Origin of the sequence: Rhizobium oryziradicis (assembly GCF_001939045.1) — a bacterium.
Classification (GTDB): domain Bacteria; phylum Pseudomonadota; class Alphaproteobacteria; order Rhizobiales; family Rhizobiaceae; genus Allorhizobium; species Allorhizobium oryziradicis.
This window is the reverse complement of the sequence record NZ_MKIM01000025.1, coordinates 1-181,617: the sequence shown is the minus strand read 5'-3', so window position 1 is coordinate 181,617 and position 181,617 is coordinate 1. Positions and strand designations below refer to the sequence as shown.

The following is a 181,617-nucleotide window of genomic DNA, read 5'->3' as shown; positions in this document are numbered from 1 at the left end:
AATAAAACGATAACGTACATGCGACAAAATAAGATCTAAAGCCTGTCGCAGTGAATCCTATTCGCCGCGACAGGCTTTAGTTCATGCAAGAAATCGGCTTTTTTCTCCGACATAGTCCATCAAGAAATAAAAGGTCCGGCTGCGTTTTCGGGTGGATGTGGGTCTGAGCGCGCTATAGCGTGGGGGTCAACCGGTATGCGTTAAACAACATACCGTCTTTGAGCCTTGGGATAAGGTGTCCTTCGTTCCAGACAGGAGAGTGGTGTGGCGCAAAAGCAGATGAGTGTGCAGGAATGGGCGATGCTGGTGGTGCTCTCCATTCTGTGGGGTGGATCGTTTTTGTTTATCGGCATTCTGGTCAAGGTGTGGCCGCCTTTTACGATTGTCACGGCGCGCGTCGGCTTGGCCGCTTTTGCGCTTTGGATCATCGTCGGTGCATCAGGCGTGCCTATTCCGAAGAGCCCAAAGGTCTGGCTGGCCTTTTTGGGCATGGGGCTTTTGAACAATGTGATCCCCTTTTGCTTGATTGTCTGGGGGCAGACCCGCATTCCCGGAGGCTTAGCTGCCATTTTCAATGCCACCACACCGCTGTTTGGCGTTATTATTGCACATATGCTCACAGTGGATGAAAAGCTCACAGCCAATCGGCTGGTTGGCGTTCTGATTGGCTTTTGCGGCGTGGTGGTAATGATTGGTCCGGCGGTGTTCAGCCATTTTGGCGGAGATACCCTGGGTCAATTGGCGGTGATGCTGGCTGCAGTGTCCTACGCGTTTGCCGGCATTTTTGGACGCCGGTTTAAAGCCATGGGTCTGCCGCCGCTTCTGCCCGCGGCAGGGCAGGTCACAGCCTCCACGCTGGTGCTTTTGCCGCTCGTGCTGTGGCTCGACAAGCCCTGGACCTTGCCAGTACCGGGGCTGGAAACCATTGGTGCGCTGCTGGGTCTTGCTCTTTTGTCGACCGCGGTGGGCTATGTGCTGTTCTTCAAAATTCTGGCGACGGCCGGGGCAACGAACCTGATGTTGGTCACCATTCTTATTCCGCCCAGCGCCATTGTCCTCAGTGCCATTGTGCTGGGCGACCATGTGGAGCCACGGCATTTGGCGGGGATGGTGTTGATTGGACTTGGGCTTATGGCCATTGATGGTCGTATTTGGCAGCGCTTGCACAAGCGCAAGGTGGCGACGTAAACGGCGGCTAGCAATTTTGTGATCCGCAGCGGCAAAAAGAGCAGAAAAGCGGATTTTCTGTCATGTTATTTTCATGAGATCCGCTTCTGTGGCTTGACCAAATCCAATAAAAAAGCAATTTTTGGGCCAGTTCAGATTTCCAAAAATCCAAAACGGGAACAAAAGAAGTCCGAGAGGGAATTGTAGGGGAGTTTTTCGTCCGCCATGGCCCTATCTGCCAATCTTTTCCTTCGTCAAAACCAGTCTCTGGTCATGACACCGCAGCTGATGCAGTCGATTCAGCTGTTGCAGATGACCCATTTCGAGCTTCTTCAGTTCATCGCTCAGGAAGTGGAAAAGAATCCACTGCTTGAAATTGCGCCAAATGATGACTCTGTGGGCAGCAGCGATACGTCCCGCGATGGCGAAGTTGAATCCCTCGCCCTGACGGCGACTGCGGATGGCTTGGAAAGCGATTGGTATGAGCGCAGCGGCGACGGTGTGCTGAATGATCGGCTGGATGCCAATTACGATGCCAGTTTTGGCGATGATAGCGCCAGCCAAAAACTGGACTCGCCCGAAATGCTCGATCAGTGGAAATCCATGCCGGGCACCCTTTCTGATGGCGGCGAGGGTTATGACCTTGATGATTTTGTGGCTGGCAAGGTGTCGCTGCGCGAACATTTGGGCCAGCAACTTCCATTCGTGCTGTCATCGCCCGGTGATCGGCATGTGGCGCTGGTGTTGATTGATCAGTTGGATGATGCTGGCTACCTGCGCGTTGATCTGACGGAGGTGTCGAGCCAGTTGGGCGTTCAACTGCGCGATGTTGAGCGGATTTTGGCAACGCTTCAAACCATGGAGCCTGCCGGGATTTTTGCCCGTGATCTCGGCGAATGCCTCGCCATTCAGCTTGGTCAGCGCGATCGGCTCGATCCGGCCATGGCGACATTGGTGAAAAACCTCGACCTGCTGGGCAAGCGCGATTTTGCCACCCTTAAGCGGCTGTGTGGTGTGGATGAGGAAGATCTGCTGGATATGCTGGCAGAAATTCGCAAACTCAATCCCAAGCCCGGTGCGGGCTTTGAAAATAGCGCATCAGAAACCGTGATCCCGGATGTTTTGGTGTCCAGAGGGCCGGATGGCAGCTGGCTGGTGGAGTTGAATGCCGAGACATTGCCGCGCGTGTTGGTCAACAACACCTATTTTGCGCAGATCAAGCAAAATAGCACCAAGGCCGAGGGAGAGCAGGGGTTTTTGGCTGAATGCCTGCAAACGGCCAATTGGCTGACCCGCAGTCTGGATCAACGCGCCAAAACCATCATGAAAGTGTCTTCGGAAATCATCCGCCAGCAAGACGCTTTCCTGCGCTATGGTGTCGATCACTTGCGCCCGCTCAATCTGAAGACCGTGGCCGATGCGATTAAAATGCATGAATCGACCGTCAGCCGTGTGACGGCCAATAAATATATGCTCACGCCGCGCGGGCTTTTTGAGCTGAAATATTTCTTCAGTGTCTCGATTGGTTCCGCGGAAGGCGGAGACAATCATTCCGCCGAAGCCGTGCGCCACCGTATCCGCGCTTTGATTGCCCAGGAAAGCGCCGACAGCGTTTTGTCAGACGATGATATTGTCGATAGCCTGAAAAAGGGCGGTGTGGAGCTGGCGCGTCGCACGGTGGCCAAATATCGCGAAGCGATGAATATTCCCTCCTCGGTGCAGAGGCGGCGCGAAAAGCGGGCCATTGCCAAGAACGCCCCTTGAGGGTGAAGGAAGGTTGAGCAGCACTGCAAAGCGCGCAATTGTGGCTAAAACCGACAAGCTTTGCGTGTTGCTGTGGTGGCAATCCAGTCCACATTGTGGGTTTAACGGGACGCCGCACCAAATTTGGTCTTTTTGAGTGAGATGATTAACAAAACGTTGACATTTTGGTATAGGGCTATTAATGGATAGCTCCCAAAAGCGGAACCGATTTTGGGATGGCAATATGTATAAAATCAAACGGTTACGCGAACCGTGCGGGATAAAAATATATGCCGCGCGCAGTCGGTCTCGCCACAAACTCTCCTCGTTTCCTCGAAAAATCTAACTTTAGTATGAAGTGATAAGCTCTTGCCCGCAGACGTTCAAGAGGGTTTTGTCTTTGCTGACAGAATCGCTTGGATGTGCCTCGAGGTTGGCGTAAACTCATTTTGTAAATCACGATAAGAAGGGAAACTCCATGAGTGTACGCGTCACCGGCAAGCATATGGAAATTGGCGATTCTTTCCGCGAACGGATTGAAACCCAGATCTCAGATGCCGTAAGCAAATACTTTGACGGGGGGTATTCCAGTCAGATCACGGTTACCAAATCAGCCTCGCGGTTTTCCGCAGACTGCGCCGTGCATCTCGATACGGGTATCAATCTGCATGCAACAGGCGAAGCTGTTGATCCTCAAGTGGCTTTCGATAGCGCCGCCGAGCGCATTGAAAAGCGCTTGCGCCGTTACAAGCGCAAGCTGAAGGACCATCATAGCGCGCCTGCCAACACCGAAATTGGCTATACGGTGATGGATGCAGTGCCGGAGTTGGACGAGGAGGTGCCGGAGGATTATGCACCAACCATCGTGGCAGAAAGCACCAAGAAGCTGAAAACGATGTCTGTTGCCAGCGCAGTTATGACGCTGGACATGACCGACGAGCCTGTTGTTCTGTTTAGAAGCCCGGGCAAGGAAGAGTTGAACATCGTCTATCGTCGTCAGGACGGCAACATCGGCTGGATTGATTCCGCTACAATAAAGGGCTGATTAAGCCCTTCGAAAGCGGTGGCCGACCACCGCTTTCTCTACACTTATGTCGGTGGGATAAGGATTTTCAAAATGGCCTTGGCAGATTTGCTGCAGCACGATGCGATCATACCCGCCCTGAGGGTCAATTCAAAAAAGCAGCTCCTTCAGGAATTGGCCGCCAAAGCCTCTAAACTTATCGGAATCCCGGAGCGCGAAATTTTTGACGTGATTCTTCAGCGCGAAAAATTGGGATCCACCGGCGTTGGCAATGGCATTGCCATTCCGCACGGCAAGCTGACCAATATCTCCAGTATCAAGGGTATTTTTGCCCGTCTTGAGACGCCGATTGATTTTGAAGCCCTCGACGAGCAGCCTGTTGATCTGGTGTTTCTGCTTCTGGCTCCGGAAGGGGCAGGGGCGGACCATCTCAAAGCGCTGTCGCGCATTGCGCGCGTGCTGCGCGATCAGGATCTGGTGGCCAAGTTGCGCGCCAGCGATAGCGATACCGCTATCTACACCTTCCTCAATCAGGATCAGGCCTCCAACGCAGCCTGATGGCGCTACAATCTGCATGAAAAAAGCGCCGCGCATGTTTTGCGCGGCGCTTTTTTTGAACCTGGCTTTTCAGCCTGATCAGCTTCAGGCTATTTCACCCTTTGGGCCGCCCTTGGCAACGCCCACCATGGCCGGACGCAGCACGCGCTCGCCAATGGTGTAGCCAGCCTGAACCACCTGCGTCACCGTGTTGTTTGGAACATCAGGGTTTGGCACTTCGAACATGGCCTGGTGGAAATTCGGATCGAACTTCTGGCCCTCCGGCTCGATCTTCTTGACGCCGTGGCGCTCCAGCGTCGAGAGCATGGCGCGTTCGGTCATTTCCACGCCTTCAATCAGAGCGGCCAGGCCTGCTTCGGCAGCTGCACGGGCTTCAGCGGGCACGGCGTCAATGGCGCGGCGCAGATTGTCGGAAACCGCAAGCATATCGCGGGCAAAACCCGTCACAGCATAGGCCTTGGCATCCTTGACATCGCGTTCGGTGCGGCGGCGCAGATTGTCCATGTCAGCGGCAAGGCGCAAAAAGCGGTCCCGCAGCTCGGCATTTTCAGCCTGCAGGCTGGCAATCATATCGAGGTCCTGCGCGTCATTGTCCACCTCTTGGGTGTCCTCGTGCATAGGTGCTTCTGTCTGCGCTTCTGCGGCAGCGTCAGGTCCGTTTTTGTTGGTTTCGTCGGTCATGACGTTCTCCGGAATACTGGTTTCGTGTCCGTGCCCGATATCAGGGTTCGGAGACGAAAAATCAAGGGTTCAATGGTGATCAGGGTGCGTGAAGGCGTGATTAAAAATTGCGGGCATAAGGATATCAATGCCCGCTGCGGGTGAGTTTGGCCATGACCTGGGCGGTGTAATCCACCATGGGCACGATTCTGGAATAGTTCAGACGGGTGGGACCAATGACGCCCACGGCCCCGACAATACGGTCATCGCCATCGCGATAAGGTGCGACAATCAGCGACGAGCCGGAGAGTGAAAACAGCTTGTTCTCAGAGCCAATAAAAATGCGCACACCGGGGCCGCTATCGGCAAGGTTCAAAATCTCGATCAGGCTTTCCTTACGCTCCAGATCGTCAAACAGCAAACGCAGACGGTCGATATCCTCGGCCCCTGCCAATCCCTCCAGCAGGTTGGCACGGCCGCGCACAATCAGCCGCGTGGCTTTGTCGCCATCTTCGCCAGCCCAGATGGCCAGACCGCGTGCGACAAGATCTTGCGAAAGTACGTCCAGTTCGGTTGATACCTGTTCTTTCAGCTTCTCCAATTGGCTGCGCACTTCATGCAGGGTTTGCCCGCTCAAATGCGCATTGAGAAAATTGGCCGCTTCGGTCAATTGCGAGGCAGTGACACCTGCAGGCAGCTCGATAATGCGGTTTTCGACCTGATTATGCTCGCCCACCAGCACAGCAAGCGCCTTGGTTGGCTCCAGCCGAATGAATTCGACATGTTTCAGTGCCGGATCAGCCTTGGCGGCCACCACCAGCCCCGCACCACGCGACAGGCCGGAGAGCATGCGGCTGGCTTCATTATAGAGGGTCTCAACCGGCTGATCCTCGGAAGACCGCATCTGCCGCTCAATCGAGCCGCGCTCATCCTGCGTAAGGCTGCCAACCTGCATGAAGGCATCGACAAAGAAGCGCAGGCCCGTTTGGGTTGGCAGGCGGCCGGCGCTGATATGCGGCGCATAAATCAGGCCCAGCTCTTCCAGATCGCTCATCACATTGCGCACCGAGGCGGGCGACAGCGACATGGGAAGAATGCGCGACAAATTTCGCGATCCCAAAGGCTCACCTGATTCGAGATAGGTTTCGACGATCCGTCGAAAAATCTCCCTGGATCGTTCGTCCAGTGCCGTGGAGACATCTCTTGCCGTAATCGCACTCTTCCCCATGTTGAAAAATATCACCCATCATTCTTGCCTCTTAATATAATGGCTGATTTACCGATCACAACGGCTTTTGCGGATGAAGTGCTTCTTTCAAAGCGTCATACCGGCTTTTCCTTTGCAAAACACCCCAACCACTCGTAGAAGGCAGCAACACAGGTCTGTTGAGGAGATGAAAATGCGGCCATCAGGCAGAAAAACCGATCAGATGCGCAAGGTATCCTTTGAGCGCAATTTTTCCAAACATGCTGAAGGCTCGTGCCTCGTGAAGTTTGGCGATACCCATGTGCTGTGCACGGCAAGCCTTGAAGACCGCACGCCACCATGGCTGCGCAACACTGGCAAAGGCTGGGTCACCGCAGAATATGGCATGCTGCCACGCGCCACGGGTGAGCGCATGAAGCGTGAGGCATCGTCTGGCAAGCAGAGCGGCCGCACCCAGGAAATTCAACGCCTGATTGGCCGCTCCTTGCGCGCCGTTGTCGATCTGGAGGCGCTGGGCGAACGCCAGATCTCCATCGATTGTGATGTGATTCAGGCCGACGGCGGCACCCGCACGGCTGCGATTACCGGCGCATGGGTTGCCCTGCATGATTGCCTGAAATGGATGGAAGGCCGCAACATGATCAAGGTTGATCGCGTGCTGAAAGATCATGTGGCAGCTGTTTCCTGCGGTATCTTTGCCGCTCAATCGGTGATCGATCTGGACTATCTCGAGGATTCCTCTGCCGAGACCGATGCCAATTTTGTCATCACCGGTGCGGGTGGCATTGTTGAAATTCAAGGAACGGCCGAAGGCAAGCCCTTTAGTCAAGATGAGTTCCTGACGCTGTTGGGTCTGGCCCAGACCGGCATATCCGAGCTGGTTGCGCTGCAAAAGCAGGTTATTGCTGGCTAAGGGGTCCGCTATGACGATCGGCATTGAAGGCATTTTAGAGACAGCGCTTTACGTGGATGATCTCAGCGCTGCCGAGGCGTTCTACGCAGGCGTTCTGGGTCTTGAGGTGATTGTAAAGCAGGCGGAACGGCATGTGTTCTTTCGCTGCGGTCCCGGTGTGCTTTTGCTCTTCAATGCCGATCACTCCCGCATTCCTGCCGGAGAAAACATGTTGCCTGTGCCAGCCCATGGCGCTTATGGGCAAGGCCATGCCTGTTTTCGCATGGCGCGGGCAAACATGGATGGCATGGTTGCGCATCTCGGCAAAGCCGGTGTTGCCATCGAGGCAGATTTTCTCTGGCCCAATGGCGCGCGCTCGATTTATTTCCGCGATCCGGCGGGCAATAGTTTGGAATGTGCCGAAGCGCGGCTGTGGCAGATTGATGAGGATTGAATATGCGCAAGCTTGAAACCAAAACCATTGTTGTCGCCAGCCACAATGCTGGCAAGATCGCGGAAATTGCCGATCTGATTGGTCCCTTTGGCTTTTCGGCCAAGTCGGCCAAGGATCTGGGCTTTGTGGAGCCAGAGGAAGCCGGCACGACCTTTGAGCAAAATGCCGCCATCAAGGCGCTGGCCTCGGCCAAGGCCTCTGGCCTGCCTGCACTGTCGGATGATTCCGGTCTGGTGATTGACGCTCTCGGTGGCGCACCCGGCGTTTACACTGCCAATTGGGCTGAGCGCGAAGACGGCAGCCGCGATTTTCAAATGGCCATGGCCAAGGTGGATAAAGCTCTGCAAGACAAGGGCGCATCGGAGCCTGATGCCCGGCGCGCCCATTTCGTCAGCGTGTTATGTCTGGCATGGCCCGATGGCCATACCGAGTTTTTCCGTGGCGAAGTTGAGGGCACGATTATTTGGCCACCGCGCGGCACCTCTGGCTTTGGCTATGATCCGATTTTCCAGCCCAAAGGCCATGCCACCAGCTTTGGTGAGATGAGTGCTGAGGAAAAGCATGGCTGGAAGCCGGGCGACGTGCAAGCCCTGTCGCACCGTGCCCGTGCGTTCAAGATTTTTGTCGAAACCTGCCTGGACGCCTGAGGATTTATGGCCGAGCCAACATCGCTTCTTCTTCCAGATACCGGTGAGCCGGGCTTTGGCATTTACATTCATTGGCCGTTTTGCGCAGCCAAATGCCCCTATTGTGATTTTAACAGCCACGTCCGCCACCAAAAGGTGGATCAAGTGCGCTTTACCGCTGCTTTCTTGAAAGAGATGGAGCGGATGCGCAGCTTAAGCGGCCCTAAAACCGTCACCAGCATTTTTCTGGGCGGCGGCACGCCATCGCTGATGGACCCATCGACGGTGGGCGCATTGCTCGACGGTGTTGCCAAATATTGGACCATGCCGCGCGGCATTGAAATCACCATGGAAGCCAATCCCACCAGCGTGGAAGCCGAGCGGTTTCGTGGCTACCGTGCGGCAGGCGTCAATCGCGTTTCCTTGGGCGTGCAAGCGCTTAATGATGCGGATTTGAAATTTCTGGGCCGAATGCATTCGGTTGAAGACGCCTTGAAGGCGGTCAAGCTGGCGCGCGAGATTTTTCCGCGCATGTCCTTTGATCTGATTTATGCCCGCCCCAATCAAACCATTGCTGCTTGGGAAGAAGAGCTGAAGCAAGCCATTTCTTATGCGGTGGATCATTTGTCGCTCTACCAGTTGACCATCGAGGAGGGCACGCCCTTCTTTGGCCTGCACAAGGCTGGAAAAATCATCACCCCGGATGAGGAGCACGCCGCACAGCTCTATGAAGCCACACAGGAGATCACGGCCCGCGAAGGACTTCCGGCCTATGAAGTGTCGAACCACGCCAAACCCGGCGCAGAAAGCCGCCATAACCTGACCTATTGGCGCTATGGCGATTATGCGGGCATTGGCCCTGGTGCCCATGGCCGCCTGACACGCGGCCATGATAAAATGGCAACCGTAACCGAAAAGCACCCGGAAACCTGGCTGGAGCGGGTCGAAAAGGATGGCGATGGCATGATCGAGCAGGATCTGCTGGGGCCTGATGAGCAATCTGATGAACTGCTATTGATGGGCCTTCGTCTGCGCGAGGGTGTTGACCTTGCCCGCTGGCAGCAGCTGTCTGGCCGCGATCCTGATCCTGAGCGCGAGCAGTTTTTACTGGAACACGGTTTTATCGAGCGTCTTGGAAATTCCCGCCTGCGCTGCACGCCCAAGGGTATGCTGGTGCTGGATGCGGTGGTGGCTGATCTGGCCTGCTGATCTGGGTTGCCGATCAGGAATACTGCGTCCCGTCATCGGGACGCAGAAAAGCTTCGCTGTAACCTATCAGAGGCTGAATTTTTCACCCAGATAGAGTCGGCGCACATCGGGATTGTTGACGATGTCGTCTGCCCGGCCATGGGTCAGCACTTCGCCCGCATGGATAATATAGGCACGGTCAATCAGGCCCAAGGTTTCGCGCACATTATGGTCGGTGATCAACACGCCAATGCCACGCGCGGTCAAATGGCGCACGAGGTTTTGAATGTCGGACACAGAAATCGGATCCACACCGGCAAAGGGCTCATCCAGCAGCATGAAAATCGGATCGGTTGCCAGCGCACGCGCGATTTCCAGACGCCGCCGCTCGCCGCCCGAGAGGGCAACGGCGGCTGATTTGCGCAGCTTTTCGATGTGAAATTCGGCGAGCAACTCGTTGAGCTTATGCTCGCGCTTGTCCTTGTTCTTCTCATGCAATTCAAGAACCGCACGGATATTGTCTTCCACCGACAGGCCGCGAAAAATCGAGGCTTCCTGCGGCAGATAGCCAACGCCCAGGCGCGAGCGCTGGTACATGGGCATGGAGGTGACGTCATTGCCGTTGATGGCAATGGTGCCGCTGTCCACCGGCACCAGTCCGGTAATCATGTAGAAACAGGTGGTTTTGCCAGCACCATTGGGGCCAAGCAGACCCACGGCTTCACCACGGCGCACCACAAGGGAGGCACCGTTGACCACACGCCGGGTGTTATAGGTCTTGGTCAGACCATGGGCAATCAACGTTCCGTCATAGCGGTTCTTCTCGCGTTCACCCGATGAAGGAGACGCGGGGTTCTCGCCCGATGCCGGAGGTTTTGAATTTAAACCGGGAATTTTCACTTAAAGATCCGAAATCATTGTTTTTGTTGGGACTTAGGATCCAGCTGAATCTGCACCCGCTTGCCGCAGCTATCCAGCTTGGCTTCTCCGGATGTCATGTGAACCGTCAGCTTACAGCCAACAAACACGTTGCCACCCTCTGAAAGTACCACCTTGTTGCCGGTCAGGGTAAAGATCTGACTGTTCATGTCAAAGTGGCCCTTGTCGGCGGTTGCCTGCTGGGTGGCGGTGTTGAGAATAACATCGCCCATGACATCGATTGTATCGATCTTGGCGTCGCCACTGGTCACGGCAGCCCCTTGACCCTTGTATTTCACCACCATGTCCTTTGAGCGCATGGTTGTGGTGCCCTGAACAACCTTCACATTGCCGTTGAAGTTGGCAGTGTTGGTCTGTTGGTGCACCTCGAGATTATCGCTCTCGATCTGGATCGGCTTGTCACCGGACAGTTTGAGCCCGTCCATATTGCTGGAAGTTGACTGCGCAAAAGCTTGACCCGCCATCGCACTCAGGCATAGGCCTGCTGCAACCATGGTGTGGGCAAAGCAAAAGGAAATGCGACGGTGGCTTTGCGTCATGATCTGTTCTCAATTGCCCGGTGTTTTGAGGGTGGCGGGGTCGATGCTCAGCCGAACCCTACCGTTAAATGTAATGTTCTGCCCTTTATCTGTCATATCCATGGACTGCGCAATAAGAGATGACGCTTTCATAATAATCGTCACCACCTGATCCGTCTTAAGCTTTCCCGCCTTCACGTCAAGATCACCAGATTGAAACATGGCGTCAACGCCGCTGGACATGTGAATCCGGAAGGGTTTCGTCAACGTCATCTTGTCTGTGGCGCGGTTGTAGGTGCCACTCTCGGCCGTGATATCGGCGGATGCGCTCTCATTGACCGGCACGGTTGCCGTAATGTCTTCAAGGGTGATGAGATTGGGGTTTTTAATATCCTGCAGGGCGCGCAGGGCCTTCATGGAGTAGGGCGAACCGTTCGAGTTGAGGCCGGCGATGGCAGGCTTGGCCATCACCACTTTGCCATCCTCGATGTTCACGCCTTCAATCTTGATGTTTTCAGGCAGGTAGGTTTTGACAATCGATACCACCACAAAGCCCAAAGAAAGAAGCACGGCAAGCGCAGGAAGAACGATGCGCAATCTGCGCACACGCTTTGAATGGCCAATCGCTTGATTGTAAGGAGCGTCCATCGTTTGTTTTCTCACCTTTCGTGAGCCTGCGTCTACACGTTTTAGCATGTCCCGGAGTTCCGTCGATCGTGTGTCTGCCCGTTATTCGGGATCTGCTGTTTTCAATCTATGGCTTAAGTATTAGGCAAGAGTGAACACGGCGCGTTACAGGCGCTATGAATTCTTGAAGGCCGCAAATTCCTTATGCGTTGCAAATATGGATTTTTTCAAGTCGTTTACAAGCTTTGATTTGACGATGAACGGAAGTCATCACTATCGCGTCCATCAATTGCCGGTTCTGAAGATTTTTTCCAGCGGTTTTGTTGTTTTGGGCTTAAGCGATTGATTATTCCAATTTTTTATGATGTTTTACGTCGTTGAGAGATTGCCGGAGTGAAGCGCCTGCCGCTTGCGACAGACGGTGATGGCGAAAATGTTTGAATTCAACATCCTTTATTTTACAGGGGGTTATCGTGATTAAATCCGAGCTGGTGCAAATCGTTGCGGCCCGCAATCCGCATCTTTATCACCGCGACGTGGAAAACATCGTCAATGCTATTCTGGATGAGATCACCGATGCATTGTCCTCGGGAAATCGCGTGGAGCTGCGTGGTTTCGGAGCGTTCTCGGTGAAAAACCGCCCGGCGCGCACGGGCCGCAATCCGCGCACCGGTGAAACCGTGTTCGTTGAAGAGAAATGGGTTCCTTTCTTCAAAACCGGCAAGGAATTGCGCGAGCGCCTTAATCCTGGCATGGATGATGAAGAAGATGATGATGCCGATTGATGCATGACTGCATTGATCTGTTGGCTGATCCGGTCTGTTCCGTAAGGTGGATCGGTCAACGGGCTTGCTGCGGGGCCAATGCGTTGCGGCAATCCCCTCTTTGTAAGGCGTGATCAGGAGAAACATGATGTTTAAGAAGCTCGTCAATATTGTCATTCTGGTGCCGCTTGCGATCATTCTGGTCGTCTTGTGCGTGGCCAACAGGCAATGGGTGACGCTGGCCTTGAACCCTTTTCGTCCTGAAGATCAGCTGTTGTCGACCTCGGCACCATTTTTTGTCTTTCTGTTGCTGGCTTTTCTGGTGGGTGCATTGGTTGGCTCCGTTGCAACATGGGTTGGTCAGGCAAAGCACCGTAAACGTGCCCGCACAGAGGCCATGGCGGCTATGAAGTGGCGCGGAGAAGCGGATCAGCAGAAGAAACGTGCCGAGCAAATGGCATCTTCGGCCACCAGCCCGTCTTCCTCTGTTGGCCCATCGACTGTTGGCCCATCGACTGTTGGTTTGTCGCGATTGCCATCCCACTAGGCTTTGGCACGCTCTGATTTGGCCACTCGGTTTTGTGCGGCTCAGTTTCTTTTCGCGATGGCCCTCTTTTTCCGATGGTCAATGAATGCTATGGGCGCGCTTTGCGCATCATTCCTTCCCCCGGAAGAGAGGTTAGGAATATGCAGTCGATATAAAGAGTGATAGCCAGCCTTTGTGTGCCATAAAAGGTGCAGGGCGCTGCAGCCTTTAAACACCGGAAAGCCGATCTGATCGTGAAAGAAAAGTCCCGCCGCGCCGCGCCCAAGCGCCCCAGTTCCTCCTCGCGCCCGATGCGCGCCGGTGAGAAGCCCTTTCGTGCCAGTAAGCCAAATACCGGCAAGCCAGAGGCTGGCAAATCCGATTCCAGCAAGCGAGATGTTGTCAAATCCAGCGCATCCAAGCCGGTGAAATCTCAGGTTCATGCCCCCAAACAGGGCATGGAAGCCAAAAAGTCCGAGCCTGACAATCATTCCGAGGCCGCGTCTGCGGCGGCTGTGGTGCCGCTGCAACTGCGCCAGGGCGCACTTCCGCGCGAAAAATTGCCGCTGATTCTCGAATCCCTCGGTGCTGGCGATTTCCATGTGATTGATAGTGGTCATGGCCTCAAGCTTGAGCAATACGGTCCCTATCGTATTGTGCGTCCCGAGGCGCAGGCGTTGTGGCCTCCGGCTTTGCCAGCGCATGTGTGGGACAAGGCGGATGCCATTTTCACCGGCGATACCGATGAGGATGGCATGGGCCGCTGGCGTTTTCCACGCGAAGCGCTTGGAGAGACTTGGCCTTTGTCGCTGTTGGGTGTCGATTTTCTCGGTCGCTTCACCGCTTTTCGCCATGTCGGCGTCTTTCCAGAGCAAATTGCCCATTGGACTTGGATGAAAGAAACTATCGAGCGGGCGGATCGTCCGCTGAAAGTGCTCAATCTGTTTGGCTATACCGGTGTTGCCTCGCTGGTTGCCGCTGCCGCAGGGGCTGAAGTGACCCATGTCGACGCCTCGAAAAAGGCGATTGGCTGGGCGCGTGAGAACCAGACCTTGAGCAGGCTGGACCGTGCGCCTATCCGCTGGATCTGCGATGATGCGATGAAATTTATTCAGCGCGAGGCGCGGCGCGGCCATCACTACGATATTATTCTGACCGATCCGCCAAAGTTTGGCCGTGGGCCAAATGGTGAGGTGTGGCAATTGTTTGATCATCTGCCAATGATGCTATCGCTGTGCCGCGACATTCTCTCACCCAAAGCGGCGGGTCTGGTGCTGACCGCTTACTCCATTCGCGCCAGCTTTTACGCCATTCATGAATTGATGCGCGAGACTATGCGCGGCAAGGGTGGATTGGTGGAATCGGGCGAACTTGTGCTGCGCGAGGCGGGCCAGGATGGCAAAACGCCTGCGCGCGCCCTTTCAACATCGCTGTTTAGCAGGTGGGTTCCCAAATGAGTGATGGTTTTAACGACACAGCGGCGCGCGGCAACGGCTCCGTGCGTGTTGGTCAGGTCAAGGAAGTGACCAGCCTTGCCAATCCGATTGTCAAAGACATCAAGGCGCTTTCGCAAAAGAAGACCCGCGATGAGACAAAGACCTTTCTGGCCGAAGGCCTGAAGCTGGTGATTGATGCCGCCGAACTCGGCTGGACCTTGCGCTATCTGATCTATTCCAAGGCAGCCAAAGGCAAGCCGCAGGTGGAAAAAATTGCGGCAAAGACCGTGGCGCAGGGCGGCATGGTGCTGGAAGTCAGCGAAAAGGTCATGGCGTCCATTACCCGCAAAGACAATCCGCAAATGGTGGCGGGCGTGTTTGATCAGCGTTGGAAAGCGCTGAAAAACGTATCCCTCAGTGAAGGAGAAACCTGGGTGGCGCTGGATCGCGTGCGCGATCCCGGCAATCTCGGCACCATCATCCGCACGGCCGATGCGGCCGGGGCCTCTGGCGTCATGTTGATTGGCGATAGCACCGATCCCTTTGCCATGGAAACCGTACGCGCCACCATGGGCTCGATTTTCGCTCTGCCTCTGGTCAAGACCACAGTGCCGGAATTTCTGGCATGGAAGGTGCAAGCTGGCGTCAATGTGGTTGCTACCCATCTGGCGGGCGCAAAAGATTATAGAACAGTCGATTACAAGCGCCGCCCGGTGGTGGTGCTGATGGGCAACGAGCAATCGGGCCTGCCGGAAGAGCTGGCCAGCAAGGCGGATAGCCTTGCGCGTATTCCGCAGGCCGGTCTTGCGGACTCCCTCAATCTGGCCATTGCCACCGGCGTCATGCTGTTTGAAGCGCGGCGCCATCTTTTGACATTGGATGATGTGCAATGACGGCCTCTCGCCCCTTGCTGTCGCGCCCGGCTGTCGCCATTGGTTTGATTGTTGCATTGCTCTGCCTGGATCAGGCGGTGAAATATGCCGTTGAAGTGATGCTGCCCATGCATGAACTGGTGCCGGTCATTCCCATGCTCGGCTTGTATCGCACCCATAATCTGGGTGTGGCCTTTTCCATGCTGTCGCATCTCGATAGCTGGGTCATCATTGTTTTGCGTTTGGTGATCGTTGGCTTCGTCGCCTGGCTCTGGCGCAACACCCGTGCGGATCATCAATTTGCGCAAGTTGGATATTGTCTCATTATCGCCGGTGCCTTTGGCAATATCATCGATCGTTTCACCTATGGCTATGTGGTAGACTATGTTTTGTTTCATACTGAAACATGGTCCTTTGCGGTCTTTAATCTCGCAGACAGCCTGATCACGGTTGGCGCTGGCCTCATTCTCTTGCAAGAGCTATTGGTAGGGTTGCGCAACAAGCGCTAACAGGCAGTTGTATTTTTACCTGTGCAGTGCAATGATATGCTTGATGCTGCTGTGAAAACCGATGAGAGACGGGTTTTATCGTCTCCACGGCTCAACCAAAGTGGGCGACAATGCACGTGAAGATGCAGGAAAACCACTCGTCTATGGCGAGTTCCGAGCTTGTCAGAACACGGCTTTTGGCAACCGTCAGCCATGAGATGCGCACGCCCCTCAATGGCATTCTCGGAATGGGACATCTTCTCGCCCGCACCGATCTCTCACCCGAGCAGCGCAACTATCTTTCCGGCATTGTGCAGGCGGGCGAAGCCCTGCAACAGCTGGTGGCCGATCTTCTCGATTACAGCGCCTTGGAGACCGGGCATTTCGAGCTGCATGCGCAGACCATTTCACCCCGGCGTTTGATTGAAAGCGTGGTGGAGATGTTGGCCCCGCGCGCCCATGCCAAGGGCATTGAAATCGCCGCTTTTGCCGATGCCAATGTGCCGGAAGATATCCATATTGATGTCGCGCGCCTGCGGCAGGTTCTGTTTAATGTTATTGGTAATGCTGTCAAATTTACGGTTGAGGGCGGCGTTCTGGTGTCCTGCGCCTGCGATGGCGATGAGTTGGTGGTGCTGGTGCGCGACACCGGACCCGGCATGACACCGGAAGAGCGCACCCGTTTGTTTGTTGAATTCTCGCAAGGGGGCGATCAGGTTCAACGCAGCGGTGGCACGGGGCTTGGTCTGTTTATCTCGCAACAATTGATGATTGCGCTGAAAGGGGCCTTGTCGATCACCGAGACAGCACCGGGCGAGGGCTCGTGCTTTGAAATTCGCTTGCCAAATCGATCCGCCTCCCGCGAGGCCATTGCGCCAACGCGTGCAAGCCTGCTGCACGGTTCAACCGTGTTGTTGCTGGCTCCACTTGGCCCGTCTGCCCAAGCTGTTGAGCAGACGATAAAAGCGCTCGGTGGCACGTGCTTTACTGCGGAAACGGCCGATGCGGCTGCCGCTCGTTTGCAGGCCATGGATGCCGCTGGTGATGCCTTGACCGATGTGATTGTCGATCATCGCTGTATTTGTGATTATGATGCCAGGCTGTCACCCTTGTTGTCCAACGGGCGCAAGGTGCGCAGGATTTATCTGGTCAATCCTGAAGAGCGCCCTTTGCGCCCCCTCACGGGCTTTGAGGCGTGGCTTATTCGTCCTTTGCGCGAACAGACCTTGAGCGATGTGCTGCGTGGTTTGATGAGTGGCGTTGATGCCGCCCATGTTGATCCCGCTCATGGTGATATGGGCCATCAGGGTCTGGCTGCTGACGAGCTGGCAAGCAAACCGCCTGCCTCCCTGAATGTGCTGGTGGGCGAGGATGATTTCGTCAATGCCACCTTGCTGCGGGCTGTGTTGCAAAAGGCGGGGCATGTTGTCGGGCAGGTCAGTGACTTTGATGCCCTGCGCCGTGAAGTTGCCGCCGATACTGGGGCTGCGATTGATCTGATCATCACCGATCTCGGCATGCCCGGCGGTGAGGGCGGATCGGTGATTCGCTACATCAGAATGATAGAGCAGCTCAAGCAGCGGTCGCGTTGCCCTGTTTTGGTGCTGACGGGAGATTTGCGTGTCAGCGCGCGGGCTGAGGCGCTGGCCAGTGGTGCCGATCTTGTTTTGCAAAAGCCGGTGAACCCGGAGCGGCTGTTGAATGAGATTCAGTCGCTGATGACACAGCATCGTGCCCGGCTTTCTCTCTGAAAAGCCCTTTCCTGTGAAGCATGCCCTTTGAAGATCGGGTGCAGCAAGGTGTCAGCTCATCATCAGCCTGTCGCATTCGCTTGAATTTTTCGCAAGTTGTGACAATACTTGATCGCAAGACAGGAATGTTGACAGACAGTGTAAAGTTGATGGAGCAAGACAGCGTGATATTGAAATTCGACTACCGCTGAGGCATACCCCTGAAAATCAAAGGGATATATGCTTTTGATTCTTATGTTTCATGGAATTGTGATGTTAAGATGAGAAAGTCACGAATTGTGACGTTTTGTGTCAACATCTTGTCGTATATCCGTGTTTAACACGTCTTGTTTAATAGCGCCGGATGGATCCGCCATGACAGTCGAACTTCTTGATCGTCTCGAAAACGCCAAGGCCAATCGTCTCGCAGGAGAGGTTGACGGGCGTGAAAGTGATGTTTTTGGACGACTAGGCACCCTTGAGGTGCGACTTGCTCGAAATCCGTCAGAGGTGAAAGCCTCTCAGGCGATGCGATATCGGATTTTCGTAGAGGAAATGAAGGCTCGCCTGCCCAGCGAAGCCATGCGCTTGAAGCTTGATTTCGACGCCTTTGATGACATCTGCGATCATCTTCTCGTGCTGGATCGTGCAATCGAGGGTGATCCTGAAGATCAGATTGTCGGCACCTATCGCTTGCTGCGCCATGAAGTGGCGCTTGCCAACTCAGGTTTTTATTCCGCGTCAGAGTTTTCCATTGAGGCCTTGCTGGAGCGCCATCCTGAAAAGCGCTTCATGGAGCTTGGACGCTCCTGTGTGCTTCCCGATTACCGCACCAAGCGCACGGTTGAACTGCTGTGGCAGGGCAATTGGGCCTATTCGGTGCGCCATAATATTGATGCGCTATTTGGATGCGCGTCTTTTCCGGGCGTTCAGCCTGAAAAGCATGCGCTGGCGCTGTCATTTCTGGCCCAAAACGCCTCTGCGAAAGACGAGTGGGCTGTCTCCGCCCGGCCAGAACTGTTTCGCGCAATGGATCTGATGCCTTCTGAGATCGTCGATGCCCGCCGCGCTGTCGCCTCCATGCCGCCTCTGGTAAAAGGCTATTTGCGCATTGGCGCGATGATTGGCACGGGTGCCGTGATTGACCATGCTTTCAACACCACCGACGTGCTGATTGTCTTGCCACTCACCAGCCTGTCTGGTCGGTTCCTGAACTACTATGGCGCGTCTGGCCGTTTCTCAAGCTGACATCCTCGTGCAGGTCTTCCGGTGGAATGACGAGGTCTGCCAACTGACGCTGTGACATTCTTTCATGGTATCTATCCCATGGAAGAGCAGGCGTGACTTGTGAAAAGAAAGCTCTCGTCATCCATTTTTTGGCGATAGAGGCAAGCTTCATGGTGGTCCGCTCCCTGTTGCGTCGGGTTTTTCCGAAAATCTGTTCTCACGGCCCTAAGCTGTGTGGTCAAAGCGGGTTCAATTTCTGAATTATGGCCCCTTGATGCAATTGAGAGTTTGCGGATTTGACTGTAGGTTTTCTATATGAAAAACCTGAACCTCGTGCATCTCAATGGATTGCGGGCCGTGGAGGCCGTTGGACGCCTGGGGTCGCTGCAAGCGGCGGCTGATGAACTTGGGGTGTCGATTGGTGCGGTCAGCCAGCAAGTCATCAAAACCGAGCAGCAATTGCACCTGCAATTGTTTGAGCGTACCAGCCGGGGCATGGTGGTAACGGCGGTAGCAGAAGCCATCATTGCACGTTTGAACGAAGGATTTCGTCATCTGAATGGCGGTGTTGGCCTTGCCCTCAAGGGCGATGATACCGTGTTGACGATTTCCGTCGCCCCTGTTTTTGCAGCCCGTTGGCTTGTTCATCGCATCACAGCTTTTTCAGAGCGGTTTCCAAACATCAGTCTGCGCATGGAAGCCAGTGATCGGCTGGTTGATCCGGCGTCAACGGATGTGGATGTGTGCGTTCGTGTCGGACGCGGACAATGGCCGGGCGTGCATGCAGAATTGTTGCATGAGCAACGGGTGTTTCCGGTCTGCACGCCGCATCTGGCGCGCCACCTCAAAGGGCCAGAAGATCTGCTTGATTTGCCTGTGATCGTTGACGGGCGGGCCATGTTTACCTGGGATCTCTGGTTGTCGTCGGTTGGTTTGCAGGGTGGAGCCATGAAAACGCGCCATGTTTTCAGTGAGGCATCGCTTTGTCTGGATGCTGCTTTGGCGGGTCAGGGCGTTTTTCTGGCGTGGGAGACCATTGCTTCGCATCAATTACAGCAACAGCAATTGGTGGTGCCGTTTGGCCCGGCGATCAAAACAGGGCTTGCCCATTATTTTGTGTCCGCACAAGGTGCCCGTCGCAGTGCCAAGGTTGAGACCTTCAAACGCTGGGTGCGCAGTGAACTGGAGGAAGATATTGCGCGTCTTCGTGCTGCGGTGCCTGCCTTGAATGGTGACGCTTGAGCACTCTGTCGTGAAAGCTTGTTGTGGGCAGGGTGGCTGCTTTTGTGGCGCGTGGTTGTCAGAGGCTCAGCAATGCCGTTAATGTCTGGCAAACCTCATTGAAGCGAAATATGAAGCCGTGACCATTATCAATGCTGCCGGACAAGATGTTTTGAATACTGCGATGCTGACATCAGAGGAAAGCCGTGCCACGGCAACGCCGATGATGGAGCAGTATATTGAGATCAAGGCCAATAATCCTGGCTCCTTGCTGTTTTATCGCATGGGCGATTTTTACGAGCTGTTTTTTGAAGATGCCGTTGATGCATCGCGTGCGCTTGGCATTACGCTGACCAAGCGCGGCCAGCATCTGGGTCATGATATTCCTATGTGCGGTGTGCCTGTGCATGCATCGGACGATTATTTGCAGCGCTTGATTGCTCTGGGCTTTCGTGTGGCAGTCTGCGAGCAGCAGGAAGATCCGGCGGAGGCTAAAAAGCGCGGCTCCAAATCTGTGGTCAAGCGCGGTGTGGTGCGGTTGGTGACGCCGGGCACGCTGACCGAAGAAAAACTGCTGTCACCCTCTGAGACCAATTATCTGATGGCACTGGCCCGTGTGCGGGGCGGGGCGGAAGAGCTGGCCTTGGCGTGGATTGATATTTCCACCGGCGTTTTCCGATTGGCCGAAACCAATGCCACCCGGCTGTTGGCCGATATTTTCCGCATTGATCCGCGCGAAGTGATTGTTGCCGACAATCTGATGCAGGACCCTGAGCTCAAACCCGCATTCGACGTTCTGGGCCGTGTGGTGGTGCCGCAGCCGGCTATTTTGTTTGATAGCGCCTCGGCAGAGGGCCGCATAACCCGCTATTTTGCCGTGCAGACGCTGGATGGGTTTGGCAGTTTCTCACGGCCGGAGCTTGCGGCAGCAGCCGCTGCCATTGCCTATGTTGAAAAAACCCAAATTTCCGAGCGGCCACCGCTGGGCCTGCCGGAGCGGCAATCATCATCATCAACGATGTTCATTGATGCGGCCACGCGTGGCAATCTGGAACTGGTAAAAACCCTGTCTGGTCAGCGTGAAGGCTCGTTGCTCAATGCGATTGATCGCACCGTCACCGGCGGCGGGGCGCGGTTGATGGCAGAGCGCCTGATGTCACCTTTGACGGAAGTGGACGTCATTGCCGACCGGCAGGATTCTGTTGCCTATTTCCTCACCGATAATTTCTTGACCGAGCGGTTGCGCGAGTTGTTAAAGCGCGCGCCCGACATGCCGCGGGCCTTGTCGCGCTTGGCGCTGGACCGGGGCGGTCCGCGTGATCTGGCCGCCATTCGCCAAGGTCTGGTGACGGCTGCGGATGCAGCAGGCCTGTTGCGCGGAGCCATTTTGCCAACCGAGCTTGCCACGGCACTGAGCGATCTGGAAATGCCGCCACCATCTTTGGAATATCTGCTCAGCTCCATGCTGGCCGATGAGCTACCACTTTTGAAGCGTGACGGCGGCTTCTTGAAAGAAGGGGCGGATGAGGCGCTGGATGAGGTGCGCGCCCTTCGCGATCAGTCCCGCCGGGTGATTGCCGGGCTGCAATTGCAATATTCCGAAGAAACCGGGGTGAAATCGCTCAAAATCAAGCACAACAATGTGCTTGGCTATTTCATTGAGGTCACCGCCAACAATGCAGGTCCTTTGACGGAAGGCGATGCAAAAGCCCGCTTTATTCATCGCCAATCCATGGCCAATGCCATGCGCTTTACCACCACCGAGCTTGCCGATCTCGAAAGCCGCATTGCCAATGCGGCAGGCCAGGCGCTGGAGATCGAGCTTGCCGCCTTTGAGCGCATGCGCTTGGCCGTGGTGAGTGAGGCGGAAGCGATTAAAAAAGCTGCGCGCGCTTTGGCGGTGATGGATGTAGCGGCAGGTCTTGCCGTTTTGGCCGAAGAGCAGGGCTATTGCCGGCCATTGGTCGATGACAGCCGCATGTTTGCCATTGTCGCCGGGCGTCATCCGGTGGTGGAGCAGGCGTTGCGCAAACAGGCGGCAAGTCCGTTTATTGCCAACAATTGTGATCTATCGCCGAAATCCGGCCAAAAAGGCGGTGCCATCTGGATGCTGACCGGCCCGAATATGGGCGGTAAATCGACCTTCTTGCGCCAAAATGCGCTGATTGCGATTTTGGCGCAAATGGGGTCTTTTGTGCCAGCGGGTTCTGCCCATATCGGCATTGTTGATCGGCTGTTTTCGCGTGTTGGGGCTTCCGATGATCTGGCCCGTGGCCGCTCGACCTTCATGGTGGAAATGGTCGAAACGGCGGCCATTCTCAATCAGGCTGGTGAGAAATCGCTGGTCATTCTCGATGAAATTGGCCGTGGCACCGCCACCTTTGACGGGCTTTCCATTGCCTGGGCAACGGTTGAGCATTTGCACGAGGTCAATCGCTGCCGCTCCTTGTTTGCCACCCATTTTCATGAGTTGACGGCGCTTTCCGAGAAGCTGGATCGGCTGTCAAACGTCACCATGATGGTCAAGGAATGGCAGGGTGATGTGATTTTCCTCCATGAAGTGGGGCCGGGGGCGGCAGACCGCTCTTATGGTATTCAGGTGGCGCGCTTGGCGGGACTGCCAGCGGCAGTGGTGGAGCGGGCACGCAATGTGCTGAACCAGTTGGAAGAGACGGACCGTAAAAATCCGGCCAGCCAGTTGATTGATGATCTACCACTGTTTCAGGCCACCATGCGGCGCGAAACCCCGCAAACGGCAAAGGCATCCGCCGTGGAGGACGCTTTGCGCAAGCTGGATCTGGATGAGCTGACGCCAAGGCAGGCAATGGATGCGCTTTATGAGTTGAAGAAACAACTTGGCAAGGCTTGATTTGTAATATGTTGCTTGGAGCGCCCAAAAAGCGCTAAACCCGTTATGATGAAGAGCTGCTTATTGATAAGCAGCTGCAAACACGATCCGGACGATGATGACCAAGCACGATGTACCTGACGCGACACTTCCCGATTTCAAGGCATTGGAAGCGGAGTGCATGTCTATTGTCAAAAAGACCGGCAAGGTGCTGGACAAGCGGGCGGCTTTGTTGCCGCTTTTGAAAAAGGCAAGCATGGATGGTCGCGAGGCGGCGCGCCAACATCTGATCGCCAATGGCAGCGGCCTTGAATGTGCCGAGATGATTTCGGATGTGCAAGACAAGCTGATCACGCTGGTGCATCGTATCGTGGTCGAAACCGTCTATGAGGGAACCGCCTCGGAATTTGCGGTCGCGGCCGTTGGCGGCTATGGTCGCAGCACGCTGGCTCCCGGTTCTGATATTGATTTGCTGTTTTTGCTGAGTGCAAAATCCTGCCCCAATGCCAATAAGGCGGTGGAGTTTTTGCTCTATATTCTCTGGGATCTTGGCTTCAAGGTCGGCCATGCCACCCGCACGGTGGAAGAATGCATCCGCCTGTCGCGCACCGATATGACCATTCGCACAGCCATTTTGGAAACCCGCTTTATTTGCGGCGAGGTGCTTTTGGTGAGCGAGTTGCAAAAGCGGTTTGATACGGAAGTGGTGGAAAAAACCGCCCATGAATTCATTGCCGCCAAGCTGGCCGAGCGCGATGAGCGCCACCGAAAGGCGGGCGATACCCGCTATCTGGTCGAGCCGAATGTCAAGGAAGGCAAAGGCGCGCTTCGCGATCTGCACACGCTGTTCTGGATTGCCAAATACTATTACCACATCTCCGATCCTGCCGATCTGGTCAAACTGGGCGTGTTGTCGCGTCAGGAATGGCGGATGTTTCAAAAATCCGACGATTTCCTGTGGGCTGTGCGCTGCCACATGCATTTTGCCACCGGCAAGCCGGAAGAGCGCCTGTCGTTTGATCTCCAGCCGGAGATTGCTCAAAATCTTGGCTATCATGCGCGCCCCGGCCTTTCAGCGGTTGAGCGCTTCATGAAGCATTACTTTCATGTGGCCAAAAACGTCGGTGATCTGACCCGCATCATCTGCGCAAGCCTTGAAGAGAAGCAAGCCAAGGCGGCACCGGGGTTGACGGCCGTGATTGGCCGCTTTGCCAATCGCCCGCGCCGCATTCCCGGAACACCAGAATTTATTGAAGACAAGGGCCGTATTGCGCTGTCGGGACCGGATGTGTTCACCCGTGATCCCATCAATATCATGCGCTTTTTCTATGTGGCCGATTTGCATTCGCTGGAGCTGCATCCGGATGCGCTGAAGGCCATCACCCGATCCTTGCCGCTGATTGATGCTGATTTTCGCGAAAACGAAGAAGCAAACCGGCTGTTTTTGTCGATTCTGACCTCCAAACGCGATCCCGCGCTTATGCTGATCCGGCTCAATGAGGCGGGCGTGTTGGGCAAGTTCATCCCCGATTTTGGTCGTATTGTTTCGATGATGCAGTTCAACATGTATCATCACTACACCGTGGATGAGCATTTGATCCGCTCTGTCGGTGTGCTAGCCGAGATTGATCAGGGCAAGCATGATGATATCCATCCGCTGGCGGTGAAATTGATGCCGAGCATCGAAGAGCGCACCGTGCTGTTTGTGGCGGTGCTTTTGCATGATGTGGCCAAGGGGCGCCAGGAAGATCACTCGATTGCCGGAGCCAAGGTGGCGCGCAAGCTGTGCCCGCGTTTTGGCCTGAATGAAAAGCAGACCGAACTGGTGGTTTGGCTGATCGAGCAGCACCTTTTGATGTCGATGGTGGCCCAGACCCGCGATTTGAACGATCGCAAGACCATCACCGATTTTGCCGAGAAAGTGCAATCGCTGGATCGGTTGCGCATGCTGCTGGTGCTGACAGTCTGTGATATTCGCGCCGTTGGCCCCGGCGTGTGGAACGGCTGGAAAGGCCAGTTGCTGCGCACGCTGTATTATGAGACCGAGCTTTTGCTCTCGGGCGGGTTCTCAGAGAGCCCGCGAAAAGAACGGGCGAAATATGCCGCCGAGCAATTGGCAGCCGCCCTGTCTGGCTGGAGCCAGAAAGACCAGAAAACCTACACAAAGCTGCATTATCAGCCCTATTTGCTGACGGTATCGCTGGAAGATCAGGTGCGGCACGCCAATTTCATTCGTCAAGCCGATAAGGCAGGGCAGGTGCTGGCCACCATGGTGCGCAGCCATTCCTTCCACGCCATCACCGAAATTACCGTTCTTGCACCTGACCATCCGCGTCTTCTGTCAATAATTGCTGGAGCCTGTGCGGCAGCCGGGGCCAATATTGCCGATGCGCAGATTTTCACCACCACCGATGGCCGTGCACTGGACACCATCTTGATCAACCGCGAATTCGACATTGATGAAGATGAAATGCGCCGTGCCAACACCATCAGCAAGATGATTGAAGATGTTCTGGCCGGGAAAAAGCGCCTGCCAGAAGTGATTGCCACCCGCGCCAAGGCCAAGAAGAAAAGCAAGACCTTTACCGTCAAACCGCATGTGACGATTGCCAACAGCCTGTCCAACAAATTCACGGTGGTGGAGGTGGAATGCCTCGACCGCATCGGTCTGTTGGCCGAGGTCACGGCGGCGTTTTCAGATCTGTCTTTGGATATTCATTCGGCCCGCATCACCACCTTTGGCGAAAAAGTGATCGATACATTTTACGTCACCGATCTGGTTGGTCAAAAAATTACCAATGAAAACCGTCAGGCCAGCATTGTATCTCGCCTCAAAGCGGTCATGAATGAGCAGCCTGAAGATGCCAGAGGCAAAATGCCCTCCGGGGTTTTGCCGCCGGTGAATGTAAAAGCACCTTTGCCCCAGAAGAAGGCCCGCGCCTGACATGTCCCTTGTCAAAAAGTTTATGACAGTCGGTGGTGCCACGCTGGGCAGCCGACTTTTCGGCTTTGCCCGCGAAACGGCCATGGCAGCCGCCCTTGGCACCGGGCCGGTGGCCGATGTGTTTTACGCCGCCTTTCGCTTTCCCAATCTGTTTCGCCGCTTGTTTGCTGAAGGCGCGTTTAATGCTGCCTTCGTGCCGCTGTTTTCCAAAGAGATTGAAGAAAACGGGCTGGACGGAGCCAAGCGCTTTTCAGAGGAAGTGTTTGGTGTTCTGTTTTCGGTGCTGATGCTGATCACCATCGTCATGGAATTGTCCATGCCGCTTTTGGTGCGGTTCATTATCGCGCCCGGCTTTGTTGATGATGCCGATAAGTTTTCGCTCACCGTGCGCCTTGCCGTGGTGATGTTTCCCTATCTGATGTGCATGTCGCTCACCGCCATGCTCAGCGGCATGCTCAACTCGCTGCATCACTTTTTTGCCGCCGCCGTGGCTCCGATTTTCCTCAATCTGGTGATGATCTCGGCACTGGTTTATGCGCTCTATCATGGTGCAGAGCCGGTGGATACGGCCTGGTATCTGTCGTGGTCGGTGCTGGTGGCCGGTGTCTTGCAATTGCTCGTGGTCTATATCGGCGTGCGCCATGCCGGCATCAGGCTTGGTTTTCGCTGGCCGAAATTCACCCCAAATGTAAAGCGCCTTCTGATTTTGGCCATTCCCGCCGCCATCACCGGCGGCGTCACCCAGATCAATCTGGTCATTGGTCAGGCGATTGCCTCCAGCAAGGAAGGGGCCATTGCCGCCTTGCAATATGCCGATCGTATTTATCAATTGCCGCTTGGTGTGGTTGGTGTGGCGGTGGGTGTCGTGTTGTTGCCGGAATTGGCACGGGCGTTGAAATCGGGCCATGAGCGCGAAGCATCCACCATTCAGAATCGCTCCATTGAATTCGTGCTGTTTTTAACCCTGCCAGCCGCCGTTGGCCTTTGGGTTCTGTCAGACGATATTATTCGTGTCCTTTATGAACGCGGAGCCTTTACCGCGCACAACACCAGCGTTGTTGGGGCAATTTTGGCATGGTATGGCTTGGGCCTGCCCTTCTTTGTGATGATCAAGGCGCTTCAACCGGGCTTTTATGCCCGAGAAGACACCAAAACACCGATGCGCTTCACCGGGGTATCTGTCGTGGTCAATTCGGGCCTGTCGATTGCGCTCTTTCCGATCCTGCAAGAACGCGGCATTGCCATGGCCGAAGCCGCAGCCGGGCTGATCAACACGGTGTTGCTGTTTACCATGCTGCTCAAGCGGGGGCACTTGCAGCCGGATTGGCCTTTGCTATCACGCGCACTGCGCCTGTTGGCATCAGCTTTGGTCATGGGGGCGGTTTTAATTGCCTTGTCGGGATATTTCTCGCCCTACCTGCAACCGGGCGCGCATTTCCTGCATAAAACCGTGGCTTTGTTTGTACAGATTGCTCTGGCCATGGTGGTGTATTTTGGTCTCGCCTTTGCCATAGGCGGTGCGGATCTTGGCATGCTGCGTCGAAATTTGAAGCGCAAACCGAAAGTGAAGGCCAATGACGGATAAGCTGGTAAAACACATTGCCGCCGTGACGGTGATGGTGGACGATTATGATCGGGCGCTTTCCTTTTACTGCGACACGCTTGGCTTTATCTGCCGGGTGAATGACGATCTGGGTGAGGGCAAGCGCTGGGTGGTGGTCGCACCAAACGGCACGAGTGCCGGTCTTTTGCTGGCCAAAGCAGATAGTGAGACGCAAAGGGCCGCCATTGGCAATCAGGTTGCAGGCCGTGTTGCCTTTTTTCTGCATACCGATGATTTCAGGCGTGATCATGCAGCGTTTATGGCCAAGGGTGTGCGCTTTCACGAAGAGCCGCGCTTTGAGCCCTATGGCACGGTTGCCGTCTTTGAAGACCTCTATGGCAATCTCTGGGATCTGATTGAACCAAAGGGCTGATGATCTCTGAGGACCATCGGTCACAGAAACATCGCTTGAATCCCGCACAGCACCTGTGCATAAGGCGGTATAGTCCTAAAATCACGAGGTATCAGGCCCTCCACAAGCCTGTTTGAGGTCGATCATGAGTGAATTCAAGCCGCTTGTTTTTTCCGGCGTTCAGCCAACCGGCAATCTGCATCTGGGCAATTACCTCGGTGCCATCCGCAAGTTTGTCGCCCTGCAAGACAACAACGACTGCATCTATTGCGTTGTTGATCTGCATGCGCTGACAGCGCAGCTGGTGCATGAGGATATGCGCGGCCAGATCCGCTCGATTACGGCCGCCTTTCTGGCAGCCGGTATTGATCCGAAAAAGCATATTGTTTTCAACCAGTCACAAGTGCCGCAGCACGCCGAACTGGCCTGGATTTTCAATTGCGTGACGCGCATGGGCTGGATGAGCCGCATGACCCAGTTCAAGGACAAGGCGGGTAAGGACCGCGAACAAGCATCGCTTGGCTTGTTTGCCTATCCCAGCCTGATGGCCGCAGACATTCTGGTTTACCGCGCCACCCACGTGCCGGTTGGCGATGACCAGAAGCAGCATCTGGAACTGACCCGCGATATCGCCATGAAGTTCAATCTGGACTTTGCCGAGCAAATCCGCCCGACCGGTTTGGGCGTTGACATCACGGTTGGCAACGAGCCGGTGCACGCCTATTTCCCGATGGTGGAGCCGATGATTGATGGCCCGGCTCCGCGGGTGATGAGCCTGAAAGACGGCACCAAGAAAATGTCGAAGTCGGATCCCTCGGATCTGTCGCGCATCAACCTGATGGATGATTCGGAAACGATTTCCAAAAAGATCCGCAAGGCCAAGACCGATCCCGATGCCTTGCCAAGCGAGGTTGATGGCTTGAAGGGGCGCCCGGAAGCCGACAATCTGGTGGGTATTTATGCAGCCCTTGCCGACAAGACCAAGGCCGACGTGCTGGCCGAGTTTGGCGGTCAGCAGTTTTCGGTTTTCAAACCGGCTCTGGTGGATTTGGCGGTTGCTGTTTTGGCCCCGATCACCGATGAAATGCGCCGCTTGGTGGCTGACCCCGGCCATATCGATGCCGTGCTGCGCGATGGTGGCGAGCGGGCCAGAGTGCGCGCTGAAAAAACCATGACGGAAGTTCGCGACATTCTTGGCTTCGTGCGCTAAGCTGCGTGCGTCATAATGAGGATGACAATGAGGGCGAAAGACCTCATTGTCATTTGTCAAGATTGTGGATCGCTGGAAACTCCGGCATGGCAGACAGGGGAAACCATGGTTTCAAAGCGTCTTTCGCGTCTTGATGGACACCGCCGAAAGTTTCTGGCGGTGATTGACGATACGCCGGAATGCTCAAGGGCCGTGCATTATGCTGGCCGGCGCGCTAAAAATTCCAATGGCGGACTGGTCTTGCTCTATGTGATTCCAGAGGGTGACTTCCAGCAATGGCTGGGCGTGGAAGAAATCATGCGCACTGAGGCCAGAGAAGCGGCAGAAGCTGTGATGGCAAAATCAGCGCAGACCGTGCGCGAAACCATTGGCATCGAGCCGGAAATTGTCATTCGTGAAGGCAATGCCGCTGACGAAATTCTGAGTGTGATTGAAGACGATCGCGATATTGCCATTCTGGTGCTGGCCGCGGGCTCTGCCAAGGATGGTCCGGGTCCGCTGGTCTCGATGATTGCAGCCCGCACGCAAGCCTTTGCCATTCCCGTCACCGTTTTGCCAGATAATCTGACCAATGAGGAAATAGACGCACTCTGTTAAAACGCGCATTGTGCTGAAACCTGTATTTTCAGCACAAGTTTTTTGAAACAGTGCTTGAAGCCTGCGTCTGCTAGGCTTATTTTGGAAGAATTCTAAAAGTGGACCGGCGCTTGTGCTGGTCCCGAAGGAGCAACCCATGTTCATCCAGACCGAATCCACACCCAATCCAGCCACATTGAAGTTTCTGCCCGGTAAGGTGGTCATGGAAAATGGCACGGCAGAGTTTCGGGATGGAGAGGCGGCGCAAAGCTCACCCTTGGCTGCGCGTCTGTTTTCGGTGCCTGGCGTCACAAGCGTGTTTTTCGGCTATGATTTTATCACCGTCACCAAGGACAATGCCGAGTGGCCGCATCTGAAACCCGCCATTCTCGGCTCTATCATGGAGCATTTCATGAGCGGCGCGCCGATCATGGGCAATGGCGGCGCAAATCTCGCCGATGACCCTGACGGTGAATTTTTCGAAGAGGGTGACGAGACCATCGTTGCCACCATTAAGGAACTGCTGGAAACCCGCGTGCGCCCGGCAGTCGCCCAGGACGGCGGCGACATCACCTTCCGTGGTTTTCGAGATGGCAAGGTGTTTTTGAACATGAAGGGGTCTTGCGCTGGCTGCCCGTCATCCACAGCAACGCTCAAGCATGGTGTGCAGAACCTGTTGCGCCATTTCATCCCGGAAGTGCAGGAAGTCGAAGCGGTCTGACGCGCGGCTTCTTCAGAACACACGACAGCGTAAAGACGCGAGCAGAAACACAGGTGCGAAGATGATCGTTCTTGCGATCGATACGGCAGGGGCTGCCTGTGCGACAGCCGTTTACGACAGTGATCAGGATCGCATTCTCTCTGAGGTGTCAGAGGTGATTGGTAAGGGCCATGCGGAAAAGCTGATGGCCATGGTGGATGAAGTTTTGGCCAAAGCCGACAAGGCTTTACCGGATCTTCATCGCATTGCTGTTACCATAGGGCCGGGGTCATTTACCGGCATTCGCGTCGGCCTTGCGGCGGCGCGCGGTTTGGCATTGGCACTGGGAATTGATGTCGTTGGCATCTCGACACTGAGCGTTCTGGCATTAGCCTATCGAGAGGAAACGGAGGGCAGGAACGGGGAGGTTCTTGCCGCCATGGATGCCAAGCGCGACGAGGTCTATACCCAGAGGTTTGGTGCCGGTGGTGAGACTGTGGATGCGCCCGCTCTGGTGTCTGTCAGTGATTTTCTACAGATGGCAGCGGGTGTGGGAGGAGTTGCAGGATCAGGGCGTCATCTGTTGCCACAGGGACACAAGGATCTTTTGCCGGAGGAGAGTGCAATGGATCGTTTTCCGATAGAGCATGTTGCAAGGCTTGGGGCCGTGGCTGAGGTTTTGGGCAAGCCAAAGCCGCTTTATTTGCGTGGGCCGGATGCCAAGCCGCAAACCGGCTTTGCTGTTGCAAGGGTAGACGCCCATGCTTGAAACACTGTTTTCCAGAAAAGCGGAATTTGAAATTGTCGCCATGGGCAGTGACGATTGCCATGATGTGGCAGAGCTGCATGGCCAGCGGTTTGCACGGCCTTGGAATGATGGCGAATTCGTCAGCCTTTTGCTCCAGCCCAATAGTTTTGGTTTTGTGGTGCGCCAGACCAATGCGCTGATGTTCAAGCCGCAATTGAGCGGTTTTGTCTTGGCGCGCGAAGTGGCGGGCGAAGCAGAAATTCTCACCATTGCAGTCCACGACAAGGCGGCGCGTTGCGGTCTTGGCTGGCGGTTGATGCAGGCGGCCATGCGTGAAGCCCGCGCCAGAGGCGGCGAAACCATGTTTTTGGAAGTGGACGATGGCAATCTTTCGGCCATCGGGCTTTACCGCAAACTTGGCTTTGACAAGGTGGGCGAGCGCCCCGCCTATTACGCGGATGCCAAGGGCCATCGCAGCTCGGCGCTTGTCATGCAGCGTGATCTTCGTTAATTGGCTCATGAGAGCGATGACGAGATTTTCAAGGCACCATGACCGAGACGCCAAAAACGCTGGAAGAGCTTTGCGCAGAGCGCGGCATGCGGATGACCGAGCAGCGCAAGATTATTGCCCGTATTTTGCAAGAGTCTGAGGACCATCCAGACGTGGAGGAGCTTTATCATCGCTCCTCTGCGGTGGATTCGAAAATTTCCATCTCGACCGTCTATCGCACCGTCAAACTGTTTGAAGATGCCGGAATCATTGCCCGCCACGATTTTCGCGATGGCCGCTCGCGCTATGAAACCGTGCCCGAAGAGCACCACGATCACCTGATTGACCTGAAGCATGGGGTGGTGATCGAGTTTCGCTCCCCCGAAATCGAGGCGCTGCAAGAGAAGATTGCCCGAGAGCACGGGTTTACCCTTGTTGATCACCGGCTGGAGCTTTACGGCGTACCGTTGAAGAAGGGCGAAGAGTGATGATGTGCAGCCAGATGGGCCGGATGTGATTATCAAGATCAGGACGTATTTTTTCCTATTCCTTTTGGTGGTGGTCACCTTCATCATGCTGCCCTTTCAATTGATCGGGCTGAAGTTTGATTGGAAGCTGCGCCGTGTGTTGCCACGGTATTGGCATCGCTTTGCCTGCCTTGTGCTGGGCCTGAAAGTGCGAGTGCATGGCGCACCTTTGCGCAAACGCCCGCTGATGCTGGCCTCCAACCATACGTCCTGGTCTGACATTCTGGCGCTGAGCTCCATTGACGACATGGTGTTCATTGCCAAGATGGAAGTGGCCGACTGGCCGATTTTTGGCACGCTGGCCAAGCTGCAGAAAAGCGTGTTTGTGCGCCGCGAGGAAAAACGGTCCACCGGCAATCAGGCCAATGACATTGCCGAGCGCATGGCCGATGGGGAAATTGTGGTGCTGTTTCCCGAAGGCACCACATCGGATGGCAATCGTCTGCTGCCGATCAAATCCTCGCTGTTTGGCGCAGCCGCGATGGCTTTGCCGCTGGCTCCGGATGGTGTGGTGTATATCCAGCCAGTGGCCATTGCCTATACCGGCTATCACGGCATGCCCATGGGGCGTTATCACCGCCCGATTGTCAGCTGGCCCGGCGATGTGACACTGGTGCCGCATTTGATGGGCATTATGCGGGCGATGGCGCTGGAAGTGGACATTTGTTTTGGCGAGCCGGTGGAATATCGTGCAGGCTCCAATCGCAAGCAGGTGAGCGCCAAAGTGGAGGCCGAAATTCGCCGCATGCTGGCTTCAAAACTGCTGGATCGCCAGATAGAATAGCGCCTTGTGCGGCCTTTGCGATTTTTCGGTTTAATCTGGCCGCAAAAAGCACTAAAGAGCGGCCATGACCCAAGATATCCAGAGCCCCATCCCATCGGCAGAGCCGCTCACAGTTGCGATTGAACCCGGCCATAATAGCCGCAAAGTGTTCATCAAGACCTATGGCTGTCAGATGAATGTTTACGACAGCACCCGCATGGCGGATGCGCTGTCAGCCGATGGCTATGTGCAGACCGAGAATGTGGAAGAGGCCAGCCTTGTGCTGCTCAATACCTGCCATATCCGTGAAAAGGCCGCCGATAAGGTCTACTCCGCTCTGGGCCGCTTGCGCGAGATGAAAAAGCTGCGCCATGCCAAGGGTGAGGAATTCATGATTGGCGTTGCCGGTTGTGTTGCGCAAGCAGAAGGGGCGGAGATTGTCCGCCGTGAGCCGGGCGTAGATGTGGTGGTCGGGCCGCAAACCTATCACCGCCTGCCGAATGCGCTGAAACAGGCGCGGTTGGGCAAGCGGGTTGTTGATACCGAATATGCGGTGGAAGACAAATTCGAGCATTTGCCCGATCCCACCAAGACCCCCGGCAGAAAAAGAGCGGTCACGGCCTTTTTGACCGTGCAGGAAGGCTGCGATAAATTCTGTACCTTCTGTGTGGTGCCTTATACCCGTGGCTCGGAAGTGTCGCGGCCTTTGTCGCAATTGATCACCGAGGCCAGGCGTCTGGTCGAGAGCGGCGTGCGTGAAATCACTCTCTTGGGCCAAAACGTCAATGCATGGCATGGCGAAGGCCCAGATGGGCGCGAAATGGGTCTGGGTGATCTACTCTATAAGCTTGCAGACATCGATGGCTTGGCGCGGCTGCGCTACACCACCAGTCACCCGCGCGATATGGATGACCGGCTGATCGAGGCCCATCGCGATCTGCGCACCTTGATGCCTTATCTGCACCTGCCGATCCAGTCTGGCTCAGATCGTATCCTCAAAGCCATGAACCGCCGCCACAAGGCAGCCGACTATATCGCCCTGATTGAGCGCATCCGCAGCGCCCGTCCAGACATCGCCCTGTCGGGTGATTTTATCGTCGGTTTTCCCGGCGAGACCGATGCCGACTTTGAAGACACCATGAAACTGGTGGAAACTGTTGGCTATGCACAGGCTTTTTCGTTCAAATATTCGTCGCGTCCCGGAACACCCGGTGCCGATTTGCCAGACCATGTAGACGAGGATGTGAAGAGTGAGCGCCTCGCAAGGTTGCAAGAATTGCTGTTAAAACAACAGCATGACTTTGCCCGCTCGCTGGTGGGCAAGACCATTGATCTGTTGTTGGAAAAGCCGGGCCGCATGCCGGGGCAAATTATCGGTCGTTCTCCCTGGCTTCAGTCTGTAAATGTTGATGCAAAAACATCGCAGATAGGTGACATTATTCAGGTACGAATCACGGATGTCGGCCCAAACAGCTTGTTTGCCGAGGTGGCAGAGGGTTAGAGTGAGGGTCTCATCTCAGATCAACGGGAGCTTCCTCGCTTGAACGCATCAGAAGTGGTAACCTCACCCTCGCGCAACACCAAAACCGCTGCGACCGACGCCAATCACTTTATACTGACGTTCGAGAACAACCGACATGCCAGTGAGCTGTTCGGTCAGTTCGATCAAAATCTGAAATTGCTGGAACAGCGGTTGGCCATCCAAGCCAGCGCCCGCGGCAATTCAGTCTCCATCACTGGCGAGTTGATGGCCACCAATCAGGCCCGCCGTGCACTGGATTTTCTCTACGCTAAAATTCAAAGCGGCGGATCAGTCGAGGCCTCCGATGTCGAAGGGGCCATCCGCATGGCAGTGGCCGCCGATGATCAGCTCAGTCTGCCAACGTTGGAGCGCAAATCCAAGCTGACCATGGCGCAGATTTCGACGCGCAAGAAAACCATCGTGGCCAGAACCCCGACGCAGGATGCCTATATGCGGGCGCTGGAGCGCTCGGAACTGGTGTTTGGCGTTGGCCCGGCCGGTACCGGCAAAACCTATCTGGCGGTGGCGCAGGCAGCGCAATTGTTGGAGCGCGGTGCTGTTGATCGCATCATCCTGTCGCGACCGGCTGTGGAAGCGGGCGAACGGTTGGGCTTCTTGCCGGGCGATCTCAAGGAAAAGGTCGACCCTTATCTGCGCCCACTCTATGATGCGCTTTACGACATGATGCCGGGTGACAAGGTGGAGCGCGCCATTACCGCAGGCGTCATCGAAATTGCCCCACTGGCCTTTATGCGGGGTCGCACGCTGGCCAATGCTGCGGTTATTCTCGATGAGGCGCAAAATACCACCTCCATGCAGATGAAAATGTTTTTGACCCGTCTTGGTGAAAATGCCCGCATGATCATCACCGGCGACCCAAGCCAGGTGGATTTGCCGCGTGGGGTCACATCGGGGCTGGTTGAGGCATTGCGCATTTTGCAAGGCGTTGAAGGCGTGTCCTTTGTGCGTTTCAAGGATGTCGATGTTGTGCGCCATCCTCTTGTTGGTCGCATCGTCAAGGCATATGACGCCCAATATACGCAACAGACAGAAAGTGAGCAGGCTGGCTAAACCCGGCTCTGGCATTGATGCAAAAACTAGACATACAAATTGCCGTCGAAGATGACGGCTGGCCAGCGGAAGATGTGCTGGAGACCATGAGTGAGCGGATTTTGACCCAAGCTGCGGAGTTTATTGCAGCCGAAGGTCAGCCGTTTCCGCCCATGCCAACCGAGCTTTCGCTGGTTTTCACCAATGACGACGATATTCGCGGCATCAATGCCGAATGGCGCAAGCAGGACAAGCCCACCAATGTCTTGTCCTTTCCGGCCTATCCCATTGTGCCTGGAGATAGGCCAGGCCCGATGCTGGGCGATATTATTATTGCTCGTGAAACGGTAGAGCGCGAAGCGCTTGATCTGGGCAAAAGTTTTAACGATCATCTGACGCATTTGATGGTGCATGGATTTTTGCACCTTTTCGGGTATGATCACATGAATGATGAAGAGGCAGAGCAGATGGAAGGGCTGGAGACTCGCATTTTGGCCAGTCTCGGTCTATCTGACCCCTATGCTGTATAATTTCTGACATCCTGTGTGATATAAGATGGATTATTCAGCGATTAAAATGGTTCTGCGTCGTGTTTGATGCGGAACGCTATAAGGGCATCACGCCCGTTTGATAGAATGGTAAAATGAGCGACTTTTCGACACGACCGGCCTCGGAGGCCACAAAGGAGCAGGACAGCTCCTCCTCGGAAGAGGGATCTAGTAGTTCCCAGCGAAGTCCCGCGGCCCACAAGCCGCATTCGTCTTTCTGGGCGCGCGCTGCCCGTATATTGAGGCCCGCGTATAGAGCGAGCCTGCGCGAAGACATCACCGATGCGCTGATGTCGGACCAAGGGCCTGACCAGGCCTTCTCGCCCGATGAGCGGGCCATGCTTCAAAACATCTTGAGCTTTCGCGAAGTGCGCGTCGAAGACGTGATGATCCCGCGCTCTGACATCAAGGCCGTTGATCTCAGCATTTCCATTGGCGCGTTGATGACGCTGTTTCAGCAAACTGGCCATTCGCGCATGCCGGTCTACCACGAAACGCTGGATGATCCGCGCGGCATGGTGCATATCCGCGACCTGCTGTCCTACATTACTCTGAAAGCGCTCAACGGTAACGGGTTGGATCTGGCCTGCGTCGATCTGGGCGTCACCATTGAAGAGGCGGGTATCATCCGCTCTATCCTGTTTGTGCCATCGGCCATGCAGGCGTCTGATTTGCTGGCCCGCATGCAGGCGGCCAGAACCCAGATGGCCGTGGTGATTGATGAGCATGGCGGCACCGATGGTCTGGTGTCTCATGAAGACATCGTAGAAATGGTCGTTGGTGACATTGATGATGAGCACGACAAGGAAGAGGCGCTGGTCACGCGCGTGTCCGATGACGTGTTCTTAGCCGATGCCCGCATCGAGCTGGAAGAAATCGCCGAAGTCGTTGGCCCTGATTTTGATGTCAGCGAGGAAATCGACGAGGTTGACACCTTGGGTGGTCTGATTTCGGCGGCCATTGGCCGCGTGCCGCAGCGCGGCGAGGTGGTTCAGGCGGTTGAAGGCTTTGAGCTGCACATTCTCGATGCCGATCCACGGCGTGTGAAGCGGGTGCGCATCACCCGCATGGCACCGATTGCCAAGCGCATACAAGAGCAGACAGCGGCAGAGCGCGATCGGAATAAAGAGCCAGTTGACGCGATTTCAGAGCATTAGGCTATAAATCTGACTTCTCTCAGAGTGTTGTAACGACAAGGCGGTGGTTTTTTGAAAAACTGCCGCCTTATTGCGTGATTCGCTGCAGCATAATTTCTGAAATCGGAATGGATTGAAGAAATTATGCGGCAGATTAAAAGTGCTGTAGGCCACAATTGGCTCTGTGACCATGCTCGCCGTCAGTACAGAGCATGAGAAAACTGTGCGTTCCATTGCAACCACGGCGAAAGACTGTTTGAGACACAAAGGGATGACTGCATGGAGCGGATTGCCGCGAGAATAATGCTGCTGGACGGGTGGCGTCGCGCCGCTTTGGCCGTGGTTTCGGGCGCTGTTTGCGCATTGGCCTTGCCGCCAGTCGATTTTTTTGCACCCGCCTTTCTCTCCTTTCCGGTGCTGGTCTGGCTTTTGGATGGCACCAGTGGCGATCCGGGCAAGCGGTGGTCGCGTGGTCTGCGGCAAGCCTTTTTCATTGGGTGGCTGTTTGGCCTTGGCTATTTCGTCGCCGGCCTGTGGTGGATTGGCAATGCCTTGATGGTCGAGGCCGATGAATTCGCCTGGGCTTTGCCGCTGGCAGTTTTGGGGCTTCCAGCTGTTCTGGCGCTCTTTTATGGCTTGGCCTGCGCGGGCGCGCGGCTGCTGTGGTCTGAAGGCGTTGGCCGCATCGCGGTACTGGCGGCGGCCTTTGGGCTGGTGGAATGGCTGCGCAGCTTTGTGGCAACCGGCTTTCCATGGAATGCCATTGGTTATGCGGCCATGCCTGTACCCTTGATGATGCAGTCTGCGGCAGTCGTTGGTCTATTTGGCGTGTCGGCCCTTGCTGTGTTCGTGTTTGCCGCACCAGCCCTGCTTGGCACCCGGCGTGGTGCCGTGCTTGGTCTTTCTGTCGCGGGCGTGCTGGCGGCGCTGCATCTCGGCTATGGGGCCTATCGTCTGTCGCAACCGATGGGGACGGGGGAGAGCGATAAGCAACTCACCGTGCGTCTGGTGCAGCCGAATATTGATCAGGCTTCCAAGATGAATGACGATGACCGGATCGCAATCTTTGAAAAACATTTGCGCCTGACAGCCCAGCCACCGCAGCCGGGCCATAAGCAACCGGATATCATTGTCTGGCCTGAAACCACCATTCCGTTTATTCTGACGCAAAACCCGGATGCGTTGCGCCAGATTGCCAATACGCTGAAACCCGGCCAATTGCTGATCACCGGCACAGTGCGCTCTGAAGATCAGGGTGCTGGACTTGCCCCCCGATATTACAATTCCATCTACGTTATCGACAGCACAGGGCAGATTGTTGCGGCGGCTGACAAAGTGCACCTTGTGCCATTTGGGGAGTATGTTCCATTTGAGGACGCTCTCTCAAAGCTCGGAATCACCAATGTGGTCGATCTCCCGGGCGGGTTTTCGCCCGGCGCAAAGCGAACCCTGTTGACCCTGCCGGATGGTTTGAAGCTCTATCCGCTGATCTGTTACGAGATCATTTTTCCCGATGAAATGACCGCGGGACTGCTGGGTGCCAATGCGATTGTCAACGTCACCAATGATGCCTGGTTTGGAAATTCACCGGGGCCTTATCAGCATTTTCAGCAGGCAAGATTGCGCGCTGTCGAGACCGGACTGCCCGTCATTCGAGTCGCCAATAATGGCATTTCTGCCACAATTGATCCGCATGGAAACGTTGTTTCGGGTTTGCGATTAAACGCAGAAGGCGCAGAAGATGCAACCTTGGATTTTTCAATTTCTGAAAAACAAGCGAGATTTCCAGTCAAATACAACTTTTGGCTGGTAACTGTTTTGTTATTATCTGTGGGTGTATTTTCGCGTTTAAGTTTTATTTCGAGGGGGAATTGACCAAAAACCCCTAAAAATGCATAGTGTGTTTGCTTGATGGCGTCTGAAATTCCTTGCTTGAAGTTCCGAAAGGCACAACGTAACGTTCCAGAAAGTTGCAAGCACTACGGGTTATGACCGATATCAGCCTTCACTGCTAACTATTGTCAGGATTGTGACATGCTCGAAAACAAGAAAAAACCGAACCCGATCGACATTCATGTCGGTAGCCGGATTCGTCTTCGTCGTACCATGTTGGGTATGAGCCAGGAGAAGTTGGGTGAAGCCCTCGGGATCACATTCCAGCAAATTCAGAAGTACGAAAAAGGCACAAACCGTGTGGGTGCCAGCCGCCTGCAAAACATCTCCACCATTCTGAACGTTCCAGTGTCGTTCTTCTTTGAAGATGCACCAGGCGAACAGGCTGCCGGTGGTGCTGGCTTCTCGGAAGCTGCAAGCTCGAACTACGTTGTTGACTTCCTGTCTTCGTCCGAAGGCCTGCAGCTCAACAGAGCATTTGTTAAGATTAATGATCCGAAAGTCCGTCGCAAAGTTGTTGACCTGGTCAAGGCTCTGTCGGCTGAAGCAGACGCTGAGTAATCAGCGTTCATCATTGGTTTTAAAAAAAGCGGCGTGCGGGCCGCTTTTTTTGTGCCTTGGTCACTTTCGCGAAAGGAATGCTGACATAAAGATATATTTATGTCGTTGTGTTCTTGTTTTTAGCGTGCTGAGGCTCTAACACATCGTGACCTAGTTCATTGAGGGGAATCCCGCATGCGCTCAAATTATTTGTTTACGAGTGAATCCGTTTCTGAAGGCCATCCCGATAAGGTTTGCGACCGCATTTCCGATGAAATCGTCGATCTGGTTTACCGCGAAGCGGCAAAGACCGGCGTTGATCCCTGGACCGTGCGCATCGCCTGCGAAACGCTGGCCACCACCAACCGCATCGTCATTGCCGGTGAAGTTCGCCTTCCTGCGAGCCTGATGAAAACCGACAAGAATGGCGATGAGGTCATCAATCCTGCCAAGTTCAAGGCCGCAGCCCGCAAAGCCGTGCGCGACATTGGCTATGAGCAGAGCGGCTTCCACTGGAAGACAGCAAAGATTGACGTGTTGCTGCACTCGCAGTCAGCCCATATTGCGCAAGGCGTGGATAAGGCGTCTGACCACGACAACAGCGAAGGCGCTGGCGACCAGGGCATCATGTTTGGCTATGCCTGCACCGAAACCCCGGATTTGATGCCTGCCCCGATCTATTATTCCCACAAGATCCTGCAACTGCTGTCTGCTGCCCGCAAAGCGGGCGAAGGCGATGTTGGCCGGCTTGGCCCAGACGCCAAGAGCCAGGTGACTGTGCGCTACATTGATGGCAAGCCTGCGGAAGTGGCTTCTATCGTGTTGTCCACCCAGCATCTGGAAGACAGCTGGGATTCGGCCAAGGTGCGCCAGGTGGTTGAGCCTTACATTCTTGAAGCGCTTGGCGATCTCAAGGTGGCTGACGATTGCAAGTGGTACATCAACCCCACCGGCAAATTTGTCATCGGCGGCCCTGATGGCGACGCTGGCCTGACAGGTCGCAAGATCATTGTGGATACCTACGGCGGTGCAGCCCCTCATGGCGGCGGTGCTTTCTCGGGTAAGGACACGACCAAGGTTGACCGTTCTGCTGCCTATGCGGCACGCTATCTGGCCAAGAATGTTGTGGCCGCTGGCTTTGCCGAGCGCTGCACCATTCAGATCTCGTATGCCATTGGTATCGCGCAGCCTTTGTCGATCTACGTTGATCTGCACGGCACCGGCACTGTCTCTGAAGATCAGGTGGAAGCAGCCATTGCCAAGGTGATGGATTTGTCGCCGACTGGTATTCGCCGCCATTTGGATCTAAACAAGCCGATCTATGCCAAAACCTCTGCTTACGGCCATTTTGGTCGCAAGGCAGGGCGCGATGGCTCTTTCTCCTGGGAAAAGCTTGATCTGGTCAAGCCACTCAAGGACGCAATGAAGGCTTGATTGACATGACACTGGACCGCCGCAGCCGGGCGACCGAAGCTTTTTTCGGTCGTCGTAAGGGAAAACCGCTTCGTGAGCAGCAAGTAGAGCGTATGACGCATCTGTTGCCCGAGCGCATGGTGGATCTTGAGGCAGCGGCTCCAGCTGATTTGAAAACACTCTTCCCCGTTGTTGTGGATAGACTTCGTCTTGAAATCGGCTTCGGCGGGGGCGAGCATCTGGCCCATCGCGCCAGAACCAACCCCTCCACCGGATTTATCGGTGTTGAGCCCTTCGTCAATTCCATGGCCAAATTGCTGGCGGTGATCGACGAAGAAGGGCTGCCCAATATCCGCGTCTATAATGACGATGCGACGCAATTGCTCGATTGGCTGCCGTCGGAATCGATTGATCAGATTGATCTGCTCTACGCCGACCCATGGCCCAAGAAGAAGCATTGGAAACGGCGCTTTGTGTCGCAGGTCAATCTCCAGCGCTTTCATCGCGTTCTCAAGCCCGGTGCCACTTTCTGTTTCGCGTCCGACATTGATACCTATGTGAACTGGACCTTGCAGCATTGCCGCGACCACGGCGGCTTTGATTGGCAGGCGCAGAGTGCGAGCGATTGGCTCACCGCCTATGAAGACTGGCCGGGAACACGCTATGAAGCAAAGGCCCGCCGCGAAGGCCGCTCATCGGCCTATCTGACCTTCAAGAAAATCTGAACAGACGCCTGAACAGACGATCATGCAAAATAGAAAAGGACTGTGCGGGAGGTCTCGCACAGTCCTTTTTGCATTCACGCTTTCGCATGGATGCGAAAGCTATGGATTTTAATGCAGGCTAACGGTTTTCAAATCATCTTCGGCCGCCTTGAAGAAGGTGGAAGAGCGATTGTCTGTGAGCAAAATCGGTGTGCCATCGGCGGCGAACAAGGCCCAGAGATCTGTGCTGGGGTCAATTTCCGGGGCGTCGGGAAAGCAGCGCGACACGTCTTCGAAGCGAATTTTGCGGATATAACCAACTTCGCCTGAGCCGAGATGCGTCAGCTCCATAAGAGACAGGTTTGGGGTAGCTTCTTTGATCAACATTCCGAATCTCCTTCAGGGAGGGAGCGGAGTTCACTCCGCCATGGTCCTAGTTTGAGGCGGAAATGTTAATTTTTCTCACTGTTTGGTGAAGGTTTGGGCGAAAAAGTTCGATGACGAGCAGGCCGTTGCTCAGGCGGGCGCTGGAAACATCCATGCCATCGGCCAGTACGAAACTGCGCTGAAACTGCCGTGCGGCAATGCCGCGAAACAGATAATCGGCGTCCATGCGCTCGCTTTGGCATCCGCGAATCACCAATTGGTTGCCCTCAACCGTGACATCCAGATCGTCATCGCTAAAACCGGCCACAGCCAGCGTAATGCGCAGCTTGTCGCTCTCTGCCTGATCGGGTTTTCGCACCAATTCGATATTATAAGGTGGATAGCCATCATTGGCGCGCGCAAGCTGACTGATCAGGCTCTCGCTGAGCTCAAAACCCAGCAGCAGCGGAGTGGCGAAAGATTTTGTTGGGCGCATATTGGTCCTCGGCTCATCAGAATCAACCGTATTCTCGGATGGTCGCTCCCTATATGGGTATGACCAAGGGCGCAGACAAGCGCCTAGATAAGCGCCCCGATCAGCGTTCGAAAACAGATGTCGTCTTGACAACAGGCTGGCGCGGCAGTCATCACAGGTGACCGCAGTTAAGGAATATCGGACCATGCAGAAAGCCAGAAAGATCATCATCGATACCGACCCCGGTCAGGACGACGCTTGTGCCATCATGCTGGCGCTGGGCAGTCCAGACGAAGTGGAGGTGCTGGGCCTTACCGTTGTTGCCGGCAATGTGCCGCTGTCAATGACCAGCCGCAATGCGCGCATTGTCTGTGAGCTGTCTGGCCGCACAGACGTGCCGGTGTATGAAGGCGCGCTCAAGCCTTTGCAACGGCCACAGGTGACGGCAGAGCATGTGCATGGCAAGACCGGCCTTGATGGTGCCGAGGTTGATGAGCCGACCATGCTGGTGCAGGATCAGCATGCCGTGGATTTCATCATTGATACCATCCGTCGCGAAGAGCCGGGCACAGTGACACTCTGCACCCTTGGGCCGCAGACCAATATTGCGCTGGCGCTGCAAAAGGCCCCGGATATTGCCCCGCGCGTCAAGGAACTGGTGATGATGGGCGGTGGCTGCTTTGAGGGCGGCAATATTACCCCAGCCGCCGAATTCAATATCTATGTCGACCCGCAGGCCTCCAAGATCGTGCTTGCTTCGGGCATTCCAATCGTCATGATGCCGCTGGATGTGACCCATCAGTTGATGACCACCAAGGCGCGGGTGGCGCGTATTCAGGCCATCGGGTCGCGTGTCTCTGATGTCGTGGTGCAATGGTTGCAGTTTTTCGAGCGGTTCGATATCGAAAAATACGGCTCCGACGGCGGCCCGCTGCATGATCCAACGGTGATTGCTTACCTCATTCGGCCAGAGCTGTTTTCAGGCCGCACCTGCAATGTCGAGATTGAAGCGGATTCCGAGCTGACAGTTGGCATGACGGTGGTTGACTGGTGGCATGTGACAGATCGAGCCGCCAATGCGACCTACATGCGCAATGTCGATGCGGATGGTTTCTTTGAATTGCTGACAGAGCGCCTAGCGCGACTTTGAGTAAGCAGTGCGTGGTGGTGGATAAAATTTCCACCACCACGCGCTTGGCTGTTTTCTTTTGTCGGCACCCGTGGCACTGAATGGGTATGACAATATCAACCGCTTCGCCCACGCCTGCCGATTTCGCCCATGTCCGAGACTGGGTCTTTGATCTCGACAACACGCTTTATCCGCATCACATCAATCTGTTCAGCCAGATTGATCGTAATATGACGGCCTTTGTGGCTGACTTGCTTCAGCTTGCGCCCGATGAAGCGCGGATGGTGCAAAAGCGCTATTATCATGAACATGGAACGACGCTTGCGGGCTTGATGCTGCATCATGGCGTCGATCCGGTCGATTTTCTGGCCAAGGCCCATGCGATCGATTATTCGTGGCTTACGCCCGATGTGGATCTGGGCGAGGCGATCAAGGCTTTGCCGGGCCGCAAATTCATCTTTACCAATGGCACCGTGCAACATGCGCAGGATGCTGCACGCGCGCTGGGCATTCTCGATCATTTCGATGATATCTTTGATATTGTCGCGGCAGACTATCAGCCCAAGCCCGCAAGTCAGACCTACGACGCTTTTGCCGCTCTGCATCGCATTGCCGCGCGCGAGGCTGTGATGTTTGAGGATCTGCCGCGCAATCTGCTGGCTCCCAAAGCGCTGGGCATGAAAACCGTGCTGCTGGTGCCCCAAGTGTCCGATGGCACGGTGCTGGAGCAATGGGAGCGCGTTGATGGCTCAGAAGATCAAAGTCACATTGATTATGTCACGGATGATTTGAAGGGCTTTTTGCGCAATATTCTGTCAGCAGTTTAGTTATGAATTACAACATTACGCATTTGTAACGACCATTACCGATCGTTAAGTGGCGGCCATTTTGGCATGTGGCTAAGGTCCTTTCATCAACGATGAAAGGACATATCATGAATGTCACCAAGACAACCGCATCAGCCCTTGCCGCAACCCTTCTGGTCGGAGCCTCCTATGGCGCAGTCTTCGCCAAGGATGGCAAGCCGGGCGCAGACGGCCGTGATGGTGCGGGACATCACGAGCGGATGATGGAGGCCTGCGGGCCGCGTCCTATGATGATGCATGGTCGTGCCGGGATGTTTATTTACGCCCTCCAGCAGTTTGATACGAATAAAGATGGCAAAATCTCGAAAGAGGAGGCCAAAGCAGCCGAAGACAAGCTGTTTGCCGCCATTGACACAAACAAGGATGGTGTGATCACGCCTGGCGAGCTGAAGAAATTCCATGAAGCGCGGATGGAGGCATGGAAGGCCAGTTGGAAGGCTGAAATGTCCAAGCCGCCGGCGACGGATGAAAAGGCAAAAGGCGCGGATGATGCCAGTGCCAAGCCTGGTGACGCCATGGGTGGCCCTATGGATGACCAGATGGATGGATGCGCACTGCGTGGCCCAGAGCACCATAAACCAGGTCACCATAAGCACGGCATGCGGGATGGCTGGCATAACCGCCATGCCATGATGGGCAAGATGATGGGTCCGATGTGGTTGATGTCGCGCATCGACACCGATGAGAATGGTCAGATCAGCAAGGCCGAAGCCGATGCGGCTCTGGATAAGCTGTTCACCAAGTTGGATACCAACAAAGACGGCTTTATCTCTGCCGATGACTTCCCACAGGCACCGCCGCTTGCGCCATAAAGTCATAGCGTCAGGATGTTGAAATGACAGGGCTGAGTGTTTAGTAAAACACACGGCCCTGTCATCTTGTATGGATCAGAATTCTTCCCAGTCATTTTGCGAGGCTGTGGCCGTTGCCTGAGCAGCCCGTGTTTGAGGTGCCGCACGGACGGTGGCGGCACGGGTCGGTGCAGCGGTTGGTCTGGCTGGTGCCGGTGCCGGTTTTGTCACGCGCACTGGTGCGGGTGAGGTTTGTCTTGCCACGGTGGCGGGTGTCGCCATGGCACCGTCATTTCCAGTGCGGAATTTCATAATCAGTTCCGACAGACGAAGACTATCCTGGGCAAGGCTGGCACCTGCGGCATTCATTTCTTCCACCATTGCGGCATTTTGCTGGGTTGCATGATCCATATGGTTTACCGCAGTGTTGACCTCGGTCAGGCCCGACGCCTGTTCCTGTGCCGCTGTGGCGATCGCATCCATGTGCTGGTTCATATCTTCGACGGCCTTGGAGATGGTCGCCAGCCCTACGCCCGTATCATTGACCAGCTTGACGCCTTCGCCCACAGCGGCCTCGGAATTGCCAATCAACGCCTTGATTTCCTTGGCAGCATTGGCCGAGCGCTGGGCCAGTTCGCGCACTTCCTGGGCAACCACGGCAAAGCCTTTGCCAGCTTCACCGGCGCGGGCGGCTTCAACACCGGCATTCAAGGCGAGAAGATTGGTCTGGAACGCGATCTCGTCGATCACGCTGATGATCTGTGTGATCTTGCTGGATGCTTCCTCAATACGTTCCATGGCCGAAACCGCATTGCTGACCACGTTTGCAGAGTTTGCAGCATGTTGGCGGGCATCGCGCACCAGATCACGCGCGTCACTTGTTCGTTGCGATGTGGCCTTCACATTGGCGGTAATTTGTTCCAGAGCCGCTGCAGTTTGTTCCAGAGCAGCCGCTTGTTGCTCAGTGCGCTTGGCAAGCGTATCAGAGGCCTGCGAAATTTCGCCGCTACCATTGGTGACACCCTTGCCAACCTGACCAACGGCAAGAAGTGCGGTGCGAAGCTGGTTGACGGATGCGTTAAAATCGTGGCGCAATGGCTCAAATTGATCTGCAAATTTCTGATCAATTTCGCACAACAGATCGCAGCCCGCCAAACGCTTCAAGCCAGAGGCGAGAGCGCCCGTTGCTTCGTTCAAGCGGCGTTCTGCGTCGGCCTCGGCGTTGCGCTGAACCTCTTCTCTTTCCTTTTCCGCATTGATACGATTTTTCTCAGCGTCCGCCTCCAGTTGCAATTTCGCGACGCTGGCCTGACGCATGATTTCCACGGCACCTGCCATTTCACCAATTTCGTCGTGGCGATTGGCGTCAGGCACAGTCACATCAAGCTTTCCATCGGAAATCTGCAGCATCACGCGGACCATGCGGGTAATGGGTTTCGATACGCCCATGATGATCCAGATGGTCAGCAAGGTCATCACCACGATACCAGCAATAATCAGCCCGATGGTAATGTAAGACGACGTGTCATAGGCGGTTTGTGCCGCAAAGCCCGATGCATCCGCCCCCTTGTCGTTTGCCTTGATGATTTCTCCAAGGGCAACGAAAGACGCAACCAGCGGATCGCGTGCAGGTGCAATGGCGGCCACGGCAGCAGGCATATCTTTGGCGGCAACCGCTGCCATGATGGTCTTTTGGGCGACGAGATAGGTTGCCCATTTTGCTTCAAAATCGGCCCACAGCTTTTTCTCTGTTTCGTTGCGCAGCGTGGCGCTGAACGCCGCATAGGATTTGGGGATGGATGCGTCCATTTCCACAAATTCGTCATCCAGACCTTTGATTTCAGCCGGGTCCACAGCAATGGTCTTGCGGATTGTCGTGGTATGGTACCGCAACATAGTGAACTGAATGGCGTCCAGCTTTGCCATGCGAGGCATCCACACTTGCCGTGTGTCTGAAGCCGCTGAATAAACCACCGAGATTTGACTATAGCTGATAAGCCCAAGCGCGATAATCAGAGCAAGTGCTGCTCCAGCCATAATCATAAGACGAGCCGAAATTTTCAAAGTCATAGCAATTTTCCTGAAGCGAATCGCTGAGCACAGTCTGATATGTTTATTTGTTTATGCGACATTATGAATTAATTATAAGTTAAGGTTGCGGAGGCTTGAAAATGCTACCCAATTTCCGCTGTCTGCAATTGAAACAATCAAACTCTGAGATGCTGTTGAGATGCGTGGTTTCGCGGCCAAGCAGACCGCAAAACAGACAATACCGCATCGTTTTCACCCGAAGCCAGAATTGATTTGATGTGAAAATTATCCCGCAGAGATCAAGAACGACAGCAAGTCTTTGTGCGCGCAATTGGGCGCACAGCGCTGTCGGCGATCCTGTCTATGTTGGTGAAATAAATTACCGAGGCGGAGATAAAAATGCTGCCGCTTTTCAGTGTTGGCCCTGGTGGATCGATTTATGAATGATGTCGCTGACCCGTCGCGCGTCGGCAATCATTTGAAATGATGGCACCTGGTTATTCATCAAGCCCGGAAAACTGTTTCTTGCGCCCATCCAGCCGCCAAGGGCAGAACTGGATTCTGCAAATGTGATCGTGCCGCTGCCATCGGGTTTCTCGCTGAGGGAAATATCCGGTATGGACTTCAAATTCAGAGATTTCACTTTTCGTGAAAAAACACCAGAGACGATAATGGCCCTTTCGTTGGTAACGGCGTAGTCCGTATTGGCGCGAATTTTTGCATCGACAAAAAATCGACCGATAATGAGGTAAATTCCCATCGCAACGAAAGGGATGCCAAAAAATGGAAAGATATGGGCGATAGGATCGGTTTGATTTTGAGATGTCGCATTGATTGCTCCAAACATCCAAAACAGTGCGAAACCTCCCCAAAACAAACTGAACGGGATTTGAAAGATATCAGATGATCGAAGCTTGAGACCCGTGGCAGGTTTTCCCTTCCATAACAGTTTTTCACCAGGACGTAATTCACGTTCAATGGTGTACTGCATGAAACAACCCGCTCTTTGAGGATAAAGGCCTTTGTTCTGGTGCCGCTTGCAGGACTCGAACCTGCGACCCCATCATTACGAATGATGTGCTCTACCACCTGAGCTAAAGCGGCCCAGGAAACCGCGATCAGCGATTTCCAGTCTGTGCGGGTGGATACAGGCAAACTTTGCTGATTTCAAGATGCCTTTTCTGATCTGTTACGCTTTTTCGCAAATCCTGGCTTTTGCTGCATGGTATTCGCTTTCCAGCCTGCTTACCAACGCCGAGACAGACTGGACAGACTTGATCGCACCAATGCCTTGACCGCAGCCCCAGATGTCCTTCCATGCTTTCGCGCCAGTTGTGGCGGCTTCAAAATCCATTTTGCTCGGGTCTGCTTCGGGCAGATGATCGGGGTCAAGGCCAGACGCCTTGATGGAGGATTTCAGGTAATTGCCATGCACGCCGGTAAAATAGTTGGAATAGACAATATCATCGGCGCTGCTTTCAACCAAAGCCTGCTTATAGGCTTCGGAAGCGCGTGCTTCCTCGGTGGCAATGAAGGGCGAGCCGATATAGGCCATGTCGGCGCCGGCGGCCTGGGCTGCCAAAATCGCACCGCCATTGGCAATGGAGCCTGCCAACAACAGCGGTCCATCAAACCATTCGCGAATTTCCTGCAAAAGCGCAAAAGGCGAGAGCCTGCCGGCATGGCCGCCAGCGCCTGCGGCGACAGCAATCAAGCCGTCCGCTCCTTTGCGGATGGCCGAGTTGGCGTGGCGGTTGTTGATGACATCATGCAGCACAATGCCACCATAGGAATGAATGGCGGCATTGACCTCCGGCACGGCACCCAGCGACGAAATGACGATGGGCACCTTGTATTTCACGCACAGGCCCAGATCATGCTCCAAACGTTTGTTCGAGGTGTGGACGATCTGGTTGACGGCAAAGGGGGCTGCGGGCCTTTCAGGGTTTGCAGCATTGTGGGCCACCAGATTTTCGGTGATCTCGGCCAGCCATTCATCCAGTTGGGCTGCGGGGCGCGCATTCAGCGCCGGAAAAGAGCCAACCACGCCTGCCTTGCATTGCGCCAGCGTCAGGGCAGGGTGGGAAATAATGAAGAGAGGAGATGCCACAACCGGCAAGGTGAGATGACGGGAGAGAATTGCTGGAAGGGCCATTGCACACCTCAAATATTTGACGTTTCCGTAAACGTCAAAAAGATAGCAGAGCCATTGACGATTGAAAAGAGCGATCTTTTCCCAAAGGTGCTGTCCTTGGCGGGGTTGCCGCAATCTGTGCGACGATCCTGTTGGGTTGGCGCATGGATGGGACTGGCTGATTGTGAATGGCTGATATTGACTGCTCTTGTCCCCATATATGGTGCACGGCGTGATAAAGGTGTGCGGGCGGGCTTGCGGTTTGTCTAGGCAGCCGTTACCGATTCGCATCAAGTGAGTGTGAGCTGGCATGGTTCCGGCACGGTGTATGAGGAAAGATCAGGCGTGAGCGGATTGGAAACGGCGATTAGAAGCGCGTTGGAGCGGTCGGACCGCACAAAAGCGGAGGTGCGGGCGCGGATCTATCAATCTGCCCGCCAGGCGCTGGAGTCCGGTTTGCGCAAGCAGGGCGTCAATGATCCCGAAACAGTGGCCGAGCAACGTCATCAACTTGAAGCGACGATTCATTCTATCGAGCAGGAAGAGCGCGAGCGTCTGAAAGCGCAGGCCCATGTTGCGCCGCCGGATGGAGCACCTGTTGCAGCGGCAGCGCCGCCGCCTGTTGCCGTGCCGCCCGTCCCTCAGCCGCGTGCGGCTGAGCCGAACGTTCCTCCTGTGGCCAGACCCAAAGAGCCTGCCGCAGAGGATGCAGGCGCGCTCTCCTTTGGTGCAGATCGTGATCACGCCGAAGACAGCCATTCATCTTTGGATGATGTGAGGGCCGAGCGTGATGATCGCCCCTCCATGGATGTCGTTATGGGAGAGCGTCGTCAGGCAGCCCCTGCGTCTGATGTCGTCCATGAAAAACCATCCAAGCGTGGGTCTAAAAAACGCGGCAAAGCCGCAGCCAAGCCGCGTCGCAGCCGTGGCCTGTTCTCACGCATCTTTATCTTCGTGGTTATTCTCAGCTCTATCGGTATTGCCGCCTGGTGGGTCTATTCGACTGGCCTTCTTCTGACCGCAGCAGAGCGCCAGACTGGCGTGCCAACGCCGCAGCCCACAGCCTCTGCCGATGATTTTTCGGGCGATAGCCAGGAGCCGAAGACCATTGATCCGCTGCGCGGGTTTTCCAGCGCCTGGCTGGATATTTTCAAGCCCAGCGATGCCCGCGCGGTCAAGGCAGGCCCGAACGCCACGGTGGAGGTTATGGGTGCCAGCGATGGGCAGGCCGTCAAGATTGCCTCGCGCAGTTCAGATCCGGATGGCGCTGCAATTTTCACCGTTTCGCCAGATATCCTGCGCGAAATGGTGGGCAAAACCTCGACAATTGCCATCACCGTGCAATCCTCAGGTGAGAAGCCGGTGCAGTTTGCGGTATCCTGCGCGTTTGATCGGCTGGGAGGGTGTTCCCGTCATCGGTTCACAGCCAATCCGGAGCAGGCAGACTTGCTGTTTCGGGTGACCTTGCCAGCCTCGGTTGCTCCCAGCGCACCCGGCCAATTCGTCATCAATACCGATATGAGCGGCAATGGTGCCGGGATCAACGTCTATTCCATCCGCGTTCTGCCCGGGCAATAATGCCACGCGCCCATCAGAGAATGGCGGATGGCTTGCCGAGGATTTTCCCGTCAATCTCGCCTATCGCCTTGAGGTCCTTGCCCTCATAGTCCAGTGACAACAGGATGTGGCGGATGGCATTGAGGCGCGCGCGGCGTTTGTCGTTGGACCGCACCACCGTCCAGGGCGCTTCCTTGGAATGGGTTTCTTTCAGCATCCGGTCGCGCTTTTCGGTATAGTCATCCCACCGGTTGAGCGCCGCAATGTCCATGGGAGAGAGTTTCCAGACTTTGAGCGGATCGTGGCGGCGATCATGAAACCGCAGGATCTGCATTTCGCGGCCAATATCCAGCCAGAATTTGAAGAAGTGGATATTGTCCTGCTGGATCAGTTTTTCAAACCTTGGCACCTGCTCCATAAAATGCCGGTACTGGTCCTGCGTGCAAAAGCCCATCACTGGCTCGACTACCGCGCGGTTGTACCAGGAGCGGTCAAACAGCACGAATTCGCCCGCACTTGGAAATTCGGCGACGTAGCGCTGAAAATACCACTGGCCCTTTTCCGTCTCCGTCGGCTTGGTCAGGGCGACATTGCGGGCATAACGCGGGTTCATATAGGATAAAATCGAGTGGATCGTGCCGCCCTTGCCCGCGGCGTCGCGGCCTTCAAACAGCGCCATCACGCGGGCCCCTGTGGCTTGCAGCCAGAATTGAACTTTCACCAGTTCAATTTGCAGCACGCGCAATTGTTCGTCATAAATGTCCTGCTTCAGTTTTTTATCATAAGGGTAGCCACCAGACGAAAGGGCGTTCTTGTCTACCCAATCGGGCAGGACTGGATCATCAATGTCAAAGTCGCGCTGCTGGCCATTGATTTTAAGGGACACTTTGCGGCTGGCAATCGCATCAATCATTGCATTCTCCACAGTTGTTTTTTGCAGCTCTTTCGATGGGATAAATGATAAAATATTAAAAATCTTCAATAGCTTGTTGGCATATTCACCGATACGCGCACCTTTGTTGCAACTTTATGTGATGCAACACTGTCCTAAGGCGGTACAATTCTGTCATGCTGGAGAGATAAGATGTAGTCCTTCTTTGAAATGTCCAGATCCTGATACAGTCTCACGCCGAGGTTTGCCTTGAAGTATTTTTTGTCGCCCTTGCGTGTGTTTGGTCAAAGGCTTCGTCGTCGTTGGGATTTTATTCTTCTGGATGTCCTCGTCTCTGGCAGTGCGGCGCTGGCGGGTGCCAATCCCGTTTTCAGCATCATCCTGTTCGTGTTCTCGCTGGTTGTCATCATGCTTTACGGTGACGTTGATGGCACTGAGGCTCCCGTTGTGGTGCAAAAAGCATCGTCTACTGCTCCGCTCTCGGCGGAGGATGTGGAGGGTTTGCTCAAGGCAACCTTTGCGGCCATCGAGCTGCCTTGTCTGGTGTTTGGTGCCGATGGCACCGTTGCCTTTCAAAATGCTGCCGCAGAAAAGGCCTTTGGTGTGGTGACTGCTGGCGTTCACCTTTCCGCCCGTTGGCGCTCTCCTGGCATTCTCGATATGGTGCGCGAAACCGTGGGCAACGGTTTGCCCAATCAGATCGAGCACTCCGAAGTTCTGCCGTCTGAGCGCGTGTTTGTGGTGCGGGTGGCACCGCTGGCTTTGCCGCAGCTCAAGCGACGCTCGGCGCTGTTTGTCATGACCTTTCGGGATATTTCCGAACTGCGCCGTCTCGATCGCATGCGCTCGGATTTTGTTGCCAATGCCAGCCATGAATTGCGCACGCCGTTAGCGTCCTTGCGCGGTTTTATCGAAACGCTGCTGGGACCAGCGCGCAATGATGACAAGGCGCGCGAGCGGTTTTTAGGCATCATGCTGGATCAGGCCAACCGCATGAGCCGGCTGGTGGATGATCTTTTGTCGCTCTCGCGGCTGGAATTGAAGGCACATCTGGCACCAGACCAGAAAGTGGCCTTGCAGCCGGTGCTGAGCCATGTACGCGACTCCCTCAGCCCGCTGGCGACGGAGCTGGATCTGGATTTGCGCCTGCATTTGCCAGAAGAGCCGATTGAGGTGACGGGCGACCGCGATGAGCTTATTCAGGTGTTTGAAAACCTGATTGAAAACGCCTGCAAATATGGGCAGGAAGGCAAGGAGGTGGATGTCTTCCTGCGTCAGACCTCGGAAGCCGTGGAAGTCAGCATTGTTGATAAAGGTCCGGGCATCCCCGCCGATGACGTGCCGCGCCTGACCGAGCGGTTTTATCGGGTCAGTGTCACCGACAGCCGATCCAAAAAAGGCACAGGGCTTGGGCTTGCAATTGTTAAGCATATTCTCACCCGCCACCGCGCGCGCCTGATTATTCGATCAGAAATTGGGGTTGGAACAGACTTTACCGTGCGGTTTTGACATGAATGTCATAAATTCTTTTAGATGATTCTTATTTTTATAAATAATTCAATGAATTAGACTGTCATAAATGTTTCATCAAAGTGACATAAAAGCTAAGCCCATCGGGCGCTAAGTACAGGCAGCCGGAGCACGGCGAAGGCAGGCGGGGGACGCCTGCTTCCCAAACAAAAGCTCATTCTCGGGAGAGATTTATGAACATGCTGAGACTTTCTGTAGCGGCTTTGGTCGCATCTGTTGCATTTACCGGTGTGGCTGCTGCCCGCGATCAGGTTCAGGTTGCTGGTTCCTCCACCGTCTTGCCTTATGCCAAGATCGTTGCTGAAACCTTTGGCGAAACCTTCCCCAAGTTCAAGACACCTGTTGTTGAATCTGGCGGCACGGGCGCTGGCTTGAAGGAGTTCTGCAAGGGCGTTGGCCCGGAAACCATTGATATTGCCAATGCATCGCGCCCGATCAACAAGTCGGAAGCTGAAGCGTGCAAGGCTGCTGGCGTCACTGAAATTCAGGAAGTGAAGTTCGGCTACGACGGTATCGTTTTCGCCGTTGACGCGTCTAACAAGGATCTGGCTCTGGTGCCGAGCGACATCTACAAGGCGCTGGCTGCCGAAGTTGTGGTGGATGGCAAGCTGGTTGCCAACCCTTACAAGAAGTGGTCTGAGGTCAACAAGGCTCTGCCAGATACGGACGTCATGGCGTTTATTCCTGGCGAAAAGCACGGCACACGTGAAGTGTTTGAAGTCAATGTTCTGCAGCAGGGCTGCAAGGACACCGGCGCACTTGACGTGATCAAGGCTGCTGTTGGCGATAAGGATGCTGCCAAGAAGTGCATTGCTGTTCGTAAAGACGGCAAGGCTGTTGATATCGATGGCGATTACACCGAAACGCTGGCCCGCATCTCGGCCAACAAGACCGCTGTTGGCGTGTTTGGCCTGTCCTTCTACGAAAACAATGCTGACAAGCTCAAGGTTGCCACCATTTCTGGCGTTAAGCCTTCGGTTGAAACCGTTGCCACTGGCAAGTATCCAGTGTCGCGTCCGCTGTTCTTCTACGTCAAGAAGGCGCACCTGGGCGTGATCCCAGGCATGAAGGAATATGTTGATTTCTTCTTGTCCGAGCAGATGATTGGTGACGACGGCCCATTGGCAAACTATGGCCTGGTTCCTGCTCCTGAGAAAGAGCGCGAAGAATTCCGCGCCAAGTTCACGGCTGGCAAGTAAGATCCAAAACTGGCGCGGGTGTTTCATCCGCGCCAACTTTCGTTTCGGCAGGTCATGCCTTCAATCGTGATCTGTCAACCTTTTCTCCCTGCGCTTCGAGGGTAGGGGTATGGTGACCCGGGGATGTACATGAGTCTATCCATACTGTTGTTTATTGTGATCGCGATCGGGGTCGTGTCCTACCTGATGGGGGCATCGCGCGCAGCGTCTCTCGCTGGTGGCAAGGCATCCACGTTTCATTCTCGCTATGGCTATCACGGCAGCTTTGTTGCGGTGATGGCGGTTGTTCCCGCTTTTCTTGTTCTGGCTGTCTGGTTGTCGATTGCGCCCAGAGTGATTGAGACAAGCGTGCGCGAAGCGCTGCCGCAGCAGGCTCACTCGGAGGCCGCTGCCACACAAAATTTGAATTACGGTACGATCATGTCGATCGCGCGGGGGATGCGCGATCTTGATGCTGATACGCTGGGCAAGTTGCAGGCCGCCGACCCGGCCACCGCGCGCACTATTCTTGGTGATCATGGTGTGCCGCTGGCCGGTGAGCCAGACGTTTACATGCTGAAAGCAGCGGAATCGCTCAACAGCATGAATGCCGTCAACGGCATCGCCATGGCCCTGGTGACGATTGTGCTGTCGGTTGCCGGTGCCGCCCTTGGTATGCGGATGATTGCGCCGCGCTTTCGGGCACGCAATCGCGTTGAGCAGGTCATGCTGGCAGCGCTTATCCTGTGCTCGTCCATAGCCATTCTGACCACGGTCGGCATTATCCTGTCGATGTTCAGCGAGACGGTGCATTTCTTCCAGGCGGTTCCCGCGTGGAAATTCTTCTTTGGTGTGGTCTGGGACCCGCGGTTTGCAGCCGCTGGCTCTGCCGATACCGGTGGCCAGTTTGGTCTGATCCCGCTGTTGCTGGGCACGCTGTATATTGGCGCGGTTGCCATGTTGTTTGCGGTTCCTGTCGGGCTTTTCTCGGCAATCTACATGGCTGAATATGCTTCGCCAAAGCTGCGCGCTGTCACCAAGCCGCTTTTGGAAGTGCTGGCGGGTATTCCAACCATCGTTTACGGCTTTTTCGCGCTGACCTCGGTCGGGCCGTTCCTGCGCGATATTTCCGCCAAAATCAGCGGCATCGCCACCGGCGACTTTGCCAGCTTTATTCAGGCGCAAAGTGTTTTGACCGCCGGCTTCGTCATGGGCATCATGTTGATCCCCTACGTGTCCTCGCTGTCGGATGACATTATCACCGCAGTGCCTCGCTCGCTTCGAGACGGGTCGCTGGGGCTTGGTGCAACGCGCTCGGAAACAGTCAAGAATGTGATCTTGCCAGCCGCACTGCCGGGCATTGTCGGCGCGCTGCTGATGACCGCTTCGCGTGCCGTGGGTGAAACCATGATTGTGGTGCTGGCGGCAGGTGTTGCAGCCCGCATTCAGTTCAGCCCGTTTGAGCCGATGACAACCGTGACCGTCAAGATCGTCAATCAGTTGACAGGCGATCTGGAGTTCACCTCGCCGCAGACGCTGGTGGCCTTTGCGCTGGGTATTACGCTGTTTGCCATCACGCTTTGCCTTAACATCTATGCGCTTTATATCGTGCGCAAATACCGGGAGCAGTACGAATGAGTGATGTTGTCTCTCAAGGCTCTGCCGCTATTGCCGGTGCTAAAGCGCCGCGCCGCGATATTGGTATCAAGCGTCGCTACGCTGCTGAACGTCGTTTTCGCGCCTACGGCATTGCGGCCATCAGCTTTGGCCTGATTTTTCTGGCCCTGCTGCTGAGCTCGGTGGTGTCGAAGGGTTACACGGCCTTTTTGCAAACCACCATCACCGTTCCGGTGGAATTCAGCCAGAAGATCATTGATCCGAACAATCAGCGCGCCACCAACCCGGATGTTTTGTTGCCCGCCAATTATCCTCTGCTTGTGCGCAATGCATTGGCAAAGGAGCTGGGTCTGGAAACCACCAACCGCCCGGCCATGAAAGCCCTTATGGAAATGGTGTCGGATAGTGCACGCATTCAATTGCGGTCCGTGGTCATGGCCGATCCTTCGGTGATTGGCAAAACAGTGCCGATTTCGGTGCTGGCCAGCGCCACTATTGACTCCGCTTTCAAAGGTCAGTTTGACCTCACCACCGATGAGGCCAATCGCAAGATCTCTGATCAGCAGATCGAATGGATGAACAAGCTGGCGGCAAGTGGTTCCTTGCACAAGACGTTCAACACCGGCATTTTCTTCAACGGTGCATCCAGCCGCCCGGAAGCGGCCGGCGTGGGTGTGGCTTTGATCGGCTCTGCCTATATGATGTTGATCGTCTTGGTGCTGGCCCTGCCCATTGGTGTGGCGGCCTCGATCTATCTTGAGGAGTTTGCGCCCAAAAATCGCTGGACGGACCTGATTGAGGTCAACATCAACAATCTGGCGGCGGTTCCTTCCATCGTCTTTGGTTTGCTGGGTCTGGCGGTGTTCATCAACTTCATGGGTCTGCCACGCTCGGCATCGCTGGTGGGTGGTCTGGTTCTGACGCTGATGACCTTGCCAACCATTATCATCGCCACCCGTGCGGCGCTCAAAGCTGTGCCACCCTCCATTCGCTCGGCAGCGCTTGGCCTTGGTGCATCGAAAATGCAGACGGTGTTTCACCATGTTCTGCCGCTGGCCATGCCAGGCATCCTGACCGGCACCATTATTGGTCTGGCGCATGCCCTGGGTGAAACGGCTCCGCTTTTGCTGATTGGTATGGTGGCTTTTGTGGCCGATTATCCGGCAACACCCATGGATCCTTCAACGGCTTTGCCGGTGCAGATCTACATGTGGGCCAATGAAGCAGAGCGCGCCTTTGTCGAGCGGACGTCCGGTGCGATCATCATTCTGCTTCTCTTCCTGTTGATCATGAATGTCGGAGCTATTCTGCTGCGGCGGCGTTTCGAGCGGCGCTGGTAGTCGGTGCCGCCCCTGAAAGAAATGTGGACGGCTTTTCATCTGCGAATGCGCGATTGAGAAAGTCAGAGGAGTAAGTTCCATGAACATGATGTCCGAATCAGCAGTGGAAAAGGCGCTGGATCAGAAAATGAATGAGATGAACTACAAAATGGTCGGCAAGGATGTGTCCGTTTATTACGGTGAAAAGCGCGCCTTGTTTGACGTTAACCTCAATGTTCGCGAAAACACGGTGACGGCGTTGATCGGCCCTTCCGGCTGCGGCAAGTCTACCTTCCTGCGCACATTGAACCGCATGAATGACACCATTGATGGCTGCCGCGTGACGGGTCGCATCACACTGGATGAGATGGATGTGTATGATCCTTCCATCGACGTGGTGGAGCTGCGTGCGCGGGTTGGGATGGTGTTTCAAAAGCCCAATCCATTCCCCAAGACAATCTATGAAAATGTGGCTTACGGCCCGCGCATCCATGGTCTGGCGCGCAACAAGGCTGATATGGATCAGATCATCGAGAAGAGCCTGCAACGCGCTGGCCTTTGGAATGAGGTGAAGGACCGCTTGCATGAGGCTGGCACCGGCCTGTCTGGTGGTCAGCAGCAGCGTCTGTGCATTGCCCGCGCCATTGCGGTCAGCCCGGAAGTGATCTTGATGGACGAGCCTTGCTCGGCTCTGGACCCGATTGCCACCGCCAAGGTGGAAGAGTTGATCCATGAGCTGCGCGCCAATTTCACCATCGTCATCGTCACCCACTCCATGCAGCAGGCGGCCCGCGTGTCGCAGCGTACGGCCATGTTCCATCTTGGTCAGCTGGTTGAGGAAAACGACACCGACAAAATGTTCACCAATCCCGATGACCAGCGCACCCAGGATTACATCATGGGACGCTTCGGTTGAGCATTTGGCCGACGTCGAAAACAATCCGTTAAGTTGAGGAAATGGCCATGCCAGCGCATATCTACACTGCCTTTGACGAGGAATTGAAATATCTCATGCGTCGCATCTCTGAGATGGGCGGTCTTGCTGAGCAGATGGTGGCCGAATCTGTTCGCGCCCTCGTCAATTCGGATGCTGCCCTTGCCCAGAAGGTCATTTCCGATGACACGATCATGGATGCGGCCGAGCGCGATGTTGGCGATAAGGCGATCGTCACCATTGCCAAGCGTCAGCCCATGGCGGCGGACCTGCGCGAAATCATCGGTGCCCTTCGCATTGCCTCCGATCTGGAGCGCGTTGGCGACATGGGCAAAAACAACGCCAAGCGCGTGATGGCCGTGCAGGGCACCGGCGTGCCACGCAAATTGGCACGTGGCATCGAGCATCTCTCCGAGCTGGCGCTGACCCAGCTGAAGGAAGTGCTGGATGTGTACACCACACGCTCGGCGGAAAAGGCAAAGTCGATCCGCGACCGCGATGAAGAAATTGACGCAATGTACACCTCGCTGTTTCGCGAGATGTTGACCTATATGATGGAAGATCCCCGCAATATCACCACCTGCACGCATCTGCTGTTCTGCGCCAAGAACATTGAGCGCGTTGGTGACCATGCCACCAATATTGCCGAGACGATCTATTACATGACCACGGGTGCGCAGCCGGAAGGTGAGCGGCCGAAAGATGATACGACGACGGCTGTGGGCGTTGTCGAGTAAATCCAAGGGTAATTCATGCCTGATGCGGGGCGCGTCAGGCATGTTTGAGGTGAGGGGATCATGAACAGAGGTTTTGCCATGGTGGCAAGGCCTTTGCACTGTCTGGCTCTCATTGAAGGTATGAGAACGAATGCTGCCGAAGATTGCTGTGGTTGAAGACGAAGAAGCGCTGAGCGTTCTTCTTCGATATAATCTCGAAGCCGAAGGATATGAGGTCGAAACCGTGTTGCGCGGGGATGAGGCCGAAATTTGTCTGCAGGAGCGCGTGCCGGATCTGTTGATCCTGGATTGGATGTTGCCAGGTGTGTCTGGCATCGAGCTGTGCCGCCGTTTGCGGATGCGCCCTGAAACAGAGCGCTTGCCGATCATCATGTTGACGGCGCGCGGCGAAGAGAGCGAGCGCGTGCGCGGTCTTTCAACTGGTGCTGACGACTATGTGGTCAAGCCCTTTTCCACGCCAGAGCTGATGGCGCGCGTCAAGGCCATGCTGCGACGCGCCAAGCCGGAAGTTCTGTCCAGCGTGTTGAAATGCGGTGACATTGAGCTGGATCGCGAGACCCATCGCGTGCACCGCAAGAGCCGCGAAGTGCGTCTCGGGCCAACCGAGTTTCGTCTGCTTGAGTTCCTGATGGCCTCGCCGGGCCGGGTGTTTTCACGCTCGCAGCTTCTGGATGGTGTTTGGGGCCATGACATTTACGTGGATGAGCGCACCGTGGATGTTCACGTTGGACGCCTGCGCAAGGCGTTGAATTTCTCCAACATGCAGGATGTGATCCGCACCGTGCGCGGTGCCGGCTATTCCATGGAAGCTTAAGGGCATTCCTTAAGGCATAATTCCTGACAGCGGAATTCATCGTAAGCCTACGGCGCTGTCAATATCACAAAGCAAAAACGGGCCAACAGGCCCGTTTTTTGTGTTTGGTTCAATGTTGAGTGGCGGAAACAGCATTGGCCTGAAAAGGCTTGACGCGACAAAATGCGAAAACGGGATCACTCTCTGCTTTCACGCATTTTCATGCGTGAAATAGGGGGGCTTTGGTTCGTCGCTTAACGTGCCGTGGCAGCAGCCCGGCGGCGCTCATTTACAGGCTGGTAGGCCAGTTTTGCGTGGTATTTGCAATAGGGCGAGCTGTCCATGCTGTCGCAGCCGCAGAAATGGAAGTCGTCTGTCATCGGGTCGCCAACCGGCCATTTGCATGTGCGCTCGGTCAGGTCTGTCAGGGTCAGGCGGCGTGATGTTGGCAAAGTGCCACTGACAACAGCCAGCTCAACCTTGTCTTCCAGAGGCTGGATGTCCATCTCCTGCTTCAGCGCAACCGTGTCATCTGCGCGTGGTGCTGTGCGGGTAATGGTGCGCGCAGGATAGTTTGGTGCGCGTGGAGCTGGTGCCGCCGGGCGCTTTGGTGCTGTGCGCGTCGGTGTTGATGTGGCACCTCCCGCTTTGACGCGGCCCGGCAGGCAAAGTCTGTGAACTTTGCCGATCACGGCGTTACGACTGACACCGCCGCCAAGCTGGGTAGCAATCTGGCTCGCGCTCAGACCTTCTGCCCATAGTTTTGTGAGCTTTTCAACTCGTTCGTCTGTCCAGTTCATGCCGCAATCTCCGCCTGTTGCGTGCGTTTGCGCAGAATCCATCACCACGATCTCGGGAGGTCCGAAACCCAACTTGCCTCGAATTGTTGGTGACTATTCCGCCGCATGCAGTCTAGTAATTAGACATTAACCTAGTGTGAGCCTGACTCCGTGACAAGAGTCGGCGAATCATCACGAATCGAAATTCGTGCTTTTCCCCAACTTGCTGCCGATTGCGTTTTTTTCGAGTCTTGGGCGTCCGTTTTTCATGCGTGCCTGAAAGTCATGAGATCTCGATGTTTTGTTGACAATGAGGCGCTAAGTCGGAATAGTGCGGCTGCAAACTTTTGGTGTTGCTGGTCAACCCAAGATGCACAATGGCCGCCGTGATGGCGGCATTTTTAATTTTCCACCGCCGCAAGGACTGTGGAATGTCCGTTTAGATTGCCGTTGGATAAAGGATTTTCCGTCATGGCTCAGAATACTACGCCGCTGTTCAACACGTTCTCACGTGCGCCGCTGCGTTTTGAGCGAGGAGAGGGCGTTTGGCTTTTCACCGAGAGCGGTGAGAAATATCTTGATTTTGCAGGCGGCGTTGCCGTGACATCCTGCGGCCATTCCAATCCCCATCTGGTGGAAGCGTTGAAATCGCAGGCCGACAAGGTTTGGCATCTGTCCAACCTTTATGAAGTGCCCGGTCAGGAGCGCCTGGCAGCCCGGCTGGCTGAAGCAACCTTTGCCGATAAGGTGTTTTTCACCAATTCAGGTGCGGAAGCGTTGGAATGTGCGATCAAGACCGCGCGCCGTTACCATTACTCAAAAGGCCATCCGGAAAAATTCCACATCATCACCTTTGAAGGTGCGTTCCATGGCCGCACCATTGCCACCATTGCCGCTGGTGGTCAGGAAAAATATCTGGAAGGCTTTGGCCCCAAGGCTCCCGGCTTCGATCAGGTGCCTTTCGGTGATCTGGATGCGCTCAACGCTGCGATCACTGACGCAACGGCTGCTCTGTTGATCGAACCTATTCAGGGCGAAGGTGGCATTCGGGTTGTGGACAAGGAATTCTTGAAGCAATTGCGCGCCATTTGCGATGAAAAGGGCCTGTTGCTCATTTTGGATGAAGTGCAGAGCGGCGTTGGCAGAACGGGTAAGTTTTTTGCCCATGAGTGGTCAGGCATGACACCCGATATCATGGCAATTGCCAAGGGCATTGGCGGCGGCTTTCCGTTTGGCGCTTGCCTTGCCACCGAAGAAGCGGCATCCGGCATGACGGCGGGCGTTCATGGCACCACCTATGGCGGCAATCCGCTGGCCATGGCGGTTGGCAATGCCGTGCTGGATCTGGTGTTGACCGATGAATTTTTGCAAAATGTCCGCGATGTCGCGCTGGTGTTCCGCCAGGGGCTGGCCGCGCTGAAAGACCGTTTCCCGGACGTGATTGACGATGTGCGTGGCGAGGGCCTGATGCTTGGCATCAAGGCAATCAAGCCCTCATCGGAATTGCTGCTTGCCATGCGAGCAGAGCATATTCTGGGTGTGCCAGCGGGGGATAATGTTATCCGTCTGCTGCCCCCCTTGACCATCACCGCCGAAGAAGCCCGCGAGGGTTTGAAGCGTATTGAGCAGGCCGCCGAGGCCTTGTCCGCAAAGGCTGCCCCCAGCGCAGCGCAGGCTTGAAAAACAGGTAACACAATGGCATCCCCGAAGCATTTTATTGATCTCTCGGCCATGACATCCGAGGACCTCACCTCTATTTTATCCGATGCGCGCAACCGCAAGGACAGAACCAAGGCAGGCACTGCCGACAAGCCTTTGGCTGGCAAGATGCTGGCGATGATTTTTGAAAAGCCATCGACCCGTACCCGTGTGTCTTTTGATGTTGGCATGCGTCAACTCGGCGGCGAAACGCTGTTTTTGTCCGGCACGGAAATGCAGCTTGGCCGCGCCGAAACCATTGGCGATACGGCCAAGGTGTTGTCGCGCTATGTCGATGCCATCATGATCCGCACCACGGACCACACCCGCCTTTTGGAATTGGCAGAGCATGCAACAGTGCCCGTCATCAATGGTTTGACGGATTTGACCCATCCTTGCCAGATCATGGCAGACATCATGACCATCGAAGAACATCGTGGTCCGGTGAAGGGAAAAACACTGGCCTGGACGGGTGATGGCAACAATGTGCTGCATTCCCTGGTCGAGGGTGCCGCCCGCTTTGGCTATAAGATGAATATGGCCGTGCCCATGGGCTCAGAGCCGGATGATCGCATTCTCAATTGGGCGCGCAACCACGGCGGCGAGATCATGCTGTGCCATGATGCGGACCGGGCGGTAGCGGATGCCGATGCGGTGATTACCGACACATGGGTTTCCATGAACCTTGAGCACAAAGCGCGTGGCCACAATGTGTTCCAGCCGTTCCAGGTCAATGCGGATTTGATGAAGCGGGCGAAATCCGACGCTTTGTTCATGCATTGCCTGCCCGCGCACCGCGGCGAAGAAGTGACGGATGATGTGATTGATGGGCCACAGTCTGTCGTGTTCGATGAAGCCGAAAACCGTCTGCACGCGCAAAAATCCATTCTCGCATGGTGCCTTGGCGCTGTGTGACACTTGCTTTCAGCATTCTACGTGTCACAGCTCAAAGCATGGGCTGTGACACGTTTGTTTTAAAGCTTCGTCAGGAATTTTGCGCATAAGGCTTGATGCAAGGTTCACAATCATTATGTATCGGCACCATATATAGGCATTCCCCAGAAGGTTTTGCCCCACACGTTGAGGCGCGAACCGCGTGCCAGGAGTGTCAAAAATGACAGATAGATCAAACCAGCTTGGCGAATTCGGTTTCGCAGGCGATGACAAGGTTGTTCCTTTTCAGGTGGACGGCCTCGATGTGCGCGGTCGCGCCGTTCAGCTTGGGCAGTTGTTGAACAGCATTCTCGATCGCCATGCTTATCCACCTGCGGTGGCGCGTCTGCTGGCCGAGGCCATTGTGCTGACCGTGCTGATTGGCACGTCCCTGAAATTCGAAGGCAAGTTCGTGGTGCAGACCAAGAGCGATGGGCCTGTGGATCTGCTGGTTTGTGATTTTGCCACGCCAGAAAATGTCCGCGCCTATGCGCGCTTTGATGAGGAGCGTCTAGCGGAATCGCTTGCGGCTGGAAAATCCTCTCCCACGGATCTTCTGGGCAATGGCGTGCTTGCCTTTACCATTGATCAAGGCGGCTTCATGCAGCCCTATCAGGGCATTGTGCCTCTGGATGGCTCGTCCTTGGAGGATATCGCCGGTTTCTATTTCCGCCAGTCGGAGCAGATCCCGACACGGGTGCGCTTGGCCGTTGCCGAGTTGTTTGATCGCGATGGCGATGGCAAGCCGCGCCACACCTGGCGGGCGGGTGGCATTCTTGTGCAGTTTTTGCCCGAAGCGCCTGAGCGCATGGGGCATCAGGATCTGCCCGGTGATGGCGATGACAATGGCGACTATGCCACCCCTGAGCATGACAACTGGACCGAAGCCCGCATGATGGCCGATACCATTGATGGCGACGAGTTGACAGACCCGCTGATTGGCACTGAGCGTTTGCTGTTTCGCCTGTTTCATGAGCGCGGTGTGCGGGCCTATACCCCACAACCGATTTATGACCGTTGCAGCTGCTCGCGCGACAAGATCAAGGGCGTGTTGTCGGGCTTCTCAGCCGAGGAAATCACCGCCAGCGTCGAAGATGGCGCAGTGTCTGTGACCTGCGAGTTCTGCTCAACCACGTACAAGTACGAGCCGCAGGAGCTGATGCCCGCGTAAAATTGGTGTCGTGCGCCTTTGGGCGCACGACTGGTTTTAAGCTTTTCGAGCTTTGGCGATCGCTTCTTTCAGATCGCTTTCCTGCAATGCGCCGGGATAAAGGGTTGCGCCAATCACAAAGGATGGCGTGCCCTGAAAGCTTAAGCCTTCCGCTTGCAGCCAGTTGCGATCGAGAATGCCGGCAATGTCCTTTGAATTGGCGTTCACCGTCTTCGTCAGCAGGTCTTTTGATATGCCGATGTCTTCGAGTGCCTGTTGTACGCGATCTGGTGTCAGCGGGCCGGAAAGCTTGAACAATGCCTCCTGCGCGGGCTGATATTTGCCAAGTTTGGCGGCCGCCAGTACCGCTTGGGCCGCAAACACCGAGGCCGCCCCAAACACCGGCCAATCCTTCATCACCAATCGCACATTGCCATCATCCTTGACCACTTTGGTGACAACCGGATGGACGGCTTTGCAATAGCCGCACTGATAATCAAAATATTCGGCAATGGTGACATCACCTTTGGGATTGCCGAGCACCGGCACATCCTTATCAAAGAAGATGTCTTTCTGGCTGGGCTCCTTGGCCCGCAGCAACGATGGTGCGGCAAGGGTTGCAGCGGTGGCCATAAACAATGTGCGGCGCTTGATCATGATTGGGTGACCAGATTGGAGGTTGAATGCCAGGCCCAGGCCGAGCGAACAATGTCTTCGAGCGTATACTGTGGCGACCAGCCCAGTACGTCGCGTGCCTTGTCGTTGTTGGCAACCAGCGTCGTGCTGTCACCTTCACGGCGGGCCGCATATTCCACCGGGAAGGGACGGCCTGAGACCTTTTCAATGGTGGACAGCAGTTCTTTCACTGTGGTGCCCGTTCCGGTGCCGAGGTTCAATTCCACAGACGCACCATCGTTGAGCAGATATTCCACGGCACGCACATGGGCATCGGCCAGATCCAGCACGTGGATGTAGTCGCGCACACAGGTGCCGTCGTGGGTATCATAATCGCTGCCAAACACTTTGAATCCGTCGCGGCGGCCAAGGGCGGCCTCCAGCGCCAGCGGAATGGCGTGGGTTTCCGGCGTGTGCCACTCGCCGATACGGCCTTCAAAATCCGCGCCCGCAGCATTGAAATAGCGCAGGATAACCGAGCGGAAGCCGGTGTATTGGTCGTAATCCTTCAAGGCCTGTTCCACTATCCATTTGGTGCGGCCGTAAGGGTTGATTGGCGATTGGCGGTGGGTTTCATCCATCGGCACCCTGTCTGGCAGGCCATAGGTGGCGCAGGTTGACGAAAACACAAAGGCCTTGATGCCAGCCGCTTGGGCGGCCGCGAGCAGGGTAAGCGAGCCAATCACGTTGTTTTCATAGAAGGAGATCGGATCCTTGACCGATTCACCGACCTCGATCAGGGCTGCAAAATGTAAGATTGCCGCGGGCTTATGCTTGGCCAGTACCTCATCAAGGCGGGCGCGATCGCGAATATCGCCTTGCTCCAGTGGTCCCCATTTCACAAACTCGCCGTGGCCATTGGAAAGGTTGTCGTAGACAATTGGCAAAAATCCACGCTTCGCCAGGGCGATACAGGTGTGGGAACCAATATAGCCGGCACCACCAACAACGAGAATGGGCGTTTCATTCATGCAATCGTCCTCTACCAACAGCGTCTCTGTCTCTGTCTCTGTCTCTGTCTCTGTTCTAAGGCATAATCCCTGAAACCGAAATCAGTTTGCCAAGGAAATTATGCAACAAGCCTATCAAGCTCCAGTGATCTTTGCGTGTCATTTATGGCCTTCGCAAGGATGCCGGAATCTGCTGTCTGATCGGCATGGAGGGATTTTTAGGCGGACAGTGTAAATGTGCAAGAATAAATTGACGTTTACGTCAAGGTTATAGTAGCATCAACACTTGCGATTGTGCACGCTTGGCATAAGCTGAGAGAAGGCAATGACGTGAATGCGTCGCATTCCGCGCCTGTCACCGGTAGGGTGATTGGGTGAGGAGGAATATACGGTGCCGCATGTGTCTGGAGGGCGCATGCTGCAGTGGAGGTTGGGGTGAGGATGCCCGCCGAAAAAGGGAGTGAGGAATGAATACAATATCCATGCCCGCTGGTAATCCGGATAACGAGCGCATATGGCTCGCGTCTTACCCGCCAACTTTGCCTGCGGAACTGCCACCGTTCGAGTTTGAATCGCTTGGCGCTCTGTTTGATAACAGCTGCCGCATCTATGCCAAGCGCGATGCTTTCAGCTGCATGGGCCGCGCCATGACGTTTGAGCAGTTGGGTGCGAATGCCACAAAGATTGCGGCATGGCTGCAGGAGGCAGGTTTTGCCAAGGGCGACCGCATTGCGGTGATGATGCCCAATATTTTGCAAAACCCTGTGGTGGTCTACGGCATCCTCAAGGCTGGCATGGTGGTTGTGAATGTCAATCCGCTGTATACCCCGCGCGAACTGGGCCATCAGCTGAAAGACTCTGGTGCTGTCGCCATGTTCGTGTTGGAAAATTTCGCCCATACCGTTCAGGCCGTTGCCCGCGACACCGCCCTTCGCAGCATTGTTGTGGCCACCATGGGCGATATGCTCGGGCTGAAAGGCCATCTGGTGAATTTCATTGTGCGCAAGGTGAAAAAGCTGGTTCCAGCCTGGTCTTTGCCGCAGGCCCAAAGCTTCCGGTCTGTTTTGGCAGAAGGGGAACATCTCTCGTACAAGCCGGAGCCAATTCAGCGCGACGATATTGCTTTCTTGCAGTACACCGGCGGCACCACCGGGGTTTCCAAAGGTGCGGTGCTGACCCATGGCAATCTGATTGCCAATACAATGCAGATGATGGCATGGCTTGGGGCTGAGTTTGATAAAAAATCTGCCACAGGATCGTTGGTTTATATCTGCGCACTGCCACTTTATCACATCTTTGCTTTAACGGTGAATTCGCTGATGGGCGTGGCGAGCGGTGCCAAAAACGTGCTGATCGTTAATCCGCGCGACATTCCCGGCTTCGTCAAAGAACTCGGGAACCATCGGTTCAATATTATCATTGGGCTGAACACGCTGTTTAACGCTCTGATGAACAATGATGATTTCAAAAAGCTGGACTTTTCATCCCTGAAGTTGACTTTTGCGGGCGGCATGTCGGTGCAGCGTCCGATTGCGGATCGTTGGCGCGAGATCACGGGCTGCAAAATCACCGAGGGTTATGGCCTGTCAGAAACATCGCCGGTGGCAACCGCCAATCGTCTGGATGAGCAGGATTTCACCGGTTGCATTGGCATGCCGATTTCTTCCACGGATGTCAGCATTCGTGATGAGGATGGACGCGCCTTGCCTATTGGTGAGGTTGGCGAAATCTGCATTCGCGGCCCGCAGGTGATGGCAGGCTATTGGCAGCGCCCGGATGAAACCTACAAGGTGATGACGCCCGACGGCTATTTCCGCTCTGGCGACATGGGTTTCATGAATGAGCGCGGTTACATCAAGATTGTTGATCGCAAGAAAGATATGATCCTTGTGTCCGGCTTCAATGTCTATCCCAATGAGATCGAAGAGGTTGCCGCCATGCATCCTGGCGTTCTCGAGGCAGCGGCCGTGGGCGTGCCTGATCCGCACTCTGGCGAGGCGGTGAAACTGTTTGTTGTGCGCAAAGATCCAAGCCTGACAGAGCAGGAGGTGAAGGATCATTGCGCCAAGAACCTCACCAATTACAAGCGTCCGCGCCATGTCGAGTTTCGCACTGAGCTGCCCAAATCCAATGTTGGCAAAATCCTGCGAAAAGATCTGAGAGGTTAGGCGAAAGCCCGGATTATACTTCCGACTATACCATTGTGCGTCTCATCCGACGCACAATCTTGGCCGCTTTTGCGGGGGGCTGCGTTGGCATATCTGTCTTTCATGCCGCAGGGGTATAATTTTCTCCTGAAATTGATTCCGGTTTGAGAATTTATGCAGTAAGTTCCTCGTCTATGACCGGATCGGGAGACATTCATGCAGGCCATTATCGAACAGTTGAAGACAAGCGTTGCGAACACCTCCGCAACCGATATTCGCGCGGCATTTGCAGCCGACTCCAACAGGTTTGAGCATTTCAGCGCCCGTTTCGATGATTTGCTGATGGATTATTCCAAATCGGCTGTGAACAAAGACATCATGGCACTTTTGCAATCCCTGTGCGAAAAAGCGGGCGTTGCTGAAAAGCGCGAGGCGATGTTTACGGGCGAGGAAATCAACTTTACCGAAGGCCGTGCCGTCCTGCACACCGCCCTTCGCAATCGCGCCAACACGCCTGTTCTGGTGGATGGCAAGGATGTGATGCCGGATGTGAATGCTGTGCTGGCCGCCATGTCAGATTTTGCTGAAGGCATTCGCGCCGGCAAAATCACCGGCTCGACCGGCCAGCAGATTACCGACGTGGTCAATATCGGCATTGGCGGCTCTGACCTCGGCCCCGCCATGGCAACGCTGGCGCTGGCGCCATTTCATGATGGTCCGCGCCTGCATTTCGTTTCCAATGTCGATGGCGCTCACATTGCCGATACATTAGCGCGGCTGGAGCCGGAAACCACATTGTTCATTGTGGCCTCCAAGACTTTTACCACCATCGAAACCATGACCAATGCGGCAACGGCGCGCCGGTTTATTGCCTCCATGCTGGGCGAAGACGCTGTGGGCCAGCATTTTGCCGCGGTCTCAACCGCGCTTGATAAGGTGAAGGCTTTTGGCATTGCCTCGGATCGGGTGTTCGGCTTTTGGGATTGGGTTGGCGGTCGCTATTCCATCTGGTCGGCCATTGGTCTGCCCTTGATGATCGCGGTGGGGGCCGATAATTTCGCGGCCTTTCTGACGGGTGCCCATGCCATGGACAACCATTTCAGACATGCACCATTCCTTGAGAATCTGCCAATGCTGCTGGGCGCGCTTGGCTATTACAATCGCAATGTGCTGGATTATGCGACACGCGCCGTGCTGCCCTATGATCAGCGTTTGTCGCGCTTTCCGGCCTATCTGCAACAGCTCGATATGGAATCAAACGGCAAGGGCGTGACCATTGACGGCACGCCGGTGAAGGGCAATTCCGGCCCGGTGGTGTGGGGAGAGCCCGGCACCAATGGTCAGCATGCTTTCTATCAGTTGATCCATCAGGGCACGAGCGTCATTCCCGCCGAGTTCATGATTGCCGCCAAGGGGTTTGAGCCAGAGCTTCGCCACCAGCATGATTTGCTGATCGCCAATTGCCTTGCGCAATCGGCGGCGCTGATGAAAGGGCGTACGCTGGAAGAAGCCAAGGGACAATTGCAAAAAGCGGGCATGGATGCCGCCAAGATTGACCACATTGCGCCCCATCGGGTTTTCACAGGCAATCGTCCATCCATCACCTTTGTGTATGAGCAATTGACGCCCTTTGCTCTGGGTCGCTTGATTGCGCTCTATGAGCATCGGGTGTTTGTCGAAGGTGTGCTGTTTGGCATCAATTCCTTTGATCAATGGGGCGTTGAACTGGGCAAAGAACTGGCCACAGGCCTTTTGCCGGTGGTTGAAGGCAAGGCAGGTACCGATGGTCAGGATGCGTCCACAGCCGGGCTGGTGCAGGTCTTGAGCAGTCTGGCGCGCTAAGGACATCGCGGATGCCAGATCAAAAGCTGGTACCCAAATCGGCCATTGTCACGGGCGCTGCCCGTGGCATTGGTGCTGCAATCTCAGCCCGATTGGCACAGGCGGGTGGGTTTTTTGTCATCGTCAGCGATGTTGATGGTGATGAGGCGGAAGCAACCGCCCGCGCCATTCGCGCATCGGGCGGCCAAGCACTTGCAATGGCTGCCGATATTGCCGATCGCGCCACATTTCCAAAACTGTTTGATCAGGCAGACGTCTTGTGTGGCGGCGTTGATGTGCTGGTCAACAATGCTGGAATTATGGTGCGGCGTCCCATGGTGGAGATTGATGACGCGATGTTTGATCGCCAGATCGCGGTGAACCTGACCGGAACATTTACCGGCATGCGCGAAGCCGCCAAGCGCTTGCGCGACGGTGGCCGGATTATCAATATTTCCAGCAGTGTCGCGGCGATGCGGGCGGAAAATTACAGCCTTTACGGTGCCACCAAAGCAGCCATCGAGACAATGACAGCGGTGCTTGCCAAGGAGCTACGCGGTCGTAACATCACCGTGAACGCTGTTGCTCCCGGCGCAACGGCGACGGATCTGTTTATGGATGGAAAATCCGAGCAGGCAATCGCGGCCTTTGCCAAACTTGCTCCGCTGGAACGGATTGGCACGCCTGACGAAATCGCAGCCGTTGTGGCTTTTCTGGCCGGACCGGAAGGCGGCTGGATCAACGGCCAGACGCTTCACGCCAATGGCGGCGTTATTTAAAAAACGTTTATTGGCTGTTTGAAAGCCTAAAGATATCTCCACCAGCTTTTTGAGCTGGCGGAGATGCATAATATGCCTTCAAAGCCCGATCTCATGGGCAAAGGGCGGGTTTGCGCCCGCGCGCGATACGGTGACAGCCGCAGCCTTGGCCCCCAGAGCCAGCGCCTTGGCAATTTGCTCTTCGCTCAGATCTGCCACTTGCGCTTTCGTCAGCAGATTTTGCAGCTTCAATGAGGCCAGAACGCCCGCGTCAAAAGTATCGCCAGCGCCGACGGTATCCACCACCGTGACTTTTTCGCTTGCCACCGTCACTTTATGCTTGGCGGTGTAGCCAACGGCACCATCGGCCCCACGGGTGATGACAACCAGCTTTGCGCCATGGTCCAGCCATGCGCGTGCAAGGCTTTCCTCGTCACCATCCATGCCAAACCAGGCCAGGTCTTCATCGGAAAATTTAACAATGTCAGACATGGCCGCCATGCGGCGGATGCGGGCCATATGGGCTTCTTTGTCCTTGATGAAGCCGGGGCGGATATTGGGGTCCAGAGAGATGACGCGGGTTTTATGTTCGCGCAGCATCAAGGCTTCATAGGTCGCACCACAGGGGTCGGGGATCAGGCTGATGGCACCGAAATGCAGTGCTTCGCAATCGTCGCCAAGCGTTGGCAGGTTTGCTTCGGTGATCATCCGGCCTGCGGTGTTTTCATCATAAAAGGCGTAAGTGGCATGGCCATCGACAAGTTTGACAAAGGCAATGGTGGTGGGTCTGGACAGTGTGGCGCAATAGCTGAAATCCACATGGCTTTTGCGCAATGTGTCGCGCAGCACATCGCCCAGCATGTCGTCCGAGAGGCCGGTGAAAAAGGCAGACGGTACGCCAAGACGACCCAGCGCAATGGCCGTGTTGAAGACGGCACCACCGGCATAGGGAGAAAAAGCAGGTTCACCCAGCGTGGTCTCACGCGGCAACATATCTATCAGGGCTTCACCACAACTCAGGATCATTCGAGCCTCCCAGGCCATTTGTTCGATTGTTTAATCGATTTAAACCAAGTGATTGATTTTTGCCAGCCCGCTGAGCAATTCTTCGGACTGGCCAGCCATCAGACAAGTTCGCTGACGCCGCCGTTGCGGCCAGACCATTCAAGGGGGGCGTCGAGGAAGGATTCGACTTCCGACAAGGTCTTGTCATCAAACAGTTTTTGTTGCTTGGCAACCGATAGCACATTGCGCCAGGTGGCAATATGGTGAAGCTTGACGCCGCCTTTGTTGAAGCGCTCATGGGCTTCCGGGAAGATGTCGTAGAAAAACAGCGCCATGCCGTGATCAATCACGCCGCCGGCTGCGCGCACGGCATCAATGAAGGTAAACATGCTGCCGCCAGCCGTTGTCAGGTCTTCAATCACCAGAACGCGGGCACCTTCCGGCATATGGCCTTCGATCTGGGCATTTTTGCCATGACCCTTTGGCTTTTTGCGCACATAGATCATGGGAAGGTTCAAGCGATCCGCCAGAAGAGCCGCAAAGGGAATGCCAGCGGTTTCGCCGCCCGCGATGCAATCGAATTGCTCAAACCCGGCATTGCTCAAGAGGGTTGCGACGGCAAAATCCATGACGCTCGAGCGCACGCGAGGATAGGACAACAGCTTGCGGCAATCGATATAAACTGGGCTACGCATGCCCGATGCCAGCTTGTAAGGCTCCGTCGCGTTAAAATGCACCGCCTTGATTTCCCAAAGCATCTTGGCAAGCAGATTAGCCATGACGGCAGGATCAGAAAAGGATGTCAGGGTCATTACGTGCTCCTCATGGGTCGGGCGGCGCTGTCAAATTGTGCTGCAGATATAAAGCGTTACATCGCACTGTGTGGCTTTGGTAAAACGCACGGCGCTGTATAACAAGAAGCAGCAAGGCGCGCCAGATGGATTCCCGGATTGCGCGATGTGATCAGTCTATCAGGCGAGGTGGCTTGCGACTGTGGCTATGGCAGGATTTGACACGACTTCGATGCGGTTGCGCCCCATGCGTTTGGCGCTGTAAAGGGCGTCATCCGCCTGCTTGAGCAACCCTTCAAAGGTCATGCCGTCGACTGTTCCATAGCTGATCCCAACGCTGGTGGTGACGCGGATCGTTTCGCCATCGACTATAATGTCGCGTTCTTGCAGATGTCGGCGAATGCGCTCGCCAATCCACTCGGCGCGTCCGGGCGGGGCATTTTCAATCACGGCCGCAAATTCTTCGCCGCCCAACCGCGCGACGCAATCAACACCCACAGCACTTTGCAATTCCCTGGCAACCGTCTGGATAACCCGATCCCCGGCGGCGTGGCCATGTTGGTCGTTGATGGATTTGAAGCGGTCAATATCAAACACCAAAACTGCCATGTCTGCTTTGAAATGCTTCTGTGAATATTTTTCAAACAGGGCACGGCGATTGAAAAGACCGGTGAGGGAATCGGTTATGGCTTCCAGCCGATGCTGGAGCGTAATGCGGGCCTGATGAGCGGTGAGTGACAAAACGCCAATTCCGGTCATACCGACAATGCAGGACGCAATATTGATTTTCTCGCTCACCCCGTCAGGGGCACCCTGCATCACCCATGATCCAGCATGAACCAAAGCAATGGCGCAGAGAAGAAAGGAAAGGGAGATGATGCCGTAAAGCAGGGCGATACCGGCAAGGATGCCCGGAGATTCCGCTCTGCCGATCCAATATTGATGGGCCGTGGCTAAAAGTGCAACGGTCGCACCCAGATTGAGCAGGATGAAGCCAACGCCCCAATACTGTGAGATAAAGGCTGTGGTGATACTGAGCGAAGCAACACTTGCGAGGCAAACAACACGTGCCAGGGGAAAATTGCCGCTTCGAAAATGCACGGCGGCACCGTAGAGGACGCAAAAGCCCCATTGCATCAATGACATTGCCAGCGTACCGGCAAGTGTCGTGGGCCACCACAGGAAAAATGAGTAGGACAAAATCCCGGCAACGCAAAGGAAAAGCCCAACAATCCAGCTGAGAAGAAATGAGGATTCCCGGCGTCCGAGCCACGTACCCATGAGCGTCAGGAGCAAGCACAGCCCTGACAAGCCCAGCGCAGACAGCAGAGAATTATAGTCCAGCATCATGCTCATCCCTAAAGCGCGATCATGCGCTTTTCCTAGCACGATACTATGATGATTTTCTCTCTAAAAAGTTACGCGCAATATGATTCATCTTTTAAACGTAAGCAATGCACATCACGTTTAAGTCACATCCCAATGAAGAGGAAACATCGGATCGAAGACTGTCACAATACCTGCGTCTGTTTCAATTTTCGATGGAAAAGATACCGGTTCATCGCGCTTGACCAGGGTGATGGTCTCTTCGTTACATGGCAAACCATACCAGGCTGGGCCATTCAGCGACGTGAAGGCTTCAAGCTTGTCGAGTGCATTCTCCTGCTCAAACACATGGGCAAGGCAGCTCATGGTGTTGATGGAGGTGTAAATGCCGGCGCAACCACAGCCACATTCCTTCAAGGGGTCGATATGCGGGGCAGAATCGGTGCCTAAGAAAAAGCGCGTATCACCAGATGTGGCAGCGGCCCGCAAGCTGAGCCGGTGGCTCTCGCGCTTGGCAACCGGCAGGCAATAATAATGGGGACGAATGCCACCCACCAGAATGGCATTGCGGTTGATGATCAAATGATGCGTGGTGATGGAGCCTGCCAGATTGCGCGCAGCAGAACGAATATACTCCACGCCGTCTGTTGTGGTGACATGTTCCATGGTCACCTTCAACTCCGGCAGGCGCTTGCGCAGAGGCTCCAGAACTGTGTCGATAAACACCGCTTCACGGTCGAAAATATCAACCTCCGGGGTGGTCACTTCGCCGTGCACGCACAGCGGCAGGCCAATCTTTGCCATGCGCTCCAGCACCGGCATGGCCTTGTCCAGATCGCGCACGCCGCCATGGGAATTGGTGGTAGCACCGGCGGGATAAAGCTTGACCGCCGTGATCAGGCCGGTGTTTTTACCGTCTTCCACATCGTCGGGATTGGTGTGCTCGGTGAGATAAAGCGTCATCAACGGCTGAAAGCTGTGCTCTTTCGGCACGGCCGCCACAATACGTTCGCGGTAGGCGATTGCATCTTGCGTGGTTACCACCGGCGGCACGAGATTTGGCATGATGATGGCGCGGCCGAAATATCGGCTGGTGTCGCCCACCACACCCTGAAGCATCGCACCATCCCGCAAATGCAGGTGCCAGTCATCGGGGCGGCGAATGGTGAGCGAACGCATGGGCTATCTCCGGCAAAAAATCTTTGGCCGGAAATAGCATTGTTCCACCGTCGAGACAAATCATCGCTGGCAAAATCAGGCAATTTTTCCAAGCGGCTGACTGCCAGCGCTTAAGGCCGCTTCCTCGGCCTGTTCGCGACGGTCATTTTCCATAATGGTGCGAATTTTCGGCAGTGATTTTTCAAAGGCAGCGACGCAAGCCGGATCAAACTGGCTTCCAGCGCGCCCCAGAATATGCTCGACAGTGCGCTCATAAGACCATGCGGGCTTGTAGGGCCGCTCTGTGGTCAGCGCATCAAAATTATCGGCAATACAGACAATGCGACCGGCCAGCGGAATGGCCTCGCCCGCCAAACGGTTCGGATAACCCTGTCCATCCCACCGCTCATGATGGCTAATGGCGATTTCGGACGCCAGTTGCAACAAGGAGGAATGAGAGCGGGCGAGGATATTGGCCCCAACTTCCGTGTGAGACTGCATTTGCCTGAATTCAGACTCAGTCAATTTGCCTTGCTTGAGCATCATGGTATCGGGCATGGCCACTTTGCCAATGTCGTGCATCGGGGCTGCAAGCCGCAGATCGGTGCAAAATTGCTCGCTCAAGCCCATTTCCCGAGCGATGGTTTCGGAATAAGCGGCAACGCGCAATGTGTGGCGGGCCGTTTCGGGATCTTTATATCCGGCAGCAAGGGTCAGCCGTTCGATGATTTCCTGCTCGCGCAGTCTGAGTTCCTGAACCGCTTTTTCCACCTCGTTACGCAGCCATTCGGCCTGATCCGCCAGTTGGCGACGGGCAATTGTCAGATTGACAATATTATGAATGCGAACCTGAAATTCCACCGGATTGACCGGCTTGGTCAAAAAGTCGATGGCACCGGCATTGAGCGCTGCCATGCGCGTTGTCATGTCTTTGTCGGCGGTGATGAAAACCACCGGCACATTGGCGTATTTTTCAAACCGGACAATCTCGGTGAACAGCTCGACGCCATTGTAGACGGGCATCTGATAATCAATAATCGCAACATCGAAATCCAGATCGGGCAATGCCGACAAAACCTCATCAGGGGTTGAAAAGGCCACGGCTTCGCAATTTTCGACCTTCTTCACCAACCGTACGAGAAGTTTAAGATTGGTATTATTATCGTCAACGACTAAAATACGCATTTTTGCCTCCCGGGTCATCAGGCCACCAATTTCAATTTCATCGTTTCGATTTCCTCTGAGAGCCTGCCAATCGACTCAAATGTTGGCGCAACGCTCCGCAAGGCATCGGCATGATGAGCGATATCGTTGAGCCCGACATTGCTCGCCGCTCCTTTGATCGTGTGCAGAACGCGGTCAATTTCCGGATTATTTTGATTGGCAAAGGCGATGTTGAGCGCTCCAATCAGATCTTTTGCGTCATTAAAAAACGATTCAATCAGTTCCTGGTACACGTCTTCACCCAGGGCTTCAATCAATTCATCCTGGCGTGATTTATCCAGCCCGTTGATTTCGTCAAGATGCTGCTGGAGTGTAAGGGGCGGCTGTTCCGGGGTTGGATCAACCAGATCGCCGATGTCGAGCGGGTCTTTGTCGGTGTCACTGTCGTGTTCTGCGGGCGCGAAGGTGAGGATCACATCGCGCAGGCGGTTCATGGTGACGGGTTTGGATTCAAACCCCACCATGCCTGCCGCGCGGCATCGGCGGCGATCTTCGTCGGAAGCATTGGCGGTCATGGCGATAATGGGGGTGAGGGCGGCCGCACCACCGCGCTGAATAATATGCTTGGTCGCCTCGATGCCGTCCATCACCGGCATTTGCATGTCCATCAGGATCAGATCGAAGGTTTCCTGTTCTGTTTTTTCCACGGCTTCAGCACCGTCGCTGGCCAACACCACGGTCTGATTGAGCTTTTCGAGAAAGCGGCTGGCGACCTGCTGATTGACGATATTGTCTTCCACCAGCAAAATCCGCAGGCGTGGAAAATGCCTTTCCAGTGTCTCGCTTTTGGTGTTCTGACGCACTTCATCCTTGCCAGCCACAATCACCGGCAATTCGAACCAGAAAATACTGCCGACCCCCACCGTGCTGCTCATGCCCAGCTCGCCGCCCAGCTTGCCCACGATCTGTTTGCAGATGGTCAGACCCAGCCCGGTGCCGCCGTACCGTCGGCTGATACTGGCATCGACCTGGCTGAACGGCTGAAACAGCTTGGCAACGCCCGCTTCATCAATGCCGATGCCGGTGTCTTCCACCTCAAAGCGCAACATCAGCGCGCTGCCGCGATAAAATTCTCTCAGGCGCAGTGTCACGGTGCCGTTATGGGTGAATTTCACCGCATTGCTCAACAAATTGAGCAGAACCTGCCGAAGGCGCGTTGGGTCGGTGCGCACATACAGCGCTTCCAGCGACAGCGGGATATCGAGAATAAGTTCGCTTTTTTGCGCGTCCGCTCGGCCTTGAATGATGCTGATTGTGCTTTCGGCCAGCGCGTAAATATCAACGGCGCGTTCTTCCAGCTCCAGCTTGCCATGCTCGATTTTCGAATAATCGAGAACCTCGTTGATCACTTCCAGCAGCGCTTCGCCAGACGAGCGAATGGTCTTCACACTTTGCAGCGCCTCAGGCGGCAGTTCGGAATATTCCAGCAATTCCGCCATGCCCAAAATGGCGTTCAGCGGCGTGCGGATCTCATGCCCCATGGTTGCCATGAATTGCGATTTTGCCCGATTGCCCGAATCGGCAGCCTCATAGGCGTTTGACACCTCGCGCGCCATTGTTTCCAGCCGATGGCTGGTCTCGCGCAAGGACGTCAACTGGCGGCGCAGTGTCACCACCAGAAAGATCACCGAGACCATCAACAACCCCAGCATGACGGCTGAGGTCTTTTCCAGCTCGATCATATTGGCGCGAATGGAAGCACGCTCATTGCCAACAAAGTTGTTGGTGTAGAGCAGCAAGTCGCCAGTGTCCCGTGTCAACCGGCCAAGTTGTTGATCAACGGGTTCAAACTCCTGCTTTTCTGGGATTTTTCCATTGGCGATGCTGTCAAAAAACGGCTGCATTTCGGCGATGAAACCAGCAATTTTCCCCAAATAGTCCTGAACCGTTGCATCATGACTGAAATACGCGCCAAATTGGGTTTGGTTGACCAGCTTGAGGCGCGAGTACAAAATGTCGTAGCGCAAGCTGATGTCTGTCAGCTCTTTGGGACCGATGCTGTCCAGCCGCCGCGCTTCGGCAACGGTATAGTCCAGCGTGCGGGCCTCACGATCCAGCTGGTAAACGGCCCATGTCGCATTTTCGCGGATGTCATCAAATAACATATGGAAGCGGTCCGAAATGTCTTTGGACAGCAGCAGAAAGGTTAAAAGCAGAACGCCTGACAGGATCAGCAGCACAAATGTTGTTTTAGGCTGTGAGCGGTGTCGCTCCAAACCATTGCGATTGAACAGGATCATGGAATTATCTCAATGTCCTTGATTTGCCACACTGAGCGCGAAAAATAGGTCTCCGTGTATAATTTTGGATTGAGATCGAAGGGGTAAACCAACATGGTTGGCCCTTTGTCGCGCACAGACATGGTCTTGCCATTCAGTCTGGTCGCAACAATCACTTCAAAGGTGCCTGCATCAGCGGCTGGCACGACAACCGCGTAATCATTGAGGGCGCGGACCTTCAATGAACCCGCAGGTGCGCCAGCGGCCTCCAGTACAGCGCGTAAAAGCGGGCCGGAAAATGTCACTTTTCCTTCGGTCCAGGGCGTTTCCATTGTGGCGCTGCGCCCCTTGAGCGCGTCCAGCATGGCGAGATCAAAGACCGCGTCGGCACCGCTGTTGGGGTGGGCAAGCGTGCCTTTGACGGTGAGAATAACCGCGCCTTTGGGAGTATCGAGCGCCATCAGCGGCGTTGCCATGAAAAGACATGCTGCCACGGTCATCAGCAAACGTTTCATTGAAACACTCCTTACTTGCTTGGATCGGCACGAACATTGAGCGGTGGGTGTTTATTCCGCCGTGGCTTTACGCCCGCGATGGTTGGCGATGAGCTGGCGAAACGCCAGGGCCTCCACGGGTTTGGTGAGAAAATCAGAGACACCATTTTGCTTGGCTGCCAGCCGCAACGCAGGGTCGTTGTCACCCGTGACCATGATGATCGGCACTGTGTCATAGCGATGGAGCTGGCGAATGGCCTTGACGAATTGCAGGCCGGTCATGCCTGGCAAGATCTGGTCAACAATCAACATGTCGAACAAGGTATTGTGACACAACACCAGAGCGTCATTGGCATCAGCTTGCACGGTGATTTCATCATCTGCGACCTTGCGTGCCAGATGCTTCAAGATCATCGCATTGGTCGGATTGTCTTCGACGATCAGAATGCTCATGGGGGTCTCCCTCAGATGTTGCCATCAAACCCGTTGGGTTCAACGACAGAGGAAAGCCGAGGACCGCAACCGGTATCGAATTATGCCGTAAAAATGGACAGTGCTGTCGTGTCTCATTCGGGTTTTCATGTGGAGCACCCTGCATCATGCAGGACCAGCCAAGTACTCCATCCGCAAGTTGTAACGAGATTGCACTGATATTAGCTGAAGCAAATGGGTAAATTTTTAGTTTTTTTGCGCTGTGTTGGGATTAACCTTTGCAGCGCTGGACGCATCAAGCCGGGCAGGACGCTGGCTTAACCAACGGCGGGGCGATGGCCACGCGTGAAAGGCGTCGCAGCAATTCGCGCGGTTGGCGAATGATAATGGCCTCGCTGTTTCGCTCGATCACGGCGTCTTGCAAAAGGCGCGACATTTCGCGCGAAATGCTCTCGCGGCTTGTGCCGACATGTTCTGCCAAGGCCGCATGAATAAGGGGTGGCGCAATGATGCGCCGCTCTGGATTGTCCGTGCTGGGCAGCGATAGCCGCAGCAAAGCATTGTAAAGTCGGTGTTTGACATCCAGATAGGAATGCTCGCTGATTTTGAGATAGAGCTGGCGCATGCGAAATGTCATGGTGGTGAGCAAGTTCAAACAGATATCGTGGTGGGCTTCAAGGATCTCCCGGAAGACGTCGGGATGGATCATGATGACCTCGCCATCTGTGATCGTCATCAAAAAACCGTTCTCCCAATGACCGTTCAGCGCAACCAGCGCGCCGACGATGGAGCCGGGCGCAAAATCTTCCAAAAACAATTCCTTGCCGGGTGCAACCCGCAACACAGCCCGGATCATGCCGGAGGTGTTGATGAACACGGCCCTTTCCGTGCGCTCTGGATCATAAAGGATCGTGCCCGCAATCACCTTTCGGGTTTCGCAGCGCTCAGACCAGACTTGGTCCTGCTCTTGTGTGAGGCTCTGAAAGAGCGGTATCTGCCTCAAAAAGCCGGTTGTCTTGGCGCGCTCATCTCCAGCCATCAGCCACCTTTCTTGATAATGGATAGTTTTACATCATTGTAACGTTCAATGATGGGGAAAAACAACCTTAAGAAAGGGAGGATCATCTGTTTACTCAAATAGGAGATGTGGCAGGGCTGTCCGCAGCGGATTGAAGCGGACAATTGAAGCGGACAGCGGCAGCCTGGTTTTTGGTCGCGTTTTAATTCAGGCTGGCAGCTGCATCGCCCCATACGTCGCTGAGGGCAAAGCCCGCGCTTAAGGGATCGAATGCATCCAAGGCCACCTGATGCAGCCCGAATGTGAAGCCGCGGCCCGTGATGGTCGGAATAACCGCCGCCCGGTCGCCAACAGAGGTGAGACCTTCCAGCCCGACCTGAAACTCGGAGCCGATGATGGAGCGCGAGAGAAAACGCTCGCCGGGTTTGATCTTGCCGCGCGCATGCAGAGTGGCCAGATTGGCAGAGTTGCCGGTGCCGCAGGGTGAGCGATCAACGCGACCGGGCCACATGGTGGTGCAGGTGCGCACCGCACCATCGGGATCCTGATCACGGAACATCACGTAAGCAACACCGGAAATCTCAGGGATTTCCGGGTGAACAACGTGAAACTGGCTGTTGATCTCGGCCTTGAGCATCATGCCGGCCTCCACAAGCTTACGGGCATTTTCTGGCGCAATGGCAAGGCCGATTTGTGGGGCGTCGATCAGAGCATAAAAAATACCGCCATAGGCGAGATCAACGCTGATTTCGCCCCATTCGCGGGTGGTGATCTTCGCGTCCAACTGGTGCACGAAAGAGGGCACCATGGTCAATGTCACGCTTTCGCAATGGCCATCGCGGCATTGGGCCTTGGCTTTCACCAAACCGGCTGCGGTTTCTAAAACAACAGTGGTTTCCGGCTCCTGCATGTCCACAATGCCGCTTTCCAGCAAGGCCGTGGTGACGCAGATGGAATTGGAACCAGAGCTGGCATGCGCCTGATCTGGCTGCAGAATGATAAAAGCGGCGTCAGCGTCGGGATGTTTGGGTGGCAACAGCAGGTTGACCGAGCCAATCGGCGCACCACGCGGCTCCAGCACCAAAAAGCGCCGTAGCTCTTGCCCTTTCGGATCCGTATTCAGCCAGTGCAATTGCTCGGCAACCGTTTTGCCAGGAATTTTTGGCACGCCGCCGGTGGCCACTTTGCCAATTTCGCCCTCACAATGGACGTCCAGCAATTGCATTACCCGCTTCCACCGCATGCCTGCTTCTCCCGATCATTCTCATCCCTTCTCAATTCGGGGGATGAGGCCAAAGATAATTATCCTGATATATCAGGAGAACTATCTTTGGCGATAGAGAAATCTGGGGCGATAGAGTTTGTCAGGAAAAAGTGGTCACCGGTTTTTCTGATCAGACAAACGACCACAAGAAAAGCGAGCGTCTGTCTGGTTCAATCTGAACCTGACAGACTCGAGAGAAATCTGGGTCGCAATCCGATGTTATCGTGCCGATCTTATCGCGGAAGAGTGTCGGATACCGCACCAAGGGTCGATCCAGCGCTGTTTCCCAGCCGCTTGAGTTGATCATCGTAATTGCGCCGCGTGCGGCCATCGAAGATCATAATAGGAGCGCTGATGGCTGTGCTGGCGACCTGTCCGATTGTGCTGGTTGTGCCGATTGCGACCGCGCCAAGGGCTTCGCCAAGACCCACGTTGGAATCCGTCACGGTCTGACCGGTCAGAAGGCGGTCGCCAATCAACCGCACCACCTCAGGGCTTTCGGCAAATTTGCCGTGATTCAACTGATCTCCGGTTTTCAGCTTGGTCAGATCAATCACGGTGATGCCCGCAGCTTCCAGTCCGCTGCGGTAAGGCTCTTCGGCGGGGTTGATTTGTCCAAGTCGATCCACATTGCCTGAAATACGCCGGGAAATGCTCAGCGCGCGGTCATCGCGCGAGACAAAAATGGTGAAATGCGGATGCTTGGGGCCGAGGGCCATGAACTGGCTTTTGAACACATCCACATCCAGATCGGGTGATGCGAGGATAACATTGGTAATCTTGGTGTTCACCCGTCCTTGGCGAATGGCCATTTGTCGCAGAGCTTCCACAGCCAGCCATGATCCCATGGAGTGCGCCATCACGGTCACATCGGTCACGCCCGGCTGGCTGCTGACGCGGGTTAGCAATTCCTCCAAGGCATCGCGGGAATAATTGGTGCTTTCCTTATCGTAATTATAATCAAATATGCTGGCCCGCGATGGCCAGGTGAACAGCACCGGCACAACATCCGTCTTGGAATCATGCACAATCTGGGCAAATCGATAGACGGAATCCTCGTAGGTGTTGTTAAAGCCGTGCACGAAGACCATCACGCGGTGCTTGTTGAAGGAACTTGCGCGCAGCCAGTTTTTCACGTCGCGCTCCGTCGACAGAGGCGTGACGCTGACCGTGGTAAAGGATTTGCTGGGGTCAGGCGGGAGTTTTTTGGGCCACTGAACCTCACCAATCTTGCGGTTTTTATCCGGTGGTATCGATATGGCCACGGCATCGGTCTTCAAGCCGGTACCGCGCTCGCCGTTAAACAAGATGGCTGGATCACCCGATTGTTCGCGCGTCGTTGCCACCAGCATATTGACGGGGGTGGCCCCTTGTATGTTCACAGGGCCAACCGGCTTCATCACACCCTCAAGCCGCCCGCCGCACCCCGCTAAGGCGAGTGTGAGGGCAATGAAAATTGCGCGCTTCGAAAAATGGCTGATCGCGGAACGTGTCATGACAAAGCGGCTCTTTTGCGCCCCTGCACCATCGAGGGGAGTTAGTGATGAAGATCACTTATCGTCATTTTGGCGATGAAATCCACCGATTATCGTCTGCCGCTTGATTAAGCTGGAGGATGTTGCATTTTTGCAGAGATTTGTTGCGACAGGTTTTTCTCCATCCGGTCACAATCCAGATGGAGACAAGCCTGCTATAACGGAAATCAGGCCTTAAGCATGGTCTTTCCATTGCGAAACGCCTGATGCCAGGAAAGTGCTTCTTCAAGAACATGCGGTGTATGGCCGCCACGTTTCAGAGCATCGCGGAAATAATCCGCAAGCTGGTCGCGATAGGATGGATGCACACAATTGCGGATAATCAGCGCGGCCCTCTCGCGTGGGGCAAGCCCTCTCAAATCGGCAAGTCCCTGCTCGGTTATCAGAATATCGACATCATGTTCGGTGTGGTCAACATGGCTCACCATCGGCACCACCGATGAGATCGCCCCATCTTTCGCAATGGATTTGGTGACGAAGACCGACAGATAGGCATTGCGGGCAAAGTCGCCGGAGCCACCAATACCATTCATCATATGGGTTCCGCCAACATGGGTGGAGTTGACATTGCCGTAGATATCGAATTCCAGCGCGGTATTGATGCTGATCAGGCCCAGACGACGAATAACCTCGGGATGATTGCTGATTTCCTGGGGTCGCAGCAGCAGGTGGTGCTTGTATTCCGCAAGGCGAGGCAAGACACGCTGATACATCTCGGCCGAGAGGGTAATGGAGGATGCGGAGGCAAATGTCATTTTGCCGGCATCAATCAGCTCAAATGTCGAATCCTGCAAAACTTCTGAGTACATTTTCAGATCATGAAAAGGGCTATCGAGAAAACCATGCAAAACCGAATTGGCGATGGTGCCAATGCCGGCCTGCAAGGGTTGAAGATCATAGCCCATGCGGCCGTGCTTGACTTCGTGCAACAGAAGATCGGTCAGATGGCTGGCAATGGCTCTCGTGTCGTCATCCGGCGGCAGGATGGTTGATGAGCTGTCCAGTTTTTCAGACACAACAATGGCGGCAATTTTTTCTGGCGGAATGGGAATGTAAGGCAGGCCAACGCGGCTTTCGGGCGTCACAATCGGAATGGGCATGCGGGAAGGGCGCTTGGAGGGAATGTAAATGTCATGCAGGCCTTCCAGCGTGATCGGCTGCGACAGGTTCAACTCGATAATCACCTTATCAGCCAGAATGGCAAAGCTTGCCGAGTTGCCGACCGATGTGGTGGGCACAATGCCCCCGTTTTCGGTAATCGCCACAGCCTCGACAATGGCAATATCCACCGGGCCAAGCTGGCGGGTTCTGAGAAGCTCGACCGTTTCAGACAGGTGCTGATCGATAAACATCACCTCGCCAGCATTGATGGCCTTGCGCAACGTGGGATCCGATTGAAATGGCATGCGGCGGGCCAGGACATGGGCCTCCACCAACGTCTTGTCGAGATCGTTGCCAAGCGAAGCACCCGTCATCAATGTGATTTTCAAGGGGTGTTTGCGGGCGCGGGCAGCCAGCGCCATGGGCACAGCCTTGGCTTCGCCCGCACGGGTAAAACCGCTCATGCCAATGGTCATGCCATCTTCTATCAGGGCCGCAGCTTCATCCGCTGTTGCCAGTTTTTCAAGAAGGCGGGGGTAGCGAATACGATCACGTAACATCTGCAATCCATCTCCTGTCGCAGTCATTGTCTGCGGATAGCGCTATAAAAACGCTCCGCATGAACCACAGCGCCCTACGTCCTTTTTGGCACAGAGCTTTGCTGCAGCACGTTCAATCTGCCGCATCATATCGTTTCTGATGGAAGGATTTATGCGGCAGTGCGATAGGAGCCTATTGAAGGGCCTGCCGCTTTGACATTTCTCAATTCAGGGGAAATTCACATCTCGGAAGCGTCAAAGATTTGCGCCATGTTGATGCTGCAACACGAAAAACGCGCAAAAAAGCCGCCACCATGCGGGGTGGGGATGATGTCAGATGGCGGGATCTGCAAAAGTGCAGCCCGATTTTCGGGGCAATTAAGCGAAAATTGCCGCCGTTGCAGACGTTGTTGGTGCGACCTGCGACGATGCGGGCTGGGCAGGCGTCTGTGCCGGGGCTGTGACCTGGCTCGGTGCCGCTGGAGCAGCGCTGACCGCCACATGCTTTGCCTGTGCGATGGGTGAGGTCGTGTCTGCGGCTGGATTGGCGGTTTCCGAACGCGGAGCCTTTGTGGATGGCTCTTTTGCTGTATTGGCAACAGAATCGTAGGCTTCCTGCACCTGCGGCAGAGGTGGCGCTGCCACTTTGCGCCCGCTGTCCAGCAGGGCAAACAGGGTGATGGCCGGAGGATGAACCAGATTGAGAATAACTTTGTCCCATAGGCTTTCGCCGCTCTCGGCTTGACGCGCGAGACTGACGGTTTCCTGTTCTGTCAAACTCAAGCTCACAACAGGTGCATGCTCTCGCTCAATTTGAAGAGCGTGCGCTTCCCGTGCCTTGTTGGCGTATACCGGGGATCTGTTCAATTCTACGGTCATTGGCAATCCCTGATCATCTGCTGCATATTTTCGTGTTTCGAACCTCAATCGGGGTAGAAAACATGCGCCAGCTTCTGAATGTTAAAAGCGATTCTCTGCGTTGAATAAAACGAGAAACACTTTGTGCGGATTGATCCTATCAAAGCCATGTTTTCTATTCGCTAAACCAGAATATACAGTTTTACGCAAATGAACATAGGGAAGCGTTTTTATCCGCCACAAAATGCAGCAGGGGATAACCAAATCTTACCGCATACCGGGCAAGATAACCAAGTTTAACATTTCAATATGGGAAGAAGAGAATGGCGCACCCGAAGAGATTCGAACTCCTGACCCCCAGATTCGTAGTCTGGTGCTCTATCCAGCTGAGCTACGGGTGCGTCTAAAACCAAAGTCTTGTGTGTCTCTGGCGGCCAGCAGTTCGTCTCTGCTGGCGTGCCGATCCTCTAAAACGAGACGGGGCGTAATGCAAGGGAAAATCGACAAAAAAGCAGGTTAGTTTTTCAACTTAATGATAAGATTTTGATTGTGAAGGTTTTTTTACAAATGCGATTTTAGCCGAAAATTGTCCAGAGAAACGGGCCTGTCGGGTATTTCGATTCTGAACTGCGTGCCGGGGCCGGGTTTCTCCACAAGTGCGATGGTTCCGCCATGTGCCAGCACGATTTCGCGGGCGATGACCAGCCCGAGGCCGGTGCCGCCAGAGCGTACGGAGCCGCGAAAAGCGGTAAACAGGTTTTCTCTCGCCTTGCGCGGCATGCCGGGGCCGTCGTCGTCCACGGTAATAGAGACGACACTGCCAACCCGATGGGCGGACAAAATGATTCGTCCCGGCAGATCGCTGCCCGATCCGGCGAGCGCCTGGGCCGCATTGCGGCACAGATTATGAATGACGCGAAACAATTGCTCACTGTCGGCGTCAATCTCGATGTCGGGCCGGATCTGGCAGATGAACTGAATCCCGGTGTCGAGCGCGAGGATATCTTCCACCTCCTGGCTGAGGCTGACGAGCGCAAAGCGTCTTCGCCTCGGCTCGGCCTCGGAGGCCTGGCCATAGGCCAGAACCTCACTGGTGTAGCCCACGGCGCGATCAATGGTACGGACCAGTTTGGGCGCGAAACTTTTGACCATGGGGTCTTCCACATCCGCCAACCGGTCGGACATCAGCTGCGCCGATGCCAATATATTGCGCATGTCGTGGTTGATCTTGGAGACGGCCAATCCGAGGTCGGCCAGATTTTTCTGCTGGCGCAGGGTTTTTTGCAACTGCTCCTGCATGCTGGCCAAATGGTGCGCCACGAACGCCAGTTCATCGCGCCCGGACATTTCCCCCATCACCCTCGATGGATCTTCGGGGTGTTCGGCAAAATCCTGAATGTTGCGGGTGAGGCGGCGCATGGGATTGATCAGGATCCTGTTCAGGCTCACGAACAGCAAAAGCCCGGTGATGACTGAAATGATCAAAGAGACGATGGCAATGCGCCCCGCATAGGCCAGCAAGCCGCGATGCAATGCAGCATCAGACATCACCACTTCAACCTGCATCTGGGTGTCGCCAATCGGTCCAGAGACGCTGATGAGCCGGTTGCCCCCAAAGATAAGCGTTTCGAATGCGTCTCGAATGGCATCCAGCGTGCTCACATCGGTGAGGTCATATTGTCCATCGACCTCCTGAGGCATTTCTGTCATCGCCAGCAGGCGCGAGGTTCCGTCCTTGCGCAGCACAATTGCCTTGGTGCCTGTGGCAAGCAGGGTATCGGCCTGCACTTCTTTGGGCAAGGTTCTGGGTTGAAGGCCGTCAATTACCACGCTTGCGGCGGCGGCTTTGTTGATATTGTTGCGCAGCCAGTTGAGGCGCATCGTGGCAATCGAGGGCGCAAAAATCAGCACTTCGGCGGCCAGCACAAAGGTCATTGTCAGCACCAGCACCTTGCCGGAAAGCCCCCTGAGGCGGCTTGGCATTTTCATGGCGTGCGCAGCGTCTGCCGGATCTTTACGGGACTGATCTTTATCGGCCCGATCCTTGTCGATCTGCTCTTTATCAAGCGACTGTCGCTTGTGCATGGGTGAAACCCTCATCGTCTCGGGCGGCGCGCCCCGTGCTGCCTGCATTTGAAAAAAGCGGGCTTACGCTTGTTGTAAATGCTGGCGCGTTATCATTTGCGTTGCACCATATCACGGGAAAATCGCGCGGTAAAATATCAAGATGGCGGGGAATTGCTCTTCGCTCGATTGATCCCGGCATGGGCAAAACCGCGTGGCTATGGCCGCTTTGCTGGGGTTTTGATGCCGATTATGGCCCGATTCTGTGGTCGTTGAAGATTGACTCTTAACCCTATCCTCCGTATAAGCCGCGCGCCTGCCCTTGGTTTGCCCGTTGATCGGGTGCCTTTGGCGTGGCATTCATCCAACGCTCTTGCAAGTGATTGCAAACCCAAGAAGGGCCGCACACCGCGGTATTAAAAAAATGAAGCGTACTTACCAACCGTCCAAGCTTGTTCGCAAGCGTCGTCATGGTTTTCGTTCTCGCATGGCAACCAAGGGTGGCCGCAAGGTTTTGGTTGCTCGCCGCGCACGCGGCCGCGCACGTCTTTCCGCTTAAATGTCGGGTGGGCCCGATGAAAGCGTTGGGCTTATGACGTCTGAAACGACACACAAAACTGTCGGCCGGTTGAAAAACCGGCCGCAGTTTCTTGCTGTTCGCGCTGGCGAAAAGCGCAAGGGTAAATATTTTCTCCTTGAAGTGCTGAAAAGAGCCGATTCCGAGGGCGAGGCCCGCGTCGGATTTACCGTCACGAAAAAACACGGCAATGCAGTTGAGCGCAATCGCATGCGTCGTCGGCTGAAAGAAGCCGTGCGCACAGATGTTTGCTTTGCAATGCAGCCCGGACATGACTATGTGATCGTGGCGCGCCGCGAGGTGCTGACGGCTCCTTTCAATGGGCTGAAATCAGCTCTCAAGCAGCGCATTCAAGACAAATTCAATGTTCGGCATCCCGATACGAGCCGTGCCAGGAAGGTATGATGGAAAACAACCGCAATTATCTCATCGCGATTGCACTTTCGGTGCTGGTCGTATTGGGCTGGCAGTTCTTCTACATGAACCCGCGGATCGAGGCTCAGAAGCAGGCCGAACAGATCAGGCAGGCCGAACTTGCTAAAAACCCGGCAAACAAGCCTGCCGCTGGCGTAGCACCTGTCAATGGTGCCCTGCCGGGTGGTGTTCAGGCAAACGCCACCGAGAGCCGTGAAGATGCCATTGCCAAAAGTGCCCGTATCGAAATTGATACCAATGCTTTGGCTGGCTCGATCAATCTGACGGGTGCCCGTCTGGATGACCTTCGCCTCAAGGGCTACCATGAGACCGTCGACAAGACGAGCCCGATCATTTCGTTGCTCAACCCTGCCGATACCAAGGATGGTTATTTTGCCGAGCTTGGTTACATCGGCGGCGACAAGGCTGGTTCTGTGCCTGGTCCCAACACGGTCTGGACAGCAACGGCTGGCGAAAAGCTGACGGAAACCACGCCGGTCACGCTGACCTACACCAACAATGCCGGTTTGACCTTTACCCGCAAGATTTCGGTCGACGACCATTACATGTTCACGGTGGAAGATACCGTGGCCAACACCGGCAGTGCTGATGCGAGCCTTGCGCCCTATGGCCGCATTACTCGCTACAACAAGCCCGCTGTGGCATCGACCTATGTGTTGCATGAAGGCTTTCTGGGCGTGATTGGCACAGGCAACAGCCTGACGGAAGCCAAGTACGCATCGATTGAAAAAGAAAACGAAGTCAACGCAAAGGCAACTGGCGGCTGGCTTGGCATCACCGACAAGTATTGGGCGGCAACTCTGGTGCCGGATCAGAAGCTTGCCTATGATTCGCGCTTCTCGCACTTCACCGATGGTCAGGCCCGTTTTCAGGCAGACTATAAGAATGATGCGGTCTCGATTGCTCCGGGTCAGTCGACAACGCTGAAAACCCTGTTGTTTGCCGGTGCAAAAGAAGTTCCGGTGATCGACAAATACGAAGTGTCCTACAACATCCCCGGTTTTGACCGGTTGATTGACTGGGGCTGGTTCTACTTCCTCACCAAGCCAATGTTCAAACTGATGGACTTCTTCTTCCGTCATGTTGGCAATTTTGGTGTGGCCATTCTGCTGACAACCATTGTTGTCAAGGCATTGTTCTTCCCGCTGGCCTCCAAGCAATATGCGTCGATGGCCAATATGAAGCGCATGCAGCCGAAGATGGAAGAGTTGAAGGCCAAGTTTGGCGACGACAAGATGGCGCTGCAACAGGCCATGATGGCGCTCTATAAAGAAGAGAAGATCAATCCGGTTGCGGGTTGCTGGCCACTTCTGTTGCAGATTCCGGTGTTCTTCTCGCTCTATAAGGTCATTTATATCACCATTGAAATGCGCCATGCGCCGTTCTTTGGCTGGATTCGCGACCTTTCGGCGCCAGATCCAACCAGCATCGTCAATCTGTTTGGCCTGCTGCCGTTTGAGGCACCAAGCATTGTGCATCTTGGTGTCTGGCCGATCATCATGGGCTTGACCATGTTCTTGCAGATGCGCATGAACCCGACGCCGCCAGATCCAACCCAGGCGATGTTGTTCAACTGGATGCCGCTGGTGTTCACCTTCATGCTTGGATCTTTCCCAGCCGGTCTGGTGATCTATTGGGCCTGGAACAACTCGCTTTCGGTGTTGCAGCAGTCGATCATCATGAAGCGTCACGGCGTTGAGATTGAGCTGTTCAAAAATCTGGGCAGTTTGTTTCGGAAAAAAGAAAAGCCGACGAAATAGCAAGGCTCGTTGATTTGCAAAGCCCCCGGCCACGCGCCGGGGTTTTTGTTTGGGCCAAGCACCGGGTTTTTTGTTTGGAATTGGCATGGTTTTGTGGTCGAATTTACGCATCGGCAAAGCCTGTTTGCGGTCACTCTGGACCATGCGACAGACAGATGCTTTGAATTCAGCCGGCATCAGGAGAATGAAAAAATGACAACGACACACAGCACTGATGAGAAGCCGGTTTTTGGTCGCCCCTGGATTTTTATCCGCGGCGTGCCTGCCATGAAATTTCTGCCACCAGAGGGGCCTCTCGAAATCGCCTTTGCGGGCCGCTCCAACGTTGGCAAATCATCGCTGATCAACGCGCTGGTGGGGCAAAACGGCTTGGCCCGCACCTCCAATACGCCGGGCCGTACGCAGGAGCTTAACTATTTCGTTCCCGAAGGATACAGTGGCGGTGGCGATGATCTGCCACCGATGGCGCTTGTGGACATGCCCGGCTATGGCTATGCCAAGGCTCCCAAGGAAACGGTGGATGCCTGGACCAAGCTGGTCTTCGATTATTTGCGCGGTCGCGCCACGTTGAAGCGGGTTTATGTGCTGATTGATAGCCGCCACGGCATCAAAGCCAATGATGAGGAAGTGCTGTCGCTGCTGGACAAGGCGGCGATGTCCTATCAGATCGTTTTGACCAAGACAGACAAGATCAAGGAAGCGGGCGTTCCGCGTCTGATTGGCGAGACCTTGGAAAAGATCAAAAAGCGTCCAGCCGCCTTTCCCGAAGTGCTGTCGACGTCGTCTGAAAAAACCAGAGGTTTGGACGAGTTGCGCGCGGCGATCTTGAAAACGGTCGGGCTTCAGGCTTGATAATGGGCCAAACCCTTTTGCGGCAAATTTAAAAAGATACAGCCCCGCACGTTGGATAAACGCACGAGGCTGTGTAGAAAAACCGGCGGCAGGAGAGACAACGCCGCCGGCTGCTGTCCGAAATGCTATGTGGGGGTTACATTTTCGGCAGCAAAACCTTGTCGATGACGTGGATAACGCCATTGGATTGCTTCACATCGGCAATGGTAACATGGGCCACGCCACCTGCTTCATCGGTGAGTGTGATTTTGCCCTTTGATTCCTTGGCCTTCAAAATGCAGCCGCCGACGGTTTTCACATCGTGCTCGCCGCCGTCATCCTTGATCATCTTTTCAATTGCGCTGGACATGGCATCGGCTGCCACAACGTGGCAGGTCAAAATCTTGGTCAGCTTGTCTTTGTTGGCGGGCTCAAGCAGGGTCTTGACGGTGCCCTTGGGCAGCTTATCGAAAGCTTCATTGGTTGGCGCAAACACGGTGAAAGGGCCTTTGCCTTCCAGCGTGCTGACCAGACCGGCTGCCTTCACGGCTGCCACCAGCGTGGTGTGGTCTTTCGAGTTGACGGCATTTTCAATGATATTTTTGGTTGGGTACATGGCAGCACCGCCCACCATTGGGTCCTTTGCAAACGCCATGGAACTGCTGGCCGCAATAACAGATACAGCCGTGAGCAGGCGAAGGGTTGTCTTGGTCATCTGTCAGTCCTCTTCCCGTTTAAATTCTTTATCTCTCAATCCCACCCATCATGGTGTGGGGAACAAGAGCAAAGACGAGAGCGAAGACAAAAGAGTTTCAAAAAAAACGAAAAATAATATAAGCAACTGAATGTAAATAATAATTATGGCGCATGGGTCACGCCTGTTCCAATCACCGCGCCGGTTGGCAAGCCTGTTGGCGAGCCGCCGAGAGGCTCAATGCTGACCGCCAGCGTAACGCCATCCTTCAATGCGGCGCGCATGCTGTCAGGCACCAGAAATTCGCCTTCGCCGGTTTGCGGCAAAACGCCAAGCGAGTGCGGCTTGCCGCTGGCCTCGATCATCCATAATTCCAGTGATTTGGCAGCAGAACCGTTGGTGGCAACGGGTGTCACCCGCAAACGGCCGCTGAAGCGATTGTAATTGGCAATCAGCGAGAGATCAGAATTGGTGGTCTTGAGATCGGCAACGATGTGGCGACCGCCATATCGGCCTTCCCACATTCCCATTTCAATGCCGGCCAGCGACGCAACGGCGATGATGCTGACCAGCGAAACACCGCGCCAAACAGTTGCGGAATTCCAAAGGCGGCTGAGCGGGCTGGATTGGCGCATAGGTTCCCGGCCAAACAGCCGGGTTTCGATGGCGGTGAAACTTTCCGGCTTTGGTTTGGCAACCTCATATTCGTCATTGAACTGCGAAAGGTTTTCTTCCCACCGGTGCACAACAGCGGCAAACTGGCGGTCTTGCTTCATGCGAACCTCGACCCGCACTCGGTTTTCCGCAGAAAGCACACCCAGCACATACTCGCCCGCCAGCACTTCGTCTCTGGAGCGGTTCCCTTTGCTTTGGTCTGGTTCGTTCATCTTTCCAAGCACTCTCTCAACGACAACAGGCTGCGACGTAGCCATGTGCGCACCGTATTCAGCGGCACGCCCAAACTGTCCGCCAACTCCTGATAACTTGCACCCTCCACATACGCTGCCCTCACAGCGCGTGCGCGACTAGCTTCCAACTCTTCCATGCACCTGTCAATCCGCTTTCCTTCGCTGCGCAGACTTGTTGCCTGCTCCGGGTTGGGCGATGGATCGGCAATATCCCAGTGCTCATCAATGTCTTGCGCGACGGGTGCGCGGATTCGCAGCTTGTCAATGCAGTGGTAGCGGGCAATGGCGTTCAACCATGCCATGGCATTGTGGCCCGATGCCGCAAAGCTTTCCGCCTTTTGCCAGATTTTCACAAAAATATCCTGCAATGCATCTTCCGCCTCTCCCTTGTCTTTGAGAAGACGAATGCAAAGGCCAAAAAGTTTCGGACTCGTTTTGCGATAAAGCTCGTTCAAGGCAGAGCGTTCCCGCAATGCCACTTTGCTCAAGAGAACTGCAACGTCGTCGTTCATACCACCCTCATGTCACTGGAGATGTGTTCAGATGCCACCCAATAGGGGTCTTGAGTTGCACCATTATGGAATGATTTCGCAAAATGGTGCCCTGTGGATTGCTTTTGTCTATCGATAATTCTGCTTTCAGGGAATTATCATCGGTGTTTGCGCAAAACTTTGAGTCAGGACGATATTTTTCACCGCAAACCGATTTTGATTTCAGACATTATGCAGTAGAAAGCTGCGAACCAACCGAAGGGATCTCCCATGAGCGCCTCCGAAAGCGAAACTCAGGCCCGGCTTCTGGCCCAGGCGCTGCCCTATATGCAGCGTTATGAAAACAAGACCATTGTCGTGAAATATGGCGGCCATGCCATGGGCGATGCCGAATTGGGCAAGGCTTTTGCCAGCGATATTGCGCTTTTGAAGCAATTTGGCGTCAACCCGATTGTTGTGCACGGCGGTGGCCCACAGATTGGCGCGATGCTGAGCAAAATGGGCATCGAATCAAAATTCGAAGGCGGTTTGCGTGTGACCGACCAGAAAACGGTCGAGATTGTTGAAATGGTGCTGGCTGGCTCCATCAACAAGGAAATCGTAGCTCTCATCAACCAGACCGGCGAATGGGCTATCGGCTTGTGCGGCAAGGACGGCAATATGGTCTTTGCTGAAAAGGCCAAGAAGACGGTTGTTGATCCCGATTCCAACATTGAGCGGGTTCTGGATCTGGGCTTTGTTGGCGAAGTGGTCGAGGTTGATCGCACGCTTCTGGATCTTTTGGCAAAATCCGAAATGATTCCGGTGATTGCGCCGGTGGCACCCGGCCGCGATGGCCATACCTATAATATCAATGCCGACACCTTTGCCGGTGCCATTGCTGGCGCACTTCGGGCCGATCGCCTGTTGTTCCTCACCGATGTTCCCGGCGTGTTGAACCGCAATGGCGAGTTGATCAAGGAATTGTCCGTGTCTGAGGCGCGTGCCCTGATCAAGGATGGCACGATCTCGGGCGGCATGATCCCCAAGGTTGAGACCTGCATTGAGGCGATCAATGCCGGTGTGCAGGGCGTGGTCATTCTCAATGGCAAAACTGCCCATTCCGTATTGCTCGAAATCTTCACCGAGCATGGGGCCGGTACACTGATTGTTCCTTGATATTGCACCTGAACGCAAAAAAACCGGCTCTTTGGGGAGCCGGTTTTTTTATTTATAGCTTTTCTGCAACATCGCCGGCCAGCGGGATGGCGGGTTGCGCGCCGGGCTTCAGGCAGGCCAAAGACCCGGCAACGGCGGCGCGCGCGAGCGCCTCTTCAAAGCCAAGACCAGCATCAAGGCTGGCAGTAAAATAGCCGCAGAATGTATCGCCCGCACCCACCGTATCCACCGGCTCAATGGTCAGGCCTTTGGCGCGATAGAGCTTGCCCTGATAAAGGGCCATCACCCCCTCGGCTCCAAGCGTGACGATCAGCGTTTGGCCGGTTTCGCCGTGCAGGCGGATCATGGCCGCTTCCCGCTCCGCGTTGCCCATGCCTGTCTCACCGGCGAGGCGTTCAAATTCGGTTTCATTGGCAATGACAATATCGGCCATTTTGCCAAGCCGCGCGGCCTCATCGGTGAGAGGGGCGATGTTGATGACGGTGCGGATACCGGCGGCGCGGGCCTCATGCAGGGCGGTTTCCACAGCGGCAGCCGGAATTTCGAGTTGGAGCATCAGCGTATCGGCTTTGGTCATGCCCTTGAGGGCCATGGTGGCGTCCGCACTGGTCAACATGCCATTGGCACCCGGCACCACGGCAATCATGTTTTCACCGTCTGCTTCCACCAGAATGAGGGCCGTGCCGGTTGGGGCCTCCACGCTTTTCACCGAAGAGAGATCGGTGTCACTGTCTTTAAGAAGGGCAACAGCCTCCGTGGCAAACCCATCCTTGCCGACGGCACCCGCCATTTTGACATTGGCACCGGCGCGGCGCGCAGCCAGTGCCTGATTGGCCCCTTTGCCGCCAGCGGCTGTGGTAAAGCCCGTTCCCGCAACGGTTTCGCCCGGTTTTGGCAAGCGGGTGGTGGTGGCAATAAGGTCCATATTGATGGAGCCAAAAACGGTAATCATGGCAAGGCCTCCTGAATCAGTCTGGATCTCTTTTGGGCGACAGTTCAGTCTTCGTCAACAACCCGCAGCTTGAGAAGGCCTGTACGGCTCTCTGCCGATGTCTCACGCGGGCCGGGAGCGTTTGAGCGTCCGGCCAATTCGGGAGCAGGTTCAAAATCCATGGCTTCGATTTTGGCTCCGCGTTTGTTCAATTTGTCGGCGGAGGTCAAAATCATATCGACATCCTTTTGCGCCGCCAGAAAATGGCTTTGCAGTTTGCGGGTGCGATCATCCAGACGCCCGAGATCATCCATCAGGTGAATGACTTCAGCCTGAATGAGATGGGCCTGCTCGCGCATACGCTGGTCTTTGAGCACAGCTTGAATAACCTGAATCGACAACATCAACAGCGAGGGCGACACAATAACGACACGAAGGCGATGGGCGCGTTGGACAATGCCTTCGAAATTCTCATGCACTTCGGCAAAAATCGATTCGGATGGCACAAACAGAAAAGCCGTATCCTGCGTTTCGCCTGCCAGAAGGTATTTGTCGGAAATATCCTTGAGATGCACTTCCATATCACGACGAAATTGCTGACTGGCGATCTTCTTTTGCTCCGGCGTTGTGGCATCGCGAATGGCGTTCCAGGCTTCCAGCGGAAATTTTGCATCGATCACCAGCGGCGGCTGACCATTGGGCATGCGGATGGTGCAATCGGGTCTGTTGCCGTTGGAAAGCGTGTCTTGAAACGCATAAGCGCCCATGGGCAGGCCATCGGCAATAATGGTTTCCATGCGCGCTTGCCCGAAAGCACCACGGGTTTGCTTGTTGGATAAAATGGCCTGCAGACCAACAACATCCTTGGCGAGACTTTGGATATTGTTTTGGGCGGCATCAATCACGGCGAGGCGTTCTTGCAGCGTGCGCAGATTTTCATGGGTGGATCTGGTTTGCTCGGTGATGGTTGTGCCAAGACGGTGCGTTAGTCCATCCAACCGCTCATTGATCGTGCGGTTCAATTCGGCTTGTTTGGAGCCGAACACTTCCGTCATGGCCGCCATGCGGCCTTGCATCTCGGCGTGTGCCTTCATCAAGGCCGCCATGCGCTGGTCTTCTCTCATCTGCCGCTCATCGGCCAGATCAGCAAGCCTGTCATCGTCTTCGGTGGTGCGGCGCGCAGAAAAGATAAGAAAAAACAGCGCCAGCAACAGCAAAAAACCAAAGCACAGCACCAAAGCGCCAAAGCTGAATTGAAATGTGCCCAGGGTCAGAGCAGGCGAGACGAGAAAAGAGAGGAGTGTGTTCATGGCGCAAGCTTAACAGATTTGCGCGCCGTGAAAAGATCAAAACAAGAACATTTATGGGGGAATGCAAAGCATGTCTTGAGAAACTGTCTGAGAAAATGACAACCTTCAAGTGTTTTGTAAATAAGAAATTTACCTAAATTGATTTAGAACTGACTAAATAAAAGCTTCATATTGTTCAGCAAAAGGATCGAGTTGATGATGACTGCAGACGAAAAGGCAGCCCTTGCAAAACGGCTCGATTTTATCGGATTGGATGATCAGTCTCGTGACGTTTTGCGTAGTTTAGGTCCGACAATTCGTGCAAATGTTGGGGCTGGGCTGGATGTTTTCTATAAAAAGGTGCGCTCAACGCCGGAAACAGCGCGCTTTTTCCGAAGCCCGGAACATTTGTCTGGCGCAAAAGCACGGCAAGAAGAGCATTGGGGTGTGGTTGGCACCGCCAATTATGATGATCGATATGTTGAAGGTGTTCAGGCTGTTGGTCGCGCCCATGCCCGGATCGGGCTTGAGCCGCGCTGGTATATTGGCGGTTATGCCCTGCTGTTGGAGCAATTGGTTCATACGGTGATAACCCAGCGCTGGCCAAGCCGGTTTGGCAGGGGCGGTTCTGAGAAGCTGGCGCAGGAGGTTGGCGTTATTGTGAAAGCCGCTCTTCTGGATATGGATTATTCGATTTCCATCTATCTGGAGATTTTGTCAGAACAACGCGATCAGGCCGAAGCCACCCGCATCAAGGCCGAGGAAGAGCAAAAAAAGGCCTTGGCAACGTTGACAGATGCTTTGGCGCGCTTGGCCAAAGGCGATCTGGAGTTTCATTTGCCCGATGACATGCCGGTGAATTTTCGCCAGGTGGCAGACGATTACAATCGCTCGGTGACGACTTTGGCCGAGACGCTGTCGATTGCGCGAAGCGCCGGCGAGGAAATTCTCAAATCCACCTCTTCGATTGCCGAAGCGACCGGCAATCTGGCCCACCGCACCGAGCAGCAGGCCGCGGGCCTGGAGGAGAGCACGGCGGCCTTGCACGAATTGTCTGGAAGCGTGTCCACCGCTGCCGAAGGCGCGCAGAAGGCTGCAAGCGTCGTGCGTGTGACCTTGAGTGAGGCGCAAAGCTCTGGCGAGGTGGTGACCCGGGCGGTTGACGCCATGGGGGCCATTGAAAAATCGTCGGATGCCATTTCCAAAATTATCGGTGTTATCGATGAAATTGCCTTTCAGACCAATCTTTTGGCCTTGAATGCGGGTGTTGAAGCGGCGCGCGCTGGCGAGGCGGGCCGGGGTTTTGCCGTTGTTGCGCAAGAGGTGCGCGAACTGGCGCAGCGATGTGCTAATGCGGCACGCGAGATCAAGGGCTTGATTTCGCAAAGCTCGGGTCAGGTGCAGTCGGGCGTGGGGCTGGTCAACAGCGCTGGCGAAGCCCTGCAGAAGATCATCACCCGGATTGACGAAATCAACACCATTGTCGCTAAAATTGCGCTGGCGGCTGCGGATCAATCGGGTGGTTTGAAAGAAGTCAGCACCGCCGTTGGCAGCATGGACAGCATCACCCAGCAAAATGCCGCCATGGTGGAAGAAACATCCGCCCAAACCCAAACACTCCGTGATGAAGTCGAGCGGTTGGTGGGAGCGTTGCGTGGCTTCAAGACGCATGACGTCAATGCTGCGGCAGGTTCTGGACACCACCATGATGTGGAGGGGCGCAGTTTGCGTCGAGCGGGATAATCAGCGCTGCTTGGCGGAAATCGCGCGTTTTTTCGATTTCCTTGAAATCCATGATGGTTTATGGGGAAACCCATGACAATAAAGCCCATTATTATTTTGCCCGACCCGCTGCTTCGCGAGGTCTCCAAACCCATTGAGCGGGTCGATGCCGATCTGTCCCGCTTGATCGATGATATGCTGGAAACCATGTATGATGCGCCCGGCATTGGTCTGGCCGCCATTCAGGTGGCTGTGCCGCGCCGTTTGCTGGTGATTGACGTGTCCAAGGAAGGCGAAGACAAGCAGCCGCTGGTCTTTATCAACCCGGAAATTATCACCGCATCCGATGCCCGCTCGACCTATGAAGAGGGCTGCCTCTCCATTCCTGATTACTATGCGGAAGTGGAGCGTCCGGCTGCTGTGACGGTCAAATCGCTGGATCGTGATGGCAAGGAACAACTGATCGAGGCCGATGGCCTGCTGGCCACCTGCCTACAGCACGAGATTGACCATTTGAACGGCACATTGTTCATTGATCACATCTCAAGGCTGAAGCGCGACATGGTGATCAAGAAATTCACCAAGGCTGCAAAGTCCAAATAAGCTTCTTGTTTTTTGGGCTTGGGTTTCTTTTGGTTTGGGTTTCTTCTGTTTTGGTCTGGATTGGCTTATGGCATTGCGCATCATCTTTATGGGAACCCCCGATTTTTCGGTTCCAACGCTCAACGCGCTGGCAAAAGCGGGGCACGAGATTGTCGCGGTCTATAGCCAGCCGCCAAGACCTGCCGGACGGCGGGGCTTGGATCTGACCAAATCGCCGGTGCATCAGGCGGCAGAAGCGCTTGGCATTCCGGTGCTCACGCCCTTGAATTTCAAGCTTGAGGAAGACCGGCAGGCGTTTCTCAATCATCAGGCCGATGTGGCGGTGGTGGTGGCGTATGGGCTGCTTCTGCCGCAAGCCATTCTTGATGGCACGAAGCTGGGTTGCTACAATGGTCATGCTTCATTGCTGCCACGCTGGCGCGGTGCGGCCCCCATTCAGCGTGCCATTATGGCCGGTGATACGGAGACCGGCATGATGGTGATGAAAATGAACAAGGGGCTGGATACCGGCCCCGTGGCGCTGACCGCGCGCATTGCGATCACCCCTTCAATGACCGCCGGTGAATTGCATGATGCTCTGAGCGACATCGGTGCCAAGGCCATGGTTGAGGCCATCGCCAAGCTGGAGGCGGGTGATCTGCCGCTGGTTGAGCAGCAAAGCGAAGGTGTGCTTTACGCCGCCAAGATCGACAAGGCCGAGACCCGCATTGATTTCTCCAAGCCTGCCTCGGAGGTCCATAACCATATTCGTGGTCTGTGGCCGTTTCCGGGTGCCTGGTTTGAGGCTGAGGTCAATGGCAAGCTTGAGCGCATCAAGGTATTGACCAGCGCGGTCAGCTCGGGCACAGGCCAGCCGGGTGAGGTGTTGGACGACATGCTGACGATTGCCTGCGGCGAGGGGGCAGTCAAGCTCACGCGCCTGCAAAAGGCGGGTGGAAAGCCTCTCAATGCGCAGGATTTTCTGCGCGGCACGCCGCTTGCACAAGGGACGGTTTTTGCCTGATGCCTCGTTATAAAATGACCGTGGAATATGATGGCACGCCCTATGTTGGCTGGCAGCGGCAAGACAACGGCCCCTCCGCCCAAGGCGCTTTGGAGGCAGCGGTGTTATCGCTCACCGGTGAGACGGTGGCCGTGCGCGGTGCTGGCCGCACTGATTCGGGTGTGCATGCCAAGGGGCAAGTAACCCATGTGGATCTGAGCCGCGATTGGTTGCCCTACAAGCTGCGCAATGCGCTCAATGCCCATCTGGCGCAGGCGCATCAGGCCGTCAGCGTGCTTGAGGTGGAGTGCGTGCCAGATGCGTTTGATGCACGCTTTTCGGCTTTGAAACGGCATTATCTCTACCGCATCATTGCAAGGCCCTCGCGCCTTGCGCTGGAGGCCAATCGTGCCTGGTGGGTCTCCAAGCCGCTGGATCATGAGGCCATGCATGAAGCCGCGCAAATGCTGGTGGGCAAGCATGATTTTACCACCTTCCGCTCGGTGCATTGTCAGGCGATCAGCCCGGTGCGCACGCTGGACCGGCTGGATGTGACGCGCTGCGGTGATTTGATCGAGATCCGCGCCTCAGCCCAAAGTTTTTTGCACAATCAGATCCGCTCTTTCGCGGGCACCTTGAAAATGGTGGGCGAGGGCAAGATGACAGCGCACGATGTCCGCTCAGCCCTTGAAGCCCGCGACAGAAAAGCCTGCGGGCCGGTGGCCCCGCCAGAGGGGCTTTACTTCATGCAGGTGGATTATCCCACCGATGGCAATTGGCGGCCGTATTCCAACATCGAGTCTAGAGGCTGTCAGGTTCAGATTGAACCTGACAGCCTCTAGAGTCCCTTTTTGAGTTTGTCTTTTCGGGAAAACCGGATTCCACTTTTCCCTAACAAACTCTAAAGCGGATTGACGTTCAGATAGCCTTGCAAAAACTCTGACAGAAGCGTGGTGGGCACCAGCATGACCATCGTCAGGGTGGCAACAAGCAGCGTGTGCGGGCCGACAATGGCGGCCATCAAGCGAAAAACGCTATAGGCCAGCCCCAGCAAAAGCATCAGCCACAGCAGGATGATCACCTGTCCAAGGCTCGGGGCCACAACAGCCAGCGCCACCAGAGCGGCATTGGCATAGGCGATCGGCAGAGCCAGCCAATTGGTGGTGACCACAATGGCATTGAAATGCTGCGCCATTGACAGAATCAGGCAGACAATTGCGATCAGCACCAGCGGCAAAAACCAGCTGGCCATATCAATCATGGCCATGCGCAGAAAAAACACGCCGCCACCCTGATCCTCGCCCATCATGCCCATTGTCAGCGTACGATACCAAAACAGCCATGAGACAAACATGGCAGGAAGCGACCAGAGGATAGACCAGAAGGACCGGCGGACACCACGATCCGAAATGTCGAGATAGCCAAACCCCGTGGCGCTGCCTTTCAGCAGCAGCCAAAGGCCGGTCAGATAGAATTCGACCTCTTTAAATCCCGGCATGGGCAAACCAGCCTTCGATGAACTGGGCATAAATGCCTGTCAGTGTTTCAAGGTCAGCCACCGCCACCCGCTCATCGACCATATGCATGGTCTGGCCCACAAGGCCAAATTCCACCACAGGGCAATAATCCTTGATGAAGCGGGCATCTGATGTGCCGCCGGTGGTGGAGAGCGTTGGCGTTTTGCCAATGGTTTTTTCAATGGCAGCGGTGAGCGATTGGATCAACGCATCATCGCGGGTCAAAAACACATGTGATGGCCTATCAGCCCAGGTGATCTCATAGCGAAGTGCCTCGCGTCCGGGCCGCAAGGTCTGATCCGCGGATGCGCCATCAAGGCGGCGGATGATTTCGGCCTGAACGGTGTCTGCCGTCCAGGTGTCGTTGAAACGGATGTTGAATTTGGCGCTGGCGCGGGCCGGAACCACATTGGTGGCCGGATTGCCGACATCAATGGTGGTCACTTCCAGATTGGATGGCTGGAAATTGTCGGTGCCTGCATCAAACGGCGGATACATCAAAGCCTCGGTGAGCTTGATAATGCCGCGCACCGCATTGTCGGCCAGATGCGGATAGGCCGCATGGCCCTGCACGCCATGAACAGTGATATGACCGGACACTGAGCCACGACGACCGATCTTGATCATATCGCCCAAGTGATCCGGGTTGGTTGGTTCGCCCACAAGGCAGGCGTCCCAGCGCTCGCCGCGCTCTGCCGCCCATTGCAACAGCTTGGTGGTGCCGTTGATGGAAGGGCCTTCTTCATCGCCGGTGATCAGAAAGGAAATCGAGCCTTTGGGGGGGCCATGGGCTTCAATATGGCGGGCAACGGCTGCGACAAAGCAGGCAATGCCGCCTTTCATGTCCACCGCGCCACGGCCAAACAGTTCGCCGTTTGAGATCTCGGCGGAAAATGGCGGATAGGTCCAGCCTGCTTCATCACCCACCGGCACAACATCGGTGTGGCCTGCAAACATCAGATGCGGGCCTTCCGTGCCAAGGCGGGCATAGAGGTTTTCAACGTCTGGCGTGCCGTCTTCGCGCGCTGTCATGCGTGAGACTTTAAAACCCAGCGGCTCCAACATGGCGGCAAGCGCGATCAGTGCGCCACCTTCAGCTGGGGTGACAGAGGGGCAGCGGATCAGCGTCTGGAGGTTTTCAACGGGATCAGAAGCGGGCGAGATATTGGCAGGGTGGGACATGAAAACACACAGACGAAATGCTCGTGAATAAGGAAAATCAGGAGCGAGGCGCGTTTTGCCTGCTCCTGATCGATCTCAAAGTGCGGCGTTACACTTAATCGCGCAGCAGCTCATTGATGCCGGTCTTGGAGCGGGTCTGCGCATCAACACGCTTGACGATCACGGCGCAATACAGGCTGGGCGCTGGCAGGCCATTGGGCATGGTGTTGGGCGATGGCATGGTGCCTGAGACGACCACCGAATAAGGTGGTACTTCGCCGTAAGACACTTCGCCGGTGGCGCGATCAACAATCCGCGTGGACTTGCCAATATACACGCCCATGCCCAGAACCGAGCCTTCGCGGATAATGCAGCCTTCAACCACTTCCGAGCGTGCGCCGATGAAGCAATTGTCTTCGATAATGGTGGGGCCGGCCTGCAAAGGCTCCAGCACGCCGCCAATGCCAACGCCGCCAGACAGGTGCACGTGCTTGCCAATCTGCGCGCAAGAGCCAACCGTTGCCCATGTGTCCACCATGGTGCCTTCGCCAACGTAAGCGCCAAGATTGACAAAAGACGGCATCAGAATGGCATTTGGTGCGATAAAGGCCGAGTGGCGCACAACCGCATTGGGCACGGCGCGGAAACCGGCGGCGCGAAACTGGTTCTCGCCCCAGCCTTCAAACTTGGATGGCACCTTGTCCCACCAGGTCGAATTGTCTGGACCACCCTTAACCACGGCCATATCGTTGAGGCGGAAGGAGAGCAGCACGGCCTTCTTCAGCCATTGATGCACGGTCCACTGGCCATCATCGCCGCGGGTGGCAACGCGGACTTTGCCGTCATTCAGCAGGTTCAGGGCTTCCACGACAGCATCGCGGATCTCGCCTTTTGTCGTGATGTTGACCGTATCGCGATTGTCAAAGGCGGTTTCGATGACTGATTGCAGGGAAGATAGGTCCGAGGTGCTCATGAGAATTCCTTAAACTTCATTGGCTAACGTCTAGTCCCGACACCATCGGTCTGACGTTGATAACTGGCAAAATTCTCTACTGCATAATTGCGCGAATCGAAACCGATTTTAGACAAGGTGCAGTAAGGAATCCTTGAAGCCTTGTGGGTGATGTTGTCCCCCAAGGACATCACTTTGTCAAAACATGGTGCAAGGGCATCATCTGTGGATCGGGTGAGTGCAGAAGAAGGAAGGCATGAGCATGGCAAAAAATGGCAAAGCAAGACGGCAGCCCGTTGAAACAATCCGAGGACCGCTAAAAGACAGCCATAGTGACCGCCAGAGTGCGGCCTGCGTTCCCCTGACGCCGCAGACGCAATCGCCATCCTATCGTTTGGCCTATGCCGATGACGATTTTATGTGCCGGGAAGAGTTGCGCCCGGTGCGTCTTCAACTGGAACTGCTCAAGACAGAAATGGTGCTGGCTGAACGCGGTATCAAATCCACCGTGGTCATGTTTGGTGGCGCACGCATTCCGGCCCCCGGCCAGGCGGCGTGGGCGGCCCGCAACGATGTGCAAAAGCGCAATCTGGAAGCCGCCTCGGTGTTCTATGATGAGGCGCGGGCTTTTGCGCGCAAATGCTCCGAGTTTTCGGCAACGCTGGATTATCAGGAATATGTGGTCACCACCGGCGGCGGGCCGGGCGTGATGGAAGCGGGCAACCGCGGTGCCGCCGATGTGGGCGCTCCCACCATCGGCCTCAATATCGTGCTTCCGCACGAGCAGGCCCCGAATGCCTTTGTCACGCCGGAACTCTCGTTCAACTTCCACTATTTTGCCATTCGCAAGATGCATTTTTTGATGCGGGCCAAAGCGATTGTGATTTTCCCCGGCGGGTTTGGCACACTGGATGAAATGTTCGAGGCCATTACCCTTATTCAAACCAAGCGCATGGCACCCATCCCCTTGATCCTGTTTGGCAAGCAATTCTGGCATCGGATTATTGATTTCGACAGTCTTGCCGAATTTGGCACGATCGCACCGGAAGATGTGGACCTGCTGAATTTTGTCGAAACGGCTGATGAAGCCTGGGAGGTGATTGCCCGAACCTACGGAATCAATACGCCCGAGCCTGCGCTGTGAAAACGAAAAGACCCGCCAACGATGCGTTCGGCGGGTCTTTTCGGTCTTGGTGTCAACGTCTTATGAAGCGGTTCAGTTCAGAACGCGCCGCAAATTGGGTGTATCCAGCGAAAACGCCGGAATGGCCACATCAAAGCTCTCACCCTGATCGGTGACCATGTTATAATGGCCGAACATCATGCCCGATGGCGTATCCAGCGGACAGCCCGAGGAATACTCGTAGGTTTCGCCGGGTGTCAGGCGTGGTTGATCACCAACAACACCGGGGCCATTGACCTCGTCCACCTGACCGTTCTGGTCGGTGATGTTCCAATAGCGGCTGACAAGGCGAACGCTTGAGCTGGAGTGATTGGTGATCACAACCCGATAGCCCCAGACGTAGCGATTGTCTTCCGGATCAGATTGTTCCGCAAGATAATAGGGCTCAACACTCACTTCGATGTCCCGTGTCAATGCGCGGTACATAAAGGGGGCCTTTTCCGTGTTTTCATGAGCGTACATGAGCGAAGCCGATAAAGTTGCCATGAGAGGGGAACTGATCTTGATCAAAATACCATAGAACAATTTAGATCATGAATAAAATTAATTTCTAGTAAAGGCGAGGCCGGACTTGCGTTTTTTTATGACGCAGGCCCTGCATGCCTTGAATAGTGTAACGCGCGGATATCGATCGTAACACGTTATCTTTGCTGCATCATTTCCCTCTTCCGTTCTTTGGATTTGAAAAATGATGCAGCAAGCCTTGGTCCGATGAAAATTACGCGGTAATTGCTTGCAGTGCTTTATCGAGATCTTCGATCAGGTCATCCGCATCTTCAATGCCGCAGGACAGGCGTAAGGTGCCGGCAGAAATCCCCAGTTCTTCGCGGGCTTCATCGCTGAGGTTTTTATGGGTCGTCGTGGCGGGATGGGTGATCAGGCTCTTGGCATCGCCAAGATTGTTGGAGATCTTGATCACCTGCAAAGCATTTTGCAAAGCAAAAGCCGCCTGTTTGCCGCCCTTCAACTCAATTGCCAACAGTGTGGAGCCACCCTTCATTTGCTTGGCAACAATATCGGCCTGCGGATGGTCGGCACGACCGGGGTAAATCACCCGGGCAATCTTGTCATTGTCGGCCAGAAAATCGGCGATTTTGCTGGCATTGGCTGTCTGCTGCTTGACGCGCAAAGGCAGCGTTTCCAGACCCTTCAGCAATGTCCAGGCATTGAAAGGCGACATGGCAGGGCCTGTGTGGCGAAAATAGTCCTGCAGGTTTTCCTGAATCCACTCTTTGGACGATAGCACAACACCGCCAAGGCAACGGCCCTGACCATCAATATGCTTGGTTGCGGAATAGACCACCACATGCGCGCCCAGCTCCAGCGGGCATTGAAACAGCGGTGTGGCAAACACATTGTCGACAACCACTTTGGCACCGATCTGGTTGGCCAGCTTGGCGACACCGGCAATATCAACCACTTCCAGGGTTGGATTGGTTGGGCTTTCCAAAAACAGGACTTTGGTGTTGGGGCGGATACCGGCCTCCCAGTTTTTCAGATCGCGGCCATCAACGAGGGTAAATTCCACGCCATATTTTGGGGCCAGCGTCTCAATGACCCAGCGGCAGGAGCCAAACAGCGCGCGTGCGGCCAGAATATGGTCGCCCGCCTTGACCTGACACAGAATGGCGGCAGCGACAGCGGCCATGCCGGAGGCCATGGCGCGCGCATCTTCAGCGCCTTCCAGCATGCACATGCGTTTTTCAAACATGTCATTGGTGGGGCTGCCGTAGCGGGCGTAGATATAGCCCTCGGTCTCGCCTTTGAAGCGGGCTTCAGCGGCTTCCGAGCTGTCATAGACAAAGCCCTGTGTCAGATAGATGGCTTCGGATGTTTCTCCGTAAGGAGAGCGCAAAGTGCCGCCATGAACCAGTTTTGTTGCTGCGCGCCAGTTATCAGTCATGCTCTATAAGCCTTCCCAAACACAAAAAAACCGGTCGCGAATACGGACCGGTTGCTTGCGCCCGGTCTATTTAGCCAATTATTTAACGTGGCTGCAAGCCGACCGGCCAAATCACCACGGGATAAGATTGCCTTACGCCGATCTTGCTCTTGCGTCAATTGTGTGACTTTGATTTTGTCGCCGAAAAGGAAAACGACTTATGAAGCGCAATTCAGGTATTTTGGCGGATCGTGCCATCCATGAACTTTTCGACACCGGTCGCCTGATCACCGAGCAGGCGCTGGATGGTGATCAGATTCAGCCCGCCAGCCTGGATTTGCGTTTAGGCTCAAAAGCGCTTCGGGTGCGCGCCAGCTTCATGCCCGGCCCCAACAGCACGGTTGAAGACAAGCTGAAGCGCCTGACCTTGCATGAGATTGATCTGGAAAACGGTGCCGTTCTGGAAACCGGCTGCGTCTATATCGTGCCCTTGATGGAAAGTCTGGATCTGGCCGCCGATCTCTCGGCTTCGACCAATCCAAAAAGCTCAACCGGTCGCCTCGATATTTTCACCCGTGTGATGGTGGATTATGCGCAGGAGTTTGATAAAATTCCGGCGGGTTACACGGGGCAACTCTATCTGGAAATTAGCCCGCGCACTTTCCCCATCATCGTGCGGCGCGGCTCTCGCCTGTCGCAAATTCGGTTCCGGATTGGTCATGCGCTTCTGACCGATACCCAGTTGCTCGATTTGCATGCCTCTGAGACGCTGGTGGCCAGCGAGACGCCCAATGTGTCGGGCGGCGGCATTGCGCTGTCGATTGATCTGAAAGGCACGGGGCCTGACGGGTTGGTGGGCTATCGTGGCAAGCACCACACAGCTGTGATTGATGTGGACCGCAAAGGTGTTCACGACGTGCTGGATTTCTGGGAGCCGCTTTACAGCCGTGGCCGTGATGAGCTGATTTTGGACCCGGACGAATTCTATATCCTTGTGTCGCGCGAGGCCGTGCATGTGCCACCGCTCTATGCCGCCGAAATGACCCCTTACGATCCATTGGTGGGCGAGTTTCGTGTGCATTACGCCGGTTTTTTCGATCCCGGCTTTGGCCATGCACCTGCAGGCGGCTCTGGCAGTCGGGCCGTTCTCGAGGTGCGAAGCCACGAAGTGCCCTATATTCTGGAGCACGGGCAAATCATTGGCCGTTTGGTCTATGAGCACATGCAAGAGCATCCGCAAGGGCTCTATGGCACCGGCCTCGGCTCCAACTATCAGGCGCAAGGGTTAAAACTGTCCAAGCATTTTCGCCTGTCGTGAATGGGACGAAGCTTGTGCTTTGATGCTTTACACCAGGCATCTTGACATCAGGCAGCAAGTGTAGGATTCCTCCCATCACAAGCGGGTGTAGCTCAATGGTAGAGCAGCAGCTTCCCAAGCTGAATACGAGGGTTCGATTCCCTTCACCCGCTCCAAATTTCTCCCAATTACCGATTTTTGATCGCTTATGCAGCGACTTGCTGTGTTGGCATATGCGGTGTCTTGTTCCAGAAGAACGGCTTGGTTTTAAGCTCAATCATGGCTTTCCACGCAGCCCGAGAGGTCATGAGCCAATAAATCGGTATGGTTGCAGCCCGCCAGCCGATGTGCTTTCGCTCGCCCTCTGTCATGGCAGCACTTCCAAGGGCCAAAAACACCAGATAGCTGCCAAGGATGTTCATCAGGTCGATCCAGAACATGATGGTTTCCCGCAACGGAATGTCTGTGGTCGGCTTATCCAGCATGGCATAGAGTGTCATGCCCAGAAAAACGAGAATGGTGGGATGAAGAAGTGCTGAGATCAGCATGCCGCCGATCAACAGTTGAAAAACCAGAAAGGCTTTGCCGCCCATGGTGTTCCAGGCGGCGCGAGGGTGGCGCATCAACACCAGCCAGGTTTGCAGCCAGCCCTTGAACCATCGGCTGCGCTGGCCAATCCAGATATGCGCCGATGTTGGTGCATCTTCCAGCGTCGGGCGCATCAGCGTCTCGCAGCGATAGCCCGCCCGATAGAGCCGCAAACCCAGATCCGCATCTTCGGTGACGTTATAAGGGTCCCATGCACCGATCTTTCGCAAAATATCCGTGCGAAAATGGTTGGAGGTGCCGCCCAGAGGCAAGGGCATTTTATAATGTGAGAGGCTTGGCAGAATGCCGCGAAACAGGGCGGCGTATTCGAGCGCAAACAGGCTGCTGATCCAGTTGTCTGCTACATTTGCAATGATCAGTGGTGCCTGCAGGCAGGCCACCTCGGGCGGAGCCATGATGAAATGGGCATAGGCTTCTTTGAGCTGGTCGGGGTGCGGCCTGTCTTCTGCATCATAAATCACCAGATAGTCACCGCGCGCACCGGCAAGGGCATAGGTGAGGGCTTTGGGCTTGGTGCGCGGTCCAAGGGCTGGCGTCAAAACAATTTCGAAATGCGAAGGAAGAGTGATTGCGTTGAGCGCAGCCAATGTTTCAGCATCATCTTCTTCGCACACGAGCTTGATGTCCAGCCGTGAGGCTGGCCAGTTCAGCTGCCGCATGGCTCCAATCAGTTGAGGCACAATGGCACTCTCCCGGTAGATCGCAACCAGCACCGTGTAGGTTGGCAGACAGGTGCTGGCCGATAACAAGAGGGGTGGTGCTGGAGGTTTGCGGACGTTTTGAAACAACAGCAGGCTGCGAAACCACAATGTGCCCATATAAAGCAGCGAGAGCAATGTATGAATGCCGATCCATGTTGCCTGTGTGGCAGTGACTGTTCCAAAACAGGCAAGGGCAATCAGCAGGCCTGCGAAAAAGGCTTGGCGTGCCGTGAGCACCGTGCGGGCGGAATGTTGGGGGCTGGCATGAAAAAGCTGTGCCGAGGCCGCCTCTGCCCGTCTTTTCGCCCCCACTTTCCAGGCGGCGTCAGCGATGGTCTTAGGCGTGGCGATGGCAAGAGAAGCTGCAAATTCGGGCGATTGGCGCAAGCGTGCCTGAATGGCGGGCAAGCGTCTTGCCTCCGGCGCAATCACGGTTACCGGTGGCCGTGTTTTGTCGTAAAGACGAATGATCGCGGGTTGGGCCAACTGGCTATCAAGAAATTCACTGTCGAAAATCTGTTGCGTGGGCAGATTTTCCATAAAGGGCAGATCGAGCAGATCAGCGAGCCTTGCGTAATAGTCTTGCGCCGTCATGTAGTCGCAGGTCAAAAATTCTTGCTCAACCGTTGTGCCATTGCGCAGCGCCTGTTGGATCAATCGGCTCAATATTGTCGGGAGTATGCCGATTTGCTGTAGAACCAGCAGTTCCTCGCCAAAGGGATGGGTTGGCGTGCCGTGTTGAGACCTGCGCCCATTCCGGGGCGCGTGGCTGAGGAAGCGAATGGAGCTAACCTGTTGATCATCGTCATTGGGCACAGTCTTTTGCTTTCTTGAAACAAGATGCATTATCAACGTTATTTTGCGGACTGTGACCGTCCATTATTTGCAGCGAGGAGGCGTAAAGCGGTCGGATATTGACAAGCGCGGGCGGTCGCATCTGTGTGAAAGTCGCAATTCCGCCGCAGGCGAGAGATTAAATTCGATAGAAAAAGGCTGTGTTTAGGGGTTTGCTTGCTATGCCAAAAAGCTCATAAATACGTGCAGCCCGCCGACGGCTGGTGATCATGTTGATGGCACAGTCTTTGGGCGAAAAAACAGGCAATGCTTGCTGAGTGCGAAATGGAGGCGTGATGCTCCCGTAATATTTAGGGGAGATTTTCGTTTTCAAATCAGGCTTTGATTCTATTGGCAAAATAAAACCTCAGTATTGTATAGAAAAACATGAGACGATGATAATGATATGCTCGAAAGTTTCATCCCTGAAATTGTGGGGGGCATTTTATATTGTATTGGCTTTGCTCGTCTCATCCGGCATGGCGCGTGCGGATGACGCTGCGAAAATGGAAAGAATGCTGGTTTTGTTTGATGCCCATGAGCGGTTGGCAAAGCCTGATCTCTCGGTGCTGCTGAGGCTGAGGTTTTTGACAACGGTGGATTTTCCACCCTTCAGCTTTTTGGATCAAACGGGCCATTTGACGGGGTTTAACATCGATTTGATCCGCGAAGTCTGCAAGGAGCTTGGGGTTGAAGCCAAATGCGAGGTGCAGGCTATTCCATTCTCGGATATCGAGATTGCGCTTTTGAGCAAGCATGCCGATGCTGCTGTTGCAGGTCTGGCGGTGACAAAAAGCATTCGCGCCGACTTTGCTTTTTCCCGCCCTTACCTGATGTTGCCGGCGCGCTTTTTGACCCGGGTTGATGGCAGCAAGCCCAGGAACGCTGTGGATGATCTTGATGGCACGTCTGTTGGCGTGGTCAGCGGCACGGCCCATGAAGCGATGTTGAAGGCATTTTTCCCGGCCATCAAGCCTGAGGGCTTTGCCGATCAGGCCGCATTGATGCAGGCTTTAGCGCAAGGCAAAGTCCAGACTGTGTTTGGGGATGGGCTGCAACTGTCCTTTTGGCTTGCCACCCAGTCTGGCAATCGACCGACCGGTCAATCGGCCACTCCGTGCTGCGCTTTTCTCGGCGGCCCGTTTTTGTCCCGACGCTATTTGGGGGAGGGCATGTCCATCATGGTGCGCAAGGAAGACGGCTTTTTGGCTGCCGCCTTCGATTATGCTCTTGCAGCACTGGCACGCAAAGGACGCATGGATGAGCTGTCGCGTCGCTATTTCGCATCCGGTCTGTATTAGGCTGCTTGTTACGCTTTGCGATGCCGCGCAATAGCGCTGCGCTCAATGGCGGCGCAGGTGAGTTTATCCAGATTGAAGCGGTCCCGCAGCAATTGCAAAAAGCGGATCTCCTCGGGGCGCACCGTGTGGTCCACAGCGGCAACCTCCACAGCCAAGGCGTAAGCGGTGTCATAAAGCCGCTCCGGCAGGGCATCGCGAATGGTTTCCAGTGCAATCTCCATGCCTTCCGGCCCCGCCACCAAGGCAGCACAACGGGATGCAGCCGTGATCAGGTTTTCGGCTGGAAATCCTTCAAAGACGGGTGTTGTTTCGACAAGATGCCCGATCCGCTCCATTTCCTGATCGTTCATGGCATTGTCCACGGCGGAGGCCATAACCATGGCGAAGATGAGAGCGTCGTGAACGGTTACCGTGGTGGTCATTGCGAGACTTTTCCTGTGCTAGAGCATCGGCTGAAAAGTGGGAACCGGTTTTCAGATAAATCCGATGCGAAAACGAAAATCGAAAGCATCGTGCTGACCGTGATTTTCTGCACGATGCTTATGTCTTGCAATAATGGAGATTGCCGAGAGCCGTTTCAAGGGCAGTCTGGGGTAAGATCGGTGCCGATCAAAAGCATAAGGCTGCTGTGGCAAATATTCCTATTGGCTGACCCAGATAATGCGGGCGATCCAGTCGATATCGCTGGGATCCAATGTCCGATTGGCGTGGTCGGGATTGATGGAGATCAGCTCTACGGTGCGGGCATTTTGCCGCCCGAGAATTTTCGCCATAACCTCGCCATCCAGGGTCTTGACCACCACGCGGTCGCCACGGCGCACCTGTGCCCCCGGCTCAACAATCAGCACATCGCCATCGCGATAGAGCGGCTTCATGCTGTCGCCTTGTACTTCCAGCGCATAGAGGCCGGTTTTGGATTTGGGCGATGCGGGAAAATCCACCAGATCCCAGCCGTGACCTGCGGGAAAGCCGCCATCGTCAAAGAAGCCGCCCGCGCCCGCCTGCGCAAAGCCCAGCAATGGAATAGAGCCGATCTGCGGCGGAAAATCGCCCTCGGGCAGCATGGTGTCGGCATTATCGGCATCGAACAAGGCTGCAAACGTGCCAAGGTTTGAGCTGGTGGCATCCAGAACTTTGGCAATCGACTCGGTCGAGGGCCAGCGCATCCGCCCGTCCGGTCCAATGCGCTTCGATTTGTTGAACGAGGTCGGGTCCAGGCCCGCGCGCCGGGCAAGCCCGGATGGCGTCAAGTGGTTCTGCTCGGCAAGCCGATCAATTGCACTCCAGATTGTTTCGTGTGAAAGCATATCCAGCTAAACCCCGGCATTCATCAACAGCCGTCAAAAACGGTTTCACCCACAGCTCATATATCGGTCATATGAGGCCAAGAGTAAAGATGCTTGAGGAATAAAATCCTTAGTTTTTGCCGCTTTTATCGAAATAACGGCGTTTTTTCCGCAATGGGAGCATGTCCTAGCATTGACATCGCCAGGATCACCGCACTGTTTTGCAATCAGGCGACCATGCTCATGTTGAGCCGGCCAAGCTGAATGACGGCCTGTGTGCGGCTATCGACCCTCAATTTCAGCAGAATCGCCGAGACATGTGCTTTTATCGTCGCCTCGGACACGCTGAGTGCATAGGCGATCTGCTTGTTCAAAAGCCCCTCGCACAACATGCCCAGCACACGGTTTTGCTGCGGGGTCAGAGTTTTCAGCCGTGCCATCAGATCCGCCAGTTCTGCATCCTGCTCAAGGCCGCTATCATCGGCGATGGGGTTGGCAATGTCACCATTCAGCACGGTCTGGATAGAGTTGCGAATGTCATCAATGCCCGCAGATTTGGAGATAAAGCCGGAGGCACCCAGTTCCAGCGCGCGGCGAATGGTGGTGGCGTCATCGGTGGCCGAGCAGATAATGATGGGCAGACTGCAAAATTCTGCACGAAGCGCCATCAACCCGGAAAAACCGCTGATGCCGGGCATGGCCAGATCCAGCAACATCACATCCGTATCGGCATGGCTGATGGCGGCCTTGCGCGCCTCGTCAAAGGTGCCAGCTTCGATAATGCGCTGCGTGCCCTCCATGCCGCTGACGGCTTGGCGCAAGGCACCGCGAAACAAAGGGTGGTCGTCTGCAATGATGATTGTATGTTCTGCCATCGTTTGCCCCCTCCCAAGAGCTTTTATCCATCAGTGTTACCGCAAGTTATGATCTGCGGTCTGATTGTCTCGATCAATCCTGATTTAAACTCTGAAGCCGTGACACGTTTTTTTGGTGATACGGCCTATGCTTAAACCGGCTGATCGTTGCACAATGCAGCTGATCATGCATTTTAGCGCCAAGCGCGTTGAGAAACAATGCTCTCTTTGGTGAGGATTGCGCTTCGTCAAGACCGCGCTCAATGATTGATAGAAATATCCAGAAGGATCGTGCCATGGTGCCAACAGTGTACAAAATTGTCCCTGCGCAATTGTGGTTGGAGGCGCAAGACAACGGCCAATTTTCCGGTGCGCCGATTGATGTTGCTGACGGCTTTATTCATTTTTCCACGGCAGCCCAGGCCAGGGAAACAGCCCGACTGTACTTTTCCGGTCAGAGTGATTTGCTGCTGGTGGCGGTTGATGGGGCAAGCCTAGGCGCGGCCCTTGTTTTTGAGCCATCGCGCCATGGTGATTTGTTCCCGCATCTTTACGGCCCATTGCCGCTCTCAGCTGTTTTATGGCAAAAGCCACTGCCAGTGGGCCAAGATGGCCTGCATGTGTTTCCAGAGGATATGGTATGATCAACCCCTTCAAGCATTTTGCCCGGCCCGGCCTGTTTCTGTTTGATGCAGAGACCGCCCACGGGCTTTCCATTGCCGGGTTGAAATCCAGCCTGATGCCCAAATGCCGCCTGACCGATGATCCGCGTTTGGCGCAGGTGGTGGCAGGTTTGCGTTTTCCCAATCCGCTGGGCATGGCGGCTGGCTATGATAAAAATGCCGAGGTGCCGGATGAGCTGCTTGGCCTCGGCTTCGGCTTCGCTGAAGTTGGCACGCTGACGCCAAAGCCACAGGGCGGCAACGCCAAACCCCGTATTTTTCGTCTGGTCAGCGACGAAGGCGTGATCAACCGGCTTGGCTTTAACAATGCAGGCCATGCCGCAGCGTTGGTGCGCCTTAAGGCCCGCCAAGGCAAATCGGGCATTGTCGGCGTGAATATCGGAGCCAATAAGGACTCTGCCGATCGGGTGGCAGATTATGTTGCCGGTATTCGCAGCTTCTATTCGGTGGCCAGCTATTTCACCGCCAATATTTCCTCGCCCAACACGCCGGGCCTGCGCGATCTGCAAGCCAAGGACAGTCTGGCAGAATTGTTGGATGCCGTGTTGGCTGCGCGCGATGATGAAGCACAAAAAGCGGCGCGGCGCGTGCCGGTTTTCCTGAAAATTGCTCCCGATCTGACCGAGGAGGGCATGGATGACATTGCCGAAGTGGTGCTGGCGCGCGCATTGGACGGCTTGATTGTCTCCAATACCACATTGGCCCGTGATGGTCTGAAAGACACCCGTTTTGCAGGCGAGGCCGGTGGCCTTTCGGGCAAGCCGCTGTTTGCCAAATCCACGGCTGTGCTGGCGGGTATGCGCCATCGGCTGGGCAAGAACCTGCCGCTGATTGGCGTTGGCGGGGTATCATCTGCCGAGACGGCCCTGGAAAAAATCCGCGCCGGTGCCGATCTGGTGCAACTCTATTCCTGCATGATTTATGAAGGACCGGGCCTTGCCGCGGAGATCGTCAAGGGCCTGTCAAAAACGCTCGATCAGCAGGGTCTGTCGTCGCTCAGCGAGCTGCGCGATAGCCGCGTTGATCACTGGCGCTCATTAAAGGTTTGATCGGGAAACGTCTGATTGGTTCTGGTCTTCAGCCGGGTGAGCAAAAACACACCTCTGAAGGCCAGAAACAAATTGAGCGACAGCCAAAGTCCGTGATTGCCAAAGCTTGGCACCAACAGCGCCAGAGCGGCAAGATAGCCGACAAAAGCCGCCAGCATCATATTGCGCATATCGCTTGACCAGGCGGCACCTATGAAAATGCCATCCATTTGAAAGGCGAGTGCGCCGGTCATGGCGGTAACTGCGGCCCATGGCAAAAATTGGCGGGCCATTTGCCGCACATCCTCCGCGGTGGTCATGGCATCAATTAGGTGCCCACCAAACACCAAAAACACCAGCGTGGTGGCAACCGCAAACCCCAAAGACCACAGGCCGGTGAGCTTCACGGCCGCATCAAATCCGGGGCGATACATGGCACCCACGGCGCGGCCAGTGATTTGCTCGGCGGCATTGGCAATGCCATCGAGATAAAAGCTGGCAATCATGAAAAAATTCATCAGCACGGCATTGGCCGCCAGCGTGGTTGCGCCAAAACTGCTGCCGATGCGGGTCAGCAAGGTAAAGGCAGCCAACAGCACAAAACTGCGAATGAGAATGTCGCGGTTGAGAGAGAATAATTCAGAGAGCTTTGCGCGGTTGAGCAACTCTGCCCATGTCGGCATTTGCGCTTTGCTCATCCGCGCAGCAATGATGATCACGCCCGCCAAGGTGGCGCAGGCTTCACCGGCAACAGCGCCGTAAGCAACACCGGCAACACCCCAGCCATAATGCAGGCCCAGCACGATCGACAGGGTGATATTGACGCCGTTGAGCAAGATTTGCAGCGCAAGGCCAACGGAGCCTTTGCCGCGCCCCAACACAAAGCCCATGATGGTAAAATTGGCCAGTGTCAGCGGTCCGGCCAGAATACGAATGGAGAAATAAGTGGCTGTCACCTCCGCCACACGCCCTTCTGCGCCCATCATGGCCAAGCCGCCGCGCAACAACAGCGGCGACAGCAGCAGAATGATCAGCCCGATGCTGACGGAAAGAACCATGGAGCGACACAGAACCGCCACCTGCTCGCGCGGATCATCGCGCCCATAGGCCTGCGCCACCAGTGCGGTTGTGGAGGCGCGCAGAAAATTGAGGCTGGAAAACAGCAGATCAAACAGCACAGCGCCAATGGCCAGACCCGCCAGCGCCGCAGCCTCACCGGTGCGGCCAATTACGGCGGTGTCGGTAATGCCCAGCAAGGGCGTGGTGATATAGCCCAAGGTCATCGGCAGCGCGATGGCAAGCACGCTGCGGTGGGTGACGGTGAAAGCTTTGCTGTGCGGGAAGGTCTGCGTCATGAAAGGCTCCGTCAGGTGAGAGTTGCCCACCTGAAAGCCTTTTTATCCGATTCTCAGCTGAATGCCATTGCGGATTGGAATGCCGGAAGACGGCCCCACATCGGGGCGCGGCGTGCCCGAGAGCACCATGGCCCAATAGGGCTTGTTGCCGCGCGATGGAATGCGCGCCACCGCCACGCCAAGGCCGTGGTAAGGCCCCAACATGTTTTCCAGATGGTGCTTGGAATTGATCCAAGCCTGCATGGCCGCCTCATCGCTCTGCTGCAACATGGCAATGTTTTCAGCGGCGGGCAGCTGCACATTGCTGGCCCGCATGCGGGCACCAAAACTGTCACCCATGCCCATTAGATGCGACATTTTTTCAGCCTGCGCCATGCGGTTGGCCTGAAACATCGCGGCTTTGGTGGCGGCGGCGTCAGTCACCAGCGTGGATTTGCCGTTTTTGGTGCGAAGCGCATTGATCATCGGCAGGAAGGCGGCTGTTTCATCGGCCACATTCGAGGGGGCTGTGGGCTTCAGCGGCGCTGTTGCGCAACCGGCCAAAGTGGCGGTGAGCCCAAGCCCGGCCAGCGCCACAAAATGGCGACGACTGGCAATGAAATTCAAGGTGTTTTCACAGGACATATTATTTCCGAAGATCAATCAGGCGCAGGATGATGAAGATAGGAATGACAATGCTGGCACCCAGCAGCAAATAATCTCCCACGCGGCCGAGCGCTGAAAAGCCCTTGTGCCAGATGTCGAAGAAAAACCTGCGGATACTCTCGAGAATATCGGTTGGATAAATATCGAACATATGCATGACAAAGCCGACAATGACCGACACAACGATGAGCTTCACAATGGTGCGCACAAGGGAGTCGCCCAGAAATCTGTTGACGCTGTCTGACATTATGGGTGCCTCCTGTTTGGCCATCACATAATCTCACATAAGCGCAGGATTATGGCGGTGCAAGCACGTGGAGGTTTGCATGGAGCAGTTTGTAACGTGGGCATCCCCAAAAATACCCCTTGCGTTTTTAAACCGTTGGGCCATTGCTCGGGCAGATATTCCTCCGTTCAGTTTGAAACCCAATGCACCCCATCCAGATCCCTTCCGGTAACGCCGTGGCAGACCGCCGCGCCGATTATGCTCGCATGCTTTCCGAAGGGGGGGATGACATTGCTGCTGCCGAACTGATGGAACAAGCTCTGGAGCTTGCGCCACAATGGGTGGGTGGGTGGCTTTTACTGGGCGATTATTGCGTCAAAGCGGGCAATAACGAGGCAGGCGCTGCGGCCTATCGACAGGTGCTGATCCTAAACCCAACGGATATGTTTGCAGCCAGCCTGAAGCTGGCGCTGATTGGCGCAGACGCCGTGCCGCAGCAGCCGCCGAGCCACTATGTGGAGGCTTTGTTTGATTCCTATGCCAACCGGTTTGAAACATCGCTGGTGCAAAAGCTGGAGTATCGCGTACCGCAAAAACTGGCAGCAATGATGGCCGAGAGCCTTGGTACTGACATGCATTTTCGCTGTGCGGTGGATTTGGGCTGCGGCACAGGCTTGATGGGGGTTGAGCTCAAACCCTATGTGGATCATCTCGAAGGCTACGATCTTTCCAGCGGTATGTTGGTCAAGGCGGCGGAAAAAAACCTCTATGATCATCTGGCTGAAGCGGATTTATCTCTGGACGCCGACGCCTGTGGTTTGTTCTCAAACGGCAGGGCAAGCGCGCGCGCCGATTTGGTCACGGCGGCCGATGTGCTGATTTATCTTGGCGCTTTATCGGGTGTGTTTTCACTCGTCGCTGATGTGAGCGCAGCGGGCGGCTATTTCGTGTTTTCCACCGAGCGCTCGAGTGAGCAGGATGGTTTTTCTCTCGCCAATTCCCTGCGTTATCAGCACAGTCATAGTTATGTAGAGGGCGAATTGAGCAAGGTTGGATTTCAATTGCTGAAAAGCCAAGCCACGACCATTCGCATGGATGGCGGAAAACCTATTCCCGGCTTTCTGTTTATTGCCCGGAAAGCCATTTGAAAGATGGAATATTGCGATCTTCACGATAGGTCAGTTTTGCTGACCTATGCCTCTTGAAAGCCTTGGAATTTCAGGCATCCTTATGGCCTATTCAGTGATAAGAGGTACGGCCATGGCTTTGATGAACAACATGTTGGGCATCTGGAATAACAATCCTGCCCGCCATAGCCGCGCCGAAGATGTGCAGGGCATTTTATGCGGCACGATCATCGCCGCCCTCGGCCTCTATTTCATCTCAACCGTCGGCCTGCTCACCAGCGGCATCGCAGGGCTTGCCTTTGTGGTGCATTACTGGACCGGCTGGAATTTCGGCCTGCTGTTTTTTTTGCTCAACATGCCGTTTTATATCCTCTCTATCAAACGGGTCGGCTGGGATTTTACCCTCAAAACCTTCCTCTCGGTGGCGCTGACCTCACTTCTCGTCAACGTTCAGGGCCGTTTCCTCACCATCTCTTCGATCAACCCCATCTGGGGTGCCATTCTCGGCGGTGTGCTGCTGGGCTTTGGCCTTCTGGCGCTCTACCGCCACCGCGCCAGCCTCGGCGGCATTGGCATTCTCGCCGTGTTCATTCAGGACCGCTTCGGCATTCAAGCGGGGTTGGTGCAGCTTGCTTTTGACGTGGTTGTCATGGCACTGGCCTTTACAGTCGTTGGTCCTTCAGTTGTGGGTTACTCGATTATTGGTGCCGTGGTGCTGAACCTGTTTGTGCTGATCAACCACCGCTCGGATCGGTATATTGCGCTGCGGTGATTACGCTTTTTCACCTTGACCGCATGTGCTCAATATTGTGAATATTGTCTTCAGGCTGCGTGGTCGTGTCGGGGGATTTGTCATGCGCGTTAAAACCTTTTTGCTTGCTGCTGTTTTCAGTTTGGCAGCAGGACTAGCTCATAGCGCCGGTTTAAAATCTTTCGACATTCCCGCCGACCCAGATGGCCCCATGCTGAAAGCCGTGCAATGGTCGCCCTGTGCCACGCCGGATGGTGAGATCAAGGCTGGTCCTTTTCTTCTCCCCGGCGTTCGAGATTGCCCGATTGAAGGCGAAAAACGACCACTGGTCGTAATCTCCCATGGCTTCGGCGGCACCAATCTCAGCCATCATGACACGGCTGAAGCACTGGCGAATGCCGGATTTGTTGTTGTGGCGATCAATCATCCCGACGATACCGCTGCAAGCCTAGAAAAACAGCATAGTCTCAAGGCTTTGATCAGTCGCCCGACGGATGTAAAGCGTGCCATTGACTTCATGCTCGCCTCTTCGCCGGACGCGACCAGGATTGATCCTAACGCCATTGGCTTTTTCGGCTTTTCCAGAGGTGGATACACCGGTCTTGTTCTGGCTGGGGCCAACCCGGATTTTCAAGCGCTGCGCTCGCCTTGTCAGGATCAGACTGGGGTGACCTGTCCTCCGGTGAACCAGAATGTCTTCCCCAAGGTCGCTTTGCAGCATGATCAACGGATCAAGGCGTTTGTAATCGCTGACCCTCTGAGCAGTGTTTTTTCTGCTCCAGATAGTGTGCAGAATGTCACTGCACCTATTCAGATGTGGGGCTCTCAATATGGCGGAGATGGTGTTTCGCCGGAAAGCCTTCAGACCGTCGTCATCAACCTGTCCGTGAAGCCTGATTTTCATCTTGTGCCTAACTCTGAACATTTTGCATTTTTGACCGTTTGCCCCACAGAACTGGCCAAAAGCCTCCCAGAGCTTTGCGTCGATAGGCCGGGTTTTGATCGGGCAGCTTTCCATCAGGATTTGAATAAAAAAATGGCGGCGTTTTTTAAAGCGTATCTGTAACGGTCGCCGCATTGCCGGACTGGCCATTGCACCACTTATAAAATGGGCCGGCGTTGCCGCCAGCCCAAAGATTATCGATAAAGATTTACAGCCTATAAGTGCAGTTCTCGGGACAAGCCCAAAGATGACGAAACGTCGAACGAGAGTTTTGTCAACACGCTGGAGTAGGCGTTGTTGCTAGCCAATTTTGTTCGTTCAAGCCGCCGTTTTCACAGCGCCATAGGGATCAAACCGGCCATAGAATGTCTCGCCCTTTGCCGCCATGTCCTTAAGCAGTGGTGTTGGTGCAAAATGCGAACCGTAGGTCTTGGCCAGACGCTCGCACAATTCCACAAACACCTTCACACCCATGCCGTCGATATAAGACAGCGCGCCGCCGGTGTATGGGGCAAAACCGAAGCCGAGGATGGAGCCGACGTCGGCTTCGCGTGGATCGGTGACAATGCCTTCTTCCACCGTGCGGGCTGCTTCCAGCGCGATGGTGACCAGCAGGCGTTGTTTGAGTACGGTGACATCAACATCCGCAGGCTTTTGTTGCGGGTAGAGGTCTTTCAGGCCCGGCCAGAGCGATTTTTTCAATGGCTTGGCTGGATAATCATAGAAGCCTTTGCCATTCTTCCGGCCACGGCGATCAAGTTCATCCACCATCTTGTTGATCAGGCTCATATGCTCAGGCACAACCGCTTCTGCACCCAGATCGGCAATCGAGGCCTTCATGATCTTCTGCGACAGGTCCACAGCCACTTCGTCGTTTAGCGACAGCGGGCCAACCGGCATTCCTGCCATTTTGGCAGCATTTTCAATCATCACCGCCGGCACGCCTTCAATCAGCATGTCATAGGCTTCGTTGATGTAACGGAAGACGCAGCGGTTGACGAAGAAGCCGCGTGTGTCATTGACAACGATTGGCGTCTTCTTGATCATGGAGACATAATCCAGCGCCACAGCCAGCGCCTTGTCGCCGGTCTGCTCACCGACAATCACTTCCGTCAGCATCATCTTTTCAACGGGCGAGAAGAAATGCACGCCGATGAAATCCTCCGGGCGCTTGGAGTTTTTCGCCAGACCCGTGATCGGCAAAGTCGAGGTGTTGGAGGCAAAAATTGCGCCTTCCGCCAGCACGGCTTCGACCTTTTCAATCACCGCCTTTTTCACGTCTCGGTCTTCAAACACGGCTTCAATCACTAGATCGGCGTCCGATAGCGAGCCGTAATCTTCGGTGGGGGTGATGAGAGACAGCAGCTTTTCGCCTGCTTCCTTGGTCATCTTGCCTTTGCCAATGGCACCCGTCACCAGACCTTCAGCCACCGATTTGCCTTTGTTGGCAGCTTCCATATCACGATCAATCAGCACCACCGGCAGGCCTGCTGCGGCGGTGACATAGGCAATCGAGGCACCCATGAAGCCAGCGCCGACCACGCCGATTTTCGAAAGATTGCTCTTTGGCTGACCTGCGGGGCGACGCGCACCCTTGCCAAGCTCTTGCAGCGAGATGAACAGCGAGCGGATCATCGAAAAGGCTTCGGTGGTCTGCACGATTTGGGTGAAATAGCGCTGCTCGATGCGAAGGCCGGTATCAAACGGCACTTGCAACCCTTCGTAGACGCATTTCAAAATCGCCAGTGCTGCGGGATAATTGCCAGCGGTTTCACGACGCAAAATGGCAGGCGCTGCGGGCCAAAGCTGGGCCGAGGCAGGCGTCCAGATGCCGCCGCCGGGGGCTTTGAAGCCTTTTTCATCCCAAGGTGCCACTGGCTTCAAACCATCCTTGATCATCTGCTTGGCAGCGGTGATCAATTGATCTGGCTCCACCACCTGATGCACAAGGTTCATGGCCTTGGCGCGCTGAGGGGTGAGTGTCTGGCCCGTGGTCATCATTTGCAGGGCATCTTGCGCATTGGTCAGGCGGGATACGCGCTGGGTGCCGCCAGCGCCGGGGAAAATGCCAACCTTGACTTCCGGCAATGCCAGTTTGACCGATTTGGCGTTTGACGCCACACGGCCATGGCAGGCCAGCGACAACTCAAACGCGCCGCCCATGCAGGTGCCGTTGATGGCAGACACCCATGGCTTGCCATTGGTCTCGATCTTGCGCCAAAGCCAGCTCATGCGGCCAGCGGCATCAAACAGCTTTTGTACGGCGTTGGCAGGATCCTTGACCTTTTCCTCATGCAGCATGGAGAACATGCCCTTGATCATTGTCAGATCAGCGCCACCCGAAAACGCGGCTTTGCCGGAGGTGAAAACCACGCCCTTCACGGCTTCATCGGCCACCGTGGCATCCACAATTGCTTCAATCTCGTCCATCACCTCAACGGTGAACACATTCATGCTCTTGTCGGGCATGTTCCATGTCACAAGGGCAATGCCGTCTGCATCGGTCTCAACGGTGAAATTCTTATAGGTCATTGTCATCCCTCCCGATCAGACGCGTTCAATTACAGTTGCCGTGCCCATGCCCGCGCCAATGCAGAGCGTGACCAAAGCGGTGTTGAGATCGCGCCGCTCCAACTCATCCAGCACGGTGCCAAGAATCATCGCACCCGTGGCCCCCAGCGGATGGCCCATGGCAATCGCACCGCCGTTGACGTTCATCACATCATGCGACACATCAAAATGCTGCATGAAGCGCAACACCACAGCAGCAAAAGCCTCGTTCAGCTCAAACAGATCAATATCGGCCAGCGTCATGCCGGTTTTCTTCAAAAGCTTTTCCGTCACATCAATCGGGCCGGTCAGCATCAGCGCCGGATCAGAGCCGATATTGGCAAAGGCACGAATGCGGGCACGCGGCTTCAGGCCCATGCTTTCGCCACCCGCCTTGGAGCCAAGCAGCACAACACCGGAACCATCGACAATGCCGGATGAATTGCCCGCATGGTGGACGTAATTGATTTTTTCGATTTCCGGATGCGCCTGAATGCCCACGGCTTCAAAGCCGCCCATTTCTCCGGGCATCTGGAAGGAGGGGTTCAGACCCGCCAAGGACTGCATATCGGTGCCGGGGCGCATGTGTTCGTCGCGGTCCAGAATGGTCAGGCCGTTCTGGTCTTTCACGGCCACCACGGATTTGTCGAAATAGCCATTTTTCCACGAATGGGCAGCGCGCTTTTGGCTTTCCACCGCATAGGCATCCACGTCATCGCGGGAAAAGCCGTACTTTGTCGCAATCAGATCGGCAGACACGCCCTGCGGCATGAAAAATGCTGGAAAATTCACCGATGGGTCCATGAACCACGACCCGCCCGACATGCCAAGCCCGACGCGTGACATGCTTTCAACACCACCGGCAATGACAATATCATCGGCACCGGCGGCAATCTTGCCAGCGGCAAAATTCACCGCATCTAGGCCGGAGGCGCAAAAGCGCGAAATCTGCATGCCCGGTGCCTTGGTGGAATAACCGGCCTCAAATGCCGCAGCCTTGGGGATCACCGAGCCTGCATCCATCACCGGATCAACGCAGCCCATGATGATGTCGTCAACAGTGGATGTATCAAGGCCATTGCGGTCGCGGATGGCTTCCAGCGCCTTGGCAGCAAGCCGCACCGATGGCACTTCATGCAGCGCACCATCCTTTTTGCCGCGGCCGCGCGGCGTGCGCACGTGGTCGTAAACAAATACGTCAGTCATTGTCTCTCTCCCCGGAGCGCAACGCTCCTGAATTTTTTCAATGGCTTGCCCCCTGTGGGGACACGCCAAATCCCATCAAAATGCTTCAGCAGCCATTGCCATCACGCTGTCAGCGCCCGCTTCAATGCGGCTTTTGCGCAAAGCGGTTTCCGGCATGATCTTTTCCATGAAGAAGCGTCCGGTCAACAGCTTGTTGTTGTAATAATCGGCATCACTTGCGCCGCTCTCCAGCGCCTCATTCGCGGCCTTGGCCATTTTGGCCCACATATAGCCCAGCACCACCAGACCAAACAGATGCATGTAATCGGTCGAGCCAGCACCTGCATTGTCGGGCTTGGCCATTGCGTTTTGCATGAACCACATGGTCGAGGCTTGAACGTCGTTCAGGCCCTTCTTGAGCTGTTTGGTGAAGAAGGACAGCTTTTCATCACCCCGGTTTTCCTCGCAGAAGGCACCGATTTCATTGAACAGCGCCATCACCGCCCGGCCACCGTTGAGGCCTAGCTTGCGTCCCACCAGATCGAGCGCCTGAATGCCGTTGGCCCCTTCATAAATCATCGCAATGCGGGCATCGCGCACGTACTGGCTCATGCCCCATTCTTCAATGTAGCCATGGCCGCCGTAAACCTGTTGTGCCATCACCGCATGGTCAAAGCCCTTATCGGTCAACACGCCTTTGAGGATGGGCGTCATCAGACCGAGAATATCATCGGCAGTCTGCTTTTCCGCAGCATCGGATGAGCGATGCGCGATATCGGATTTCAGCGCGGTCCATAATGTGAAGGCGCGACCTGCCTCGTTAAACGCCTTGATGGTCATCAGCGAGCGGCGAATATCGGGATGGACGATGATGGGGTCGGCCTTTTTATCCAGCGCTTTCGCACCGGTCAGGGCGCGGCCCTGAATACGCTCACGCGCATAAGCCACCGCGTTCTGATAGGCAACCTCGGCAATGGACAGGCCTTGCAGACCAACGCCCAGACGAGCCTCATTCATCATCACGAACATGGCCGAGAGGCCCTTGTTTTCTGCGCCAATCAGATAGCCGGTGGCTTCATCATAATTCATCACGCAGGTGGCATTGCCGTGAATGCCCATCTTGTGCTCAATTGCGCCGCAGGACACGCCATTGCGATCCCCAAGGCTGCCATCGTCATTGACGATAACCTTGGGCACGATAAACAGCGAAATCCCCTTGGTGCCTTCTGGAGCACCCTCAATGCGGGCCAGCACCAGATGGATGATGTTGTCGGTCATCCCATGTTCGCCTGCCGAGATGAAGATTTTCTGGCCGGAGATTTTGTAAGTGCCATCACCATTGGGAACGGCCTTGGTGCGCAACAGGCCAAGATCGGTGCCGCAATGGGGCTCGGTGAGGTTCATGGTGCCAGACCACACGCCTTCGACCATTTTGGGAAGGTAAGTGGCTTTCTGCGCATCCGTTCCATGCACCAGAATGGCGGCAATAGCCCCTTGGGTCAGGCCGGGATACATCATCAAGGCCATGTTGGCCGACGACATATATTCACCCACGGCAGCATGCAGCACGTAAGGCAGGCCTTGGCCGCCAAATTCTGCGGGCACGGCAAGACCGCTCCAGCCGCCTTCGCAATAGGCGTCATAGGCCTGTTTGAAACCCTTGGGAACGGTCACGGAGCCGTCGTCGTTACGGGTGCAGCCTTCCTGATCGCCAGAGAGATTGAGCGGAAACAACTGCTCTTCGGCCAGCTTGGCTGCCTCGCCCAAGATCGCCTCAATCATATCAGGTGTTGCGTCTTCAAAACCGGGCAGATTGTTGTAGCGCTCAAGTCCAAGCACGCTGTTAAGAACGAAAAGCGTATCCGCGACCGGTGCCTTGTAAGCGGGCATGTCAGTATCCTCCGACGTTTAGGGCCGCAATCCTCCGCAGCCATCTTATAGCCTATTAAATATTGACGTGCGCGTAAACGTCAATACGCAAAAATGTGAATGTGATCGTGCAAGCGGACCGTTGCGGGCGAATTTCATCTCCCGTTTGCGAAAGGTTAAAAAATAGCTGCATTTCTTAACGACTTGTTTACCACGTTTCGTCGATTCTAGCGGCTAGTGATTTGCGCTGACCTCATAAGGCTGGATCTTGTCTCCAGCCCAAGTTTCAACATGGTCATCGCGCGTAGATCGGTCAACCGGCCAAACGTGAAGCGAGCTTGAAATATGAACGGACAGCGGTCTCAGTCTTCCCGCCAAGTGGGACATTCATCGCTTGATGCCTTGAGCCGCACAATCGAGGGGCTGGAGGCACGCATCGAAGGGTTGATGGGTGGCCTACCCAAAGGCAGTGGCCTCGCAAGCGCCGGGATGACAGAAACACGTTTGCCAGAAAGCCGTCTTCCAGCGCGCGCAACTGTTGCAGAACGGGTGGACCCTCTCCTTGAGATTCGCGAACGCCAGCGTGCGCTTGAAGCAGCACGCCCGCGCCGCGCAGATGCCTTCCGAGATGGCAATGCTTCGGTGAAAAATACCCCTCCGCCTGTTGAGCCTGCACGAAAAAACCGCCCCTTACCATCTGCTCACGTTCAGCAATCCGAGCCGCAAGCGCCCGATTTTTATCAGGCGCTTTCCAGCCTGCGGGCCGATATTCGCCTGGACATGAGCGAGAGCCTTGCTGGCGAAATTGGCTCTCTTCGTGCCGAGATTGCCGAAATTCGCAAATTGGCAGAAGACAGCCAAAACGCCGTTGCCCTGCGCGACGATGTTTCTCGCATGGCGGAAAGCATTGAGCGCATTGGTCAGACACCGACCACGGAGGCGCAAGGCCTGCGCGCTGACTTCGAAGAGCTGCGGTCCTTGATGGATGGTCTGGTGCGCAATGATAGCGTGCGGGCGATGGAAGAGCGCTGGACGGCGCTTGAAACGCGCCTTGAAACCATTGATCCGGAGCGTATTCAGCAGGATCTGCTGTCGCTGGCCTACCGGCTGGACGAGATCAAGCAGCAGCTTGGCTCGATCGGTGATGCGCGCTCCGTCCGGCTGTTGGAAGGCAAGCTGATTGCCATTGCCAAGGCGCTGGAAAATATTGGCGAGCACTTGGAGCCCAACAGTGAGGCGATTGCCGAGCAATTCTCTCAGCTGGATCGGCGCCTTGATGAAATCTCCCGCGCTGTTGCCGCCACGGGTCGTAGCAATGCGCCCGCCACCGATCCACGTTTGGTGGAGCGGCTGGAAGATCGTATCAACACCATTGCCCGGCATCTGGAAGTGATTTCAGAGCAGACGGCAGATTTTGGCCGCGAAAGCGAGCTTTCCCAGCGCATTGAAGCGCTTTCGCTGCGCATCGAAGATCTGGCCAATCTTGAAACTACCCGCCGGCTCGAAGAGCGGTTGGTTGAATTGACGGAGATGCTGGATCGCTCGCAGAGCGAAAACCTGCAACCGGAATTGACAGGCTATCTGTCGGATATTTCGCGCAAGATCGACGCCCTTGATCATGCATCGCTCAGCGATCATCTGGCAGAGCAGATTGCCGTGATTGGCCGTCGCATTGATGACATGGAGCTGCCTGCTCCTGCGGTGGATGAAGCCCTGCTGAAAAGTCTGGATGACCGGCTCTATTCCATTGCCGCGCGCCTGGATGAAACCGTGGCCGCACCAATGGTCGATCATGCCGGGATTGCTGGACTGGAACAACAGATTGCCGATCTCTCGGCCCTGATCAGCGCGTCACCCGTGGCAGACAGCGCCAATAGTGAGCGCATTGAAGGGCGCATGGCCGCGCTTGAAGATTATCTTGCCACCAGCGATGAATATATCGTGGAAGCAGCTCGGCAGGCTGCCGAAGCGGTGATGGACAATTACACCCGCCAAAGCCCGGCCCCTGTGGCTGGCACTGCACCCGACCAGACCGCAGAAACACTTGCGACGCTGGCCGATCATTTGCGCAATCTGGAAGAGATCAGCCGGGGCGGCGAAGAGCGCAGCCACCGCACAGTCGAGGCTTTGCATCAGACTCTGGTGCAGATTGCCGAGAAACTGGACCAAATGGATCGCCGCGCGACAGTGGCAGCGGCCAATCCTCCATTTGCGGCTGCCTATGACGAGCGACGGGACGTGCGACGGGACGAGCCACGGGACGGGCGGGCTGAAGCACCAAAGCAAAAAGATGCATCGCCCGTTCAGGTCGCTCACCGCGAAATCGAGGCGGCTTTTCAAGCACCAAGCCAAAATGCTGCATCGCTTCACCACGCGGAGGCGAGAAGTGACGTTGGGGCTGCCGACACCCGCCATGATGTTGCGCCAGCACGGCCGAGCTTGCTTGCCGGACTTGGCCAGCGCCTGAAAGCGAAGAGCAAAAAGCAGGCGTTGAGCGAATCGGTCAGCATCGCGCCTCAGCCTGCGTTGGAACATGCCCAGCAAGGCCGACAGGTGATGGAGACATCGCCCTCTATCGACCCCGCCGATGATTTGCTGCCGGACGAAGCCAATGAATTGCTTGAGCCCGGCTCTGGCAAGCCCGATGTGCGCAAAATTCTGGAAAAAGTCCGGGCCCGTCAAAGCAATGGTACCGTGAACAGTGAGCCGAAATCGGCACCTGCGGGTGCCAATGGTGATGACCGCATGGATTTCATTGCGGCCGCGCGCCGCGCAGCACAGGCTGCAGTCAATGAGACAGATCGGGGTTCGCGCGCGCAAAAACTGTCGATGGCCGATGAGGTCACCAGCGGCTCTACTTTTTCGCGCTATCGTCGGCCGATTTTGATGGCGGTTGGCGCTTTGCTGCTGGCGGCCCTTGCTTTGCCTTTGGTGAAAGGTCTGAGCTCCAACACCACAACGGCACCGACGCCTGCGCCAGCCCCGGCGGTGATGAATGCACCGGCATCAGCCCCAAGCGCACCGCTGGCGTCAAACATGCAGGCAAGCGCGCCTGTTGCAGACAGCGCAGGTGAGAGCAAATCACCAGCCCCGACCGGCTCGGCCAATTTGCAGGCATCCCCCATTGATGGCGGGCAACAGCTTTCGCCGCTTTCTCCGGCCACCACCGTGGCACCGGCCGACCAAGCTGGCTTTGCCGCGCCTGTGGCAGCACCGGAGCAGGCTGCAACCAAGCCTGCGTTTGAGGTGCCTGCCGAGATCACCCCGGCCTCACTGGTGTCTGCGGCGCAAGCGGGCGATACTGCGGCTTTGTTCGAGATCGGTTCGCGCTATGTTGAGGCGCGCGGCGTGCCAGCTGATTTTTCCAAGGCGGCTGTGTGGTTTCAGCGCGCCGCAGATCAAGGCTCGGCACCTGCACGCTATCGTTTGGCCGGGCTTTATGAAAAAGGCACTGGCGTGCCGCGTGATGTGGCCAAGGCCAAGGGGCTTTATCTGCTGGCTGCAGGCGCTGGAAATGCCAGCGCCATGCACAATCTCGCTGTCATGTATGCCTCCGGCACGGATGGCAAAGCCGATATGCAGGAAGCAGCCAAGTGGTTTATCAAAGCGGCCAATCTTGGTGTGACCGATAGCCAATTCAATCTCGCCGTTTTGTATGCGCGCGGCACGGGCGTGAAGCAGGATCTGGCTGAATCCTACAAGTGGTTTGCCCTTGCCGCCCGCGATGGCGATAAGGATGCGGGCCAAAAGCGGGATGAAGTGGCCAAGGCCATGACGCCAGAGGCGCTGGAAAGCGCCAAAGCCGCTGTGCAGCAATGGCAAGCCGCTCCGCTGGATCAGGACGCCAACACTGTGAACGTGCCCGATGCCTGGCAGGGCAAGGGCCTCACCACGGGCAGCGTTGATATGGAAAAAGCCATCCGCAATATTCAGGCCATCTTGAACAAGAATGGTTTTGATGCGGGCGAGCCGGATGGCAAGCTCGGTGCACGCACGGTGTCGGCCATCAAGGCCTTCCAGACATCGGTTGGGCTTGAGCCGTCGGGCAAAGTATCCAATGCCTTGGTGAAAGCGCTTCTTGCCAAAAACGCCTGACGCCCAAAAGGCAAAAAGCCTTTAGCTTTGGGGGTTGCCGCTGTTTAGGACAAACTCTGAACCCTTTGCCTTGCAGACAAACGAAATAGTCATACAATCAGCCTAGAGTCTGTCTGGTTCAGATTGAATCAGACAGACTCTAAAATTCTTTGCTTGAGTTTGTCTTTTCGGGAAAACCGGGTTCCACTTTTCCCTGACAAACTCTAGTCTCGGATTTGGTGGGGATATCTCTTCACCAACTCTGCTTTTTCGCTCCTTTCCCAAAATTCACCGTGATTGTTGGGATGTTCGGGTAAAAGACGTTAAACCATAGAAGGACTGTGACCGTTTGCCTGAGCTGTTCGGCCCTCCATCACGATGGATGGCGGGGTAGTGCCAGGGGTGGAAGATGAAAGCCAGGTTTTGCCCATGGGATGTTTTTCGCATGGCGTGAGGCAAAATGCTTTCACAGACGGCAGCGGAATTTCGCATTTCGGGGACGACCGTGACACTTTATCTGCCCATTGCAGAATTGTCGGTGAATATTTTCATCATCTTCGGCATGGGCGCGGCTGTCGGCTTCCTGTCTGGCATGTTTGGTGTCGGCGGTGGTTTTTTGATCACGCCGCTTTTGATTTTCTACAATATTCCCCCCATCGTTGCCGTTGCCACCGGCGCCAATCAGGTGGTTGCCTCTTCCATTTCGGGTGCCATGAGCCATTTTCGCCGTGGCTCTCTGGATTTGAAACTGGGCTGTGTGCTGTTGGTCGGGGGCTTGTTCGGGGCCTCGCTTGGCATGTGGCTGTTTGTGCTTTTGCGCAAACTTGGCCAGATCGATCTGTTTATTTCGCTGATGTATGTGCTGCTGCTTGGCTCCATCGGCACGCTGATGCTGTGGGAAAGCGTGCGGGCGCTGCGACGCTCGGCCCGCAATGAGCCCGCACCGGCGCGCCGTCCGGGGCAACACAATTGGGTGCACCGTCTGCCGTTTAAAATGCGCTTCAAGAAGTCGAAAATCTATCTCAGTGCCATTCCGGTGCTGGGCCTTGGTTTTTGCATCGGCGTGTTGACCCCGATGGGCATTGGTGGCGGCTTTATTCTTGTGCCCGCGATGATCTATCTTTTGCGCATTCCCACCAATGTTGTGGTGGGCACATCACTTTTTCAAATCATCTTTGTCAGCGCTTTTACCACCATTGCCCAGGCAACAGCCAATACCTCTGTCGATATTGTTCTGGCCTTTATGCTGATGATTGCAGGGGTGATTGGCGCGCAATATGGTGTGCGGGTTGGGCAAAAACTGCGGGGCGAGCAATTGCGCGCGCTGTTGGGTCTGCTGGTTCTGGCGGTGGGCATTCGTTTGGCCATCGAACTGGTGGTGACCCCCGCTGATGCCTATTCCATCGTTGTGGGGGCAGGGCGATGATGGCCGCTCAAGGCAAGGCACTCGCTGTTCTCTTGCCCTTGCTGTGGGCGACTGCTCCGGCCTATGCACAAATTCCATTTTTAACCCCGGATGCAACGGGCAAGGAAACGCTGGAAATTGGCACGTCCACCAATGAGATCGCCATTACCTCCGATTTTCGCGGGGCAGACCTCACCGTGTTTGGCGCGCTGAATACGGTGGATCAATTGCTGTTGGCGATTGGTCAATATGATGTGGTGGTGACGCTGGAAGGCCCCCGCGAAAACGCAACCGTGCGCCGCAAGGAAAGGCTGCTCGGCATTTGGGTCAACCGCCAGTCCCTGACGTTTGAGAGCATGCCAACCTCCTATTCGGTGGCCAGCACCCGGCCCGTTGACGAAATTGCCGCGCGCCCGATGCTGAACCAGCTGGGGATCGGCGTCGATTATCTGCCACTGTCGCCACTGGGCTATTTCAACGGCAATATCAATATTGGTGATTTTCGGGCTGCCTACCGTCGCTTGCAGCGCAGCAGCGGCCTTTATCAGGATGAAAATGCCGGTGTGCGGTTTGTCAGCACCAACCTGTTTCGCGCAAGCCTGCGCCTGCCGGCCAATATTCCCGATGGTGTGCATGTGGTGCACGCCTATCTGTTCAAAAGCGGCGAATTCCTGACCCAAAAGGAATTGCGCCTGCGGGTAGTGAAAACCGGCCTGGAACAGGCGATCACGGATGCCGCCCATAACCAACCATTTGCCTATGGGGTTTTTGCGGTGTTGATTGCCGTCATCACCGGCTGGGGCGCAAGCATTGTTTTTCGCAAGGATTGACGCTCTCACAGCCCGCGCAGATCCACCACGAACGCCCCCGCGGGGCCTCAAGGGGCATCCGGGTCGGATCTATCCGCGCGATGATTTCAATTTCGGCCCATGGTCTTCAGTGAGCGACGGCCTTGCAGGGGCCGCTCGATAGCAGTCTCGCCCGTCATGCTTGGCACAATAGAGGGCGCTGTCGGCGTCAGCCATCAGATCCTCTGGCCGATTGTTCTGTGTTGGCTCCAGAGTTGCCACACCTATGCTGACGGTGACAATGCCCTTGTCGCTCGTGGTGTGTGGTATACGCAGGCTGCGCACCCCGCTTTGGTATTGGGCTGCAAGCTCGATTGCCCCTTTGGTGTCTGTGTTGGGAAGAATCAAGGCCATCTCCTCGCCGCCATAGCGGGCGGCGCAATCGGTGCTGCGCTTGGCAACCACCTTCAGCCGTTTTGCCACTTGTCGCAGGCATTCATCACCAACCTGATGGCCATAGTGGTCGTTGAACAGTTTGAAATGATCAATATCGACCATGAGCAGGCTTAATGGCTCTTTCGAGCGCCGGGCACGGGCAAATTCCTGAGCCAGTTTTTCATCAAAGGCGCGTCGATTGAACAGCCCGGTCAATCCGTCTGTGAAGGCGGCTTTTTCCAAAGCGCGATTGGCGGTTTTCAATATGTCTTCGGCCTCTTTTGTGCGGGTAATATCGGTGAAAACAATGATCGTGCCACCCCCGCCAACGCTGCAGGTCCGCGCTTCCAGTGTCCGGCCATCCCAAAGGTGAAGCGCGCGCGCGCCCGGCATGGGCACTGCGGGAATTGGCTGTTGTGCCATGTGCTGGGTGAGCACTTCCTCTCCGCGCGTGCGGGACGCTGCGATGATGTCAGCCAGTTTCGCGCCCGGAATGCGGATATCGGCGGTCTTGGTAAACATCGCAAGATAGCGCGCGTTGCAATAGACCAGCGTGCCGCTTCGATCAAACATCACCAGCCCATCGGCCATGTTGGCCAAGGCATCTGACAGTTGCTGCTGGCTGACGGCGAGCTTTTTCTCCAGCTCTTTTTCGGCGGTGATATCGCGATTGTGGGTCACAAGGCCGATAATCTCGCCGGTAGCATGATCAAAGATCGGATTTTTCAGTGTTGAGAACCACCCTTTTGCCCCATCCGGTCGCTCATAGCGCTGCTCGATATGGGCGGGCTTGCCTGCTTGCAGCACAGCCTGTTCATCGGCCCAATAGCGTGCCGCAAGTTCGTGAGGATGAAAATCGGCATCCGTCTTGCCAATTAACTCATCCGGCGACGGGACATTCAGAGCATGGGCTGTGGCCGGATTGGCAATGATAAAACGGCCACTCCGGTCCTTGGCATTCAGGCTTTCCGGCAAGGTTTCGGCAATGAGGCGATAAAATTTTGCTTTCTCGATTTTTTCGCGCAGGCGCAGTTCTGCACGCAAAAGATAGGTTGCGATCAAAACCACACAAAAAATCAAGGGTATCAGCAGCTTGAGCCATTCAACCGTGCTGGCTCTGATCTCCACAGGCAGGACAAAAATTGCAAACTGCGGCAAGGTGGCCACGCCAGCACTGAACACCACGATGCGGCGCGTGCTGAGAATGGCTTTTTCATCATTCCAGCTGACACAGATTCCGATGACGGCTGCCGAGATAATAGTGATGGTGCCCGCACCAGCCCCTACGCCGCCCAGAGAGATGCGATAGATGATTGCCATGGTTGCCGCGATCAAGGTCGAGACTGGCCCACCAATGAGACCTGACAGGGCGATCGATACCGTTCGAAGGTCGGTGAAGACGCCGGGCGCGATGTTGATGGGAAATAACATAGCCGAGATGGAGGCAAAGCCGCCGACAACACCAAGGCCAACGGGGCGAAGGGAAGGGTATCGCTGCTCAAGCAAGGCATCGACCCGGCTCCAAACAGTGGTAAACAACACCGCCAAAGCGACGTTGACCAAAATCAGCGTGGCAATTCCACCCATGCGTCTGCATGCTCCTACAACAAAGCGCTTGCTGATCATGTCATTTTGATCATCAAGGGCCATCATATGAAATATAAGTTAATTTGAACTTTCGAATTTCATGCCGCAGCACACTCTTTGGGTGTTAAAAAAGAGCGAACCTCTTGAGGCGAAGCAGGCTTGCGTTTACTGCCGATAAGGCGAGCACAGCAGAGCGGGGCATTGGCGTGACAGCAACAAAATACAAATCGGGCCTTCGAAAAGCCATGGCATCGACAGCAGAGCAGCACTCGCTGCTGGAGGACGTGCAAGGCGTGCTGGCTGGCAGCCTTCTGGCATCATTGGGGGTGGTGTTGTTGTCCAGCGCCAAGCTCTTGTCGGGTGGCACCGCAGGGGTGGCTTTCCTTGCGCATTATCTGATGCATATTGGCTTTGGGCCCATTTTCTTTGTGATCAACCTGCCGTTTTATTATTTTGCGTTTCGGCGCATGGGGTGGGCATTTACGCTCAAGACTTTCGTCGCTGTTTTGCTGACATCGGTGTTCAGTGCCATTTTGCCGCGTTTTATCAGCTTCTCCCTGCTCGATCCGCTGGTGGCGGCGGGGTTTGGCGGTTTGCTGATTGGTTCCGGCATGCTGGCGCTGTTTCGCCACAAGGCAAGCCTTGGCGGGTTCGGAATTTTAGCGCTTTATTTGCAAGATCGCTTTGGCTGGCGGGCCGGGCTGGTTCAGCTCTGCTTCGATGGCGTGGTGCTGATCAGCTCGTTTTTTGTCGCCTCCATTGGCACAATCGCCGTGTCAGTGGCGGGTGCGGTGGTTTTGAACCTTGTTTTGGCCATCAACCACCGCAGAGACCGTTATATCGCGGTCTAAAGCATGTCGCGTTTTATTGTCCTCAATAAAACGATAACGTACATGCGAAAAAGAAAGAGCTAAAGCCTGTCTGGTTCAATCTGAACCTGACAGACTCTAATGGGTGCTATTTCTCTGTCCGGCGCGCAAAATAATTGGCCAAAATAGCACCGGAAATATTGTGCCAGACGCTGAAAATGGCGCTTGGCACGGCAGCCACCGGCGAGAAATAGGCATTGGCAAGGGCGGCCCCAAGGCCACTGTTTTGCATGCCCACTTCAATGGCAATGGCTTTGCGCTTAGTCAGGTTCAGGCCCAATGCCTTGGCGGCAAAATAGCCCAGCAGATAGCCAAGGCCGTTGTGCAGAACCACCACGGCAAAAATCATCAGGCCGGATTGGGCAATGGCCGCTTTGCTGGCTCCCACCACGGCAGCCACAATCAGCACAATGCCGATAACGCTGACCAGTGGCAGAACGGGAACGGCGGCTCGCACCATCTTCGGCAACAGTTTTTGCGCAAGAAAGCCCAAAGCCAGCGGGGCCAGCACGATTTTGACAATGCTGATAAACATCGCCCAGGCATCAACCGGCAGGAACTGACTGGCCAGCAGCCAGACCAGAAACGGCGTAACCAAGGGTGCGGCCAGCGTTGTCACACTGGTGCAGGCAACCGAGAGCGCCACATCGCCCTTGCTGAGATAGGTCATCACATTGGATGACGTGCCGCCTGGGCAGCAACCCACCAGAATCACCCCTGCAGCCACCTCTGGTGGCATGGGAATGATATGGGTGAGCAGCACGGCCAGCAGAGGCATGATCAGGAATTGGCAGACGACGCCGATGGTGACCTCAACAGGGCGACGCGCCACCTCTTTGAAATCATCGACCGACAGGGTGAGCCCCATGCCAAACATGATAATGGCCAAAAGTGTTACAATCCAGGGTGCAATCTGCTTGGCCTGATCTGGAAATAAAAATCCAAGAACAGCGCAGATAATCACCCAAACGGCAAAGGTTTTGCCAATGAATGTGGAAAAAGCGGCAAGTGCTTTCACAATGACCTCCTCAGGAATGATGGAAGCCGGGTTTAGAGCCGATCACACCTAAGTCAAGCCATGGACCGGGCAGATGTGTCGTGTGCCCAGAGATGATATGAGGACATGGTATGAGAATTGCGATGCGGCAAGCCGATGGCGTAACCCATGCCATTTTAGCCAGATATGCTCAAGAAAGAGACAGAGAATGACGTTTTTTCGCTCCAGTTTGGTCTTCGCCCTGTTGCTTGGTGCGCCGCTTGCCCATGCCGCAGACGGCACACTTGCGACAATCAAGAAAGCCGGGGTGATCCGCATCGGCACCACCGGCGATTATAAGCCCTTCAGTTATAAGGGTGCGGATGGCGTGCTGGAAGGCGCGGACATTGCCATGGGCAAAGAGCTTGCCACCGATCTGGGCGTGAAGCCCGAATTTGTCACCACCACATGGAAAACCATGCTGGACGACTTCAAGGCCGATAAATTCGACATGGTGCTGGGTGGAATTACCGTCAATCCGGCCCGCGCTGAAGTCGGTGATTTTTCGGTGCCCAACATCAAGGATGGCAAACGGCCGATCGTGCGCTGTGAAGACAAGGATAAGTTCACCACCCTGGAGGCCATTGACGTGGCGTCCGTGCGAGTGATCGTCAATCCCGGTGGCACCAATGATAAGTTTGCCCATGAGCACTTCACCAAAGCTGCCATTGAAGTTTTCCCGGACAACAAGGTTATTTTTGACCAGATCGCTGCCAACAAGGCTGATGTCATGGTCACCGATGGTGTTGAAGTGGACCTGCAATCCAAGCTGCACTCCGGCGTGCTATGCCCCGCCGCTGTCAAAGAGCCTTTCACCCATTTCGAAAATGCTTATCTTTTGCAAAAAGATCCGGCGTTCAAAGCGGTGGTCGATGGTTTCATGACCAAAGCCCTGGCAAACGGCGATTGGAAAGCCAAGCTGGATGCCGCGATGAAGTAAGCCTACTGCATAATTCTTAAATCGGAATCGATTTAAGGCGAAAATTATGCAGCAGATATAAAGAGCTACAGCGAACCTTAGTGCGCCATATATGGTGCATGGCGCTGTAGTGGGGGCATAGAAAAAGACGAAAGGCTCGGTTTCACTGAGCCTTTTTGCTGATGTCACGCGGCTTGGCTGGGGGCATCAACAGGGTGCTGAAATCGAAATCCGACGGCGATCATGTTCCAAAGATTGATCGTGCCGATAGCCACAGTGATGTTGGCGATCTCCTCGTCGGTGAAATGTAATTTCATTGCAGCGAAGTCTGCATCAGGAGCACCCGTTTTGGGAAGGTGGATGAGCGCGTCGACCCAGCCAAGCAAGGCCCGTTCGCGGGCGCTATAAACAGGGGATTCTTTCCATGCGCAGATCAGATTGATCCACTGCTCGCTCATACCGTCGCGTCGCGCCTCTTTCACATGCTTGTCCACGCAAAAGGCGCATCCGTTGATTTGCGACGCGCGCAGCTTAATCAGGTGAATATCCTGACGCGAGAGTGACGATTGCACATAGCTTTCCAAGGCACTCACGGCCTTGTACGATGCCGGTGCTGCTTTTCCAATATCCAGACGTTGGGTCATGGTTTTCCTTTCCGTGTGGCGCGTATCAACGCACCTGTTTGCGTTCATGGATGTCGAGAAATGCGCAGCCGCGGGCGGCGATAGCGCCGTCATCAGTTTCTTGCAAATCTTGCATCAGATCCGTGATGCTGGTCTTGGCAAGTTCTGCTCGGTAGACGCGCTCTGCCGCCAACATTTTCGCGGCAATGCCGCAGGGCTTGTCAAAATACCGCGCAGGCAGGGGATTGGGGCCTCGCTGGCGAATTTCATTGCAGCGAAAGGCCGGTTGCGGCCCCTCAACCGCCAGAACAATATCCAAAAGGCTAATGTCATCGGGTTTGCGCTTTAGGCGATAGCCACCTTTGGGGCCAGGCACCGTGTCCACGAGATCGGCAGATGAAAGCGCCTGCATATGCTTGAGCAGATAGCTGGGTGACACGCCGTGATATTCAGCCAAGGCCGAAGCAGAGAGCGTACTTCCCTCTTCCAGACAGGCAAGCATTGCCATGCTGTGTATTGCCTGTTCCACACCGTCGCCCAGTTTCATAGCGCATCCCCTTAATCGTGGATAAAATATATCCGCGATTCGACTTGATGTAAACTGGTTTTCTGAAGCGCCATTCCTGGCAGCCTTTCTGGCTGAGTTTATTGGCTATTCGGCAGCATTGCGGCGCGTTGATGAGACTTGGGTCAGAAAGGCCCGGAGTGCTGCCGGCTTGACCGGCTTGTGTTGCACGGTGATGGACTGGCGCTCGGCTTCATGGCGCACGTCCATGGTGCGGTCGGCGGTGATCAGAAGACCGGGAACTGGCTGGTGATACAGCGCGCGCAGGCGCAAGATGGCACCTATGCCGCTGCCGTCGCCCAGATGATAATCGGCAATAATCACATCGGGTGGCTCGGGATGGTGTTTGACAATGTCATCAAGCTCTTCAACGGAGCCAGCACTGATAACCAAACAACCCCAGCCACTAATCAGCAAACGCATGCCTTCCAGAATGTCAGGCTCGTTATCGATGCACAAAACCCGCACTCCCCTGAGCAGCGATGGTGCTGGCGATGGCGAGGCTTGGTGTTGCGTGCTTTGCAGCGGCACCGCATTGGCCTTGGCCAAAGGCATGGTGACGCGAAAACTGGTGCCGCGCTCCGGCTGGGATTCCAGCTCCACCGGATGTTTGAGAACCCGGGCGATACGATCCACAATCGAAAGGCCCAGGCCCAGACCGGAGGCATTTTTCATGCCCTCATCCAATCGGGCAAACTCTTTGAACACGGTGCGAAATTTGGAGGAGGGAATGCCGATGCCTGAATCGGTCACCTGAATAACGGCCTGATCGCCGCGTTTGCGCACCCCCACCAGAACCTTGCCCGATGGTGTGTATTTGATGGCATTCGACACCAGATTTTGCACAAGGCGCCGCAACAGGTTGGGGTCAGACCGCACAGAGAGATTGGTGGGCATGATGACGAGTTTGAGGTTTTTCTCCCGTGCCATTGGCTCGAAATCGGTGCGGATACGCTCCAGAAGGTCGTGCAGGGCAACCGATGCAAAGCGCGGTTTCATGGCACCGGTGTCCAGCCGGGAAAGATCCAGAACAGCCCCCAAAATCAGCTCGACAGATTCCAGCGCGGAATCAATATTGCGGGCCAGAACCGCGTCATCCGATGGGCCAATGCGCTCGACCAAGGCCGACGAATAGAGCCTTGCCGCATTCAGCGGCTGCAAAATATCGTGGCCAGCGGCGGCAAAGAAACGGGTCTTGCCAATATTGGCCTCATCCGCACTGGCGCGGGCTTCCGCTAAGGCTTTGTTGACGTGGGTCAGCTCGGCGGTGCGGGCAATCACCCGCTGTTCCAGCGTTTCATTGGCTTGTTTCAAGGCGCGATCCGCAGCCACACGCTGGCTAATGTCGGTGAAGGTCGCCACCAACCCCTTGTCTGGCATGGCATTGCAACGCACCTCGACAATGCGCTCGCCATTGGCCAGAACCAGTTGAAACGGCGCATCAAGATGATGGAAATTGGCCAGCACACTGGCTTCCTGCTTCGGCGCAATATCGCCACGCGCGCGCAATTGTTCGACAATGTCATGCAAAGGCACGCCCACTTGTCCCATTTCATCGGGCAGATCCAGCAGATCACGAAACCGGCGGTTCCAGATGGTCAATCGGCCGGATGTGTCAAACACGGCGATGCCCTGATCCATCTGGGACAGCGCCGTTTGCAGCATATCCTGGTTATAATGCAGCGCTTCGCTGGCCTGATCCAGCAGCCACGCGGTATCGGCAGAGGTATCCTCCACCTTTTGTAAAATCAGTGACAGCACCAGCCGGGCCGAGGCCGAACCAATGGCACTGCCCAGCAATTGCTCGGTAAAATGGATAAAGGCCATGTCGGCAGGGGCGTCATCGTCCAAACGCCGCCCGGCCGTGCGCTCATAGCTTTTGAGCGAGCGCTCCATGCGCTCCTGCCCAAGATAGCGGGCAATGGCTGTTTTCAAATCCCCCGTGCTGACCCGCGTTTTCCAGCCGCGTGTGGCAAATTGAGAGCGTAAGTGACCACGCACAAAAATGCCGGACTGAATGCGCTCAACCGGTTTTGGATTGCGGCTGAGACTGCCCAGCACAAAAGCCAGCGTGTTGATGATGAGGCTGAGAACCGTTGCATTCAATAGCAGATCAGGATCAGGACCGGAAAAGGCACTCACGCCGGGAAACAGGAAGGATAAAATCTGCGGGGCCAGATCCTTATGGGCATCCAGCCCGAAGCTGGGCAGCAGCAGCATATAAATCCAGGCCAGAAACCCCAAGGTCAGGCCCAGAATGGCCCCACGCGCATTGGCCCGTCGCCAGATCAGTCCACCCAGCAGGGGAGGCGCAATCTGGGCAATGGCAGCAAAAGCCAAAAGGCCAATGGAGGACAGGCCACGATCATCATTGGCAAGCCGATAATAGGCATAGCCCAGCAGCAAAACGGCCAAGATCGCCAGACGCCGTATGATCAGCAGGATCTTGGCGAGGCTTTGCGAGGCACTATAGTGCTGATTAAAGCCACGCCGCAGCAGGATGGGCATGACAATATCGTTGGAAATCATAATGGCCAGCGCCACGGTTTCCACAATCACCATCGCCGTTGCGGCAGAAAAACCGCCAAGAAAGGTGATAAGCGAAACCACGGGCAAACCATGGGAGAGCGGCAGCGAGAGCACATAAAGATCGGCATTGCCCGCGCCATTAAACGCCAAAAGCCCGCCAATCGCGGCGGGAAGCACAAACAGATTGATGGCAATCAGATAGGCTGGCAGCAAAAAGCGCGCCGCTTTCAATTCGCGGGGGGTGCGATTTTCCACCACGGTGACATGAAACTGGCGCGGCAACATCAAAATCGCAAAGCCGGACAGGGCGGTCAGCAAAATCCAGCGACTGATCGGCGTTTCATGGCTCAGGGCCGCCATCACCTGCGGGCTTTGTGTTGCCGCATGCCATAGATCGACAGGCCCTTCGAACAGGAAGAAAACAACCGTGATGCCCAGGGTCAGAAAGGCCAGAAGCTTGACGACGGATTCCATGGAAATCGCGAGAATAAGCCCGTCCTGATGCTCTGTGGCATCCGTGTGCCGTGTGCCAAACACCATGGCGAAACAGGCCAGCGTCAGCGTCACCACCAAAGCCAGATCGAGAAAATAGAGATTGCCGGTGCCAATGCCATAATCGAGCGGATTGACCATGACGGTCACGGAATTGGACACGGCTTTCAGCTGCAGGGCGATATAGGGAATGGAACCGGCCAGCGAAATCACCGTCACCAACATGCCAACAATCGGATTTTTGCCATAACGGGCGGCGACAAAATCGGCCCCGGAGGTGAGCTTTTCCGCCTTGGCAATCTCGATCATGCGCCGCATCAGCGGCATGCCCAGCGTCAGCATCAAAATTGGGCCAATGTAAATGCCCATGAATTCCAGCCCGCGATCGGCAGCCAGACCAACGCCGCCAAAATAGGTCCATGATGTGCAATAGACCGCAAGCGACAGGCCATAGACCAAGGGTCGTCCGCGCGCAGGCCCGCTTCGGCGGCGGCTCAAGCGGTCGCCAAAGCTGGCCACGGCAAAAAGCAGCAGCAGATAGAGAATTGACGCCGTGATGATCAGCCATGCCGGAAGCACTGTTTTGCCCCTCCCATTCCGGCTATGAGCTTAGGTCATGTTGGTGCAATTTGAAATCGGTACTGTATTGGCAATAAGTCGAAACAAACACGGATGTTATGCGTTCTGCGATGGCAGATCAGAGTGTCTTTCGCGCAACGTTTGCTTGCTTCACTTTTGATCATTCTGCTAAACTGAAAAAAGGACAAGGCATGGTGGTGAAAGGGACAAAAGTGCTAAATGAATTCAAATCCTTTATTGCCCGCGGCAATGTTATGGATCTCGCCGTTGGCGTGATTATTGGTGGGGCCTTTGGCTTGATCGTCACCTCACTGGTCAATGACATTGTTATGCCGGTGGTCGGTGTGGTGTTTGGCGGCTTTGATTTTTCCAATTATTTTATTCCGCTGAGCGACAAGGTAACAGCGCTGTCGCTGGCCGAAGCCCGCAAGCAGGGTGCCGTGTTCGCCTACGGCAATTTTCTCACGGTGGTGATCAACTTTGTCATTTTGGCATGGATCATTTTCCTTATGGTCAAGGGCGTGAATACGCTTCGCAAGCAATTGGAGCGGCAGGAAAAGGCCGAGACCAAGGCAGCCCCTCCGCCAGCCGATGTGCAGCTGTTGACCGAGATCCGGGATTTGCTGAAAGAAAAATCCGTTTAAAAAATGATGCGACAGCGCTTTGGCTGTCGCATATTTTTAGGCGTTATGGATTGTGCTGAAACATCACCAAAAACAATCAATCCGCCACGCTTTATCATGGGATTTCTTGCTTTGCTTCGGCTATGAACGAAGCAATGTAGGAGCTTTGCCATGTCCCTGATCAACAGCCTGAGCCAACGTGCCACCGATGCCCCGGAGAGCGGTATCGTGGAAATCATCAATTACGCCCGCGGGCGTGACAATCTTTTGCCGCTCTGGGCCGGTGAAGGGGATTTGCCGACCCCCGATTTTATCAATCGCGCCGCAAGTGCAGCGCTTTTGGGCGGCGAGACATTTTACACCTGGCAGCGCGGCATTCCTGAATTGCGTCAGGCCTTGTCCGATTATTATCAGCGCCATTTTGCAGCCTCGCTCTCTCCAGAGCATTTCTATGTCACGGGCTCGGGCATGCAGGCGATACAGCTTGCCGTGCAGGCCATGACCCAGCCGGGCGACGAGATGATCTATCTTTCGCCTTGCTGGCCCAACATTGTCTCTGCCATCAACATTGCCGGGACCAAGGCCGTGGGTGTTGAGATCGATTATGTTGACGGTGGCTGGAAGCTCGATCTTGGGCGATTGGAAAAGGCCATTACGCCCAAAACCAAAGCTCTGTTTATCAATACGCCATCCAACCCCACCGGCTGGACAGCAAGCCTTGAGGATTTGAAAGCCATTCTGGCATTGGCCCGCAAGCACGGCCTTTGGATTCTGGCTGATGAGATTTATGCGCTGTACTATTTTGTTGGCGAGCGTCGCGCACCATCCTTTCTGGATGTGATGGAAGAGGGCGATCGGGTTATATTCGCCAATTCCTTTTCCAAGAACTGGTCGATGACGGGTTGGCGGGTTGGTTGGCTGGTGGCTCCACCGGAAATTGGACAGGTCTTGGAAAATCTCATTCAATATTCCACCTCGGGTGTGGCGCAGTTCATGCAGCGCGGTGCCGTTGTGGCCTTGAATGAAGGTGATGCCTTCGTGCGCGAAAACATCGAGCGCGCCCGCACATCGCGCGAGATTTTGCTCAATGCTTTGATTGCCACCAATCGGGTGCGCTCCGCCAAGCCTGATGGCGCACTCTATGCCTTTTTGGAAATTGATGGCGTGACCGACAGCCGCAAGGCAGCGCTTGATATTGTCGATAAAACCGGCGTCGGCCTTGCACCCGGTACTGCTTTTGGTGCGGGCGGTTCCACCTTCCTGCGCGCGTGCTTCTTGCGCAATCCGCTCCATATCGAAGATGCAGCCAAACGGCTGAGCGATTATATCGCCAGACTGTGAACTGTCGATCGCTGACGGTTGCGCTCGATCAGTTAAGATTGCATTATCCATCTGTCTAAAATGTCCCGCACTTATTATTGTCCATTCGAAGATTTTAACGGGCTAAAAGGTGAGTGTGGGATAGGGGAAACAAGAGATCATCTCTTGTTGGAGAGAGCAATGGCAGTCTTGGTAACGGGTGGTGCTGGCTACATTGGAAGCCATATGGTGTGGTCGCTGATTGATAGCGGCCACGAGGTTATTGTGCTCGACCGCCTCACCACAGGCTTTCGCAGTGCTGTTGCGCCTCAGGCCACGTTTTATTACGGCGATGTTGGCGATCGCGATGTGCTCAGACAGATCTTTGCCGCCCATAATATAGAGGCGGTTTTTCATTTCGCCGGTCTTGTTGTTGTGCCCGACAGCGTGGAAAATCCGCTGGACTATTACAACAACAACACCGTGAAGGCCTGCATTCTGATTGAAGAAATGGTGCGGGCCAAAATTGGCAAGTTCATCTTTTCCTCAACTGCTGCCGTCTATGGCACACCGCAATCCGACCAGCCGATGCGCGAGACCGATGCGCTGAAGCCCGAAAGCCCTTATGGTCAGTCCAAGTTGATGACAGAGCTTATCCTGGCCGATACTGCGCGTGCTCACCCTGATTTTCGCTATGTCGCGCTGCGGTATTTCAACGTTGCAGGCGCTGAGCGGAAAGGACGCACGGGCCAATCGACCCGAGGGGCCACCCATTTGATCAAGGCGGCGTGTGAGACGGCGCTGGGTCGACGCGCGAGCCTCAACATTTATGGCACGGATTATCCAACCCAGGATGGCACTGGCGTGCGCGATTATATTCACGTGGACGATCTGGTGGATGCGCATGCCATGGCTTTGCGTTATCTCAGCGCGGGCGAACAATCTTTGGTTGCCAATTGCGGCTACGGATGCGGCGCATCGGTGCTAGATGTTGTGGCGGCCGTGGAGCGCGTGGCGGGGGGAAAGCTCGCCACCACGGTGCAGGGACGACGTGTTGGCGATTGTGCATCGGTGATTGCCGATCCCACTATCGCCCGGCAAAAACTGGGCTGGACAGCCGTTCATCCCGGTCTGGACACCATCATTGCCACCGCACTTGCATGGGAACGGCGCAGCCCGGTTGCAGAAGTTGCCCTTCTGGATGGCATCGTGCCGCTTCTTGCTTCTGCATAATTCCTGAAATCGGAATCGATTTAAGGAGAAAATTATCCAGCATATTAAAAGTGCGACAGGGCCGCGCGCCATATTTGGCGCACGGCCCTGTCGCGGTTTATGATGATTTGATCATCAAGACACAAGTTTGACGACAGTTTGCCTCGCTAGGCTTGGTCCAGTTTAATCTGAATTGGGGCAAAGAATGGCATTGATTGCTGTTTGCACGGTAGCAGACCTCTGTGAGGCTTTGCGCTCGGCCGCTCCGGAGTGGGCGGAATGAAAGCAGTTATTCTCGCAGGTGGATTGGGTACGCGCATTTCCGAGGAAACGCATTTGCGTCCCAAGCCGATGATTGAAATCGGCGGCCGGCCCATTCTTTGGCACATCATGAAGCTCTATTATGGCCACGGCATTCGTGAGTTCATCATCTGCTGCGGGTTCAAAGGCTATATTATCAAGGAATATTTCGCCAATTACGGCCTGCATATGTCGGACATCACCTTCGATTTTGCCGAAAATCGCATGGAGTTTCACAAGCAGAATGCCGAGAGCTGGCGGGTGACGCTGGTAGATACTGGCGAAACCTCGATGACGGGCGGGCGCCTGAAGCGCGTGGCATCCTATCTCAAAGACGAGGAAGCCTTTTGTTTCACCTACGGCGATGGCGTATCCGATGTCGATGTTGCGGCCACCATTCGCTTTCACAAAGAGCACGGCAAACTGGCAACGGTGACCGCCGTGCAGCCTCCAGCCCGCTACGGTGCTTTGAAAATGGATGGCGTGAGCGTGCGCGGCTTTGTTGAAAAGCCGGTGGGAGAGGCCGGTTACATCAACGGTGGTTTCTTTGTTCTATCGCCCAAATGCATTGACCGTATTGCCGGTGATGACACGCCGTGGGAAGCCGACCCTTTGATGGGACTGGCGGATGATGGCGAGCTATGTGCCTATATTCACGACGGTTTTTGGCAGCCGATGGATACATTGCGCGACAAAAATCATCTCGAAGCCCTTTGGGCAAGCGGCAATCCGCCTTGGAAGAGCTGGTAAAGATGATTGATCCTCACTTTTGGCGCGGCAAACGGGTTCTGCTGACGGGTCACACCGGCTTCAAGGGCAGCTGGCTGGGGTTATGGTTGAGCGATATGGGGGCTGAGCTCCATGGCCTTTCGCTTGCGCCCGACACATCACCAAGCCTTTTTCATCTGTTGCAGGGCGGTGCGGTTGAGACGTGCGACGTGCGAGATCGTGCGGCGGTAAAAGCGCGGGTCGCTAGCATCAATCCAGAGATTGTCTTTCATCTTGCCGCCCAGCCGCTGGTGCGCCAAGGCTATCGTGATCCGGTAGCAACCTTTGAAACCAATGTGCAAGGCACCGTGCATGTGTTGGAGGCCTTGCGAGATGCACCGCGCGTCAAGGCCATCGTGGTGATTACCACCGACAAGGTCTATGAAAACGCCGAAACGGGCAAGGCCTTTATCGAGTCTGATCCCTTGGGCGGGCATGACCCCTACAGCGCCAGCAAGGCCGCCGCTGAAATCGTTGTTTCCAGCTATCGCGCCTCATTTTTTGCCCAAAACTCCATCGGCCTCGCCACGGCGCGGGCCGGGAATGTGATCGGTGGCGGTGATTGGGCCGACGATCGGTTGATCCCCGATGCCGTTCGGGCCTGGAGCACAGGCCAGCCCGTGCATGTGCGTCGGCCAAACGCGGTGCGGCCATGGCAGCACGTGTTGGAGCCTTTGGCTGGCTATATAGCCATGGCGCAAAAGCTTTGGCTGGACCCTCACGCCCTGACCGCCCTGAATTTTGGCCCCGACCATGCCAGCGCCGCCTCCGTTGCCCAAGTGCTGACGCTGGCCGCCAAAAGCTTTGGAGAGGGGCATATTGAGCTGGGCGATGGCAGCGAAGGCCCGCATGAAGCCGGCTATCTGATGCTGGACAGCACGTTAGCGATGGACAGCTTAATGTATCGTCCAAGGTGGTCTTTGCAGGACACCGTTGAGCGCACGATGCGCTGGTATGCGCAGCAACATCAAGGTGCGTCTGCGCTTACGCTTTGCCGCGCTGATATTGCGGCCTATCAGGCGGCGCTGTCACTAGCACGGGACGTGGCTTGATGAGCACACGGTTCCAGCCACAGCCGACCGCTCTTGCCGGGTTGACGCTTTTAACCCGCGCCCGCTTTGGTGATGAGCGCGGTTTTTTGAGCCGCCTGTTCTGTGCCGAGGAATTGCCTGCTCTGGGCTGGCCGGGCCCAGTGATGCAGGTCAATGAAACGGCGACCCGATTTGCAGGCACCGTGCGCGGCATGCATTTTCAACATGCGCCTTTTGCAGAGTGCAAGCTGGTGACCTGCGTGCAGGGCCGCATTCTTGACGTGGCCGTCGATCTGCGGCGCGGCTCGCCGACATTTCTTCAGCATGTGACTGTTGAGCTTTCTGAAGACAATGCGTGTTCCCTGTTGATCCCAGCGGGCTTTGCCCACGGGTTTCAGGCTTTGAGCGACAATGTGCGGATGATTTACATGCATTCAGCACCGTTTCGGCCTGAGGCAGAAGGGGGGCTACATGCGCAAGATCCATCTTTGAAGATCGACTGGCCGCAGCCGGTTCAAAAACTCTCAGCCCGCGACCAGAACCATCCCTTGCTTGCCCCGGATTTCGAAGGACTTATTGTATGAAATGCCGCCATTGCGCGTCAGAAATGATGCATCCTTTTGTTGATCTTGGCACGGCACCGCCGTCCAATTCCTATGTGAAAGCAAAGGATCTGGCGAGGCCCGAACTGTGGTATCCCTTGGTGATCCGGGTGTGCGCAGAATGTAAGCTGGTGCAAACCGAAGACTTTGCCTCCAGAGAGACGTTTTTCTCCGAAGACTACGCCTATTTCTCTTCTTTTTCATCAAGTTGGCTGGCGCATGCCAAGTCCTATGTTGCGGAAATGGCTGATCGGTTTGCGCTGAATTCGCAATCGCATGTGGTCGAAATTGCCGCCAACGATGGCTATCTTTTGCAATTTGTCAAAGAGCGGGGCATATCGTGCCTCGGCGTTGAGCCCACCGCCAGCACGGCAGCCGCAGCGCGCGAAAAAGGCATAGAGATTGTCGAGGATTTCTTTGGCGTCGCGCTTGCCGACAAGCTGGTCGCTCAGGGGCATGCCGCCGATCTCACCGCTGCCAACAATGTTTTGGCCCATGTGCCGGATATCAACGATTTTGTCTCCGGCTTTGCGCGGCTGTTGAAGCCTCAAGGCGTTGCGACCTTTGAGTTTCCGCATCTGATGAACATGATGGCCCAAAGCCAGTTTGATACGGCTTATCATGAGCATTATTCCTATCTCTCGCTTTTGGCGGTTGATCGCATCTTTAGCGCCAATGGTTTGACGGTTTTTGATGTGGAGACCACGCCATGGCATGGCGGCAGCCTCCGGGTTTTTGCCTGCCGCACGGATACGCAGGCGCACGCGCGCACAGCCCGCGTGGATGAGATGCTCAGGCGTGAAATGGATGCTGGCCTTGGCGAGGTTGGCACTTACGCGGGCTTTCAAGCGCAAGCGAATAAAGTTCGCGATGATTTTCTGGACTTTGTGATTGATTGCAACCGTCAAGGGTTGACGATTGCCGCCTACGGCGCTGCCGCGAAGGGCAATACGCTGTTAAACTTCGCCGGCATCAAGGCCGGTCAGATCGCCTTTGTCGTCGATAAGAATCCGGCGAAACAAGGCATGTTCCTGCCCGGAAGTCGCGTGCCGATTGTTTCCGAGCAGGACCTTAAAACCCATAAACCGGACAGGGTGGTGATTTTGCCATGGAATCTGACAGAAGAGATCAAACAGCAGCTTTCGTATATCAGCGATTGGGGTGGGAAGTTCGTAACAGTGGTGCCCAGCCTGACGGTGCATCCCTGAAAGAGGATGAGCTTTTATTGGTGGTGCCGCAAACGTTGCCGTTGCCGCCCGTCACACCTCTTTCGCCCAAATAAAACGCCTCATTGCGCTTCCCATATTCGGTTTTTTCCGGAGACTTTCGATGACCACCAGACCCACGCTTTCAATTTGTGTTCCTTCGCGTAACCGTCAATTTTACTTTCAAAAGACAATTGAAGGCCTGTTGCGCAACACGCGTCAGGACGTGGAGTTTGTCTTTACGGATAACTCGGATGACCCTTCCATCATGGATGATTTCATGAAGGAGATCGTCAAGGATAAGCGTGTGGTCTACATTCCATCGGCAGAGACCACGCTGTCGATGATTGACAACTGGGAGCGATCCATTCGCGCGACAACCGGTGAATGGGTCACATTCATTGGTGACGACGACTTCATCGAGCCTGATCTGGCGGGGTTGTTGCAGCGGGCCGTAGCCGTCAGCCCGGATCTTGACGCCTTCACCTGGGGAATTTTCGGCTATTACTGGCCGGAAGAAGGCGTTGAACCCAAAGTGTTCAATGTTGCCTTCGATAGCGCCATCGTCAAAGTGCCGCGCTCGGAAGCGATGCGGCGCATGTTTGGCTGGTTTGAGGCAAGCGCAATCCCCACCTCGGGCTTTTCCATCTATCACGGTGCGGTTCGCAGGTCCCTGCTGGACACCATCTATCAGACCTATGGTGGTGTTTATTTTGAACACGCCAACGTCGACTATGAAATGGCGATGAAGGTGATTTTCAACGGTCGCAATTTTGCGACGTGCCTGCGCCAGTTTTCGGTCATGGGCGTATGCCCTTTGAGTAACTCCTACTCCATTGGCCGGGTGGAAGACACCAAAAAGAAGATCAAGATTTTCATGGAGGAACTCGGCGGCAGGTTCCATGATGATCCAATGCTGGAGGAGTTTCCGTTCAGCTACTCGCTGGGTGTTACCGCTTCCATTGCTCTGACGCAGCACTGGTTTAAAGAAAAATATGGTGTCCGCTATGGCGGATGGGAGCGCGGGTTTGCCGAAGCCTGCGCCCATAATACGCAGCTCTATCATGGGGAAGAAGAGTTTGAGGTCGTCAAGGCAGGCTATGAGGCGGCCTTCAAGAAATGGCAGGGCGGCAAATTTTTGAAATACTATGCGCCAGAGCGCCAAACTTTTGTTGGACGCTCGGATGTTTTGGTGACGGGATTTCATAACAAGGGTGTTTATGTGCGCGCTGATATTGCCGGGGCGCAGACCCCTGCTGACATCTGGGATGTCTACACAAGCATGGCTATTCCCGTTGATGATATTGTCGTTCCACGCCGAGGCTTGACGCCGCTGTCCGAAGCAAGATGGCTGGCCATTGAGCCGGAAGAAGACGTGGACTTGAGCAAAATGACGAAAAAAGAATTGAAAAAATTTGGGCAAAACAGAGCGAAATCAGCATGATAGAAAATGCAGCTGAGTTTCTCGCTATCGGTTTTTCTTAAAACAGACAAGCGCAATGCGAAGACGTGCTCCAGGGGTGTAGAGGATATTCAAATGGCTGAAGTGTGTGCGAAGACGGCTGAGACTGCGTGTGAAGAATTTCCCCGCAAAGGCTATACGGTCCTGCCGAAATTTTATAGCGAGCAGGACGATGTCGAGCCGATTCGAGAGGGCATTCGTGTCATCCTGGAGCGGATTTGCCATAAATACGGTGTCGAGGCTTTAACCGATACATCGTGGAATGCGATGACCAAGGCATATCCTGCGCTGATTGCTCAAAATCGGGCTTGGGGTGGTGAGGTCTATGACGCGGTCAAGCAAATTCCGGCCTTCATGCAATTGGTGACCAAGGCGGCAAATCAGGACATTTTCCAGACACTTCGTCCGGGGTCGGTGCCAGGCATTGCGGCTGGCGGCTATGGCATCCGTATTGATAACCCTCATGAAGAAAAATTCCGCGCTCATTGGCATCAGGAATTTCCCACCCAACTGCGCAGCGTCGATGGCATTGTCTTCTGGACACCGCTTTTGCCGGTCACAAAAGAGATGGGACCCGTGCAGATTGCGGAAGGCTCTCACGCCGAAGGCATTATTCCGGTCTATTCCAATGATGGTGGAGCCAACAAGACCGGCGCTTACGCCTTGTTCATGGATCGGGTGGACGAGCGGCTGGCCCGTTACGATGTGGTCGCCCCCCTCACCACACCGGGCGATTTGGTGTTGATGGACTTCCTGACCATGCATCAGGGCGGCCATAATGTTTCAAACATCCCGCGCTGGAGCATTCAGTTCCGGTACTTCAATTATGCTGATCCGGTTGGCACGCGCATTGGCTGGTGCGGCTCATTTGCGGCCGGTATCGAGTTTGGCAAAGTGCTGCCGGAACTGGTGGCAAAGCCGGAGCCGACACCATGATGGCGTGTCGGGTCTGTCAGGCAAAGCTCGAGAAGCCGGTTTACGAGGCTTCGGCCCCGGCACTGACCTCGATGATGACCTTTGTTGACAGCCCAACGGTGGTGTATGTTTGTGATGCCTGCGGCCATGCGCAATCGTGCGATTTGCCTGACGTCGACAGTTTTTATGATACCGATTACCGCATCTCGCTTCAATCGGAAGACCATGACCAGATCGTCGGAACGAGCGCGGAGGGTGATCCAATTTTCCGCACGGATCACCAAGCTGCCCTAGGTCTTCGACTGCTGGATATACCGCAAGGTGCCCGCGTTCTCGATTACGGGGCCGCAAAAGCCACGACCTTGCGCAAAATGGTCCAAGCGCGGCCAGATTTGCACCCGCATGTTTTCGATGTCAGTCATGATTACGCATCAGCGTGGCAGGGCTGGGTGCGTGATGAGGACCAGGCCATTTATGAGGTTCCAGCCGCATGGCATGGCCGGTTTAACATCATCATAAGCCATTTTGTCATTGAGCATGTGCGTGACCCGATTGCATTTCTGAAGACGCTTCGAGATCTGCTGGCACCGGGGGGGCGTATTCTTGTGTCCATGCCTGATGTGGCCGCTAATCCCGGCGACATGACAGTTGCCGATCACCTCAATCATTTCAGCGTGTCATCGCTCAAATATAGTTTTGCGCTGGCGGGTTTTACCGTTGAGGTGATTGATACGACAGCTTTTCCGGGCGCGTTTTTCGCCGTTGCTGTCAGAAATGATGTTCTGGAAGCGCCCAATGTTGAGCCCGCTGAGGTTTTGGCCGGAGCAACAAAAGCCCAGGATATTTGCCGCTTCTGGGAGCGCGCGACCCGCACGATTGATGAGGCTGCAAAGCGGTTGAACGGGTGCCGTGCTGTGATCTATGGGGCTGGCTTTTACGGAAGCTGGATCAACAGTCGCATTGTTGCAGATATTGCCCCAACTGCTTTTCTGGATCTCAATCCAAACCTGCAAGGCTCAATGCATTTTGATCGGCCCGTTCTTGTGCCGGCCGACATTGATGAGCGGACAGATGTAGTTTTTGTCGGGCTTAACCCGCTGAAAGCGAGAGCGATTATTGCGGGCCAGCCTGCGCTGAACAAGCCCGGTCTTGATCTTGTCTGGATTGATGGGTAACGCGACGCCCTACGGCATAGGTCCTTACAGCACGGTGCGTCATAGATTGCGCACAGTGCTGTATTACAATATTCTCTCCAGAAGCAGCACGTTATGCGCATCGCCTTTTGTATCGACAAAATGCTGCTCCATGGTGCCAATGATTCGATAACCTGCGGCGAGATGAAGTTTTATCGAGGCGAAATTATCGTCCCGGATCTCGGCCATCAGCTTTCGCAGGCCGAGCTCTTCGCGGCCCAGTTGCACAATCATGCTCATGGCTGCACGGCCCAGACCTTTGCCCTGAATGTGGTGTGACACGGCCAAGCCGCCGTGTGCAATGCGATTGTGGTGGTGAACCTCGCCGATTTGAATAAAGCCAACGGCTGCCCCGGTCTCTGCACTTGCGATGACGCGAAACAGCCCGCCGGTTTCTTTGCGCCGTCGTTCGATCCAGCCTTGCACGGCCTCGTTATCGGTCTGCTTTGGAATCGACATCAGCATATCATGCATCAGTGGATCTCGACGGATATCTGCCAGCGTTTCGAAATCCGATGCCTGATAATCTCGAAAGATAACCCCCGTGATCGGTGGATTGGTTTTGTCTGACAGAGGAATATCTGACATCGTTTCAAGGCCCAGGTTTGAATTTTTGCAAGGCCTTCAAGGCGAAGGCGTTGTTCTCGGGTTTGAAATCCGTCCCACCGCGGAGAGGGGTGGAGGGTTTTATCCGGGTGTGAAGGCGCGCCAATCAACGGTTGCGGGGCGCAGGTGGTCTTTGGCTTGATCGCGCGGCACTGCTGCAATCAAATCGAGGCCGGTAACATAAGGGGTGAAATCTCCGTGTGGCTGAGGCCACGGCAGAGGATTGTACCGCATGTAGGACACCGAGATATTGGCATCGTTAAACAAGCTATGATTGAGATAGGCCCATGCGCCGTGCCCGGTGATATAGTCGGTGCCGGAAACGGCTTGAACCAGCTCGAACAATCGCTCAGACGATGTGGTTTTGCAGCCCATCTCAGACGAGCGATAAATACGAGGAGGGAGCACGCCAAGGTGATGTGCCTGGCTCTCGGCACTGGCAATCAACCGATCGCACAGCGAGCCCTCCAGCGCCATGGTTTGGTCGAAGAGAGACAGGGCATCGGCCTTGTGTGGATAGCGGCTCAAGACCTGCGATAACAACACCCGGTGAGATTTTTCCCAAGTGTCATTGGAGGGTTCTAGATCCATGATTCTCTGGTCGTAGCGGCCCTTGCTGACCACCGGAATGGTCATCCAGCATCGCTCACCGGCCGTCTTCACCTGAATGCGGCTTGTAAAGCTGCGCTTGGAATATTGGACATCGTCGAGCCAGATATAGACATCGGCCAGTGCCATCTGGGCCATAAAACCGGCCCAGGGGAAATACATGGGTTGAGAAATGACAACACGGGTCATTCAGAGACCCGTGTTGCTGACGCCACTTTTCGGCGTACATAACCGCCCGGCGAGGACGACAGAACCAGTTTACCGTTCAAAACGGCATCCACTTCGAAACAATCTGTTTCCGCCATGTAATCATGCAGGGCAGACAGCGGTTCATTGCCCTGATACCAGATCTTGGAGCGCTTTTTGGGTGCCGTTTCTTCTGTCAGATGACCAACAACGGTGTCAGCCACCACAAGGTAGCAGCCCTCTGTCACCAAGGGGCCATAGGCGCGGCATTCGGCCAGAACGTGATCACGGGAATGATCGCTGTCCAGCACCACCATGACCTTGGCACCCGGTGGAATATGGGCTTTCACCTTCTCCATCACGTCGTCATCAACGGAGCCGCCTTCGATCAGGGTGATGTATTTCGAGAGCGGGTGTTTCTCAATCGAATCGCGATTATGGGCGCGAATATCAATATCGACACCAATCACTTTGGCTTTGTCATGGCCCATGGCCGCCAGCAGGGATGCCATGAAAATCATCGAGCCGCCGCGTGCAACACCGGTCTCAATAATAATATCGGGCTTTGAATTCCAGATCACTTCCTGGGTCGCCATCACATCAGCGGGGAACTGAATGATTGGCACGCCCATCCAGGACCACAGATAAGAGTAATCATATTGGTCAAGCGTCAGCATCAGCTTGAGGGATTCGTCGAAGGCCTGGCTATCGGCTCCCAAGGCAAGGCTCATTTTGCGCTTGTTCTCTTCAAATTCGAGACGGTCATCAGGATGAGTCATGGGCGCTGGTGGCCTTTCCTAGCTGTGTTATCAGGCAAACGGGATGTCATTGCGGGTTTACAAGGTGCTTGATCACATCTGCCACCCGACCAATCTGGTCGTCTGTCATATCGTGATAGCTTGGCAGGTTAATGGCCCGCTCAGGGATTTCATAGGCGTTGCGGTTGGTCAGCACCGGTTGGAACATCGGCAGGCTGGAGAGCGGATGGAAAAACACCCGTGCATCAATGTTGGCCTGTGCAAAGGCGTCAACCATGTGTTCGCGACGAATGCCAAGCGCCTGATCCATCACCACGGTGGGCATCCAGGCACCATTGCGCGTGCCTGGCGGTTCAGGATTGAAGCTCAAGCCCTGAAGCGTGCCCAGCAACTCCTTGTAACGTTCAAAAATCTCATGCTTGCGGGCGGTGAGGGTGTCGATCCGCTCCATCTGGGCACAGCCAATGGCCGCCTGGATGTTGGACATTTTATATTTGAAGCCGACCATATCAGGCCAGAATTGCTTCTTTTGGCCCCGCGCCCGGCCATGATTGCTCAAGGTCAGCACCGTCTCATACAAGGCCTCGTCATTGGTCACAAACATGCCGCCTTCACCGCAGGTCACTGTTTTTGTGCCATGAAAGGAATAGGTGCCAAACCGACCCATGGAGCCAGCGCGTCGCTCATTGGTCCAGACCGAGCCAATGGCCTCGGCGCTGTCTTCAATCACCGGAATGCCGTGGGCGGCTCCAATTGCCAGCAGGGCATCCATATCGGCAAGGTTGCCGTAAAGATGCGTGGCGATGATGGCCTTGGTGTTGGGGGTGATGGCGCGCTCGATCAAGGCAGGAGCGATACACCAGGAGTGAGCATCAATATCGACAAAAATCGGCTTGGCACCCAGATGCACAACAGGCGCAACCGTGGCGATCCAATTGGTATCAGCCAAAATCACCTCATCACCCGCACTGACGCCAAGTGCTGCGAGGCCGAGATGCAGTGCCCCCGTGCAGCTGGATGTTGCAATGGCAAAGCGCGTGCCAATATGCTCGCGAAACTGCTTTTCGAAGCGATAAATATAATCATAACATTTATCGCCCCAGCCATTGGCAGCCGCGTCAGCAGCAAAGCTGGTTTCAAGATCGGTAATGGAGGGCTTTGTATAAAGAATACGATTTTGCACGATAATGGCCCTTATTTCGTCTTTTTATTCAGATCGACAACGGCACCACCGCTCGCAATCACCTCAATGGGGGTCAACATAGCCCGCATCACCGCATAGAATTCCTGGGCGGTCACGGCATTGCCAATGAAGCGGTCCACCAGCAGGACTTTGCCAAAAAGGCCACGGCGCGCGTCGGATGGGGGCGTGGCAGAGTAGGGCGGCTGGAAGCCCGCCACAAAGGCAGCACCGCCCGGCATGGCTAAAAATGCCTTGCGATAGGCCTCGACCTTGGCTTGAAATGCAGACGGATTATGCTCTGACGCGCAATCATAGAGGCATGCAGTGACAAAATCTTCGCCAAATCCGGCCCATTCACTGCCGAGTTCCGCCAAGGTCCGAACTTGAATCTCTGCAATCGCGGCCGTGATGCCTATCCCGGAATGAAGGGGAAAATTCTGGATGGCAGACGGGACATATTGTGGCTTGAAGGGTTCCACGCTGCAGGCAGAAAGCGGTCTGTTGCTGAGTGCGAGCGCATCCGCAAAAATCAAAACCCGCGCCGACCATTCATATTGGGGCAAAAGTGTCAGCCAGCTCAGCTCGCCGCAGCTCCCCAAAATGGTCTCGACAAGGCTGCGCTTGATGGCGCCATGAAACAGACCAAAGGGCATTCGCGGCGTTTGTTGCGACCCTTTCCAATAGAAAAAGGCTTCCAGCATGGGTGCCTTATCATAGGCCGTGACATTGTGCAGCACGGGCACGGCAACATTGGTTGGCACATAGCGTGGCGTGGACGGCGAGATCTGGAAAGCGCTCCAGCCCAGCGCATCGGCCTTGGGCTGCTCTTCTTCCAGATGCGTCAACAACGCGGGCAGATCAGGCTCTATCATGTCCTCGGGGTAGATCAGGGTGACCCAATCTCCTTGCGCCGCCGCAACAGTTCCAACCCACAATTGGCCGGCCGAGATATTGTCAGGAGCCGGGGGCAAAAGCCGCAACCGCGTGTCGCGTTCGGCTATTTCGGTGATGTCCGATGCATCCTGCAAGCGATTGCCGAAGGTGGACAGGATGATTTCCAAATCCGCGGCGTCATTTTTCAAAAGCTCACGAACAATATAGGTGGGCAAACCATGACCGGGCTCAACTGGAATGCAAACGGATAGCTTGGGCATCAACAGCTCACAGAATACGCGCGGCAAAACCGCTGGACACATTTGCCGTGACCACGATCCAAACACTAACCGGGCAACGGAATTTGGACGGAATGTATCGTCGCAAACTGGCGTGAGGCTTGGCAGTTGTCTCTCTGTCGCCCCACATCAAAAAGTCAGTGTCGCTCTGAGGCATAGCCTTGCGACCCCTGCTGCGGGTTGGTGTTTGAAACCTCCAAGCGGATGCATGATACCGCCGCAGCACTTTATACCGGCGGTATCATGTTCACCTGGTTTGCGTGTGTCTGGTCAGGAAAACCGGTCTCCACGGTTCCCGAACAAGATTTAGAGGTCGAGGGCCAGCAATGCCTGCCGCATCACCTGCGGGTCAGCATCCACGCCGGTCCAGTATTTGATGCCGATGACCCCTTGCTGCACCAGCATGCCCAGCCCATCGACGGTGCGACAGCCACGGGCTTGGGCTGCTTTTAGAAGCCGCGTGAGCGGCGGATTGTGAATGCCATCGGCCACCACCATCTTGGGCGTCAAACTGTCGGTGTCGATGTCTGGCATGGCATCAATGTCGGGATAAAGCCCCACGGAGGTGGCGTGAATGACGATATCGGTGTCGGGCGGCACCACAAACGGTCCCTCCCAAGGCACAAAACTGGCCTGCGTCGGGGTGCGCGTGTTCAGCAGATCAACCACCTCTTGCCCACGGGCTATGCTGCGGTTGACGAGCGCGATCCGGGCGGCTCCGGCCAGCGCGATCTCGACGGCCACAGCGCGTGCAGCGCCGCCCGCGCCGAACAAAACCACCGATTTCCCGCTCGGGTCCACCACCTCGCGAAGAGCGGTCACAAAGCCGCGTCCGTCGGTGTTCTCTCCGATCAGGCGGTCGCCCTGGCGCACGATGGTGTTCACGGCACCGATGATCTCGGCCGACTGTCCCAATCCGTCAAGGTGCGCAATCACCGCGACTTTGTGCGGGATCGAGCAATTGAAGCCGCGCCAGCCCATGGCCCGCGCACCACGCACGGCATCGCCCAGATGTTCGGGGGCGACTTCCACGTTGATATAACGCCAATCCAGACCATGATGGGCAAATGCCGCCTCGATCATGGCGACGGTTGGGTTTTCGCCAGCAGGCTGGGCAAAGGAACCCGTCAGGGGCAAAAGAAAATTCATATATCCGGTCCTTTCTGTTCAAGCTAACTGGCTTAGACGGCTATGCATCTCGCGCAGATGTGCCCCCACCCGTAACGCTTGGGCGGCGATGGTCAGGGCGGGGTTCAGTGCTGCGGACGAAGGAAAGAACCCGGCATCCACCACGTAGAGGTTGGGGTGATCATGGGCGCGGCACATGGTGTCCAGCGCCGAGGTTGCTGGATCATCCCCCATCCGCACTGTACCGCATTGATGCGAGGGCGCGCGGATGCCAAAGCCGTGACGTAGCACGACAGGAAAGCCCGCGCGCCGGAGGACGCCCCTGACATGACGCACGAAACGGTCATGGGCGTGGGTGCCGCCGGGGCGGTAATCGACCTCGACCCGATCGTCGGGCAGGAGCCGCACGCGGCTGTCAGCTTCGGGGGTGTCTTCGGACATTGCCAGCACATCAACGGAATGCCGCCCCAGCCAATCGGCAAGCACGCGCGGCATGGTCGGATAGGTGGCGCGGATCATGGCCCCCTGAATCTTGCCCAGCATCTGGATATTGCCGCGCGCATTGCTGTCGCCGGGCAGTCCATTGTAGAAATCGTTCACCGAGAGCGTCTTCGGGAATTTGGTTTCATTCCGGGCCAGGGGATTGATTGCCATCAGCCCGGTCAGATGATGGTTCATCAGATAGCGCCCAACCACACCTGAGCGGTTCGCCAGTCCATCCGGTGCCGCTGCACAGGCTGAGCGCAGCAAAATCAGGGCCGAATTGATCGCGCCTGCGCTCAACACAAACAGCGGTGCCTCAACCCGCGTGATCAAACCGTCACGCCGAAACTCGGCAGCAATGATGCGATGGCCCTGATCGTCGGCAATCAGCCGGGTCACCTGAGCGTGGCGTTCCAGTTGCAAGTCCGGTTGGGCCAGCAGCGGGCGCAGCACCCGCGCTTCTGCATCACCCTTTGCGCTGACCCGACAGGCAAAGGCATCGCAGGTGCCACAGCGCTGGCAACTGCCCCCTCCGCCAAAATCCACCGCAGAGGGCATGGGAAAAGGATGCAGCCCCTGCGCGCTCAATCTTTTCGCCAGTCGGCCAATCGTGGGCTCATGCGGGATCGGGGCGTGAGGGAAAGTGTCGCGTGGCGGCTCGGTTTGATCAATGCCGGATTGGCCACGAACCCCGTAGAGACGCTCTGCCTCGGCGTAATAGGGGGCCAATTCGTCGTAGCTGACCGGCCAGGCCGGTGACGGGGAGCCGTCTATTGTGCTTGCCTGGAAATCCTGAGCTCGAAAGCGGAACATCGCCGTGCCGTAGAATTTTGTGTGCCCGCCGACATAGTAATATTGGCCGGGCCGATAGCGCGCGCCCGAGGCGTCCTGCCATTCATCGCGGGTTTTGTAGCGCTCTTGCAGGAACACGGCTTCGGCGTCACTGTTTTGCGGCTCGTTTGGCAGAAAATCGCCGCGCTCCAGCATCAGAATCCTGGTGCCACTGCCTGCCAATTGATGGGCCACGGCGCTGCCGCCCACGCCCGACCCAATGATCACAATATCCGCCTTGATCGTCTGCATTGTTTGCTCCTCCCGAGGCACATGTCATGCCAAAGGACGGATAGGGGCGCCATTCCACAGAGCCGCATCTTCTTGTATGATTGCCGCATAGAGGAGACAAAAAGGACTGTGATGGTCATATCTCAACCCTATTTCGAGACTGTTGCAATCCCGCCAGGGCGATCATTGCTGGTCTTTGACCGCCAATTGCCAGAATTTCCCTTCAACTGGCATTACCATCCCGAGTTCGAGCTAACGCTCACGGTCAACAGCCATGGCATGCGCTTTGTCGGTGACCATGTTGCACACTATGGCGATGGTGATCTGGTTCTGATCGCACCCAATTTGCCGCATGCGTTTCAGTCGCAAAGCCTGATCGGCAAGGCCACGGCGCATCATGCGATGATCTGCTGGTTCACGCAGCAATGGGCCGATGGGTTGATCGGAGCGGTGCCAGAACTTGCGCCGGTGGCCGCTCTGCTTATGCAGGCGCGGCGCGGCATCCGCTTTGGCTCTGACACGGCGGCCCGACTCCGTCGGCAAATCCTGGATCTGGGACAGATGAATGCCGCAGCACAGGTCATAGCATTGCAAGCCCTGTTGGTCGAATTGGCGCAAGCACCCGATCGGCAGCTGCTCGCCAGCGGCGAGGTCATGGTCAGCGACTTGCCGCGTGACAGGGTGCGGATGCAAAAGGTTCTGAACCATCTGCACGATCACTATGACCAGCCTTTGCGCTTAAAGCCTCTTTGCGATCTGGCGCATCTGACGGAGAGCCAGCTTCAGCGGATTTTTAAGCGCAGCACCCGCATGTCGATCAGTGCCTATGTCGGGCAGTTGCGCCTCGGGCGCGCCTGCCAAATGCTGGTTCAGACCGAAAAGCCCATGGGGCAAATCGCCACCGAATGCGGATTTTTCGATGCGGCGGATTTTGCCCGCCGTTTTCGCAAAGCGCGCGGCGCGACACCGTCTGCCTATCGCATGAGATTTCGGGGCATGTGACGGCTGTGCCGGTAGGGCAGGGGCTTTTTTTGTGGAAGGCTTGGTATGATCGTTTGACCCGAGAACCAGCCTTGCCTGTCAAGACATGGCCCTGATGTGAGCGATGGGGCACAGCTTTCAGCGGTTGATCGTCCCCAGATATTTTAGCGGGATGTCCAGCAAAGTTTCAAGCAGGGCGAAAGAATGTTATTTTTGAATATCCGCAATTTTGGGCAGGATTATTCCAGAATGATCTGTTTGCCCGCGTCTTCCGCTGGTCAATCTTTTGGTAACCACAAAAATTGTGACAGGCACCGTACAATTCTGTGGCTTAATCAGGCGATACTTACTGATTTATTTAACCAAATTGAAATAACTATGGGCCATCCATGCGAGACAATAACCGGGAGCATGATGATGTCGGGTCAAGCAATGAAAAGCGAGATGGCTGCCCTCCAGGCAAAGACATCTCGCTTTGGGAATGAAGCGGTCGACGGTTTTTTGACAGAGGCCGAGCGCGCCAAGGTCATGGCCGATGCCGCAGTAAAGCTCGAAGAGCTGTTCGACGTTCTTCGGATTGATCATCGCAATGATCACAATATGCGCGACACACCTGCGCGGGTGGCAAAGATGTATGTCGAAGAGATCCTGCGTGGTCGCTTTGTGCCTCCGCCAGCAATTACCGAGTTTGACAATGTCGAGCAATGTGATCAACTGATCGTAACCGGTCCGATTGATGTGCGCTCGACCTGTGCGCATCATTTGATGCCTATCTATGGTGAATGCTATATTGGTATCGTTCCGTCACCGGATGGAAAGATCATTGGTCTTTCGAAATATGATCGGCTGGTGGATTATTTCTCGTCCCGGTTTCAGATCCAGGAGGAGTTGGTCAAGCAAATCGAACGTCATATCGTGGAAACGACCGCGCCGCGCGGTCTGGCTATTCGCATATCGGCGGTTCACATGTGCAAGACTCATCGCGGCATTCGCGCCAGCCATGATGCGCGCATGATCACCACGACCTATTACGGCTGCATGGCAGAGGATCGCGATCTTAAAGCGGAGTTTCTCCAGGAATGTGTCGGCTTGCAACGGTGAAAATGTCAGAGGGGGATAAAGCATGAGCCATGCGGACGTCGCTGAAACGCCAGCGCAAAAGAGTTTTGGTGGCGCGCAGACTGCGATCTATCGCTCGACCAAGACCTATGATCACTCAGAGGGCTTGTCTTGCTGTTTTCGCCAATGGCGCGCTGAGCATTCTCACTGTAAATTGTTGCACGGTTATGCGCTTGCCTTCAAATTTGTATTTGCAACACAGCAGCTGGATCAGCATAATTGGTGCTACGATTTTGGCGGAATGAAACAGGTCAGGCAATGGCTGCACGATCAATTCGATCACACGATGCTCGTGTCCGAAGATGATCCCGAATTGGCAACATTCGTTGAACTTGCAAACAAGGGGCTTGTTGATTTGCGCATCATGCCAGCTGTGGGCTGCGAGCAGACCGCGCGGTTTTGCTATGAATACGTATCCGCATTGGTTGGGCGCGAGACGGATGGGCGTGTCTGGCTGGAATCAGTAGAAGTGCGTGAGCATGGCGGCAACTCGGCCTTGTTCGAAATACCGCGATAAACGTTGGCCGGGCGTGGGGTCCGGTCACGTATACATTTGTTCGTGAAGGCTCAGAGAGATGCAAATCACACGGAGAACACTCAACGTCGGCCTCCTCGGGGCGGCTGGCCTATTTCTAACAGGCCCTGCTCATTCAGAGACAAAGCCCATTCTCTCGATCAATGGTTTGATCAGCAAAAATACCGTGGATGGAACAGCAACATTCGACAGGGACAGCCTTGAAGCGCTTGGAATGGTGGCTTTCGAGACCACATGTCCCTGGTACACCGGCTCGGTCAAGTTTGAAGGCCCGTTGATGTCGAGTGTTCTGGATCACGTTGGTGCCACAGGCAAAACATTGATTGTTCAGGCTTTGAACGACTATACAACGGAAATCCCTATGGAAGATTTCACGCGTTTTCGCGTCATTCTTGCCATGAAACGCAACGGCGAGTACATGCCAGTGCGCGATAAGGGACCATTGTTCATCGTCTATCCCTATGACAGCGATCCTGAGCTGCAAAGCCAGCTCTATTACAAGCGATCTGCCTGGCAGGTTGCCAAAATGACAGTGAAGTAACCATGCTGTCATCGACAGCTTGGCACAGGAGGCCATGATGAGGCCGAGCAGAGCAATTAGGTTTCTCCTGATTGGCCTCGTCGTCGTGTTCTTTGCTTTGGCGATCTATGTCATAGTCCTCATTCGCGAAGATCAAAACGAGACGCAGCAGCTCTCCAATTATAATATCGCCTGGATCACCAGTCAGGCTTCGGTTGAGATCACACGGTTTGAGCAACGCCTGACCGCTTTCAGTGCTGGCAGTCCCGATGTCGATGAAAATGAAGTGAACCTGAGGTTCGACATTCTTGTCAGCCGGGTGGCAACATTGAAATCGGCGGTGTTGCAGGATTTTGTCAACGGGGATCCCGAACGGCGGAAGTTCATCGACGATCTGGACAGTGCCGTTCACAAAATCGACAGCCTGATGCCTTCGATTGCCGATCGAAAGGTCGCATTGCAGATTGTCTCGCTCATCGATCCGCTTGACCGGCGTGCGCCAAAACTGGCATCCGCCGCCTATACCTTTACCAGCGATACACTCGTTGAACATCAGCTCAGGCTTCAAAGCCTGCAATTTCTTTTCATTGATCTGATCACGGGCCTGATCGCTTGCGGCTTAGGTCTGATTGCGCTTCTTGTCTACCAAAACCGGCTATCGAATAAAACGTCCCAAGCCCTTGAGGTGCTGACGACGGATTTGCGTGTCTCAAGCAACGAACTCATCAAGGCACAGGACGATCTCGAGGCGCGCAATACCGATCTTCGCATCCAGAATGAGACTTTGCTGATCCGCGATATTCAACTGCGCACCCAAAACGACCGGTTCGATGCAGCGTTGAACAATATGAGCCACGGTCTTCTCATGCTGGACAGTGCTGGCAGGCTTGATGTGTGCAATACGCGCTTTTGCCAGATCCTGGGCCTCAACTTGGATGACTTGCCGTTCGGTGTCAGTTTTGTCGAGCTTCGGGATAATCCCAACAGCAAGTTTGCCGAAGCCGTACGTGTTTTCCAGGCCGTCATGCGTGCAACATCCGAGCATGCCAGCGAGGCAGGCGCAACCCGTTTTCTGCATCATTGCGAGGATGGCAGGACGTTGCTGTCGCTTTGCGAGAAGATGCCGAATGGCGGCTGGATTGCAACATTTGAGGATGTGACCGAGCGACGCCGGGTCGAGGCCCGGGTGGAATATATGGCGCGCTTCGATGTGCTGACTGATTTGCCAAACCGGGCAACCTTCATTGAGGCCCTTCAGGAGGCGCTGGAGGATGTTGGCGAGGACAACGGCGGGCAGTTTGGTCTGTTGTGGCTCGATCTCAATAGTTTCAAGGCGGTCAACGACAACCTCGGCCACGACGCGGGCGACAAGGTTTTGCAAATCATGGCTGATCGGCTGCGATCATGCGCCACTGAGCACGATATCGTCTCGCGCTTTGGCGGTGATGAATTCGCAATTTTGCGGCGTGGGGTTCGCAATGCCGACGATATGGAGGCTTTTGCCCAACGGGTGATGGATGCACTTGGCAAACCGTTCATCGTGCACGGGCGCGAAATGCCGCTCAGTTCCAGCATCGGAATGACAATCGCGCCAATTGATGGCAATGATCCGCAACAACTTTTGAAGAATGCAGATCTGGCGCTGTATCGGGCGAAGACGCACCGGCAGGGCATGTATTGCTTCTATGAGCCAAAGATGGATCATAACGAAGAGATGCGGCTGGCGATGGAACTCGACCTGCGGCAGGCGCTGACCAAGGATCAGCTCGAAGTCTTCTATCAGCCCATCGCGGAGATCGCGTCGGGCAAAATTATCTCTGTAGAGGCGTTGTTGCGCTGGCGACATCCTGTGCGGGGCTATATTTCGCCAGCCGTCTTCATCCCGTTGGCGGAAGAGATTGGGCTTATAACAGCCATCGGAGAATGGGTGCTGCGGCGCGCCTGCGCCGATGCTGTCCAATGGCCGAAGACCATGAGTGTCTCGGTCAACGTGTCGACCATACAGCTGCGCGATAACAGCATCACGGCTGCGGTCGAGAGCGCGCTGAGCTGCTCCGGTTTGGAGCCATCGCGACTTATTCTTGAGCTAACCGAGTCTGCTCTTGTCGGCGATAACGAAGGGGCGTTCACGATATTGACCAAATTGAAGCGGTCCGGCATTGGCCTGGCACTGGACGATTTTGGTACCGGCTACTCATCCCTCAGCTATCTGCGAAAATTTCCGTTCGACAAGGTGAAGATCGACAAGTCATTCATTGACGAACTCACCGGCAATGCGGACAATCTCGCGATTGTCGAGGCAATTATTCGCCTGTGCGGCATTCTAAAAATGGGAACAACCGCAGAAGGTGTTGAAACACAGGACCAACTTGATTTGCTCAAGTCCATCGGCTGCGAACTGGTGCAGGGCTACCTCATAGGACGGCCCCAGCCTTTCAACCGTGGCGTTGATGCATGGAGCCTCAGTGAGCGATAATTCGCTCTTCAATCACGCAATTTGAGCACAGACGTGCAGCTCGGCGCATTTTCTAGCTACCTGTAGAGCATCGTGCAGAAAATCGGTTTAGACTTTTCTGCCTAAAGCAGTAGATATCTGTGCCAACAAAGAGAAGTATGGATCGGAAGGCCTCTTCATAGGCCGATGAAACTGCGGCGATACAATCACAAGACAAGCATTATCAGTCTGCAGATCGAAACGGTCTGTGCTGCAAATTGGATCATGCTCGAAATAATCTTGAAGCATGTCGACCGTGGCAATGTTGGTACGCCGTCCATTTCCGTTTGGAAATGGGGCTGCAACAATCACAAGAATCTCATTGTTTTTGATATAAATGGTGCCCGGAGGCGGATTTGAACCACCGACACGCGGATTTTCAATCCCATTTTGTTGTCGTAAAATCAAATACTTGCTGGCTGAACGTTGTCAAGCGGTCCTATTGGTATCAATGGCTTAGACGTTTTTTGTCAGGAGATTTTTATGTGTTTTTGCCTCAAATTCGTCCTGAACGCTGTCCCAAAAATCGAGAAATGCTGCTGTCTTGGTTATCAGAGCGTGCCGCCCCCTCTCTTTCGGGGAGGCGCGCATGAGCAAGCTGCGTCCATTTCGGGAAGTGAAACTGCAATGGCTTCAGCAGTTGAGTTGCGACAAGGATTTGAGCGACAGCGCACGATCCGTGGCGCTCTATATCATCACCACGCATTTGAACGGCCACACCGAGAAGGCATGGCCGTCCTATCAAACGATTGCCATTGCTACTGGCAAGAGCGTCAAGACCATTCAGCGCGCCGTCCGTGAACTCGAGGTCAAAAGATGGTTCGAAGTCCAGCGCGGAAACGGCATCGGGCACAACACGGAATATCGTCCCTCAGCGGCATCGATTTTACGCGCATCGGACGCCCGATAAAAGACGGACAAAGTTGTCACCCTTTATCCCGAGAAAGGCGGTCAAACTCGTCCCACAAGGCGGTCAGCTGTGTTCCGTGAAGGTGGACAAATATGTCCACCAAACCCAGAGAAAGAAAAAATAAATAAACCTAACCCGCGCGAGGACGCCCCGGCGTGCGTCAAACCGCTACGGGCCGCTCCGCAGGTTTTTGTCGCCGACAGAAGGACGGATCAGATTGAGCAATGGCGAAGCTGGTTGAGGCGTCACGGCTTCTCTTCGCTGGAAGCCTTAGGCGTTCGAATTGTTAAAGCTGGTCAGGCCGGTTATGCTTTGCCAGGTTACTGGCCTCCTGATGATGCATGTTCCAGTACACGCGACTGGCTATCTTTTTTCAGCAGTCGTTGCGCCTATGTTGCCAATGAAACCGCACAACAGAGTAGCTTTCAGAGAGCGTTATGACGCCCTTTAATTGTAACATTAGGTGTTGTATTTTCGTGGTGACATGGAGACGGGATACTAATTTTAAAAAACGCCTGGTTTGAAAAGTTTGCTCGAAAACAACGCATAAGCGGACGCTTCCCTTTGCGAAGCTGTAAAGCGCGCGGAACGTGGATTGATAGATGCCGACCTTGGTGGTGGTTTGATCAAGCAACGTATCGGTCGTCCTGGGTCCGGAAAATCTGGCGGGTATCGAGCGCTAATTCTGTTTCAGGTTGAGCATCGAGTTGTTTTTGCGTTCGGATTTCCCAAAAATGACCGAGCCAACATTGATCCGAATGAAGAAGCGATATTGAAGAAAGCAGCGAAGTGATCCTCGGTATGTCGGCTGAAGCGTTGGATAGAGAGGTCGAAAGCGGCCGATTTAACGAGGTAATGTACGATGTGTTTCGGCGTGGAATGTTGGGTCTGACGCAATCTCGATGACATCAGGGCGCTCCGACAATACGTGCTTCGAGCAGATCGAGCTTTCCGCGGCCGTACATTTGCCGCTTGATGCGTTTGAGCTTGGTGATCTGGCCCTCAGTCTGGCCGTTCGACCACATCGAAGTTATTGCATTCTGGACCGCTGCCCGGTCGCGGATGACGCGACCAGGCTTCTCGCCGCGCGGTCGATCCAAGCTTCCAGATCATCTTTAGACTTGCTGCGCAGCATTTTGTGGAAGCTCTCAACGACATCCCTGGCCTCGACAAGATCCGGTAGGTTCTCTTCAATGGCGGCGACTGTCATCGTTTGAGCCGTGGTCAGGTTGTTGCGTTCAAGCGTCATCAAGCGGACGATAGTGCGTGCGGCCGGCGCATGGCCGAGTCCATTCTCGGCCTTTTCGGCACGCCTTCGCCGCGTTGCCCATTCGGTGACAACACGGAGACCGCCGCCGAAGCCAACCAACCGAAGCTGCCGCCAAAGTTCAGCGCCGTTCCGCAAGCCGGGTCCCATTGCGCTTCAAGCCAAGGGAGATGCGGTTCCAGGGAAGTTTGCCGGATTCGAAAGATGTCGGTCCGCTGACCACGGACGACCCTGCGAACCAGCTTTCGACTGTGCCCGGTTTTGCGCACGATCTCCCTGATGGATACGCCTTCACTGACGAGACCACGGATGACGGCGTTTGCCTCTTCACGCCGAAGATATCCCTCATATTGCAGTCGCTCGGCGGCTGTCAGAAGCTTTGGGTTTACAGCTGCTGTGCCGATTGCAATGCGGATCTGCCGCATTGACTTGCGAACGGCGTCAAGAAATGCGTGGCTGGCGTTTCCCATCAGATGCCAGCGGTCTGCGACCTGTTCGGCATGTGGCAGTGCTTGTGCAGCGGCCTGTGCATATCCACCGCCGCGGTCTCATGCGACGATTTCGATCTGCGGCTGCTCGACCAGCCAAGCCTTTGCGGTCGAGGGTTCTGGGTCGGGTAACAACGCGATCGTCTTTCGCCGTTCCAAATCGCAGATGATAGTGCCATATCGGTAATTGCGACGCCACGCCCAGTCATCAATGCCGATGACGCTTGGCGGCGATGGTGGTGGGCGATCATATCTGCGAACGGTTCGAAGCAGCGTGTCATTGCTAACCGGTAGTCCGAGACGATCTGCGAACCGTGCTGCTGACCGACCACCCAATGCCAAAGCGAGATGGTAAACCAAGGTCTCCAGGCGCGCTGTCCGACGGGCCATGGGTCGGATCACGCCATCACCAAAACGCTCGGCGAAAATCTTTCGGCGGCAATGGACGACAATGCAGACGAAGCGCCGGGCCGTCAGGTGCAATTTTATCTTTCGGCCCGCACACGGCAGATCGGTGATAATCCGAGAATAGCGACTATGAACACGAAGGGAGGTCGTGCCGCATTCGGGACACCTGCAACCTCGGGACTGACCATGTGCGATGACGACGATCACATCGGGTCTGTGATGCACTGCCTCCACGTTCAACTCGGCAGGAATTAAATCGGAAGGCTGAAAATAGGCTCGCATGGCGCTGATTCCCCTTCAAGAACCAGGCCAGTAGAACCCGAAACATCATCGAGAATGAGTCAGAGCCAATATTCCACGCCGATTGACAACTGGTATCAATCATATGACTATCAGAATGGTGGATCAACCCGCCACGATGAACGGGCCGCCGATCATGAAGCGCCTGGTTGAGGGCATCGAGCACAAAGCCCGCATGGGCGGTCCGGCTCGCCCGCCAGTCGATGATACGTCGGGCGAAGGCCACGTAAACGAAGCCCTGCCAGGTCGCGACATAGGTGAAATCGGAGAGCCAAAGCATGTTCGCCGCGGGAGCCTTGAAGTGGCGGTTCACGCGGTCAAGCGGGCATGGAGCGGCCTTGTCCAACATGGTGGTTTTGACGGGCTTGCCGCGAATGATGCCCTGAAGGCCCATCATTCTCGTGAGCCTTGCCACGGTGCAGCGAGCGATATCGTAGCCTTACCGCTGCAACTGCCGCCAAACTTTCCGCACGCCGTAGACCTGGAAGTTCTCGTTGAACACCCGGCAAATCTCGACTTTCATGGCAATATCATTCCGTTCGCGGGCCGACAGGCGGCCCACGTCCGTGCGCTTGGCAATGACCTCATAATAGGTGGACGGGGCAATCGGCAGCAGTCTGCAGATCGGCTCGACCCCGAGCACCGAGTGGTGTTCGTCGATGAAGGAAATCATCGCTTCAGTGGGCGGTTGAGCTCCGCCTGGGCAAAATACGTAGACGCTTTGCGCAAAATCTCGTTCGCCTGACGAAGCTCGCGGTTCTCCCGTTCCAGAGCCTTCATCTTCTCGGCCATGTCGCTCGGAAGGCCGGCTCGCTTGCCGCTATCGACCTCCGACTTCTTCACCCACTCATTGAGCGTGTGCGCCGAGCATCCGTCCCGTTGGGCGGCGATAGAGGAAATCGCCGCCCAACGGGACGGATGCTCGGCTTCATGTTCCGTCACCATTCGCACGGCACGGGTACGCACCTCAGGGGAGAACTTGTTCGTCGTCTTGCTTGTCATAGACCCGACTTCTCTCGAGTTCGGGTCTCCGGTAAATCCGGGGCGGTTCATCCATTTTTTTGAATTTATCCAGACTTTGATCCAAATATTTTTTATTGGATGGCTGAACCGTAAATATCAAATCCAGAAAGAGACCCCGAATAAAAATTCAAATACACAGAAGTCCATGAATATTGCCGGAAATTAGCTGAATTTTGAATCAATCGAATCTTCTAATCCAGTTCAAGGTTTCTTCCACACTGTCATAGGGTTCCGGCAAGGCGATCATCCCGAGTTTGTAATCTTCAAACCGAACAGGCTTTAAAGCTTTTGCGACGCGGCGATAATCGTCCAGCACAATACCGCGATTGTTATCCCCCAGTTGTGGCTCATCACCAGCCTGCACAACAATCCCTCCATCGAACGCATGGACAGGGCAGGATGACCCAAGCTTTTCCCGCAACGCAGTTTTGTCACCAAGATGGTTGGCGACCTGATCTCCGAGTACCGTCAACCAGTTGAGAGACTTAAAAGAAAGGCCATCACTTTCTTCCGACACAACCTGAAAACTTCCAGGATCAGAAAAGTCCAAACCAGGAAACCGTTTCAGTGCAGGAATAACTGTTAGCGCATGACTCCCCGAATAGCGACCGTGCTCAAACAACACACTATATCCGGCGCTACCGTGAAGGATATTGACGGCAGACGACCAACGCATAGTCAGGTCAAGCAATACACCATAGCCGTGTTCGGCGATAAAACGTGCAGGAAAATAAGCAAAAATGTCAGATCGTCCGAGAGTTATGAGCGGGTCTGGACCAATAGCCGTAAAGGCAATGCTGATGGGTTCTGGCTCATCAACTATTTTTTTCCCGGATAGCCGAACACCATTGTATCCATGGCTTCATCGGGTGACAGAGATCGCGCTCGCTCCTCACAATAATCAAGATAAGCCTCGCCATCGGCTTTTTTGAGACGGTTTGCATCCACTTTCAAATAATATGAGATCTTGTCTGCAAACAGGGCATGATATTCGCGCAGCATTTTGCAAAGCGCCAGACGGGTTTCCACAGTCTCGCCCCCCAGGAAATAGAGCTCAAGCGCAAAACCGATGCGAGAAATAACAAAGCCGTTGTGCGAGAGCTCGACTTTGTCCAGTTCGTCGGCAAGCTCTGGCGTAAGGTGTCTTGTTGTCATAAGACTACATTCTAATTTTCAGCTGACAGCATTGCGGCTCAGTTGAAGTCGTGCATCAGAATATCGCCCTGCTAAAGGGCTAAAATTGCAATTCGACAGCGCTCACTGGAACGAGGATACAGCTTTTGGAACCCTGAACAATCACCTGGCAAATCGGTGGACCCATTTGACACTCTCCTCATGAGAATCGAGGGGTGTTGGAGCGTAAATATATGGTTGTTTCTGATTAAAATCGTCAAAAATCAATGGTTCCAGCAATTTCCCGACGGTTATATAGTGTTGTGGTGTGATTCCTTTGTTTGAGTCACCTATTTCGGGATACGGCCCTGCTTGAATAATTATACCGCCGTCATAATCATGTATGGGACATTCTTCACCAACTGCGCCTTGAATATATCCCAAGCCGCCGAGCTCGCTTATAAATGCGTGATCAGTGGCAGTGAGCCAATTTATCGTGCGGATGAACCTTTTTTTCGCTCGCCGCGTACCACTGCTCCAACGACTAGAATATGGCAAATCAAGGCCTGGAAACCGTTTTAGAAACGGAAACGCCAAACGTATAGCTCGATCTTTTGGCGTCCCCTCTTCAAGGATGAGGCTAAAACCAGCCGTTCCATGAGAGACATTTAGTAAACTGCACCAATCTCTCATTCTTTCAATATAATGAGCAGCATTGATTTCGCGAGTGCCGAACCAGTCCATTGGATAATATGCGTTCATGCGAGAGTACCTTTTGTATTCAGGCGACCCAATGACGCAGCAAAAATATGGCGTGGCAGCATCCTGTTCTTTACCACCATCAAATCCGTAAACCGTCGCATCAAAACCTTCTACATCATCTGCAGTAACGGTTTCGGCGATATTCCTATAATATTCGACCCAATCACTATCCGATATGCGCTTCAACCGACTAGAATTTCTCGGATGGTAATGGGTAATTCGCCCTTGAAGAGATTCTGTGTAATCAATGGCGGCATCAAGCAAGGACTTGCGCTTCTCGACAGTTGATCCACCTTCGCAATAGAGTTCAAACGAATGACCGAACAGGATATCGTCTGTTTTGTTCTTATGTAGCAAGGCGAGTATATCATGATTAATCAAAGCGCCTAACCCAGTTTAATGTCTCTTCCACACTGTCATAGGGTTCGGGCAAGGCGAACAACCCGAGTTGGTAATCTTCAAACCGGACAGGCTTTAAAGCTTTTGCGACACGGCGATAATCGTCCAGCACAATACCGCGATTGTTATCCCCCAGTTGTGGCTCATCACCAGCCTGCACAACAATCCCCCCATCGAACTCATGGACAGGGCAGGATGACCCCAGCTTTTCCCGCAACGCAATTTTGTCACCAAGACGGTTGGCGATCTTATCTCCGAGTATCGTCAACCAATTGATTGATTTAAAAGAGAGGCCATCACTGTCTTCAGAATCGACTTTAAAACTACTGGGATCGGAAAAATCCAATCCGGGAAAACGCTTCAGTGCCGGAAGAACGGTCAGCGTCTCGCTACCTGAATAAATACCGTGCTCAAACAAAACACTATATCCGGCGCTACCGTGAAGGATATCGACTGCAGATGACCAACGCATGGCCAGATCAAGCAATACGCCATAGCCGTGCTCTGCGACAAAACTTGCAGGAAAATAAGCACAGATATCGGAACGTCCAAGTTTAATAAGGGGGTCTGGGCCAATAGCGGTAAAGGCAATGCTGATGGAGGCCGGCTCGTCAACTATTTTTTTCCCCGGATAGCCAAACACCATCGTGTCCATAGCTTCATCTGGTGAAAGCGATCTCGCTTTTTCCTCATAGTAATCAAGATAAGCTTCGCCATTCGCTTTTGTGAGACGGTTTGCATCCACTTTCAGATAATGCGAGATCTTGTCTGCAAACAGGGCGTGATATTCTCGCAGCATTTTGCAAAGCGCCAGACGTGTTTCCACTTTGTCGCCGCCCAGAAAATAAAGCTCAAGCGCAAAACCAATTCGACCAACGACGAAACCATCATCTGACAATTCGACCTTGTCCAGTTCGCTGGCAAGCTCCGGCGTAAGGTGCATCTTGGCCATCAGTTTTCCTCCTTAATTTGCCGCGGCTAAGGAAGCCGCACCGCCAATCCCGAGCGCTCCAAGAGCGGCCGCACCGCAAGGTTCTATAATTGCACAAGCGATTGCTCCAACGGTTGCTAGAGCTGCGGCACCAACGCCAACCTTTTGTTTCGTTGTCATCGTCTGAGATTGAGTTTCTGCGACATTCTTTTTCTGATCATCATCACACTGACATTCTTTCTCAACCCATATCTCTTGCAATCTCTTTTTTTCGTACTTACGGGCGATACTTCGATACCGCTCACGTGCGTTTCCCCGAAATCTATCACCTTTGAACTTCATCTCTATGAATTCCGTTGGTTTGCCGCCAACCATCTTTGTTACATCAAGTCGCGAGCCTGGAACGCCCATTCTTGTCATAGGAGAGCCATCCGGTGCCCTATACATATTCCCGGCCGGATCAAAAGTGACTTCAGAATATAAACCATCTGTAGGTGTCTTCGGCATAGCTTTGATGGCAGCATCGACACAGACCTGCTTTTCTCCCTTGCAACTACACGCGAGAGTACAAAGTAGATTTGCAGTATCCTTGTCAGTGCCGGTTAAAGTCCCCGAAAAATACCCACCTGCAGAGATTGTGTTCCCCTTGTTGAGCAGCATACGATCCGTCAATCGGGTAACATTACGTCCCTCCATAAACACATTCGGCGACCAAGAAAGCCATGTCGCCCGGTCCAGATGCACGCCGGATTTAACCCCGCCGCCAGTGCCCGGTTCATCGCCGAACGAGCGGTAAAATTCCGAGCCTTTAATGCCATTCATGGCCCCGCCGTGAGAGAACACCGTGGTGGTGCCTTTGGCGAGATCGCGGGCATAGGCGGTGTTGGTGTAGGGCACCGGTTTATCCGGGCTTCTGCACACATCTGGAAGCGTTGAGCGAACCCAACCATCGGAGTGCTTATGGCAAAGGGTCAAACCATTGATGGAGACGGTTTCCTGCATGAGCTCAGTTCTCCCTTATAGAGCGTTCGAGCGCAATGACACAGCGCGGTCCCTCAACGTGCGAGGTCGATAGGACCGACAGAAGGCTGCGCCTTGGCTCGTGATCATCCAATGTGGAAACATCGGCTTCGGTGTTCTCCTCAGATGTCGATAAAGCAAATGCTGTCATCACCAAGCCGTTGGCGGCACCACAATCACCGGTATTTGAGAGAGGCGTTTCAAAGTCCGAGAGCAACGTGTCAGGAATGAGCGCGCCCGACAGCGCGAATCCGAGGTCTTCCGAGCGCCAGCGTTCACCATTGAGGTCGACCAGAAACCGATCAGGCTGAAAGGCTTCAAAGGCCTTTCGTAGCGGCTTGGCGAGACCTCTACCAATAATACTCTGCGGTTCCGAAAGACTTTCAGCCTCGAATCCGTTGAAAGCCGATCTTATCGTGCCAATCGGCGACGTAGCCGGGAATGTCGCGTTTGAACCGAGCATGACAATCACCGCTGCCTCGCCAGGTACGAGGCCATGGGGCGTACCGCGCTTATAAATGCGATCGCTGATCGCGAGCATGTCGATGAGTTCAGCATCCATATAGCTATCAAGTGCAGCAATGGCCAGGGCAGGGATCTGCCCCTCTGAAATCTCCTGCAGTCCCTTGACCAGTTCATAGACAGCCAAAGTATCACCATCAGCCAGCAAGGTGACATTCGTGAACAGAGTAGGCCAAGTCGCAACAATCCAGGTCACCAGGTCTTGTCCGATTTTGTGTCGAGCCAGCCAGCGGGGCACGACAAGACGCATCGAAACCGCGCTGTCGCTGAGATCGAGCGTCTTAACCAAGTCGTCGACAGCGCCTGCGAAAAGTCGCTGCAATCGCAGCTCGAAATTTCGGACATCCTCAAAAGGCATGACACAGGAAAGCGTGACCTTTGCCCCGTCCGCCCCCACGGGTCCTTTCTCAGACTTTACAAAGTTATGGTCGTTTGCCGCATAGGCCTTGGACGCATCCTCAAGGGTTTTGCCCAGCGGGCAGCAGAGACCGATGCCGTATATCTGGGCAAACGCTGTCATCGCTCAACCCCGGCCATCTGTTTGACATGAACGCGGCAGTGCGAGACCGACATATCGCCAGCGGGACATGGCAGATTGCTGTTCCACACCATCTCAAGTGTCTTGTCAGAGCCATTCAGAAGGACGGAAATCAACCTTGGTCTTGTTTCGACTTTCTGGCCTTTCATCCAGGTGCTGCAATCCATGATCACCTGTGGCAGGCGAAAGCCGTAGTCGCCTTCCTCGTGCATGCCAAAGATGCGACCTGTCTCGCCACCCTTGAGATCAAATGTTTGATCAGCAGGTGCGACTTGGTAAAATTGCTCGGAAAAGTCTGATGGCAATAGGGGGGCTTCGTATTTCCTCCAATCATCATCATAGGTTCCAGCATGAGATGCTCTTGCTCTCCATGATGGTTGGATCGCGCCAAAGCCAATCGGGGCAGGTAACGGGCCAGAGTCGATGAAATTTTCCGGATTTTCAATCAGTGGCAAGCCAACTTCTGTCCCGTCGGGTATATCCGGCCATTTCGATGACCAGCCCATACCTATCGGATTGTCCTGATTTGGCTCTGCATCAGGATCGAGAAAGTCCGTGCCGCCAAGGCTATGTCGCCAACTCAAAGGACATGTTTTGAACGTCTCATAGCCGTCAAGGTGGAGTTTTCCGGCCTTCTGGCGCAATTGCCTTTTGCCGAAAACAACTGCCCGTTTGCTTCGTCCAGCCAAATCGAATCCAACTTCGACCTTATTGACCTCATAACCGGCGCGCGCGCGCGCCTCACCGGTCAAAAGCACGTCGGCTTTTGGTTTGAAGGCGCATAAGTCACCTTCAGCCAGTAACTCCAATCCTTCTCCGTCTGCATATTCTGGCTTGATCCGAATTTCACCTTGATCGCCCAACAAGGCGTTCAAATGGCTTGGAAGAATATGAAATCGTGCACGGATCGCGACAACCCAGTGCTCGTGACCAGCCCGATTTCGTGCAAAATATCCGAGCACAGCAAACGGGGTTCTATTGTCAACCTGCCACATGATGGACGGTCAATTCAAATCAATGACAGCCGCATCGAGAGCAATGGACCGCTCCGCCTGCTGAGTGATCGATACGCCTTTGACAGAGATGCGGCCGTCCTTGCGCAGTGTGAGGGACGACTTGCCGTTGGTTATTGTGATCGCACCAGTGTGTTCGTCAATCTTCAGCATGTCGGCCAATGCCATCAATTTCGACCAGCGATCGCCGCTCTCCGAGATATCAGGCAGCAGAAATGCAGACTTACCCTGTATTGCATTCATTGAAGTACTCCTGAGATGTTGGATTTAGAACGGTTTCATTTACGTCAGGGAAATGGTCACGAGCATCTGTCCTGCTGGCGTGAGGGTTTTCAACTTATGACGCTACGAACGTAATCACGACGTGAGCAATATGACATCAAAGTAACAACCGCGCCTTCCTCCCGTTGATCTTAATGACGTCGCTCTAAAATCGACCGCATCACGAGATCATAGCCGGTGATGCCTCCTAAACGCACGAAGAAAGGTCCTGTATCATCAACTCCGGCTGCGTAATGGGTAACCATTAGGACGGAGTATCGAACGCCTGATGATGCAAACAGACTAAGGCGCACCTGCGCTTTGCCACCACCACCCGCAAGCTTGTCTACGACATAGGCGTAAGTGCGCCCCACATCTCCACTGCCAAGGCCCGACAAATCTCCCTTGCTCGCCAGCACGGGATTAGCAAAAAGTTTCTCATTCTGTTCCAGCCAGCTATGCATCATTCCATCAGCCACGGAATCAATCGCTTCGCTGCTGGGAGGAGCCGCTCCAGCCGACGCAGCAATCATGATCGCAGAGAGAGGGTTATCTGCACCACCTTGTTGGAGATGAAGTGTCCCAGGCAAATCTCCATCAAAGTCATTATCAACGACAGAAAATACAGATGGATAATCCAGCGCTAATGAACCCTTAGCACCCAGAGATAATGTCAGATGCTTAATCTGACTTGAGTCAAAACCCTCTTTGCTACCGTCATCAATTTGCAAAGAGTCCTTGAGTATACGAGCCTGATCCTCAAACTCGGAGTGGTGCTCAGCGTCGCCTTGCATGAAAAAACATAGAACTTTGTCCTGCCGCACCTGACATATGGAACGAGCAAGTTTGGCAACTTTGCTTTCATCCAGTGTTTCGCCTTCGGCGTCGGCGGATGTCAGTGAGACATGATTTGCGTCGGTTATTCCGAAACCGTTTTCCATCAATAATTGCTCACTTATGGAAGGCGCTTCCGCTGCAAAGCCTGGCTTAAACAAAGCCACAGTCACTTCGAACTTATCTCTATCATCGGGCACAAATACCTTTGCCAATTCCCCGCGACCCGGCGCTTCAATCGCTTCCGCCTTGGCTAGTAGTGTCGTGAGCGAATTACCCTTAGCAAAAAATGAAGCCTTGATGTCATTTCCCAAATTTAAAGATAAACGCTTATAGCCAAGATCCTTCGCTTCCTCCTCGGTCAATGTCTGCCTCCTTTCTGTTTCTTGTTTTGAAGATGCCGCTTGTCCGTCACCCACGTAAGCATACAGCAATACTGCAGCGATCATTATAGTAATGCATCGTGTAATAATTTGTGCGCTCGTCGCTACCATACAAGTCCAGCCTTACCTTTAACGGACCCACCTAGTCCTGGTGCCAATTTAATTTTAGTCTCAACGCCAGCTTTTCTGTCCCTCTTGGATATTCCGGCAGATGCTTCAGCTTCGGCGGCAAGACCGACCGTCCCTCCCACCGATCCGCCTAACATAATTCCCCAATCCCAGCCGTCGATGTTCTCAAGTTGCTTGCCATAACCCAACCAACTCGCGCCGGTATTGACGCCGCTTACGATCACCCCGTTCCAAATTCGGCGTGGCGTAATACGGATCTCACCCCCAACTTCACCGTCCAATAAAACTGCTGAGGCCCCAAGCGAACCTGAAACCGTTGCTTCCACTTCTTTAAATTTGATTTCCCCGGCAACCTTCGCCTTCGCATCTGCGGCAACGGCTCGGCCTTCAGCCTTCCCGGCAAGCAGGCTTTTTTTGTCACCGAGATTACCTTCTCCCTTCAGCATTCCAATTTCCGCACCAGCGCTTGCTTCACCTTTGGCGCCACCGGCGGAGATAGTACCTTTTGCTGAACCTTTAGTGTCACCGTAGAATACTCGAAGGTTACCGTCAGCGAATCCGTTTTTCCCTTCAATTTTCTTGACTTCACCGGACTTGTCCCAAGCGGTGTACTCGCCGCTTACACCGATTTCATCAAGCTTCGGATATTTTTTCTCAAATTTTTTAGCGCTTTCGCCTAGCGATTCCCCAGCAGCTTGCCGGAGTGTTTTCCCACTATCGCCGCCGAATTTAACGCTCTCTTGATTCGTTTCTCGCTTAAACTCTGCTTCGCTTCCAAATTTCCAAGGGCTTTTCTCCTCCTCCTTTGGAGCTTGCGTTGCAGAACCTGATTGCTCGGTTTTAATCGTTTGGTTAGGCGGTCGTTGTTCGCCTTCTTTTGCCGTCTGCTTAGCCTCGTTATCAGTCGTGACAAATAAGTGATCCGCATGTCCCTGTTGCGAAAGCATAATGCTTGTCGCGCCTTTTTGCGCAGGCTTTCCAAGCAATGGTCCTAAGTTGCCTTGCGACGGCGGTATTACGGGAGACCAAGGCATAGAATTTGCCTCGTCGCGAGATCGCATGCCCCAAAGACTGGATATTCCTCCATCATCAGCGACTGAGGCATCGATGTCTTTCCAATGAAGCCTTCGTAACCATTCTTCCCGTACAGCATCGCGTTGTTCCACAGGAGGAAGCATAGGAACACGCCACACACTCTCCTGAGAAACTTTTTTGTCTTCCGAACTCCTATCTTGCTGGCTCTCTGCCATGGCGATCAGTTCTCGTGAATACTGTCAGCTTTCATGATGATACGTTTTGCCTGAACGACGAAATCGCCCTCCTTCGACATAGATATCATCACGTTTTCGCCAACACGTATGGTGAACTGCTCCCCAACATTAATGTTCTTTATGCGTCCTACATCTTCATCGGAGCGCCCACGGACAATCACACTCATTTTCTTTCCTACTGTTGTTTGGTGGAGATTTCCGACAACAGTCGATTTCGCTACGCCCACTATCTCTGAGGAGCCTGCAAGCACTATTTCCGATTTATTTTTCTCAACAAAAAGCTGAAAGTTGCCTTTTGCAAAATTAAATGGATCTGGAATGCGTAATTTTTCCATAAAATCAGAAAATTTACCGAATACATTTAATGTTCTTGAAAGAAGATATTCAGTTAACTTATTTTGACCGACAGCAATTGACATGTTTCCTGCAACAACTTGCTCTTGATCTCCGCCCACGAAGCCTGTTTTGTCGTTTCCGACATGTTGATGTTTATCAACTTCAACCCGTTCACGCGCATCATTGAGAACATGGCTATCAAGATCTTTTTGAGCATGCAAAAATATTTGCTCGCGACCAGCCTCATCTTCGAAGCTAAGCTCGTTGAATCCTTTACCCTTGTGCGTATTGGTCCGGAGTACGCTCTTTGTCTTGTTAGCGGGAAGATCGTAGGGAACGGGGTTTTTGGGATTGGGCACCACGCCCGTCACCAACGGCCGGTCCGGATCACCGTCGACGAAGGCGACCATGACTTCCATGCCAATGCGCGGAATGATCTGACCACCCCATTGGCCACCCGCCCAGTTCTGCGCCACCCGCACCCAGCAGGTGTCGGAACCATCCTTCTTGGCCCGCCGGTCCCATGGATACCAGACCTTGATGCGGCCATACTGATCGGTATGGATTTCCTCACCTTCTGGACCGGCGACGATGGCCACCTGCGCGCCTTCGATGCGCGGACGTTTGGTGTCGCGATGTGGGGTCAGCGGCACTCGTGAAGGAATAGCTTCAAACTCGTTGCGATACTCCGGCTCATTCTCCGTGGTCTCATAGGAACGGTCCACGGCCCAGTGGGTGATGCGGGTAATTACATGCTCTTCGTATTTGTGCTCCGGATGCGGTTCCTCATAAGGCGTAAAGCGCCGACCAGCTTCAAGGAAGCGGACATTTGACTTGCCCGTCACTCGCTCATGGTCGGCTTCCGCCGCTTGCATACGGAAGGTTTCGGCCTGCTCGGCTTCCTTCACATCGCTGATACGGGCCGGATATTCGTAAAGCTCACGTTGTTTTGCTCCCGGCATCTGAATCAGCGAGGGCGTTACATTGAGAGGTACCGTGCTCGGAGTTTCGAAATTCCAGTCCGCACCGGCCCGCTGGCCGGGGATGAAGGCAAACTGCCGCATCCACTCGTTGATGTGATTGCGATCGGAAGATCCTTGCGCTAATCTCACATTGTCGACACCTTCCGCCGAGGCCGAAGGCTGGCTCCAGGCGATTTTATGATCGCTGACCTTAATACGGTGGACGCCCACCTTATGTTCGAACCAGTAGAACAACCCATCCTCTTCGAAACGGCGCAGTAGGTAATCGAGATCCGTCTCGTTCCATTGCACGCTGTACTCGCGCTCCGGCGGTTTTTTGTGCATTGGCGCGTAAGCAGCAGCGGGAAGACCATGTTCCGACAGCAGTGTATCGAGCACCTGCATGGACGTCATGTTCTGCCAGATGCGGCAGTCCGAGCGCCGAGACAGCAGCCAGAACTGCGGACGGATGGTCAGAGTGTAAGACCGCAAGCCGCGCGTCACCTGCGGCCCCTCGGAGAGATTGGTGACCAACCCATTGAACGGCCTGCGTACACCCTCTTCATCTAAGTCCCCTTGGCGGATTTCCAAGGACACATCCACTAGCTTGCCAATCAGTTCATCTGGCTTGACTGTCTCGCGCTTGGCGCGCACTGATAGCGTGATCTCGAAAAGGCGGTTAACGCCTTCATCCACTTTCAACCGCTCGGGCAGCAATTGATCATCGCCCAGAGGCGAGGACACATTCAAAATACGGCTGGCCTGAATGAAATCGGCGGGTGAAAGTTCGTCATCCATAAACAGGCCCCCAAAACATCGTTTTTAAAAAAATCAAAAGACCGTATCGATTGTCACGGAATACGTAGTCCGATCACTCTAATGGCAAAAAAATAGGCCGCATTCCCATAAGGTCAAGGTCTGGATTGTGTTTTTTTGAAAGGGGTAGATCAGGTTTGCGTTAATGCATGCTTTGACCCGCGATTTGCGCTTCGGCAATCTGCTTCTGCTCGGTCAGCGTTGCGATCCTTTTTTCTCGCACACGCTGCACCTGATCAACATTCGCGCGAACCGAAACTGGAGGTGAGGCGTGCCGTCATCCTTTTCGAAACGTCGTTGCCGTTGTCTCGGATATATGTATGTGAGAAAGGAAGCAGTTCTGTCATCCGAGATTAAGGGTATGCAATCGACTCTTTTCTGAGGGGGTGCGGAAGAAAACTTGGACCACCAGGAGGTAGTTCATGTATTCCTATTCCGACAGACTTCGAGCCGTTGAGCTTTACATCAGGCTTGGCAAGCGGGTTAAGGCGACCATTCGGCAGTTGGGTTATCCCACCAAGAATGCTCTAAAAAGCTGGTAC

Annotated in this window: 162 protein-coding genes, 3 tRNA genes, 2 pseudogenes, 1 riboswitch and 1 other annotated feature; of the genes and pseudogenes, 92 read left to right on the top strand and 75 right to left on the bottom strand. The window is 55.0% G+C overall.

Going from position 1 to position 181,617, the window contains the following annotated elements:
* Window positions 1–279: 279 nt before the first annotated feature.
* From BJF95_RS08795 to ptsN, 4 genes are all read left to right on the top strand, one after another.
* Window positions 280–1,188: a DMT family transporter gene (locus BJF95_RS08795; RefSeq protein WP_075639082.1), complete on the top strand. Its 909-nt coding sequence runs from the start codon at window positions 280–282 to the stop codon at window positions 1,186–1,188.
* A gap of 204 nt (window positions 1,189–1,392) precedes the next feature.
* On the top strand, window positions 1,393–2,931 hold the full coding sequence (gene rpoN / locus BJF95_RS08790; protein WP_075639081.1) for an RNA polymerase factor sigma-54: 1,539 nt from the start codon (window positions 1,393–1,395) through the stop codon (window positions 2,929–2,931).
* Between the two features lie 457 nt (window positions 2,932–3,388).
* Window positions 3,389–3,955 (top strand): ribosome hibernation-promoting factor, HPF/YfiA family, encoded by a 567-nt coding sequence (hpf, locus tag BJF95_RS08785; RefSeq protein ID WP_075639080.1) that lies wholly within the window; start codon window positions 3,389–3,391, stop codon window positions 3,953–3,955.
* A 72-nt stretch (window positions 3,956–4,027) separates the two neighbouring features.
* Window positions 4,028–4,492 (top strand): PTS IIA-like nitrogen regulatory protein PtsN, encoded by a 465-nt coding sequence (gene ptsN / locus BJF95_RS08780; RefSeq protein ID WP_075639079.1) that lies wholly within the window; start codon window positions 4,028–4,030, stop codon window positions 4,490–4,492.
* A gap of 84 nt (window positions 4,493–4,576) precedes the next feature.
* On the opposite strand, the gene grpE is transcribed toward ptsN, so the two are convergent.
* Window positions 4,577–5,173 (bottom strand): nucleotide exchange factor GrpE, encoded by a 597-nt coding sequence (grpE, locus tag BJF95_RS08775; RefSeq protein WP_075639078.1) that lies wholly within the window; start codon window positions 5,171–5,173, stop codon window positions 4,577–4,579.
* A gap of 124 nt (window positions 5,174–5,297) precedes the next feature.
* The gene (gene hrcA, locus BJF95_RS08770; RefSeq protein ID WP_075639077.1) at window positions 5,298–6,380 is read right to left on the bottom strand and encodes a heat-inducible transcriptional repressor HrcA; all 1,083 of its coding nucleotides are present in this window, start codon (window positions 6,378–6,380) and stop codon (window positions 5,298–5,300) included.
* A gap of 172 nt (window positions 6,381–6,552) precedes the next feature.
* On the opposite strand from hrcA, the gene rph reads away from it, so the two are divergent.
* Genes rph through hemW form a run of 4 tightly spaced genes read left to right on the top strand, consistent with a single transcriptional unit; the run spans window position 6,553 to window position 9,540 of the window.
* Complete coding sequence (rph, locus tag BJF95_RS08765; RefSeq protein ID WP_075639347.1) at window positions 6,553–7,272, top strand: ribonuclease PH; 720 nt, start codon at window positions 6,553–6,555, stop codon at window positions 7,270–7,272.
* Window positions 7,273–7,282: 10 nt separating this feature from the next.
* Window positions 7,283–7,705: a VOC family protein gene (locus tag BJF95_RS08760; RefSeq protein ID WP_075639076.1), complete on the top strand. Its 423-nt coding sequence runs from the start codon at window positions 7,283–7,285 to the stop codon at window positions 7,703–7,705.
* 2 nt (window positions 7,706–7,707) lie between these two features.
* On the top strand, window positions 7,708–8,352 hold the full coding sequence (gene rdgB / locus BJF95_RS08755) for an RdgB/HAM1 family non-canonical purine NTP pyrophosphatase (RefSeq protein WP_075639075.1): 645 nt from the start codon (window positions 7,708–7,710) through the stop codon (window positions 8,350–8,352).
* A gap of 6 nt (window positions 8,353–8,358) precedes the next feature.
* On the top strand, window positions 8,359–9,540 hold the full coding sequence (gene hemW / locus BJF95_RS08750) for a radical SAM family heme chaperone HemW (protein ID WP_075639074.1): 1,182 nt from the start codon (window positions 8,359–8,361) through the stop codon (window positions 9,538–9,540).
* A gap of 66 nt (window positions 9,541–9,606) precedes the next feature.
* On the opposite strand, the gene lptB is transcribed toward hemW, so the two are convergent.
* The 3 genes from lptB to lptC all read right to left on the bottom strand — a co-directional run bounded on the left by lptB (window position 9,607) and on the right by lptC (window position 11,624).
* Window positions 9,607–10,320 (bottom strand): LPS export ABC transporter ATP-binding protein, encoded by a 714-nt coding sequence (gene lptB, locus BJF95_RS08745; protein WP_245297284.1) that lies wholly within the window; start codon window positions 10,318–10,320, stop codon window positions 9,607–9,609.
* A gap of 113 nt (window positions 10,321–10,433) precedes the next feature.
* On the bottom strand, window positions 10,434–10,997 hold the full coding sequence (locus BJF95_RS08740) for an LptA/OstA family protein (RefSeq protein ID WP_075639072.1): 564 nt from the start codon (window positions 10,995–10,997) through the stop codon (window positions 10,434–10,436).
* 9 nt (window positions 10,998–11,006) lie between these two features.
* On the bottom strand, window positions 11,007–11,624 hold the full coding sequence (lptC, locus tag BJF95_RS08735) for an LPS export ABC transporter periplasmic protein LptC (protein WP_245297272.1): 618 nt from the start codon (window positions 11,622–11,624) through the stop codon (window positions 11,007–11,009).
* A 452-nt stretch (window positions 11,625–12,076) separates the two neighbouring features.
* Between lptC and BJF95_RS08730 the strand changes: the two genes are divergently transcribed.
* The 27 genes from BJF95_RS08730 to trmB all read left to right on the top strand — a co-directional run bounded on the left by BJF95_RS08730 (window position 12,077) and on the right by trmB (window position 41,455).
* Entirely contained in the window at window positions 12,077–12,388 is a 312-nt protein-coding gene (locus tag BJF95_RS08730; protein WP_075639070.1) for an integration host factor subunit beta, read from the top strand.
* Between the two features lie 127 nt (window positions 12,389–12,515).
* Window positions 12,516–12,914 carry a DUF1049 domain-containing protein gene (locus tag BJF95_RS08725; protein WP_139317444.1) on the top strand — a complete coding sequence of 133 codons (399 nt, stop codon included), beginning with the start codon at window positions 12,516–12,518 and terminating at the stop codon, window positions 12,912–12,914.
* Window positions 12,915–13,147: 233 nt separating this feature from the next.
* Window positions 13,148–14,350: a class I SAM-dependent methyltransferase gene (locus tag BJF95_RS08720; RefSeq protein ID WP_075639346.1), complete on the top strand. Its 1,203-nt coding sequence runs from the start codon at window positions 13,148–13,150 to the stop codon at window positions 14,348–14,350.
* Window positions 14,347–15,222 (top strand): TrmH family RNA methyltransferase, encoded by an 876-nt coding sequence (locus BJF95_RS08715; RefSeq protein ID WP_075639068.1) that lies wholly within the window; start codon window positions 14,347–14,349, stop codon window positions 15,220–15,222. The genes BJF95_RS08720 and BJF95_RS08715 overlap by 4 nt, the downstream gene beginning before the upstream one ends.
* Window positions 15,219–15,710, top strand: a complete 492-nt coding sequence (lspA, locus tag BJF95_RS08710) for a signal peptidase II (protein WP_075639067.1) — start codon at window positions 15,219–15,221, stop codon at window positions 15,708–15,710. Before BJF95_RS08715 ends, lspA begins: the two co-directional genes overlap by 4 nt.
* A gap of 110 nt (window positions 15,711–15,820) precedes the next feature.
* Window positions 15,821–17,440 (top strand): hybrid sensor histidine kinase/response regulator, encoded by a 1,620-nt coding sequence (locus BJF95_RS08705; RefSeq protein ID WP_083638760.1) that lies wholly within the window; start codon window positions 15,821–15,823, stop codon window positions 17,438–17,440.
* Between the two features lie 354 nt (window positions 17,441–17,794).
* Window positions 17,795–18,667, top strand: a complete 873-nt coding sequence (gene olsB / locus BJF95_RS08700; protein WP_075639065.1) for a l-ornithine N(alpha)-acyltransferase — start codon at window positions 17,795–17,797, stop codon at window positions 18,665–18,667.
* Between the two features lie 294 nt (window positions 18,668–18,961).
* The gene (locus BJF95_RS08695; protein WP_075639064.1) at window positions 18,962–19,888 is read left to right on the top strand and encodes a LysR substrate-binding domain-containing protein; all 927 of its coding nucleotides are present in this window, start codon (window positions 18,962–18,964) and stop codon (window positions 19,886–19,888) included.
* Between the two features lie 163 nt (window positions 19,889–20,051).
* On the top strand, window positions 20,052–22,736 hold the full coding sequence (gene mutS, locus BJF95_RS08690) for a DNA mismatch repair protein MutS (protein WP_139317459.1): 2,685 nt from the start codon (window positions 20,052–20,054) through the stop codon (window positions 22,734–22,736).
* Between the two features lie 97 nt (window positions 22,737–22,833).
* Window positions 22,834–25,659 carry a [protein-PII] uridylyltransferase gene (locus tag BJF95_RS08685; protein ID WP_075639344.1) on the top strand — a complete coding sequence of 942 codons (2,826 nt, stop codon included), beginning with the start codon at window positions 22,834–22,836 and terminating at the stop codon, window positions 25,657–25,659.
* A gap of 1 nt (window position 25,660) precedes the next feature.
* On the top strand, window positions 25,661–27,244 hold the full coding sequence (murJ, locus tag BJF95_RS08680; RefSeq protein WP_075639063.1) for a murein biosynthesis integral membrane protein MurJ: 1,584 nt from the start codon (window positions 25,661–25,663) through the stop codon (window positions 27,242–27,244).
* The gene (locus tag BJF95_RS08675) at window positions 27,234–27,635 is read left to right on the top strand and encodes a VOC family protein (protein WP_075639062.1); all 402 of its coding nucleotides are present in this window, start codon (window positions 27,234–27,236) and stop codon (window positions 27,633–27,635) included. The genes murJ and BJF95_RS08675 overlap by 11 nt, the downstream gene beginning before the upstream one ends.
* Window positions 27,636–27,759: 124 nt before the next feature.
* On the top strand, window positions 27,760–28,824 hold the full coding sequence (trpS, locus tag BJF95_RS08670) for a tryptophan--tRNA ligase (protein ID WP_075639061.1): 1,065 nt from the start codon (window positions 27,760–27,762) through the stop codon (window positions 28,822–28,824).
* 105 nt (window positions 28,825–28,929) lie between these two features.
* Window positions 28,930–29,421, top strand: a complete 492-nt coding sequence (locus tag BJF95_RS08665; protein WP_075639343.1) for a universal stress protein — start codon at window positions 28,930–28,932, stop codon at window positions 29,419–29,421.
* A 136-nt stretch (window positions 29,422–29,557) separates the two neighbouring features.
* The gene (locus tag BJF95_RS08660) at window positions 29,558–30,121 is read left to right on the top strand and encodes a NifU family protein (RefSeq protein WP_075639060.1); all 564 of its coding nucleotides are present in this window, start codon (window positions 29,558–29,560) and stop codon (window positions 30,119–30,121) included.
* Between the two features lie 61 nt (window positions 30,122–30,182).
* A complete protein-coding gene (gene tsaB / locus BJF95_RS08655) occupies window positions 30,183–30,869 on the top strand; it encodes a tRNA (adenosine(37)-N6)-threonylcarbamoyltransferase complex dimerization subunit type 1 TsaB (RefSeq protein ID WP_075639059.1) in 687 nt (228 codons plus the stop codon).
* A complete protein-coding gene (locus BJF95_RS08650) occupies window positions 30,862–31,359 on the top strand; it encodes a GNAT family N-acetyltransferase (RefSeq protein WP_075639058.1) in 498 nt (165 codons plus the stop codon). Before tsaB ends, BJF95_RS08650 begins: the two co-directional genes overlap by 8 nt.
* A gap of 38 nt (window positions 31,360–31,397) precedes the next feature.
* Window positions 31,398–31,826 carry a Fur family transcriptional regulator gene (locus tag BJF95_RS08645; protein ID WP_075639057.1) on the top strand — a complete coding sequence of 143 codons (429 nt, stop codon included), beginning with the start codon at window positions 31,398–31,400 and terminating at the stop codon, window positions 31,824–31,826.
* 25 nt (window positions 31,827–31,851) lie between these two features.
* Complete coding sequence (gene olsA, locus BJF95_RS08640) at window positions 31,852–32,649, top strand: lyso-ornithine lipid O-acyltransferase (protein ID WP_075639342.1); 798 nt, start codon at window positions 31,852–31,854, stop codon at window positions 32,647–32,649.
* Between the two features lie 64 nt (window positions 32,650–32,713).
* Entirely contained in the window at window positions 32,714–34,129 is a 1,416-nt protein-coding gene (miaB, locus tag BJF95_RS08635) for a tRNA (N6-isopentenyl adenosine(37)-C2)-methylthiotransferase MiaB (RefSeq protein ID WP_075639056.1), read from the top strand.
* A 39-nt stretch (window positions 34,130–34,168) separates the two neighbouring features.
* Window positions 34,169–35,221, top strand: coding sequence for a PhoH family protein (locus BJF95_RS08630; protein ID WP_075639055.1), 1,053 nt, complete (start codon window positions 34,169–34,171; stop codon window positions 35,219–35,221).
* A gap of 17 nt (window positions 35,222–35,238) precedes the next feature.
* Window positions 35,239–35,730, top strand: a complete 492-nt coding sequence (ybeY, locus tag BJF95_RS08625; RefSeq protein ID WP_075639054.1) for an rRNA maturation RNase YbeY — start codon at window positions 35,239–35,241, stop codon at window positions 35,728–35,730.
* Window positions 35,731–35,843: 113 nt separating this feature from the next.
* Window positions 35,844–36,905 carry a hemolysin family protein gene (locus tag BJF95_RS08620; protein WP_075639053.1) on the top strand — a complete coding sequence of 354 codons (1,062 nt, stop codon included), beginning with the start codon at window positions 35,844–35,846 and terminating at the stop codon, window positions 36,903–36,905.
* Between the two features lie 258 nt (window positions 36,906–37,163).
* Window positions 37,164–38,759 carry an apolipoprotein N-acyltransferase gene (gene lnt, locus BJF95_RS08615; RefSeq protein ID WP_075639052.1) on the top strand — a complete coding sequence of 532 codons (1,596 nt, stop codon included), beginning with the start codon at window positions 37,164–37,166 and terminating at the stop codon, window positions 38,757–38,759.
* A 159-nt stretch (window positions 38,760–38,918) separates the two neighbouring features.
* On the top strand, window positions 38,919–39,338 hold the full coding sequence (locus tag BJF95_RS08610) for a helix-turn-helix domain-containing protein (protein ID WP_075639051.1): 420 nt from the start codon (window positions 38,919–38,921) through the stop codon (window positions 39,336–39,338).
* 174 nt (window positions 39,339–39,512) lie between these two features.
* A complete protein-coding gene (metK, locus tag BJF95_RS08605) occupies window positions 39,513–40,751 on the top strand; it encodes a methionine adenosyltransferase (RefSeq protein WP_075639050.1) in 1,239 nt (412 codons plus the stop codon).
* 5 nt (window positions 40,752–40,756) lie between these two features.
* Window positions 40,757–41,455, top strand: a complete 699-nt coding sequence (gene trmB / locus BJF95_RS08600) for a tRNA (guanine(46)-N(7))-methyltransferase TrmB (protein ID WP_075639049.1) — start codon at window positions 40,757–40,759, stop codon at window positions 41,453–41,455.
* A 108-nt stretch (window positions 41,456–41,563) separates the two neighbouring features.
* Here the strand turns inward: trmB and BJF95_RS08595 are convergent, their stop codons facing one another.
* Both BJF95_RS08595 and BJF95_RS08590 read right to left on the bottom strand, forming a co-directional pair.
* Entirely contained in the window at window positions 41,564–41,821 is a 258-nt protein-coding gene (locus tag BJF95_RS08595; protein ID WP_075639048.1) for a BQ00720 family protein, read from the bottom strand.
* Between the two features lie 46 nt (window positions 41,822–41,867).
* Window positions 41,868–42,296, bottom strand: a complete 429-nt coding sequence (locus tag BJF95_RS08590) for an Hsp20 family protein (RefSeq protein WP_075639047.1) — start codon at window positions 42,294–42,296, stop codon at window positions 41,868–41,870.
* Between the two features lie 184 nt (window positions 42,297–42,480).
* Here BJF95_RS08590 and BJF95_RS08585 point away from each other — a divergent pair, with 184 nt between their 5' ends.
* The 3 genes from BJF95_RS08585 to BJF95_RS08575 all read left to right on the top strand — a co-directional run bounded on the left by BJF95_RS08585 (window position 42,481) and on the right by BJF95_RS08575 (window position 45,082).
* On the top strand, window positions 42,481–43,425 hold the full coding sequence (locus BJF95_RS08585) for a nucleoside hydrolase (RefSeq protein WP_075639046.1): 945 nt from the start codon (window positions 42,481–42,483) through the stop codon (window positions 43,423–43,425).
* An 86-nt stretch (window positions 43,426–43,511) separates the two neighbouring features.
* Complete coding sequence (locus BJF95_RS08580) at window positions 43,512–44,231, top strand: pyrimidine 5'-nucleotidase (protein ID WP_075639341.1); 720 nt, start codon at window positions 43,512–43,514, stop codon at window positions 44,229–44,231.
* 107 nt (window positions 44,232–44,338) lie between these two features.
* Window positions 44,339–45,082, top strand: coding sequence for an EF-hand domain-containing protein (locus tag BJF95_RS08575; protein WP_075639045.1), 744 nt, complete (start codon window positions 44,339–44,341; stop codon window positions 45,080–45,082).
* A gap of 75 nt (window positions 45,083–45,157) precedes the next feature.
* Here BJF95_RS08575 and BJF95_RS08570 read toward each other — a convergent pair whose 3' ends face one another.
* The 4 genes from BJF95_RS08570 to BJF95_RS08555 all read right to left on the bottom strand — a co-directional run bounded on the left by BJF95_RS08570 (window position 45,158) and on the right by BJF95_RS08555 (window position 49,247).
* On the bottom strand, window positions 45,158–47,131 hold the full coding sequence (locus BJF95_RS08570; protein ID WP_075639044.1) for a methyl-accepting chemotaxis protein: 1,974 nt from the start codon (window positions 47,129–47,131) through the stop codon (window positions 45,158–45,160).
* A gap of 373 nt (window positions 47,132–47,504) precedes the next feature.
* On the bottom strand, window positions 47,505–48,083 hold the full coding sequence (locus BJF95_RS08565; RefSeq protein WP_075639043.1) for a PH domain-containing protein: 579 nt from the start codon (window positions 48,081–48,083) through the stop codon (window positions 47,505–47,507).
* 37 nt (window positions 48,084–48,120) lie between these two features.
* A tRNA-Thr gene (locus BJF95_RS08560) sits at window positions 48,121–48,196 on the bottom strand.
* A gap of 85 nt (window positions 48,197–48,281) precedes the next feature.
* Entirely contained in the window at window positions 48,282–49,247 is a 966-nt protein-coding gene (locus BJF95_RS08555; RefSeq protein WP_075639042.1) for an NAD(P)H-dependent flavin oxidoreductase, read from the bottom strand.
* A 324-nt stretch (window positions 49,248–49,571) separates the two neighbouring features.
* Between BJF95_RS08555 and BJF95_RS08550 the strand changes: the two genes are divergently transcribed.
* Window positions 49,572–50,804, top strand: a complete 1,233-nt coding sequence (locus tag BJF95_RS08550; protein WP_075639041.1) for a hypothetical protein — start codon at window positions 49,572–49,574, stop codon at window positions 50,802–50,804.
* A gap of 13 nt (window positions 50,805–50,817) precedes the next feature.
* On the opposite strand, the gene ppk2 is transcribed toward BJF95_RS08550, so the two are convergent.
* A complete protein-coding gene (gene ppk2 / locus BJF95_RS08545; RefSeq protein WP_075639040.1) occupies window positions 50,818–51,696 on the bottom strand; it encodes a polyphosphate kinase 2 in 879 nt (292 codons plus the stop codon).
* A gap of 228 nt (window positions 51,697–51,924) precedes the next feature.
* Here ppk2 and phoR point away from each other — a divergent pair, with 228 nt between their 5' ends.
* The 7 genes from phoR (at window position 51,925) to phoB (ending at window position 59,804) form a co-directional block, all read left to right on the top strand.
* The gene (phoR, locus tag BJF95_RS08540; protein WP_139317443.1) at window positions 51,925–53,184 is read left to right on the top strand and encodes a phosphate regulon sensor histidine kinase PhoR; all 1,260 of its coding nucleotides are present in this window, start codon (window positions 51,925–51,927) and stop codon (window positions 53,182–53,184) included.
* Between the two features lie 194 nt (window positions 53,185–53,378).
* Complete coding sequence (locus tag BJF95_RS08535) at window positions 53,379–54,404, top strand: substrate-binding domain-containing protein (protein ID WP_075639039.1); 1,026 nt, start codon at window positions 53,379–53,381, stop codon at window positions 54,402–54,404.
* Between the two features lie 129 nt (window positions 54,405–54,533).
* Window positions 54,534–56,021: a phosphate ABC transporter permease subunit PstC gene (pstC, locus tag BJF95_RS08530; RefSeq protein WP_075639339.1), complete on the top strand. Its 1,488-nt coding sequence runs from the start codon at window positions 54,534–54,536 to the stop codon at window positions 56,019–56,021.
* Complete coding sequence (pstA, locus tag BJF95_RS08525; protein WP_075639038.1) at window positions 56,018–57,340, top strand: phosphate ABC transporter permease PstA; 1,323 nt, start codon at window positions 56,018–56,020, stop codon at window positions 57,338–57,340. The genes pstC and pstA overlap by 4 nt, the downstream gene beginning before the upstream one ends.
* A gap of 79 nt (window positions 57,341–57,419) precedes the next feature.
* Window positions 57,420–58,235, top strand: a complete 816-nt coding sequence (pstB, locus tag BJF95_RS08520; RefSeq protein ID WP_075639037.1) for a phosphate ABC transporter ATP-binding protein PstB — start codon at window positions 57,420–57,422, stop codon at window positions 58,233–58,235.
* 47 nt (window positions 58,236–58,282) lie between these two features.
* Window positions 58,283–58,990 (top strand): phosphate signaling complex protein PhoU, encoded by a 708-nt coding sequence (gene phoU, locus BJF95_RS08515; protein ID WP_075639338.1) that lies wholly within the window; start codon window positions 58,283–58,285, stop codon window positions 58,988–58,990.
* Window positions 58,991–59,120: 130 nt separating this feature from the next.
* Window positions 59,121–59,804, top strand: a complete 684-nt coding sequence (gene phoB / locus BJF95_RS08510) for a phosphate regulon transcriptional regulator PhoB (protein WP_075639036.1) — start codon at window positions 59,121–59,123, stop codon at window positions 59,802–59,804.
* 233 nt (window positions 59,805–60,037) lie between these two features.
* On the opposite strand, the gene BJF95_RS08505 is transcribed toward phoB, so the two are convergent.
* Window positions 60,038–60,583 carry a GcrA family cell cycle regulator gene (locus BJF95_RS08505; protein WP_075639337.1) on the bottom strand — a complete coding sequence of 182 codons (546 nt, stop codon included), beginning with the start codon at window positions 60,581–60,583 and terminating at the stop codon, window positions 60,038–60,040.
* Window positions 60,584–61,033: 450 nt separating this feature from the next.
* Here BJF95_RS08505 and BJF95_RS08500 point away from each other — a divergent pair, with 450 nt between their 5' ends.
* From BJF95_RS08500 to BJF95_RS08490, 3 genes are all read left to right on the top strand, one after another.
* Window positions 61,034–62,242: an aspartate aminotransferase family protein gene (locus tag BJF95_RS08500; RefSeq protein WP_075639035.1), complete on the top strand. Its 1,209-nt coding sequence runs from the start codon at window positions 61,034–61,036 to the stop codon at window positions 62,240–62,242.
* A gap of 15 nt (window positions 62,243–62,257) precedes the next feature.
* Entirely contained in the window at window positions 62,258–63,175 is a 918-nt protein-coding gene (gene argF, locus BJF95_RS08495) for an ornithine carbamoyltransferase (protein ID WP_075639034.1), read from the top strand.
* Between the two features lie 199 nt (window positions 63,176–63,374).
* Window positions 63,375–64,364 carry an Hsp33 family molecular chaperone gene (locus BJF95_RS08490; protein WP_075639033.1) on the top strand — a complete coding sequence of 330 codons (990 nt, stop codon included), beginning with the start codon at window positions 63,375–63,377 and terminating at the stop codon, window positions 64,362–64,364.
* 36 nt (window positions 64,365–64,400) lie between these two features.
* Here BJF95_RS08490 and BJF95_RS08485 read toward each other — a convergent pair whose 3' ends face one another.
* Window positions 64,401–65,000 carry a DsbA family protein gene (locus BJF95_RS08485; protein WP_075639032.1) on the bottom strand — a complete coding sequence of 200 codons (600 nt, stop codon included), beginning with the start codon at window positions 64,998–65,000 and terminating at the stop codon, window positions 64,401–64,403.
* A complete protein-coding gene (gene galE, locus BJF95_RS08480) occupies window positions 64,997–65,989 on the bottom strand; it encodes a UDP-glucose 4-epimerase GalE (RefSeq protein WP_075639031.1) in 993 nt (330 codons plus the stop codon). The genes BJF95_RS08485 and galE (BJF95_RS08480) overlap by 4 nt, the downstream gene beginning before the upstream one ends.
* A 446-nt stretch (window positions 65,990–66,435) precedes the next feature.
* Here galE (BJF95_RS08480) and BJF95_RS08475 point away from each other — a divergent pair, with 446 nt between their 5' ends.
* From BJF95_RS08475 to BJF95_RS08465, 3 genes are all read left to right on the top strand, one after another.
* Window positions 66,436–68,136, top strand: coding sequence for a long-chain-fatty-acid--CoA ligase (locus BJF95_RS08475; protein WP_075639030.1), 1,701 nt, complete (start codon window positions 66,436–66,438; stop codon window positions 68,134–68,136).
* A 195-nt stretch (window positions 68,137–68,331) separates the two neighbouring features.
* Window positions 68,332–69,957: a glucose-6-phosphate isomerase gene (gene pgi, locus BJF95_RS08470; protein WP_075639029.1), complete on the top strand. Its 1,626-nt coding sequence runs from the start codon at window positions 68,332–68,334 to the stop codon at window positions 69,955–69,957.
* A gap of 11 nt (window positions 69,958–69,968) precedes the next feature.
* Window positions 69,969–70,715 (top strand): SDR family oxidoreductase, encoded by a 747-nt coding sequence (locus tag BJF95_RS08465; protein WP_075639028.1) that lies wholly within the window; start codon window positions 69,969–69,971, stop codon window positions 70,713–70,715.
* Between the two features lie 78 nt (window positions 70,716–70,793).
* On the opposite strand, the gene BJF95_RS08460 is transcribed toward BJF95_RS08465, so the two are convergent.
* From BJF95_RS08460 to BJF95_RS08390, 15 genes are all read right to left on the bottom strand, one after another.
* Window positions 70,794–71,720, bottom strand: coding sequence for a carbohydrate kinase family protein (locus tag BJF95_RS08460; RefSeq protein WP_075639027.1), 927 nt, complete (start codon window positions 71,718–71,720; stop codon window positions 70,794–70,796).
* Window positions 71,721–71,818: 98 nt separating this feature from the next.
* A complete protein-coding gene (locus BJF95_RS08455) occupies window positions 71,819–72,511 on the bottom strand; it encodes an orotate phosphoribosyltransferase (RefSeq protein ID WP_075639026.1) in 693 nt (230 codons plus the stop codon).
* 159 nt (window positions 72,512–72,670) lie between these two features.
* Window positions 72,671–73,837 carry a GGDEF domain-containing protein gene (locus BJF95_RS08450; RefSeq protein ID WP_175577228.1) on the bottom strand — a complete coding sequence of 389 codons (1,167 nt, stop codon included), beginning with the start codon at window positions 73,835–73,837 and terminating at the stop codon, window positions 72,671–72,673.
* A 120-nt stretch (window positions 73,838–73,957) separates the two neighbouring features.
* The gene (gene pyrC / locus BJF95_RS08445; RefSeq protein WP_075639025.1) at window positions 73,958–74,995 is read right to left on the bottom strand and encodes a dihydroorotase; all 1,038 of its coding nucleotides are present in this window, start codon (window positions 74,993–74,995) and stop codon (window positions 73,958–73,960) included.
* Between the two features lie 75 nt (window positions 74,996–75,070).
* On the bottom strand, window positions 75,071–76,159 hold the full coding sequence (locus tag BJF95_RS08440) for an HD domain-containing phosphohydrolase (protein ID WP_075639335.1): 1,089 nt from the start codon (window positions 76,157–76,159) through the stop codon (window positions 75,071–75,073).
* Between the two features lie 17 nt (window positions 76,160–76,176).
* Complete coding sequence (locus tag BJF95_RS08435) at window positions 76,177–78,438, bottom strand: ATP-binding protein (protein WP_075639024.1); 2,262 nt, start codon at window positions 78,436–78,438, stop codon at window positions 76,177–76,179.
* A complete protein-coding gene (locus tag BJF95_RS08430; RefSeq protein WP_075639023.1) occupies window positions 78,435–78,932 on the bottom strand; it encodes a putative pterin-binding protein in 498 nt (165 codons plus the stop codon). Before BJF95_RS08430 ends, BJF95_RS08435 begins: the two co-directional genes overlap by 4 nt.
* Window positions 78,933–78,983: 51 nt before the next feature.
* Window positions 78,984–79,364, bottom strand: a complete 381-nt coding sequence (locus BJF95_RS08425; protein ID WP_075639022.1) for a response regulator — start codon at window positions 79,362–79,364, stop codon at window positions 78,984–78,986.
* Between the two features lie 274 nt (window positions 79,365–79,638).
* Window positions 79,639–80,382, bottom strand: a complete 744-nt coding sequence (locus BJF95_RS08420) for a Crp/Fnr family transcriptional regulator (protein ID WP_075639021.1) — start codon at window positions 80,380–80,382, stop codon at window positions 79,639–79,641.
* 181 nt (window positions 80,383–80,563) lie between these two features.
* Entirely contained in the window at window positions 80,564–81,604 is a 1,041-nt protein-coding gene (locus BJF95_RS08415) for a proline racemase family protein (RefSeq protein ID WP_075639020.1), read from the bottom strand.
* Window positions 81,605–81,858: 254 nt separating this feature from the next.
* On the bottom strand, window positions 81,859–83,121 hold the full coding sequence (locus BJF95_RS08410; RefSeq protein WP_075639019.1) for an alpha/beta hydrolase: 1,263 nt from the start codon (window positions 83,119–83,121) through the stop codon (window positions 81,859–81,861).
* Window positions 83,122–83,327: 206 nt separating this feature from the next.
* Window positions 83,328–84,821 carry a succinyl-CoA:acetate CoA-transferase ScpC gene (gene scpC / locus BJF95_RS08405; protein ID WP_075639018.1) on the bottom strand — a complete coding sequence of 498 codons (1,494 nt, stop codon included), beginning with the start codon at window positions 84,819–84,821 and terminating at the stop codon, window positions 83,328–83,330.
* Window positions 84,822–85,178: 357 nt separating this feature from the next.
* Window positions 85,179–85,679, bottom strand: coding sequence for a hypothetical protein (locus tag BJF95_RS08400; RefSeq protein ID WP_075639017.1), 501 nt, complete (start codon window positions 85,677–85,679; stop codon window positions 85,179–85,181).
* 303 nt (window positions 85,680–85,982) lie between these two features.
* A tRNA-Arg gene (locus BJF95_RS08395) sits at window positions 85,983–86,059 on the bottom strand.
* Window positions 86,060–86,219: 160 nt separating this feature from the next.
* Window positions 86,220–87,743, bottom strand: a complete 1,524-nt coding sequence (locus tag BJF95_RS08390; protein ID WP_425348685.1) for an ATP-binding protein — start codon at window positions 87,741–87,743, stop codon at window positions 86,220–86,222.
* Window positions 87,744–88,146: 403 nt separating this feature from the next.
* On the opposite strand from BJF95_RS08390, the gene rpmH reads away from it, so the two are divergent.
* The 4 genes from rpmH to yihA all read left to right on the top strand — a co-directional run bounded on the left by rpmH (window position 88,147) and on the right by yihA (window position 91,346).
* Window positions 88,147–88,281 (top strand): 50S ribosomal protein L34, encoded by a 135-nt coding sequence (rpmH, locus tag BJF95_RS08380; protein ID WP_075639015.1) that lies wholly within the window; start codon window positions 88,147–88,149, stop codon window positions 88,279–88,281.
* A 33-nt stretch (window positions 88,282–88,314) separates the two neighbouring features.
* A complete protein-coding gene (gene rnpA, locus BJF95_RS08375; protein WP_083638758.1) occupies window positions 88,315–88,704 on the top strand; it encodes a ribonuclease P protein component in 390 nt (129 codons plus the stop codon).
* A complete protein-coding gene (gene yidC, locus BJF95_RS08370; RefSeq protein ID WP_175577227.1) occupies window positions 88,701–90,494 on the top strand; it encodes a membrane protein insertase YidC in 1,794 nt (597 codons plus the stop codon). The genes rnpA and yidC overlap by 4 nt, the downstream gene beginning before the upstream one ends.
* Window positions 90,495–90,686: 192 nt before the next feature.
* A complete protein-coding gene (yihA, locus tag BJF95_RS08365) occupies window positions 90,687–91,346 on the top strand; it encodes a ribosome biogenesis GTP-binding protein YihA/YsxC (protein ID WP_075639333.1) in 660 nt (219 codons plus the stop codon).
* A 136-nt stretch (window positions 91,347–91,482) separates the two neighbouring features.
* Here yihA and BJF95_RS08360 read toward each other — a convergent pair whose 3' ends face one another.
* From BJF95_RS08360 to BJF95_RS08350, 3 genes are all read right to left on the bottom strand, one after another.
* The gene (locus BJF95_RS08360; protein ID WP_075639012.1) at window positions 91,483–92,040 is read right to left on the bottom strand and encodes a fasciclin domain-containing protein; all 558 of its coding nucleotides are present in this window, start codon (window positions 92,038–92,040) and stop codon (window positions 91,483–91,485) included.
* 143 nt (window positions 92,041–92,183) lie between these two features.
* A complete protein-coding gene (locus BJF95_RS08355) occupies window positions 92,184–92,906 on the bottom strand; it encodes an anti-sigma factor (RefSeq protein ID WP_075639011.1) in 723 nt (240 codons plus the stop codon).
* Window positions 92,903–93,439, bottom strand: a complete 537-nt coding sequence (locus tag BJF95_RS08350; RefSeq protein WP_075639010.1) for a sigma-70 family RNA polymerase sigma factor — start codon at window positions 93,437–93,439, stop codon at window positions 92,903–92,905. Before BJF95_RS08350 ends, BJF95_RS08355 begins: the two co-directional genes overlap by 4 nt.
* A 249-nt stretch (window positions 93,440–93,688) precedes the next feature.
* Between BJF95_RS08350 and argB the strand changes: the two genes are divergently transcribed.
* A complete protein-coding gene (argB, locus tag BJF95_RS08345) occupies window positions 93,689–94,576 on the top strand; it encodes an acetylglutamate kinase (protein ID WP_075639009.1) in 888 nt (295 codons plus the stop codon).
* Between the two features lie 52 nt (window positions 94,577–94,628).
* Here argB and BJF95_RS08340 read toward each other — a convergent pair whose 3' ends face one another.
* Both BJF95_RS08340 and BJF95_RS08335 read right to left on the bottom strand, forming a co-directional pair.
* The gene (locus BJF95_RS08340) at window positions 94,629–95,528 is read right to left on the bottom strand and encodes a ribokinase (RefSeq protein ID WP_075639008.1); all 900 of its coding nucleotides are present in this window, start codon (window positions 95,526–95,528) and stop codon (window positions 94,629–94,631) included.
* Between the two features lie 44 nt (window positions 95,529–95,572).
* Complete coding sequence (locus tag BJF95_RS08335; protein WP_083638757.1) at window positions 95,573–96,817, bottom strand: DNA recombination protein RmuC; 1,245 nt, start codon at window positions 96,815–96,817, stop codon at window positions 95,573–95,575.
* 195 nt (window positions 96,818–97,012) lie between these two features.
* Between BJF95_RS08335 and BJF95_RS08330 the strand changes: the two genes are divergently transcribed.
* From BJF95_RS08330 to truA, 4 genes are all read left to right on the top strand, one after another.
* On the top strand, window positions 97,013–98,539 hold the full coding sequence (locus tag BJF95_RS08330) for a methyl-accepting chemotaxis protein (RefSeq protein WP_075639007.1): 1,527 nt from the start codon (window positions 97,013–97,015) through the stop codon (window positions 98,537–98,539).
* A 72-nt stretch (window positions 98,540–98,611) separates the two neighbouring features.
* Window positions 98,612–99,121, top strand: coding sequence for a peptide deformylase (gene def, locus BJF95_RS08325; protein ID WP_075639006.1), 510 nt, complete (start codon window positions 98,612–98,614; stop codon window positions 99,119–99,121).
* Between the two features lie 67 nt (window positions 99,122–99,188).
* Window positions 99,189–100,124 (top strand): methionyl-tRNA formyltransferase, encoded by a 936-nt coding sequence (fmt, locus tag BJF95_RS08320; RefSeq protein ID WP_075639005.1) that lies wholly within the window; start codon window positions 99,189–99,191, stop codon window positions 100,122–100,124.
* Window positions 100,124–100,945: a tRNA pseudouridine(38-40) synthase TruA gene (truA, locus tag BJF95_RS08315; protein ID WP_075639004.1), complete on the top strand. Its 822-nt coding sequence runs from the start codon at window positions 100,124–100,126 to the stop codon at window positions 100,943–100,945. Before fmt ends, truA begins: the two co-directional genes overlap by 1 nt.
* Before the next feature lie 59 nt (window positions 100,946–101,004).
* Here truA and BJF95_RS08310 read toward each other — a convergent pair whose 3' ends face one another.
* The 3 genes from BJF95_RS08310 to dapD form a co-directional block, all read right to left on the bottom strand.
* Window positions 101,005–101,601 (bottom strand): hypothetical protein, encoded by a 597-nt coding sequence (locus tag BJF95_RS08310; RefSeq protein ID WP_075639003.1) that lies wholly within the window; start codon window positions 101,599–101,601, stop codon window positions 101,005–101,007.
* Complete coding sequence (gene dapE, locus BJF95_RS08305) at window positions 101,588–102,802, bottom strand: succinyl-diaminopimelate desuccinylase (RefSeq protein WP_075639002.1); 1,215 nt, start codon at window positions 102,800–102,802, stop codon at window positions 101,588–101,590. Before dapE ends, BJF95_RS08310 begins: the two co-directional genes overlap by 14 nt.
* A 94-nt stretch (window positions 102,803–102,896) precedes the next feature.
* Complete coding sequence (gene dapD, locus BJF95_RS08300) at window positions 102,897–103,754, bottom strand: 2,3,4,5-tetrahydropyridine-2,6-dicarboxylate N-succinyltransferase (RefSeq protein ID WP_075639001.1); 858 nt, start codon at window positions 103,752–103,754, stop codon at window positions 102,897–102,899.
* 235 nt (window positions 103,755–103,989) lie between these two features.
* On the opposite strand from dapD, the gene BJF95_RS08295 reads away from it, so the two are divergent.
* Window positions 103,990–104,877 (top strand): LOG family protein, encoded by an 888-nt coding sequence (locus tag BJF95_RS08295; RefSeq protein WP_075639000.1) that lies wholly within the window; start codon window positions 103,990–103,992, stop codon window positions 104,875–104,877.
* A 72-nt stretch (window positions 104,878–104,949) separates the two neighbouring features.
* On the opposite strand, the gene apaG is transcribed toward BJF95_RS08295, so the two are convergent.
* Together apaG and BJF95_RS08285 are read right to left on the bottom strand one after the other, a co-directional pair.
* On the bottom strand, window positions 104,950–105,342 hold the full coding sequence (gene apaG, locus BJF95_RS08290) for a Co2+/Mg2+ efflux protein ApaG (protein ID WP_075638999.1): 393 nt from the start codon (window positions 105,340–105,342) through the stop codon (window positions 104,950–104,952).
* 292 nt (window positions 105,343–105,634) lie between these two features.
* Window positions 105,635–106,819, bottom strand: coding sequence for an O-succinylhomoserine sulfhydrylase (locus BJF95_RS08285; protein ID WP_075638998.1), 1,185 nt, complete (start codon window positions 106,817–106,819; stop codon window positions 105,635–105,637).
* Between the two features lie 49 nt (window positions 106,820–106,868).
* Window positions 106,869–106,947: riboswitch (SAM riboswitch) on the bottom strand.
* A 71-nt stretch (window positions 106,948–107,018) separates the two neighbouring features.
* Between BJF95_RS08285 and BJF95_RS08280 the strand changes: the two genes are divergently transcribed.
* Both BJF95_RS08280 and BJF95_RS08275 read left to right on the top strand, forming a co-directional pair.
* Window positions 107,019–108,116, top strand: coding sequence for a 2'-deoxycytidine 5'-triphosphate deaminase (locus BJF95_RS08280; RefSeq protein ID WP_075638997.1), 1,098 nt, complete (start codon window positions 107,019–107,021; stop codon window positions 108,114–108,116).
* 81 nt (window positions 108,117–108,197) lie between these two features.
* A tRNA-Gly gene (locus BJF95_RS08275) sits at window positions 108,198–108,271 on the top strand.
* 30 nt (window positions 108,272–108,301) lie between these two features.
* On the opposite strand, the gene BJF95_RS08270 is transcribed toward BJF95_RS08275, so the two are convergent.
* Window positions 108,302–110,221, bottom strand: coding sequence for a glycosyltransferase family 2 protein (locus tag BJF95_RS08270; RefSeq protein ID WP_245297271.1), 1,920 nt, complete (start codon window positions 110,219–110,221; stop codon window positions 108,302–108,304).
* Window positions 110,222–110,640: 419 nt separating this feature from the next.
* Here BJF95_RS08270 and BJF95_RS08265 point away from each other — a divergent pair, with 419 nt between their 5' ends.
* Window positions 110,641–111,540, top strand: a complete 900-nt coding sequence (locus tag BJF95_RS08265) for a transporter substrate-binding domain-containing protein (RefSeq protein ID WP_075638996.1) — start codon at window positions 110,641–110,643, stop codon at window positions 111,538–111,540.
* A gap of 8 nt (window positions 111,541–111,548) precedes the next feature.
* Here BJF95_RS08265 and BJF95_RS08260 read toward each other — a convergent pair whose 3' ends face one another.
* From BJF95_RS08260 to BJF95_RS08250, 3 genes are all read right to left on the bottom strand, one after another.
* A complete protein-coding gene (locus BJF95_RS08260; RefSeq protein ID WP_075638995.1) occupies window positions 111,549–111,962 on the bottom strand; it encodes a tellurite resistance TerB family protein in 414 nt (137 codons plus the stop codon).
* Window positions 111,963–112,181: 219 nt separating this feature from the next.
* Complete coding sequence (locus BJF95_RS08255; RefSeq protein ID WP_075638994.1) at window positions 112,182–112,847, bottom strand: S24 family peptidase; 666 nt, start codon at window positions 112,845–112,847, stop codon at window positions 112,182–112,184.
* A 206-nt stretch (window positions 112,848–113,053) separates the two neighbouring features.
* Entirely contained in the window at window positions 113,054–113,701 is a 648-nt protein-coding gene (locus tag BJF95_RS08250) for a response regulator transcription factor (protein ID WP_075638993.1), read from the bottom strand.
* 242 nt (window positions 113,702–113,943) lie between these two features.
* Between BJF95_RS08250 and BJF95_RS08245 the strand changes: the two genes are divergently transcribed.
* Complete coding sequence (locus BJF95_RS08245) at window positions 113,944–114,324, top strand: DUF952 domain-containing protein (RefSeq protein ID WP_245297270.1); 381 nt, start codon at window positions 113,944–113,946, stop codon at window positions 114,322–114,324.
* Complete coding sequence (locus BJF95_RS08240) at window positions 114,321–115,412, top strand: quinone-dependent dihydroorotate dehydrogenase (protein ID WP_075638992.1); 1,092 nt, start codon at window positions 114,321–114,323, stop codon at window positions 115,410–115,412. Before BJF95_RS08245 ends, BJF95_RS08240 begins: the two co-directional genes overlap by 4 nt.
* Here the strand turns inward: BJF95_RS08240 and BJF95_RS08235 are convergent.
* Genes BJF95_RS08235 through BJF95_RS08225 form a run of 3 tightly spaced genes read right to left on the bottom strand, consistent with a single transcriptional unit; the run spans window position 115,388 to window position 117,638 of the window.
* Window positions 115,388–116,746 carry an MATE family efflux transporter gene (locus BJF95_RS08235; RefSeq protein ID WP_075639329.1) on the bottom strand — a complete coding sequence of 453 codons (1,359 nt, stop codon included), beginning with the start codon at window positions 116,744–116,746 and terminating at the stop codon, window positions 115,388–115,390. The two genes, BJF95_RS08240 and BJF95_RS08235, sit on opposite strands and share 25 nt — an antisense overlap.
* Window positions 116,747–116,788: 42 nt before the next feature.
* Window positions 116,789–117,370, bottom strand: a complete 582-nt coding sequence (locus tag BJF95_RS08230) for a CAP domain-containing protein (RefSeq protein ID WP_075638991.1) — start codon at window positions 117,368–117,370, stop codon at window positions 116,789–116,791.
* Window position 117,371: 1 nt separating this feature from the next.
* Complete coding sequence (locus BJF95_RS08225; RefSeq protein WP_075639328.1) at window positions 117,372–117,638, bottom strand: DUF6460 domain-containing protein; 267 nt, start codon at window positions 117,636–117,638, stop codon at window positions 117,372–117,374.
* A gap of 182 nt (window positions 117,639–117,820) precedes the next feature.
* On the opposite strand from BJF95_RS08225, the gene BJF95_RS08220 reads away from it, so the two are divergent.
* From BJF95_RS08220 to BJF95_RS08210, 3 genes are all read left to right on the top strand, one after another.
* A complete protein-coding gene (locus BJF95_RS08220) occupies window positions 117,821–118,765 on the top strand; it encodes a class I SAM-dependent DNA methyltransferase (RefSeq protein ID WP_075638990.1) in 945 nt (314 codons plus the stop codon).
* 112 nt (window positions 118,766–118,877) lie between these two features.
* Window positions 118,878–119,516, top strand: coding sequence for a YitT family protein (locus BJF95_RS08215; protein WP_075638989.1), 639 nt, complete (start codon window positions 118,878–118,880; stop codon window positions 119,514–119,516).
* Window positions 119,517–119,598: 82 nt separating this feature from the next.
* On the top strand, window positions 119,599–120,561 hold the full coding sequence (locus tag BJF95_RS08210; protein ID WP_075639327.1) for an alpha/beta hydrolase family protein: 963 nt from the start codon (window positions 119,599–119,601) through the stop codon (window positions 120,559–120,561).
* A gap of 195 nt (window positions 120,562–120,756) precedes the next feature.
* Here BJF95_RS08210 and BJF95_RS08205 read toward each other — a convergent pair whose 3' ends face one another.
* The 3 genes from BJF95_RS08205 to BJF95_RS08195 all read right to left on the bottom strand — a co-directional run bounded on the left by BJF95_RS08205 (window position 120,757) and on the right by BJF95_RS08195 (window position 126,063).
* Window positions 120,757–122,970 carry an FAD-dependent oxidoreductase gene (locus BJF95_RS08205; RefSeq protein WP_075638988.1) on the bottom strand — a complete coding sequence of 738 codons (2,214 nt, stop codon included), beginning with the start codon at window positions 122,968–122,970 and terminating at the stop codon, window positions 120,757–120,759.
* Window positions 122,971–122,985: 15 nt separating this feature from the next.
* Window positions 122,986–124,194 (bottom strand): acetyl-CoA C-acetyltransferase, encoded by a 1,209-nt coding sequence (locus tag BJF95_RS08200; RefSeq protein ID WP_075638987.1) that lies wholly within the window; start codon window positions 124,192–124,194, stop codon window positions 122,986–122,988.
* Window positions 124,195–124,269: 75 nt separating this feature from the next.
* Window positions 124,270–126,063, bottom strand: a complete 1,794-nt coding sequence (locus BJF95_RS08195) for an acyl-CoA dehydrogenase C-terminal domain-containing protein (protein ID WP_075638986.1) — start codon at window positions 126,061–126,063, stop codon at window positions 124,270–124,272.
* A 324-nt stretch (window positions 126,064–126,387) separates the two neighbouring features.
* On the opposite strand from BJF95_RS08195, the gene BJF95_RS08190 reads away from it, so the two are divergent.
* The 3 genes from BJF95_RS08190 to BJF95_RS08180 all read left to right on the top strand — a co-directional run bounded on the left by BJF95_RS08190 (window position 126,388) and on the right by BJF95_RS08180 (window position 132,351).
* Complete coding sequence (locus BJF95_RS08190) at window positions 126,388–130,137, top strand: SEL1-like repeat protein (protein WP_075638985.1); 3,750 nt, start codon at window positions 126,388–126,390, stop codon at window positions 130,135–130,137.
* A 484-nt stretch (window positions 130,138–130,621) separates the two neighbouring features.
* Window positions 130,622–131,542, top strand: coding sequence for a sulfite exporter TauE/SafE family protein (locus tag BJF95_RS08185; RefSeq protein WP_075639326.1), 921 nt, complete (start codon window positions 130,622–130,624; stop codon window positions 131,540–131,542).
* Window positions 131,542–132,351 carry a TIGR02186 family protein gene (locus BJF95_RS08180; RefSeq protein WP_075638984.1) on the top strand — a complete coding sequence of 270 codons (810 nt, stop codon included), beginning with the start codon at window positions 131,542–131,544 and terminating at the stop codon, window positions 132,349–132,351. Before BJF95_RS08185 ends, BJF95_RS08180 begins: the two co-directional genes overlap by 1 nt.
* A 69-nt stretch (window positions 132,352–132,420) precedes the next feature.
* Here the strand turns inward: BJF95_RS08180 and BJF95_RS08175 are convergent, their stop codons facing one another.
* Window positions 132,421–134,331 carry a diguanylate cyclase gene (locus tag BJF95_RS08175; RefSeq protein WP_075639325.1) on the bottom strand — a complete coding sequence of 637 codons (1,911 nt, stop codon included), beginning with the start codon at window positions 134,329–134,331 and terminating at the stop codon, window positions 132,421–132,423.
* 245 nt (window positions 134,332–134,576) lie between these two features.
* Between BJF95_RS08175 and BJF95_RS08170 the strand changes: the two genes are divergently transcribed.
* A complete protein-coding gene (locus BJF95_RS08170; protein WP_075638983.1) occupies window positions 134,577–135,182 on the top strand; it encodes a YitT family protein in 606 nt (201 codons plus the stop codon).
* Between the two features lie 106 nt (window positions 135,183–135,288).
* Here BJF95_RS08170 and BJF95_RS08165 read toward each other — a convergent pair whose 3' ends face one another.
* Window positions 135,289–136,218: a bile acid:sodium symporter family protein gene (locus BJF95_RS08165; protein WP_075638982.1), complete on the bottom strand. Its 930-nt coding sequence runs from the start codon at window positions 136,216–136,218 to the stop codon at window positions 135,289–135,291.
* A 187-nt stretch (window positions 136,219–136,405) separates the two neighbouring features.
* Between BJF95_RS08165 and BJF95_RS08160 the strand changes: the two genes are divergently transcribed.
* Window positions 136,406–137,176, top strand: coding sequence for a transporter substrate-binding domain-containing protein (locus BJF95_RS08160; RefSeq protein ID WP_075638981.1), 771 nt, complete (start codon window positions 136,406–136,408; stop codon window positions 137,174–137,176).
* Between the two features lie 164 nt (window positions 137,177–137,340).
* Here BJF95_RS08160 and BJF95_RS08155 read toward each other — a convergent pair whose 3' ends face one another.
* The 3 genes from BJF95_RS08155 to BJF95_RS08145 form a co-directional block, all read right to left on the bottom strand.
* Entirely contained in the window at window positions 137,341–137,799 is a 459-nt protein-coding gene (locus BJF95_RS08155; RefSeq protein WP_075638980.1) for a carboxymuconolactone decarboxylase family protein, read from the bottom strand.
* A 25-nt stretch (window positions 137,800–137,824) separates the two neighbouring features.
* Entirely contained in the window at window positions 137,825–138,325 is a 501-nt protein-coding gene (locus BJF95_RS08150; RefSeq protein ID WP_075638979.1) for an RrF2 family transcriptional regulator, read from the bottom strand.
* A gap of 105 nt (window positions 138,326–138,430) precedes the next feature.
* Entirely contained in the window at window positions 138,431–141,943 is a 3,513-nt protein-coding gene (locus tag BJF95_RS08145; protein WP_075638978.1) for a hybrid sensor histidine kinase/response regulator, read from the bottom strand.
* Between the two features lie 212 nt (window positions 141,944–142,155).
* Between BJF95_RS08145 and mscL the strand changes: the two genes are divergently transcribed.
* The 10 genes from mscL (at window position 142,156) to BJF95_RS08095 (ending at window position 152,535) form a co-directional block, all read left to right on the top strand.
* Window positions 142,156–142,587 carry a large conductance mechanosensitive channel protein MscL gene (mscL, locus tag BJF95_RS08140; protein WP_075639324.1) on the top strand — a complete coding sequence of 144 codons (432 nt, stop codon included), beginning with the start codon at window positions 142,156–142,158 and terminating at the stop codon, window positions 142,585–142,587.
* Between the two features lie 150 nt (window positions 142,588–142,737).
* On the top strand, window positions 142,738–143,907 hold the full coding sequence (locus tag BJF95_RS08135; RefSeq protein WP_075638977.1) for a pyridoxal phosphate-dependent aminotransferase: 1,170 nt from the start codon (window positions 142,738–142,740) through the stop codon (window positions 143,905–143,907).
* Window positions 143,908–144,066: 159 nt separating this feature from the next.
* Window positions 144,067–145,098: a UDP-glucose 4-epimerase GalE gene (galE, locus tag BJF95_RS08130; protein ID WP_075638976.1), complete on the top strand. Its 1,032-nt coding sequence runs from the start codon at window positions 144,067–144,069 to the stop codon at window positions 145,096–145,098.
* A 258-nt stretch (window positions 145,099–145,356) separates the two neighbouring features.
* Complete coding sequence (gene rfbF, locus BJF95_RS08125) at window positions 145,357–146,127, top strand: glucose-1-phosphate cytidylyltransferase (RefSeq protein ID WP_075638975.1); 771 nt, start codon at window positions 145,357–145,359, stop codon at window positions 146,125–146,127.
* Window positions 146,128–146,129: 2 nt separating this feature from the next.
* The gene (gene rfbG / locus BJF95_RS08120) at window positions 146,130–147,197 is read left to right on the top strand and encodes a CDP-glucose 4,6-dehydratase (protein WP_075638974.1); all 1,068 of its coding nucleotides are present in this window, start codon (window positions 146,130–146,132) and stop codon (window positions 147,195–147,197) included.
* Window positions 147,197–147,760 carry a dTDP-4-dehydrorhamnose 3,5-epimerase family protein gene (locus BJF95_RS08115; RefSeq protein WP_075638973.1) on the top strand — a complete coding sequence of 188 codons (564 nt, stop codon included), beginning with the start codon at window positions 147,197–147,199 and terminating at the stop codon, window positions 147,758–147,760. Before rfbG ends, BJF95_RS08115 begins: the two co-directional genes overlap by 1 nt.
* Window positions 147,757–148,986, top strand: coding sequence for a class I SAM-dependent methyltransferase (locus BJF95_RS08110; protein WP_075638972.1), 1,230 nt, complete (start codon window positions 147,757–147,759; stop codon window positions 148,984–148,986). The genes BJF95_RS08115 and BJF95_RS08110 overlap by 4 nt, the downstream gene beginning before the upstream one ends.
* Window positions 148,987–149,107: 121 nt before the next feature.
* Window positions 149,108–150,427, top strand: coding sequence for a glycosyltransferase (locus BJF95_RS08105; protein ID WP_075638971.1), 1,320 nt, complete (start codon window positions 149,108–149,110; stop codon window positions 150,425–150,427).
* 93 nt (window positions 150,428–150,520) lie between these two features.
* On the top strand, window positions 150,521–151,381 hold the full coding sequence (locus BJF95_RS08100) for a phytanoyl-CoA dioxygenase family protein (protein ID WP_075639323.1): 861 nt from the start codon (window positions 150,521–150,523) through the stop codon (window positions 151,379–151,381).
* Window positions 151,378–152,535, top strand: coding sequence for a class I SAM-dependent methyltransferase (locus BJF95_RS08095; protein WP_075638970.1), 1,158 nt, complete (start codon window positions 151,378–151,380; stop codon window positions 152,533–152,535). Before BJF95_RS08100 ends, BJF95_RS08095 begins: the two co-directional genes overlap by 4 nt.
* A gap of 63 nt (window positions 152,536–152,598) precedes the next feature.
* On the opposite strand, the gene BJF95_RS08090 is transcribed toward BJF95_RS08095, so the two are convergent.
* From BJF95_RS08090 to BJF95_RS08060, 7 genes are all read right to left on the bottom strand, one after another.
* The gene (locus BJF95_RS08090) at window positions 152,599–153,141 is read right to left on the bottom strand and encodes a GNAT family N-acetyltransferase (RefSeq protein WP_083638754.1); all 543 of its coding nucleotides are present in this window, start codon (window positions 153,139–153,141) and stop codon (window positions 152,599–152,601) included.
* A gap of 99 nt (window positions 153,142–153,240) precedes the next feature.
* Complete coding sequence (locus tag BJF95_RS08085; protein ID WP_075638969.1) at window positions 153,241–153,957, bottom strand: WbqC family protein; 717 nt, start codon at window positions 153,955–153,957, stop codon at window positions 153,241–153,243.
* Entirely contained in the window at window positions 153,954–154,733 is a 780-nt protein-coding gene (locus BJF95_RS08080; protein WP_075638968.1) for a cephalosporin hydroxylase family protein, read from the bottom strand. Before BJF95_RS08080 ends, BJF95_RS08085 begins: the two co-directional genes overlap by 4 nt.
* A gap of 46 nt (window positions 154,734–154,779) precedes the next feature.
* A complete protein-coding gene (locus tag BJF95_RS08075) occupies window positions 154,780–155,895 on the bottom strand; it encodes a DegT/DnrJ/EryC1/StrS family aminotransferase (RefSeq protein ID WP_075638967.1) in 1,116 nt (371 codons plus the stop codon).
* A gap of 11 nt (window positions 155,896–155,906) precedes the next feature.
* Window positions 155,907–157,049, bottom strand: coding sequence for a hypothetical protein (locus tag BJF95_RS08070; protein WP_075638966.1), 1,143 nt, complete (start codon window positions 157,047–157,049; stop codon window positions 155,907–155,909).
* A gap of 324 nt (window positions 157,050–157,373) precedes the next feature.
* Entirely contained in the window at window positions 157,374–158,216 is an 843-nt protein-coding gene (aroE, locus tag BJF95_RS08065; protein ID WP_075638965.1) for a shikimate dehydrogenase, read from the bottom strand.
* Between the two features lie 18 nt (window positions 158,217–158,234).
* On the bottom strand, window positions 158,235–159,761 hold the full coding sequence (locus BJF95_RS08060; RefSeq protein WP_075638964.1) for a GMC oxidoreductase: 1,527 nt from the start codon (window positions 159,759–159,761) through the stop codon (window positions 158,235–158,237).
* A 111-nt stretch (window positions 159,762–159,872) separates the two neighbouring features.
* On the opposite strand from BJF95_RS08060, the gene BJF95_RS08055 reads away from it, so the two are divergent.
* The 7 genes from BJF95_RS08055 (at window position 159,873) to BJF95_RS24630 (ending at window position 167,092) form a co-directional block, all read left to right on the top strand.
* Entirely contained in the window at window positions 159,873–160,742 is an 870-nt protein-coding gene (locus BJF95_RS08055; RefSeq protein WP_075638963.1) for a helix-turn-helix domain-containing protein, read from the top strand.
* Between the two features lie 183 nt (window positions 160,743–160,925).
* A complete protein-coding gene (gene folE / locus BJF95_RS08050) occupies window positions 160,926–161,822 on the top strand; it encodes a GTP cyclohydrolase I (protein WP_083638753.1) in 897 nt (298 codons plus the stop codon).
* A gap of 22 nt (window positions 161,823–161,844) precedes the next feature.
* Window positions 161,845–162,357 carry a 6-pyruvoyl trahydropterin synthase family protein gene (locus BJF95_RS08045; protein WP_083638752.1) on the top strand — a complete coding sequence of 171 codons (513 nt, stop codon included), beginning with the start codon at window positions 161,845–161,847 and terminating at the stop codon, window positions 162,355–162,357.
* Window positions 162,358–162,415: 58 nt separating this feature from the next.
* Window positions 162,416–162,916, top strand: coding sequence for a putative pterin-binding protein (locus BJF95_RS08040; RefSeq protein WP_075638961.1), 501 nt, complete (start codon window positions 162,416–162,418; stop codon window positions 162,914–162,916).
* Between the two features lie 37 nt (window positions 162,917–162,953).
* Window positions 162,954–165,371: a putative bifunctional diguanylate cyclase/phosphodiesterase gene (locus tag BJF95_RS08035; RefSeq protein WP_175577226.1), complete on the top strand. Its 2,418-nt coding sequence runs from the start codon at window positions 162,954–162,956 to the stop codon at window positions 165,369–165,371.
* 607 nt (window positions 165,372–165,978) lie between these two features.
* Window positions 165,979–166,299 carry a helix-turn-helix domain-containing protein gene (locus tag BJF95_RS24350; protein ID WP_245297269.1) on the top strand — a complete coding sequence of 107 codons (321 nt, stop codon included), beginning with the start codon at window positions 165,979–165,981 and terminating at the stop codon, window positions 166,297–166,299.
* 595 nt (window positions 166,300–166,894) lie between these two features.
* Window positions 166,895–167,092, top strand: a complete 198-nt coding sequence (locus BJF95_RS24630) for a type II toxin-antitoxin system RelE/ParE family toxin (RefSeq protein WP_425348684.1) — start codon at window positions 166,895–166,897, stop codon at window positions 167,090–167,092.
* A gap of 115 nt (window positions 167,093–167,207) precedes the next feature.
* Here BJF95_RS24630 and BJF95_RS08015 read toward each other — a convergent pair.
* The 13 genes and pseudogenes from BJF95_RS08015 to tssI all read right to left on the bottom strand — a co-directional run bounded on the left by BJF95_RS08015 (window position 167,208) and on the right by tssI (window position 181,057).
* Window positions 167,208–168,744, bottom strand: a pseudogene (locus tag BJF95_RS08015) (ISL3 family transposase).
* A 109-nt stretch (window positions 168,745–168,853) separates the two neighbouring features.
* Window positions 168,854–169,764, bottom strand: a pseudogene (locus tag BJF95_RS23640) (IS3 family transposase); the annotation flags it as partial.
* Window positions 169,361–169,477, bottom strand: a sequence feature (AL1L pseudoknot). Its footprint overlaps the pseudogene before it by 117 nt.
* Before the next feature lie 199 nt (window positions 169,765–169,963).
* Window positions 169,964–170,527, bottom strand: coding sequence for a type VI immunity family protein (locus BJF95_RS08000; protein ID WP_075638957.1), 564 nt, complete (start codon window positions 170,525–170,527; stop codon window positions 169,964–169,966).
* Window positions 170,528–170,604: 77 nt separating this feature from the next.
* Window positions 170,605–170,940 carry a hypothetical protein gene (locus tag BJF95_RS07995; protein ID WP_075638956.1) on the bottom strand — a complete coding sequence of 112 codons (336 nt, stop codon included), beginning with the start codon at window positions 170,938–170,940 and terminating at the stop codon, window positions 170,605–170,607.
* Between the two features lie 141 nt (window positions 170,941–171,081).
* Window positions 171,082–172,041, bottom strand: a complete 960-nt coding sequence (locus BJF95_RS07990; RefSeq protein WP_075638955.1) for a type VI immunity family protein — start codon at window positions 172,039–172,041, stop codon at window positions 171,082–171,084.
* Window positions 172,034–173,011, bottom strand: coding sequence for a type VI immunity family protein (locus tag BJF95_RS23635; RefSeq protein ID WP_083638749.1), 978 nt, complete (start codon window positions 173,009–173,011; stop codon window positions 172,034–172,036). Before BJF95_RS23635 ends, BJF95_RS07990 begins: the two co-directional genes overlap by 8 nt.
* A 12-nt stretch (window positions 173,012–173,023) precedes the next feature.
* On the bottom strand, window positions 173,024–173,992 hold the full coding sequence (locus BJF95_RS07980) for a DUF4150 domain-containing protein (protein WP_075638954.1): 969 nt from the start codon (window positions 173,990–173,992) through the stop codon (window positions 173,024–173,026).
* A gap of 4 nt (window positions 173,993–173,996) precedes the next feature.
* The gene (locus BJF95_RS07975) at window positions 173,997–175,052 is read right to left on the bottom strand and encodes a hypothetical protein (RefSeq protein ID WP_075638953.1); all 1,056 of its coding nucleotides are present in this window, start codon (window positions 175,050–175,052) and stop codon (window positions 173,997–173,999) included.
* Window positions 175,049–176,065: a DUF2169 family type VI secretion system accessory protein gene (locus tag BJF95_RS07970; protein ID WP_075638952.1), complete on the bottom strand. Its 1,017-nt coding sequence runs from the start codon at window positions 176,063–176,065 to the stop codon at window positions 175,049–175,051. Before BJF95_RS07970 ends, BJF95_RS07975 begins: the two co-directional genes overlap by 4 nt.
* 9 nt (window positions 176,066–176,074) lie before the next feature.
* Window positions 176,075–176,326 carry a hypothetical protein gene (locus BJF95_RS07965; protein ID WP_075638951.1) on the bottom strand — a complete coding sequence of 84 codons (252 nt, stop codon included), beginning with the start codon at window positions 176,324–176,326 and terminating at the stop codon, window positions 176,075–176,077.
* A gap of 170 nt (window positions 176,327–176,496) precedes the next feature.
* Window positions 176,497–177,627: a hypothetical protein gene (locus BJF95_RS07960; protein WP_075638950.1), complete on the bottom strand. Its 1,131-nt coding sequence runs from the start codon at window positions 177,625–177,627 to the stop codon at window positions 176,497–176,499.
* 38 nt (window positions 177,628–177,665) lie between these two features.
* Entirely contained in the window at window positions 177,666–178,940 is a 1,275-nt protein-coding gene (locus BJF95_RS07955) for a hypothetical protein (RefSeq protein WP_075638949.1), read from the bottom strand.
* 5 nt (window positions 178,941–178,945) lie between these two features.
* Complete coding sequence (gene tssI / locus BJF95_RS07950; RefSeq protein ID WP_075638948.1) at window positions 178,946–181,057, bottom strand: type VI secretion system tip protein TssI/VgrG; 2,112 nt, start codon at window positions 181,055–181,057, stop codon at window positions 178,946–178,948.
* Window positions 181,058–181,617 lie beyond the last annotated feature (560 nt).

Bases quoted from the DNA above. Each gene is read 5' to 3' on its own strand.
- BJF95_RS08795 (WP_075639082.1), top strand. From the start codon at position 280: ATGAGTGTGCAGGAATGGGCGATGCTGGTGGTGCTCTCCATTCTGTGG.
- rpoN (WP_075639081.1), top strand. From the start codon at position 1,393: ATGGCCCTATCTGCCAATCTTTTCCTTCGTCAAAACCAGTCTCTGGTC.
- hpf (WP_075639080.1), top strand. From the start codon at position 3,389: ATGAGTGTACGCGTCACCGGCAAGCATATGGAAATTGGCGATTCTTTC.
- ptsN (WP_075639079.1), top strand. From the start codon at position 4,028: ATGGCCTTGGCAGATTTGCTGCAGCACGATGCGATCATACCCGCCCTG.
- grpE (WP_075639078.1), bottom strand. From the start codon at position 5,173: ATGACCGACGAAACCAACAAAAACGGACCTGACGCTGCCGCAGAAGCG.
- hrcA (WP_075639077.1), bottom strand. From the start codon at position 6,380: ATGGGGAAGAGTGCGATTACGGCAAGAGATGTCTCCACGGCACTGGAC.
- rph (WP_075639347.1), top strand. From the start codon at position 6,553: ATGCGGCCATCAGGCAGAAAAACCGATCAGATGCGCAAGGTATCCTTT.
- BJF95_RS08760 (WP_075639076.1), top strand. From the start codon at position 7,283: ATGACGATCGGCATTGAAGGCATTTTAGAGACAGCGCTTTACGTGGAT.
- rdgB (WP_075639075.1), top strand. From the start codon at position 7,708: ATGCGCAAGCTTGAAACCAAAACCATTGTTGTCGCCAGCCACAATGCT.
- hemW (WP_075639074.1), top strand. From the start codon at position 8,359: ATGGCCGAGCCAACATCGCTTCTTCTTCCAGATACCGGTGAGCCGGGC.
- BJF95_RS08740 (WP_075639072.1), bottom strand. From the start codon at position 10,997: ATGACGCAAAGCCACCGTCGCATTTCCTTTTGCTTTGCCCACACCATG.
- lptC (WP_245297272.1), bottom strand. From the start codon at position 11,624: ATGGACGCTCCTTACAATCAAGCGATTGGCCATTCAAAGCGTGTGCGC.
- BJF95_RS08725 (WP_139317444.1), top strand. From the start codon at position 12,516: ATGTTTAAGAAGCTCGTCAATATTGTCATTCTGGTGCCGCTTGCGATC.
- BJF95_RS08715 (WP_075639068.1), top strand. From the start codon at position 14,347: ATGAGTGATGGTTTTAACGACACAGCGGCGCGCGGCAACGGCTCCGTG.
- lspA (WP_075639067.1), top strand. From the start codon at position 15,219: ATGACGGCCTCTCGCCCCTTGCTGTCGCGCCCGGCTGTCGCCATTGGT.
- BJF95_RS08705 (WP_083638760.1), top strand. From the start codon at position 15,821: ATGCACGTGAAGATGCAGGAAAACCACTCGTCTATGGCGAGTTCCGAG.
- olsB (WP_075639065.1), top strand. From the start codon at position 17,795: ATGACAGTCGAACTTCTTGATCGTCTCGAAAACGCCAAGGCCAATCGT.
- BJF95_RS08695 (WP_075639064.1), top strand. From the start codon at position 18,962: ATGAAAAACCTGAACCTCGTGCATCTCAATGGATTGCGGGCCGTGGAG.
- mutS (WP_139317459.1), top strand. From the start codon at position 20,052: ATGCTGACATCAGAGGAAAGCCGTGCCACGGCAACGCCGATGATGGAG.
- BJF95_RS08685 (WP_075639344.1), top strand. From the start codon at position 22,834: ATGACCAAGCACGATGTACCTGACGCGACACTTCCCGATTTCAAGGCA.
- murJ (WP_075639063.1), top strand. From the start codon at position 25,661: ATGTCCCTTGTCAAAAAGTTTATGACAGTCGGTGGTGCCACGCTGGGC.
- BJF95_RS08675 (WP_075639062.1), top strand. From the start codon at position 27,234: ATGACGGATAAGCTGGTAAAACACATTGCCGCCGTGACGGTGATGGTG.
- trpS (WP_075639061.1), top strand. From the start codon at position 27,760: ATGAGTGAATTCAAGCCGCTTGTTTTTTCCGGCGTTCAGCCAACCGGC.
- BJF95_RS08665 (WP_075639343.1), top strand. From the start codon at position 28,930: ATGGTTTCAAAGCGTCTTTCGCGTCTTGATGGACACCGCCGAAAGTTT.
- BJF95_RS08660 (WP_075639060.1), top strand. From the start codon at position 29,558: ATGTTCATCCAGACCGAATCCACACCCAATCCAGCCACATTGAAGTTT.
- tsaB (WP_075639059.1), top strand. From the start codon at position 30,183: ATGATCGTTCTTGCGATCGATACGGCAGGGGCTGCCTGTGCGACAGCC.
- BJF95_RS08650 (WP_075639058.1), top strand. From the start codon at position 30,862: ATGCTTGAAACACTGTTTTCCAGAAAAGCGGAATTTGAAATTGTCGCC.
- BJF95_RS08645 (WP_075639057.1), top strand. From the start codon at position 31,398: ATGACCGAGACGCCAAAAACGCTGGAAGAGCTTTGCGCAGAGCGCGGC.
- miaB (WP_075639056.1), top strand. From the start codon at position 32,714: ATGACCCAAGATATCCAGAGCCCCATCCCATCGGCAGAGCCGCTCACA.
- ybeY (WP_075639054.1), top strand. From the start codon at position 35,239: ATGCAAAAACTAGACATACAAATTGCCGTCGAAGATGACGGCTGGCCA.
- BJF95_RS08620 (WP_075639053.1), top strand. From the start codon at position 35,844: ATGAGCGACTTTTCGACACGACCGGCCTCGGAGGCCACAAAGGAGCAG.
- lnt (WP_075639052.1), top strand. From the start codon at position 37,164: ATGGAGCGGATTGCCGCGAGAATAATGCTGCTGGACGGGTGGCGTCGC.
- BJF95_RS08610 (WP_075639051.1), top strand. From the start codon at position 38,919: ATGCTCGAAAACAAGAAAAAACCGAACCCGATCGACATTCATGTCGGT.
- metK (WP_075639050.1), top strand. From the start codon at position 39,513: ATGCGCTCAAATTATTTGTTTACGAGTGAATCCGTTTCTGAAGGCCAT.
- trmB (WP_075639049.1), top strand. From the start codon at position 40,757: ATGACACTGGACCGCCGCAGCCGGGCGACCGAAGCTTTTTTCGGTCGT.
- BJF95_RS08595 (WP_075639048.1), bottom strand. From the start codon at position 41,821: ATGTTGATCAAAGAAGCTACCCCAAACCTGTCTCTTATGGAGCTGACG.
- BJF95_RS08590 (WP_075639047.1), bottom strand. From the start codon at position 42,296: ATGCGCCCAACAAAATCTTTCGCCACTCCGCTGCTGCTGGGTTTTGAG.
- BJF95_RS08585 (WP_075639046.1), top strand. From the start codon at position 42,481: ATGCAGAAAGCCAGAAAGATCATCATCGATACCGACCCCGGTCAGGAC.
- BJF95_RS08580 (WP_075639341.1), top strand. From the start codon at position 43,512: ATGACAATATCAACCGCTTCGCCCACGCCTGCCGATTTCGCCCATGTC.
- BJF95_RS08575 (WP_075639045.1), top strand. From the start codon at position 44,339: ATGAATGTCACCAAGACAACCGCATCAGCCCTTGCCGCAACCCTTCTG.
- BJF95_RS08570 (WP_075639044.1), bottom strand. From the start codon at position 47,131: ATGACTTTGAAAATTTCGGCTCGTCTTATGATTATGGCTGGAGCAGCA.
- BJF95_RS08565 (WP_075639043.1), bottom strand. From the start codon at position 48,083: ATGCAGTACACCATTGAACGTGAATTACGTCCTGGTGAAAAACTGTTA.
- BJF95_RS08555 (WP_075639042.1), bottom strand. From the start codon at position 49,247: ATGGCCCTTCCAGCAATTCTCTCCCGTCATCTCACCTTGCCGGTTGTG.
- ppk2 (WP_075639040.1), bottom strand. From the start codon at position 51,696: ATGATTGATGCGATTGCCAGCCGCAAAGTGTCCCTTAAAATCAATGGC.
- BJF95_RS08535 (WP_075639039.1), top strand. From the start codon at position 53,379: ATGAACATGCTGAGACTTTCTGTAGCGGCTTTGGTCGCATCTGTTGCA.
- pstC (WP_075639339.1), top strand. From the start codon at position 54,534: ATGAGTCTATCCATACTGTTGTTTATTGTGATCGCGATCGGGGTCGTG.
- pstA (WP_075639038.1), top strand. From the start codon at position 56,018: ATGAGTGATGTTGTCTCTCAAGGCTCTGCCGCTATTGCCGGTGCTAAA.
- pstB (WP_075639037.1), top strand. From the start codon at position 57,420: ATGAACATGATGTCCGAATCAGCAGTGGAAAAGGCGCTGGATCAGAAA.
- phoU (WP_075639338.1), top strand. From the start codon at position 58,283: ATGCCAGCGCATATCTACACTGCCTTTGACGAGGAATTGAAATATCTC.
- phoB (WP_075639036.1), top strand. From the start codon at position 59,121: ATGCTGCCGAAGATTGCTGTGGTTGAAGACGAAGAAGCGCTGAGCGTT.
- BJF95_RS08505 (WP_075639337.1), bottom strand. From the start codon at position 60,583: ATGAACTGGACAGACGAACGAGTTGAAAAGCTCACAAAACTATGGGCA.
- BJF95_RS08500 (WP_075639035.1), top strand. From the start codon at position 61,034: ATGGCTCAGAATACTACGCCGCTGTTCAACACGTTCTCACGTGCGCCG.
- argF (WP_075639034.1), top strand. From the start codon at position 62,258: ATGGCATCCCCGAAGCATTTTATTGATCTCTCGGCCATGACATCCGAG.
- BJF95_RS08490 (WP_075639033.1), top strand. From the start codon at position 63,375: ATGACAGATAGATCAAACCAGCTTGGCGAATTCGGTTTCGCAGGCGAT.
- BJF95_RS08485 (WP_075639032.1), bottom strand. From the start codon at position 65,000: ATGATCAAGCGCCGCACATTGTTTATGGCCACCGCTGCAACCCTTGCC.
- galE (WP_075639031.1), bottom strand. From the start codon at position 65,989: ATGAATGAAACGCCCATTCTCGTTGTTGGTGGTGCCGGCTATATTGGT.
- BJF95_RS08475 (WP_075639030.1), top strand. From the start codon at position 66,436: ATGAATACAATATCCATGCCCGCTGGTAATCCGGATAACGAGCGCATA.
- pgi (WP_075639029.1), top strand. From the start codon at position 68,332: ATGCAGGCCATTATCGAACAGTTGAAGACAAGCGTTGCGAACACCTCC.
- BJF95_RS08465 (WP_075639028.1), top strand. From the start codon at position 69,969: ATGCCAGATCAAAAGCTGGTACCCAAATCGGCCATTGTCACGGGCGCT.
- BJF95_RS08460 (WP_075639027.1), bottom strand. From the start codon at position 71,720: ATGATCCTGAGTTGTGGTGAAGCCCTGATAGATATGTTGCCGCGTGAG.
- BJF95_RS08455 (WP_075639026.1), bottom strand. From the start codon at position 72,511: ATGACCCTGACATCCTTTTCTGATCCTGCCGTCATGGCTAATCTGCTT.
- BJF95_RS08450 (WP_175577228.1), bottom strand. From the start codon at position 73,837: ATGCTGGACTATAATTCTCTGCTGTCTGCGCTGGGCTTGTCAGGGCTG.
- pyrC (WP_075639025.1), bottom strand. From the start codon at position 74,995: ATGCGTTCGCTCACCATTCGCCGCCCCGATGACTGGCACCTGCATTTG.
- BJF95_RS08440 (WP_075639335.1), bottom strand. From the start codon at position 76,159: ATGCGTATTTTAGTCGTTGACGATAATAATACCAATCTTAAACTTCTC.
- BJF95_RS08435 (WP_075639024.1), bottom strand. From the start codon at position 78,438: ATGATCCTGTTCAATCGCAATGGTTTGGAGCGACACCGCTCACAGCCT.
- BJF95_RS08430 (WP_075639023.1), bottom strand. From the start codon at position 78,932: ATGAAACGTTTGCTGATGACCGTGGCAGCATGTCTTTTCATGGCAACG.
- BJF95_RS08425 (WP_075639022.1), bottom strand. From the start codon at position 79,364: ATGAGCATTCTGATCGTCGAAGACAATCCGACCAATGCGATGATCTTG.
- BJF95_RS08420 (WP_075639021.1), bottom strand. From the start codon at position 80,382: ATGGCTGGAGATGAGCGCGCCAAGACAACCGGCTTTTTGAGGCAGATA.
- BJF95_RS08415 (WP_075639020.1), bottom strand. From the start codon at position 81,604: ATGCGGTGGAAGCGGGTAATGCAATTGCTGGACGTCCATTGTGAGGGC.
- BJF95_RS08410 (WP_075639019.1), bottom strand. From the start codon at position 83,121: ATGACACGTTCCGCGATCAGCCATTTTTCGAAGCGCGCAATTTTCATT.
- scpC (WP_075639018.1), bottom strand. From the start codon at position 84,821: ATGTTACGTGATCGTATTCGCTACCCCCGCCTTCTTGAAAAACTGGCA.
- BJF95_RS08400 (WP_075639017.1), bottom strand. From the start codon at position 85,679: ATGACCGTAGAATTGAACAGATCCCCGGTATACGCCAACAAGGCACGG.
- BJF95_RS08390 (WP_425348685.1), bottom strand. From the start codon at position 87,743: ATGCACAAGCGACAGTCGCTTGATAAAGAGCAGATCGACAAGGATCGG.
- rpmH (WP_075639015.1), top strand. From the start codon at position 88,147: ATGAAGCGTACTTACCAACCGTCCAAGCTTGTTCGCAAGCGTCGTCAT.
- rnpA (WP_083638758.1), top strand. From the start codon at position 88,315: ATGACGTCTGAAACGACACACAAAACTGTCGGCCGGTTGAAAAACCGG.
- yidC (WP_175577227.1), top strand. From the start codon at position 88,701: ATGATGGAAAACAACCGCAATTATCTCATCGCGATTGCACTTTCGGTG.
- yihA (WP_075639333.1), top strand. From the start codon at position 90,687: ATGACAACGACACACAGCACTGATGAGAAGCCGGTTTTTGGTCGCCCC.
- BJF95_RS08360 (WP_075639012.1), bottom strand. From the start codon at position 92,040: ATGACCAAGACAACCCTTCGCCTGCTCACGGCTGTATCTGTTATTGCG.
- BJF95_RS08355 (WP_075639011.1), bottom strand. From the start codon at position 92,906: ATGAACGAACCAGACCAAAGCAAAGGGAACCGCTCCAGAGACGAAGTG.
- BJF95_RS08350 (WP_075639010.1), bottom strand. From the start codon at position 93,439: ATGAACGACGACGTTGCAGTTCTCTTGAGCAAAGTGGCATTGCGGGAA.
- argB (WP_075639009.1), top strand. From the start codon at position 93,689: ATGAGCGCCTCCGAAAGCGAAACTCAGGCCCGGCTTCTGGCCCAGGCG.
- BJF95_RS08340 (WP_075639008.1), bottom strand. From the start codon at position 95,528: ATGATTACCGTTTTTGGCTCCATCAATATGGACCTTATTGCCACCACC.
- BJF95_RS08335 (WP_083638757.1), bottom strand. From the start codon at position 96,817: ATGAACACACTCCTCTCTTTTCTCGTCTCGCCTGCTCTGACCCTGGGC.
- BJF95_RS08330 (WP_075639007.1), top strand. From the start codon at position 97,013: ATGATGACTGCAGACGAAAAGGCAGCCCTTGCAAAACGGCTCGATTTT.
- def (WP_075639006.1), top strand. From the start codon at position 98,612: ATGACAATAAAGCCCATTATTATTTTGCCCGACCCGCTGCTTCGCGAG.
- fmt (WP_075639005.1), top strand. From the start codon at position 99,189: ATGGCATTGCGCATCATCTTTATGGGAACCCCCGATTTTTCGGTTCCA.
- truA (WP_075639004.1), top strand. From the start codon at position 100,124: ATGCCTCGTTATAAAATGACCGTGGAATATGATGGCACGCCCTATGTT.
- BJF95_RS08310 (WP_075639003.1), bottom strand. From the start codon at position 101,601: ATGCCGGGATTTAAAGAGGTCGAATTCTATCTGACCGGCCTTTGGCTG.
- dapE (WP_075639002.1), bottom strand. From the start codon at position 102,802: ATGTCCCACCCTGCCAATATCTCGCCCGCTTCTGATCCCGTTGAAAAC.
- dapD (WP_075639001.1), bottom strand. From the start codon at position 103,754: ATGAGCACCTCGGACCTATCTTCCCTGCAATCAGTCATCGAAACCGCC.
- BJF95_RS08295 (WP_075639000.1), top strand. From the start codon at position 103,990: ATGAGCATGGCAAAAAATGGCAAAGCAAGACGGCAGCCCGTTGAAACA.
- apaG (WP_075638999.1), bottom strand. From the start codon at position 105,342: ATGTACCGCGCATTGACACGGGACATCGAAGTGAGTGTTGAGCCCTAT.
- BJF95_RS08285 (WP_075638998.1), bottom strand. From the start codon at position 106,819: ATGACTGATAACTGGCGCGCAGCAACAAAACTGGTTCATGGCGGCACT.
- BJF95_RS08280 (WP_075638997.1), top strand. From the start codon at position 107,019: ATGAAGCGCAATTCAGGTATTTTGGCGGATCGTGCCATCCATGAACTT.
- BJF95_RS08265 (WP_075638996.1), top strand. From the start codon at position 110,641: ATGATATGCTCGAAAGTTTCATCCCTGAAATTGTGGGGGGCATTTTAT.
- BJF95_RS08260 (WP_075638995.1), bottom strand. From the start codon at position 111,962: ATGACCACCACGGTAACCGTTCACGACGCTCTCATCTTCGCCATGGTT.
- BJF95_RS08255 (WP_075638994.1), bottom strand. From the start codon at position 112,847: ATGCTTTCACACGAAACAATCTGGAGTGCAATTGATCGGCTTGCCGAG.
- BJF95_RS08250 (WP_075638993.1), bottom strand. From the start codon at position 113,701: ATGGCAGAACATACAATCATCATTGCAGACGACCACCCTTTGTTTCGC.
- BJF95_RS08245 (WP_245297270.1), top strand. From the start codon at position 113,944: ATGATTGATAGAAATATCCAGAAGGATCGTGCCATGGTGCCAACAGTG.
- BJF95_RS08240 (WP_075638992.1), top strand. From the start codon at position 114,321: ATGATCAACCCCTTCAAGCATTTTGCCCGGCCCGGCCTGTTTCTGTTT.
- BJF95_RS08235 (WP_075639329.1), bottom strand. From the start codon at position 116,746: ATGACGCAGACCTTCCCGCACAGCAAAGCTTTCACCGTCACCCACCGC.
- BJF95_RS08230 (WP_075638991.1), bottom strand. From the start codon at position 117,370: ATGTCCTGTGAAAACACCTTGAATTTCATTGCCAGTCGTCGCCATTTT.
- BJF95_RS08225 (WP_075639328.1), bottom strand. From the start codon at position 117,638: ATGTCAGACAGCGTCAACAGATTTCTGGGCGACTCCCTTGTGCGCACC.
- BJF95_RS08220 (WP_075638990.1), top strand. From the start codon at position 117,821: ATGCACCCCATCCAGATCCCTTCCGGTAACGCCGTGGCAGACCGCCGC.
- BJF95_RS08215 (WP_075638989.1), top strand. From the start codon at position 118,878: ATGGCTTTGATGAACAACATGTTGGGCATCTGGAATAACAATCCTGCC.
- BJF95_RS08210 (WP_075639327.1), top strand. From the start codon at position 119,599: ATGCGCGTTAAAACCTTTTTGCTTGCTGCTGTTTTCAGTTTGGCAGCA.
- BJF95_RS08205 (WP_075638988.1), bottom strand. From the start codon at position 122,970: ATGACCTATAAGAATTTCACCGTTGAGACCGATGCAGACGGCATTGCC.
- BJF95_RS08200 (WP_075638987.1), bottom strand. From the start codon at position 124,194: ATGACTGACGTATTTGTTTACGACCACGTGCGCACGCCGCGCGGCCGC.
- BJF95_RS08195 (WP_075638986.1), bottom strand. From the start codon at position 126,063: ATGCCCGCTTACAAGGCACCGGTCGCGGATACGCTTTTCGTTCTTAAC.
- BJF95_RS08190 (WP_075638985.1), top strand. From the start codon at position 126,388: ATGAACGGACAGCGGTCTCAGTCTTCCCGCCAAGTGGGACATTCATCG.
- BJF95_RS08180 (WP_075638984.1), top strand. From the start codon at position 131,542: ATGGCCGCTCAAGGCAAGGCACTCGCTGTTCTCTTGCCCTTGCTGTGG.
- BJF95_RS08175 (WP_075639325.1), bottom strand. From the start codon at position 134,331: ATGGGTGGAATTGCCACGCTGATTTTGGTCAACGTCGCTTTGGCGGTG.
- BJF95_RS08170 (WP_075638983.1), top strand. From the start codon at position 134,577: ATGGCATCGACAGCAGAGCAGCACTCGCTGCTGGAGGACGTGCAAGGC.
- BJF95_RS08160 (WP_075638981.1), top strand. From the start codon at position 136,406: ATGACGTTTTTTCGCTCCAGTTTGGTCTTCGCCCTGTTGCTTGGTGCG.
- BJF95_RS08155 (WP_075638980.1), bottom strand. From the start codon at position 137,799: ATGACCCAACGTCTGGATATTGGAAAAGCAGCACCGGCATCGTACAAG.
- BJF95_RS08150 (WP_075638979.1), bottom strand. From the start codon at position 138,325: ATGAAACTGGGCGACGGTGTGGAACAGGCAATACACAGCATGGCAATG.
- BJF95_RS08135 (WP_075638977.1), top strand. From the start codon at position 142,738: ATGTCCCTGATCAACAGCCTGAGCCAACGTGCCACCGATGCCCCGGAG.
- galE (WP_075638976.1), top strand. From the start codon at position 144,067: ATGGCAGTCTTGGTAACGGGTGGTGCTGGCTACATTGGAAGCCATATG.
- rfbF (WP_075638975.1), top strand. From the start codon at position 145,357: ATGAAAGCAGTTATTCTCGCAGGTGGATTGGGTACGCGCATTTCCGAG.
- rfbG (WP_075638974.1), top strand. From the start codon at position 146,130: ATGATTGATCCTCACTTTTGGCGCGGCAAACGGGTTCTGCTGACGGGT.
- BJF95_RS08115 (WP_075638973.1), top strand. From the start codon at position 147,197: ATGAGCACACGGTTCCAGCCACAGCCGACCGCTCTTGCCGGGTTGACG.
- BJF95_RS08110 (WP_075638972.1), top strand. From the start codon at position 147,757: ATGAAATGCCGCCATTGCGCGTCAGAAATGATGCATCCTTTTGTTGAT.
- BJF95_RS08105 (WP_075638971.1), top strand. From the start codon at position 149,108: ATGACCACCAGACCCACGCTTTCAATTTGTGTTCCTTCGCGTAACCGT.
- BJF95_RS08100 (WP_075639323.1), top strand. From the start codon at position 150,521: ATGGCTGAAGTGTGTGCGAAGACGGCTGAGACTGCGTGTGAAGAATTT.
- BJF95_RS08095 (WP_075638970.1), top strand. From the start codon at position 151,378: ATGATGGCGTGTCGGGTCTGTCAGGCAAAGCTCGAGAAGCCGGTTTAC.
- BJF95_RS08090 (WP_083638754.1), bottom strand. From the start codon at position 153,141: ATGTCAGATATTCCTCTGTCAGACAAAACCAATCCACCGATCACGGGG.
- BJF95_RS08085 (WP_075638969.1), bottom strand. From the start codon at position 153,957: ATGACCCGTGTTGTCATTTCTCAACCCATGTATTTCCCCTGGGCCGGT.
- BJF95_RS08080 (WP_075638968.1), bottom strand. From the start codon at position 154,733: ATGACTCATCCTGATGACCGTCTCGAATTTGAAGAGAACAAGCGCAAA.
- BJF95_RS08070 (WP_075638966.1), bottom strand. From the start codon at position 157,049: ATGCCCAAGCTATCCGTTTGCATTCCAGTTGAGCCCGGTCATGGTTTG.
- aroE (WP_075638965.1), bottom strand. From the start codon at position 158,216: ATGAATTTTCTTTTGCCCCTGACGGGTTCCTTTGCCCAGCCTGCTGGC.
- BJF95_RS08060 (WP_075638964.1), bottom strand. From the start codon at position 159,761: ATGCAGACGATCAAGGCGGATATTGTGATCATTGGGTCGGGCGTGGGC.
- BJF95_RS08055 (WP_075638963.1), top strand. From the start codon at position 159,873: ATGGTCATATCTCAACCCTATTTCGAGACTGTTGCAATCCCGCCAGGG.
- folE (WP_083638753.1), top strand. From the start codon at position 160,926: ATGTTATTTTTGAATATCCGCAATTTTGGGCAGGATTATTCCAGAATG.
- BJF95_RS08045 (WP_083638752.1), top strand. From the start codon at position 161,845: ATGAGCCATGCGGACGTCGCTGAAACGCCAGCGCAAAAGAGTTTTGGT.
- BJF95_RS08040 (WP_075638961.1), top strand. From the start codon at position 162,416: ATGCAAATCACACGGAGAACACTCAACGTCGGCCTCCTCGGGGCGGCT.
- BJF95_RS08035 (WP_175577226.1), top strand. From the start codon at position 162,954: ATGAGGCCGAGCAGAGCAATTAGGTTTCTCCTGATTGGCCTCGTCGTC.
- BJF95_RS24350 (WP_245297269.1), top strand. From the start codon at position 165,979: ATGAGCAAGCTGCGTCCATTTCGGGAAGTGAAACTGCAATGGCTTCAG.
- BJF95_RS07995 (WP_075638956.1), bottom strand. From the start codon at position 170,940: ATGACAACAAGACACCTTACGCCAGAGCTTGCCGACGAACTGGACAAA.
- BJF95_RS23635 (WP_083638749.1), bottom strand. From the start codon at position 173,011: ATGGCCAAGATGCACCTTACGCCGGAGCTTGCCAGCGAACTGGACAAG.
- BJF95_RS07980 (WP_075638954.1), bottom strand. From the start codon at position 173,992: ATGCAGGAAACCGTCTCCATCAATGGTTTGACCCTTTGCCATAAGCAC.
- BJF95_RS07975 (WP_075638953.1), bottom strand. From the start codon at position 175,052: ATGACAGCGTTTGCCCAGATATACGGCATCGGTCTCTGCTGCCCGCTG.
- BJF95_RS07970 (WP_075638952.1), bottom strand. From the start codon at position 176,065: ATGTGGCAGGTTGACAATAGAACCCCGTTTGCTGTGCTCGGATATTTT.
- BJF95_RS07965 (WP_075638951.1), bottom strand. From the start codon at position 176,326: ATGAATGCAATACAGGGTAAGTCTGCATTTCTGCTGCCTGATATCTCG.
- BJF95_RS07960 (WP_075638950.1), bottom strand. From the start codon at position 177,627: ATGATCGCTGCAGTATTGCTGTATGCTTACGTGGGTGACGGACAAGCG.
- BJF95_RS07955 (WP_075638949.1), bottom strand. From the start codon at position 178,940: ATGGCAGAGAGCCAGCAAGATAGGAGTTCGGAAGACAAAAAAGTTTCT.
- tssI (WP_075638948.1), bottom strand. From the start codon at position 181,057: ATGGATGACGAACTTTCACCCGCCGATTTCATTCAGGCCAGCCGTATT.